Origin of the sequence: Jejuia spongiicola, assembly GCF_023502325.1 — a bacterium.
GTDB lineage: Bacteria > Bacteroidota > Bacteroidia > Flavobacteriales > Flavobacteriaceae > Wocania_A > Wocania_A spongiicola.
This window is the reverse complement of sequence record NZ_JAMFLZ010000001.1, coordinates 288,357-519,042: the sequence shown is the minus strand read 5'-3', so window position 1 is coordinate 519,042 and position 230,686 is coordinate 288,357. Positions and strand designations below refer to the sequence as shown.

The 230,686-nt window shown below is 31.8% G+C and carries 222 protein-coding genes and 1 tRNA gene (2 of these 223 only partly in view); 102 read left to right on the top strand and 121 right to left on the bottom strand.

Annotation, left to right across the window (positions count from 1 at the left end):
- A protein-coding gene (locus M3P09_RS02430; RefSeq protein ID WP_249971880.1) for an Ig-like domain-containing domain crosses the window boundary here: on the top strand, positions 1-144 show its 3' end. 1,473 nt of this gene lie to the left of the window's left edge; only the last 144 of its 1,617 coding nucleotides appear in the window; its start codon lies off the left edge, out of view; its stop codon occupies positions 142-144.
- On the opposite strand, the gene M3P09_RS02425 is transcribed toward M3P09_RS02430, so the two are convergent.
- The 5 genes from M3P09_RS02425 to M3P09_RS02405 all read right to left on the bottom strand — a co-directional run bounded on the left by M3P09_RS02425 (position 131) and on the right by M3P09_RS02405 (position 4,323).
- Entirely contained in the window at positions 131-910 is a 780-nt protein-coding gene (locus M3P09_RS02425; RefSeq protein ID WP_249971879.1) for an amidohydrolase, read from the bottom strand. The two genes, M3P09_RS02430 and M3P09_RS02425, sit on opposite strands and share 14 nt — an antisense overlap.
- Before the next feature lie 6 nt (positions 911-916).
- Positions 917-1,396, bottom strand: a complete 480-nt coding sequence (locus M3P09_RS02420) for a hypothetical protein (RefSeq protein WP_249971878.1) — start codon at positions 1,394-1,396, stop codon at positions 917-919.
- A gap of 59 nt (positions 1,397-1,455) precedes the next feature.
- On the bottom strand, positions 1,456-2,598 hold the full coding sequence (locus M3P09_RS02415) for a methionine aminotransferase (protein ID WP_249971877.1): 1,143 nt from the start codon (positions 2,596-2,598) through the stop codon (positions 1,456-1,458).
- Positions 2,599-2,662: 64 nt separating this feature from the next.
- The gene (locus tag M3P09_RS02410; protein WP_249971876.1) at positions 2,663-3,355 is read right to left on the bottom strand and encodes a LytR/AlgR family response regulator transcription factor; all 693 of its coding nucleotides are present in this window, start codon (positions 3,353-3,355) and stop codon (positions 2,663-2,665) included.
- Entirely contained in the window at positions 3,355-4,323 is a 969-nt protein-coding gene (locus M3P09_RS02405; protein ID WP_249971875.1) for a sensor histidine kinase, read from the bottom strand. Before M3P09_RS02405 ends, M3P09_RS02410 begins: the two co-directional genes overlap by 1 nt.
- Before the next feature lie 186 nt (positions 4,324-4,509).
- Between M3P09_RS02405 and M3P09_RS02400 the strand changes: the two genes are divergently transcribed.
- The 3 genes from M3P09_RS02400 (at position 4,510) to M3P09_RS02390 (ending at position 6,623) form a co-directional block, all read left to right on the top strand.
- Positions 4,510-5,418: a thioredoxin domain-containing protein gene (locus M3P09_RS02400; RefSeq protein WP_249971874.1), complete on the top strand. Its 909-nt coding sequence runs from the start codon at positions 4,510-4,512 to the stop codon at positions 5,416-5,418.
- A gap of 105 nt (positions 5,419-5,523) precedes the next feature.
- A complete protein-coding gene (locus M3P09_RS02395) occupies positions 5,524-6,030 on the top strand; it encodes an RNA polymerase sigma factor (protein ID WP_249971873.1) in 507 nt (168 codons plus the stop codon).
- Entirely contained in the window at positions 6,027-6,623 is a 597-nt protein-coding gene (locus M3P09_RS02390; RefSeq protein ID WP_249971872.1) for a hypothetical protein, read from the top strand. The genes M3P09_RS02395 and M3P09_RS02390 overlap by 4 nt, the downstream gene beginning before the upstream one ends.
- A gap of 113 nt (positions 6,624-6,736) precedes the next feature.
- On the opposite strand, the gene M3P09_RS02385 is transcribed toward M3P09_RS02390, so the two are convergent.
- From M3P09_RS02385 to M3P09_RS02365, 5 genes are all read right to left on the bottom strand, one after another.
- Positions 6,737-8,506: a MutS-related protein gene (locus M3P09_RS02385; protein WP_099564806.1), complete on the bottom strand. Its 1,770-nt coding sequence runs from the start codon at positions 8,504-8,506 to the stop codon at positions 6,737-6,739.
- Positions 8,507-8,584: 78 nt separating this feature from the next.
- Entirely contained in the window at positions 8,585-9,289 is a 705-nt protein-coding gene (locus tag M3P09_RS02380; protein ID WP_099564807.1) for a Bax inhibitor-1/YccA family protein, read from the bottom strand.
- Between the two features lie 102 nt (positions 9,290-9,391).
- Positions 9,392-10,090 carry a zinc metallopeptidase gene (locus tag M3P09_RS02375; RefSeq protein ID WP_249971871.1) on the bottom strand — a complete coding sequence of 233 codons (699 nt, stop codon included), beginning with the start codon at positions 10,088-10,090 and terminating at the stop codon, positions 9,392-9,394.
- Between the two features lie 79 nt (positions 10,091-10,169).
- Positions 10,170-10,433: a SemiSWEET family sugar transporter gene (locus M3P09_RS02370; protein ID WP_099564809.1), complete on the bottom strand. Its 264-nt coding sequence runs from the start codon at positions 10,431-10,433 to the stop codon at positions 10,170-10,172.
- Positions 10,426-13,473 carry a leucine--tRNA ligase gene (locus M3P09_RS02365; RefSeq protein WP_249971870.1) on the bottom strand — a complete coding sequence of 1,016 codons (3,048 nt, stop codon included), beginning with the start codon at positions 13,471-13,473 and terminating at the stop codon, positions 10,426-10,428. The genes M3P09_RS02370 and M3P09_RS02365 overlap by 8 nt, the downstream gene beginning before the upstream one ends.
- Before the next feature lie 147 nt (positions 13,474-13,620).
- Between M3P09_RS02365 and M3P09_RS02360 the strand changes: the two genes are divergently transcribed.
- From M3P09_RS02360 to M3P09_RS02335, 6 genes are all read left to right on the top strand, one after another.
- Positions 13,621-14,535: a DMT family transporter gene (locus tag M3P09_RS02360; RefSeq protein ID WP_099564811.1), complete on the top strand. Its 915-nt coding sequence runs from the start codon at positions 13,621-13,623 to the stop codon at positions 14,533-14,535.
- An 84-nt stretch (positions 14,536-14,619) separates the two neighbouring features.
- Positions 14,620-15,498 (top strand): cell division protein FtsX, encoded by an 879-nt coding sequence (locus tag M3P09_RS02355; protein ID WP_099564812.1) that lies wholly within the window; start codon positions 14,620-14,622, stop codon positions 15,496-15,498.
- 72 nt (positions 15,499-15,570) lie between these two features.
- Complete coding sequence (locus M3P09_RS02350) at positions 15,571-15,825, top strand: DUF3098 domain-containing protein (RefSeq protein WP_099564813.1); 255 nt, start codon at positions 15,571-15,573, stop codon at positions 15,823-15,825.
- Positions 15,825-16,622 carry an undecaprenyl-diphosphate phosphatase gene (locus tag M3P09_RS02345; protein ID WP_249971869.1) on the top strand — a complete coding sequence of 266 codons (798 nt, stop codon included), beginning with the start codon at positions 15,825-15,827 and terminating at the stop codon, positions 16,620-16,622. The genes M3P09_RS02350 and M3P09_RS02345 overlap by 1 nt, the downstream gene beginning before the upstream one ends.
- Position 16,623: 1 nt before the next feature.
- Complete coding sequence (gene truB / locus M3P09_RS02340) at positions 16,624-17,316, top strand: tRNA pseudouridine(55) synthase TruB (RefSeq protein ID WP_199099690.1); 693 nt, start codon at positions 16,624-16,626, stop codon at positions 17,314-17,316.
- Between the two features lie 113 nt (positions 17,317-17,429).
- On the top strand, positions 17,430-18,086 hold the full coding sequence (locus M3P09_RS02335; RefSeq protein ID WP_249971868.1) for an energy transducer TonB family protein: 657 nt from the start codon (positions 17,430-17,432) through the stop codon (positions 18,084-18,086).
- On the opposite strand, the gene M3P09_RS02330 is transcribed toward M3P09_RS02335, so the two are convergent.
- Positions 18,070-18,687 carry a thioredoxin family protein gene (locus tag M3P09_RS02330; RefSeq protein ID WP_249971867.1) on the bottom strand — a complete coding sequence of 206 codons (618 nt, stop codon included), beginning with the start codon at positions 18,685-18,687 and terminating at the stop codon, positions 18,070-18,072. The genes M3P09_RS02335 and M3P09_RS02330 overlap by 17 nt on opposite strands.
- A gap of 107 nt (positions 18,688-18,794) precedes the next feature.
- Between M3P09_RS02330 and M3P09_RS02325 the strand changes: the two genes are divergently transcribed.
- The gene (locus M3P09_RS02325; protein WP_099564817.1) at positions 18,795-19,361 is read left to right on the top strand and encodes a DNA-3-methyladenine glycosylase I; all 567 of its coding nucleotides are present in this window, start codon (positions 18,795-18,797) and stop codon (positions 19,359-19,361) included.
- 240 nt (positions 19,362-19,601) lie between these two features.
- Here M3P09_RS02325 and aat read toward each other — a convergent pair whose 3' ends face one another.
- The 3 genes from aat to M3P09_RS02310 form a co-directional block, all read right to left on the bottom strand.
- Positions 19,602-20,231, bottom strand: a complete 630-nt coding sequence (gene aat, locus M3P09_RS02320) for a leucyl/phenylalanyl-tRNA--protein transferase (protein WP_099564819.1) — start codon at positions 20,229-20,231, stop codon at positions 19,602-19,604.
- Positions 20,232-20,325: 94 nt separating this feature from the next.
- Positions 20,326-20,703 (bottom strand): DUF3127 domain-containing protein, encoded by a 378-nt coding sequence (locus M3P09_RS02315; RefSeq protein WP_249971866.1) that lies wholly within the window; start codon positions 20,701-20,703, stop codon positions 20,326-20,328.
- A gap of 56 nt (positions 20,704-20,759) precedes the next feature.
- A complete protein-coding gene (locus M3P09_RS02310; protein ID WP_249971865.1) occupies positions 20,760-21,629 on the bottom strand; it encodes a flavin reductase family protein in 870 nt (289 codons plus the stop codon).
- 121 nt (positions 21,630-21,750) lie between these two features.
- Between M3P09_RS02310 and M3P09_RS02305 the strand changes: the two genes are divergently transcribed.
- Positions 21,751-22,908 carry a sensor histidine kinase gene (locus tag M3P09_RS02305; RefSeq protein ID WP_099564822.1) on the top strand — a complete coding sequence of 386 codons (1,158 nt, stop codon included), beginning with the start codon at positions 21,751-21,753 and terminating at the stop codon, positions 22,906-22,908.
- A gap of 14 nt (positions 22,909-22,922) precedes the next feature.
- The gene (locus tag M3P09_RS02300; protein WP_249971864.1) at positions 22,923-23,273 is read left to right on the top strand and encodes a hypothetical protein; all 351 of its coding nucleotides are present in this window, start codon (positions 22,923-22,925) and stop codon (positions 23,271-23,273) included.
- On the opposite strand, the gene M3P09_RS02295 is transcribed toward M3P09_RS02300, so the two are convergent.
- Positions 23,268-23,657 (bottom strand): HIT family protein, encoded by a 390-nt coding sequence (locus M3P09_RS02295; protein WP_249971863.1) that lies wholly within the window; start codon positions 23,655-23,657, stop codon positions 23,268-23,270. The genes M3P09_RS02300 and M3P09_RS02295 overlap by 6 nt on opposite strands.
- A 91-nt stretch (positions 23,658-23,748) precedes the next feature.
- Positions 23,749-24,222 carry a transcription elongation factor GreA gene (gene greA, locus M3P09_RS02290; protein WP_099564825.1) on the bottom strand — a complete coding sequence of 158 codons (474 nt, stop codon included), beginning with the start codon at positions 24,220-24,222 and terminating at the stop codon, positions 23,749-23,751.
- A 169-nt stretch (positions 24,223-24,391) separates the two neighbouring features.
- Between greA and M3P09_RS02285 the strand changes: the two genes are divergently transcribed.
- On the top strand, positions 24,392-24,820 hold the full coding sequence (locus M3P09_RS02285) for a Rieske (2Fe-2S) protein (RefSeq protein ID WP_249971862.1): 429 nt from the start codon (positions 24,392-24,394) through the stop codon (positions 24,818-24,820).
- 45 nt (positions 24,821-24,865) lie between these two features.
- Here M3P09_RS02285 and M3P09_RS02280 read toward each other — a convergent pair whose 3' ends face one another.
- The 8 genes from M3P09_RS02280 to M3P09_RS02245 all read right to left on the bottom strand — a co-directional run bounded on the left by M3P09_RS02280 (position 24,866) and on the right by M3P09_RS02245 (position 32,136).
- Positions 24,866-27,040: a TonB-dependent receptor gene (locus M3P09_RS02280; protein WP_249971861.1), complete on the bottom strand. Its 2,175-nt coding sequence runs from the start codon at positions 27,038-27,040 to the stop codon at positions 24,866-24,868.
- 332 nt (positions 27,041-27,372) lie between these two features.
- A complete protein-coding gene (arfB, locus tag M3P09_RS02275) occupies positions 27,373-27,780 on the bottom strand; it encodes an alternative ribosome rescue aminoacyl-tRNA hydrolase ArfB (RefSeq protein WP_249971860.1) in 408 nt (135 codons plus the stop codon).
- A 2-nt stretch (positions 27,781-27,782) separates the two neighbouring features.
- Positions 27,783-29,330, bottom strand: a complete 1,548-nt coding sequence (locus tag M3P09_RS02270; protein ID WP_249971859.1) for a DUF4301 family protein — start codon at positions 29,328-29,330, stop codon at positions 27,783-27,785.
- On the bottom strand, positions 29,330-29,899 hold the full coding sequence (locus tag M3P09_RS02265) for an AAA family ATPase (protein ID WP_249971858.1): 570 nt from the start codon (positions 29,897-29,899) through the stop codon (positions 29,330-29,332). Before M3P09_RS02265 ends, M3P09_RS02270 begins: the two co-directional genes overlap by 1 nt.
- Complete coding sequence (gene pnuC, locus M3P09_RS02260) at positions 29,860-30,492, bottom strand: nicotinamide riboside transporter PnuC (RefSeq protein WP_199099692.1); 633 nt, start codon at positions 30,490-30,492, stop codon at positions 29,860-29,862. The genes M3P09_RS02265 and pnuC overlap by 40 nt, the downstream gene beginning before the upstream one ends.
- Positions 30,476-30,736 (bottom strand): hypothetical protein, encoded by a 261-nt coding sequence (locus M3P09_RS02255; protein WP_099564831.1) that lies wholly within the window; start codon positions 30,734-30,736, stop codon positions 30,476-30,478. Before M3P09_RS02255 ends, pnuC begins: the two co-directional genes overlap by 17 nt.
- A 47-nt stretch (positions 30,737-30,783) precedes the next feature.
- Positions 30,784-31,509, bottom strand: a complete 726-nt coding sequence (locus M3P09_RS02250) for a phosphoglycerol geranylgeranyltransferase (protein WP_099564832.1) — start codon at positions 31,507-31,509, stop codon at positions 30,784-30,786.
- The gene (locus tag M3P09_RS02245) at positions 31,510-32,136 is read right to left on the bottom strand and encodes a 4'-phosphopantetheinyl transferase family protein (RefSeq protein WP_249971857.1); all 627 of its coding nucleotides are present in this window, start codon (positions 32,134-32,136) and stop codon (positions 31,510-31,512) included.
- 129 nt (positions 32,137-32,265) lie between these two features.
- Here M3P09_RS02245 and ahcY point away from each other — a divergent pair, with 129 nt between their 5' ends.
- Entirely contained in the window at positions 32,266-33,582 is a 1,317-nt protein-coding gene (ahcY, locus tag M3P09_RS02240; RefSeq protein WP_099564834.1) for an adenosylhomocysteinase, read from the top strand.
- A 77-nt stretch (positions 33,583-33,659) separates the two neighbouring features.
- Here ahcY and M3P09_RS02235 read toward each other — a convergent pair whose 3' ends face one another.
- Positions 33,660-33,920, bottom strand: a complete 261-nt coding sequence (locus M3P09_RS02235) for a hypothetical protein (RefSeq protein WP_099564835.1) — start codon at positions 33,918-33,920, stop codon at positions 33,660-33,662.
- A 94-nt stretch (positions 33,921-34,014) separates the two neighbouring features.
- Here M3P09_RS02235 and M3P09_RS02230 point away from each other — a divergent pair, with 94 nt between their 5' ends.
- Positions 34,015-34,488, top strand: coding sequence for a DUF1569 domain-containing protein (locus M3P09_RS02230; RefSeq protein WP_249971856.1), 474 nt, complete (start codon positions 34,015-34,017; stop codon positions 34,486-34,488).
- 8 nt (positions 34,489-34,496) lie between these two features.
- On the opposite strand, the gene M3P09_RS02225 is transcribed toward M3P09_RS02230, so the two are convergent.
- The 6 genes from M3P09_RS02225 to M3P09_RS02200 all read right to left on the bottom strand — a co-directional run bounded on the left by M3P09_RS02225 (position 34,497) and on the right by M3P09_RS02200 (position 40,960).
- The gene (locus M3P09_RS02225; RefSeq protein WP_099564837.1) at positions 34,497-35,504 is read right to left on the bottom strand and encodes a phytase; all 1,008 of its coding nucleotides are present in this window, start codon (positions 35,502-35,504) and stop codon (positions 34,497-34,499) included.
- A 2-nt stretch (positions 35,505-35,506) separates the two neighbouring features.
- Positions 35,507-38,290, bottom strand: coding sequence for a TonB-dependent receptor (locus tag M3P09_RS02220; RefSeq protein WP_249971855.1), 2,784 nt, complete (start codon positions 38,288-38,290; stop codon positions 35,507-35,509).
- A gap of 216 nt (positions 38,291-38,506) precedes the next feature.
- Positions 38,507-38,767 (bottom strand): 50S ribosomal protein L27, encoded by a 261-nt coding sequence (gene rpmA, locus M3P09_RS02215; RefSeq protein ID WP_099564839.1) that lies wholly within the window; start codon positions 38,765-38,767, stop codon positions 38,507-38,509.
- Positions 38,768-38,794: 27 nt separating this feature from the next.
- Positions 38,795-39,307, bottom strand: a complete 513-nt coding sequence (rplU, locus tag M3P09_RS02210) for a 50S ribosomal protein L21 (protein WP_099564840.1) — start codon at positions 39,305-39,307, stop codon at positions 38,795-38,797.
- 74 nt (positions 39,308-39,381) lie between these two features.
- On the bottom strand, positions 39,382-39,834 hold the full coding sequence (locus M3P09_RS02205; protein ID WP_249971854.1) for a DUF4199 domain-containing protein: 453 nt from the start codon (positions 39,832-39,834) through the stop codon (positions 39,382-39,384).
- A gap of 247 nt (positions 39,835-40,081) precedes the next feature.
- Positions 40,082-40,960 (bottom strand): DMT family transporter, encoded by an 879-nt coding sequence (locus M3P09_RS02200; protein ID WP_249971853.1) that lies wholly within the window; start codon positions 40,958-40,960, stop codon positions 40,082-40,084.
- A gap of 92 nt (positions 40,961-41,052) precedes the next feature.
- On the opposite strand from M3P09_RS02200, the gene M3P09_RS02195 reads away from it, so the two are divergent.
- Positions 41,053-41,559, top strand: a complete 507-nt coding sequence (locus M3P09_RS02195) for a heavy-metal-associated domain-containing protein (RefSeq protein WP_249971852.1) — start codon at positions 41,053-41,055, stop codon at positions 41,557-41,559.
- Positions 41,560-41,609: 50 nt separating this feature from the next.
- Here M3P09_RS02195 and gldD read toward each other — a convergent pair whose 3' ends face one another.
- The 4 genes from gldD to mutY all read right to left on the bottom strand — a co-directional run bounded on the left by gldD (position 41,610) and on the right by mutY (position 45,131).
- Complete coding sequence (gldD, locus tag M3P09_RS02190; protein WP_249971851.1) at positions 41,610-42,191, bottom strand: gliding motility lipoprotein GldD; 582 nt, start codon at positions 42,189-42,191, stop codon at positions 41,610-41,612.
- A complete protein-coding gene (locus M3P09_RS02185) occupies positions 42,191-43,495 on the bottom strand; it encodes a gliding motility-associated protein GldE (protein ID WP_249971850.1) in 1,305 nt (434 codons plus the stop codon). Before M3P09_RS02185 ends, gldD begins: the two co-directional genes overlap by 1 nt.
- A 59-nt stretch (positions 43,496-43,554) precedes the next feature.
- Positions 43,555-44,001, bottom strand: a complete 447-nt coding sequence (locus M3P09_RS02180) for a single-stranded DNA-binding protein (protein WP_249971849.1) — start codon at positions 43,999-44,001, stop codon at positions 43,555-43,557.
- 89 nt (positions 44,002-44,090) lie between these two features.
- Entirely contained in the window at positions 44,091-45,131 is a 1,041-nt protein-coding gene (gene mutY, locus M3P09_RS02175) for an A/G-specific adenine glycosylase (protein ID WP_249971848.1), read from the bottom strand.
- 142 nt (positions 45,132-45,273) lie between these two features.
- Here mutY and M3P09_RS02170 point away from each other — a divergent pair, with 142 nt between their 5' ends.
- Together M3P09_RS02170 and M3P09_RS02165 are read left to right on the top strand one after the other, a co-directional pair.
- Positions 45,274-45,564 (top strand): HU family DNA-binding protein, encoded by a 291-nt coding sequence (locus tag M3P09_RS02170; protein ID WP_019386001.1) that lies wholly within the window; start codon positions 45,274-45,276, stop codon positions 45,562-45,564.
- Between the two features lie 323 nt (positions 45,565-45,887).
- A complete protein-coding gene (locus M3P09_RS02165; protein WP_099564848.1) occupies positions 45,888-47,432 on the top strand; it encodes an Rne/Rng family ribonuclease in 1,545 nt (514 codons plus the stop codon).
- Positions 47,433-47,664: 232 nt separating this feature from the next.
- On the opposite strand, the gene M3P09_RS02160 is transcribed toward M3P09_RS02165, so the two are convergent.
- The 6 genes from M3P09_RS02160 to M3P09_RS02135 form a co-directional block, all read right to left on the bottom strand.
- The gene (locus M3P09_RS02160; RefSeq protein ID WP_249971847.1) at positions 47,665-48,057 is read right to left on the bottom strand and encodes a hypothetical protein; all 393 of its coding nucleotides are present in this window, start codon (positions 48,055-48,057) and stop codon (positions 47,665-47,667) included.
- Positions 48,057-48,458, bottom strand: coding sequence for a hypothetical protein (locus M3P09_RS02155; RefSeq protein WP_249971846.1), 402 nt, complete (start codon positions 48,456-48,458; stop codon positions 48,057-48,059). The genes M3P09_RS02160 and M3P09_RS02155 overlap by 1 nt, the downstream gene beginning before the upstream one ends.
- 11 nt (positions 48,459-48,469) lie before the next feature.
- A complete protein-coding gene (locus M3P09_RS02150; protein ID WP_249971845.1) occupies positions 48,470-49,993 on the bottom strand; it encodes a glycoside hydrolase family 19 protein in 1,524 nt (507 codons plus the stop codon).
- 399 nt (positions 49,994-50,392) lie between these two features.
- On the bottom strand, positions 50,393-51,430 hold the full coding sequence (locus M3P09_RS02145; RefSeq protein WP_249971844.1) for an aldo/keto reductase: 1,038 nt from the start codon (positions 51,428-51,430) through the stop codon (positions 50,393-50,395).
- A gap of 172 nt (positions 51,431-51,602) precedes the next feature.
- On the bottom strand, positions 51,603-52,562 hold the full coding sequence (locus tag M3P09_RS02140) for an OmpA family protein (protein ID WP_099564853.1): 960 nt from the start codon (positions 52,560-52,562) through the stop codon (positions 51,603-51,605).
- A gap of 39 nt (positions 52,563-52,601) precedes the next feature.
- A complete protein-coding gene (locus M3P09_RS02135; RefSeq protein WP_099564854.1) occupies positions 52,602-53,363 on the bottom strand; it encodes an exodeoxyribonuclease III in 762 nt (253 codons plus the stop codon).
- A gap of 121 nt (positions 53,364-53,484) precedes the next feature.
- Here M3P09_RS02135 and M3P09_RS02130 point away from each other — a divergent pair, with 121 nt between their 5' ends.
- A complete protein-coding gene (locus tag M3P09_RS02130) occupies positions 53,485-56,883 on the top strand; it encodes a hypothetical protein (protein WP_249971843.1) in 3,399 nt (1,132 codons plus the stop codon).
- On the opposite strand, the gene M3P09_RS02125 is transcribed toward M3P09_RS02130, so the two are convergent.
- The 6 genes from M3P09_RS02125 to M3P09_RS02100 all read right to left on the bottom strand — a co-directional run bounded on the left by M3P09_RS02125 (position 56,880) and on the right by M3P09_RS02100 (position 66,307).
- Complete coding sequence (locus M3P09_RS02125; RefSeq protein ID WP_099564856.1) at positions 56,880-57,797, bottom strand: M28 family peptidase; 918 nt, start codon at positions 57,795-57,797, stop codon at positions 56,880-56,882. The two genes, M3P09_RS02130 and M3P09_RS02125, sit on opposite strands and share 4 nt — an antisense overlap.
- 87 nt (positions 57,798-57,884) lie before the next feature.
- Positions 57,885-58,625 (bottom strand): succinate dehydrogenase/fumarate reductase iron-sulfur subunit, encoded by a 741-nt coding sequence (locus tag M3P09_RS02120; RefSeq protein ID WP_099564857.1) that lies wholly within the window; start codon positions 58,623-58,625, stop codon positions 57,885-57,887.
- Positions 58,626-58,635: 10 nt separating this feature from the next.
- Positions 58,636-60,651, bottom strand: a complete 2,016-nt coding sequence (locus M3P09_RS02115; protein ID WP_099564858.1) for a fumarate reductase/succinate dehydrogenase flavoprotein subunit — start codon at positions 60,649-60,651, stop codon at positions 58,636-58,638.
- A gap of 2 nt (positions 60,652-60,653) precedes the next feature.
- Positions 60,654-61,340: a succinate dehydrogenase cytochrome b subunit gene (locus M3P09_RS02110; protein ID WP_249971842.1), complete on the bottom strand. Its 687-nt coding sequence runs from the start codon at positions 61,338-61,340 to the stop codon at positions 60,654-60,656.
- 107 nt (positions 61,341-61,447) lie between these two features.
- Positions 61,448-64,291 (bottom strand): WD40/YVTN/BNR-like repeat-containing protein, encoded by a 2,844-nt coding sequence (locus M3P09_RS02105; RefSeq protein WP_249971841.1) that lies wholly within the window; start codon positions 64,289-64,291, stop codon positions 61,448-61,450.
- Positions 64,292-64,447: 156 nt separating this feature from the next.
- Entirely contained in the window at positions 64,448-66,307 is a 1,860-nt protein-coding gene (locus tag M3P09_RS02100; RefSeq protein ID WP_249971840.1) for a T9SS type A sorting domain-containing protein, read from the bottom strand.
- A 173-nt stretch (positions 66,308-66,480) separates the two neighbouring features.
- Between M3P09_RS02100 and M3P09_RS02095 the strand changes: the two genes are divergently transcribed.
- Positions 66,481-67,773 carry an aminopeptidase P family protein gene (locus M3P09_RS02095; RefSeq protein WP_249971839.1) on the top strand — a complete coding sequence of 431 codons (1,293 nt, stop codon included), beginning with the start codon at positions 66,481-66,483 and terminating at the stop codon, positions 67,771-67,773.
- Positions 67,774-67,841: 68 nt separating this feature from the next.
- Here the strand turns inward: M3P09_RS02095 and M3P09_RS02090 are convergent, their stop codons facing one another.
- On the bottom strand, positions 67,842-69,164 hold the full coding sequence (locus M3P09_RS02090; RefSeq protein ID WP_249971838.1) for an aspartate kinase: 1,323 nt from the start codon (positions 69,162-69,164) through the stop codon (positions 67,842-67,844).
- Positions 69,165-69,262: 98 nt separating this feature from the next.
- Here M3P09_RS02090 and M3P09_RS02085 point away from each other — a divergent pair, with 98 nt between their 5' ends.
- Complete coding sequence (locus M3P09_RS02085; RefSeq protein ID WP_099564864.1) at positions 69,263-69,919, top strand: hypothetical protein; 657 nt, start codon at positions 69,263-69,265, stop codon at positions 69,917-69,919.
- 60 nt (positions 69,920-69,979) lie between these two features.
- Here M3P09_RS02085 and M3P09_RS02080 read toward each other — a convergent pair whose 3' ends face one another.
- From M3P09_RS02080 to brnQ, 5 genes are all read right to left on the bottom strand, one after another.
- Positions 69,980-70,363 (bottom strand): hypothetical protein, encoded by a 384-nt coding sequence (locus M3P09_RS02080; protein WP_249971837.1) that lies wholly within the window; start codon positions 70,361-70,363, stop codon positions 69,980-69,982.
- 65 nt (positions 70,364-70,428) lie between these two features.
- Positions 70,429-70,785, bottom strand: coding sequence for a nuclear transport factor 2 family protein (locus tag M3P09_RS02075; protein ID WP_249971836.1), 357 nt, complete (start codon positions 70,783-70,785; stop codon positions 70,429-70,431).
- A 90-nt stretch (positions 70,786-70,875) separates the two neighbouring features.
- On the bottom strand, positions 70,876-71,436 hold the full coding sequence (locus M3P09_RS02070) for a carboxymuconolactone decarboxylase family protein (protein ID WP_249971835.1): 561 nt from the start codon (positions 71,434-71,436) through the stop codon (positions 70,876-70,878).
- A gap of 287 nt (positions 71,437-71,723) precedes the next feature.
- Positions 71,724-72,572: a helix-turn-helix domain-containing protein gene (locus tag M3P09_RS02065; protein ID WP_249971834.1), complete on the bottom strand. Its 849-nt coding sequence runs from the start codon at positions 72,570-72,572 to the stop codon at positions 71,724-71,726.
- 8 nt (positions 72,573-72,580) lie between these two features.
- Positions 72,581-73,879 carry a branched-chain amino acid transport system II carrier protein gene (brnQ, locus tag M3P09_RS02060; RefSeq protein ID WP_249971833.1) on the bottom strand — a complete coding sequence of 433 codons (1,299 nt, stop codon included), beginning with the start codon at positions 73,877-73,879 and terminating at the stop codon, positions 72,581-72,583.
- Between the two features lie 36 nt (positions 73,880-73,915).
- Here brnQ and M3P09_RS02055 point away from each other — a divergent pair, with 36 nt between their 5' ends.
- The 3 genes from M3P09_RS02055 to M3P09_RS02045 all read left to right on the top strand — a co-directional run bounded on the left by M3P09_RS02055 (position 73,916) and on the right by M3P09_RS02045 (position 75,352).
- Positions 73,916-74,692, top strand: coding sequence for an alpha/beta fold hydrolase (locus M3P09_RS02055; protein WP_249971832.1), 777 nt, complete (start codon positions 73,916-73,918; stop codon positions 74,690-74,692).
- A 62-nt stretch (positions 74,693-74,754) separates the two neighbouring features.
- A complete protein-coding gene (locus M3P09_RS02050) occupies positions 74,755-75,021 on the top strand; it encodes a DUF1660 family phage protein (protein WP_099564871.1) in 267 nt (88 codons plus the stop codon).
- 82 nt (positions 75,022-75,103) lie between these two features.
- On the top strand, positions 75,104-75,352 hold the full coding sequence (locus tag M3P09_RS02045) for a DUF1660 family phage protein (RefSeq protein WP_099564872.1): 249 nt from the start codon (positions 75,104-75,106) through the stop codon (positions 75,350-75,352).
- Here the strand turns inward: M3P09_RS02045 and thiL are convergent.
- Positions 75,342-76,388, bottom strand: a complete 1,047-nt coding sequence (gene thiL, locus M3P09_RS02040; protein WP_099564873.1) for a thiamine-phosphate kinase — start codon at positions 76,386-76,388, stop codon at positions 75,342-75,344. The genes M3P09_RS02045 and thiL overlap by 11 nt on opposite strands.
- 280 nt (positions 76,389-76,668) lie before the next feature.
- Here thiL and M3P09_RS02035 point away from each other — a divergent pair, with 280 nt between their 5' ends.
- From M3P09_RS02035 to M3P09_RS01955, 17 genes are all read left to right on the top strand, one after another.
- A complete protein-coding gene (locus M3P09_RS02035; protein WP_249971831.1) occupies positions 76,669-77,937 on the top strand; it encodes a choice-of-anchor B family protein in 1,269 nt (422 codons plus the stop codon).
- A 9-nt stretch (positions 77,938-77,946) separates the two neighbouring features.
- A complete protein-coding gene (locus M3P09_RS02030; RefSeq protein WP_249971830.1) occupies positions 77,947-79,290 on the top strand; it encodes a hypothetical protein in 1,344 nt (447 codons plus the stop codon).
- Between the two features lie 2 nt (positions 79,291-79,292).
- Complete coding sequence (locus tag M3P09_RS02025) at positions 79,293-80,063, top strand: MbnP family protein (protein WP_249971829.1); 771 nt, start codon at positions 79,293-79,295, stop codon at positions 80,061-80,063.
- 5 nt (positions 80,064-80,068) lie between these two features.
- Positions 80,069-81,136: a cytochrome-c peroxidase gene (locus M3P09_RS02020; RefSeq protein ID WP_284041104.1), complete on the top strand. Its 1,068-nt coding sequence runs from the start codon at positions 80,069-80,071 to the stop codon at positions 81,134-81,136.
- A gap of 221 nt (positions 81,137-81,357) precedes the next feature.
- Positions 81,358-81,687 carry a HesB/IscA family protein gene (locus M3P09_RS02015; protein ID WP_099564877.1) on the top strand — a complete coding sequence of 110 codons (330 nt, stop codon included), beginning with the start codon at positions 81,358-81,360 and terminating at the stop codon, positions 81,685-81,687.
- A 16-nt stretch (positions 81,688-81,703) separates the two neighbouring features.
- Complete coding sequence (gene sufB, locus M3P09_RS02010) at positions 81,704-83,152, top strand: Fe-S cluster assembly protein SufB (RefSeq protein WP_099564878.1); 1,449 nt, start codon at positions 81,704-81,706, stop codon at positions 83,150-83,152.
- Between the two features lie 10 nt (positions 83,153-83,162).
- Positions 83,163-83,579, top strand: a complete 417-nt coding sequence (locus M3P09_RS02005) for a hypothetical protein (RefSeq protein ID WP_099564879.1) — start codon at positions 83,163-83,165, stop codon at positions 83,577-83,579.
- 1 nt (position 83,580) lies between these two features.
- On the top strand, positions 83,581-84,333 hold the full coding sequence (sufC, locus tag M3P09_RS02000) for a Fe-S cluster assembly ATPase SufC (protein ID WP_249971828.1): 753 nt from the start codon (positions 83,581-83,583) through the stop codon (positions 84,331-84,333).
- A gap of 12 nt (positions 84,334-84,345) precedes the next feature.
- On the top strand, positions 84,346-85,659 hold the full coding sequence (sufD, locus tag M3P09_RS01995) for a Fe-S cluster assembly protein SufD (protein ID WP_249971827.1): 1,314 nt from the start codon (positions 84,346-84,348) through the stop codon (positions 85,657-85,659).
- Between the two features lie 91 nt (positions 85,660-85,750).
- Entirely contained in the window at positions 85,751-86,965 is a 1,215-nt protein-coding gene (locus tag M3P09_RS01990) for an aminotransferase class V-fold PLP-dependent enzyme (protein ID WP_249971826.1), read from the top strand.
- 197 nt (positions 86,966-87,162) lie between these two features.
- Positions 87,163-88,224, top strand: a complete 1,062-nt coding sequence (locus M3P09_RS01985; protein WP_249971825.1) for a zinc metalloprotease — start codon at positions 87,163-87,165, stop codon at positions 88,222-88,224.
- Between the two features lie 91 nt (positions 88,225-88,315).
- The gene (locus tag M3P09_RS01980; RefSeq protein ID WP_249971824.1) at positions 88,316-89,110 is read left to right on the top strand and encodes an META domain-containing protein; all 795 of its coding nucleotides are present in this window, start codon (positions 88,316-88,318) and stop codon (positions 89,108-89,110) included.
- Positions 89,111-89,148: 38 nt separating this feature from the next.
- Positions 89,149-89,571, top strand: coding sequence for a SufE family protein (locus M3P09_RS01975; RefSeq protein WP_099564885.1), 423 nt, complete (start codon positions 89,149-89,151; stop codon positions 89,569-89,571).
- A gap of 1 nt (position 89,572) precedes the next feature.
- Positions 89,573-89,899, top strand: coding sequence for an SUF system Fe-S cluster assembly protein (locus tag M3P09_RS01970; protein WP_099564886.1), 327 nt, complete (start codon positions 89,573-89,575; stop codon positions 89,897-89,899).
- 23 nt (positions 89,900-89,922) lie between these two features.
- A complete protein-coding gene (locus tag M3P09_RS01965; protein WP_249971823.1) occupies positions 89,923-90,492 on the top strand; it encodes a class I SAM-dependent methyltransferase in 570 nt (189 codons plus the stop codon).
- A complete protein-coding gene (locus M3P09_RS01960; protein ID WP_249971822.1) occupies positions 90,493-90,999 on the top strand; it encodes a DUF2480 family protein in 507 nt (168 codons plus the stop codon).
- Positions 91,000-91,070: 71 nt separating this feature from the next.
- On the top strand, positions 91,071-91,997 hold the full coding sequence (locus M3P09_RS01955; protein WP_249971821.1) for a DUF3078 domain-containing protein: 927 nt from the start codon (positions 91,071-91,073) through the stop codon (positions 91,995-91,997).
- Between the two features lie 141 nt (positions 91,998-92,138).
- On the opposite strand, the gene hflX is transcribed toward M3P09_RS01955, so the two are convergent.
- Positions 92,139-93,356 carry a GTPase HflX gene (gene hflX / locus M3P09_RS01950; protein ID WP_099564890.1) on the bottom strand — a complete coding sequence of 406 codons (1,218 nt, stop codon included), beginning with the start codon at positions 93,354-93,356 and terminating at the stop codon, positions 92,139-92,141.
- 62 nt (positions 93,357-93,418) lie between these two features.
- On the opposite strand from hflX, the gene M3P09_RS01945 reads away from it, so the two are divergent.
- On the top strand, positions 93,419-94,387 hold the full coding sequence (locus tag M3P09_RS01945; RefSeq protein ID WP_099564891.1) for an endonuclease/exonuclease/phosphatase family protein: 969 nt from the start codon (positions 93,419-93,421) through the stop codon (positions 94,385-94,387).
- Here the strand turns inward: M3P09_RS01945 and M3P09_RS01940 are convergent, their stop codons facing one another.
- From M3P09_RS01940 to M3P09_RS01930, 3 genes are read right to left on the bottom strand one after another with little or no spacing between them, the layout of a single operon-like run.
- Complete coding sequence (locus tag M3P09_RS01940; RefSeq protein ID WP_099564892.1) at positions 94,388-94,765, bottom strand: hypothetical protein; 378 nt, start codon at positions 94,763-94,765, stop codon at positions 94,388-94,390. It lies immediately after the preceding gene.
- Positions 94,766-94,811: 46 nt separating this feature from the next.
- Entirely contained in the window at positions 94,812-96,239 is a 1,428-nt protein-coding gene (locus M3P09_RS01935) for a DUF5689 domain-containing protein (protein WP_249971820.1), read from the bottom strand.
- Positions 96,240-96,252: 13 nt separating this feature from the next.
- Positions 96,253-99,054: a carboxypeptidase-like regulatory domain-containing protein gene (locus M3P09_RS01930; RefSeq protein WP_249971819.1), complete on the bottom strand. Its 2,802-nt coding sequence runs from the start codon at positions 99,052-99,054 to the stop codon at positions 96,253-96,255.
- 126 nt (positions 99,055-99,180) lie between these two features.
- On the opposite strand from M3P09_RS01930, the gene M3P09_RS01925 reads away from it, so the two are divergent.
- A complete protein-coding gene (locus tag M3P09_RS01925) occupies positions 99,181-100,233 on the top strand; it encodes an endonuclease/exonuclease/phosphatase family protein (protein WP_249971818.1) in 1,053 nt (350 codons plus the stop codon).
- 46 nt (positions 100,234-100,279) lie between these two features.
- Here M3P09_RS01925 and M3P09_RS01920 read toward each other — a convergent pair whose 3' ends face one another.
- The 13 genes from M3P09_RS01920 to uvrC form a co-directional block, all read right to left on the bottom strand.
- Entirely contained in the window at positions 100,280-100,717 is a 438-nt protein-coding gene (locus M3P09_RS01920; RefSeq protein ID WP_249971817.1) for a hypothetical protein, read from the bottom strand.
- A 99-nt stretch (positions 100,718-100,816) separates the two neighbouring features.
- Positions 100,817-102,166 (bottom strand): endonuclease, encoded by a 1,350-nt coding sequence (locus M3P09_RS01915; protein WP_249971816.1) that lies wholly within the window; start codon positions 102,164-102,166, stop codon positions 100,817-100,819.
- An 82-nt stretch (positions 102,167-102,248) separates the two neighbouring features.
- The gene (locus tag M3P09_RS01910; protein ID WP_099564898.1) at positions 102,249-103,394 is read right to left on the bottom strand and encodes a hypothetical protein; all 1,146 of its coding nucleotides are present in this window, start codon (positions 103,392-103,394) and stop codon (positions 102,249-102,251) included.
- 12 nt (positions 103,395-103,406) lie between these two features.
- Positions 103,407-105,959 (bottom strand): TonB-dependent receptor, encoded by a 2,553-nt coding sequence (locus M3P09_RS01905; RefSeq protein WP_099564899.1) that lies wholly within the window; start codon positions 105,957-105,959, stop codon positions 103,407-103,409.
- A gap of 178 nt (positions 105,960-106,137) precedes the next feature.
- Positions 106,138-107,751: a glucose-6-phosphate isomerase gene (gene pgi / locus M3P09_RS01900; protein ID WP_249971815.1), complete on the bottom strand. Its 1,614-nt coding sequence runs from the start codon at positions 107,749-107,751 to the stop codon at positions 106,138-106,140.
- A 1-nt stretch (position 107,752) separates the two neighbouring features.
- Positions 107,753-109,078 carry a M23 family metallopeptidase gene (locus tag M3P09_RS01895; RefSeq protein WP_233192475.1) on the bottom strand — a complete coding sequence of 442 codons (1,326 nt, stop codon included), beginning with the start codon at positions 109,076-109,078 and terminating at the stop codon, positions 107,753-107,755.
- Positions 109,036-109,953 (bottom strand): tryptophan 2,3-dioxygenase family protein, encoded by a 918-nt coding sequence (locus M3P09_RS01890; RefSeq protein WP_099564902.1) that lies wholly within the window; start codon positions 109,951-109,953, stop codon positions 109,036-109,038. Before M3P09_RS01890 ends, M3P09_RS01895 begins: the two co-directional genes overlap by 43 nt.
- Before the next feature lie 7 nt (positions 109,954-109,960).
- Positions 109,961-110,746, bottom strand: coding sequence for a DUF3108 domain-containing protein (locus M3P09_RS01885; protein ID WP_199099694.1), 786 nt, complete (start codon positions 110,744-110,746; stop codon positions 109,961-109,963).
- A gap of 226 nt (positions 110,747-110,972) precedes the next feature.
- Entirely contained in the window at positions 110,973-112,133 is a 1,161-nt protein-coding gene (gene hppD, locus M3P09_RS01880) for a 4-hydroxyphenylpyruvate dioxygenase (RefSeq protein ID WP_099564903.1), read from the bottom strand.
- A 147-nt stretch (positions 112,134-112,280) separates the two neighbouring features.
- Entirely contained in the window at positions 112,281-113,438 is a 1,158-nt protein-coding gene (locus tag M3P09_RS01875; protein WP_249971814.1) for a homogentisate 1,2-dioxygenase, read from the bottom strand.
- 200 nt (positions 113,439-113,638) lie between these two features.
- Entirely contained in the window at positions 113,639-115,876 is a 2,238-nt protein-coding gene (locus M3P09_RS01870) for a patatin-like phospholipase family protein (protein WP_249971813.1), read from the bottom strand.
- 12 nt (positions 115,877-115,888) lie between these two features.
- Complete coding sequence (locus tag M3P09_RS01865) at positions 115,889-116,362, bottom strand: hypothetical protein (RefSeq protein WP_249971812.1); 474 nt, start codon at positions 116,360-116,362, stop codon at positions 115,889-115,891.
- A complete protein-coding gene (uvrC, locus tag M3P09_RS01860) occupies positions 116,349-118,145 on the bottom strand; it encodes an excinuclease ABC subunit UvrC (protein WP_249971811.1) in 1,797 nt (598 codons plus the stop codon). The genes M3P09_RS01865 and uvrC overlap by 14 nt, the downstream gene beginning before the upstream one ends.
- An 89-nt stretch (positions 118,146-118,234) precedes the next feature.
- Here uvrC and rimK point away from each other — a divergent pair, with 89 nt between their 5' ends.
- The 3 genes from rimK to M3P09_RS01845 are packed head-to-tail and all read left to right on the top strand — an operon-like array spanning position 118,235 to position 120,651.
- Positions 118,235-119,110, top strand: coding sequence for a 30S ribosomal protein S6--L-glutamate ligase (rimK, locus tag M3P09_RS01855; RefSeq protein ID WP_099564908.1), 876 nt, complete (start codon positions 118,235-118,237; stop codon positions 119,108-119,110).
- Positions 119,111-120,085 carry a succinylglutamate desuccinylase/aspartoacylase family protein gene (locus tag M3P09_RS01850; RefSeq protein WP_249971810.1) on the top strand — a complete coding sequence of 325 codons (975 nt, stop codon included), beginning with the start codon at positions 119,111-119,113 and terminating at the stop codon, positions 120,083-120,085.
- Between the two features lie 2 nt (positions 120,086-120,087).
- The gene (locus tag M3P09_RS01845; RefSeq protein ID WP_249971809.1) at positions 120,088-120,651 is read left to right on the top strand and encodes a 5-formyltetrahydrofolate cyclo-ligase; all 564 of its coding nucleotides are present in this window, start codon (positions 120,088-120,090) and stop codon (positions 120,649-120,651) included.
- Here the strand turns inward: M3P09_RS01845 and M3P09_RS01840 are convergent.
- From M3P09_RS01840 to panC, 14 genes are all read right to left on the bottom strand, one after another.
- Positions 120,648-121,169, bottom strand: a complete 522-nt coding sequence (locus tag M3P09_RS01840) for an O-acetyl-ADP-ribose deacetylase (protein WP_099564911.1) — start codon at positions 121,167-121,169, stop codon at positions 120,648-120,650. The two genes, M3P09_RS01845 and M3P09_RS01840, sit on opposite strands and share 4 nt — an antisense overlap.
- Before the next feature lie 2 nt (positions 121,170-121,171).
- Positions 121,172-121,648, bottom strand: coding sequence for a macro domain-containing protein (locus M3P09_RS01835; protein WP_099564912.1), 477 nt, complete (start codon positions 121,646-121,648; stop codon positions 121,172-121,174).
- A 1-nt stretch (position 121,649) separates the two neighbouring features.
- Positions 121,650-122,195 (bottom strand): riboflavin biosynthesis intermediates N-glycosidase, encoded by a 546-nt coding sequence (gene ybiA, locus M3P09_RS01830; RefSeq protein ID WP_249971808.1) that lies wholly within the window; start codon positions 122,193-122,195, stop codon positions 121,650-121,652.
- A gap of 1 nt (position 122,196) precedes the next feature.
- Positions 122,197-123,120, bottom strand: a complete 924-nt coding sequence (locus tag M3P09_RS01825) for an NAD(+)/NADH kinase (protein WP_249971807.1) — start codon at positions 123,118-123,120, stop codon at positions 122,197-122,199.
- A gap of 5 nt (positions 123,121-123,125) precedes the next feature.
- The gene (locus M3P09_RS01820) at positions 123,126-124,106 is read right to left on the bottom strand and encodes an SPFH domain-containing protein (protein ID WP_249971806.1); all 981 of its coding nucleotides are present in this window, start codon (positions 124,104-124,106) and stop codon (positions 123,126-123,128) included.
- A 158-nt stretch (positions 124,107-124,264) separates the two neighbouring features.
- The gene (locus M3P09_RS01815; RefSeq protein WP_099564916.1) at positions 124,265-124,942 is read right to left on the bottom strand and encodes an NUDIX hydrolase; all 678 of its coding nucleotides are present in this window, start codon (positions 124,940-124,942) and stop codon (positions 124,265-124,267) included.
- A 35-nt stretch (positions 124,943-124,977) separates the two neighbouring features.
- Positions 124,978-125,616 (bottom strand): lipoprotein signal peptidase, encoded by a 639-nt coding sequence (locus tag M3P09_RS01810; RefSeq protein WP_249971805.1) that lies wholly within the window; start codon positions 125,614-125,616, stop codon positions 124,978-124,980.
- 64 nt (positions 125,617-125,680) lie between these two features.
- The gene (locus M3P09_RS01805; protein ID WP_099564918.1) at positions 125,681-126,061 is read right to left on the bottom strand and encodes a TraR/DksA family transcriptional regulator; all 381 of its coding nucleotides are present in this window, start codon (positions 126,059-126,061) and stop codon (positions 125,681-125,683) included.
- Positions 126,062-126,066: 5 nt separating this feature from the next.
- A complete protein-coding gene (ileS, locus tag M3P09_RS01800; RefSeq protein WP_249971804.1) occupies positions 126,067-129,471 on the bottom strand; it encodes an isoleucine--tRNA ligase in 3,405 nt (1,134 codons plus the stop codon).
- Positions 129,472-129,645: 174 nt separating this feature from the next.
- A complete protein-coding gene (gene radA / locus M3P09_RS01795; RefSeq protein ID WP_249971803.1) occupies positions 129,646-131,004 on the bottom strand; it encodes a DNA repair protein RadA in 1,359 nt (452 codons plus the stop codon).
- The gene (locus M3P09_RS01790) at positions 131,004-132,152 is read right to left on the bottom strand and encodes an alpha/beta hydrolase (protein ID WP_249971802.1); all 1,149 of its coding nucleotides are present in this window, start codon (positions 132,150-132,152) and stop codon (positions 131,004-131,006) included. Before M3P09_RS01790 ends, radA begins: the two co-directional genes overlap by 1 nt.
- Positions 132,153-132,265: 113 nt before the next feature.
- On the bottom strand, positions 132,266-133,234 hold the full coding sequence (locus tag M3P09_RS01785) for a lysylphosphatidylglycerol synthase transmembrane domain-containing protein (protein WP_249971801.1): 969 nt from the start codon (positions 133,232-133,234) through the stop codon (positions 132,266-132,268).
- 4 nt (positions 133,235-133,238) lie between these two features.
- Complete coding sequence (gene panD / locus M3P09_RS01780; RefSeq protein WP_099564923.1) at positions 133,239-133,589, bottom strand: aspartate 1-decarboxylase; 351 nt, start codon at positions 133,587-133,589, stop codon at positions 133,239-133,241.
- 13 nt (positions 133,590-133,602) lie between these two features.
- Positions 133,603-134,454 (bottom strand): pantoate--beta-alanine ligase, encoded by an 852-nt coding sequence (gene panC / locus M3P09_RS01775; RefSeq protein WP_249971800.1) that lies wholly within the window; start codon positions 134,452-134,454, stop codon positions 133,603-133,605.
- A 143-nt stretch (positions 134,455-134,597) separates the two neighbouring features.
- On the opposite strand from panC, the gene M3P09_RS01770 reads away from it, so the two are divergent.
- The 7 genes from M3P09_RS01770 (at position 134,598) to M3P09_RS01740 (ending at position 145,794) form a co-directional block, all read left to right on the top strand.
- Complete coding sequence (locus tag M3P09_RS01770) at positions 134,598-135,407, top strand: glycogen/starch synthase (protein ID WP_099564925.1); 810 nt, start codon at positions 134,598-134,600, stop codon at positions 135,405-135,407.
- A gap of 61 nt (positions 135,408-135,468) precedes the next feature.
- Positions 135,469-137,142, top strand: coding sequence for a BamH family beta-barrel-assembly machinery protein (gene bamH, locus M3P09_RS01765; RefSeq protein WP_249971799.1), 1,674 nt, complete (start codon positions 135,469-135,471; stop codon positions 137,140-137,142).
- A 157-nt stretch (positions 137,143-137,299) separates the two neighbouring features.
- Complete coding sequence (glmS, locus tag M3P09_RS01760) at positions 137,300-139,147, top strand: glutamine--fructose-6-phosphate transaminase (isomerizing) (RefSeq protein WP_249971798.1); 1,848 nt, start codon at positions 137,300-137,302, stop codon at positions 139,145-139,147.
- Positions 139,148-139,358: 211 nt separating this feature from the next.
- A complete protein-coding gene (locus M3P09_RS01755) occupies positions 139,359-142,145 on the top strand; it encodes a TonB-dependent receptor (protein WP_249971797.1) in 2,787 nt (928 codons plus the stop codon).
- 20 nt (positions 142,146-142,165) lie between these two features.
- Positions 142,166-143,749: an SGNH/GDSL hydrolase family protein gene (locus tag M3P09_RS01750; RefSeq protein WP_099564929.1), complete on the top strand. Its 1,584-nt coding sequence runs from the start codon at positions 142,166-142,168 to the stop codon at positions 143,747-143,749.
- A 166-nt stretch (positions 143,750-143,915) separates the two neighbouring features.
- A complete protein-coding gene (gene atpD / locus M3P09_RS01745) occupies positions 143,916-145,424 on the top strand; it encodes a F0F1 ATP synthase subunit beta (protein WP_099564930.1) in 1,509 nt (502 codons plus the stop codon).
- A gap of 76 nt (positions 145,425-145,500) precedes the next feature.
- Positions 145,501-145,794: a F0F1 ATP synthase subunit delta/epsilon gene (locus tag M3P09_RS01740; RefSeq protein ID WP_099564931.1), complete on the top strand. Its 294-nt coding sequence runs from the start codon at positions 145,501-145,503 to the stop codon at positions 145,792-145,794.
- A 54-nt stretch (positions 145,795-145,848) separates the two neighbouring features.
- Here M3P09_RS01740 and M3P09_RS01735 read toward each other — a convergent pair whose 3' ends face one another.
- On the bottom strand, positions 145,849-148,029 hold the full coding sequence (locus M3P09_RS01735) for a DUF5916 domain-containing protein (protein ID WP_249971796.1): 2,181 nt from the start codon (positions 148,027-148,029) through the stop codon (positions 145,849-145,851).
- Positions 148,010-148,444, bottom strand: coding sequence for a nuclear transport factor 2 family protein (locus tag M3P09_RS01730; RefSeq protein WP_249971795.1), 435 nt, complete (start codon positions 148,442-148,444; stop codon positions 148,010-148,012). The genes M3P09_RS01735 and M3P09_RS01730 overlap by 20 nt, the downstream gene beginning before the upstream one ends.
- A gap of 506 nt (positions 148,445-148,950) precedes the next feature.
- Between M3P09_RS01730 and M3P09_RS01725 the strand changes: the two genes are divergently transcribed.
- Together M3P09_RS01725 and M3P09_RS01720 are read left to right on the top strand one after the other, a co-directional pair.
- Positions 148,951-149,727, top strand: coding sequence for a sensor histidine kinase (locus tag M3P09_RS01725; protein WP_249971794.1), 777 nt, complete (start codon positions 148,951-148,953; stop codon positions 149,725-149,727).
- A complete protein-coding gene (locus tag M3P09_RS01720; protein WP_249971793.1) occupies positions 149,727-150,428 on the top strand; it encodes a LytR/AlgR family response regulator transcription factor in 702 nt (233 codons plus the stop codon). Before M3P09_RS01725 ends, M3P09_RS01720 begins: the two co-directional genes overlap by 1 nt.
- Positions 150,429-150,432: 4 nt before the next feature.
- Here M3P09_RS01720 and M3P09_RS01715 read toward each other — a convergent pair whose 3' ends face one another.
- From M3P09_RS01715 to M3P09_RS01695, 5 genes are all read right to left on the bottom strand, one after another.
- Positions 150,433-150,873, bottom strand: a complete 441-nt coding sequence (locus M3P09_RS01715; protein ID WP_099564935.1) for a LexA family protein — start codon at positions 150,871-150,873, stop codon at positions 150,433-150,435.
- 119 nt (positions 150,874-150,992) lie between these two features.
- Positions 150,993-152,255 carry a Y-family DNA polymerase gene (locus M3P09_RS01710; protein WP_099565426.1) on the bottom strand — a complete coding sequence of 421 codons (1,263 nt, stop codon included), beginning with the start codon at positions 152,253-152,255 and terminating at the stop codon, positions 150,993-150,995.
- A 26-nt stretch (positions 152,256-152,281) separates the two neighbouring features.
- Positions 152,282-152,833, bottom strand: coding sequence for a GNAT family N-acetyltransferase (locus M3P09_RS01705; RefSeq protein ID WP_233192476.1), 552 nt, complete (start codon positions 152,831-152,833; stop codon positions 152,282-152,284).
- The gene (locus M3P09_RS01700; protein ID WP_099564936.1) at positions 152,823-153,029 is read right to left on the bottom strand and encodes a helix-turn-helix domain-containing protein; all 207 of its coding nucleotides are present in this window, start codon (positions 153,027-153,029) and stop codon (positions 152,823-152,825) included. Before M3P09_RS01700 ends, M3P09_RS01705 begins: the two co-directional genes overlap by 11 nt.
- A 3-nt stretch (positions 153,030-153,032) precedes the next feature.
- Entirely contained in the window at positions 153,033-153,536 is a 504-nt protein-coding gene (locus M3P09_RS01695; protein WP_099564937.1) for a DUF2975 domain-containing protein, read from the bottom strand.
- A 117-nt stretch (positions 153,537-153,653) separates the two neighbouring features.
- On the opposite strand from M3P09_RS01695, the gene M3P09_RS01690 reads away from it, so the two are divergent.
- The 6 genes from M3P09_RS01690 to M3P09_RS01665 all read left to right on the top strand — a co-directional run bounded on the left by M3P09_RS01690 (position 153,654) and on the right by M3P09_RS01665 (position 158,774).
- Positions 153,654-154,811, top strand: coding sequence for an aminotransferase class I/II-fold pyridoxal phosphate-dependent enzyme (locus tag M3P09_RS01690; RefSeq protein WP_249971792.1), 1,158 nt, complete (start codon positions 153,654-153,656; stop codon positions 154,809-154,811).
- Positions 154,808-155,221, top strand: coding sequence for a putative signal transducing protein (locus M3P09_RS01685; protein ID WP_099564939.1), 414 nt, complete (start codon positions 154,808-154,810; stop codon positions 155,219-155,221). The genes M3P09_RS01690 and M3P09_RS01685 overlap by 4 nt, the downstream gene beginning before the upstream one ends.
- Complete coding sequence (bioD, locus tag M3P09_RS01680) at positions 155,218-155,826, top strand: dethiobiotin synthase (protein ID WP_099564940.1); 609 nt, start codon at positions 155,218-155,220, stop codon at positions 155,824-155,826. Before M3P09_RS01685 ends, bioD begins: the two co-directional genes overlap by 4 nt.
- On the top strand, positions 155,823-157,088 hold the full coding sequence (gene bioA, locus M3P09_RS01675; RefSeq protein ID WP_099564941.1) for an adenosylmethionine--8-amino-7-oxononanoate transaminase: 1,266 nt from the start codon (positions 155,823-155,825) through the stop codon (positions 157,086-157,088). The genes bioD and bioA overlap by 4 nt, the downstream gene beginning before the upstream one ends.
- Positions 157,089-157,204: 116 nt before the next feature.
- Positions 157,205-158,374 (top strand): beta-ketoacyl synthase N-terminal-like domain-containing protein, encoded by a 1,170-nt coding sequence (locus tag M3P09_RS01670; protein ID WP_430886760.1) that lies wholly within the window; start codon positions 157,205-157,207, stop codon positions 158,372-158,374.
- The gene (locus tag M3P09_RS01665; RefSeq protein ID WP_249971790.1) at positions 158,367-158,774 is read left to right on the top strand and encodes a hypothetical protein; all 408 of its coding nucleotides are present in this window, start codon (positions 158,367-158,369) and stop codon (positions 158,772-158,774) included. Before M3P09_RS01670 ends, M3P09_RS01665 begins: the two co-directional genes overlap by 8 nt.
- A gap of 6 nt (positions 158,775-158,780) precedes the next feature.
- Here the strand turns inward: M3P09_RS01665 and M3P09_RS01660 are convergent, their stop codons facing one another.
- Positions 158,781-159,701, bottom strand: a complete 921-nt coding sequence (locus M3P09_RS01660; RefSeq protein WP_249971789.1) for a Gfo/Idh/MocA family protein — start codon at positions 159,699-159,701, stop codon at positions 158,781-158,783.
- Positions 159,702-159,804: 103 nt separating this feature from the next.
- On the opposite strand from M3P09_RS01660, the gene M3P09_RS01655 reads away from it, so the two are divergent.
- The 6 genes from M3P09_RS01655 to M3P09_RS01630 all read left to right on the top strand — a co-directional run bounded on the left by M3P09_RS01655 (position 159,805) and on the right by M3P09_RS01630 (position 166,056).
- Entirely contained in the window at positions 159,805-160,905 is a 1,101-nt protein-coding gene (locus M3P09_RS01655) for a serine hydrolase (protein ID WP_249971788.1), read from the top strand.
- Positions 160,906-161,238: 333 nt separating this feature from the next.
- Positions 161,239-161,814, top strand: coding sequence for a hypothetical protein (locus M3P09_RS01650; protein ID WP_249971787.1), 576 nt, complete (start codon positions 161,239-161,241; stop codon positions 161,812-161,814).
- Between the two features lie 3 nt (positions 161,815-161,817).
- Positions 161,818-163,248 (top strand): flotillin family protein, encoded by a 1,431-nt coding sequence (locus M3P09_RS01645; protein ID WP_249971786.1) that lies wholly within the window; start codon positions 161,818-161,820, stop codon positions 163,246-163,248.
- A 3-nt stretch (positions 163,249-163,251) separates the two neighbouring features.
- Complete coding sequence (locus tag M3P09_RS01640) at positions 163,252-163,731, top strand: DUF4760 domain-containing protein (RefSeq protein ID WP_249971785.1); 480 nt, start codon at positions 163,252-163,254, stop codon at positions 163,729-163,731.
- Positions 163,732-163,834: 103 nt separating this feature from the next.
- Entirely contained in the window at positions 163,835-164,929 is a 1,095-nt protein-coding gene (bioB, locus tag M3P09_RS01635; RefSeq protein WP_249971784.1) for a biotin synthase BioB, read from the top strand.
- 257 nt (positions 164,930-165,186) lie between these two features.
- The gene (locus M3P09_RS01630) at positions 165,187-166,056 is read left to right on the top strand and encodes a cupin-like domain-containing protein (RefSeq protein ID WP_099564949.1); all 870 of its coding nucleotides are present in this window, start codon (positions 165,187-165,189) and stop codon (positions 166,054-166,056) included.
- On the opposite strand, the gene M3P09_RS01625 is transcribed toward M3P09_RS01630, so the two are convergent.
- The gene (locus M3P09_RS01625) at positions 166,049-166,522 is read right to left on the bottom strand and encodes a regulatory protein RecX (protein ID WP_249971783.1); all 474 of its coding nucleotides are present in this window, start codon (positions 166,520-166,522) and stop codon (positions 166,049-166,051) included. The two genes, M3P09_RS01630 and M3P09_RS01625, sit on opposite strands and share 8 nt — an antisense overlap.
- Positions 166,523-166,598: 76 nt before the next feature.
- Here M3P09_RS01625 and M3P09_RS01620 point away from each other — a divergent pair, with 76 nt between their 5' ends.
- Positions 166,599-168,896 (top strand): hypothetical protein, encoded by a 2,298-nt coding sequence (locus M3P09_RS01620; protein ID WP_249971782.1) that lies wholly within the window; start codon positions 166,599-166,601, stop codon positions 168,894-168,896.
- Between the two features lies 1 nt (position 168,897).
- Here the strand turns inward: M3P09_RS01620 and M3P09_RS01615 are convergent, their stop codons facing one another.
- From M3P09_RS01615 to gdhA, 4 genes are all read right to left on the bottom strand, one after another.
- Positions 168,898-171,309 (bottom strand): TonB-dependent receptor, encoded by a 2,412-nt coding sequence (locus M3P09_RS01615; RefSeq protein WP_249971781.1) that lies wholly within the window; start codon positions 171,307-171,309, stop codon positions 168,898-168,900.
- 3 nt (positions 171,310-171,312) lie between these two features.
- Positions 171,313-172,032 (bottom strand): DNA repair protein RecO, encoded by a 720-nt coding sequence (gene recO / locus M3P09_RS01610; protein ID WP_099564953.1) that lies wholly within the window; start codon positions 172,030-172,032, stop codon positions 171,313-171,315.
- Positions 172,032-174,365, bottom strand: a complete 2,334-nt coding sequence (gene porZ, locus M3P09_RS01605; protein WP_249971780.1) for a type IX secretion system anionic LPS delivery protein PorZ — start codon at positions 174,363-174,365, stop codon at positions 172,032-172,034. Before porZ ends, recO begins: the two co-directional genes overlap by 1 nt.
- A 121-nt stretch (positions 174,366-174,486) precedes the next feature.
- Positions 174,487-175,830 (bottom strand): NADP-specific glutamate dehydrogenase, encoded by a 1,344-nt coding sequence (gdhA, locus tag M3P09_RS01600; RefSeq protein ID WP_249971779.1) that lies wholly within the window; start codon positions 175,828-175,830, stop codon positions 174,487-174,489.
- A gap of 200 nt (positions 175,831-176,030) precedes the next feature.
- Between gdhA and M3P09_RS01595 the strand changes: the two genes are divergently transcribed.
- A complete protein-coding gene (locus tag M3P09_RS01595; protein WP_249971778.1) occupies positions 176,031-176,858 on the top strand; it encodes a THC0290_0291 family protein in 828 nt (275 codons plus the stop codon).
- A 73-nt stretch (positions 176,859-176,931) separates the two neighbouring features.
- On the opposite strand, the gene M3P09_RS01590 is transcribed toward M3P09_RS01595, so the two are convergent.
- Entirely contained in the window at positions 176,932-178,071 is a 1,140-nt protein-coding gene (locus M3P09_RS01590) for a cystathionine gamma-synthase (protein WP_249971777.1), read from the bottom strand.
- A 175-nt stretch (positions 178,072-178,246) separates the two neighbouring features.
- On the opposite strand from M3P09_RS01590, the gene M3P09_RS01585 reads away from it, so the two are divergent.
- On the top strand, positions 178,247-178,966 hold the full coding sequence (locus M3P09_RS01585; RefSeq protein WP_249971776.1) for a DUF3298 and DUF4163 domain-containing protein: 720 nt from the start codon (positions 178,247-178,249) through the stop codon (positions 178,964-178,966).
- On the opposite strand, the gene M3P09_RS01580 is transcribed toward M3P09_RS01585, so the two are convergent.
- Positions 178,946-179,410, bottom strand: coding sequence for a DinB family protein (locus M3P09_RS01580; protein ID WP_249971775.1), 465 nt, complete (start codon positions 179,408-179,410; stop codon positions 178,946-178,948). The genes M3P09_RS01585 and M3P09_RS01580 overlap by 21 nt on opposite strands.
- Positions 179,411-179,468: 58 nt before the next feature.
- On the opposite strand from M3P09_RS01580, the gene M3P09_RS01575 reads away from it, so the two are divergent.
- The 7 genes from M3P09_RS01575 to M3P09_RS01545 all read left to right on the top strand — a co-directional run bounded on the left by M3P09_RS01575 (position 179,469) and on the right by M3P09_RS01545 (position 185,439).
- The gene (locus tag M3P09_RS01575) at positions 179,469-179,825 is read left to right on the top strand and encodes an arsenate reductase family protein (protein ID WP_249971774.1); all 357 of its coding nucleotides are present in this window, start codon (positions 179,469-179,471) and stop codon (positions 179,823-179,825) included.
- A 4-nt stretch (positions 179,826-179,829) separates the two neighbouring features.
- Positions 179,830-181,692, top strand: coding sequence for a PLP-dependent aminotransferase family protein (locus M3P09_RS01570; protein ID WP_099564960.1), 1,863 nt, complete (start codon positions 179,830-179,832; stop codon positions 181,690-181,692).
- Positions 181,693-181,696: 4 nt separating this feature from the next.
- A complete protein-coding gene (locus tag M3P09_RS01565) occupies positions 181,697-182,227 on the top strand; it encodes a sigma-70 family RNA polymerase sigma factor (protein WP_099564961.1) in 531 nt (176 codons plus the stop codon).
- 61 nt (positions 182,228-182,288) lie between these two features.
- Complete coding sequence (locus M3P09_RS01560; RefSeq protein ID WP_099565430.1) at positions 182,289-183,176, top strand: PhzF family phenazine biosynthesis protein; 888 nt, start codon at positions 182,289-182,291, stop codon at positions 183,174-183,176.
- Positions 183,177-183,287: 111 nt separating this feature from the next.
- The gene (locus M3P09_RS01555) at positions 183,288-183,860 is read left to right on the top strand and encodes a TetR/AcrR family transcriptional regulator (RefSeq protein WP_099564962.1); all 573 of its coding nucleotides are present in this window, start codon (positions 183,288-183,290) and stop codon (positions 183,858-183,860) included.
- A 48-nt stretch (positions 183,861-183,908) separates the two neighbouring features.
- Entirely contained in the window at positions 183,909-184,358 is a 450-nt protein-coding gene (locus M3P09_RS01550; protein WP_099564963.1) for a RidA family protein, read from the top strand.
- Between the two features lie 10 nt (positions 184,359-184,368).
- A complete protein-coding gene (locus tag M3P09_RS01545) occupies positions 184,369-185,439 on the top strand; it encodes an alkene reductase (RefSeq protein WP_249971773.1) in 1,071 nt (356 codons plus the stop codon).
- Positions 185,440-185,551: 112 nt separating this feature from the next.
- Here the strand turns inward: M3P09_RS01545 and M3P09_RS01540 are convergent.
- Together M3P09_RS01540 and rseP are read right to left on the bottom strand one after the other, a co-directional pair.
- Positions 185,552-185,625: transfer RNA gene (locus M3P09_RS01540), tRNA-Asn, on the bottom strand.
- A gap of 72 nt (positions 185,626-185,697) precedes the next feature.
- Entirely contained in the window at positions 185,698-187,038 is a 1,341-nt protein-coding gene (gene rseP / locus M3P09_RS01535; protein WP_099564965.1) for an RIP metalloprotease RseP, read from the bottom strand.
- A gap of 170 nt (positions 187,039-187,208) precedes the next feature.
- On the opposite strand from rseP, the gene M3P09_RS01530 reads away from it, so the two are divergent.
- The 5 genes from M3P09_RS01530 to M3P09_RS01510 all read left to right on the top strand — a co-directional run bounded on the left by M3P09_RS01530 (position 187,209) and on the right by M3P09_RS01510 (position 190,778).
- Positions 187,209-187,877, top strand: coding sequence for an SCO family protein (locus M3P09_RS01530; protein ID WP_249971772.1), 669 nt, complete (start codon positions 187,209-187,211; stop codon positions 187,875-187,877).
- A 151-nt stretch (positions 187,878-188,028) separates the two neighbouring features.
- Positions 188,029-188,265: a FeoA family protein gene (locus M3P09_RS01525; protein WP_099564967.1), complete on the top strand. Its 237-nt coding sequence runs from the start codon at positions 188,029-188,031 to the stop codon at positions 188,263-188,265.
- Positions 188,258-190,357 carry a ferrous iron transport protein B gene (feoB, locus tag M3P09_RS01520; protein WP_249971771.1) on the top strand — a complete coding sequence of 700 codons (2,100 nt, stop codon included), beginning with the start codon at positions 188,258-188,260 and terminating at the stop codon, positions 190,355-190,357. Before M3P09_RS01525 ends, feoB begins: the two co-directional genes overlap by 8 nt.
- 27 nt (positions 190,358-190,384) lie before the next feature.
- The gene (locus tag M3P09_RS01515) at positions 190,385-190,525 is read left to right on the top strand and encodes a FeoB-associated Cys-rich membrane protein (protein ID WP_099564969.1); all 141 of its coding nucleotides are present in this window, start codon (positions 190,385-190,387) and stop codon (positions 190,523-190,525) included.
- 31 nt (positions 190,526-190,556) lie between these two features.
- Complete coding sequence (locus M3P09_RS01510) at positions 190,557-190,778, top strand: hypothetical protein (protein ID WP_249971770.1); 222 nt, start codon at positions 190,557-190,559, stop codon at positions 190,776-190,778.
- 53 nt (positions 190,779-190,831) lie between these two features.
- On the opposite strand, the gene M3P09_RS01505 is transcribed toward M3P09_RS01510, so the two are convergent.
- Positions 190,832-191,404, bottom strand: a complete 573-nt coding sequence (locus tag M3P09_RS01505) for a hypothetical protein (protein WP_249971769.1) — start codon at positions 191,402-191,404, stop codon at positions 190,832-190,834.
- 126 nt (positions 191,405-191,530) lie between these two features.
- Between M3P09_RS01505 and M3P09_RS01500 the strand changes: the two genes are divergently transcribed.
- The 7 genes from M3P09_RS01500 (at position 191,531) to M3P09_RS01470 (ending at position 197,337) form a co-directional block, all read left to right on the top strand.
- The gene (locus M3P09_RS01500; protein WP_099564972.1) at positions 191,531-192,190 is read left to right on the top strand and encodes a metal-dependent transcriptional regulator; all 660 of its coding nucleotides are present in this window, start codon (positions 191,531-191,533) and stop codon (positions 192,188-192,190) included.
- The gene (locus M3P09_RS01495) at positions 192,177-192,974 is read left to right on the top strand and encodes a transporter (protein ID WP_249971768.1); all 798 of its coding nucleotides are present in this window, start codon (positions 192,177-192,179) and stop codon (positions 192,972-192,974) included. The genes M3P09_RS01500 and M3P09_RS01495 overlap by 14 nt, the downstream gene beginning before the upstream one ends.
- Positions 192,975-192,978: 4 nt before the next feature.
- Positions 192,979-193,890, top strand: a complete 912-nt coding sequence (locus M3P09_RS01490; RefSeq protein WP_099564974.1) for a metal ABC transporter solute-binding protein, Zn/Mn family — start codon at positions 192,979-192,981, stop codon at positions 193,888-193,890.
- Positions 193,890-194,627 carry a metal ABC transporter ATP-binding protein gene (locus M3P09_RS01485; RefSeq protein ID WP_099564975.1) on the top strand — a complete coding sequence of 246 codons (738 nt, stop codon included), beginning with the start codon at positions 193,890-193,892 and terminating at the stop codon, positions 194,625-194,627. The genes M3P09_RS01490 and M3P09_RS01485 overlap by 1 nt, the downstream gene beginning before the upstream one ends.
- Complete coding sequence (locus M3P09_RS01480; protein WP_099564976.1) at positions 194,627-195,748, top strand: metal ABC transporter permease; 1,122 nt, start codon at positions 194,627-194,629, stop codon at positions 195,746-195,748. The genes M3P09_RS01485 and M3P09_RS01480 overlap by 1 nt, the downstream gene beginning before the upstream one ends.
- Complete coding sequence (locus tag M3P09_RS01475) at positions 195,741-196,901, top strand: metal ABC transporter permease (protein WP_249971767.1); 1,161 nt, start codon at positions 195,741-195,743, stop codon at positions 196,899-196,901. Before M3P09_RS01480 ends, M3P09_RS01475 begins: the two co-directional genes overlap by 8 nt.
- A 76-nt stretch (positions 196,902-196,977) precedes the next feature.
- Positions 196,978-197,337 (top strand): YraN family protein, encoded by a 360-nt coding sequence (locus tag M3P09_RS01470; RefSeq protein ID WP_249971766.1) that lies wholly within the window; start codon positions 196,978-196,980, stop codon positions 197,335-197,337.
- A 34-nt stretch (positions 197,338-197,371) separates the two neighbouring features.
- Here the strand turns inward: M3P09_RS01470 and M3P09_RS01465 are convergent, their stop codons facing one another.
- Together M3P09_RS01465 and mfd are read right to left on the bottom strand one after the other, a co-directional pair.
- Positions 197,372-198,703 carry a TlpA family protein disulfide reductase gene (locus tag M3P09_RS01465; protein ID WP_249971765.1) on the bottom strand — a complete coding sequence of 444 codons (1,332 nt, stop codon included), beginning with the start codon at positions 198,701-198,703 and terminating at the stop codon, positions 197,372-197,374.
- A 32-nt stretch (positions 198,704-198,735) separates the two neighbouring features.
- The gene (gene mfd / locus M3P09_RS01460) at positions 198,736-202,083 is read right to left on the bottom strand and encodes a transcription-repair coupling factor (RefSeq protein ID WP_249971764.1); all 3,348 of its coding nucleotides are present in this window, start codon (positions 202,081-202,083) and stop codon (positions 198,736-198,738) included.
- Positions 202,084-202,374: 291 nt separating this feature from the next.
- Between mfd and M3P09_RS01455 the strand changes: the two genes are divergently transcribed.
- Positions 202,375-202,806, top strand: coding sequence for a tellurite resistance TerB family protein (locus tag M3P09_RS01455; protein ID WP_249971763.1), 432 nt, complete (start codon positions 202,375-202,377; stop codon positions 202,804-202,806).
- Between the two features lie 53 nt (positions 202,807-202,859).
- Here the strand turns inward: M3P09_RS01455 and M3P09_RS01450 are convergent, their stop codons facing one another.
- Positions 202,860-204,986, bottom strand: coding sequence for a Tex family protein (locus tag M3P09_RS01450; RefSeq protein WP_249971762.1), 2,127 nt, complete (start codon positions 204,984-204,986; stop codon positions 202,860-202,862).
- A 143-nt stretch (positions 204,987-205,129) separates the two neighbouring features.
- Here M3P09_RS01450 and M3P09_RS01445 point away from each other — a divergent pair, with 143 nt between their 5' ends.
- A complete protein-coding gene (locus tag M3P09_RS01445; protein WP_249971761.1) occupies positions 205,130-205,492 on the top strand; it encodes a T9SS type A sorting domain-containing protein in 363 nt (120 codons plus the stop codon).
- A 35-nt stretch (positions 205,493-205,527) separates the two neighbouring features.
- Here M3P09_RS01445 and M3P09_RS01440 read toward each other — a convergent pair whose 3' ends face one another.
- The 4 genes from M3P09_RS01440 to metG form a co-directional block, all read right to left on the bottom strand.
- The gene (locus M3P09_RS01440; RefSeq protein WP_249971760.1) at positions 205,528-207,948 is read right to left on the bottom strand and encodes a hypothetical protein; all 2,421 of its coding nucleotides are present in this window, start codon (positions 207,946-207,948) and stop codon (positions 205,528-205,530) included.
- 369 nt (positions 207,949-208,317) lie between these two features.
- The gene (locus tag M3P09_RS01435; protein WP_099564985.1) at positions 208,318-208,836 is read right to left on the bottom strand and encodes a ferritin; all 519 of its coding nucleotides are present in this window, start codon (positions 208,834-208,836) and stop codon (positions 208,318-208,320) included.
- A gap of 30 nt (positions 208,837-208,866) precedes the next feature.
- Positions 208,867-209,241, bottom strand: coding sequence for a hypothetical protein (locus M3P09_RS01430; protein WP_249971759.1), 375 nt, complete (start codon positions 209,239-209,241; stop codon positions 208,867-208,869).
- On the bottom strand, positions 209,242-211,326 hold the full coding sequence (metG, locus tag M3P09_RS01425; protein WP_249971758.1) for a methionine--tRNA ligase: 2,085 nt from the start codon (positions 211,324-211,326) through the stop codon (positions 209,242-209,244). It lies immediately after the preceding gene.
- Between the two features lie 234 nt (positions 211,327-211,560).
- Between metG and M3P09_RS01420 the strand changes: the two genes are divergently transcribed.
- Positions 211,561-212,577 (top strand): S66 peptidase family protein, encoded by a 1,017-nt coding sequence (locus M3P09_RS01420; protein ID WP_249971757.1) that lies wholly within the window; start codon positions 211,561-211,563, stop codon positions 212,575-212,577.
- On the opposite strand, the gene M3P09_RS01415 is transcribed toward M3P09_RS01420, so the two are convergent.
- Positions 212,574-213,500, bottom strand: coding sequence for a WD40 repeat domain-containing protein (locus M3P09_RS01415; RefSeq protein ID WP_249971756.1), 927 nt, complete (start codon positions 213,498-213,500; stop codon positions 212,574-212,576). The two genes, M3P09_RS01420 and M3P09_RS01415, sit on opposite strands and share 4 nt — an antisense overlap.
- Positions 213,501-213,523: 23 nt before the next feature.
- Positions 213,524-214,246 (bottom strand): YceI family protein, encoded by a 723-nt coding sequence (locus M3P09_RS01410; RefSeq protein ID WP_249971755.1) that lies wholly within the window; start codon positions 214,244-214,246, stop codon positions 213,524-213,526.
- 21 nt (positions 214,247-214,267) lie between these two features.
- Between M3P09_RS01410 and M3P09_RS01405 the strand changes: the two genes are divergently transcribed.
- Both M3P09_RS01405 and M3P09_RS01400 read left to right on the top strand, forming a co-directional pair.
- Positions 214,268-215,125: a winged helix-turn-helix domain-containing protein gene (locus M3P09_RS01405; RefSeq protein ID WP_249971754.1), complete on the top strand. Its 858-nt coding sequence runs from the start codon at positions 214,268-214,270 to the stop codon at positions 215,123-215,125.
- A 1-nt stretch (position 215,126) separates the two neighbouring features.
- Positions 215,127-215,888, top strand: coding sequence for a HEAT repeat domain-containing protein (locus M3P09_RS01400; RefSeq protein ID WP_249971753.1), 762 nt, complete (start codon positions 215,127-215,129; stop codon positions 215,886-215,888).
- 1 nt (position 215,889) lies between these two features.
- On the opposite strand, the gene M3P09_RS01395 is transcribed toward M3P09_RS01400, so the two are convergent.
- Complete coding sequence (locus M3P09_RS01395; RefSeq protein ID WP_249971752.1) at positions 215,890-217,143, bottom strand: MFS transporter; 1,254 nt, start codon at positions 217,141-217,143, stop codon at positions 215,890-215,892.
- Complete coding sequence (locus tag M3P09_RS01390) at positions 217,143-217,925, bottom strand: TerB family tellurite resistance protein (protein WP_099564993.1); 783 nt, start codon at positions 217,923-217,925, stop codon at positions 217,143-217,145. Before M3P09_RS01390 ends, M3P09_RS01395 begins: the two co-directional genes overlap by 1 nt.
- 245 nt (positions 217,926-218,170) lie before the next feature.
- On the opposite strand from M3P09_RS01390, the gene M3P09_RS01385 reads away from it, so the two are divergent.
- Positions 218,171-218,581 carry a BrxA/BrxB family bacilliredoxin gene (locus M3P09_RS01385; RefSeq protein ID WP_249971751.1) on the top strand — a complete coding sequence of 137 codons (411 nt, stop codon included), beginning with the start codon at positions 218,171-218,173 and terminating at the stop codon, positions 218,579-218,581.
- Between the two features lie 123 nt (positions 218,582-218,704).
- Here the strand turns inward: M3P09_RS01385 and lysM are convergent, their stop codons facing one another.
- Together lysM and M3P09_RS01375 are read right to left on the bottom strand one after the other, a co-directional pair.
- A complete protein-coding gene (gene lysM / locus M3P09_RS01380) occupies positions 218,705-219,190 on the bottom strand; it encodes a peptidoglycan-binding protein LysM (RefSeq protein ID WP_099564995.1) in 486 nt (161 codons plus the stop codon).
- A 202-nt stretch (positions 219,191-219,392) separates the two neighbouring features.
- Positions 219,393-220,328, bottom strand: coding sequence for a nicotinic acid mononucleotide adenyltransferase (locus tag M3P09_RS01375; protein ID WP_249971750.1), 936 nt, complete (start codon positions 220,326-220,328; stop codon positions 219,393-219,395).
- Positions 220,329-220,460: 132 nt separating this feature from the next.
- On the opposite strand from M3P09_RS01375, the gene M3P09_RS01370 reads away from it, so the two are divergent.
- Positions 220,461-221,462, top strand: a complete 1,002-nt coding sequence (locus tag M3P09_RS01370; RefSeq protein WP_249971749.1) for an NAD(P)H-dependent glycerol-3-phosphate dehydrogenase — start codon at positions 220,461-220,463, stop codon at positions 221,460-221,462.
- Positions 221,463-221,488: 26 nt separating this feature from the next.
- Here the strand turns inward: M3P09_RS01370 and M3P09_RS01365 are convergent, their stop codons facing one another.
- Complete coding sequence (locus M3P09_RS01365; RefSeq protein WP_249971748.1) at positions 221,489-221,884, bottom strand: hypothetical protein; 396 nt, start codon at positions 221,882-221,884, stop codon at positions 221,489-221,491.
- 72 nt (positions 221,885-221,956) lie between these two features.
- Between M3P09_RS01365 and M3P09_RS01360 the strand changes: the two genes are divergently transcribed.
- Positions 221,957-224,317 carry a S9 family peptidase gene (locus M3P09_RS01360; RefSeq protein WP_249971747.1) on the top strand — a complete coding sequence of 787 codons (2,361 nt, stop codon included), beginning with the start codon at positions 221,957-221,959 and terminating at the stop codon, positions 224,315-224,317.
- Between the two features lie 57 nt (positions 224,318-224,374).
- On the opposite strand, the gene pheS is transcribed toward M3P09_RS01360, so the two are convergent.
- A complete protein-coding gene (gene pheS / locus M3P09_RS01355) occupies positions 224,375-225,394 on the bottom strand; it encodes a phenylalanine--tRNA ligase subunit alpha (protein ID WP_099564999.1) in 1,020 nt (339 codons plus the stop codon).
- Between the two features lie 145 nt (positions 225,395-225,539).
- On the bottom strand, positions 225,540-225,896 hold the full coding sequence (locus M3P09_RS01350; protein ID WP_249971746.1) for a hypothetical protein: 357 nt from the start codon (positions 225,894-225,896) through the stop codon (positions 225,540-225,542).
- 73 nt (positions 225,897-225,969) lie between these two features.
- Between M3P09_RS01350 and M3P09_RS01345 the strand changes: the two genes are divergently transcribed.
- Positions 225,970-226,488 (top strand): CvpA family protein, encoded by a 519-nt coding sequence (locus M3P09_RS01345; RefSeq protein ID WP_249971745.1) that lies wholly within the window; start codon positions 225,970-225,972, stop codon positions 226,486-226,488.
- Here the strand turns inward: M3P09_RS01345 and M3P09_RS01340 are convergent.
- Complete coding sequence (locus M3P09_RS01340; RefSeq protein ID WP_099565002.1) at positions 226,485-226,841, bottom strand: DUF6686 family protein; 357 nt, start codon at positions 226,839-226,841, stop codon at positions 226,485-226,487. The two genes, M3P09_RS01345 and M3P09_RS01340, sit on opposite strands and share 4 nt — an antisense overlap.
- 34 nt (positions 226,842-226,875) lie before the next feature.
- Positions 226,876-227,766: a DUF6607 family protein gene (locus M3P09_RS01335; RefSeq protein WP_249971744.1), complete on the bottom strand. Its 891-nt coding sequence runs from the start codon at positions 227,764-227,766 to the stop codon at positions 226,876-226,878.
- Positions 227,767-227,948: 182 nt separating this feature from the next.
- On the opposite strand from M3P09_RS01335, the gene M3P09_RS01330 reads away from it, so the two are divergent.
- The 3 genes in view from M3P09_RS01330 to M3P09_RS01320 are tightly spaced (at most 57 nt apart) and all read left to right on the top strand, a layout consistent with a single transcriptional unit that may run on beyond the window.
- Positions 227,949-229,955, top strand: a complete 2,007-nt coding sequence (locus M3P09_RS01330; protein WP_249971743.1) for a TonB-dependent receptor plug domain-containing protein — start codon at positions 227,949-227,951, stop codon at positions 229,953-229,955.
- A gap of 57 nt (positions 229,956-230,012) precedes the next feature.
- A complete protein-coding gene (locus tag M3P09_RS01325; protein ID WP_249971742.1) occupies positions 230,013-230,654 on the top strand; it encodes an HmuY family protein in 642 nt (213 codons plus the stop codon).
- Position 230,655: 1 nt separating this feature from the next.
- Positions 230,656-230,686, top strand: partial view of a DoxX family membrane protein gene (locus tag M3P09_RS01320; RefSeq protein ID WP_249971741.1) — the 5' portion only. 419 nt of this gene lie beyond the right edge of the window; 31 of the gene's 450 nt are visible here — the first part of the coding sequence; it begins with the start codon at positions 230,656-230,658; its stop codon lies beyond the right edge, outside the window.

Genomic DNA, 230,686 nt, shown 5'->3' with positions numbered 1-230,686 from the left:
TTTGATACTAATGGGAATGGAAAATACGACACTGGTAATTACCTTAAAAAGATTCAGCCTGAACGTGTAAGTCATTTTGAAATGGATGAAGAAGTAAGACCGGACTGGGGGCTAGTGCAAACTTTAAATTTTATTGAAGAGTAAACTGATCTCTATCATTTAAAAATTTAAGTTTATTTCTGTAAGCCGAAATGTGTCTTTTTTCTAAAGTAACTATTTCTGTCTGCTCTTTGTTAACTTCAAATGAGGTTAATAAATCTCCTAAAACATTATAAACAGCCGAATGACCTGAATATTCACTATTAACACCATCAATCCCTATACGGTTTACACCAATACAATAACTCATGTTTTCAATAGCTCGTGCTTTTAATAATGCATCCCATGCAGAAACTCTTGGTTTTGGCCAATTAGCAACATATATTAGAACATCGTAGTTTTCAGTATTTCTTGCCCAAACAGGAAAGCGCAAATCGTAACAAACTAAAGGGCAAATGCTCCAGCCTTTATACTCTATAATTACTTTTTCTTTTCCAGCAGCAAACACTTTATCCTCTCCTACCAATGTAAACGTGTGACGTTTATTATAAATAGTGATTTTACCACTAGGTTCAACAAATAACAAACGATTATAATAGGCATTGTCCTCTAAAATAATAACACTTCCAACAATTGCGGTATTATGCTTTGAAGCTTCATATTTCATCCATTCAACCGTTTTACCTTCCATTGTTTCAGCAACTTCTGCGGCATTCATAGTAAAACCTGTTGTAAACATTTCTGGTAATATAATTATATCTACCTGCTCTGTTATATCTTTAATTTTTTCAGAAAAAGCCTTCCTGTTTAGTTCAGGTGCTTCCCAAACCAAATCTGATTGTAATAAAGCTACTTTTAATTCATCCTTCATAAATGTCTAAACTCTTTTTAACCTATTTTCAGCTTTTATATGAGCTTTTTTATATTTCTCAATCTTTTTAAGCCACTTCGCTTCGTCTTCAGGAGATAATTTACCTTTCTTTTTAAGCTTTTGGTATTTTTCTATAGCCTGTCTATGCTTTTTTACAGACTTATCAAAATTAGATTGAGCTTTTTGTTTTCGTTTTAGGGCTTTTTCTGCTTTATTTTGTCTCTTTTTTGCTGTTTTTTGTCCTTTTTCAGCCTTTTTTAACCTTTTTTGCTTTTTTTTAGATGCTTTGTCTAACTCCTTTTTTTTATTAAAAGCCAGCATAATTTGCTCTTGCTCTTTTTTTGTTAGTGTATTAGTAACATCTGCTCCATCATTTAAAATACTTTCTCCTTTTACTGTGTAAGTATTTCCGTTAAAATTTACCTCTTGAGCATTTATTATAAAACTAAAGCTTAAAAATAATATTACAATCCAAAATTTCATCATTTCTAAATTTAAATTAATATTATTTTTTAGACACAATGTTTTTTAAAAAGTTACTTATCTTAAATTCTATTTAAAATATCTGCAGCACGCTTTAGGGTATCGTCCTTTTTAGCAAAACAAAATCTGAGGATTTTACTCTCTATTTTAGTATTGTAAAAAACTGATATGGGTATGGATGCTAATTTATTTTCAACAGTTAAACGCTTTGCAAAATCTACATCATTTTCTTTTGTAATTTTTGAATAATCTAACAATTGAAAATATGTTCCTTTTGATGGTGTAAACTTAAATCGTGAATCTTTTATTAAACTTAAAAACAAGTCTCTTTTTTCTTGATAGAAACCTGATAGTTCTAAATAATGGTTTTCATTTTCTAAATATTGTGACAATGCTTTTTGCGTTGGATGATTTACACAAAACACATTAAATTGATGCACTTTTCGAAACTCATCCATAAGCTCTTTTGGAGCACAACAATAACCTGTACGCCAACCTGTATTATGAAATGTTTTTCCAAAAGAAGCAACTACAAAACTTCTGGATTTTAGCTCTGGGAACAAGCATGCACTTTGATGTTTTTCGCCATCAAATACAATATGTTCATAAACCTCATCACTCAATATTATAATATCTGTCCCTTTTGTTATGTCTTGTAATCGTAACATATCGCTTTCAGAAAAAACAGTACCTATAGGGTTTTGTGGTGTATTAATAATAATCATTTTAGTTCGATTATTAATTTGAGATTTCACCGCATTCCAATCCACTTTAAAGCTTGGAGATTCTAATCCAATTGAAACTGTTTTCCCTCCATTTAATTCTATTGCAGGGTCGTAACAATCGTAAGCAGGTCTAAAAACAATAACTTCGTCATTTGGTTTTATAAATGCTGATATAATACTAAAAATGGCTTGAGTAGCACCAGCCGTTATTGTAATTTCTGTTTCTGGATGATAGGTAGAATTATATAACAAATCAAACTTTTTAGCAATGGCTTGTCGTAATTCAAAACTCCCTTGCATGGGGGCATATTGATTGTACCCTGTATGCATTGCTTTTGAAACCAAATCAATAAGTTGTTGATCCATTTTAAAGTCTGGAAAGCCTTGAGATAAATTTATAGCATTGTGCTTTTTTGCTAAAGCACCCATAACAGTAAAAATGGTTGTTCCTACTGTTGGAAGTTTAGAGATATGTTGCATGGGATAAAGATAGTGAGTTCTTCATACAATTCGAAAACAACAATTTTTAAAAGGATCAACCTAATTAAACTCCTAATACTTTTAGTAATTCCTGCTTATAAGTTCTCCCAATGGGGATTTTATTTTCTTTTATAAAAAGTGTATTTCCAGAGATTTTATCTATAAATTTTCTATTTATAATAAATGATTTGTGTACTTGTATAAATTGATTTTCTGGTAATTTAGTCGTCCAGTTCTTTAAAGAATCTATATACGATAGTTTTTGTGTTTCTGTAACTACTGTAATATAATTTCTGTCAGACTCTATATAAAGTATTGTGTTTAAAGTGAGTTTGTGTAGTGTTTTATCTACATTCAAAAAAATGGTCTCTACTTCTTTTTCTTCATTACTACTTTTTGGTATTTCAATTCTGTCTTTCGCTTTATTAATCGCTTTTAAAAAGCGATCAAACGAAAAAGGTTTTACTAAATAATCTACTATAGTATCTAACTCAAAACTGTTGGCAGCATAATCTGGATAAGCAGTTGTCATTATAATTGCTGGCGGTTTTTTAATGGTTTTAATAAAATCTAATCCAGATATATCTGGCAAATTAATATCCAAAAAAACTACATCAGCCGTGTTTGTGTTTAAAAACGAATTAGCTTCTATAGCTGCTTTAAATGTGTCTACCAAATTAAGGTTAGGAATTTTGCCAATAAAATTCTTTAATACTCTTTGAGCAGGAATTTCGTCTTCAATTATAATACAATTCATTATAGCTCTAATTTTAGATGCACTTTAAATGTTTCAGCTTTATCAATTGTAAAGGCATATTTATCTTTGTATATAAGTTCTAATCGCTTTTCTAAGTTTTGCAAACCTATTTTGAAATCGGTTTCACTTACTTTCTCTTTATCAAAATCGTTCTCACAAGTACATATCAAAACATTATCCTCTACACCTATATGTATAGAAATATCACTATTTAGAGTACTATGCTTAAAGGCATTTTCTATAATAGTTATTAAAAGTAACGGTGCAATTTTATAATGAAACGAATTTATAGCTTTTGTATAATGAATCTGTTTTGTGCCTTCAGTTCTTAACTTCTGAAATTTCATGTAATTATCTATAAACTGAATTTCTTTTTCTAAAGAAATAGTTTCAGAATTACTTTCGTATAATACATGTTTTAAATTATCAGATAACATTAAAATAAGGTCGGCAGCTTCGTTTGGTTTTTCTAAAGTATAAGAATAAATAGTGTTTAAGTTGTTAAAAAGCACATGCGGATTTATTTGCGATTTTAAAAACTTAAGTTCCATTTCGGTATGCTCTTTTTTAATTTGCTCAACTTCTGCCTGCTTGTCTAAAAAACGATACAACATCCATATAAATGAGAAAAAAATAAGAGGCACTAAGGTTTGCCATAAATAATCACTTAAGCATTTCATTACAGAGCAGCCACATTGTGCAAACACATTACAGTACAATTGGGTAGCAAAAAAAGAGATGGCTGCAAATACAAAAACATATAAAATGTAGAGTCGCTTTTTGATAAAAAACGGAAGCAATATAAAATGATTTACATATACAATAACTACGAGTATAGAAAGGTATTGCAAAAATGGATTTTCGCGCCAATAAAAATCTGAAAACAGAAAAAGTGACACAAACACGAACAGCATCCAAAATAAGATGTGTACTAAAATTTGCGAAGTGTGTTTTTGTAAAGTAATCATTTATTGCTGTTGAAAGTTAACAGAAATGCTTTAACCACCAAAAAATTATGTACAAAAAACCTTTATAGTATTGCAAACTACACAAATATTGACGTTTGTTAATTTAAGTGTGTTGTTTGTAAACTTAATTCGTATCACTTAAAAATCTGTTTTAGGTTTGACTTAACAATCAATCAGAGCCATCACATGAAACATCATCTCATCAAACGAACAGTTATTTTATCAATCCTTTTACTTAACCTACATTTCGCGTTTTCTCAAACGCATAAAAAACTTACTACCGACAAAAAAGGTAATGAGCTTTTACTTGGAAAAATCACTAAATCTGACTTAACTAATAACACTTTCAACACTTGGTTTTCAAAAAACCACAAGGATTATTTAGTTAACAAAAGCATCATTAAGCAATTAAAAGATTCATTAAATCAATATGAAATCAAAGCCTTTTTAGGCACTTGGTGCGGCGATAGTAAAAAGGAAGTTCCAAGGTTTTATAAGGTTTTGGAAGCTGCAAAATTCTCAGAAAATCAATTACATGTTATTGCAGTAAACAGAACTAAAGAGGCTTACAAACAAAGTCCTAATGGTGAAGAAAAGGGGTTAAATATTCATCGAGTTCCTACTTTTATTTTTTATAAAAATGGAAAAGAAGTGAATAGAATTGTTGAGCATCCAAAAGAAACTTTTGAACGTGATATTTTAAATATTGTAACTAAAAACAAGTATACGCCTAACTATATGGCAGTAAAATACATCAATTATTTACTCAACTCAAAAACCATTGATAGCTTAAAGTTAGAGGAGCCCGTTTTAGTCTCAAGACTAGCAGAGTTTGTAAAAGGCAGTAGAGAATTAAACACTTACGGATATTCGCTTTTACGTTCTAATCAAACGGAAAAAGCGTTATATATCTTCGATTTAAACACCAAAATATTTCCATACAAATACAATGTTTATGACAGTTTAGGCGAAGCTTATTTTGAAACTAAAAACTATACTGAAGCTTTAAAAAACTATTATAAGGTATTAAGTTTAAAGCCCGATGATAAAAATGCAGAAAGCATGATTGAGAAAGTTAAATTAGAAATGAAATAATGTGTTTAATATCTGTGAATTTTAAATTCTAATTAAAAAATCTCATATAAATTGTCATATTTTTAAAGTTCTTGTAACTAATATAATAGAAACAAGAATAAAATTATGACCAAAGAATTGGAGCATCTATTTATAAAAATACTTGAGCAAAATCAGCAAAAATTATTTAGAATTTGTTCCGTTTACTCTAAAAATACTGAAGACACAAAAGATCTTCTCCAAGAGGTGTTAGTTCATATTTGGAAGTCGATGCCATCTTTCGAGGCTAAATCTTCCATAGAAACCTGGGTATACCGCATTACTCTTAACACTTGTCTTCGTTTTCGTTCAAACGACATTAAAAAACAGAAACGATTCATCTCTACTAATAACCTTAATGATTTTGGTTTACAAACGGAAGCTGAAAACGAAGATCAAAGAGAGAAATTAGTCCAACTTCGAAATTGTATAAATATTCTAAATAAAGGAGATAAAGCCATTATCTCTCTTTATTTAGAAAAACTACCTTATAAAGAAATTTCTAATATTACTGGTTTATCAGAAAACAATGTCGCTGTAAAAATTAAACGCATAAAAAAGAAACTGTTGAATTGTATAAATAAAACATTATGATAGAAGAAGATGAACTTATCAATATCTGGCAATCGTCCAGTAATCAAGAACGTATTAAATTTGAAAAGTCGAAATTAATTTTAGAAATGAAATCTAGTTTAGATCGTTTTCATAAATCGATAAAGTATCGTGATTTACGTGAACTAATAGGGGCTATTGTAGTAATTCCCATTTTTTTATATATGGCCTATGCCATTCCTTATACATTATCAAAGATTGCCGCTTTCTTAATAGTTCTAATCGCAATTTATGTAAATATTAAACTTAGAAGCTTAAATAAACACAAACCAAATACGTTAACCGATTCTTATATTGACTATTTATATCAATGTAAAAACTATCTCAGCTTACAAAAAAAACTGCTTGACACAGCACCTTATTGGTCTCTTTTACCTGTTTTAACATGTGCAGTTCTATTTATTCTAGGAGTAATTATTAATGTTGAGGTTCAACCTTTAAATCTAATAATTGCAAGTATTATTATTATTGGATGTGGAATCTTCATATACTTTTATAATAAATGGTATTTAAAAAAACATTATATACCAAGGTTAAAAAAAATGAATGAGCTTATAAAAGCGATGGAGAAGTAATATTTAATAAGTAATTATAGACAACACAACTTCTCGATACAAATTCACTCGAAGTGATTGGAAGTATTTCAAAGTAAATTACGAACTGATAGTCTTATCAAAACCGTTAAAAACTAAACAATATTCATTTTCTTTAATAAGAATGATGCATTCATGTTTTGGCAAATACCTTCCTTTAAAGTATAATCAAAATGAAGTTCGTCATTTATAATTTCGGCATCAAAATAATAGTTTTTAACATCGTCAAGTTCTTTTTCAATTTCACATAAACTTAAATCGTGAGTAGCAATAATTCCCGTTGCGTTTGAAGCTACTAGTTTTTCAACAAATTTTTTAGATCCAATAGCCTTATCGGTGCTATTTGTTCCTTTCAAAATTTCATCTAAAACAATAAAATAAGGCTCCTTAGCGATTGCATCAACAATGTATTTTAAACGTGTTAATTCTGAAAAGAAATACGAACTATCATCGGTTAAAGAATCTGTGGTACGCATACTAGTAATTAATTTTACTGGCGAATATTTACTCGACTTAGCGCAAATTGGCAATCCCACGTTTGCCATAACAATATGCAATGAAACTGTTCTTAAAAATGTGCTTTTCCCTGCCATGTTTGCTCCGGTAACAATAAAAAATTGTTCATTTTCAATAGTTAAATTACTATCCACACGTTTGTTCTCATCCAATAAAGGATGTCCTAAACTTTCAGCATTTATAACTGCCCCTTGAATATCTATTTTCGGAAAGATGAATTGCGGGTGGTTATATGTATAAGTTCCTAAAGAATTGTAAGCATCAAAAAAGGCTACAACTTCAAACCAATCTTTAACTTTATTGCCATATTGTTCAATCCATTTTTCAATACGATAACTATTCTTAATATCAGTTAAAAATAAACCGTTACCAAAAATGGCTCCAATAATATTATTTCTATTATCTAAGGCATCTAAAGATCTTGAAAGTTTTTTAAAGATAACTGAAGCTTTTTCTGTATCTAATTGAATTTTTTCTTGTTTTTGTTTTAATAATTCTGATGTAAAATTTTCATTCTCAATTAAATCTAGTAGTAAGGCATATTGGCGAAATGTATCTTTTACCCTATCTGTTTTTGATGATAGTACATTCGTTTTTTTAACATATCGCCCCGTAATTCCAAGTCCTATTAACAGCCAATAACCAATTAAAGACATATCAATTAACTTAAAAAATGTAAGCGTAAATATTAACACCGAAAGTAATATAAATACCAGCGGTAGCCATTGCATTATTTTAGGAAGAAATGATTGATAAGTTTGTAACCAATTAATAATATGTTTTGCAGGAGTTTCAACTTCAACTAAATTAGAAGTTGCCGAATAATACTGACGCCATTTAGGCTTAGTACTTAATTCTTTTATGGCTTCCTGACGTATAACAATGTTATCAATATTATTTGCTTTTAACGTATTAGCTAGTTGTTCTGTACCTTCTTTTATAGTTGTTCTATCTATAAATTGAAAAAAAGAGCCTCGCCCAAACAAATCGATATCTAAACTGTAAAAGTGATTTGGGTCTTGAAATTGCAATCCTTTATCTCGATCATAAAAATCTCCTGAAGCAATTTTAATTTCATCTTTATTTATATTTACAAGTGCTTTATTAAAATTTCGTTGTGATTTTACATCGGTATATTTTGAAAGTAAAAAAACAAAAACACCAACACCTATAACTCCAACTAGTACTGCAATTTGCCAATATTCAAAACTCAAATAAACTCCAAAACCAGTAGCTAAAAATACTAACAACCTAAGCGAGCTAAGAGCTGTCATTTTTTTGTACAGTTTTTCAACCTGAGTTTGATAAGTTGTTAAATGCTCCTGGTAATATGATAATGGATTACTCATTTTAAATTTTAATTGACGCGTAAAGGAACAAAAAAGCCCTGAAATTACTCAGAGCTTTTAATATATATTTTTTGAAATTTAGTCTCTTGATAAGAAAATACTAAGCACATACCAAAACAGTAACATTAAGGATGCAAATAAGCCTAATGCTGCTGGCACATATTGATCGATAGAATATTTATTTACCAAATTTGATGTTTGGTATAAAATTGATCCTCCAGCCAATAAACACATTCCTACAGAAAACCAAAGTCCTAAATTGAAGCCAAATAAAGTTCCAGCAATAATAAGCCCTATGGCTATAAAAAAACCAATGGTTAATCCTGATTTTAAAAACGAAAAGTCTTTTTTAGTAACAAAAACAATAGCCGATAATCCTGTAAATAATGCCAGAGTTACAATAGCCGCTTGATTTAAAATTTCTGGACCTGAATCCATATAAAATGCAGCAATATAAATTAGAGGCACAAAAATGAATGCTTCGGCAAGAATATATAACCCAAATGCTAAATATTGCGTATTTCTATCTGGTGTTTTTAAAGTCATTTTTTCAGCATAATTGGTAATAAACATAAAGCCTCCTAACATGATAAGCCATTTATACCCATCAGTCATAGACAACATAAAATCAACAATTGTATCGCTTTGAAGCAATAAATATTCAAAAAGAATGAATACTAAAACCCCTCCCGCAACATGCGAATATGTTTTTTTATAAAAAGCTACTTTATCAACATCAGATAATTCACTTACCATCAGTTTATCTTGAATCATGTTTTCCATAAATAATTATATTATTTGTTTAAAGTCTAAATGTACTAAAAAAAAGAAACCGAATTCTTACGTGGTGTATAAAATTCGGTTTTATAATGGTAAAAGTTATTTTTAATCTCTCGAACCTCCAAACACTTGAAGCGCCCAATACAATAAGGTTGCTAAAGACCCTATTGCAGCTACCAAATATGTTCTTGCTGCCCATTTAAGTGCATCTTCAGAACCCGCATACTCTTCTTGAGACAGCATATTTTTATTTTTTAACCAAGCCAATGCACGGTTACTTGCATCATATTCAACAGGAAGTGTTATAAAACTAAATAAGGTTGCAAACCCCATCATAGCTACACCAGCAACAGCAACCCACCAACCTAAACCTAAGCCAGCAGCTCCACCTAGTATAAGGCCTCCAATAATTAACCATTGCGACATCCCCGATGATACACTTACAACTGGTACTAAAGTAGAACGCATTTGTAACCAGCTATAAGCCTTAGCATGTTGTACGGCGTGTCCACACTCGTGAGCTGCAACAGCGGCAGCGGCAGCATTTCTTTGGTTATAAACTGCCTCACTTAAATTAACGGTTTTATTTTTCGGATTGTAATGATCTGTTAAACGACCTGGAGTTGAAATAACTTCTACATCTCTAATACCATGATCTGCCAACATTTTTTCAGCAATTTCAGCACCACTCATTCCGTTTCGTAGTTGCACTTTAGAATACGTTTCAAACTTGCGTTTAAGCTGATTACTTACCGCCCAACTTACAAGCCCAATAGCTCCTATTAATATATAATATCCAAACATTTTTTTAAATTTTAATTACACAAATATAATAGCAAAAAACAAGCCAAATAAAAGTTATGAAATTTTGTCAGATACTAAACTATTTTTTTTGATACCTTATCTTAAAATAAATTAAGAAAAAAGAAGAAACTACGGTAATTGAATTAGCCATAATCATTGATGGACTATTTATATAAAACGCATAGATTAACCACAAAATAATTCCAGTAAAAAACATTAAAAGCATTGGTAGTGAAAGTCCTGTTACATCTTTTGTTTTCCATGTTTTATATACTTGTGGCAGAAAAGCAGCCGTTGTTAAAAACGCTGCAACAAAGCCTATAATTTCTATATTATTATCCAACTATATTTACAATTTTACCAGGAACTACAATCACTTTTTTAGGTATTCTTCCTCCCAATTGCTCTTGGGTTTTTTCGTTTGCTAAAACAGCTTTTTCGATATCATCCTTACTCATATCTAATGGTAGTTCCATAGTGAAACGCATTTTACCATTAAATGAAATCGGGTAATTCTTACTACTTTCTATTAAATGACTAGCATCAAATTTTGGAAAAGGTACTGTTGAAATAGACTCATTATTCCCTAGCTGATTCCATAATTCTTCCGCAATATGTGGTGCGTATGGTGAAATCAAAACCAATAAGGGTTCTAAAATATCCTTACTTGTACATTTTTGAGCAGTTAATTCATTAACCGCAATCATAAAGGTTGATACTGATGTATTAAACGAGAAATTTTCAATATCTTCTTGAACTTTTTTAATAGTTTTATGTAACGTTTTTAAGTTGTCTTTAGTTGGTATGGCATCAGTAACTTTTAGCCCATTATCATCCGCATATAGTTTCCAAAGTTTTTTAAGAAACGAATGCACGCCTGTAATACCAGCTGTATTCCAAGGTTTGTATTGCTCTAATGGGCCTAAAAACATTTCGTAAAGACGTAAACTGTCTGCACCGTAACTTGAAACAATGTCATCCGGATTAACGACATTGTATTTGGATTTTGACATTTTTTCGACGTCTCGTCCAACCAAATACTTTTTATCACTATTACCAATGAAAAAAGCATTTATATATTGATTCTTTAAACCAATTTTTAGACCTTTTATATCCAAATAATTTGATGAATCAACATATTCAACGGGCACTCTTATTTCTTGATATAATTTGAAATAAACTTTATCTTTAATTTCATTTAATAAGTCGTATTTATTCGGATGTTGTTTTATATCTAAGGTAGAAATAACAATATCATCAAAAACATTACTCTCTTGACCTCCTAAAACTAATGGCCATTTTTCATCTAAACTTTTTATAAGTGTATTTGTAGCTACTACATTATCCAAATACTCAGAATCAGAAATAATATCTTTTGAAAAATAGATTACAGGAAATTCTTTTAGTCCATGAAAATTATTCCCTAATTTAACAAAAGGACGCATTTTGTAAACAAAAGCACTCGTACCCAAAATCATACCTTGGTTAATCAACTTTTTAGCAAACTCATCATGCTTTACATAGCCTTTATCAAACATAAATTTTTGCCAAAAACGAGAGTACAATAAATGTCCTGTGGCATGCTCGCTTCCTCCAATGTATAAATCAACTTGTTGCCAATAATCAATTGCTTCTTTTGAAAAGATAGCATCCTCATTATTAGGATCCATATAACGATTAAAATACTGCGAACTTCCTGCCCACCCTGGCATGGTGTTCAACTCTAAAGGAAAGACATTCTCATTATCGATTAAATCATTTGAGACTACTTCATTCTTCAAAGTGTCCCAAGCCCAAACTGTTGCGTTTCCTAATGGTGGGTCACCAGTTTCGGTTGGTAAATATTTTTCTACTTCTGGCAATTTAATTGGTAAATGCTCTGCTGCAATCATCTGTGGCATCCCATTTACATAATACACCGGGAATGGTTCACCCCAATAACGCTGACGAGAAAATACAGCATCTCGTAAACGGTAATTGGTTTTACCTTCGCCTTGACCAATTTGTTCCAACTCGTAAATAACACGTTTGGTTGCTTTTTTGTAGTTCATTCCGTTAAGAAAATCACTATTACCTATTTTAGTATTTGCTTTATCAGCAAACGCTTCTTCTGAAATATCAACTCCATCAAAAATATTAGGGATAGGAATATTAAAATGTTTAGCAAAATCGTAATCGCGTTGGTCACCACATGGGACTGACATAACCGCTCCTGTGCCGTAACCTGCTAAAACATAATCGCCAATCCAAACGGGAATAGGTTCTTTTGTAAACGGATGCTCTGCATAGGCTCCCGTAAACGCTCCCGAAATGGTTTTTACATCTGCCATTCTATCGCGCTCGCTACGTTTTGATGTTGCTAAAATATACGCATCAACTTCAGCTTTTTGCTCTGGTGTAGTTATTTGAGATACTAATTCGTGTTCTGGAGCCAAAGTCATAAAACTTACTCCGAAAATAGTGTCAGGACGAGTAGTGAAAACATCAATAACAGCATCGTGTTCATTCACATTGAAAGTAACCGAAGCTCCAACAGATTTTCCTATCCAATTTCGCTGGCTTTCCTTTAAAGAGTCTGTCCAATCAATGGTATCTAACCCTTGAAGTAAACGTTCTGCATAGGCAGAAATACGCATACTCCACTGCGTCATTTTTTTACGAATTACCGGATGTCCGCCACGTTCTGAAACGCCATTTACAATTTCATCATTTGCCAAAACAGTTCCTAATGCTGGACACCAGTTAACCTCAGTCTCAGCTAAATAAGTAAGTCTGTATTGTAATAATATTTGTTGTTGCTTTTCAGATAAAAATGCATTCCAATCTTCGGCAGAAAATGATTCAATATCATCATCACAAACGGCATTCACTTTTGAATTTCCTTCAGATGAAAAAGTCTTTATTAATTCTGAAATATCTTCAGCTTTATTAGTTTCATTATTAAACCAAGAATTGAACAATTGAATAAAAATCCATTGTGTCCATTTATAATAACTCGGGTCAGATGTTCTAACTTCACGAGACCAATCGAATGAAAACCCTATTTGGTCTAACTGACGACGATACGTTTTTATGTTTTCAGCAGTAGTAATAGCTGGGTGTTGACCTGTTTGAATGGCATATTGCTCAGCAGGTAATCCAAAACTATCATAACCTTGCGGGTGCAATACATTAAACCCTTTATGGCGCTTATATCGCGCATAAATATCTGAAGCAATATATCCTAACGGATGACCAACATGTAAACCTGCTCCACTTGGATAAGGAAACATATCTAATACATAGTATTTTGGTTTCTCACTATTATTTACAGCTTTGAATGTTTTATTCTCAGCCCAATACTTTTGCCACTTGGTTTCAATTTCGTTGAAATTGTACTTCATTATCGTCTCTTTTAAGAAGTTGCAAATTTACGCTTTATAAACAAACTGAAAAACCTTTAGTTTTAATAAATAGCTGTATTTCTTCCTTTTTAAATCGATTTATAGAATATTAGATTTACTTTTGAATTTATTTCGAAAATTTAACCCTTGAATAATAACATACTTAAAGCGCATATAGCATTACTTGGAGCAAATTTAATTTATGGCGTAAATTATATTATAGCAAAAGGTATAATGCCGCAAAAAATTGGTCCTTCTGCTTTTGTTTTCATTAGATTAATCTGCGCAACTTCATTATTTTGGATTTTAAAATCTGTTGCTTTTAAAGAAAAAATAGCTAAAAAAGACAGGCCTCGTTTGATGCTGTGTGGTCTTTTAGGTGCAGCGGCCAATCAATTATTATTTTTCCATGGTATTAATTTAACATCTCCCGTTGATGCATCAATAATAATGACAACTACTCCTGTAATTGTGCTTGTTTTTAGTTTTTTTCTTCTTAAAGAAAAAATTACGCCGACAAAACTATTGGGTATTAGTATTGGCAGTATTGGAGCAATAGTATTGATTGTATATGGAAATAATTCTGGGGGTACGAGTTCATTTCTTGGTAATTTGTTTGTTATTTTAAATGCAACTTGTTATGGTCTCTATTTGGTTATTGTTAAACCGCTTATGAAAAAATACAATGCCATAACTGTTATAAGTTGGGTATTTTTGTTTGGTTTTATATTTATGCTCCCTTTTGGTATAAACGATTTTTTAAATACCAATTTTTCTGCTTTCGATTTAAACACCTATTTGGTTATTGGTTTTGTTGTTTTATTCACCACCTTTTTTGCATATTTATTTAATATTTATGCACTTAACTATGTGTCACCATCTGTAAATAGTAGTTATATATATTTACAACCAGCCATAAGCTTTATTATGGTTAGCATTTATGCGAATTTTTTAATGCAAGACCAATATAAAAATGATATCAACCTAATAAAAGTAGTTTGTTGCTTACTAGTTGTTATTGGTGTGTATTTATTAAGTAAACAACCAAAGAAGTTAGCATAATTACAACAATATTAATATGTTTTAGTTTATATAAATAAAGATTGCTTAGACTTTATTATTTTTACACAGTTAATCCATCATTCTATGAGTTCATCTTTCGAAAAACACCAAAAACGCAGACTTATTTCTTCATACTTTTCTGTTGTGTTAAGTATTGCTTTGGTTTTGTTTTTATTGGGGTTATTAGGTATGCTCATTCTTAATGCTAAAAAAGTTTCTGATCATTTTAAAGAACAAGTTGTTGTTACTATTTATTTAAAAGACAATGCTAAAGATGTTGAAGTTAAACAACTTGAAAAAAGCTTAGCAATGGCAGATTATGTGAAATCTACCGAATATGTTTCGAAACAACAAGCAGCAGAATTTATGAAAGCCGAGAACGGTGAAGACTTTATGGATTTTGTAGGATATAATCCGTTACAAAATTCTATTGATGTGCATTTAAAAGCAGATTTTGTAACCTCAGAGCATCTTGAAAAAATTTCTGCAGAAGCAATAAATAAAAACTTTGTTGATGAAGTAACTTATGATAACGATTTGGTTAATTTAATGAACGATAACGTTAAAAAAATAAGCTTTTGGGTGTTAGTAATTAGTGCCATTTTTACATTAATAGCTGTATTATTAATTAACAGCTCTATAAGGTTAGCGGTCTATTCTAAGCGCTTTACAATAAAAACCATGCAAATGGTTGGGGCAACAAAGCAATTTATTCGTCGCCCTTTTGTTTGGAAAAGCGTACGTTTAGGTATCATTGGAGCTGTTTTAGCCCTAATAGGTATGGCAATAGTTTTGTTTTATCTTAATAAAACATTTACCGAGCTAGAGTTATTAAGCAACCCTATTTTAGTTAGCCTTTTGTTTGTTTTTATATTTGCTTTGGGCATTATTATAACTTGGATTAGTACGCATTTTGCAACCCAACGATTTTTAAATTTAAAAACAGACCAACTGTATTATTAGATAATTTACAAAGGTGTTAACATTTCTTTTTAAATAAATCCGTTAATTTGCATGTCTACTTTATAAAGAATTATGGGAGAGAAAAAACGAAAAGAAAACGCAAAACCTGCATTTGTTTTTGGAAAGAAAAACTATAAATTTATGTTTATTGGTTTAGCTTGTATTGCGCTAGGCTTTATTTTAATGGCTGGCGGCGGTAGTGACGACCCCAATGTTTTCAATTCTGAAATTTTTAGCTGGAGACGCATTAGGCTAGCTCCTACTTTAATTTTAATTGGTTTTGGTATCCAAGTGTATGCTATTTTATTGAACCCAGATAAAAAGTAATGGATATAATCGACTCAATTATCCTTGGAATTATTCAAGGGCTTACCGAATTTTTACCAGTATCTTCTAGTGGCCATTTAGAATTAGGAAAAGCTATTCTTGGTGATAATTCAGTCCCTGAAGAAAGTTTACTATTTACAGTTGTTTTGCACTTTGCAACCGCTTTAAGTACCATGGTTATTTTTAGAAAAGATATTTTTGATATCATTAAAGGCATTTTAAAGTTTAAATGGAATGAAGATTTACAATTTGTTTCTAAAATTGCAATTTCTATGATTCCTGCAGCTGTTATTGGCTTTACTTATGAATCTCAATTTGCAGAATTATTTGGAGGAAACATTAAACTTGTAGGTTTTATGTTAATCATTACAGCATTACTTTTATATTTAGCAGACAAAGCTAAGAATACCAACAAAAAAGTTTCTTTCCAAAATGCTTTCATTATAGGTGTTGCTCAAGCCATAGCAATGCTTCCTGGTATTTCTCGCTCTGGAGCAACAATTTCGACATCGGTACTATTAGGAAACGATAAAACTAAAGCTGCTCGCTTTTCATTTTTAATGGTTGTACCACTAATATTTGGAAAAATTGCTAAAGATGTTTTAAGTGGAGATATTTCAATGGAAAGTCAAAACATTACATCGCTCTCTGTTGGATTTATCGCTGCCTTTGTAGCTGGTTTATTTGCCTGCACATGGATGATTGCATTAGTGAAAAAGAGTAAGCTCTCTTATTTTGCTATCTACTGTGCTATTGTTGGGGTTATAGCCATTGTGTTTTCTTTTTTAAATTCATAATATGATCTCTAAAGAAGAGTTCCTCTCAGGTCAAGTACTATTAGTTGATAAACCATTAACTTGGACATCATTTCAAGTGGTGAATAAACTCCGGTGGGAAATTCGACAAGCTTTCCAAATTAAAAAAATAAAAGTTGGTCACGCAGGCACTTTGGACCCGTTGGCTTCAGGACTACTAGTGATTTGTACAGGAAAAATGACTAAACAAATCGATACTTTTCAAGGTCAAGTAAAAGAATATACGGGTACTTTCGTTTTAGGGAGTACAACACCTTCTTTTGACTTAGAAACGGAAATAAATAACACTTTTCCAACTGAACATATTACACCCCATTTAATACAAGAAACCACTAAGCAATTTATTGGAGAAATTCTACAATACCCTCCAGTTTTTTCGGCACTGAAAAAAGACGGAAAACGTTTATACGAGTTTGCAAGAGCTGGTGAAACAGTAGAAATTAAACCTCGAACTGTAAACATTCAGGAGTTTGAAATTACGAAAATTGATGGTTTAAATATTGGTTTTAGGGTGGTTTGCAGTAAGGGTACTTATATACGCTCTTTAGCTAACGATTTTGGTAAAGCATTACAGTCTGGCGCACACTTATCTGTACTCAGGCGTACTAAAATTGGTGATTTTAATGTTGATAATGCCGTTTCAATTGAAGCCTTTATCAAATCACTAAAAGGCTAATTTGTTTATTTTTACGTATATTCCATATAGAATTGCTATAAATTAATAAAGATTTGAACCTAACAAATCAACATAAAGCCCTACTTATCACGTTTCTCTTAACGGGAACTGTTGTGCTTTCTATTTTTAACCTCGGGCTAAAAAAGCACAGTGAATTCATTTCTGAAAGCTTTTATGAAATGGAACCTGAAGAAGAACTTACTGAAGAAGAGATTAAAATTTTAGAAGCTTTAGAGCAACTAAATGCCAGTAAAGCTGAAACAAATAACGCTTTTAACGAAACTAATAACAATAAGCACTTTGCTGAAGCTTACAAACCTATTGCTCCTCCAGAAGATTATGTTCCTAAAAGTAGTGATGCATCAAAACAGGCAGATGCGTTTAAAAAGGAATATGAAGAACCTGATGATTCTAAATTAAATACAGAAGAACTTTCGTCGTTCAACAAAGTAAATGATTTGTTAAAAAAACAGCAAGATGAAGGAGCTAATACTAAGAGTACTATTAGCTTTTCATTAGTTGACAGAAAAAAAGTGTATATCCCAATTCCTGTTTATTTATGTGAAATTGGAGGAAAAATTGTTATTAATATTACTGTAAACTCAAAAGGTGATGTTACAGATGCTTACGTAAACTCATCCTCATCGACATCAAACGAATGCCTAACTGAGCATGCTTTGGAATATGCCAAAAAATCCCAATTTAGTGCCAGTGCAACTAAAAAAAGTCAAATAGGCTCTATTACGTTTCTCTTTATAGGCAAACAGTAGGCTGTAATTGGCACATAATTTCAGTAAGATCCTCTATTACATTTTGCCCTTTATCTTTATTATACCAATGCTGTAAATCTTCTTTAAATTCTGGAGTTAATTTACCGTATTTCGCTTTAAACCTACTAACATAATTTGTTGCTTCGCTTGGTCTTGGTCCGTAAGTATTTGTTACTTTTCCAGATTCGTTATCAATCATTATCACTTTTGGTATAGCTCTACCTCCATTAGTTAAAAAGGCATCCATTAATTCTGGGTTTTCATCACGAAGTACAATTCTTAAATTAATGTTTTCGTTTAATTCTGCTACTTTATTTATTACAGGCATAACATGTGCTGCATCTCCACACCAGCTCTCGGTAATCAACAACCAAGTGCTAGCCTCATTAAAAGACTCTATTTTATTTTTAGCTTCTTCTGAAATTTTTACAGTCTTATCCCAACGTTTCATACGCCTGTCGTTAAGCTTAGTATAGTTAATTAAAGCCTCCGTTTTTTCTAATCCTGTTGTAGAGTCTTCATCTGCTAACTGCTTAACCAAACTTCTGTAGGTATTATACGATATACTTTTTTCTAAGCTTTTTTTTATAATAGAATCCATAAATTTATTTTTTTGAGACAAAAATCTGATGACGCAAATTTAGTATCTTGGTATTTTAATTAAGATGATATTTGTCATGTTTTTAATTTAAACCTTACAGTAATATTATGAGTACAAAACACAGATGTGGTTGGTGTGCCGGTGATGCGTTATATGAAGCCTATCATGACGAAGAATGGGGCGTTCCTGTATATGATGATGCAACCCTTTTTGAATTTTTAATTTTAGAAACTTTCCAAGCTGGATTGAGCTGGATTACTATTTTACGCAAACGCGAAAATTTTAGAAAAGCTTTTAATAATTTCGACTACAAAAAAATTGCCAACTATAAACAAGATAAGATTGATAGCCTACTACAAGATGCTGGCATTATTCGAAATAAATTAAAAGTGAATGCTACAATAACTAATGCTCAAGCTTTTATGAAAATACAAGAAGAATTTGGATCGTTCTCAAAATACATTTGGGGATTTGTTAATGGAAAACCTATTAAAAACAAACTTAAAAACTATAAAGTAGCCCCTGCAAATACAGAGTTAAGTGATGCTTTAAGTAAAGATTTAAAAAAGCGTGGTTTTAAATTTGTGGGATCTACAGTTGTTTATGCGCATATGCAAGCTACAGGTATGGTAAACGACCATGAAATTGAGTGTTTTAGGTATAATGAGGTTTGAAGTAGGTGATGAATAATTTAGGTTTCGGGTCTTCAATTTTAAATTTCTTTGGAGCAATAACTCGTTACAGTTATGGGTTGATATGGCGAACTATTTTCAGAAAACCTAAATTTACTTTTAATGAATATTTATATGGCCCAAAAAATTCAGATAATTATTTTGATCAAACTGCTCATGTTTTTAACAATAAAATAATTGGGCTAATATGCATTGGAGTGCTAATATTTTTATTAATGAAATTCACTTAATAAAAAACTCTAAAAACAAATCTCTAGAAATCTCCTCTGCACCCAAGCTTTCTAAATGTTTAGTATACACTTGGCAGTCAATAAGTTTGTAATTAGTGTTTTGTATAAATGTTATAAAACCTGCTTTACTTGCATTACTTTCTTTGGTAAACATACTTTCTCCACAAAACACTTGGTTTCCTAAATCCACTCCATACAACCCTGCTACCAATTTATTATCTCTCCAAACTTCAACAGATTTTGCATAACCTAACTCGTGTAAATTCACATATGCTTCAATCATACTATTAGTTATCCAAGTACTAGCTTGCCCATCACGTTTTATTTTAGAACATTCTGTAATTACTTCTTTAAAGGCTTTGTTTATAGTAACCGTGTAATTGCAATTACGCAATACTTGTTTCATGCTTTTTGAAACTTTCAGTTTTTCTGGAAACAACACAAATCTTGGATTAGGCGACCACCACAGAATAGGTTCTTCTGCTTCAAACCAAGGGAAAACACCTTGTTTATAAGCATGTAATAGCCGCTCAACAGATAAATCGCCTCCGATAGCCAACAAACCATCTTTGGTAGCTTTGGATACGTTTGGAAACCATATGTCATCGGTTAAGAGTTGCATTGGATTATCTGTAAAAGTAGTAAACCTCCAAGTTTTAATAAACAAAGAGGTTTATATAGTGTGATTCCCGTTTATACAGGAATAACAAAATTATTTAAAAAGGAAGATCGTCGTGATCATCTTCTTTTAAATCGCCAGCAGGTTCAAAAGCATTCGCTGGTGGTACTGGCGGTATGTTTTCTCCAGAAGCTTCAGCTTGCAAAGCTTCAATTCTCCAACCTTGAATAGAGTTAAAATATTTAGTTTCTCCTTGTGGATTAACCCATTCTCTACCACGTAAGTTAATACTAATTTTAACTTGTTGTCCAACTTGATAACTATTTAGTAAATCTGTTTTATCTTGTACAAATTCCACCATTATGTGCTGTGGATATTGTTCTTCTGTAGTTACCACTATTTCTCTTTTTCTAAACCCATTACTTCCAAAAGTTTGAGTTTCTCCAATCATTTTTATTCTTCCTTGAACTTCCATTTAATCTATTATTTATTCTTTATTAATATTCTTCTCTATTTAGATTGTCTTTAAAGTTAAGACAGTAATATCTTCCAAGCACTCTCAACATCTCCAAAACTTAAATAATTACGCGCTAATTTATGTTTTTCTCTATGTGTTGCTGTTTTTATATTTGGATAGCGTTCACCTAAATCTTTAACAAAAACATTAACACTTTCTTTTGTAGGCAATTTTTCAATGTTGCCTAACATCCCTAAATCATTTCCTGTTAAAACCATACTGTTTTTTACAAAATCAGGAAAACTATCTACTCCAATCCCTAAAGTTGATAGTGGTTTTGGTATTTCAAAAAACCCTTTTTTAGCTCGTGTATAATAACTACCTCCTGCTCTGGCTACCAAGTCTAACTTCTTCTGATTTATAACACCTTCTTCATTTAAAACATCATCATCTATGTGAAGTTTAACAACTTCACATATAATTAAGTTTCCTGCTCCTCCTTCTGTTCCTAGTTTTACAATCTCATTCACCTTACATTCAAATTGTACAGGCGATTCAGCAACACGAAACGGTTTTACAATATCAGATTTTAGCATCGTTAAACCTGCTTTATCAAACTCGTTAACACTTTCTGCATACTCTGTACTGCTTAGCGACATTTGATGAACCATATCATAATTCACCACATTTATAACAACTTCTTTTACAGCCTCAGCATTTTGTAAAGTATGCTTAGTTGTGTTATCTCTAACACGACGCGCAGGCGAAAAGATCATAATTGGTGGGTTTGCACTAAACACATTAAAAAAACTAAATGGCGATAAATTTGGATTACCATCAGCATCCAAGGTGCTTGCAAAAGCAATAGGCCTTGGAGCCACAGCGCTTAACAAATAGCTATGCAATTTCCCAGTTGAAATATCTTTAGGTTCAAACGACGTCATTAAACTTTTTTAGGTTCAACAAATGTAACCAATCTCTTAATTAACTAAAAACCGATTTACTAACAACTTGCGCAATAATATTAACAGATTTACATTATATTACATGTTAAATTAGTAGTTAATGATTTTTACCGAGTACAGAAATACGTTTCGTTGGGTTATGATTACTGCATCATTTATAATGGTGTCTCTTATATTATGGAAAACTTATGAGTTTTTTCAGCACTTTAAAGAAGAAGAGCGGGCTAAAATGGAAAACTGGTCGTTTGCTCAAACTGATTTATTAAAAACCGACAATCTTAATGTTGATATAGGAAATTTACCGCTGAAAGTAATAACAAGTAACAAAACAACACCAATGATTCTTGTTGATATAAATGGGAACCTCTCAAGTTATAATAATATAGATGAAACCAAAGCAACCGATTCATTATATATACAGAAATTAATTTCAAAATTTGAAAAAGAAAACAACCCTATTGAAGTTATTTTAGATGGCAAACTTTATAACACAATCTATTACGGAAATTCACCCTTAATAAACAAACTAAAGTATTACCCATTAGCTCTAATACTAATTATCGTTTTATTTGGTGCTGTTATATTTTTCTTTTACAGTAGTAATAAAAATGCGACTCAAAACAAGCTATGGTCTGGTATGGCAAAAGAAACAGCTCATCAAATTGGCACACCATTATCATCTTTAATTGGATGGACAGAAATTTTAAAAAGCGAAAATGTTAACCCCGAATACATTGTAGAAATTGAAAAAGATGTAGATCGTTTACAAACCATAACCGAACGCTTTAGTAAAATAGGATCTATCCCAGTTTTAGAAGTTGCCGATATTATAAAAGAAACGATTAACTCTTATGATTATTTAAAATCGAGGTCATCAAAACTTGTAGATTTTGAAATTATAACTCCCAGTGGCGATATTCCTGTAAAACTTAATAAGCAACTGTATAGCTGGGTTATTGAAAACTTAGTTAAGAATGCTATTGATGCTATGAAAGGTCGAGGTAAACTTACACTTGAAATTTCTCAGCTGGAAAACAATGTAAAAGTAAGTGTGACAGATACAGGAAAGGGCATTCAAAAAAATCAATTTAAAAAAATATTCGAACCTGGTTACACGACTAAAAAACGTGGTTGGGGGCTAGGGTTATCGCTTACCAAGCGCATTATAGAAGATTTTCATGATGGTAAAATTAAAGTTTTGCGATCAGAAATAAACAAGGGTACAACTATACAAATTGCTCTATCAAGAGCAGTTTAACAACCTCTAAAGTTATGTCTGAAAGATTCATCACTGTAAAAGAAGTAGTACTAAACAATAATTGCCCAGAATGTTATAGTAAAGGCGGCTTACGTTTAACTTTTAAACAGCAGTTTATTGAAACTAAATTTTACAAGTCGATAACTAATAACATTAAAAACAGTATTGCTTGTAAAACTTGTAATACAACTATCTATCCTGTGCAATGGACTGATGATATTGAACGTGTTTTTGAATATCAACAAAAAGCTTTTGTTCCAAAAAAAGCATCTACCTATTTAAAGAAAGCAACTTGGGTCGTTATTGTATTTGTTGTGGCAGTTATTATTGCTATTCTATTTTTTATACTTTACCCTAAATTATAAATGTGATTTAATAGCTTCTGCTACATCTTGAAATTCTTCTGGTGTTAGCTTTACTTTTTGAATAAAACGCGCGCTTTCCATAGAGTGTAACGGAATTAAGTGTACATGTGTATGTGGTACTTCTAAACCTATAACCGTCATTCCTACACGTTTACACGGAATAGCTTTTTCAATAGCGATTGCCACTTCTCTCGAAAATTGCATCAAACCATTATAGGTAGCTTCATCCAAATCAAAAATTTTGTCTACTTCTTTTTTAGGAATACAAAGTGTATGTCCTTTACTATTAGGGTTTACATCAAGAAATGCTAAGAAATTATCAGTCTCTGCAACTTTATAACAAGGAATTTCGCCATTTACTATTTTAGTGAAAATTGAAGCCATATATCTTGAGGATTTTGAGAGTATTTGTAAATATAAAAGATTCCTGTTTAAGTTAGGCAGGAATCTTTTTAAAAAATATTTTTACACTTATTTATCTAGAAATCTCAATAATATCAAATTTCATTACACCATTAGGGACTTGTATTTCTGCTACATCTCCAACTGATTTCCCTAACAACCCTTTTCCAATGGGTGAATTAACTGATATTTTACCCGAAGCTAAATCTGCTTCACCATCAGCAACCAAAGTATAGTTCATTTCCATACCATTAGTTTGATTTTTTATTTTAACTTTTGATAACACCAATATTTTAGAATTATCTAACTGTGATTCGTCAATTACACGCGCGCCAGCTAATGCTTCTTCTAATTTAGAAATTCGCATTTCTAACATCCCTTGTGCTTCTTTTGCTGCATCATATTCGGCATTTTCACTTAAATCACCTTTATCTCTAGCTTCAGCAATTGCTTTTGAAGCTTTAACTCGTTCTACATCTTTTAACTGCTTTAACTCTGCTCTTAATTTTTTTAACCCTTCTGGTGTATAGTATGATACTTTACTCATAACTTCATCGTTTACTTAATAAAAAGATTCCGAAACACAGCTTGATATTTATTATTACAAGTGCTCGGAATAAAAAAATCCCGTTTACACGAGATTGTACAACAAATATACAAAATATTTATCTCAATCTGCTTTTTGTTAGTAAATTGCGATTTAATCTTTTAGCACGATGAAGCCGTATTTATATCTTATAACCTTTATTATTTTAACTTCTTGTAGTAAAAATTCTGTAGACAATAAAAACTGTAAATTTTTACTTGATGTAGGTGTTAATGTAAGTATTAATTTAAATTTGCCGCAATACAATCAGCTTAATTCTATTGGAAACTCTGTTTATATTGCTAATGTTGGTAATGGTGGCGTTATAGTTACTAATGCTGGATCTGGTTTTTTTGCCTGGGATGCAGCAGACCCTAACCATGCAACCAGTTCTTGTTCAATAGTTATAGGTTCAGGATTAGAAGGTACTTGTGGTTGCACAGATGAAAACAAGTATAGTTTTGTAACTGGACAGCCTTTAGAAAACTCAGCTTTGCAATGTGGATTAAAAAATTATCGTGTTGAAGATAATGGTAGTTCTCTTCTAGTTTTCAACTAAAAAAGCCTCAATATAAATACTGAGGCTTAGATATAAAATTTTTTTTTAAAACTTTAAAGTGGCTCCAATTAAAAAATTAGTGGTTGCTTGTGGGTAATATCCAGGAACTTCAAATGACGCGCCTGGTGTGCTCCAACTATCAATATATACGTAGCCATTTGAGACATATTTTTCTCCAAAAACATTATTTATTAACCCAGATAAAAGTATTGATTTAAATATTGAATTTGTTTTGATCTCATAAGTCACATTAAAATCATTAACAAAATAACTCTCTAATTTAGAAGTTTCAGAATCTGTATTACTCATAAACTGTTCTCCAACATATTTACTTAAAAAGGATATTTGGAAATTAGTTTTTGGCTGAAAAATCAATGCATTTGCTGCAACAAAATCTGGAGAATACGAAATACTAGTTTTACCAAGATTTATTAATGCTCCATCTCTAGAAATAATAGTTTTCTTATTTTTATTAGTACTCACTGTAAAATTGGGTTGTACTGCAAAATGTTTTGTTATTTGTACACTAGCATCAACTTCTAAACCTAAACGATAACTTTTTCCACTATTTGTTCTAATTGGAGTTCCAGTATTATCAATAACTCCTGTTAAAACTAACTGCTCGTTATATAACATATAGTAAGCATTAGCACTTATTCTAAATTCATCATTATTGTGCCTCCAGCCTAATTCAAAATCGTTTAATTGCTCTGGCTTAATGTTTGGATTACTTTCAAAATCTCCTCTACTTGGCTCCCTGTTTGCCCTAGCATAAGAAAAATACACATTATTTCTTTCATTCAACTCATAAGTTACTCCAGCTTTAGGATTAAAGAAATTATAATTTTCATCAACCAACAAATTCACTCTATCAGAAGTTAATCCTGTAGTTGTATAATCTATAAATCGCATTTGTAAATCTCCATACAAGCTCACCTTATCATTAAGCTTATAAGTTGCTTTTGTAAATATGCTAAAATCTTTTTTCTTCCCTTGACCGTTATAGTAAGTATCTCCAATTTCTGAATTACTTGCATAACGTGCCCAAATAATTTCGCCAAAATGATCACCGATATAACTGCTAAAAGAAGTTCCGAAAGACATATCTAGAGCTCCATTTCTGTAATTTGCACTTGCATTTAAAACATAAAAATCGTTATCTAACCAACGACGACGTATTAAATCGGTTTCACTGATGGTTTCTCCACCTATGATTATTTCTTCTAAATCATAATCTGCAAAATCTTCGCCTTCCTTGTATTGCTCAAAATACCCACGACCATACGTATAATTTAAGCCAAGGTTAGTAGACCAATTGTTATTATATCGTTCATTCCAATGCAATTGGTAATGGTCTTGTTTATAATTATCAACTTCATCTTCATGGAATCTTGTTGCTCCGCTTTCATCAGTATACATTCCTGACGGGTTAAACTTTCTGTTACTTTTTAAAGTTGCAGCATCTATTCCGTTCCATGCTTGATAAGTTATTTCATGCCCTCCAAACGCCAAAGCTTTAATTAATGTTCCATTATTTACATAAGCGCCTTGTAAGAAATAAGACTTTAAATCTGATGTTGCTCTATCAATATAGCCATCAGAGTTTATTTGAGACAAACGTCCTGATAATTCAAAATGATTATTTAATAACCCTGTACTAAATTTAATATTATGTTTTCTTGTATTGTAACTTCCAAAAGCATTAGAAATTTCTCCATTTGCTTTATTAGAAACCGCATCAGTTAAAATATTAATACTGGCTCCAAAAGCACCTGAACCATTTGTTGATGTACCAACACCTCGTTGCAATTGTAAATTCTCTACAGACGATGAGAAATCTGGCAAATCGACCCAAAAAGTTCCTAATGATTCTGTATCATTATACGGAATCCCATTAATTGTTATGTTTGTCGATTGTGCACTTACACCACGCACCCTAATACCCGTATAGCCAACACCAGCACCAGCATCACTCGTTGTTACAACTGAGGGTAAATAATTGAGTAAAATAGGCAAATCTTGACCTAAATTACGTTTTTCTAAGTCCTTTTTACTAACGTTAGAGTGTGTAATAGGTGATGTTGCATTTACACGAACTGCTTTTACTAAAACTTCGTCTAGTTTTTCAACTTTAGTAGAATCTTGTTGGGTTTGATTTTGTTGTGCATTTGCACTGACGCTTAACACTAATAGTGTTAAAAAAAGAAATAAATTTTTCATTACGATTACATTTAAAATCGAATAAAAAGAGGTAATTATTCTTTATTGTTATTAATTAATTTTTGAAGCATAACACTTCTTTTCCTTGAGCAAATCGTGAGAACTTCCAAATTTGATAATTCTTTAGCACTCGCTAAAAATGTCAACCGAACATTTTCTTAACGCTCATTTCCTAAACAGCATTACCTGTTCTAGGTTCAATGGGTATGATCTCAGCCACTTATTGGCACCCCTTTTTTGAGAACGCTGCAAATGTAGTAACGAATTATGAGTTTATAAAAACTTCTTGACACAATTTTTTAAAAAAATTTACTCGAACTCACAATTGGCTATTAATCGATATTTGGTTTTTTTCGGTTGGCTTTCTTTTCTGAAAGATTACGTTTGTTTTTTAAACGTTTTCTAATAACAGATTTTGGAACTTTAGTAGGGATTCTTTTTTTAGGAATAATTAAACTATAGTTTATCAATTCTAAAAAGCGTTTAATTATTAAGTCTTTGTTTTTATGTTGGCTTCGGCTTTCATCACACTGCAAAACAAGAACATTTTCTTTAGTTAATCTATGCTTTAGTTTGGTTTGCAAACGTTCTTTTTGCTCTTCATTAAACACTAATGATTTTGATAAATCAAATTGTAATTCTACTTTAGATGCTACTTTGTTTACATGCTGTCCGCCAGCTCCAGAACTCCTAATAGCTTTAAAAATTAACTCTTGTAATAGTGCTTCCTTATTAAACATTATTATGCTTGATGTTCTGGTTTTAATAAATCGTTAACCGTTTTTACGGGGTTAAAAGTTTCTACAGGAATTTCAACAAAAATAGTATTCCAATGCGCCATACTACCATTCCATAAGCCAGGGAGTTCTAGCGCTTGTATGTCAGCTCCATTTTGTGTTTTTTTAGTTATAAAAGCGGCTTCAGGGTCTACAAAATTTAAAAGGTTAAATTTCTCTCCTTTATAGTTTTTTGTTCCACAAACTAAATCGGTTGGGTTAAAATGTGTAGCATTTTTAACAATTTCTGCTTGTTCTATATTCTTAATATCTATTTGAGCAAATTCTACTATTTGTAACGATATTTCATCATTTTCATCTTTAACCCAAAATGGTCCGCCACCAGGCTCGCCTTCATTTTTAACCATACCACAAACACGAATAGGACGATTTAGTTTATCTATTAAATATTGCTTCTTTTTTTCTGAAGTTAAATCATCAAATTCATCTAAAATTGAAACATTCATTTTTTTAGATAAAAACATCGCCATACTTAGCATATCTTTTTCTGTAGCAGTTTCCTCGTCAAGTTTATGCAAAAAAGAAAAGGCTTGTTCTTGGGCTTGAATTAGTGCCCCGGCTATAAGTTTTTTATACTTTGATATTTTTTTATTCTTATTAAAGACCACAATATTATCGATGTTTTTAATAAAAACAAGATCACTATTTAAATCATTTAAATTCTCTAATAAAGCTCCATGTCCTGCAGGTCTAAACAAAATAGAATCATCATCGTTTCTACAAATATTGTTGTTGGTGGTTAAAGCTATTGTTTCAGTTTCTCCTTTTTGATAAGAAAACGACACATTAAAAGCAGTGTTTGTTTTTTGCTCTAGCCTGTCTTTAATTTTGTTTAATTCTGAATTAAAATAAGGATGATGTTTTTCAGAAACTGTAAAATGCAAGTCTGATTTATTATTTGTTGAGGCATACAAAGTGGATTCTAATAAATGTTCATGAAAGGCTGTTACTATTTCTGTTTCGTATTTATGAAATGAGAGTAATCCCTTAGGAAAGAAGCTATAGTTTAAGCCATTCTCATACAACATTGTTTTTACAAATTCGAAATAGTTTTCTTCTTTACTTAACTTTTCAAAATTAGGGTTAATAGTTTTCGCTTTTGATAAAACTTCATTATAAAACGGAAACTCCTCTAATCTCAAAAAAAACGTTTTTATGAGATTATCGTTATACCTTTTAGCATACGTTTCAATGGTTTCTTTCTTAGGATTAAAATGATTTAAAAACTCAAATAAAAATTTAAACATCCTTGTGGCAGCTCCAGAAGCTGGAACGAATTTTACAATGTTTAAACTGTTTTGCTTTGTTTCATACAAATTCACTAAATCTTGAATCTCCTGCTCATTATAACGCTCTATTCCGCTTCCAATATTTGCCGCAGCAATTAGATTGGAATAAGACATACCATTTTTTATACGCTCAATTTGTTTTTTAACTTGAGTAATTGTTATACCCTTACTTTCTATATATTGAACATCTTTTTTTGATAACATTATTCTTTCTTCTTTAATAGTTTATCAATATGCTTAACCGCTGTTTTTAATCTAGTTTTTTTATCGCCTTTTAATAAAATAAAAGGTCTATTATTTTTAACTAATGCTTCTTGAAAAGCATTAAACATTTCTAACCTATGCTTAGGTTTATCTCTTAAGTCGTCTGCTTCCCAAGGAACATCAATATAAGTTAGAAAATATAAATCGTAAGTATTCTGTAAGGCGTATTTTTTAAGAGTAGGGTTACAAGCTCCTAAGTAATAAGCCTCGGAATACACTTTGGTTTCTAACAGATCTGTGTCGCAAATCAAAACAGTTTCAGTTTTTTTTGCTAATTCATTTTCTAATTTCATCTGCCCTTTAGCAATAGGTAATAAGTCTTTTGGCTCGCAGGTTTCTCGCTCATTATTCCATTTGTTTTGCAAATATTCACGTGCATATTCTGGTACCCATACCGAATTATAGTGTCTGGCTAACTGTCTTGATAGTGTCGTTTTTCCAGTAGATTCTGGACCAAATAAAACGACTTTTAAGCAGTTTGTAGGTTGTTGTTTAAGCTCTTTTTCCATGCAATGTATCCTTGAATTGCTAAAATGGTGAAAATTAAATATTGTAATGATAACATTCCTAATCCTCTATAAGCATATAAAGGTATAGTAATTAAATCTGCAAAAATCCATAATGTCCAGTTTTCTAATTTCTTATTGGCCATAAACCACATAGCTGTAAAGAAAACTCCAGATGTAAATACATCTATATAGTTAGCGATTTGAATATCGTATTCGTTTGCTTTATAGACTGAATAAGTAACTATCATTGTTAATAGAAATAAGCAAAAGCCAATTACCTTCTCTTTAGTATTTGTTCTAGAAATTGGAACTACATATTTATCTCCCTTTTTTCTAGACCAGTTCCACCAGCCATAAACACTCATAACAGAATAGTAAAAATTCATCATCATATCTCCAAAGTATTCATTGATGTAGAGAAGATAAACAGTTATTACAGTGCAAATTATTCCGGTTGGGTATACCAAAATGTTTTCTTTTTTAGCATACCAAACACTTGCTATACCAAACACAAAAGCAACAGCTTCTAATAGTATTTGAATTGTTGGTGTTTGCCGATATGCTTCTAGAAAAAAATCAAAAATTTGGCTCATAGTCGCTTCTATTTGTTTTTACCACCTTCATTGTTAAAACAGAAATATCTGTGTTTTCAAAAGAACGTCTAATTTCTTCATTCAAAAAAGGCATCAACTTATCATAGCTCCCAAAAATTTGAGTGCTTAACGGATTTTCTAAAATGGTAAATTCAGAGTCACGCAGTGCTTTTATAAAATCTATGATATGCTTCTCGTAATCATCTTGTAAAGGAGACAAAGTTAAATCTACTGATACTTCCATTTTATTAATTATTTTTATGAGTTACTGAACATGTTCAGTATGATAGTTTATTTTTTTAAATCGTCAAAAAAGGATTCGCATTGTTCAAAAGCAGTGCCAATTACGACTATATCGGCTCCAGAATTATATGCGCTTTCTAATTGTACTATGTTTTTTATTCCACCGCCTACTATTAACGGAATTTGTATTTCATCTTTTACTTTTGCAATAATTTTATTAGTTATAGGGTTTAATGCACCGCTTCCTGCTTCTAAGTACATTAATTTCATTCCTAAAAACTCACCAGCTTTTGCGGTATCTGTAATTTTTTGAATATTACTTCTATCAATAGGCTGTGTTTTTGTTACACGTTCAACTGCCGTTTGTTTTCCGCTTTCTATTAAAATATACCCTGTGGGAAGCACTTCCAAATTAGTGTTTTTTAATATTGGAATTGATTCTATATGCTTTCCAATTAAATATTCTGGATTTCTACCAGAAATTAAGGATAAAAATAATAATGCATCTGCTTTATCTGTAATTTGAGATACGTCACCAGGAAATATAATAACAGGGCGTTTTGTATGTTTTTTAATTTCTGAAACTAATACTTCTGTAACCTTATCCTCAACTGTACTTCCACCAATAAAAATATGAGTTGCAATAGATTGATTCACTTTTTTAAAGAAACTTGTAACATTTTCAACAGAAAACTTATCTGGATCAATTAAAACGGCCAATAATTTTTCGTTATTTAAAATTGATCTTTGTATGTCGCTATAAATACTATTCATTTAAGCAATGGCATAAGCGCAAGTAAAACCTTCAAACTCTAAAAATTGAATATTGTATCGATGCTTTTCGCCTTCATAATCAATCCACGCTAAGGTTTCGTCATCGGCTATATTAAAAGGGATAACCAAACAATGTTTTTTAAAACTTAATCCTGGTGTTGCATAAAGCTTATACAACGATTCTTTTACACACCAAATGGCTGTTAGCTTCTTTATGTAATCAGTATCATTTTCATTTAAATAATCAAACTCATACTCTATAAATTTATGAGCAATGATAGTAATTTTATCACGTTGCTTTTCAACATCAATACCAACAATTAAATTGCTTACTATAATAGCCGAAAAATTAAATGAGTGTGTAATTGATATTTGCTTGCCATCCTTTAAATGTGGTTTTCCGTTATCATCGTAAAACAAATCAGAATCTGAATACCCTAATTCAGCTAATAATTTTCTAACACTTAAAAAACCGCGTTGATGCATTTCGCTTTTCATACCCAAAACACGTTCTAAACTTTTAGGGTTTAATGTAATTGATTGCATCAACTCATTATAAGATTCCGAAATTTTCCAGATTTTAACAGTTGTTTGTGAGTTTGGAGTAATGGTTTTATAAAGAGGCATTTACTTTTCTGAAAGTTATTGATTATATTTGCACGGTCTAAGACACAATGCAATTTTGATTAGCGAATTTAACTATTTTTAAGGGCTAAAGCAAAGTTGTTATACTTTAAAACATTTAAGAAAAATACTATGAGTACAAAAACAATTCCTTACGTAGCTAATAAAGTAAAAGATATATCACTTGCAGCTTGGGGACGAAAAGAAATAGAATTAGCAGAAGCCGAAATGCCAGGGCTTATGAGTTTACGTGAAGAATATAAAGATTCACAACCTCTTAAAGGTGCTCGTATTGCAGGATGTTTGCACATGACCATTCAAACTGCGGTACTTATTGAAACTTTACAAGCTTTAGGTGCGGAGGTGACTTGGAGTTCTTGTAACATTTTCTCTACACAAGATCAGGCAGCGGCAGCTATTGCTGATGCTGGAACTGCAGTTTACGCTTGGAAAGATATGACTGAAGAAGAATTTGATTGGTGTATCGAGCAAACTCTTTTCTTTGGTGAAGATAGACAACCACTTAACATGATACTTGATGATGGTGGTGATTTAACCAATATGGTTTTAGATAAATACCCAGAATTAGCAGCTGGAATTAATGGTTTATCTGAAGAAACAACAACTGGAGTTCACAGATTATACGAACGTGTAAAAAACGGAACATTACCAATGCCTGCCATTAATGTAAACGATTCTGTTACAAAATCTAAATTCGATAATAAATACGGATGTAAAGAAAGTGCTGTAGATGCAATTCGTCGTGCTACAGATATTATGTTAGCCGGAAAACGTGTAACTGTTTGTGGTTATGGCGATGTTGGGAAAGGTACTGCTGCTTCTTTTAAAGGCGCTGGAAGTATTGTAACTGTTACAGAAATAGACCCAATTTGTGCGTTACAAGCGGCTATGGATGGTTTTGAAGTTAAAAAATTAGAAACAGTAATTGGTAATACTGATATTGTAATTACAACCACTGGAAATAAAGACATTGTTCAAGCACGTCATTTTGAAGCTTTAAAAGACAAAGCTATTGTTTGTAATATTGGGCATTTTGATAACGAGATTGATATGGCATGGTTAAACGACAACCATGGTCATACCAAAAACACTATTAAACCTCAAGTAGATAAATATACCGTTAATGGAAAAGATATTATTATACTTGCCGAAGGTCGCTTAGTAAACCTAGGTTGTGCTACTGGACATCCAAGTTTTGTAATGAGTAACTCATTTACAAACCAAACATTAGCACAAATAGAACTTTGGAATAATGCTGATGCTTACAAAAACGATGTATATATGTTACCAAAAGCATTAGACGAGAAAGTAGCAAAATTACATTTAGCAAAAATTGGAGTTGAATTAACAGAACTTCGCGAAGAGCAAGCTAGTTATATTGGCGTAACTGTTGATGGACCATATAAGCCAGAGCATTACAGATATTAATTGACTCCATGCTGAACTTATTCAGCATCTCATTACATTATAAACTAAAATCCCAAGCAGAAATGTTTGGGATTTTTTTATTTGGATGAGAAATATCTATTCAAACCCTCATTAATTCTAGTTTGCAGCGAATTGATATCTACACCATCTTTTCTAAAGATGGTAATATTTTCAGAAACGCGATTACGCTCAACACTTTTTCGTATTTCAATAAGTTCAATCTCATTAAAGCTTTCCAAATAATGCTTAACATTATTATCTAAAGATTCATCGCTTAAAAAAACCTTAATAGTTTGTTGCGTTGGAGAGTTTCTAATTTCTGTTCTAAACGGTAGCATAAACAATAATTTTTAGGTGAAACAATACATAATTGCAAATGCAATAGATAAAGTTAAGAATTTAATTAATACCTTTTTAAATTAAATTGTAATAATGAACTACAAAAAAATTGAAGCTTTAAATTTGTTACTAGCTGAAATAGAGCTAAATATTCCTTTTAAGGATAAAACAAATCCAAAGGTTACAACATCTGATATTGGCTGGCAACTGGACCATAGTTTAAAGGTTTTTAATGCCGTTAGTGAATGGACCATAAAATCTAACCCAAAAGATTATAAGCGGGAATTTAATTTTTGGCGCACCATTTTATTCCCTCTAAAATATATTCCAAGAGGTAAAGCAAAAGCACCAAAGTTTGTTTTACCTCCCCAAATAATAACATCAGAAGATTTACATGTCCAATTACAAACTGCAAAAAACCACATTAGTACTTTAAAAAAACTACCCAAAGCAGCTTACTTTAAGCATTTTATTTTTGGGAAATTATCAAAAAAGCAAACTTTACATTTTTTGCAAATGCATACTAATCATCATTTAAAAATTGTTCGAGATATTTTAAAGACATAAAAACCTATCTATTCTACCAATTTTAATTTGCTTAAATCGTGATAAAAAAAGTTTCTTTTATTATTCATAGACACAAATAACCCATTAGGAAATTTATCTCCTAAATTAGCAGTAGTAACATCACAACCGTCAGTTTCAACAGTGCCTAAATTAAGCTCTTTAACAAAAGCATTCGTTTTTAAATCGAATATATTAAATGTATGTGCTTGCTGATTAGAAACAATCAAGAACCCTCTATCTTCATATTTTGCGATAGCAATACCTTCTATATCGTCTTTAAAAAATTCGCCACCAAAGCAGGCTAATTCTTTATCACCTTTTTCTGGCTCGGCATAATATTTACGAATACAAGCGCCTTCATCTGAATAATACACATAACCTTCTGTATCATCTACAGCTATGGCTTCTATCTCTTTTTGCCCACTAAATGCTCCAAACTTTCTTATTAATTTTGCCTTAACACCTAGCCTCTCAGAGGTTAACAGGTATTGGTATAAATAACCCTTTTTAGGTCCTGTTTTTCTTCCCACAATAGCATAAAGTTTTTTTGTTACTGGAGATTTATATAGAGCAATACCCATTGGCAAATTCCCTTCTGGTATTTTTGCATCTTCAAAAACCTTAAAACCTCCTTGATCCAAAGGCTTCATATCTGGAACCGAAAACAAACGTATTTGTTTGTTTTCTCTTTCAGTAAATGCAATCACATCCGTTTTAACAGAATCATTAAGTTTAAAACCATATTCCAAATCTACATTATTTGGTCGTTTAAGTCCTCGTATGGTTTTATCTTCAATAATTTTACCGTCTAAATCAAAGGCATAAATTGCACCGTTAGTATTTTTATCGGTGCCAAAAACAATACTTTTTGAAGCATCATTAGGGTTTATCCAAATTGCAGGGTCGTCTGTATCATAAATTGTTTTTTCTGTTGCTACTTGACGCCTAATACCACATGACATTATTAAAAAAGTAAATGCAAAAATCGAATATATTCTTATACTATTTTTTTTCATCTTTATCTCTTTTTAAATAAATCATATTTAACACCAAAGCTAATGCGCCTTCCATAATACTCTTCTTGCATGGTTCTGTTTTTTATGCCTTGAAAATAACGTAAGGGTTGGTCTGTAATATTGTTTAAATCAAAATACACACTGAATGCATCGTTTATGGCATAAGAGGCATTAAAATCTAATAAAAATTGCTCATCATAATATCTGTCTTCAAGATTATTGCCTCCTATTTCATCAATATATGAATCTGAATAATTAGCAGATAAACGTAAGCTTAACTTTTTATCGCTATATGCTAACGATCCATTAAACATATTTGGGGCTGTTCCAGGCAAGTCTAAATCTTTTCTTTCTTCGCCATCTTCATTTCTTATACCATCAGCACTTGAAGTTAAATACGTATAGTTAAGCATAACACTTAGGTTTTTAGCAATACCTGGAAGGAAATCTAATTTACGCTGAATAGAAATTTCTGCTCCAAAAATACTAGCATCATCTCCATTTTGTGGTTGAAACGAATCGTATCCTGTTGTTCCTGTACCAAAGGCATCATTTGTAACCTCTGTTTGAAATGTATAAACAAAATCTTTAATATTTTTTTGAAATACGCCTCCAGATATAATACCTATGTTTTTAAAATAATGTTCAGCCATCAAATCAAAACCCATTGATGTTGTGGCATTTAAACCTGGATTTCCTAAAAACACTTCCTCATCATCGGTAACCACATCAACACTTGGTACTAAATCTGCATAATTTGGTCTAGCCAAAGTATTAGTCCACGCGAAGCGCAAAATCGTGTTATTAGATGCATTATATTTAAAATGAACTCCTGGTAAAACATTTGTATAATTACTTTTTTTAGTAATAGTCCCTAAAATATTTTCTTCTCCTTCAATTTGATTCCCCGTAGCTTCAATATTTGTGTTTTCTAACCTTAATCCAGCTAAAAGACTAAGCTTGTCTGATAATTTCTCATCTATCATTACATAAGAAGCTATAACATTTTCTTTCACTTTAAAGTTAGCTCTTGCATATTCACTTGGTACATCAACTTTTGTAAAAAGGTTAGTGTCTTCTAAATTTAGTTTTCCTAAAAACATAGGATCAACAAATAATCCTGCAGCATATCTGCTTCCTGCTAAAAAGTCTGAATCTGTTTGATCTACTAATGTTTGATCTGAAAACACATCAAAAACTCCTGTTTCATCTTCATATTCATAAAAGTTATTAGAGCGTTCTTTATTTTTAAATCTTAACTTACTTCCTAGCTTAACAAATCCGCCTTTTCCAAATATTTTTGTTGGGAACTTAAGATTAGCATAAAAGTTATAATCTTTCTCATCTGTATATTGATTTTCCTCAGTAATCTCTTTTAAATCAAATTCACTAGGATTAGCATCAGCTATATTTCTAGGGCTAAAAAAAGGAAATTCTGGATTTGATAAATTTGAAATAATCTCAACATCTTTATTTCTATACTCAATATATCTTTCGTTTAAACGTTCCTCTGATGCTTTTGAGAAAGATCCCATCCAATCTAATTCTGCCTTACCAATAATATGATTTCCGTTTAAAGCATAATTTTGTACACGCTGGTCTTCTAAACGTGTGTTTTTATTTCTGTTATTATCAATACCTCCTTTAGTTTGTCTCCTAATTTCAGCTTGATATCCCAGAGTTGGATTATCTTCATCAATAAGCTCAATATCCTTATAACGCAACCTAAAACGATTTTCTCTATCATCTCTCCAATTATACATAGTTTTTAAACTAATAGTATTATTTGCATTAAAAGCATAATCTAAATTAGCCGAAAAACTGCGCCTTATACGTTGTACTAAATAAGTTCTAATATCGGATTCTTTTACATAAGGCGACTCACTATCATCCCACTCAAACTCAATATTATCTGAACCAAAATCAGAATCATTTATTGAGGTAGAAATCATCCAACCCAATTTGTTGTCTTTTGTTCTATTACCTATTAAAAACGAACCATTTAATATTCTCTTATCCGTAATTAAGTTAACGCCTGAGCCCATTGTTGCAGCTACTCTAAAACCATTAGGAGAAGTTCTTGTTACTAAGTTAACAGACCCACCTAAAGCATCAGCATCCATATCTGGAGTTACAGCTTTATTAACTTCAATAAGCTGAATCATGTCTGATGGAATCAAATCCATTTGCACATTTCTATTATCTCCTTCGGCAGAAGGAATACGACTTCCGTTTAGCGTTACCGAATTTAATTGAGGTGCCAAGCCTCTAACTATAATATTACGCGCTTCTCCTTGATCAACCTGCATGGTAATACCTGGAATACGCTTAACAGCATCTCCAATATTGGCATCTGGAAATTTACCTATTTGGTCTGTAGAGACAACATTTGTTATGTTTTGCTTATTTTTTTGCGCATTTAAAGCTTTCGCTTGACTACTATTATATCCTGTAATAAAAACATCATCAAGTTCTAAAACTGTCGTTTTTATGTCTATAATAATTGCAACTGTTTTACCTGCCTCTACATCTACTTCAATTTCAGAATCTTCATATCCTATATATGTAACTTTAATTGTTTGTTTCCCTTCTGGGATATCTACAAATAAAAACTTTCCGTCTTCATTAGAAATAACTCCTTTTTTTAAGGTTTCAATTACAACATTTCCAAAAGGAATAGGCAAGCCTTTTTCATCAATAATTGTTCCCTGAATATTTCCATTTTGCCCAATACTAGCGAGAGAAAATAATAGTGTAAATAATAAAAATACGTAACTTTTTTTCATGGTTATTTTTGTTGATTAAATTCTCAACGAAATAACAAAATTGACTTGCTAAGTATTTTAACTGTTTTTTAAGTTTTGGTTATCTATTAACTAAAAAATACATCTATTTTAAATTTAATTAACATTAAATAAAACTTTAGGTTATATAATTTGAACGCATAAAAAAACCCTTTCTGTACACAGAAAGGGTCTTTATATTTTAAATAGAAAAGTTTCTTAAGCCTCAAAAGCTTCAACAGAAACGTAAGATCTATTATCTTTTTTCTTTGTAAATTTCACAAGACCATCAACTTTTGCATGTAAAGTATGATCTTTCCCTTGGTAAACATTTTCACCTGGGTGATGTGTATTACCACGTTGTCTTAATATAATGTTTCCTGCAATGGCAGCTTGACCTCCAAATATCTTAACACCTAAACGTTTCGATTCTGATTCTCTACCATTCTTAGAACTACCTACTCCTTTTTTATGAGCCATTGTCTTAAGTTTTTATATTGTTAATAATTAGCTTAATGCAGCAATCAAATCAGCTTTTTTCATTGAAGAAATTCCTTCAATCCCTTTTGCTTTAGCCATCTCTTTTAATTCAGCAACAGTAAATTTGCTTAAATCTTGAGTTGCTTCAGCCTTTGGTGCAGCTTTTTCAACTTTAGCTTTTGGTTCTGCTTTTTTAGTTTCCTTTTTTGGAGCAGCTTTCTTAGCTCCAGATGCAGCAATACTTTCTATTACTATCTCAGTTAAAGATTGACGGTGACCATTTTTTACACGATAACCTTTACGTCTTTTCTTTTTGAAAACGATTACTTTATCACCTTTAAGGTGCTTTAAGACTTTTGCTCCTACTTGAGCTCCGTCTATAGCTGGGGCGCCTACAGTTACTTTGTCGCCATCTCCAATTAAAAGAACGTTATCGAAAGAAACTTTCTTACCTTCTTCAGTTTGTAAACGGTTAACAAAAACTTTTTGGTCTTTTTCAACTTTAAATTGATGCCCTGCTATCTCTACAATTGCGTACATAGCGAATTTTTATTAATTAATTTGTTCAAAAAATGAGTGCAAATATACAGCTAATTAATTAAACTACAAACGTTTTATTTGTTTTGAAAAATATTTCTACTATTTTTAAATAATTGCATAACTGTAAGCGTAGAAACTACAGATGTAGCTAGCCCCATTACTGCAACAACAAAAGTTACCATACCTATATCTAAATTAAATTGTCCATTGAGTTTTTCAAGTAAATTTGGCAAAAAACCAGGATTAATTTCAGTTGCATAAAACAAGAAAAACAGAGTAAAAAATAAGGTAGCTACAAAGCCTGTTACAATACCCGTTTTAAACCCCTCTCCATAAGAAAAAAGTTCAGCATCTCTAAGCTTTTTTAACCTAACGGCTTCATATATTCCAAAAACTGTAATAACAGCATTAAAAAAACTAAAAACCGGATTAGTATGTTTATTAAACAAAGCTAAAATTAAAAAGTATGCAATAAGTACTGCACTAGTAACGAGGCCAAACCGAATAGGAAGTGTTATTGTTTTCATCTGCTTAAATCTTTTAATTATTAAACATTAATTAAAAAACTGAGAGCTTCAGTAAAACTTTATGCCCTCATATTAAAATTCTATCATGTACTATATATAATTTAGGAAGTTTAAAATAGATTTATGTTAAGTTTCAATCATGAAACTTACTGTAAGGTTCTTAAATTTCGTGAAAAAAATTGGTTTAAAATAATTTCTGACGAAGTATTTTAAAATAAATGCCTGATTTTAAGATTATTAACCAACCTTATCCTTTCCGTTTATGAGACAAATATACCCCAAGCAAAATAATTAAACTAGCTATCCCTTGTAAAAAGCTAAAGCCCTCGCCATCAATAACACCCCACGCTAATGCCACAACTGGCATAACATAAGTAACAGATGATGCAAAAACAGGCGTAGAAAGATGCACTAACTTATTAAATAATATTTTTGCCATGGCTGTACCAAAAAGAGACAAAAGGGTAATGTACACCATTGCCATTTTAAACTCCGGGTTATTAAATGTTGTTTTTGAAAAGAAATCTGTAAATAATAATACGACAACACCTGGAATAAATATAGCTACAAAATTACCAGTAGCTATAGTTAATGGTTTTACATGCTGTAAATACTTCTTTATTATATTAACATTAAAAGCATACATAACGGTTGATAAAATAACAAAAACCGCATACATGTAATTTTGGTTTGGGTTTAAATGGGCGCCTTTTAAAATTAATATTGCAGTACCTATAAAGCCAACAATTACACCTAATATTTGTCGTTTTGTTGATGCTATTTTAAACACAGCAAATCCCAACAAAATAGTATTTAAAGGTACTAATGAGTTTAAAATAGAAACTACTGCGCTATCTATTTCGGTTTCTGCTATAGCAAAGAAAAAGGCTGGGATAAAAGACCCTAAAAACCCAGAAATTATAAGCCACTTCCAATCTTTAGGCTTAATTGTCTTTACTGTTTTGTAACCAATAACAAATAAAAACAAACCTGTAATAATAACTCTTAAAGCACCTAACTGGTATGGGCTTAGCCCTAATAAGGATTTTTTAATTAAAATAAACGAACTCCCCCAAATTAATGAAAGTGCAAATAGGTATATCCATTTTAAATTGATGTTGTTCATTTATCCTGTTTTTAGAATCACAAAATTCTACTTTTTTGTGCAATAAACGTCATTATTTAGTAGTTTTGTAGAGAATTTAATACTTTAAAATAATGAAGACATTTAAAAATATTATAGTAGTTACATTAATTACACTTTTTGCTTTAAGTTGTAAAAATGAAGCTAAACCAGAAGTTAAAACTGTTGCTATTGAAAACGAAGCTATTACTGAAAAAGCTTTAGACACTAATGCTACATATGCCAAAGCAGAATTTACTATTGATGGTATGACTTGCGAAATTGGATGTGCAAAAACCATTGAGAAAAAAATTGCCAAAATGGAAGGCGTAAAATCTGCTAAGGTAGATTTTGACAGAAAACTAGCTATGGTTGAATATAATGAGGCTAAGGTTACACCAATTTCTCTTGAAGAAACCGTAACTAAAGTTGCCGATATTTATAAAGTTAGCGACATGAAAACCGTTGAAGGGTTTTCATCAAAAAAAGCATGTGCTGCAGATTGTACCAAAGTTTGTTGCGCTAACAAAACCGATGCAGAGAAAAAAGCATGTACAGCAGATTGTAAAAAAGCGTGTTGCGCAGAAAAATCTAAGGCTTAATTTTTTAAACTTTTTGCCTTTTAAAAGCTTCTCAAAATTGAGAGGTTTTTTTATTTCCAAGCCACAGTTTCCATAATATGTTTAATGTCTTTTTGCAAATAATTCGCTGCAGGAAGTATAGAGTCGTAATTAGGTTTTGCGTAGAAATATAACGACCCTGTTAAAAAATGATTAATGCTGTCTGTTATATAAAATTGAGATTGCGAAGCCGCATTACCTTCAACTTCATAAAACATTCCGTAAGTTTTTTTACTAGGATTTTCATAAACTGTTTCTAAAATTCCGTCGGCTTTTATATTATGTTTCTGAGTGAAATTTTGTGCATCGCGCAACAAATCGATTAGGTCTTTTTTGTTACCCTCAACGGCTTTATAGGTTAAAAAAATAGTGCCCTTTAACGATGGGTATTCTAAATTAATACCATAACTTTTAGCAGATGCATTAATAGCTTTCATCTCTACATTTGAAGCTAAAATATTAGTTTCAAATGTAAAAGGAATATTTAAGTTTGATTCTATATACTTAGCCTTTGGGTAATCTAGTCTTAAAAAAGCTTTTGGCTTTGGCACATAACTTTCACCACAGGACAGGCAAACCAATATTAATACTAATGCATAAAAATTCTTATTCATTAAGTTCTAGTTAATTTAATGCGTTTAATACGTTTTTTATCTAAGGCTTCAATAGTAAAAACGTAATTTTCAAAATTTATTTTACTATTTAGTTTAGGAAAGCTCTTTGATATTTCCAAAACAAACCCTGCAATGGTTTCAGCTTCTCCTTTGTTATCTTCAAAAACAGAGTCGTCTTCAACCTTAACAACCTTATAAAAATCTTTTAACGCTGTTTTACCCTCAAACACATAGTTATTCTCATCAAGTTTTGAGTACATCAAATCTTCATCATCAAACTCATCACTAATATCTCCAACAATTTCTTCAATTATATCTTCTAGAGAAATCAACCCAGAAGTTCCTCCATATTCATCTACAACAACAGCTAAATGCACTTTTTTCTCTTGAAACTCCGCCATTAAATCGTCTAACTTTTTATTCTCTGGCACAAAGAATGGTTCGCGCAATAATGTAGACCAATCAAATTGTTTTCTATCTATATAAGGCAATAAATCCTTTACATACAGAATCCCTTCAATAGTATCAATATTATCTTTAAAAACTGGAATTCTTGAATATCCATTAGCAATTATTTCAGGCATAATTTCAGCATACTTTTGCTCTATATTAAGTGCAAAAATATCTATTCGTGGGCGCATAACTTGTTTTGTATCTGTGTTTCCAAAGGATACAATACCTTGCAATATTTTTTGTTCTTCTGTGGTGGTATCGTCTTCGCTTGTAAGTTCTAAAGCTTGAGATAATTGGTCTACACTTAAGTTAGATTTTTGTTTCCCTAGTTTTTTATGAATTGCTAAAGTAACACCTCGCATAGGCATGCTAATTGGAGTTAATAACACGTCTAAAACACGTAATGGATACGCCATAAAAGAGGCGAATTTCAACTTATTTCTACTGGCATAAATTTTAGGTAATATTTCGCCAAATAATAGTATAAGAAAGGTTACTATTATTACTTCTATAGTAAATTTTAATATTGGAGAAGTAATAGACTCAAACATATTGCTGCCCAAATAAGCAAATAAAATAACAATGGCTATGTTAATAAAGTTGTTAGACACTAATATGGTAGCCAATAACTTTTTTGGGTGTTCTAAAAGTTTAGCAATGATTTGAATACGTTTAGATTTTACTTCTAAGCCTTCTTCAATATCAGTTCTTGTAAGTGAAAATAATGCTACTTCGGCACCAGAGATTAGTGCAGAACAAATTAAAAGCAAAAACAATAAAGCAAAACCGCTAACAACTGAAAAATCAATTGCAGTAAGTAATGTTATAAAACTCGCGGGATCAGGATCCAATTACCAAAGTATTAGTTAAACATAGGCTTCGACATATAAATCGAGAGCCGCTTTTTATATTAAAATGGGAGATCATCATTTTCTTCGTCAACAGGTTGAGTTTCTTCAGACTGTTTAGCTACAGGTGTTTGAGCTATAGCACTACTAGCTGCATTATTTTCGCTTTCTTTTTTAGTTGATAAAAACGTAAAATCGGTACAGTGAACCTCAGTTGAATACCTATCTGCACCTTTATCATCTTGCCATTTTCTGGTTTTCAATCTACCTTCAATATAAACTTTATCTCCTTTGCTTAAATATTTTTCGCAAATTTCGGCACCTTTATTACGTACCACTATATTATGCCATTCGGTATTTGTAATACGCTCGTTAGTTTGTTTGCTTGTATAAGTTTCGTTTGTAGCCAACGGAAAACGTCCAATACATCCACCTCCTTCAAAGTAATGCATTTTAACTTCATCTCCTAAATGCCCTATAAGCATTACTTTATTTAACGTTCCAGACATAATTTTTTTATTTAATTAATGCAAAATTACTCTTTTGCATTTGATAAACTTAAAATTAATAAAAAAATATGATTGTTTATAATGAAGTATCAAAAATTAAACGCATCAATAAAATTGCTAATTATAATAGGCACTGGAAAATCGCGAATTTCATCAACTAAAATTCCGTTAACATTCAGAGTGTCTATATTTATTATCCAAAATTTAGTATATAAATGCTGGTGCGATAATTTGTGAATAATTACGTCCTTATTATATAACACCAATTCAAAAGATCTATTTTTTAATAAATGGTGTGATTTTATATAATTTTTAAATGAGCCATTGCTTTGCTCTCTAGTAGTTTCAATCAAAGGAAATTGATATAAATTTTGCCAAATGCCCTTACCTTCTCGCTTCTCTAATATTGTTTTCTGGTCTTTTGAAATAAATACCAAGAAATTAAAATGCCTTTTTTTCGCTTTTGCGGATTTAATTTTAAATGGTAATTCATGTATTCTGTTTTTATTAAAAGCCATGCATCCACTATTTAAGGGACAAATATTGCAATCTGGATTTTTTGGTCTGCATTGTACAGCTCCAAATTCCATAATAGCTTGATTAAATTCTGCTGGTTTTTTTTTATCAATTAGCTTTTGAGCCAAATCTTTAAACTCCTTTGCTCCCTTCGAAGAATTTATAGGTGTATCAATTTCAAAATATCTAGACAGCACTCGATAAACATTGCCATCAACCACAGCCGTATTTTCGTTAAAACAAATAGACGCAATGGCACTAGCAGTATAATCACCAACTCCTTTTAATTTTAATAAGTCTTTATAGTTATTTGGAAAAACTCCATTTAAATCACTAACAATATGTTTTGCGGTTGTATGTAAATTTCTAGCCCGAGAATAGTAACCAAGCCCTTGCCATAATTTTAACACATCGTTTTCTTTGGCATTGGCTAAATCAAAAACAGATGGGTATTTACTAACAAATGCTTCGTAATAAGGTAACCCTTGCTTCACTTGCGTTTGTTGTAAAATAATTTCAGACAACCATATATAATAAGGGTCTTTAGTTTGCCTCCAAGGCAAAATTCTCTTATTATTTGAATACCAGCGAGTTACTATTTTTGTAAATATCATTAATTAGTTAAATAGAGCAAACAAAAATAAACGTTTATAATCTTAAATTTTAATGAATTAGGTTTGAAATATTGAATATTTAATTCCTATATTTGCATCCCTTTTATAATCTATAATAGTAACTAAAAATAAAATATTAAAAATGACGAAGGCTGATTTAGTAGCAAAAATTTCTGAGAAATTAGGAATTGAAAAAGGTGATGTTCAAGCAACTGTTGAAACATTTATGGAAGAAGTAAAAACATCATTAGAAAGTGGTGATAATGTGTACTTAAGAGGTTTTGGAAGCTTTATTATTAAAACAAGAGCTGAAAAAACTGGAAGAAATATTTCAAAAAATACAACTATTAAAATACCTGCTCATAATATTCCTGCATTTAAGCCTGCAAAAGTTTTTGTAGAAGGCGTTAAAACTAATGTAGACGTTAAATAAAAAAGAGCGTTAAACGAATTATTAATTTAAAAAGACACTATTTATGCCAAGTGGTAAAAAACGCAAAAGACATAAGGTAGCGACGCACAAACGTAAAAAACGTAGACGCGCTAACCGTCACAAAAAGAAAAAATAAACCAAAAAAGTAGTTAGATTAGCTACTTTTTTCGGTTTTAAAAACAACAAGTTCTTTGAAATGAGTTCATTAATTTTTTTAACGCCTATAGGTGTTTTATGAACTCCACAGATTTAAAAATCCTGTGAAAAAAATAATGTATAATCCATCTGTCGCTTATTTAAAGTGATGGATTAAAATTAACTAAATGGATAAAGAATTGATCATTCGATCTAGTTCCGAAAACGTTGATTTTGCCTTATTAAAAGATGGAAAACTTATTGAATTACAGAAAGACGAAGATAGTAACGACTTTTCGGTTGGTGATGTGTTTATAGCCAAAATACGAAAAGCTGTTCCTGGACTAAATGCTGCATTTGTTAATGTAGGTTACGAGAAAGATGCATTTTTGCATTATCACGATTTAGGTCCAAAACTACCTTCACTTTTAAAATTCACAAAACGTGTAAGCACAGGTAAACTAAAAGATTTTTCTTTAAAAAATTTCCCATTCGAGAAAGATATTGAGAAAGACGGCAAAATTGCCGACGTCTTAAAATCTAATCAATCGCTATTAGTACAAATAGCAAAAGAACCTATATCAACTAAAGGTCCTAGAATAAGCTCAGAGCTTTCTATTGCTGGTAGATATATTGTTTTAGTTCCTTTTTCTAGTCGTATTTCTATTTCACAAAAAATAGAAGACAAAGCAGAAAAAGACAGATTAAAACGATTGGTAAAAAGTATCACACCGCAAGGTTTTGGTATAATTGTTCGTACTGTAGCACAAGGCAAAAAAGTAGCTGAACTAGATAAAGATTTACAAAATTTGCTTAGTCGTTGGACAGCAATGTGTAAAAAGCTACATAAAGCCCATCACCCAAGTAAAGTATTAGGAGAAATGAATAAAGCCTCGTCTATTTTACGAGATATATTCAACGACACCTTTACAGGAATTACTGTTGATGATGAAGAGCTTTATTATCAAATTAAAGATTACGTGCAAGAAATTGCACCAAAAAAAGAATCAATAGTTAAATTGTATCAGTCTAAAGTTCCGATTTTTGAAAAATTTGGAATTGAAAGACAAATTAAAACCTCCTTTGGTAAAACCGTTTCTATGGCAAAAGGTGCGTATTTGGTAATTGAACATACCGAAGCATTGCATGTTATAGACGTAAACAGCGGTAACAGATCTAACAAAGCAAACAGTCAAGAGGATACAGCATTAGAAGTAAATTTAATCGCAGCTACCGAAATGGCTCGTCAATTACGATTACGTGATATGGGCGGCATTATAGTAGTAGATTTTATTGACTTAACTAACGCAGAAAATAGGCAAAAGCTTTTTAATCACCTTCGTGATGAAATGAAGGATGATAGAGCAAAACACAAAATATTGCCTCCAAGTAAATTTGGATTGATACAAATAACAAGACAACGTGTACGACCAGAAATGAACATTAAAACTCGTGAGGAAAATCCAAACGGGGTTAATGGTCAAGAAGTTGAAGCGCCTATAGGATTGGTGCAAAAAATAAATCACGATCTTGAAAGACTATTAAAAAAAGACTATAAAAAGTTGACTTTAAACACACATCCTTTTATAGCGGCCTTCTTAACAAAAGGTTTTCCATCAGTGCGTTCAAAATGGTTTTTGGAGCACAAAAAATGGGTTAAAGTTTTACCAAGAGATGCTTACACATACTTAGAATATCATTTTTTCGATAAAGATGGTAATCAAATTAAATAATTAAAAAAACGCCTTACTATTTATTTAGTAAGGCGTTTTTGTTTTATATGTCATTGTGAGGAGTGGAACGACGTGACAATCTGTTGAATTAATATCTAACCTTTATTTGGGCGTTACCAAAAAGGGTCGGGCTTTCACTACTCGCTTCCTCCTATTGTCGGCGAGCTCAAACATACCGTTCAATCCCTAACGCGAGTTTAGTACTTGCGACATCATTTTTTAGCATATTCAATTATTGTTTTGTAAACAAATAAAGCTTTCCTCTTTCAGTAGTAATAGACAAAGTTTTTACACCATTACTATCTGTATGAATGCCATTAAGTAAATCACACGTAGCATCATTTTCATTTGTAAATATTTTTAAAAACAATTCATTATTATTCCGTGTATTATTTCCACAAGTTGATATTAATTTATAACTATATACCTCTTGTTGAAGTTTGTTATTAATGTATTCCCTTTGTAAACCATTATTTGTAAACTCTATCTTATATTCAGGTTCATCATTAGATATCCAAGTACCAAGTATTTTGACAGCTAAATTTGGTTGCAGTATTTGTTGTGCTTTACAACTAAAAATCATCACTAAAAACAGAGATACTAATATTAAATTAAATTTTTTCACTACTGCTTATTAAAAAATAATCTTTCAGCTTTATCAATAATCATTAATGATAATGAATCATCAGTAATATTTAATATTTCTAAACAAGAGATTTGTGAATCTTCATCATCTAACCATCTTAGATAAATAGAATTGGAGGCAGAGTAATCATCACAATTACTGCTAACAATAGAATAGTTGTAAGTAGTTATTAACTCACTATTTTCATATTCTTTGCACGTGCCATTTGTTAAAAAGACTAATTTATAATTGTTGTCTTCTTCATCTAACCATGTTCCTATTATTTGAATAGAATATGTGTTTATTTGTTGTTGAGTACCTATTAGTTGTTGGGCTTTACAACTAAATGAAATTATTGAAATTAATACTGTTACTGTTGATAATCTTATTATTCTTTTCATGATTTAAATTTTTATAGACAATTAATTGAATCTTTTGCTTTTTGAAATTTTGCCTTTCTATCAGCAAGTCCTTTTCTAGCTTTGTTTATTGGTTTTGTGACTGCTTTTACAGTTGTAGTTGAATCAATAGTTATTTTATCAACAACTCTTGTTTTATAATACCATAAGCCACTTAAAATTGCTAAAGTATCATTTGAAGCTATTATACTTGGAGTAACTACTGGATCAATATCTGGATCATATTTATTGTTATACCATGTTTTAAACGCTGTATAATTATCTTTCCATGTAAGTTGGAATAATCCTCGTCCTCTATACTTATAGCCATCTCCACTTGCTACGTTACCATTACCATACTGGCAGCACATTGCTGTATTAGCAACTCCAGAAGAGTTTTTTAAATAATCAGGGGCATAATATTTGTCGTCGTTTGTTACAGCTAATGTAGAATCCATAGTAAATTTTTTGTAAGTTTTAGCTAATTTACTTGCAGTTTTCCAGTATGTGCTTTCGGTTACACTCAATGTTTTAAAACCACCTGTTTCGTGACCTGCTTGACTTAAAAAGTGCCATAAATCTTCATCACTATCTATGCCAAAGTCTTTACCTTTATCATTAATTACTGATGCAAGCAACTTAGCATCTGCATCCGTAATTTTAGGAAATATTTTTTTTAAATCTTCTTTAGACGTATTACAATCATCTACTACGCCGCTACCATCTTGATTAATTGGAGATGATATATTTCCATTTTTTCCTGGACCATTTGAGGCTTCATTACTTCCACTTGAGCCACCACCTGGTCCAGAACTTCCTCCACCATTGCCACCCCCTGATGAAGCACTGCCTCCTAAAGAACAAGTTGTAGACTTTAAAACCCACATAAACTCTGGATCTTCCTCATTACCTGCACCTACTAGCTCGCCTTCATCACCTGGGTCTATCTCTACCACAACCCACTCTTCAACACAACCACCTTTTGCACCTGATGTTTGTGATTTTGACCCTTTATTTAAAAACGACGTATCAAAATCAATTAATTGATATTGTGTTGTTCTACTACTTAATAATTCGGCATCTAAATTATTAAACACTTCATTACTAAACTTCTCTTTTATAAAGCCATAGGTTACAATATAAGCGTTATAATCATCATCACTATTTAATGATAGCAATAGATTTTCTAGTTTATCAGTATTTGGATTATCTCTTATTATAGAAAAATTATAAGAATGATAATCTTCTTTCTCAATATACTTAACGTAATCTGTATTTATAGAAAATCCGTACTCGGCATTATAAAAAATATCTCTATTAGTATTTGAAATTTTTGATTTTTTTTGAGAAGAAATTTTGTTAAGTTTATTTATAGCTATAGCATTCGATTGTATCTCGTTAAAATCTATAATTTTTACAGTGATTTCTGATGAATCTTGCTGATAATCAATACTTTCATTTTGACAACTAACCTGCATTAAGAAAATTATTGAAATTAAAGCACCTAGCTTCAAAAACTTCTTATAGTTAAATCTCATGAGTACACATAATTTAAAGATTAATAAAAACAAAGCATTTTATGTCTGCTCAAATTAACTTTAAGAACTCTTATAAAAAACCCAAAAGAAATAAGTGGTTCATTGCAGGGAATAAGTGTATTATTTAATCCCGTTTAGTAAAACTCAGTAAAACAATGTTGACTAACAAGATTATTTCCACGTTAACACTTCCATAATGTGTTTAATTTCTTTTTGTAAATAATTTGATGCAAGAAGGTATCGAATCATAATTGAGCTTTGTGTAGAAATACAATAACCCTATTGCAAAATGATTAGTCTAATACTGTGTAGTGTAAAGTATAAAATTTATTTACAAAATTCCCGCCGTAGTTTATACTGAGCGAAAACGAAAGGTAGGAATGACAAATAACTTATTAATTAAGGCGCTGGATTAGGAATCGTATCATGCACTTCATTAATCTGATCTAAGACGGCATCACTTAAAACAACATCAATACTATCAATATTTTCTTTAAGCTGTTCCAAATTGGTAGCACCAATAATATTACTGGTTACAAAAGGCTGCTGTGTTACAAAGGCTAAACTCATTTGGGCTAAAGTCATATTATTATCTTCAGCAATTTTTAAATACTTTTTTGTAGCCTCTGTTGCTTGCGGATTGGTATAACGACCAAATCTTGGGAATAATTTTAAACGTGCATTATCTGCTGCTGTATTCTTAATATATTTTCCAGACAGCACACCAAACGCCATTGGCGAATAGGCTAATAAGCCCACGTTTTCGCGGATAGAAACTTCGGCTAAATCGCCTTCAAAAGTTCTACACAATAAAGAGTATGGGTTTTGAATGGTTGCCATTCTTGGTAAATTATGGTCTTTAGACTCTTCTAGATAGCGCATGGTTCCCCAAGCTTTTTCGTTTGAAACGCCAATATTTCTAATTTTTCCTTCTTTAATTATACCATCAAGTGTGTGGAGTACTTCATTAAAATTATCATTCCAAACATCATTTGGATTATGCTTATAATCTCTAACTCCAAAATAATTAGTTTCACGCTCTGGCCAGTGTAATTGATACAAATCAATATAATCTGTCTGTAAACGTTTTAAGCTATTATTCACTGCCTCTTTAAGTGCCTCAGGCGCAAAACCATTGGTGCGAATGTGCGCTGTGTAATCGCCATTACCAGCTATTTTTGAAGCTAAAACTACCTTGTCGCGATTACCTGTTTTTGCAAACCAATTTCCAATAATACGTTCTGTACTACCATAAGTTTCTGGACTAGCTGGAACCGCATACATTTCGGCAGTATCAAAAAAGTTTACACCCTGATCTAATGCATAATCCATTTGAGAAAACCCTTCCTCTTGAGTGTTTTGATTCCCCCAAGTCATGGTTCCTAAACATATTTTACTAACTTTTATATCGGTATTTGGTAGTGTTGTGTATTTCATTATAAGATTATTAGACTAATTAGATTTTCAGACTAGTCGATAAAGATAAAAAACCTTTCAAAACAATATTGCTTTGAAAGGTTTTTTTAATGCGTTAGCGATTGAGGCATTTGTTGAAGCTCCTCTCAGAGAGCGACTGCCGAAAGCGCGACCCTTGTGGTAACGCCAAATATTAATTATCGTTTAACAACTTAGACAACTCATCTAACTTTGGTGTTAAAATCACTTCTATACGTCTGTTTTTTGCTTTACCTTCTGCAGTATCGTTGGTTGCAATTGGTGCAAACTCACCACGACCTGCAGCTGTTAAATTTTCTGCATTTATAGATGCATTTTCTCTAAGAATATTTACAATGGCTGTTGCACGTTTAGTAGACAAATCCCAGTTACCACTTAAGTTTCCGCTACCTTTATACGGTGCATTATCAGTATGCCCTTCAATTAAAACTGCAATGTCTGGATTGTCGCCTAATACGCCGCCCAACTGTTTTACAGCTCTACGTCCTTCTGTTCCTACTGCCCAACTTCCTGAACTAAATAACAGCTTATTTTCCATAGACACGTATACTTTTCCATCGCGCTGTTCAACGGTTAGTCCTTTGCCTTCAAAATCTGTTAACGCTCTAGATATAGCATTTTTAAGCGCTGTCATTGCAGCATCTTTTGATGCAATTACGTTTTCTAATTCTGCTACACGGTTTGATCTGTCTTCTAACTCTTTTTTGAGTTTTGCTAATCGCGCGTTTTCAGCAGCTAAAGCCTGCTCCTTTGCTTCTAATTGTGCTAAAAGTTCTCTGTTTTTCTTAGAGTTTTCGGCAATAGATGCAGAACTGTTTTTCTCTAAAGCATCATACGACGCTTTTAAATTATCTAAATTGGATTTTGCTGCATTGTAATCGGCTTGTAATTTATCGCGCTCAGCAACAGCCTCATCATAAGCCGTTTGAATTTGCTTTAATTCATTTTCAGCAGCTGTTTTTGCATTTAATAAGGCTTCATTTTCGTTTGAAAGCTTTCTGTTCTCTTGTTTTAAATTGGCATATTTACCTTCTAATTCTTTATATACTTTTGGCGATACACACGAAGCTACTAGTACTAAGGTAAATACTGCTAACGAAATTTTTTTAATCATGATTTTGGGTTGTTTTTTTATTAATTTGATGACTCTACTTTAATTTTCAATTTCTACTAAAATTGGACAATGGTCACTATGTACCGCATCAGAGAGTATAACGGCTCTTTTGATATTTTCTTGTAATGGTTGCGAAACCATAGCATAATCCAATCGCCAACCTTTATTATTAGCGCGTGCATTGGCACGATAACTCCACCAGCTAAACTGCTGAGAGTCTTTATTTAAATATCTGAAAGAATCTATAAATCCACTATTAATAAAGTTTCCAATCCACTCGCGCTCTACTGGTAAAAACCCAGATACACCTTTCATTTTAGGGTTATGAATATCTATTTCTTCATGACAAATATTATAATCACCACAAATCACCAAGTTTGGTACTTTTTTTCTAAGTGTATTTATATAGTCTTGAAACATATCCATATATTCCAGCTTATGATTCAACCGTGCATCGTTTGTACCAGATGGTAAATATAAACTCATTACAGAAACACCATCAAAATCTACTCTTATATTTCTGCCTTCAAAGTCCATTGATTCTATTCCTGTGCCATATTCTACATGATTAGGTTTTGTTTTACACAATACAGCTACTCCACTATAGCCTTTTTTTTGTGCACTAAACCAATAGTTATATTTGTAACCTGCTTCTTCAAACAAATTTAAATCTAACTGCTCTTTCATCGCTTTTATTTCTTGCAAACAAATAACATCTGGGTTGGCGCTTTTTAACCAATCAACAAAACCTTTATTAACAGCTGCACGAATGCCGTTTACGTTATAGGATATAATTTTCATGTATCAAATAAGAATTTTAGCTAAAATAAATAATGCGTTACATTTACACTATTATTTATATAAGGAGTTTTAACGAAGCTATTAACAAAATATTTTAAACGTATTGCAGTTTAAGTATCTGATGAAGTTTATTACATGCATTTTTATTGTTTTGATTGGTTTTTACGGATTTTCCCAAGACCAAACTTCTAATTACAAAACTAAAAAAGTTGCTGTAAAAGATACTATTAGAATAGACAGTGTTAGCATTAACTCAAATTCGTTTTCTATTAAAAGGAAGGATAACTCGACAATAGATTCCACATACTATACTGTAGATTTTGCAAAAGCGCTTTTAACTTTTAAAAAGCCAATTCAAGCTGATTCAATCATTATAAATTATTTAAAATTTCCAGATTTTTTAACCAAAACCTATAAGCAACTAGACGAAAATATAATTGTTGAAAATAATAGTAATGCTCAAACATTATATAAATTATCGCAAGCCACAGAATCTACAAATTTTATTCCTTTTGATGGCTTAACCACATCTGGTAGCATTTCTCGTGGAGTTACTATTGGAAACAATCAAAATTCGGTTTTAAACAGCGAATTAGATTTACAAATAACAGGAAAACTAAACGATAAAGTATCATTACGTGCATCTATTCAAGATGCAAACATCCCTTTACAAGAAAGTGGATATAGCCAACGATTAGATGAATTTGATCAAGTTTTTATTGAATTGTTTAGCGACAACTGGAACATTCGTGCTGGTGATATAGATTTACTAAATACCGATTCTTATTTTGCTAGTTTTTCTAAGCGTGTTCAAGGATTAAGCATCAATGCAAAATTGGGTAATGAAGATGCAAAAACCAATTTATTTGCTGCTGGAGCTTTTGTTCGTGGGCAATTTACTAGAAGTGAATTTAACGCACAAGAAGGCAATCAAGGGCCTTACAAATTACAAGGGCAAAACGGCGAGCTATTTGTACTTATTGTTTCTGGTAGTGAAACTGTTTATGTAAACGGCGTTACAGCAAAACGTGGCGAAAATGAGGACTATATTATAGATTATAATGCAGGTGAAATTATTTTCAATTCTACATTTCCAATAACTTCTGAAATGCGTATTATCGTCGACTATCAAGTTAGTGAGCGCAATTATTCGCGCTTAGTTGTTTTTGGAGGTGGGCGTTTTGAAAGCGAAAAATTAAAACTTGGTATTTCAGTATATTCCGAAAACGATGCAAAAAACCAGCCTTTACAGCAAAATCTATCGACTGAACAAGTACAAATATTAGCAAATGCTGGAGATGATAGAGCACAAATGGTTGCACCATCAGAAGTTTTAGAAGCTTTAAATGATAATAGAATTTTATATAAAAAGGAACTTATTGGAGGCGTTGAAGCCTTTGTGTTTTCTAACAACCCGGATGATGAATTATACCGCGTTACCTTTACCCAAGTTGGAACCAATCAAGGCGATTATGTTTTAGGGAATATTAATGCCATCAATAATATTTATGAGTATGTTGGAACTAATCTAGGAAATTATGCGCCAATTGTACAGCTTGTTGCTCCTACAAAGCTTCAAATAGCAGTTATTAACGGAAGTTATAACCCTACTAAAAACACTGCTATTCATTTTGAAGCCGCTGGAAGTAAAAATGATTTAAATTTATTTTCTGGGTTAAATGATGAAGATAATGATGGCTTTGCAGGCAAGTTTAAAATCACTCAAAATATCACTAAAAAAGACAGCCTTTGGAGTTTAGATGCTTTTATTGATGGGGACTATATTCAAAATAATTTTAAAACAATCGAGCGTTTATATAATGCTGAATTTTCTCGTGATTGGAACATTGAAAACCCTTTGGGAAATCAACAATTTTCAAAAACAGGTTTACAACTCATTCATCCTAAAAAAGGCATTATAAATTATCAATTTGAACACTTAGAATTCTCTGAAAATTTTAACGGAAACAGACATGTTACCAACGTAAATTTATTTCTTAATAAATTTAATATTAATTCTAACTCTAGTTTTTTAAATGCAACTTCAAATATAAATACGTCAACTTTCTTGAGGTCATACAATAGCATAACCTACGGTATGCAAAAAAGCTGGATAGGCACTAAATTAGCCATTGAAAGTAACGAACAAAAAGATATTTCTACCCAAACATTAACACCTTTAAGTCAAAAATTCAAATCGTACGAAGTTTTTGTTGGCATAGGAGATAGTACTAAAGTATTTGCAGAAGTTGGATATAAAAATAGAGTTAACGACAGTATTAGAAATAACGAATTACAAAAAGTAAATACATCCAATACGTTTTATTTAGATTCTAAACTTATTCAAAACACCAACACAAATTTATCTCTTTTTGCAAATTATAGAACGTTAAAAAGTGAAGATAATACTATTGATGATGAACAATCTTTAAACTCTAGGTTACAATTTAATCAAAAGCTTTTCAAGCAAATAATATTATGGAATACCGTTTTTGAAACTAATTCTGGCACATTACCTCAACAAGATTTTACGTATGTTGAAGTCGAGTCTGGACAAGGCACTTACACATGGATTGATTACAACACAAACGGTATTCAAGAATTAGAAGAGTTTGAAATTGCTCAGTTTCAAGATCAAGGCAAATATATTCGTGTATTATTACCCAATCGTATCTATATTAAAACACATCAGAATAGGCTGAGTCAAACCTTAACGATTAACCCATCACAATGGTCTGTTAGTGAAAATAAATCGAGAAAATTTTGGTCACATTTTTACAATCAATCCAGTTATTTAATTGATAGAAAAATTAAGCGCGATGGTAACAGTTTTAACCTGAATCCATTTGAAAACGATATAAACAATCAATTAGGGTTACAGTTAAATTTTAGAAATGTGTTATTTTTTAACCGCGGGAAACAGCATTATACCACATCGTACACTTATTTATCAAACAAATCTCGAAACACCTTATCCATCGGGTTTATTGAGAATAGCTTAAAAAGTCATCAATTTAATTTTAATCATAAAATTGAAGAAAGTTGGCTATTATCATTTCAATCTTCTTTTGATAAAAATGAAAGTGTCAGCGAAAATTTTATTAGCAAAAACTATAATTTTGATGAAGTGCTTTTTAATCCTAAAATTACTTATCTATTTAATGATAATTCCCGCTTTGATATATTTTATCAACACACACAAAAGGATAATACTATTGGTGGTTTTGAATCTTTAAAGCAGCAAAAATATGGTGCTTCGTTTGCGTTTTCAAATAAAGACAAGAATGCTATAAACGGTGAGTTTAATTATTTTTCGAATGCCTTTAATGGTAACGCAAATACGCCTGTTTCGTATCAAATGTTAGAAGGTTTACAACCTGGAAAAAACTTTACATGGAGTATATTAGCACAAAAAAAGCTCACTACATTTTTAGATTTAAATTTAAACTACTTTGGTAGAAAAACGGAAACCAGCAAAACTATTCATACTGGAACCATTCAATTAAGAGCTTATTTTTAAAAATGACTAGCATCTACTTTCTCAAAAAGTAAAATAATTGTTTTTACTGCATCTTTATAAAATTCTGGGTGAATGTTTTTAAAATCATCTGTTGGTTCGTGATAATCTTTATGGTCTGCAACCCCAAAATATAAAAAAGGAATTTCTCTTTTATGAAAACTTGCGTGATCAGACGAATAGGTCCAGTTTTCTTTTCCATCTTCTCCATCATGACCTATTGTAAGTTTAATTTTATTAGATTGTTTAAAAGTAGAAACCAAATACTTAAGTGTTTTATTATAACGTGTTCCAACAACAAATAATTCATCATTATCACTACGACTAATCATATCCATATTTAAATTAACAACTATTTTATGGTGAGGAATACTGGCACTTTCTACAAAATGCTTTGATCCTTTTAAACCTAATTCTTCAGCATCAAAAGCTATTAAAATAACCGAATGTTTTGGTGGATTCTTTTTAAAATATTCAGCAAATGCAAATAAAGCACTAATTCCTGAAGCATTATCATCTGCACCATTGTATATCTTCTTTTTCTTTATTCCTTCATGGTCATAATGCGCACTAATTACAATATACTTATGCGGTGATTCTGTGCCTTTAACAAGCCCTAAAACATTTGCGCCTTCATATCTTTTACCACTAGCTTTGAACGAAAAAAAATGTTCGTAATTTTCTTTAAAAGGTAAAACGTCTAATAAATGGAATTGGTTAACGATATATTTTCTAGCTTTAACTCCGCCCTTAGTACCTGTTCTTCTTCCTTCATATAAGTCTGAGGATAGTGTCTCTAAATGATTTAAAAGTGTTGTTTCATTAAGTAATACTTCTTTATTTATTGAAGCGTTTTGACCGTTACTAATAAAAGAAAAACTTAAAAGAAAGAATAGAAATATAGTATTAAAGTTCATTTAGCAAATTTAGCTTTAAAGCTAAACAAAAAACCCATGTATTCACATGGGTTTTAACTAATATTTATAAAAAATGATTTTCTATTCTTACAAATTAGCCTTCATTAATTCCCTATTCATACGTGCTATGTTTTCTAAAGAAATCCCTTTAGGGCATTCAACTTCACAAGCCCCCGTATTAGTACAGTTTCCAAATCCTTCTAAATCCATTTGGGCTACCATATTTTGCACACGGTCTGCAGCTTCAACCTGCCCTTGTGGTAACAAAGCATATTGAGACACTTTTGCTCCAACAAATAACATCGCTGATGAATTTTTACAAGTTGCTACACAAGCTCCACAGCCAATACACGTTGCAGCATCCATAGCTTCATCTGCTGCATGTTTGGAAATAGGAATTGAATTTGCATCTTGCGTATTTCCTGATGTGTTTACAGAGATATAACCTCCAGCTTGCTGAATACGCTCAAATGCCATTCTATCTACAACTAAATCTTTAATTACAGGAAATGCAGCTGCTCTAAATGGTTCTATTGTAATAGTATCTCCATCCTTAAACATACGCATATGCAATTGACAAGTTGTAATACCTCTATCTGGACCGTGAGCTTCTCCATTTATATACATGGAACACATTCCGCAAATCCCTTCGCGACAATCGTGATCAAAAGCAACAGGCTCTTCTCCTGAGTTTACTAATTGCTCGTTCAAAACATCCATCATTTCCAAAAAAGACATATGCTCTGAAATATCAGTAACTTTATAATCCACCATTTGACCCTTAGTTTTTGAGTCTTTTTGTCTCCAAATTTTAAGTGTTAAATTCATAATGCCTTTCTTATTTGTATGAACGTTGTTTTAGTTCAATATCTTTAAACTCTAATTCTTCTTTATGTAAAACCGCATCTGCTGGTTCTCCTTTATATTCCCAAGCTGCAACAAAAGCAAAATCCTTATCATTACGTTTTGCTTCGCCTTTTTGCGGTCCAGATTCTTCAGCAGATTCTTCTCTAAAATGACCTCCACATGATTCTTCTCTCATTAAAGCATCTTTGGCAAACAACTCTCCAAGTTCTAAGAAATCAGCAACACGTCCAGCCTTTTCAAGTTCTGGATTCATTTCGTTTGACGATCCTGGAACAGAAACTTCTTTCCAAAACTCCTCACGAATAGCTTTAATCTCAGACATTGCTTCTTCTAACCCTTTTGCATTCCTAGACATTCCTGCTTTGTTCCACATTACTTTACCTAGTTTTTTATGGAAATAATCTACAGATTTTGTTCCTTTATTATTTACAAAGAAATTAATTCTGTCTGTTACTTCTTTCTCGGCTTCATCAAATTCTTTAGTATCGGTTGGAATTTCTCCAGTTCGAATATCGTCCGATAAATAGTCTCCAATTGTATATGGCAATACAAAATAACCATCGGCTAAACCTTGCATTAAAGCCGAAGCACCAAGTCGGTTAGCTCCATGATCGGAGAAATTTGCTTCACCAATACAATAACAACCTGGAATGGTTGTCATTAAATTATAATCAACCCAAACGCCTCCCATAGTATAATGTACTGCTGGGTAAATCATCATTGGAGTTTTATATGGGTTTTGGTCTACAATCTTCTCATACATTTGGAATAAGTTACCATATTTAGCTTCAACTATAGCTTGACCTAATTCGTATATTTTTTCTTTTGAAGCATTTTCAATATTATGAATTTTAGCTTGCTCTTTACCATAACGAGTAATCGCAGAAGCAAAATCTAAATATACTGCTTCGCCGGTAGCATTAACACCATAACCCGCATCACATCTTTCTTTAGCTGCTCGAGAAGCTACATCACGAGGTACTAAGTTTCCAAATGCAGGGTAACGTCTTTCTAAATAATAATCGCGTTCGTCTTCAGATAAATCGGTTGGTTTTTTACGCCCTTCACGAATTGCTGTTACATCTTCAATATTTTTAGGTACCCAAATACGCCCATCGTTACGTAAAGATTCAGACATCAAAGTTAATTTAGACTGATAATCTCCCGAACGCGGAATACATGTTGGGTGAATTTGTGTATAACATGGATTTGCAAAATACGCTCCTTTTTTATGAATTTTCCAAGCTGCTGTTGCGTTAGACCCCATAGCATTGGTTGATAAGAAATATACATTTCCGTATCCACCAGATCCTACTACTACTGCATGTGCTGAGTGTCTTTCTATTTCTCCAGTAATTAAATTACGTGCAATAATTCCTCGTGCTTTTCCATCAACAATAACAACATCAAGCATTTCGTGACGGTTAAACATTTCTATTTTACCTCGTGCTATTTGGCGATTCATTGCTGAATATGCTCCTAGTAATAATTGTTGTCCTGTTTGTCCCTTAGCATAAAAAGTTCTCGACACCAATACTCCTCCAAACGAACGATTGTCTAACAAACCACCATAATCGCGTGCAAAAGGAACTCCTTGAGCAACACATTGGTCAATAATATTTGCAGACACCTCAGCTAAACGATAAACATTCGCTTCACGCGAACGATAATCGCCTCCTTTTACCGTATCGTAAAATAATCTATATGTTGAATCTCCATCTCCTTGATAATTTTTAGCAGCATTTATTCCACCTTGAGCGGCAATTGAGTGTGCACGACGAGGAGAATCTTGATAAGCAAATGCTTTAACGTTATATCCTAATTCTGCTAAAGTTGCAGCAGCAGAACCTCCTGCTAAACCCGTACCAACAACAATTACATCGATATGACGTTTGTTTGCAGGATTAACTAGATTAATTTTATTTTTATAATCTGTCCATTTATCTTTTATTGGACCCTTAGGTACTTTTGAATCTAATGTTGCCATAACTATGATAATACGTATTTAAGGTGATGATAAAGTGCAATAAAAATAAATCCTAACGGAATTATAATCGAATAAGCTTTCCCTATATTTTGTAGTGTCTTCTTTCTTCCTGCGGTAGAACCCATAGATTGAAAGGCAGAAGTAAAGCCATGTAATAAATGCAACATTAAAAAGATAAATGCAACCACATAGGCAATGGTTCTAATATGGCTATGAAATTTATGTGTAAGCTCTTCGTGATAACGAAACCCTTCAACACCTTCCATAGTTCCAGACCAATCACCTTGGATAAATTTGGTGTTTATTTCTGGAAACCAAAAGTCTATGAAATGTAAAATGATGAATGCTAAAATAGCAACACCACTCCAAATCATGTTTCTACTCATCCAAGACGAGTTTGCAGCACCGTTATTTTTAGCATATGACATGCCTTGTGCCTTTTTATTTTTTAGTTCTAATACAAATCCCATTACAAAATGAAACACAACACCAAAAATTAATACGGGTTGTAATGCATATTGTATTAGTGGGTTTGTTCCCATAAAGTGGGATACTTCGTTAAATGCATCTGTGCTAAAAACAGATAAAATATTAATTGCAAAATGCTGAAGTAAGAAAAACATGAGAAAAAAAGCTGAAAGCGCCATGGCTACTTTTCTTCCTATCGAAGATTTAAAAAATCCGCTCATTTTTATGAAGTTAGTTATATAGTATACAAAGGTACTTTACAATAAATTTATAGACAAAAAGTTAAGCCTTTAAATTTATATTTAGAACCATTTTAATTTATGTGCATTTAGTTCACTTCAAAAGCCTTTTTATCAGATTCTATTTGGACGGTATAAATACCCTTAGGCAAATAATATTTACCATTGTCTGCTTTATTTATTTTAACACTTGTATTCTCTTTCATCAGTGTTTTTTGAGCTTTTTCCGATATAGTTAAATCGTAATCAAAATTATTAAACCCTTTATCGCTTTTTACTTTTATTTGAGCTAATTCAGAATTATTCTCTGATAGAATTTTGATTTCTTTTTCTTCAGCTTTATTTGTATAAAATTTAATATTAATTGAAGGCTCATTAACCTTTGACCAAGCTCTAAAAGAACTTCCCCAACGTGTAGAATATTTTACATCTTCAATATCAAAAAGAACAATAGATTGATTCATTTTTGATGCATTCATTTTTTGAAAATGCGCAATATTAGTTTTGTAAATGCTCCTACCGTGAGTTCCTAAAAGTAAATCGTTTGCTTTTGATTGAACAACAATGTCGTGAACTGCAACACTTGGTAAACCTTTACTAAAAACCTCCCATTGCAAACCATTATTGAAAGACACATATGCACTATTATCTGTTCCTAAATACAAAATATTCTCGTTTTTAGAATCTTCTTTAATCACATTTACTGGAGATAATGGAATATTAGAACTTATCTTTTTCCATGTGTTTCCATAATCATCACTCATATAAGCGTAAACCGAAAAATCATCCCAACGGTATCCATTTAAAGTTACATAAACCCGTTCTTTTTTATGCTTCGAAGCAATAACACGTGACACCCACAAGTTTTTTGGTAAATTGTTTGAAATATTCTGCCAACTTCCACCTCCATTTTTTGTAACATGAATTAATCCATCGTCACTTCCTGTATAGATTAATCCGAACTGAAAAGGAGACTCACTAATGGATGTTAATGTTCCATATGCTACATTTCCTTTTTTACCTCCGTTAGTTAAATCATTACTAATAGCTTCCCAATCATCTCCTTGGTTCATGGAACGCATTAACTTATTTCCACCTAAATACAAAATATCTTGATTATGTGGCGACAGCAATATAGGCGTTTGCCAATTAAATCGATATGGGTTTTCGCCTAATTCATGCTTTGGTTGAATGTACTTTCTCGCTTTTGTATCTCTATTTATTCTGAAATAATTTCCGAATTGATATCCTGTATAAACTATATTAGAGTTTCTGTTATCTATTTGAATATGCATGCCATCTCCTCCCATAAGCCTTTGCCATGGATACTGCCCTTCTTGTTGCCAAAGTTTATTTTTACTAGCATTATGAGCTCCAACCCAAACGCCATTATCTTGTAAGCCACCATATACATTATAAGGTGTTTCATTATCCACGTTTATAGCATAAAATTGACCTACCGAATTTACATTTAATTTTTCCCAGCTTTCACCATCATCATAACTCATATTTAACCCGCCATCATTACCATTAATCAAATGCCCTTGTTTTTTAGGGTTTATCCATAGCGCTTGATGGTCGGCATGTACATTTTCTTTACTTATAGACACAAATGTTTTCCCGCCATCTTTAGATTTTAAAATAGGAACTCCCATAATGTATATAGCGTCTTTATTTTGTAGATCGACTCTAATTTCACCAAAATAATAACCGTAGCTATAATACAAACCATCAATATAATCATCATGAGTTTTTTTCCAAGTTTTTCCACCATCAACGCTTTTGTAAACTTCTGCTCCAATTACAGGTGTATCAAAAAGCATTGTGTTCGCATTTTCTAAATATTTAGCTAAATCGATAGGTTTTACATTACCACTCCTAATCATTTGTTTTACATTTTCAGCTCGGTATTTTTCTTGAAACCCATTCGTTTTTAAAAATCCATTAAGTTTTTTATCTTCAAGGTTTAAGAAAGATTCAGCAGTCATGGTTTTAAAATCTTCTTTTACAAGTCCATGTTTTTCTTCTTTTTTTGAATCTTCTTTTCTTCTAAACTGACTATCATGTAACGCGTAAATTATGTTCTCATTAAAAACCGCTAAACCAATTCTACCAACACCATTACCTGTTGGGAAACCACTTTCTTGAGTCGTTATTTTGGTCCATGTACCACCCGCATCTGTACTTTTATAGATTGCAGAATTATTACCGCTACCATTAAAATTCCAAGCTTTTCTGTCTTTTGTCCATGATGAAGCAAACATAATGTTGTAATTATTTGGTGCATGTTGCACATCAATAACACCGCTTACATCATCAACAAATAACTTTTGTTCCCAAGTTTTCCCTCCGTCAGTCGTTTTGTAAATACCACGCTCATTATTTGAAGAATACAAATGACCCGTAACACCAATAACTACTTCATCTGAATTATTTGGATTGATGAGAATCCGACCTATATGATGAGAATCTGGCAACCCTACATTTACCCATGTTTTTCCTTTATCAGTTGATTTTAGAATTCCTATACCTGCATAACTAGAACGCGATGAATTGTTTTCTCCTGTACCAACCCAAATGGTTTTCGTTTTCCAATCTACAGCAATATCACCAACATTTTGAGTGTTTGAAGTATCTAAAATTGGCTCAAAAGTAGAACCATTATTTACTGTATACCAAACACCTCCAGAGGCATAACCAACATAAAACTCGTTTGGATTGTTAGGGTTAACATCTAAATCTACAACTCTTCCGCTCATTATTGTTGGTCCAATATTTTTAAAAGTTACATTTTTAACTAATGATTTTTGAGTTAACTCTTGCTTTTGTTTAATAGCTTCCACTACTTTTTTTACAGGCGTTGAAGCTTGTTGACTAAAGCCATAATGAAAACAAAAAATAAGGCAAATAATAAGGTTTTTTAAAAGTCGCATTGGTGGTTATTTTATTTTGATGAAATTTAGTTATTCTTAATGGTCTAGCAAAATTTAGCTATTTATTTAACAACGATTCAATAATTTTAAATAGGTTAATAAAAAAGCCTGTGAAATTATATCACAGGCTCTCAATTATAATTGTCAACTTAACTATTAATCTAATATCATCTTTCTTGTAATCATAGCAGAATCGGAATGGATATTTACAAAATAAATCCCTTTTGAAGCGCTTGGTATTTCAATAGTTTTAGTTTTTGAAGCATTTGAAATATCGTGCTCAGAAATCAATCTTCCGCTAATATCATAAATAACAGCTTTTTGCAAATTAATATAAGATGCGTTATTTATATAAAATTGATTTTTTGCTGGATTAGGATATAAACTGATAGCATTATTTAATTCATCTTCTTCAACGCTTAAGTTACAGATTGAAGAATCTGTCATTACTGGTTGTGAACAAGCTACAACAGAAGTGCTTCGTCCGTGCACATTAGTTGCGCCAGCAATATTATTAGCCGTCAACACACGTTGTTGCTCACTATTAGAAATAGCATAATGCATTACATCATTTCCGTTATCAACTTGGGTTGAATTATCAATAACATGCCCTAGTTGATGCCCATGCCCCAATTCATGCAGAGCTACACTTTCAAAGTCATATTCGGTAAATGCTGGTAAACCTGTACCAAAATGCCAATCAGTCTCATCATCAAATACAATATCTAATTCAGCTACATGCCAATTCCAGCTTGAAGCATTACCAAAAGCACCACATGCAGAATACCAACTAGAGCATCTTCCTAAAACACCATTTGGCAAGTCATCAGCAGGCACCGCGTTATTATCAAATTTAACAACATTAACTCCATCTGAGGCAACAACATCTGTTGTTGTAGCTGAACCACTTATAGTCCAATTAACTTTAGTTTCGCAACGCCATCTATCCAGTGCTTTTTCAAAATCTGCCTTAGCTCCAGGGAATTCTGAGTCATTAAAAAAATCAGTTTGCATTTCCCATGTATAACCACCACTAGCATTGCGATTTACATGCCTAGTTTGATATGCATAAAACCCTAACGGACCATTAGCTCCTGGAGGCATTTGGCCAGTCTCATCATCTGGATCAAAAGTTGCATTAAGTTCTGCATATGAAATTGTTAGAGTAGCTGCAGAAACATCCGAAGTAGTATCATCATGTGTTACTCTAATGATTCCTGTTCCAGCTCCACCAGGTATTTCCACTGTTATTTGTGTATCGGACCATGTAAGTACTTGGCTATCTAATGCATCAACAAACGTAGCTCCTCCATCATCCGCATTACTAAACCCAACCTTTCCTTTTGTTCCTCCAAAACCTAAGCCAGAAATTGTTAATACCGTTTTGGTACCTGCAGTGGCTGTTGTAGGGGCAAAGGTAATAGCTGATGGAGGTAAGAAAACCTTCGATGTTGTAGTCTTTTTAATGTCTGTAGTAAATGAAGCTATTTCTATGTAGTTTGACTTAGTATAATTCATTATTTCATTATAAAATGAATTAGCGATTCCTTTCTTTTTGCTTAAAGGGTTTGCCGCAATATTATCGTATAAATTATATCTGTAAAACCCTTGTAAAGAGCTATAAGTTCTGTATTTTTTATTTGAAGATTTAGCCTCTAATTCTACAGGAATATTATTATCATATAAAGTAAATATTCCAATATCTCCTTTTCTTAATTTCAAACTAGGAGAAACTATTAAAGCTTTATTCCCTACTGTACCTCCAAGCGTAATAACCTCAATTGTTTTAGGCTGATCTCCTTTAAAGACCTTATACACTTCTACTGTATTTGAAGTATAAATGTTATGATGATTATCATCCCAAAATGATTTTTTTGCAATTACTTTTCCTTCTACAATTAAACTAGATTGTTCAACTTGCTCTTGCAATGGTATTTCTTTCAAGGCGGCTTGAGCCATTAATTGCTCTGCACTTATTAAAAATAATAAGGCAATAAATAAAGTAATTTTCTTCATCATATTAAGTTTTAGAGTTATTTGCATAGCAAAATACAAGCTTTTAAGCTTATCTATTAAACCATACATTCTTATTGGTCTTCAAAAAATCTGAGGGATTATCAAATATAATAAATAATTATATATGATTTATTTAGATTTGCTACATTTAGCAAACTTAATATATAGTTAACATGAAATATCATTCAATAAATTCCAACCTATTCATAAAAAATAGAAAAAAATTCGCTGAAAGCATGAAAGCCAATAGCTTAGCGGTTTTTAATTCAAACGACATTTACCCTATAAGTGCTGATAGTACTATGCCTTTTGAGCAACATCGTGATATTTTTTATTTAAGTGGTGTAGACCAAGAAGAAAGCATCTTAGTTTTATTTCCAGATTGTCCAAAAGAAACCCATCGTGAAATTCTTTTTTTAAAAGAAACTAACGAACATATTGCTATTTGGGAAGGAGAAAAATTAACCAAAGAAAAAGCATTTGCAACTAGCGGAATTAAAACAGTGTATTGGCTTCAAGACATGGAAAAAATCATGTTTGAAATTATGACGCAATGCGATACTGTTTATATTAATACTAATGAACATTATAGAGCTAATGTTGAAACCGAAACCAGAGAAGATCGTTTTACTAAATGGCTAAAACATAAATATCCTGCGCATAGCGTAGCTAAAAGTAATCCTATTTTGCAACGTTTACGTTCAGTTAAAGATCAAATTGAAATAGATTTAATACAACGGGCATGTAATATTACCGAAAAGGGTTTCAAACGAATTTTAAATTTTGTAAAACCTAATGTTTGGGAGTTTGAAATTGAAGCAGAGTTTATGCATGAGTTTTTACGTAATCGATCAAAAGGATTTGCTTATACACCAATAGTGGCTTCAGGAAACAATGCTAATGTTTTACATTATATTGAGAACAATCAGCAATGTAAATCTGGTGATTTAATTCTTATGGATGTTGGAGCAGAATATGCTAACTATTCAAGCGATATGACGCGAACCATTCCTGTTTCGGGTAAATTTACTGAAAGACAAAAAACTGTATACAACGCTGTTAATAGAGTAAAAAATGAAGCGACAAAAATGTTAGCTCCAGGAACTATTTGGGCAGATTATCATGTAGAAGTAGGTAAAATAATGACTAGCGAATTAATAGAGCTAGGACTTATTGATAAAGCTGATGTACAAAATGAAGACCCTAATTGGCCAGCATATAAAAAATATTTTATGCATGGTACTAGCCATCACATGGGTTTAGACACACATGATTATGGCATTTTAACAGAGCCTATGCAAGCTAACATGGTTTTTACCGTAGAGCCTGGTATTTATATTCCAGAGGAAGGTTTTGGTATTCGTTTGGAAGACGATGTTGTCATTCAAGAAAAGGGTGAACCATTTAATTTAATGCGAAATATTCCTATTGAAGCAGACGAGATTGAAGATTTAATGAATTCATAAAAAATAAATGAGGGCCGTTAAAAAACGACCCTCAAACTACAACACTAAAAACTGCAATTTACATGTATTTATAATGTGACTAACTCAAATAAATAATTGTTTAGTTTTCTTAGCGTGTTGATTTTGTCTTTAGAGTTTATCAATAAAGATATATTATTTTTGCTTCCGCCGTATGAAATCATCCTGATTTTTACATCTTTAAGAATCTTAAATAGTTTATGAGTGTCTTGATGATTTACCACCGAGTGCCCCACCAAACAAACAATACTTTGCGCTTTATCTACTTCAATAATTGCAAATTCTTTTAATTCGGCAACAATTTTATCTAAATTTCTGTCATCATCAATAGTTAAAGAAACTGCAACTTCTGATGTTGTAATCATGTCAATAGAAGTCTCATAAATTTCAAAAATTTCAAAAACTTTCTTTAAAAACCCGTGTGCCTGAAGCATTCTGCCTGACTTAATTTTTATAGCCGTAATATTATCTTTAGCAGCAATAGCTTTAATACCATTGTTTGATGTCATATTAGAAATCAATGTACCATGAGCAACGGGATTCATTGTGTTTTTTAAGCTTACAGGAATATTATCAGCTCTAACTGGCGTTACCGTTTGCGGGTGCAAAATCTTTGCTCCAAAATAAGCTAACTCTGCAGCTTCATCATATGACAAATTAGAAATTGGTCTTGTGTTTTCAACATATCTTGGGTCATTATTATGCATTCCATCAATATCTGTCCATATTTGTACTTCTTCAGCTTTAACAACGGCTCCAATAATAGTTGCTGTGTAATCACTCCCGCCACGTTGTAAATTAGATATTTCACCTTCAGCATCTAAACAAATAAATCCTTGTGTTATGTATATATCGGCTTCTTCTGAATACTTAAAGGCTCTATCTAAATATTCTTTTATATGAGACAAATCTGGTTCTTTCGCTGCATCAATTCGCATAAAACCTAAAGCAGGTAATAATGTAGAACGCAAACCTTCTTGCTTTAAATAACAGTTGAATATAAATGTGGATAGTAATTCACCTTGTGCTAAAATTTTATTTTCTAAAACATCGGAATACAGCTTATATGTTGAATCTATTAACAAACTAAATATCTCTGAAACATAATTTTTTGCCTGCTTATTTAGTTTTTTATCAATAAGCAAGCTATTTATTGTAGCTATATAAGTTCCATGAAGTTTATTAATTTTTTCAATAGCTTCATTTGAATTTTTATCTTCTATATAATTTGCAATAGCAACTAACTCGTTAGTAGTGCCTGACATAGCAGATAATACCACGATTTTTTTACTATCATCATTAATTATATTTTTTACATTAATAATGTTTTCTACAGACCCAACCGATGTTCCACCAAATTTTAATACACGCATTTATATTAATTTAAAGTATAAAATTACAACCTGTTCTTTCAATAAAGATATTTCTTGAAAAAAATGTTTACATTTACACAAATTGTTATATAATTAACATGAGAACTGTATCAAACTGTGTAGAAGATATTTTAATCTCTCAACCCTATTTAGAAGAAGCCTTATCCAGAAACATTATCAATTTTAGTGCTCTGGCTATTGAGCTTACTAAACCAATTAGCGAAATGCTAAAAAAGGATGTAAAACCTGGTGCAATCATGATGGCTTTAAGACGTTACAATCCACCGGTAACGCTTTCAAATTCTGTTAAAATGAAGCGTATGTTGCAAAATTTAGGTGATATTACTGTACGTTCTAACTTAACTGATTTTACTGTAAAAAATTCAAATACTTTAATACATAATCATGCAAAAGTTTTAGAAAAAATAGATGGAGAATCTAAACTGTTTTACACGTTTACTAGAGGCGTTCACGAAAGCAATATGATTATTTCTAGTAGTTTAAAAAATTATATTACCACACATTTAGAAAACGAAACGTTTCTAGCTGCACAAGATAATTTATCGGCAATTACTATTAATTTACCCAAAGACAACTCGAAAGTTGCTGGGTTGTATTATCATTTTTTTAAGCGGTTAGCTTGGGAAGGTGTTGTACTTTATGAAGTTATTTCTACTACAAATGAGTTTACTATTTTGGTTGAAGACAAATATGTTGACAAAGCTTTTACCGCTATAAAAAGGGTGAAAAACTAGAAAAGACGCACTGAATAATCAGTACGCCTTTTCAACAATTAACTAGTCACAATCAATAATTTATTTTACAACTAAAGTATATTGTGGTGTTTTATTAAAAGGACAAAAATATTTATAGGTTCCTTTTTTAAGAACAACTTCTTTTGAAGATTCTGTTTTACCATGTTTCACCATTTGAGAAACATAAGCATCTGCTATATGGTTTTCAGGTTTAGATCCATCTTTACCATCTTCAATTAAAACTAACCCTACTTCTAGAGCTGCGTTATTATTTGTAACACTAAACACATACGTCCCTTCTGAAAGTGTTAATGCTTTTTGTGTAAACTCTCCTTCTGTTTGTTCAAAAGATACAGTTTTAACAACATTTTTATCCATTTTGTCTTGAGCGGTAGCTGTTAATGTAAAAGCTACTAAAAATAATCCTACTACTAAATTTTTCATGATTTTGTTTTTTAATTTTTATTCTGTTTTTATTTATTGACTATATAATTTGTTTGTGTTTTAACTTATGCGTGGTAATAACGTTCTCTATAAATTTTACCATCTTTCCATTGTGTTGCAACTGCTTGCTCTGAAAGCATTGTGCTTCCATCTTTAAGCTTTAATTCCATTATTGCAGTGTAAAAAGATGTATTTCCTTGTACAGCAATATCTTTAACCTCATATCTTATAAATTCTTCTAATTGGTTATCAATAAAATCTTGTTCAAAATCTAGATTAAATTGTTTTCCTTTTTTAGGTTCACCATTTGCTTCTCTTAATTCTACATCATCATGAAGATAGGTATCCATTGCTTCAATAAATTTAGCCTCCGCTAATAATTCGTGAATGTGTTTTAAATTCTTTTTAATTGGATTTGCCATTGTATTTTTATGTTAGTTATTGTTTTTACAATTCCGCCTCAATAATTGTTGAGGCGGAACTCTTTAAAACGACTTTCGATTCGTTCATAATTAGTTTGCAGTTACTGCAAATTTGCCTGCTTCAACACTTGGAAAATCCACTTCGGTTTCCGCAATATGGTTTACATAATTGGTTAACGTATTAGACACTACATTTAAAATGATTTCTAAAATATCACCATCATTATAACCAGCTTCCTTAACAGCTTGAATAGTTTCAGTAGAAACTTGACCTCTGTTTTTTGTTACCTCTTGTGCAAATTGTAACCCTGCTTGTGTTTTTGCATCTGCTGCAAGACCTTGTCTGTTTTGTTCTGTTTCCTCAACAGTTAAACCATTCATTTTGCCAATAGTTGTGTGTGCAGATAGGCAATAATTACATGCATTTTCTTCTGCAATTGCTAACGCTAATTGCTCTCTAAATTTGTTGTTAAAGTTTCCGCTTGCTGTTAATTCTCCTAAACTTAAATATGTTTGTAAAGTTGCTGGAGAGTTTCCAAATACTTTAATTAGGTTTGGTATAAATCCTAATTTGTTTTGAACGGCGTTAAACAGTTCTTTAGATTTTCCTGTTGTAGTTTCTGGGTTTAATGTTTCAATTCTTGTACTCATAATTTCTATTTTTTAATTATTGTTTTAATTTATTTACTTGTGTTTTTGCATTCGCATAATTCCTTTTCTGGGTGATTTTCATCGTATTCTTGATACCCCCAACAATTAGGACATTGTGTATTTTCTGTTGTTTTCATAATTGCTTAGTATTTATATTAGCATTAACGAGAATACTAGTTTTTTGAACTCTTGAGATGTTCTCAAAAAGTTCGTTTTTAATTACAATGCAAATATGCGACAGGAATGAAGGCTAAAAAATGGACAAAAGTTCCTAATGCTTGGACAGACTAGTTTCTTTGGTCTTTTTTGAATTGAAGTGGCGATTTTGAAGTCGCTTTTTTGAAGAATCTGGTAAAATATGCCGAATCGTTAAAACCTAAATCATAGGCTATATGTTTTACAGAATCGTTAGTATAAAGTAATTGACGCTGCGCCTCTAATACAATTCTATTTTTAATAAAATCACTAGGTGTTTGCGAGCCTATTTTTTGAAAGTGTTTGGTTAACGATTTAGGAGAAACACCTAAGCGGTTTGCGTAATGGGTTACAGAATGTAGTGTTTTAAAATTCTGCTCAACTAGTAAACTAAAATCTTTAAAGAGTTTTGTTTCTGTATCATCTTTTATAATATGATACTCTTTTTTTATTCGTACAGAATGAATTATGAATTGCTTTAAATATGTTTGAAGCATATCGTATTGTGCTGTTACTTCATTTCTTTTAAACTCATCAATTAAACTTTCTAAAACAAATTGGAGCTTGCGCGTATCACTTTCACATGGTTTTACAAAAGGAGTTTCGTATACATTATTAAAAAGCACTCCATTACATGCTACTTCTTTATCGTGAGTTTGTATACAGTAAAAATCGCGAACAAATGTTATCTTATATGCTTCTTTAATTTTTTCAGATTCAACTGAAAATACTTGACCTGGAGATAAAAAGAAAAGCACATTATCATCAAAAGCATAACTTTCAAAATCTATATTATATATACCTTTCCCTTCTTTAATCCAGTATATACTGTAAGCATCAACTTGTTCTGGTTTATTAAAAACACAAGCCTTTTCAAATTGAATAACACTTAATGAAAATATATCTTTATAGGAGTATGTTAAAATTTCTTGAACTGCCATTTTTTAGTTTACTCTGACGCTTTAGTCGTAAAAGTTTTAATATTTAACAACAACCAAACAAGAAGTGCTGGCAATACCCAGCCCAATTGAAATTGAGACAATGGAATAAGTATTTTTACACCTTCTAAATATTCTGGATTAATAATAAAGCCTAAAAAATCTGGAATGCTAAATAAAAATGTTACCAAAACCACAAGTCTAAAAACTGTTTTTGTAGCAAACTTATCTGGAAGTACATTAAGCAAAATAAGAACAATTGTAATTGGGTAAATAAACATTAGTACTGGTAAAGCTATCATGATAATAGTGTGGAAATCGAGTTGACCAAAGCCTATTCCTATTAAACAACTTAAAACAGCAACACTATTGTAAACTACCTTAGAATCATTAAACAAGCCTTTAAAATAATCAGCAGTCCCTGTTATAATTCCAACTGCTGTAGTAAAACATGCTAAAGCTATTAATACACTTAAAAAGGTATTTCCTATATTGCCTAGAGTAGCAATACTTATTCCTCTTAGCAAAGTAGCACGTTGCATGTCGCTACTTAAACTACCATCTACAAAAATATCTTTTCCATAAAAAGCTCCAACAGCTATTAAACCTGCATATATTAAAAACAAGCCAAAACCTGCTATAAAGCCCGATTTCCTAATTATCGATTTTAAAGAATCTGTATTTGAATAATCTTTTAATTTTAAAGAAATAATAATTACACCACCTACAACTACAGCTCCTATAGCATCAAAAGTTTGATATCCTTCTAAAATGCCATCTACAATTGGTGTTGAAAAAGTTGAAATGTTCATTCCAACATTACTAGAAAACAAACCAATACAAATAACTAATATCAAAATAACAACTATAAAAGGTGTTAAGTATTTACCAATAAAATTTAATATTCTGGAACGATTTAAAACAAACACTAAAACCAAAGTAAAATAAATACTACTGGTTAGCAGTGGGTTAGTTTCAAAATTTGGAAAAATTGCAATTTCGTGAGTTGCTGCTGCTGTTCTAGGTGATGGAATGGTTATTGAAATAGCATAAACCAAAATACAATAAATCGTACTAAAAAGTGGTGACACTTTTTTTCCAAAATCAAACATGGTACCTTGAAGCTTAGCATGTGCTAGTATTCCAAAAATAGGAATCACTACAGCAGTAATCATAAAACCAATAGTTACCCAAATCCAATTACCCCCTGCGTTATAACCTAATAACGGAGGCAACAACAAGTTTCCTGCCCCAAAAAACAAAGAAAATAAGGCAAATCCTGTAATTAGTATTTCTTTAGTTTTATTCATAGGATTGGTTTTATCTTTGCCGAATATAGTATAAATATGATTTTAGTACACAAAGGCATTAATATTTTTTATAAAGACGAAGGTAAAGGGCAAGCTATAGTTTTACTTCACGGGTTTTTGGAAAACTCAAAAATGTGGGATGCTTTTATACCTCAATTAACTCAAAAAAACAGAGTTGTTTGTATTGATTTATTAGGGCATGGACAAACTGATTGTTTAGGGTATATTCATTCTATGGAATTAATGGCTAATGCAGTTGAAGCAATTTTAAATCATTTAAAAATTAAGCAATCCATTTTTATTGGACATTCTATGGGAGCATATGTTGCACTTGCTTTCGCGGAAAAAAAACCAGAAGCCGTTGCTGGTTTATGCTTAATGAATTCTACAGCAAAAGAAGATTCAAAAGAAAGAAAAAAAAATAGAGACCGTGCCATATTAGCTGTTAAACAAAATCATAAAACATTTATTAGGCTTGCTATTAATAATTTATTCAGTCCAAAAAATAGAACTGCTTTAGTTGAAGATATAAAACAGATTACAAATGAGGCATTACAAACTCCATTGCAAGGTATCGTTGCGGCACTAGAAGGCATGAAAATAAGACCAAACCGAGAAATCATTTTAAGCTCTAAAAAATTTAAGGTGATGATGATAATTAGTAAAAAAGATCCTGTATTAGATTATAGCTTATTAATATTACAAGCAAAAGAGATAAAAGCAAAAGTAGTAGAATTTCCTGATGGACATATGAGTCATATAGAAAACAAAAGCGATTTCTTACAACATATAATGCATTTCATCGAAAATTAATTACACTTTATCGTTTTTATTAATTTTTTTTCCTATGTTTATTGTCCCTAAATTTTTGACCCATGGAAAAAACTACCAACAAACCTACTTTTATCCCAAAAATGTACTGCAATATTTTTGGTCATGATTACCAAGTAACTAAAAAAGTGACTTATCATGTTAAAGAATATACATGTAAGCATTGTAAAAAAGAATTAACTACAAATAGTAACGGAAGTTTAATTGAACTAACTCCTAAATTTAGAGAGATAAATGACATTTTAAGTCGGATTCATGCTTCAAGAACTCAACGTTTAAAGAAGAAATCATTCGCTTCGTCGATTTATTAACATCTTGTTGATAACTTTAACAGCTTTTTAATACATTTAATGTCTCTCCTTTAAAATAGTATTTATTAATAGTTGAAAGTTTATGAAAAACATACATTGTAAGATGTTTGGGCATGATATAGGAATAACAAAAGAAGTTACCTACCATGTTAAAGAGTATAAGTGTAAAAACTGTAGAAAAGAATTTACTACTAGTAGTTCAGGTAATTTAACTGAGCTTACAACTAAATATAAAGAAATAAATAAAGTTTTAGAATATATTCATAAAAAGCGAATTTCTAAAACTAACCGACAAAAGCTTAATTCTAATTTACTAGTATTTAAGCATTAAAATTTTTCCATCCCTGTGCCTTTATTGGAATTCTTGTATCAGCTCTAGTTACTAAATGCGTTCCTGCACCCTCTTCTTTTATATGCCCAATTATTGAAAAGTTTGGATTTGCTTTTATTTTTGAATAATCATCTTGAGAAATAGTAAACAAAAGCTCATAATCTTCTCCACCATTTAAAGCAACTGTTGTACTATCAATATTAAACTCTTCACAAGTAGAAATAACTTGAGGATCCAATGGAATTTTTTCTTCATATATATCGCAGCCCACTTTACTTTGTTTACATATATGCAATATCTCAGAAGATAGGCCATCGCTAATATCAATCATCGCCGTAGGTTTTAGTTCTAAATCCTTCAACAATTTAACAATATCTTTTCGTGCTTCGGGTTTTAATTGGCGCTCAATAATATAAGAATATGGTTCTAAGTCTGGTTGATTATTTGAATTCACCTTATATACCTCTTTTTCTCGTTCTAGCACTTGTAATCCCATATAAGCGCCTCCTAAGTCGCCTGTAACTACAAGTAAATCACTTGGATTGGCACCACTTCTATATACTTCTACATCATTTTCAACTTCGCCTATAGCGGTAATAGAAATTAATAACCCTGTTGTAGATGATGTTGTGTCTCCACCAACAACATCTATATTATAAATATTGGCAGCTGTTTCAATTCCAGCATATAAATCTTCAAGAGCTTCTAGCGGAAACCTATTTGACACCGCTATTGATACTGTAACCTGCGTAGCTGTTGCATTCATTGCATACACATCAGATAAATTAACAACCACTGCTTTATAACCTAAATGCTTTAGAGGTACATAACTTAAATCGAAATGCACACTTTCCACTAGTAAATCGGTAGTAACTACAACTTTTTTATTCTTAAAATCTAAAATAGCCGCATCATCACCAATACTTTTAATGGTTGATGTTTGTTTGATTTTAAAATTCTTTGTTAAATGTTCTATAAGTCCAAACTCTCCTAAATCACTTAATTGAGTTCTTTGTTGATTTTTATCTTCTATCATTCTGCAAAAATAAGAAGCTATTTTTATTAATCACCAAGCATTTATTATTATAACAATAAAAACTAATCATTTTTGAGTATTTATTCGTTCAATTTTAACATTATAATCGATGAGTTGTCAGGCTTTTTAAGTATTATTAAACTAATTTTGTTATTTAGTACAATAATCTAAACTTTTATTTATTAGGTTTTTAAGGTTATAATATATGTAACAAATTGTTCGTTTTGATATTATGCTATGATATTAAAATTGAAAAAGAATAATTAAAAAATTGCAAAACATGAGCAGGTCTTTAAAAAGCACCAATACCCTAAGAATATTAATTTTAGGATGTTTTTTGATGCTAACAATTTTTTCTTGTAATAATGAAACTATTGAATCTGAACCCGACCCAGTAACAGATTCTACTCTTATAACCCCTTGTGAAAATGGCTTCGCAGGTATTTACCCTTGTAAGGATTACGATTTAATCTCGCATTTACCTATAAGTACTTTTGGTGCAACTAAAGGGAGCGACTCTTGGGGTTGGACAGACCCAACAACTGGTAATGAGTATGCTTTACTAGCTACAGATACAAATGTTGCTTTTATTGATATTACTGAACCAACAAAACCCATCTATTTAGGGAATGTTCCAACTGAAACGGTAAATAATACTTGGCGAGATGTTAAAGTATATAAGGATCATGCATTTATAGTTGCAGATAATGTTGGGGCTCATGGCATGCAAGTGTTCGATTTAACTCGTTTGCGCAATGTTGAAAACCCTCCTGAAATTTTCACTACCGATGCGGTTTATACTGGTATTGGAAGCTGCCATAATATAGTAATTAATGAAGCAGAAGGTTTTGCTTATTTAGTGGGTTGTAATACATTCAGTGGTGGGCCAAACTTTATTGACATTTCAAACCCAAAAGACCCCATTGCTGCTGGTGGATACTCTGCCGATGGGTATTCTCATGATGCACAAGTTATTACTTATAATGGACCTGACACTGATTATACTGGAAAACAAATTTACATAGGTAGCAACGGAAGTACTTCTGGAACGAACAAAGTTGTAATTATTGATGTTTCAGATAAAGCAAACCCTCAATTTATTGCAGATATAACATATTCAAATTCAGGGTACACACACCAAGGATGGTTTACCGAAGACCAGAAGTATTTTATTTTAGGTGATGAACTTGATGAACAATTTTTTGGAAATAATACTAAAACTCTAATTTTCGATTTTAACGATTTAGACAATCCCACTTTATCATCCACCTATTTTGGACCTACATTAGCAATTGACCATAATGGATATGTTAAAGACAATACTTACTATTTGGCAAATTATAGAGCTGGGTTACGAATACTAGATATTACTAATATTGCTGCCTCGTCAAATGCTATGACTGAAGTTGGTTTTTTCGATACATTTCCATCGAGTGATAATGCCAACTTTAATGGTGTTTGGAGTGTATATCCTTATTTTGAAAGCGGGAATATTGTTATTAGCGATATTGAAGGAGGCTTGTTTATTGTTAGAAAGAGCGGCACATAATATTGTATAATGTTAAAAAAACTTCATAAAATATTATGTCTTTTACTTCTTGTTTTCTTTTTTATAAACTGTTCTAAAAATGAAGACAACCCAAAAAGCCCTATATCTTTTTCTCCAGAAATTGAATTTGTGAGAACCTATGGAGGTTCTAAAAACGAAAGTGCTAATGCAATTGTAAAAACTCAAGATGGAGGTTATGCTGTTTTTGGATATACACAAAGTAATGATGGAGACATAATTGATAAGCAAGGGGGGTTATTTGATTATTGGCTACTTAAATTTGACCAAACTAATAATTTACAATGGCAAAAAACATTTGGAGGAAGTGATGATGACAGAGGCACTGATATTATAGAAACAACAGATGGTGGATTTGTAATTTTTGGTTTCAGCCAAAGTAATAATGGTAACGTGACCGAAAATGCTGGTGCAAGTGATTTTTGGGTTATAAAACTTAATGCGTCAGGGGTTATATCTTGGCAAAAATCTTATGGGTTTTCTGGTGCAGATGACGGCATTTCTGTAATTCAAACAAATGATAGTGGTTACCTTTTAATCGGCGTTTTGGATGTCACTGCATCTGGAGGTTTAGGGAACAGTAAAGCTTTTGCCTCTAAACACGCAGGTGGCGATTATTGGGCTGTAAAACTTAATGCTTCTGGTAAAAAGCAATGGAGTAAATTTTATGGTGGGACTTTTACAGATACGCCTTACGATGTTATTCAAACTAATGATAATGGTTATATTTTGGTTGGATCTTCTGATAGTAACGATGTTGATATTAAAAACTATAAAGGATCTTACGATTTTTGGGTGATTAAAATATCCGAAACTGGCACATTAGTATGGGAAAAATCATTTGGAGGTACTGAAATTGATGAAGCTAGGGGAATAACAAATTCTAGCGACGGCAATTATATTATAGTTGGGGATACTAGAAGTGATGACTTAAACGTTTCTCAAAATAATGGTGCTGCTGATTTATGGGTAGTTAAAATTTCTCCTTTAGGAGATATTTTATGGGAGAAAACTTTTGGAGGTACTAGTTTTGACGTAGCTAGATCAATCTCAAAAACTCAAGATAATGGTTTCTTAATTTCTGGAAGCTCAAGGAGTAATGATGGAGATGTTACAAACAACAATGGACAAAATGATGCTTGGGTATTAAAAATAGATGCAAATGCCAATATTGAATGGCAAAAAACAATAGGTGGAAGCGCTATTGATTTTGCTTACGATGTAGTCGAATTAAATGACGAATCCGTAGTAGCTGTTGGCGAAACAAACAGTTCTGATATTGATATATCAGAGAATAAAGGATTTACAGATTTATTAATTTTCAAAATAAAATAAAATTGCAACGAATAATCCCCATACTACTATTTAGCTTTTTAACTCTAGTATCGTGTCATAAAGATAATGATGACACTATTACTCAAGTAAATGCTACTTTCAACTTTACTCATAATTGGGACGGAGCATCTGTTTCAAATGTAAATTTCAATACAATTCAATATACCAATGCTAATGGTGAGCAACTAAGTATTACAAAGCTTAGATATTTAATTTCAAAAATTACTTTTCAAAAAACAAACGGAGAAAAAATCACACTAGATGGTTATAATTTAATTGACGTTACAAACAATTCAAACTTATCATTTACACCAACTTCTACAATTCCAACAGGAGAATACAGCAAAGTAACATTTACCTTTGGTTTTAATAATGATGATAATTATAATGGAAATTATACAGATTTAAATTCGGCATCATGGAATGTGCCTGCTATGCTAGGTGGTGGTTACCATTATATGCAATTTGAAGGAAAATTTATTGATAATACAGCAACAGAAACAGGATATGCTTATCATGCCATAAGAGCCGTAGACAATTCTAAAACACCTCAAGAGTTTAAAGACACTTTTTTTGAAGTTGATTTAGGAGCCATTACTATAACAAATAATGCGGCTTTTAATATTAAAATGAATATTGCCGAATGGTTTAAAAACCCAAATACTTGGAACTTAAACACATTAAATAGCATGTTAATGCCAAATTTTAATGCTCAAGTTATGATGTTTGAAAATGGTCAAAATGTATTTAATTTAGAATCTGTTACACAATAATTTTTTTGCAAAAATGGACATTACATATTAGCTGTCTTTTTATTTTCATCTGTTCATCTTGTACAAATGAAAGTGTAGACACCTATGTTTCAACACCAAGTCCACTAAAAATTCCTCAATTATTTGAAGATAATATTTTAAACCCCGTGATTCCAACAGATAATCCGCAAACTGTTGAGGGTATTGCCCTAGGAAAAAAATTATTTTTTGATCCTATTTTATCAGCAAATAACACGCAAGCTTGTGCAGATTGCCATGCTCCAGAAAATGCATTTTCTGATGCCGATAGATTTAGTGATGGAATTGATGGCATTCGTGGCAATAGAAACTCGATGCCATTATTTAATTTGGCATGGAACTATGATGAGAAATTCTTTTGGGATGGTCGTGTTTTTAGTTTAGAGCACCAAGCATTTCAACCAGTAACAGATCCAAAAGAGTTGCATAATACATGGCAACAAGTTGAACAAAAATTACAAGAACATGCTGAGTATCCAAACCTTTTCAAACTGGCTTTTGGCACCTCAAAAATAGATTCAATTAAAGTTACAAAAGCTATTGCTCAATTTGAGCGCACTTTAATTTCATCAAATTCAAAGTTTGACAAATACCTTATAGGAGAAGCAACCTTAACACCACAAGAACTCAATGGATTTAATGTTTTTATGGATGAAACCAAAGGGGATTGCTTCCATTGCCATGGTAGTGATAAAAATCCTTTATGGACAGATAATATTTTTCATAACAATGGTTTAGATGCTATTGTTACAGATTTAGGTTTAGGCAAAGTAACTGGCGACCCTGCAGATAATGGTAAATTCAAATCACCTTCCTTACGCAATCTAACTTTTACTGCGCCTTACATGCATGACGGCAGATTTGCAACACTCGATGAAGTCATAAATCATTACAGCGAAGGCTTACAAAATTCGCCAACAATTGACCCATTAATGAAAAAAGTAAATCAAGGTGGTGTACAATTATCAGCACAAGATAAAGCCGATTTAAAAGCCTTTTTACTATCACTTTCTGATAATGAGTTTATAAGCAATCCAAACTTCTTAAATCAATAAGAAAAACCTATAAAGCGATATACTAATATAATGTTAGGTTGTATGGTTTTCCATGACTTATATTGTATATTTGCACTCTATTTAGAAACCGTCTTAATAAAGGCAAAACGTTTTTAAACAATATAAACACTAAAATAAAAACTCAAAATTACCCAATTTTTGAGTTCTTCTACTTGTACTGAGCCTAGTCGAAGTATTGAGAAGTTTAGGAAAGGAGAATTATGATAAAAGTTTCTGAAACAGCTAAGAAAAAAGTAGTTGAGCTTATGTCTGATGACGGCTATAACGCAACTACAGACTATGTTCGTGTAGGTGTAAAAAGTGGTGGTTGTTCTGGTTTATCTTACGATTTAAAATTTGATAAAGAACAACAAGATGGCGACAAAGTTTTTGAAGACAATGGCGTAAAAATTATTGTAGATAAAAAAAGCTTTTTATACTTAATAGGTACTACTCTTGAATATTCAGGAGGATTAAACGGAACAGGATTTATTTTCAATAACCCTAACGCTAACCGTACTTGTGGTTGTGGCGAATCATTTTCACTATAAAATTTAAGAAAGTATTATGTCGAAGTATACTGAAGACGATTTACGCGAAGAATTAAAAACCAAAGAATACGAATACGGTTTTTATACAGATATAGAATCTGAAACCTTTCCAAATGGTATAAATGAAGATATTGTTCGGGCCATTTCTAAAAAGAAAGAAGAGCCACAATGGATGACCGATTGGAGATTGGAAGCCTTTAAAGTTTGGAAAGAGATGACCGAACCAGATTGGGCAAATGTAAACTATAAAAAACCAGATTTTCAAGGTATTTCGTATTACTCTGCGCCTAATAGCAAACCTAAATATGATAGTATTGATGAAGTTGACCCAGAGTTATTGGCAACTTTTGAAAAATTAGGAATTTCTTTAGATGAACAGAAAAAACTAGCTGGTGTTGCCATGGATGTTGTCGTTGATTCGGTTTCGGTAGCAACTACATTTAAGAAAACATTAGGCGAAAAAGGCATCATTTTTATGAGTATTTCTGAAGCTATTAAAGAGCATCCAGAACTTGTAAAAAAATATTTAGGTACTGTTGTACCTCAAAAAGACAACTTTTACGCTGCATTAAATTCGGCAGTATTTAGTGATGGTTCTTTCTGTTATATTCCAAAAGGTGTTCGTTGCCCGATGGAATTATCAACATATTTTAGAATTAATCAAGCAGGAACTGGGCAATTTGAAAGAACGCTTGTTATTGCAGACGAGGGTAGCTACGTAAGTTATCTAGAAGGCTGTACAGCACCAAGTAGAGATGAAAATCAATTACACGCAGCCGTTGTAGAGCTTATTGCTTTAGATGATGCTGAAATTAAATATTCAACTGTGCAAAACTGGTATCCAGGAAATGCAGAAGGAAAAGGCGGTGTTTATAATTTTGTAACCAAACGTGGTCTGTGTGAGAAAAATGCAAAAATCTCTTGGACACAAGTTGAAACAGGATCTGCAGTAACCTGGAAATATCCTAGTTGCGTATTAAAAGGAGATAATTCAGTTGGTGAATTTTATTCAATTGCAGTAACCAACAATTATCAACAAGCCGACACAGGTACCAAGATGATTCACCTTGGAAAAAACACCAAATCAACAATTATTTCAAAAGGAATTTCTGCAGGAAAATCTCAAAACAGTTATCGTGGTTTGGTTCAAATAAATTCTAGAGCAGAAAATGCCCGTAATTTTTCGCAATGTGATAGTTTACTTATGGGTAACGAATGTGGTGCACACACATTCCCGTATATAGAAGCTAAAAATAAATCGGCAAAAATAGAACACGAAGCAACAACTAGTAAAATTGGTGAAGACCAAATTTTCTATTGTAACCAACGTGGAATTGATACCGAAAAGGCCATTGCTTTAATAGTAAATGGTTTTAGTAAAGAAGTATTAAATAAACTCCCTATGGAGTTTGCTGTTGAAGCACAAAAACTGTTAGAAATAAGTTTAGAAGGAAGTGTTGGTTAAATTAATAAAAATGAAAAAAATATTAATTCTACTTATATCGATTTTGACGTTTGTTAGTTGTAAAAACGAAACTAAATCTGAAAGTCAAATTATTACTGATGATAGTCTAGAAAAAACTACTAAGCAAAGTGATGGACTAACACTTTTAAAAGGCGAGTTTGTGTATTATGCTGATGCAGCCGTTTTACAAACTCATGCCGAAATTTATGGTGTTGTCCTTAATGAAAAAGTTGATGAGTTAAACAATAAAGCAAAACCATTTAAAAAAGAACCCACAGACTTTGTTCTTGTAGAGGTTCGTGGAAAAATATCTCAAAAAGCAGAAGGTGAAGAGGGTTGGGATAACCTTGTAGAAATTAAAGAAATATTAAATGTTTCTCCCTTAAAAACCGAAAACAATAATTTAATAAAATTAGGAAATCAATAGGATGTTAAAAATAGACAATTTACAGGCAAATGTTGAAGATAAAGCCATTTTAAGAGGTATTAATCTAGAGGTTAAACCAGGAGAGGTTCATGCTATCATGGGACCAAATGGCTCAGGAAAAAGTACGCTAGCCTCAGTAATAGCAGGAAAAGAGGAGTACGAAGCAACCAACGGTTCTATTGTTTTTGAAGGTGAAGACATTGGAGAATTAGCAGCCGAAGAACGCGCTCATAAAGGTATCTTTTTATCGTTTCAATACCCTGTTGAGATTCCAGGAGTCTCAGTAACAAACTTTATTAAAACAGCAATAAACGAAACACGCAAAGCAAAAGGATTAGAAGACATGCCCGCTAAAGACATGTTAAAGCTTATTCGCGATAAAGCTGATTTATTAGAAATTGATAGAAAATTTTTATCACGCTCGTTAAACGAAGGTTTTTCTGGTGGTGAAAAGAAAAGAAACGAAATTTTTCAAATGGCAATGTTAGAGCCAAAATTAGCTATTCTTGACGAAACCGATTCTGGTTTAGACATTGATGCTTTACGCATTGTAGCCAATGGTGTTAATAAACTTAAAAGTAAAGACAACGCTGTAATTGTAATAACACACTACCAGCGCTTGTTAGATTATATAGTACCAGATTTTGTGCATGTACTTCATAATGGAAAAATTGTAAAGTCTGGAACTAAAGAACTAGCACATGAGCTTGAAGAAAAAGGCTACGACTGGATTAAAGAAGAAGTGAACGCTTAACAAAACAAGCAAATGGATTTAAAAGAAAAATTAGTATCATCCTTTCTAGTATTCGAAGATCAAGCCGAGGCAGACTCATATGTTCACGATGTTAGAAATGACGCTATAAAAATATTTGAAGAAAAAGGGTTTCCGTCTAAAAAAGAAGAAGCTTGGAAATACACATCTTTAAATAAAATATTAAAAGAAGACTATAGTGTTTTTCCTAAACAAGAAAATGCTTTAGAATATAGAGATGTAAAAAAATATTTTATTCACGATATCGATGCGTATAAAATTGTATTTATCGATGGTAAATACTCTTCTCACTTATCTGAAACAACTCATGACGGGATAGATGTTTGTTTAATGTCAGCAGCATTATCAAAACCAAAATACCGCTTAGTTATTGAAAATTATTTTAACAAAGCAGCTACTAAGGATAGCTTATCATCACTTAATACAGCGTTTTCTAAAGAAGGGGCCTACATTCATATTCCAAAAAACAAACTGGTAGAAAAACCAATTCAAATTATTCATCTATCAACAGGAAACGAATCGGCAACATTGTTACAACCTCGTAACTTAATTGTAGTTGACGAGAATTCTCATGTTCAAATTATTGAGCGTCATCAAAGTTTAACCGATAATGCTGTTTTAACCAATAGTGTTACCGAAATTTTTGCAAACAAACGTGCAATTGTAGATTATTATAAAATACAAAACGATAATGCAAACGCGTCTTTAATAGACAATACATTCATAAAACAAAAACGCGAAAGTGTTGCCTCGGTACACACCTTTGCATTTGGCGGAAAATTAATCCGTAACAACCTTAATTTCTATCAAGAAGGCGAGCGCATTAATTCTATATTAAAAGGCGTAACTATTATTGGCAACAAACAACATGTTGATCACAATACACTAGTACACCATATAGAACCAAATTGCGAAAGCCACCAAGATTATAAAGGCATTTATAACGAAAACTCAACAGGTGTTTTTAATGGTAAAATTATTGTAGAAAAAGAGGCGCAAAAAACAAATGCCTTTCAGTCTAACAACAATATTTTAGTTAGCGACAAAGCCACTATAAATACAAAACCTCAGTTGGAAATTTTTGCAGACGATGTAAAATGCTCTCACGGCTGTACCATTGGTCAATTAGATGAAAACGCTATGTTTTATATGCGCTCTCGAGGTATTCCAGAAAAAGAAGCCAAAGCTCTTTTAATGTACGCCTTCAGTAACAATGTATTAAGCTCGGTTAAAATTCGAGAAATGAAACAACGCATCACAAAAATTATTGCCAATAAACTAGGTGTTAATATTGGATTTGATTTATAAAACCATTTGAAGCTATTTCCCGCTATCCACTGTATCTTTTTTTCGTACCTCAAAAAAGGATGCCGTTTCTATCGGGGCTAAACAATCAGCCATGTTTAAAGTAAACGACATAAGAAAAGATTTTCCCATTCTTTCCAGAAAAGTAAATGGTAAATCTTTAGTGTATTTTGATAATGCAGCAACTTCGCAAACACCACAACAAGTTATTGATGTTATTGTCGATTATTATTCAAATTATAATGCCAACATCCATCGTGGGGTACATACTTTAAGTCAAGAAGCAACCGATTTATACGAGCAAGCCCGCCAAAAAGTACAAACACATTTCAACGCAAAGTTTTCGCACGAAATTATACTTACATCAGGAACAACACACAGTATAAACCTAGTAGCTAATGGGTTTTCATCATTGCTAAAAAAAGGAGATGAAGTTATTGTTTCAGCCTTAGAGCATCATAGTAATATAGTACCTTGGCAAATGTTATGCGAACGCACAGGAGCTATATTAAAAGTTATTCCAATGAACCAAGATGGTGAATTGGTAATGGATGATTACGATAAATTACTCACAAAAAACACAAAACTCGTTTTTGTTAACCATATATCCAATGCTTTAGGTACCATAAACCCTATTGAATATATCATTGAAAAAGCACATAAGGTTGGTGCAGCTGTTTTAATTGATGGCGCACAATCGTGTCCACATATAAAACCTGACGTTCAAAAACTGGATGTCGATTTTTATGTAGTCTCAGCACATAAAATGTGCGGGCCAACAGGCGTGGGAATGCTTTACGGAAAAGAAGATTGGCTAAACAAGTTACCACCATATCAAGGTGGTGGAGAAATGATTGCCGAGGTAACTTTCGAAAAAACTACTTACGCCAATTTACCGCATAAATTTGAAGCAGGTACACCTAATATTTGTGGCGGCATTGCTTTTGGTGCTGCAATCGATTATATGAATAGTGTTGGTTTTAACAATATTGCCAAGTACGAACACGAGTTGTTAGATTACGCCACAGAAAAACTCCTAGCCATTGAAGGTTTAAAGATTTTTGGAACCTCAAAAAACAAAACATCGGTTATTTCATTTAATTTAAACGGTATTCATCCTTACGATGTAGGTACTATTTTAGATAAACTAGGAATTGCTGTGCGTACAGGGCATCATTGCGCACAACCTATCATGGATTTTTACAATATTCCAGGTACTATTCGTGCCTCTTTTTCCTTCTATAATACCAAAGCTGAAATTGACGCCTTAGTAGAAGGTGTTAAAAAAGCAAAAATGATGCTTTCTTAAATTATTCTTTTTAATCAATCCTATTCATTTTTATCACTTTTTCTAAAATTATAGATGTTATATAATTAACAAAAACATGTTGTTTGTCGATTATTTAACAAAATATATGTGGTTTAACCACATATTTAACAAAAAATGTTAAATTTTTAAGAAAATCATTATATATTCACTTCGACTAATTTAAATAATTTATAAAAATGAAAAAAGTACTTTTAAGTATGGCAGCTGTAGCCATGTTATTTACAGCATGTAGTGAAAATTCAAATGATGCAGATCAAGAACAGCAAATCGACATGAGCGATTTTTACGTTTATACTGATGCAGATACTGATGAAGCTGCAAAACAAAGCCAAGGCAAAAGCAATTCAAAATCTTGTTATGCCATGGTAAACTTAAATCGTCAACTAAAGCAAAATCCTGGTTTGGAGAAAAAGATGTATGATGTTGAATACCACACTAGAAAATTCCTAGTAGCAAAAGGTAAGCCTGGTGGTGGCGGTGGACCTGGAGGAGGTTCTGGAGATACAGATGTTGATGTATTACCAATTCAAGATAATTTAGGAATAATAGATATTCCTGTTTATATACATATTGTTTACCCTGACGCAAATAGTATTTCTAATGCTCAAGTAAACTCTCAAATGGCAACTTTAAATGCAGATTTTAGAGATGTTAATATTAATCAACTCCCATCAGGAACTACGTTTGCTAATGATGCAACAGATGCAGGTTTTAGCTTTTCATTAGCTGGAACTTTCAGACATAATGATTCTAGATCTTCATGGGGTACAAATGATGCAGTTAAAGCAGCTTATCCTCCAATTACTCCAGACACTCATTTAAATATTTGGGTTTGTGAAATAGGAGGCGGTATTTTAGGTTATGCTCAATTCCCAGGTGGTAACGCATCAACAGATGGTGTTGTATTAGGTGGTGACTATTTTGGAAATACAAGTGGTGTTTATGGTTTAGGTAGAACGGGAACTCACGAAGTAGGTCACTACTTCAACTTACGCCATATTTGGGGAGATGGCAGATGTAATAGAGATGATTTTGTTACAGATACACCTAAATCTGATAGATCAAACGGTGGTTGTCCATCATTCCCAACAACACATTGCAAATCTGCAGATATGACTATGAATTATATGGATTATACTTATGATGCATGTATGTATATGTTTACCGATGGTCAGCGTAATAGAATGAGAGCTATTTTTGCTTCAGGAGGAGCAAGAGCTTCTATGGTAGGTAATTAATTATAATTCCTTTTAATAAAAGTTAAAAAGACGCCAAGTTTGGCGTCTTTTTTGTATTCTTATATTAATTTAATTAAAACTTTATAATAACATGAAATCTTTCTTAATGATTTTTAGCATCATTGTTTTAAGATGTTGCTGGGGTCCAACAGATTTTCAGTTAATGTTAGCTCAACAAAATGATAACACCCTATTGAAGACTCTTAACGGAACATATAAAATAAATACTTTGGGGTACGATGATGTTTCATCGTATAGCCTCAATATTACTTTTGATGATAATACAAAAAAAGTGTCTGGTTTTGCTGGTTGTAATCGTTTTTTTGGAACTTATTCAATAAAAGATAATGCATTAACATTTGGAGACATAGGGTCAACCAAAATGATGTGTCAGGATGAAGAGAACAAAACAGAAACAAAGTTGCTTAAAGCATTCAAAAAAGCAAATTTAATTCTATTTAAAGAAGGTGGCTTTTCGCTATATAATAAAAAGAAACTATTATTATCTGCTGAAAAAGAAGTCGAAAACATATCGGTAAACTTTGAATACTCTGCCTTGTCAAGAGGAACTTATAAATTAATAAATATTAATCAAAAAAGCGTTTCATTAACAAACAAACAAAAAGGCAAGCCAAATACTAAAGTTTGTCGTGAAGCTGATTGGAGTAACTTAATGAAAACTCTTAAAACTGTTGATGTAGAAAATATAGCAAATTTAAAAGCACCTTCTGAAGATCGCTTTTTTGACGGAGCTGCCATTGGGAATTTAAAAATTACTTATAATGGTATAGTTTACGAATCGCAGAGTTTTGATCATGGAAATCCCCCAAAAGAAATAGCTATACTTGTTAAAGAAATCTTATCTATTTCAGAAAACATTGAATAGCTACATTTCTTGTTGTATTTTTGCATAAAACTGTAACTGTGAGTATTGAAAACATACAAAATGAAATTATAGACGAATTCTCAATGTTTGAAGATTGGGAAGAGCGTTATCAATATATGATTGATTTAGGCAAGGATTTGCCTTTAATAAACGACCAATACAAAACTGAAAGCAATATTATTAAAGGTTGCCAAAGTAAGGTTTGGGTGCATGCTGAAATGCAAGATGATAAAATAAATTTTACTGCCGATAGTGATGCAATTATTACAAAAGGTATAATCGCTATTTTAATTCGTGTATTTTCTAATCAACACCCAAAGGACATTATAGATGCCGACACCGATTTTATTGATAAAATTGGCCTAAAAGAACATTTATCGCCAACGCGAGCTAATGGTTTAGTAAGTATGGTAAAACAACTTAAAATGTATGCTATTGCATACCAAACACAACTTAATTAAAATGAGTGAAACAACTATAGATACAAACGCCTTAGGGGAAAAAATAGTAAATGTTTTAAAAACAATTTACGACCCAGAAATTCCTGTAGACATATATGAATTAGGATTAATTTACGATGTATTTGTTAATGAAGATTACGATGTAAAAATATTAATGACACTTACAACACCTAATTGTCCTGTTGCAGAAACCTTACCTCTAGAGGTTGAAGAAAAAGTAAAATCTTTAAACGATGTAAAATCTGCTGAAGTAGAAATTACTTTTGATCCGCCTTGGACACAAGATTTAATGAGCGAAGAAGCAAAGTTGGAATTGGGGATGCTTTAATTTTTTAGTTTACAGATTTACCAATGGAAGGAAAATATTACAAAACTAAAGAATCTGTTGAAGAATATATAAAATTAGCTAAAGGTTTTAATGGCGCGCAGCTAATAGAAAAATTAAAAAAGTTTTTACCTTTAAATTCAACATTGCTAGAAATTGGTTCAGGACCTGGAAGTGATTGGAGTATATTAAACAAATCGTATAAAACTACTGGCTCAGATAATTCTGATGAATTTTTAAGTTATTTAAATGCCAAAAACGCTACAAGTGAGTTTCTCAATTTAGATGCTACAACCTTAAGAACGGAAAAAAAGTTTGACAGTATTTACTCAAACAAGGTTATGCATCACTTAACAGATGATGAATTAATCAAATCTATTAAAAGACAATATGAAATATTAAATGCTGATGGCGTAATATGTCATTCTTTTTGGAAAGGTGAAGGGTCAGAAATATTTAAAGGTCTTTTTGTAAATTATCATTCAGAAAAGAGTCTTAGAAGGTTTTACAAAGGTAATTTTGAAATTCTTTTAATTGAAGACTATAAAGAGTTTGATGATGATGATTCTATTTTATTAATAGCTAAGAAAAAATAAATGCCTGAAGAAATTATAAATCGCGTAGCGAATAGTAAATTAATAACTTTGGACCTTGAGGATTATTATCCTGAAGGTAAACGTATTCTTTTTGATATTAAAGATTGGCTTTTTGAAGGTTTTGTATTGCGTGAAAAAGAATTTAGAAATCACGTTTCAGAATTCGATTGGAGTCAATATCAAGGATACTATGTTGCATTAACTTGTAGTACCGATGCTATTATTCCTGCTTGGGCTTTTATGTTGCTTAGTATTAATTTAGAACCGTTTGCTAAAAAGGTTGTTATAGGAGATTTAGAGGTTTTAGAAACTACTGTTTATCAAAATATTATTGATAACCTTGATGTTTCAGAATATGCAGACAAGCCTATTATTATTAAAGGATGCTCTAAAAAACCTGTTCCTCAAAATGCATACATTATGCTAACAACAAAGTTAAAACCTATTGCGAAATCTATTATGTACGGAGAGGCTTGCTCTTCAGTTCCTCTGTATAAAAACAAATAATTTTGTTGTGTGACTAAATTGTATATAGGTGTCTAACCTTTATATTTGCACAAATTTTAACAAAATCTAAAATGAAAAAGACGTTATTATTATTTACTTTTTTTATCGGAATAGTTTCGATAAATGCTCAGACTTTAGAAGAATTAAAGGCAACACAAGCTGCTAAAAAAGATTCTATTGCTGCTATACAAGGTCGTGTTGATGCTATTCAAGGTCAAATTGATGCTTTACCGGGTTGGAAAAAAGGGGCTTTTGGTACCATAGGAGGAAGTGTTTCTAGTTTTAAAAATTGGTACGCTCAAGGCTCTCCTAATAACAATTCTGGAAACATCGGTTTTACCGTTAATGCCTTTGCTAACTTAACTCAAGAAAAATTCTTTTGGAGAAATGCTGCCAACGTAAACTTATCTTGGGTAAAATTGGATGATAAAGATGACCCTCTTGATAGTGATAAATTTAGAGAAGCTACTGATGTTTTTAATATCACTTCATTATATGGGCGTAAGCTGAATGAAAAATTTGCAATTTCTGGTTTAGCAGAGTACAGAACCACAATTTTAAGCAATTTTAACGACCCTGGATACTTAGATTTGGGTGTTGGTGCAACATGGACTCCAATTACTAATCTTGTTGTAGTAATTCATCCTTTAAACTACAATTTTGTGTTTAGTAAAGAGGATGCTATTTTCGAATCATCGTTAGGAGCAAAGATTCTTGCCGATTATACCAGACAAATTGGAGCAATAAGTTTTAAAACTAACTTATCTATGTTTCAAAGCTACAAAAGTGGAGACTTATCTAACTGGACATGGACTAACTCTTTTGGATATACTTTATGGAAAATGATTGGTGTTGGTTTTGATTTTGGCTTAAGAAACAACAAACAAGAAGCTTTAAACTACGCTATTAATACTTTAGGAAATACTACTGAGACTTTTGATACTGTTGATAACGATTTACAAAGTTATTGGATGTTTGGTCTTAATTATAAGTTCTAAAACACGGAAAAATATATTTATAAAAAAATACGCTTCTTTTTTTAAGAAGCGTATTTTTTTGCGTTAAGGATTGAGCAATTGTTGGAGCTCCTTGCAAAGAGCGACTTGTGAAAGCCTGACCTGAAAGAGAACGCCCTAAATTTACTCCATGTCATCATAATTGTAATCTGGATACAGAAAATGATTGTATGGAAAACGTGTAACATGAATTTCTCGAACTTCAGTGTAAACTCGTTTTTTGAAATCTTCCAAATTCTGTTTGTTTAAAGCTGAAATAAACAACGCATTGTTGCCTACTTTACTCATCCAAGTACTCTTCCATTCCTCCAAACTGTAATGCGCTTCAGTTCTTTCTGCAACTAAATCGGTATCGTCAAAAGGTTCTGCTTCGTAAGCATCAATTTTATTAAATACCATAATAGTTGGCTTATCGCCACTTTTAATTTCTCCTAAAATTTTATTTACAGACTCTATATGTTCTTCAAAGTTAGGATGAGAAATATCTACAACGTGTAATAGTAAATCGGCTTCTCTAACCTCATCCAAAGTACTTTTAAAACTATCAACCAATTGCGTTGGTAGCTTTCTAATAAACCCAACTGTATCACTTAATAAAAATGGTAAGTTTTGAATCACCACTTTCCTAACGGTAGTATCTAATGTAGCGAATAGCTTATTTTCGGCAAATACTTCACTTTTACTTATAACATTCATTAAAGTAGATTTGCCAACATTTGTGTAACCAACCAAAGCTACTCTAACCATTTTACCTCTGTTACCACGCTGTACAGCCATTTGTTTATCGATGGTTTTGATTCGTGCTTTTAAAAGTGAAATTTTATCGCGTACTATACGTCTATCTGTTTCAATTTCGGTTTCACCTGGTCCACGCATTCCAATACCACCTTTTTGACGTTCAAGGTGTGTCCACATACCACGTAATCTTGGTAATAAATATTCACATTGTGCTAGTTCTACTTGTGTTCTGGCATAACTTGTCTGAGCTCTTTGTGCAAAAATATCGAGTATTAAATTTGTTCTGTCTAATACTTTTACACCAAGGATTTTACTTATGTTACGTTCTTGTGCCGCAGATAATTCATCATCAAAAATAGCGGTACCTATATCGTTCTCTTCTATATACTGCCGTACATCTTCCATTTTACCTGTTCCAATAAAAGTTTTTGGGTTAGGCATTTCCATTTTTTGTGTGAAGCGTTTTACAGCATATCCACCAGCAGTAAAAGTTAAAAACTCCAGTTCATCTAAATATTCTTTAGATTTTTCTTCGTTTTGGTCTTTAGTTATAACGCCTATTAAAACAGCTCTTTCTAAAGCAGTATCTTTCTTCTCTAACATACCGCAAAGTTAAGTAATTGCAACCATTTTATTTTTTATATTTTTAGCGATATTTTTAATCTATGATAGATTCTTTTGAAAACATTCCTGTTAGAGATAATATGCAAACTATTGCATTTTATAATCTTGAAAATTTATTTGATCTTAATGATGACAAGCACACAAATGATCGTGATTTTTTACCAACATCGGTTAAAAAATGGACTCCTAAACGCTATAAAAATAAACTTAGAAAATTAGGGTTTGCTATTTCAAATATTGGAAGAAGAGAAACTGGAAAACACCCAGCAATTGTTGGATTATGTGAAGTTGAAAACGCTAAAGTTATTGAAGACTTGTTGGCTTCAAAACATTTAGAAGATTGTAATTACAAATACGTGCACTATGACTCTTTAGATGAACGTGGTATTGATGTAGCTTTACTATATGATGCTAAGGCTTTTGAGGTTATTACATCTGAGACATTTACTATTAGTTTAACTGATGAAGATGGGTCGCCAGATTACACAAGAGATATTTTATTAGTTTCTGGATTACTTGATGGTGAAAATATTCATGTTATAGTTAACCATTGGTCGTCTAGACGCGAAGGGCAGAAGGAAACGGAATACAAACGTATGGCCTCTTCAAATAAAGTCGGCGAGATTGTTACTTCGTTACGATTGGATAATGACGATGCAAGAATTATTGTTATAGGTGATTTTAACGATGATCCGCATAGTAATAGTATAAAACAACTTGTGAGCGAATTTAATTTGTACAATCCTATGGAAACTTTACGTTCTTTTAGTCGTGGTACTACTTACCACGGTAGACAATGGAATTTATTTGATCAAGTTTTAATTTCAACAAATTTTTTTAAAACTTCAGATCGCTTATTTGAATTTAGTACTGCCAATATTTTTGATGAAGATTTTTTAAAACTTTTTAATGGCAAGTTTAAGGGCTCTCCTTATAGAACCTACATAGGTAAAAGATATCAAGGTGGTTATAGCGATCATTTTCCTGTTTATGCTATTTTTAAGAAGTAGTTAAATAGCTTGAAATACAATATATGCTAATGCTAAAGTAACAACTGGCAGTATAGAAAGCAACCAAATATTAGTTTGTGGTTTTTTCTTTTTAATCATTTTAGTATTTATCATCATACGTTTTTTGCCAGTGTATTGTATCCAATTTTTAAAGTAAATCCCTATAGAAATTATAATAAATAAAGTCCAAGCGCTAGTACTAGATATAGTTTCTGCATGCATTTTATTAAAAAAAGCTGCAAAAAAACAACCTAAAAGAAAAATTAAACTTATTTGAAGCACCGACACGTATACTAATGCAATAGTATTCGCTTTTTGCTTATATCGCTTTTTATAAAACGAAAATACGGAATAGAAAAATTGGTCGAAAATAGTCATTTCGCGAATTTAATGCTTTCCTTTTATCTTTTCGATATATAAATAATTACTCTACATAATCAATACTAATATCATCTAATTCGTAAACTCCATCAAAAGTATCTTGTCCGCTTCCAGTATATTTAAATGCAATATAAATGGTTCCTGAAATGCACGATAAATCGACCACACCAGAATTAAACCAAGCCACAAAAGAATCAGAATCTTTTACCACGTAGGCAGCAGATAAAACACCCCAAGTGGCTAATGCAATATTAGCTTCATTACCATCCCAATCTAAACTATACAACACTTCCATATAGCTGCTATCAGCCAAACTGTTTGAGGTTTTAAAACGTAATGTTTCCCCTTCTTGGGCATCCAAATCAATAGCTGGTGTTATTAACCAACCAATATTACTTTCGTCTCCAGAACTAGCCGATTTTAACCTAGCAGAGCGCCCCAAAGATGCATTGGATGATGTTGAAGACCAAGCTTCCCAAGGTTCGGAACCAGCTTCAAGGTAATTGGTCCAACCGTTGCCTTCAATAGGTTTGTTGTTTTTTTGTGACTCAAAATCTTCCATAAACAAATTCCCAGTTCCTACTGTAGGAGCAATACCACAGGTAATTTCCATAGGATCACAGCGTTCGTTACTTTCAAAATTAATATCTGCTGAACTATTTAAGATTAACACATTAAAGTCGTCTCGAAAATCTCTACTATATACTCCTGTAATAATTCCTTTGCCTTGAGGAACAATCAGCGATTTAAAATCAGAGAACGTGCTCGTTTGCATAATTAAAGAAATACCTGAATCGCAACTTTCTAACAAACGAAAACCATCAAATTCATCAAATGATTCGCTTGCAAAAGTAGCTCCTAACTCAAACCTATTTAGTTGCATATTATCTAACTGAATTAAGGTATTCTCGTCTGCTTCTGTTAAGTCAGCTAACCCCACAATTTTTGGCGTAATAGTTTCAACCTCATTAGTTCTCAGTATAATATCTTTATATTCAGCAGCTTGAATTTGTTTTACATTTACTGCATCTCCTTTTCCAATAGTGATAACTCCACTAGTTTCTCCAATCGTTAAACCCATCATTTTAATGTATACTTTTTGTCCAAATTGATAGGTATCTGACAAACTACTTACATTAATATCAATTTTAAAACCAAGTCTTGGGTCATTATCAGGGTTACTATTATCACTTTTATTTTGAATGATTAATTCTTCAAAAAAGTTTCCCGATTTGTCGGATGATATTACATAGCCTTCAATATATAAATCATCGTTAATAATCACTGTCGAATTTCCGCCATTTACTGCTTGCTCATATAGCGATTTGACAGCTTTAAAAGTTGTTATTTTTTCCTGTGGAATATTAAGGTTGCTTATCGAAATATCTGGCACACCATAATCATCATCTTTTACACATGACACAGAAAACAATATTATTAACACTAGTACTGTTTTAAAAAAGTTATTCATAGCTACTAATATTTTAAAATCTTAAATTTAAGTTTAAAAAGTACGTTGTACCTCTACCATACCAATACTTTGATCCAAAAACTGGAGTATCTAAAGCTTTATCATTTCTTAGTTCTCTATAATTGGCATTTCTACCTTGTTCAAAACCTCCAGTTTTGTATACTTCGTCTAAAAGGTTATTGACGCTTGCAAAAAGCCCCACATAATATTTACCAATCTTCCAAGATTTTCCACCAATTAAATTTACCACCATGTAATCATCAAAACGTTCTTGTTTTAAAAGTTCACGAGCTAAACTTTCATCATAATCATTAAACACATTACCATCAAAATCGGTTGTAAAGTTTGACGAGCGTGTTAACGGATTTACATCTACATACGTATTAGAGAAAAAATTTGCTGTTGCGCCAAACCACCAAAAATCAGGATCTCGGTATTCAAATCCAACAGAGTAAGCATTTTGAGGACCAGAAGCTAATTTGTAATTTTTTAGGTTTGATTGTCCAAAATCTTTAAATCCGTCTACAAACCCTGCATCAATAGATTCATCATCAGGTTCTGTTGATAAAAATAAATTCGGATTATTATCATATGTAAATTGTCCAACTGATGCTACTCCTTTTAATTTAATAGTTGGTGTTACTTGAGCTTCAACACCTATTTCTCCTCCTAAATGCTTTTTGTCTATGCCTTGTAAAATTTCTTGAACAAATGCAGTATTATCTCCTCCAACGCCATCAGCAAAATAGAATGATATTTCGCTTGCATCAGTTATTTTAGTATAATAACCTGTAACTTTTGCCTTTACTACTGGCGATCTATATACATAACTTGCATCAAAAGACATAATCTTTTCTTCTGAAATATTAGGTACTATATTATGATTCTCTCTCGAATTTGAATATGTATTTTGTATTGAAGGTGCTCTAGTGATGTAACCTGCATTAGCATCTAGCACATGCTTTCCTGTTAGTTTATAAGTAAACCCTCCCTTAGCTCCCAAACCTGTAAACGCTAACTTATCTCCTTTTCCTAAAGAATTATCTGCAAACCCACCGTTTTGATAAATACCCTCTCTTTGGTATTGGGTGTGTTTGACACTACCTGAAATATAAAAGTCTATTTTATTATAAGTGAATTGTGCTTGAGTATAAGCACCTATTTCGTTTGCAAAAATATTATAGTGGTACTTAAATTTATCTCCTTCTCCTACAATTCTGTTTGGGCTTAATAAATTGTTTTGAGCTTCATTAATATTTGTAGCAAAGCCATCAATATCTAAATAAGTTGATACTCCTAAAAGGTCTAAAACTTCAGCGAAATTTTCAGATTTTAACGTTTTAAAATTAATAGCGCCATTCAACATAATATGATTCGTCAATTCAGTATTTAAAATAGAGTTTATAGTTAATTGCGCATCATCTACCCTATCTTCATAAAGAGCATAAATAGCATTGCCCCCATTTTGAGAATTATCAATATTGGCCTTATACATGGCATTCCAATCTATCTGCCCACTAGCCTGAAATCCATTTAAAGCTTGGTATGCAAACTGTAAATCATCAGGAAAATTTCGCTCAAAATAACTTGGCAGTTTTTGATAATACGTTGGGCTTGGATTAGCGCCTCCTCCTTGAGGAAAGCCATTAATTAAATCCTTACCATTATAATCTAAACGGCTATTACCTAATTTCCCAAACTGATACCCAATGTTAGTATTTAAACTTGTTTTACTATTAAAACCCCAATAATGGTTAAGCATCACAATAGGTTCATTTACTTCTTTAATTCTAGAGTTTCGCTTTTCTCCATCTTGCCACCCCCAATATTCGTTATACTTTATATCTTTTAAATCATATATTTCTTGTGTATTAGGTGATGATTTACCTCTTCGATTAGGGGTATAAATTGCTGTTAAATTCAAACTATGTTGGTCATTAATTTTCTTTTCTACGGAAGTGAAAAATGAATTAGAGTTATAACTCGTTGCATCTTGATAACCTTCATTACCCCATCGTCTGCCTACTGAAAGAGTGTAGGCCCAATTATTTTTTAATAAACCTGAAGCATAGGTTGCCATAACTCGATTTGTATAACTTCGGTTTGATGACGAATATGTTATTCGGCCTCCAGATCTAGCTTCTGATGCCCTTGTATTTATATTAGTAGTACCTAAAACGCCTCCAAAATTATAATTAGACGGTGTTAACCCTGATGATAGTTCTTGGTTTCTTAACACATCGTTTATTCCTCCCCAATTGCTCCACTGGGGCCTTCCGTTGTATATTTTATTCATTTCGATACCATTAATTAAAATGGAGCCATTCTTTGAATCTAAACCCCGTACTCTAAAAAATGACGAGCTAAACTCAAAAGCTGCAGTGCGTTGAAAGATATCGAGAGAGGATGCTAACAATCCAGAAATATTATCTAAGCCGCTAGTATCATCATTTAATTCATCATCTGAGAGTGTAATAGTAAACAAATCTTGAGTTCCAGAGACCTCAACTTCTAAAGTCATGTCTGTAATATTTACAGTTTTATTTTTATTGACTATTATTGGGTACCTTTTTGTAATGTACCCAATTTTTGAGATTTTTAAAATTTGCTCTCCTAAAGGGATATTTGAAGAAAACACAAACTCTCCTAAATTATTTGTTAATACCGATAGGTTTGTTTCTTCAATGATAATTATTACGTCTGAAATGGGCTCAAAAGAAACAGCATCTTTAACACTACCCTTTATAAGTGTTTGTTGTGCACTGAGGGAAATTGAAAAAAGTCCGAATAAAAAAATGAGGGCTATTTTATTCATAATTATCTTTATGACACCAATAATAAGAAAAAGTAACTAATTGATTCTAAATTTTTTACATCATCGCAACAACTTTGGCTTAGGTTTTGTATTATAGCATTGTAAAGAATCGTTTTTTTAAACTCAATGAACTTGTTAAAAATTAGTATTTCAATTTTGCTCTTAAGTGTATTTATGACAACTAATGCTCAAGACAAAAAATTTAAAATTCACACTATAGCTTTCTACAATTTAGAAAATTTATTTGACACCATAAATGATCCTAATAAATTCGATGAATATAGTCCGATTATGGAATTAAAAACTAATCGTGAAGCCATTTATAAAAAGAAGGTTAAAAATATGGCTCGAGTAATTGCAGATATCGGATTAGATGTTGCAAATAACACACCTGCTATTATTGGAGTTTCTGAGGTTGAAAACAGAGAAGTTCTAGAAGATCTTGTAAACGATTCTTTATTGCTTGTAAAAGATTATGGCATTATTCATCATGATTCTCCAGATACTCGTGGTATAGATGTTGCTTTATTATATCAAAAAAAAATATTTACTCCTATAACAACTAGTAACCACGAGCTAAAAATTTATGACGATAAGACTAGAAAACGCATTTATACTAGAGACCAATTGCTTGTTAGTGGCCAATTGGATGGTGAAATGATTCATGTTATAGTTAATCACTGGCCGTCTAGAAGAGGTGGAGAGGCAAGAAGTAGACCAAAACGGATTGCCGCTGCAAAACTAAGTAAGCGTCTAGTAGACTCACTTCAAGCTATAAATCCTTATGCTAAAATTTTTATTATGGGAGATTTAAATGATAACCCAACAAACCCTAGTGTTAAAGATGTTTTGAAAACTCAAAAAGACAGAAAAAAAGTAGGTTTGAAAGGCATTTATAACCCCATGGAACGTTTCTATATGAACGGTATAGGCACAAATGCTTATAGAGATGCTTGGAATTTATTTGATCAAATTATGGTTACAAAACCTCTATTAGAAAAAGATTTTTCGTCATTTAGATTTTACAAAGCTGGTGTTTTTAATAAAAATTACCTAATAAACAAAAAAGGCCAATATAAAGGTTATCCGCATAGAAGTTTTTCTAATGGCGTTTTCACCAATGGTTTTAGTGATCATTTCCCTGTTTATGCCTATGTAATAAAGGAGGTTAAAAACTAATACTATTAAAACAAAAAGTACGATAAAAATCATCGTACTTTTTGTTTTAATTCATCCAAGTGCTCCACGGAATTCTTGATAAGAATAGAACCAAAGCAATAGTGTAAAAAACAGCTATTGTTTTTAGTTTTAAAGCAGATGTTAGTTTCTTTTTATGTTTTGAATACCCAATGGTGATTAATGCGACTGCTATAATATTTACAAAAGGATGCTCGACAAGATATAATCGGGCTATAGAGTTGCTCATAACTTTTCCTCCTAATTCACTCCACAACTCAAATCTTGGAGACACAAAATATAATATCAGTCCAATTAATAATTGAATGTGTGATACAATCAAGGTAAAAAGTGATATTCTAAAATCCTTAGCAGTATATTCTTTATCGCCAAATGTTTTAAATAATGCATTACCTACCGCAATGATTAAAACTAATAAAACAAGATATGCCCAATATGAGTGTAGATTTAATATAGTATTATACATAATTTATATTTTGAAAATTTGATTGTAACAAATGTAATAATAAATGCTATAAAAAAACCGCTTCATTTGAAGCGGTTTTTATGTTACTCTTTTAAAGTTTTAATTCCATTTGTTTTCAGCATCGCTGCCTCCCCAAATTAGCGTAGCTAAATACGGGTTATCTATAAATGGGTTTCTATTTCCTTGGGCTGCATAAATAACATTATTTCTTTGCTCTTCAAACTCCGATACAGGATCAGCTATATTCCATGCTATAAACAAATCTAAGCCGCCTACTCTTTCAAAAGTTTCACCATATCTAATATTCAAATACATAATCATTCTGGCAATATCTCCTCTCCAATCATCTCCTGGAAACCATTCTTCACCTACCAAAGTATATGTACCACTTCCATCTACAAAAGGATAGTTAAGTCTATTACTATTTACTGAAGCATCACATGATCTTAAATGGTGTAAGTCTGTAACTGCATCATCTGAACTTAATAATGACTGCGGATATACATGCTCTGTATTAAAAGTTTGTGGAGAATATGAATTCGTTCCAGAAGTATATTCTTCCCAATATCTGCTTTCTCCAGAGTACATTAAGATAACATTATCTGTATTATTTAAATCTGCATCTGCATTATATAAGTATTGGTGACGCTGACCATAAGGTAAAATAGTTGTATGATTTGATTTTGTATGACTTTCCATTTGAGAAAACATAAAATCTGAATCTTCGGCGAAAACAACGCCATTATAATAATCAACTAACTCAGAAGGGATATTAAATGCTAAAGGCTTAATAACAGTAACCGTAACCGTAGCTGTTGAACATGAGTTATCTGGACTATCATCATCACAAATAGTATAAGTAAATGTGTCTTGGCCTAAAAACCCATTTTGTGGTGTATACGACACCGTTTTATCATTATTTAAAACTACCGTTCCTTGGGTACCTGTATCATCAATTGAACTTAAAATTGTATCATCAATTGTATCATCATTTTCTAAAAGTTTAGCAAATACTGTTGTAGTGTTTTCTATAGCACTATAAGCATCCGCAGTTGCTACAGGATTACCTTCATCAATTACAGTAATTGTAACTGTTGCGGTAGAACAATTTGCTGGGTCGTCGTCGTCACAAAGTGTATATGTAAAAGTATCTTCTCCTACAAATGCTTCTTTAGGTGTATATAAATAATGTGTTCTTTCGTCAGAAACAGTACCTCCTTGGCTAGTAGTTGCATCAAATGAAGTAACTTTTGCATTATCAACCACAGTATCATTATCTAGTAAGTCACTTAATGAGAGTTCTGTATCTTCAGGAGTTGTAGCATTATCATTAACTGCAATTGGTTTTCCATCTTCAACAGGACCTTGTGTTGGCGGGGGTGCATCATCGCCACCAGAACTGCAACTACAAATAATTATTGCACTAAGTATTAAAAAGGCTTTTTTCATAAGAATCTAAAATTTATTGAATTTTGAGGAAAAAAAACCACCTCAGCGCGAGGTGGTTTTTTTTGATGTTTTTGGTATTATCTTATTGATAAACCCATTCGCCACCAGTTTTAATAACGCTTTTTGTTTCGTTACCTGTTGAACCAGTGTATACAACAAAAGTTAAAACGTATTTTTGTCCTTCTTCTGCGCTTGGATCTCTTTCATCTAAAAGAGCATTAAATGCTTCTAGTAGCATTGAATCACTCCAGTAGTTATCACTACTTTCTCTTCTATCAAAACTTCCAAAGAATCCAACATTATCTGCTGGTCCTTCATAAATTGAAATAAAAGCATCAGAGATGAAAGCAACATCATCAGCAGTAAAAGTATATTTAATTGTATTATCTGGAACCCAAGTGGTACCATCGTGTCCAAATTGGATTGTAGAACTTATTACATCGTTATACTCAGACCAATTTACGCCATCAAAAATAAAATATTTAACATAGCTATAAGTAGTTCTATCTGTCGTGCTACCATCTCCATCAATATCATCCACATCTGTTGTGTATAATTTGTACATAGTTGCTACGATATCTCCTGCTTCTCTTGGATCGTACTTAAATTTATCTTTTAAGAAAACCGGTATCTTTACTATTGCCTCATCTTCGCTAGAAAAATTAGAGAAACCTTCTCCCATTTCTTCATATTCGTCATCAGTAAATCCTAAAATAGTCTCCCAAGCATCATTAATATATAAAAAACCATTGTTTAAAGTATTTACGCTACCATCATAATATTTATAAGTTAACGATACTAATGCTCGGCTAGCTGGATCTGGGTATTTCCACTCTAAAAATTCTTGAATATCTCCATCGCTATCAAAGTTTCCAAATGTATGTCCTAAATCATCATAATCTTGAGAAGATACTGTATATCTAATTAAGCTTTTTTCTTCTCTTTTTGGGGCATATAAATCAAAAGTTACGTTAGCTGATGAACCTAATCCCCAAACTGGAAATTTACTAGATAGTAACCCAGGAATTAAGCTTTTTGCTTCATCTTCTGAATTAAAATTCCCAAAAGATTTTTCCAATTCATCATAATCTTCATCAGTAAGTGTATACTCTACATCTCCTGCTATTACGTCTTCTTGTGCATCTAAAGCGTTATAGATGTCTTCATTAGGGTTACAGCTAGTAATAGCCAATCCTAATATTACTAAACAATAAATTATTTTTTTCATTTTCAAAGTTTTTTAAAAATTAAGTTTTGCTCCAACACTAAATGTTCTTCCGTAACCAAACCAAACTAAAGCCGTGTCATCAGTAGAGCCTGCTCCATCTTGTGCATCTGAAATGTATTCTGTATCAAATACATTATTCATTCTACCTGTTAAAGTAGCATCAAAAGGTCCAAATTTAAAATTATGATTAAGTGCTAAATCAAATAAACCATAATCTGGCATTTTCCATGCATCTGGTGCACCTTGAGTTCCTCGATCACTAGGGTCGTAATCAGCATAAATATCGGCATAATAATTATAATCTACAACTAGCCTAGTATCTGAAGATAATTTATAATTAGCTCCTAACGCAAATGCTGTTTGAGCAGCATCAGATACATGCAAATCTTTAATGAATAGATTAACTGTATCAACAATATTTTGCTCTTCATCAAGTATACTAACATTAGTTACATCACTATCCCATCTCCAGTCACCTAAAGATGCCATACCTGTAAAGCTTATTTTTTCTGAAGCTCTATAAACAAAATCAATCTCTATACCTTGATGAATAGCATTAACTCCTAATATATTAGCTGTAGCTCTTGTTCCATCTGGTTGTTGAAAAGTAGCAGTTTCTGTTCTATCATTCCAAGTCGTTCTATATAAATTCACATTTGCTGATAATTTATCTCCTCGGAAACCATAACCTAGTTCGTAACTTGTGATTTTTTGATTTTCTGCATCTGCATTAATATTATCATTTGAGAAATTTAAGAATACTGAATCAAAATCTGCAGCTTTTTCAAAGTAACCTAAGTTAGCAAATACATTATGATTTTCGTCAATTCTGTAGTTTGCACCAGCTTTAGCACTAAAACCAAAGAAATTATACTTGTCTGTTTCTTGTAAAGGATCTGAGTCTAAATAGTTAAAATAATCAATTCTTTGGTAAGATGTATTTGAAGCTGCTAAAGCAATAAATGTGTTGAATTTCTCATTAACATCATACTCTAATTGACCAAAGAATCCTAACCAACCAACTTTCCCATCGTTATTGTAGTTTATTTTATCACCTACTTTAGCTGGGTTGTTTGGGTTGTTTTCGTTATTATCGTCTAAGAAATATTGACCTCCTAATAAATTAGTTACTTCTTGAAAGTGAATCCCTTTGTATGATCTAAAATCTACACCAGTTAGTAATACTAAATCATCAGATAAATCTGTTTTTAAAGTAGATAATAATCCATACCAATTATGGTCATTACGAGATGCTCTTAATATAGTTTCTGATCCATTTGCTCCTAATGCTGCATTTTCGTCAGAAATTTTATCAAAATCTAAAGGTCCAAAAAGTCCAGTTCTATAATCGCTACTTCCATCAGCATTAATTGTAAATTTATTAACACCTCTGGTACCTCCACCTCCACCAGATCCGAAGGATACGTATGCTGATGATATGATAGACGTTTTTTCACTTAATGTCCAATAGTGGTTTAAAGAAATTTGAGGTTTATTGTAAAAGTTATCTTCTTGGTGAGTTACTTGTCCATTGTAATAACCCCAATCTGCATTAAACTTTCTACCTCTGTCACTATTTTTATAAGTTTCTATAAGCTGTCTATTTTGTCTTTGACCATGACGTTGTTTAGAACCAAAGGCTGAAAAAGATAATTTATGATTTTCGTTTATTTCTTTTGATAGATTAACAAAATAAGAAACACCATTAAACTCCGTTCCATCAACATAGCCATTACCTTCTGTTGTTGCTGCTGAAACAGTAGCTGCAAAACCATTTTCTAGCAATCCTGTCGAATATGTTATGCCGAATTTTTCATATCCATCATTTGCAATTGTAGTAGATATATTTCCTCCAGCTTCAACATCAGTAGTCTTTGTTATGATATTTATTGTACCCCCAATAGATGGTACTGCCAATTTAGATGCTCCTAAACCTCTCTGAACCTGCATAGTACTTGTAACATCACCTAATCCAGCCCAGTTAGACCAGAATACACGACCATTTTCCATATCATTAACAGGAATACCGTTAATCATTACAGCAACGTTTTCAGAATCAAATCCTCTAAGGTTAATTCTACCGTCTCCGTAACCACCACCAGCTTTAGTTGCATATACTCCTGGAGTAGATTTTAATATCTCTGGAAACTCTTGTGTTCCTAGCTTAAGTTCAATATCAGCAGATTTAATTGTAGATACCGCAACTGGCGTTTTTCTATCAACTGCAACCGATGCAATAATTTGAACTTCCTCTAAGCCAACTTGACTAGATTCTAGTGCTATACTTTCTAAAGTAGCATCTCCTGAAAACGAAATTGTTTTAGAAGTGTATCCAATAAAAGTAATTACTAACTCTCCTGAAGATTCTTGTGTTTTAATTGTAAAATTTCCATCGAAATCGGAAGTAACACCATTAGTAGTGCCTTTTTCGATAATATTTGCTCCAGGTAGAGGAATATTACTTCCTGCTTCTATTACTGTACCAGTTATTGTACTTTGAGCAATTAATACTGTAGAGAATAATAACGCTACAGTTAACATTATAAAATGCGTAGTTTTTTTCATAATTAATTATTTGAAATTAGTCCCTGCAAAAATAAGCATAATATTAGTTTAAATATTATGCATGCATAAAATAAATGTTAACAAACAAAAAAATTATAATTCGTCAAATGTTAATAACATTAACATTTGAGTTTTTTCTTAAATATTGATTAATTAGCTTAAAATAAGATAGTTATGTTTATTTTTTGTAGTGCTTTAACAAATTATTAGTAGATGAATCATGATTGTTAACATTACTAATGTTAAATTCTTGTAAAATCTTGTTTGCCAATTGCTTTCCAAGCTCTACTCCAAACTGATCATAACTAAAGATATTCCAAATAACACCTTGTACGAATATTTTGTGCTCGTACATAGCTATTAACTTTCCTAAGCTTTCTGGTGTAAGTTTATTAATAAAAATAGTATTCGTTGGTTTATTCCCTTTGAATACTTTAAAAGGAACAATTGATTCGTCAGCTCCTTCTAAAACAACTTCGTCTTTTGTTTTACCATTTAAGAGCGCCTCTGTTTGGGCTAAAAAATTTGAAGTTAACTTGTCTTGATGATCTTTATTTCCATGTAGTGATTTTACAAACCCTATAAAATCTGCTGGAATTAGTTTCGTACCTTGATGTATTAACTGAAAAAATGCATGTTGCGAATTGGTTCCTGGCTCACCCCAAATTAATGTTCCTGTTTCGTAATCTATAGGGTTTCCATTTCTATCAACACTTTTCCCATTACTTTCCATAATGCCTTGTTGCAAATAGGTTGCAAATTGATTTAAGTATTGTGAATACCCAATAACAGCTTCACTTTCAGCCTTAAAAAAATTATTATACCAAACACTTATTAGTGCTAAAACTACCGGAATATTGGATTTAAAATCTTCACTCTTAAAATGTTCATCCATTTTATTTGCTCCAGTTAAAAGGCTATCAAAATTATTATACCCTACTGCTAAACTTATAGATAAACCTACTGCACTCCACAACGAAAAACGACCACCAACCCAATCCCACATAGGAAATATGTTGTTTACATCTATTCCAAATTTCTTAACACTATCTATGTTTGTTGATACAGCCACAAAATGTTTTGCAATAGCACCCTCTGTTGCTGATTGTAAAAACCAATTTTTAATTGTATTGGCGTTAGATAATGTTTCTTGTGTTGTAAATGTTTTTGAAACCACTACAAAAAGTGTTGTTTCTGGATTTAATTTTTTAATTACTTCATTAACATGATCGCCATCTACATTGCTTACAAAATGCGTAGTTAAATGATTTTTATAATACTGAAGCGATTCAACTACCATAGCTGGTCCTAAATCTGAACCACCAATACCAATATTTACTACATCAGTAAATGGTTTTCCTGTAAACCCTTTTCTATCTCCATTTACTATCTCGTTAGTAAAACTTTGAATTTTTTGCTTTACTTGATGTACTTCTGGCACAACATTAACACCATCAACATAAAATTTAGCATCCTTTGGTGCACGCAATGCGGTATGCAAAACTGCTCGTCCTTCGGTTTTATTTATTTTTTCTCCAGAAAATTGACTTTGGATAGCTTCCTTTAAATTAACCTCATCAGCTAATTCAAGTAAATACCTAAACGTTTCTTCAGTGATTCTATTTTTTGAAAAGTCAACATAGAAATCATCCCATTTAATTGTGAATTTATTTGCTCGCTCACTGTCTTGAGCAAACAAATCTTTCATATGTATATTATTAATTTTATTAAAATGCTCTTGTAGTTTTTCCCAAGAATTTGTTGTTGTTGGGTTTATATTTGGTAGTGGCATGTTATGAATTTGCTTGAGTAATTATAGTTTGTTCTGGTTGTTCGTTTTCAAGAACTTCTGGTTCGAACAAAATATTATCTAATTGATATTTAATTGGTTTAATAAAATCTAAATATTTAAATTTTAATGAATCTGAAATTGGTTTTGCTTCAGGAAGTTTTTGTTTGAAAGGATCAACCTGCCTTCCGTTTTTCCAAAAACGGTAACATACATGTGGTCCACCTGTATTACCAGTCATTCCTACCCAACCTATTACATCTCCTTGTTTAACAAAATCTCCAACTTTTGCTTTTCTTTTTTTCATATGAAGATATTGGGTTTCGTATGTAGCATTATGCCTTATTTTAACATAATTACCATTACCTCCTCTTCTTCTAGATTCTGTAACAGTTCCGTTTGCTGTTGCTCTAATAGGTGTACCTATTGGAGCAGCAAAATCAGTACCTTTATGAGGTCGTACTTTATAACCATAAACCGCTATTCTACGACGCAAATTATATCTTGAAGAGATTCTGCTAAATTTAACAGGGGCTTTTAAGAATGCGCGACGTAAATTTTTAGCTTCTTCACTAAAATAGTCTACTATACCTTTGTCTTCATCTGTTTCAAATTCAAAAGCGTAAAAAGGCTCTTTATTATGTTCAAAATATGCTGCTTTAACTTTGTGTATTCCTGCATAGATACTATCATCAATATATTTATCAAAGTAAATAACTTTAAATCGATCTCCTTTTTGCAAACGTCTAAAATCTATAGTCCATGCATAAATTTCATCAGCTAATTTATTGGTTAATACTGCGCTGACACCTTTTTTATCAAGGGTTTCAGAAATACTGCTTGTAATAACCCCAGTTACTGATTTCTCAACATAAGTAATGGGTTTTTTACTTTTGAAAGCATGAATGGAATCTTTAAAATTAATAACCACATACTCCTCTTTTGTAGGTTGATAAATAAAGCTTTCTGGCAATTCTAATGAATCTTTAGAAAATAAAAGCGTATATGGTTTACCTTGTTGAAAAAATCTAGCAATATTGTAGGTTTCCTTAGTTTTTTCAGCAATATGGAATATTTTAGGATAACCTATTTTATTTTGTTCTAAAATTTGCCCAAAACTCTCTCCCGCTTTTACTGTATCCCTTTTTACAATATAGTCGCTCAATTTAAACCCAAATTCGAAAACCTCTTGTGGTTTTTCTACTACAGCAATTTCTTCTTCTAAAATTGGTGGGGCTGGTTTATCTTTTTTGCAAGCAATAACCATTATTGCTAAAACTAACAGAATTAAATATTTGTTCCCCATTCTTGTATTTCTTTTTCTGTCCATAAATCTGGAAAAAATATTCTTTTTTGATATTTAGGAAGCATGTATTTTTGCCAATCACTTCCTCCGGTAGCTTCTCCGTCGCCATCTTTCCCTAAAATATAATGTGTGGCAGCATTATAGTGAGCCATGACCCATTTTATATTTACAGTATAATCAAAATGACGCATTGCCTTAACCAAGTCTTCATCTTTTTGATCAGCCTTAGGTAACTCTTTAAATCTTGACCATAAATTTTTAGTGTTATATACTTTCATAAAAGTAATAAACTCTTCCTTATAACGGTTTTCAAAATTTGTAAGAAGAATTGATTTTTTACCTGTCTTATAGTCTTTTCCTGCAGCTTGCCAATATAAATGCTCGAATGCATGCTCAAAAGGTGTATTTCTATCTATATTATCTCTAAACCTAACATCAATTAAGTTAATAAGTTCTGTTGAAGCGAACTCGATTAATCTGTATTGAGCACTTTGAAATCCGCTAGCTGGGGTAAGTGTATGCCTAAACTTATTATACTGCTCAACATCCATTCCTTCCCTCATAATATTAAAAGAGGTTGTGAGCATATCAAAATAACGACTTACACGCATTATTTTATCCTCAAAAAAAGCAGCGTTCAGATTATCGCATTCAGCGACCTGCTTGATTTCCCAAAGAATCATTTTAAAAATGAGTTCATTAATTTGATGGTATCCAATAAATACCATCTCATCTGGCAATGTCGTTCTTTGTATTTGTAAATTCAACAAGGCATCTGTATGAATATAATCCCAATAGGTAATGGGCTTACTATGAAGTAGCCCTTCTAAATGAACATCTAAATCCTGATTTATTGCCTTGTATTTTTCTTTAAGTTGGTTGGTTATTTTTGTACTCAAAATTTCTTTAATTTTCTACAACTATTCTGAAAGGGTGTTTTAATCCTTTATAAGCTTCAAGGTCTGCTCTTAAGGAGCCTACAGCCAAATCTGCTTTAATACGCAAAGGTACTTTATTTTTGTCTTTTGACACCCAAAGCGTTAAGCTTTCTTCTTCTTTAAAAACACGGCCTGCCAACACATATGGCCTAAATATTAAAGCTTCAACTTTTTGCCCATTTTCCATTTTAATAATTTCTTCTCCTAGGTATTGTAGTTTAAATCCATAATTTTCTTCATCAAAAAACATATCAACTTTAAACTCATCTCCAACTTTTAACTTAGTTATATCAATGCTATTACGTAAATAATAATATGTTGACACCATATCCTGAATATTAGGCTTAGTATCTATAGTCTTTTTGGTTTTATGCTTCTTATTATTAACATGAGCTTTATTGTTTTCTTGGTCAAACTCTATTTCAATATCTTTTTTATGCCCACCTTCATCTATATTTCTAACAAACTTGTAGGGCATAATCGTTTTTTTGTCAAAATAGCTTTCGTATCTATCCTTAACTTTAAAAAACCATTTTATCATACCTGTAGTCCAGCCTTTGCCAACTACATGGAAAACTTCTTTGTTATTTAATTTTGCATCTTTAACAGTAAGTGTAGCGTTTCCTGCTTTTAAAAAGCCACTATAACTCATTTTGAATTTAAACCATTCTCCATCGCCAAATGCAGGTTCTTGCTGAGAAAAAGAAGCTTGCATTACGCCTAATGTTATTAATATAAGTAGTAATTTATTCATGCTTTATTGGGTAATTGATAATGTAACTCTTTGGGCTAACATTTATTGTTGTATGCAAGAAATTACAATTACTGTTCCAAAAATATAAAAAATCTTTATACAGCCCCTTTATTATAAGAAGTTCTTAACGTTTATTTGTTACAGAAAAACAAAAAACTCCATCAAAAAAATGATGGAGTTTTTAAAATGTTTTAAATTCCTGTCTTTAATGGAATATAAATTTCTACTAGAGTGTTCCTCTATTGGCTTGTTCTCTTTCAATAGACTCAAAAAGCGCTTTAAAGTTTCCAGCTCCAAAACCTCTTGCTCCCATACGTTGTATAATTTCAAAGAATAGCGTTGGTCTGTCTTCCACAGGTTTTGTAAATATTTGAAGTAAATACCCTTCTTCATCAGCATCAATCATAATACCTAAGCTTTTTAAAGTTTCTATATCTTCACGTAATTCATGGCTATATTCATCTAACCTACCTGGAACAGCTTTATAATATTCTTCAGGTGGTGTAGATAAAAACTCAATTCCTCTAGCTCTTAATTGAGATACGGTGTTTATAATATCATCTGTAGCTACAGCTATGTGTTGTACTCCAGGGCCTTCATAAAAATCTAAATACTCTTCTATTTGAGATTTCTTTTTACCTTCTGCTGGTTCATTTATTGGAAATTTTATGCGTCCGTTACCGTTACTCATTACTTTACTCATTAACGCTGAATATTCAGTGTGAATTTGTGTATCATCAAACGATAAAAAGTTTTCGAAGCCCATAACGTCTTCATACCATTTTACCCATTGATTCATTTCTCCCCATCCTACATTACCTACCATATGGTCTATAAACTTTAGACCTACTGGTGTTGGGTTATAGTCTGAATTCCAAGTTTTATAGCCTGGTAAAAATACACCACTATAGTTTTTGCGTTCTACAAAAATATGAACCGTTTCCCCATAAGTGTGTATTCCAGCTCTAACAACTTCTCCATGCTCGTCTTTTTCCACTTGAGGTTCCATAAACGATTTTGCTCCTCGACTGGTTGTTTCTTGATATGCTTTTGTCGCATCTTCTACCCAAAGCGCCACTACTTTAACACCATCGCCGTGTTTTACTAAATGCTCATTTATTGGCGAGCTACTATTTAATGGTGTTGTTAACACTAAACGTATTTTATCTTGTTTTAAAACATAACTAGCACGGTCTTTAACACCAGTTTCTAAACCTGCATAGGCTAATGATTGAAACCCAAATGCTGTTTTATAAAAATGTGCTGCTTGTTTTGCATTACCTACATAAAACTCTATGTAATCTGTTCCTAAAAGCGGTAAAAAGTCTTGTGCGCCTTCAAATATTTTTTCTAAACCGTAGTTTACTGATTTTATTTCTTTACTCATTTTCTTAAAATTTATTTGTTGATGAGTTTAATTTTTTATTTATAAGTTTAAAACTTAACTCTTGTTTTTTAGCCCTGATTGAAACGACATCCTTTTGCTTTTTTGCAAAAGATATAGTGAAAAGCAGGAAATAGCTTCTAACAAAAATTATTCTAGCCAAGATTTATGATAACTATCATCGGCTATTTTCATAGCTTCTTCAGTAACCATTAAAGGCTTAAAAGTATCAACCATAACAGCCAATTCGTCGGTTTTAGTTTTTCCAATACTACGTTCTGCTGCTCCTGGGTGTGGCCCGTGTGGAATACCTGCTGGATGCAGAGAAATATGACCTGCATCTACATCGTTTCTACTCATAAAATCACCATCTACATAATACAACACTTCATCACTATCAATATTACTATGATTATATGGTGCTGGAATAGATTGCGGATGATAATCATACAACCTAGGTACAAAACTACATACTACAAAAGCATCGGTTTCAAAGGTTTGGTGTACTGGTGGCGGTTGATGAATACGACCAGTTATAGGCTCAAAATCGTGAATTGAAAAAGCATACGGATAGTTATACCCATCATAACCAATTACATCGAATGGGTGAGATGCATAAACCATTTCTATAATATCATCTTGCTTTTTTACTTTAATTAGAAATTCTCCTGATTCGTTATAGGTTTCTAATTCTTGAGGTTGGCGAATATCTCGTTCGCAAAATGGTGAATGCTCTAATAGTTGCCCAAACCAATTTCGGTAACGTTTTGGGGTGTAAATTGGGCGGCGAGATTCTACTATAAAAAGTCTGTTATCTTCGGTATCAAAATCTATTTTATAAATAATTCCTCTTGGAACTAAAAGATAATCTCCGTACTTAAAATCAAGATTTCCTAACATGGTACGTAACTTCCCCGTTCCTTTATGAATAAAAATAAGCTCGTCGGCGTCCGTATTTTTATAGAAATAATTCTCTGTTGACTGTTTAGGCGCTGCCAATATTATAGCACAATCGCTGTTTATTAATACTGTTTTTCGGCTTTCTAAAAAATCGTTTTCAGGTTTTACTTGAAACCCTTTTAAACGGTATGATTTTAGATTGTTTTTTAATGCAATTTTAGGTGCAACACTGTATTGCTTTTTTATTTCTTTTACTTGTGTTGGACGCTGTTCGTGATAACTATTTGTTGACATCCCATCAAACCCAATGGTGCCAAACAATTGCTCGTAATACAAGCTCCCGTCTGGTTTTCTAAATTGAATATGACGTTTATGCGGAATATTTCCTAATTTATGATAAAAAGGCATTTTCTTTAAAATTAAAAAGTTAATAATTAAAAGCTAGAAGCGCAATGCTTTAAACTTTAAAAAGTTACATAAAGATACAATAATGCCAGCTCACTCAGGATTTCTCTTGATGAGATAGTGTAGAAATGATAATAAGTCTTTCCAAAAAGGTTTCATATCGTTACAAATATCGTTAAAATTAACGACTTTTAAAAACGTGCTTAAAACCAAAAACCTACATTAAAAAACCAAACACTTTGTTTTTGTTCTGGCGAATAACTAAACTTGCCTTGAATTGGTCCAATGAAAGTGTCAATGGCATAACCCAAAGCATATCCACGATAATCAGGAAGCGTAAACCACTCACCGCTTTCAAAAATGTCATCATCTACATTGGCCCAATTTGCTTCAGCAGTAATATGATGGTTTTTAAATACTTCGTAATCTGCACTAAAAGATGCTTTAACATAACTATTCCCAACAAGGGATATAAAATCGTACCCTAAAAATGGAATGAAGTTGTTTATTAAATTATTACCATATCCTCCAAGTGCAAAATCTAAAGCTTGTGTAGATTTATCGCCTAATTTGAACCCTCCACTTACTTTTAAATTAAAGGCAAGATTATCAGAAAGACTAAACGCATACCCTAAATCTGCTTTAGCTATAGAAAAGTCTTCAAAATCTGTATTAAAGCTTGACGATAATAAATACATATGTATATCACCATTAAAATACACTCCTCGTTTTGGGAAATACTTATTATCATAAGTATCTAACTTTAAATTTCCAAAAACACTAAAATAGTCTGTGTTTTCAAATACAGATTCGTTGTTGTTTGTGGTTATCGTTTCAGATTTTACCTCAAGTCGTTTATGTTCTGCTCCAACACTAAATGCAAAGTCTTTTTTAAACAACGTTTGCAAATAAAACTGGTTGGTTTGATCATGAAGTTCAACATCAATTTTGTTTAATCCGGTCATTATGATTTGATCATCATCAAAAAACAATTCTGCATTAATGTTTTTATGAAACTGATTTAATCTTGACCTAATACCAATACTCCAATAAAAACCTTTATCAATTAAATACTCAAAATTGTAGCGTACATTATCTCCAAAAACCAAATCTAATGATGCTATATCGTTATCAAAAAGAAACCTCTTTTTTGTTACATTAACTAGTGCTGCACTTTTGTATAAGCCATCATAATGCAATCCTAATTTTAAAAATGTAGTAATACCTGTTTCCTTAACAGTAGCCTCCAAATCATAACCATCACTATATTGAGATTTGTTAAACTTATATTGAAACGAATCAAAGTTATTGGTTGCTACTAAATTGTTAACGCCTTTGTAAAAATCTTTAAAATCAATATTTTCATTCAATTTCAATCTAAGTTTCCCTAAAACATAGGCACGGGTGTATTTCTTATTTCCGCTTAGGTTAACCGAATTAATTCTAATGGAATCTTGAGTATGTAAATTTATTTTAAACTTAGGCTTGTCCTTATCATATTTAGATAAATCTTTTAAAGCATAAGCTTTTAATTTTGCTGCTGTTTCTCCTCGCTTTATAATCTTTTCGCCTTCGCTAAAAGACACTACCGTAAAATCTGTAATATCTGGCTTTATATAAATGTCGGTTTTTTTAGACTTTAGTTTCATATCCTTAATCGTCCTAAAGTTGTTGATTTGCAGCAAAACTTCAGGTGCAGAGGTCAATTCTTCTCTATTGGCTAACCCATCTTGAACGTCAACACCAATAATAATGTCCATCCCTTTTGCTTTGAGTTCATCAATAGGATAATTATTTGCAACCCCTCCATCAATTAGTATTTGGCCATTTATTTCAACGGGTTGAAATAACGACGGAAAAGCTCCGCTTGCCATTACAGATTGTGTTAAATTGCCTTTATCTAGCATCACCGCTTTGCCAGTTTCTATATTAGTACCAATACAAAAAAAAGGAATGGGTAACTTACTAAAATCTTCAATATCGCTAACGTGTAATGTTAATTTAGATAGTAAACTATAAGTGTTTTGCCCTCTTGAAAGTGCCGATGGTAATTTAATTTTTAGTTTATCAAAAGGCAATGTTAAAGCATATTTTTCAGAGTTATTGCGTTCATAAAATGCTTTAGACGATCGCGGTAAATCATCACTTATAATTTTATCGAAATCTACTTTTTTAAAGATGGAATCTAATTGATTTCCTGTGTAACCTGATGCGTATAACGACCCTATAATAGCACCCATACTTGTGCCAGCAATATAATCGACCTTAACACCTAAGCTATCAATAATTTTAAGTACACCAATATGTGCAAGTCCTTTTGCGCCTCCACCACTTAACACTAAACCAACTTTTACATCGTGTTTTTTTGTGTCCTCATTTTGCGCTTTCGCGGAAAGTGAAGCAATTAAGAATAGGGCTAATATGATTGTTGTTTTTTTCAAGTTATTGTTTTTTTAATGATCAAAACCAAAGCTTTGCCAATTTTTACTATCCGAATAGTATCTTTCTATTTCAAAAAACCCTCTTGAATGCTCAAGTGTATAACTTTCTCCTTCTTCTATTAAATTATATTCAATACCCATAGATATATCAAATTCCTCAGGAAAATATCCAGTTTGAGATTTTGTTTTTTCAATCTCAGAAATAATTCTTTCACTTCTTAACTTTTGTATTTTATCAACTGTAAATACCGAAATAATTTGAGATAAAATGAAAATCGGTATTATAGAAAATACAAAAAAAGCTTTCTTATTATTAAAACTTTTTTTCAAAAGACTAATAACTAGATAAATTGCACTAATTACAAATAAAACTCCTAAAGGAATCAAAAGAAAAAACATTTCAATTATTACAAAATAAGAAATGAATGGAAATAAAAATCCTAGCAAAATAACAATCGATAATAATACTATTTTATTCCTTCCCATGATAATAATTATAAACCTTTTCAGCCCTAGAAACACCAACTACAGCCTCTAATTCATCCAACTTTGCATTGGCAACTCGTTTAGCCGATTTAAAATGTTTTAACAACTCTACCACCGTTTTTTCTCCAATACCTGGTATGGTTTCAAGCTCTGTATTTAACGCTGTTTTACTACGTTTATTTCGGTGATGCTCTATCCCAAAACGATGCGCTTCATTACGCAGTTGTTGAATAATTTTTAGGGTCTCGCTTTTTTTATCTAAATATAAGGGAATTGGATCATTTGGATAGAACAATTCTTCTAAACGTTTTGCAATTCCAATAATTGCAATTTTTCCTCTTAATTTTAATGCATCTAAACTTTTTAAAGCTGATGATAACTGCCCCTTCCCGCCATCAATAATAATAAGATGTGGTAATTGCTGCTTTTCATCTAACAATCTTTTGTATCTGCGGTAAACCACCTCTTCCATCGATGCAAAATCATCTGGTCCTTCAACTGTTTTTATATTAAAATGGCGATAGTCTTTTTTACTAGGCTTTCCGTTTTTAAATACCACACATGCCGCCACTGGGTGAGTGCCCTGTATGTTACTATTATCGAAACATTCAATATGTCGTGGTTCTTCTGATAAACGTAAATCTGCTTTCATTTGTGCCATAATACGATTTACATGTCTATCAGGATCTACAATTTTATCCTGTTTAAAACGCTCCATTCTAAAATACTTTGCGTTACGAAGCGATAAATCTAAAATATGCTTTTTATCTCCTAATTTTGGGATGGTTACTTTAACACCTTCTCCTAAATCGACTTTAAATGGCACATAAACTTCTTTTGATTTTGAATGGAAACGTTGACGTATTTCAGTTATAGCCAATTGCAACAATTGCAAATCGGTTTCGTCTAGCTTCTTTTTTATCTCTAAAGTATGTGATCGAATAATAGAACCATATGACAATTGTAAAAAATTAACGTAACCATAACTTTCGTCACTCATTATAGAAAACACATCTACATTGCTAATTTTAGGGTTTACAATAGTAGATTTTGCTTGGTAGTTTTCTAAAACCTCAATTTTTTCTTTCATTTTTTGAGCATCTTCAAATTGCATTGCGTCTGCAAAACCACGCATCTGCGTTTTAAATTGTGCTAAAGAGTCTTTAAAATTTCCTTTTAAAATCTCACGAATGGCTTTTATATTTTCATTGTATTCAGCTTCTGTTTCTAAACCTTCGCAAGCCCCTTTGCAATTCCCTAAATGGTATTCTAAGCATACTTTATATTTTCCTGCTTGTATTTTTTCTTCGGATAAATGATAATTACAAGTTCTTAAATTATACAAACCTTTTATTAAATCTAACAACGTATGTACTGTTTTTACGCTAGTGTAAGGTCCAAAATATTCGCCTCCATCTTTAAAAACACGTCGTGTAGAAAACACTCTTGGAAAACGCTCCTTTTTTATGCAAATCCACGGGTACGATTTGTCATCTTTCAACAATACATTATAACGCGGTTTATGTTTTTTAATTAGGTTGTTTTCAAGTAACAAAGCATCCGTTTCAGTCTCAACAACTATATGTTTTATTCTTGCAATTTTTTTAACTAATACACGCGTTTTTCCATTTTCGTGTGTTTTAGTAAAATAGGAACTTACCCTTTTCTTTAAGTTTTTTGCTTTTCCTACATAAATAATCGTGTCATCAGCATCAAAATACTGATACACCCCTGGCTCATTTGGTAAGGTTTTTAATTGTATTTCTAAGGTAGGTTTACTCATTATATCAAAGGTATACTAATTAACGAAATACTAAAAATTAGATATGCTTTTTTAGTATATTGCAACTATTATACTCATTATAAAAGTAAGTGAACATAGTTATTCTTTCTCGTAATGAAAATCTTTATTCTACTAGCAGGCTTGTAGAAGAAGGTGAAAAGCGCGGTCATATGATAGAGGTTATAGACCCTCTAAAATGCGACCTTATTATTGAAAAAGAAAAACCTTCTATATACTATCAAGATCGTTATTTAGATTATGTTGATGCTATTATACCCCGAATTGGTGCATCTGTAACCTTTTTTGGTTGTGCAGTGGTTAGGCAGTTTGAAATGATGAATGTTTTTACAACTGTAACTTCTGATGCTATTATTCGATCAAGAGACAAATTAAGGAGTTTTCAAAGACTTTCTAAAGCACGAATTGGTATGCCTAAAACGGTGTTTACTAATTATTCTCGCGATGTGGAAGAGGTGATTTCGCATGTTGGAGGTACTCCAGTAATTATTAAACTTCTTGAAGGCACACAAGGCTTAGGTGTTGTTTTAGCTGAAACAAAAAATGCGGCCGAATCTGTTTTAGAAGCTTTTAACGGATTGCAAGCAAGGGCTTTAGTACAAGAATATATAGCTGAAGCTAAAGGAGCCGATTTACGTGCATTGGTAGTTGATGGACATGTAGTTGGTGCTATGAAACGACAAGGGAAAGAAGGCGAATTTCGTTCAAATTTACACCGAGGTGGTTCTGCTGAAATCGTAAAACTTAATGAAGATGAATTACGTGTTGCTATGAATGCTTCTCGCGCTTTAAAACTTCCTGTTTGTGGTGTAGACATGTTGCAATCGGCACGTGGACCTTTATTACTCGAAGTAAATTCTACCCCTGGACTAGAAGGTATTGAAAGTGCTACAGGAAGAAATATTGCCAAAGCTATAATTACTTTTATTGAACGTAACCGAAAATAAATGCTCAATAAAGAAAACGATACATTAATAATTTTAGGAGAACACATTGAACCTGGAGAAAGCAAAGAAGTGAATTTTGATGTCGCCAACTTGCATACCTCAACACCTGTAAATGTTCCTGTAATTATTGAACGCTCTAAAAAGCCAGGACCAACAGTTTTATTCACTGCAAGTATACATGGTGATGAAGTAAATGGTGTTGAAATTGTAAGGCAACTTATTGCTAAAGGCATTAACAAACCTAAATGTGGCACTATTATTTGTATACCAGTTATCAATATTTTTGGCTTTATTAACTTAAAGCGTGAATTTCCTGATGGTCGTGATTTAAACCGTGTATTTCCTGGTAGTCCAAATGGATCTCTAGCAAGTAGAGTGGCTTACAAACTTATAAAAGAAGTTGTACCACATGCCGATTTAATTATCGATTTTCATACTGGTGGCTCAGGACGATTTAATGCACCTCAACTTAGGTATTCTAAAGAAAATAAAGATCTTGATGATTTAGCAAAAGTATTTGGTGCTCCTTTTGTTTTATATTCTAAAAACTTATCAAAATCTTTTAGAACAACTTGTAATAAATTAAATAAGCCGTTGCTTCTTTTTGAAGGCGGAAAGTCATTTCATATTGATGATGCTGTAACAAACTCTGGCGTTAATGGCTCAAAGCGAATATTAAAACACTTAGGCATGTTAAAAACTGTTTTTAAATCTTCAAAGCCTAAAAAAGAATGTATTTTTATTGATGAAAGCAAATGGCTTCGTGCAAAATATTCTGGCATGTTTAAAGCCTCTGTATCCATTGGCACTCAAGTTAAAAAAGAAGATATTATTGGTAATATAACCGACCCCTATGGTAAATTTAATTACTTTGTCAGAGCTTCAAACTCAGGGTATATTATTAATATAAACGAATTGCCAATAGTATACCAGGGTGATGCGCTTTTTCATATTACTACTAAACTAAAGCGCTAGGAGTGACTAAATCTGAATTACGTAAAAAATACAAATCTCTTCGCAAGAATTTGACCTTAAATCAAATAGACGATTTAAGCATTGCTATTGCAAACCAAACCTTAAAACTACCCATTTGGGAACATTCCTTTTATCATATTTTTTTATCTATTGAAGAGCATAAAGAGATTAACACTGATTATATTTTAAATATTCTAGCTGGAAAGGATAAAAACATAGTGATTTCTAAAAGTGATTTTAAAACAACTACTTTAATTAATTTCCTTTTAACTGATAGTACGGTTATAAAAAAGAATCATTGGAATATCCCCGAACCTGTTGATGGAATAGAAATTGACAACAAAAAATTAGATGTCGTTTTCGTGCCTCTTTTAGCGTTTGACAAACAAGGTAACCGTGTTGGTTATGGTAAGGGTTTTTATGATAATTTTTTAGCTAATTGTAAACCCGAAACGATAAAAATTGGATTGTCTTTTTTTGATGTTGAGGATGAGATTGAAGGTGTTTATGAAAGTGATGTTAGATTGGATTTTTGTGTGACGGCTGATGAGGTTTATGGTTTTTAATTATGTTTATTGTTTAATATTTTATAATACAATTCGTAATTTTCTTTATCAAAACAAACAAAAATAACTTCTTCAACTATTTCTTGGGCTTTATATTCTTTGATAGTATTTATAGCAATTTGAGCTGCTAAATCTTTTGGGAATTTATAAATCCCTGTGCTTATATTAGGAAATGCTACAGTCTTAACGTTATTTTCCATAGCCAGAAGCATTGTATTATTATAACATTCACTTAAAAGTATTTCTTTTTCCTTTCCCCCTTGATTCCAAACAGGACCAACGGTATGAATTACATATCTAGCGTCCAAATTTCCAGCGGTTGTAATGACTGCTTCTCCAACATTACATTTTCCTTGCTTGTTTCTAATATCTTTACAAGCTTTCAAAATTTCTGAACCTCCTTTTCTATGAATTGCCCCATCAACTCCAGAACCACCTAATAATGAAGAGTTAGCTGCATTAACTATAGCATCAGCTTTTATTGTTGTAATATCAGATTGTATAACTCTTATTTCCATTTTTATCCAAAATCATAAACATAAACCTCTATATCATTATTAGATAAGGTTTCAAGTATTAAAGGCTCTATTTCTTCCCATTTTCCGCCTGCTAATCCGCATCCAATTCTTGGCATATGAATACTAGCATTTATTTTGCTTGCTTCAATTGCAATCTTACTCAAGCAAGATTTAACAGCTTCATATCTAATTGGGGCTATATTGTTAACTCGCTTCAAACCTTGCTGAGCAATCATATTACCTACAAAAATATCTTCCGATACTTGAATAACTTGAGTCGCGCCTAAAGCAAAATCATTATCAGCCTTATTTTTATACCACAGTCTATATGCCTTTTCAGGTTCAGACCACTTCTTAGATATAGCAAGGACAAATCCTTTGCCCCAACCGCCCAAATCATTACAGATATGGACAATTATTTTATTACCTTCAATTTGTGGAGCAGTTGCGTCTCCTTTTAAATAATTTATATTTTTCATTTTATATTAATTCTTCTCTAACTTCCATTAAAGCAAACCCTAAAAGATTTTCTCCTCTCCACATAATTGGGTTTTCAGCTTTTTCATTATTCTGACTCATTCCAATTCCCCATATTCTATCTCTTGGACTTGCTTCAACCAAAACTCGATTCTTTGTATTGAGCAAAAATTCTTTTAGTTCAGGGTGTTGAGAAAATTTATGAATGTTTCCCTGTTTTACAATTTCATATTTATACTGATTCCATTTCTCTGGAGTAAATCCAATTACTTTTCTTCCCCACTGTTTTGCCTCCATTGGTGAATTTGATTTTATAATTTCTTCTAATATTTGATTATCATTGAATAATCTTGCCTTTTCTGCCATCATCCAATGTTCAGCAGTTTTATAAACTATATCATTTACTTTAAAAGGCGCAACCCACCATTGACTAAAACAACTTTTACCTATACTTCCGTCTTTATTAGGTGTATGCCCCCAAAAGAAAAGATATTTTATTCTCTTCTTCTGTTTAAAACCCCTAATTAATTGTTCTCTATTATATTTCATATTATACTATCAAATTAGCTTTTTCATCTGCAATGCCTATTTCAACATGACTTCCAGAATTGAAATTTAAAAAATCAGATTCAATACCATCACTAAAAATAACGCCTTTAGTTGGCATATTAGATTCAATTTTTAAAGTTTGTTTTTTAGTTATAAATCCAAAACCAATATCCGTTTGAGTGACCTTGCTTAAAAAAGGTTCTCTAACTACAAACACCAATTTTTCATCTTCCCAACGAATTAATGATTGTTGCCTTCTTTCTTTATTTGTTTGATGCCTATTAATATTATTTGCCATATTATAAATAGAGCTTAACCAACCTGTAGACCCTGCTCCAGTTGAAACTATAATTCCGCTAGATGATTGTCTTTCCTTTTTGCCTTTAAATTCAATATCATATCTTGAAGATACATGAGAATCTGCTCCAATATAAAAATCGTTAAAGGCTAATAAGGTCTGACCATCGTTTAATTGTGCCTTAGCCATAGTTACCTGTTTTGTTTTAAAATCGCCTTTAACAACATTTTTAATAACTAAACCTAGATCATTTGGAGTATGCTTTAGTAAAACTCCATCATAGCGTTCTGAATCTGGATTTACACCTATAAGCGGTAATCCGTTGATATACTTAGCTGTATTTGCAACTAATCCATCTTGCCCTATAACCACTATTAAATCTTTCTCTGTGAAAATATAGGTTGGTAAAAACGAACGGTTAATTACCTTATACTTCAAGTGTTTTGAAATCGTCTTCTGAATTTCAGAAAGTGATTTATAAAAAGTGTCATTTTCAAGTTCATAATACCCGAAATCACCTTCAGACCTCTCTATGTAAAACTTGGCTTGAGCTTTTGAGTTAAATCTTTCGATTAATTGCTCAAGCCTTGTCTTGTCTCTTATTATGATTACTCGTTCGAATTCCATTTTACTTATGATTTACTTCTAACAATAGAATCTAATAATTCAGGAGAAATGTTTAGATTACCTATTTTATCAGCGTTTTCAGCAAGCTCTCTAAAAGCTAAAGCAATATTGTTACTAGGGTCATTCCCTGTATTACTGATAGCCATTAACGTTTTCCAATCTAACTCTTTATATGGTTTTAAATTCGCATTTAAAACATACTCTTTTACATCAGCTTCTTTCTTCTCGTTAGTCACTTGAATATCTATTAGTTCTTTTTTCTGTTCCTCAAGAGAGATATTAGAAGTCATTTCCATTTCTTTTAACTGCTGTTCATTTTGCTGCTTAACAACATCTGTTTCCATTTTCTTTTCTACAATTTGCTTTTGCTTCTCTTCTACAGCTATTTCAGTATTCAATTCACTTTCCTTAATCATGCGCTCTTGTTCTACAGCAAAGTTTCTTCGCTCATAAATAGCCTGATCTGCTTCTTTCTGTAATGACTCTCTCATTTGAGCTTCTAAAGCCCTAGCCATTTCTGGATTAGGAGTAACACCTAGTACGTTTACACTTAAAATTTCTAATCCAAGCATTTGTACAGTTTTTGATTTCTGAACATTATTGAATATTTCGGTTTCAATATCCTCTAACTTTCTTAGAGCTTCCTTCAAACTTAAGCGTTGAATAATTGATGCACTTGCAGTTTGAGCCTCATTAATTATACGTTGTTGAATTTTTTCGTAATCATTTTTTAGGTATTGTTTTTTCTTATTAACAGTAAAATCTAATGTTTCTGCTAATTGCTTTGGGTTTTCAATCTTATAAGTCACTTGCCCTTGTAATGTAACTTCCTGATAATCCTTTGTTGTTTCATTAAATACAAATTGAAAATCGTTACTCTGTACTGGGATAGAAACAATAGATGAGTTTGGTGAAAAATAGAAGAATGATAATCCTCTTCCTTCTTTTTTAATTTTCCCTCCTTTATAATGAATCACGTAGTTCATTGAGTCGAATTTGATATAATTTATTCCTAACATAACTTTGAGTTTTAAATTATTAATTTGCGTAATTATAACACAAATGTAAACAGGAATATCAAACCTACCAAATATATTTTGCGTTAATTTTACACAAACATCATATGTACCTGATAGACAATAAGTTAAATTTCAAAAATTATTCCTTCCTTTTTAAGTTGGAAGTAGCGTTTTTGATTAAATTGGAATAAATTGGCTGGTCTACCTGACCCTTTAGATACTTTTTCATTGAGTTCATCAAGTACATTGAGACCTATTATTTTCTTTCTAAAATTGCGTCTATCAATTCCCCTACCTAATAGGGTAGAGTATAACTTTTCTAAATCTGAAAAAGGAAATTTTTTGTCAAGCAATTCGAAGCCTAATGGCTCGTAAGTGATTTTTCCCTGCAATCTCTTAATTGCTATTTCTAGTATTTCTTTGTGGTCGAACGAGAGTTGTGGTAGTTCGTTTATATTAAACCATGCCACTTCTGCTGCATCTGTTGACGCGAATATTTTAAACGTATTTGGTCTTACCAATCCAAAATAGGCAATGGAAACTACTCTTCCTCTAGGGTCTCTAGAGGGTTCGCCAAAGGTATATAATTGTTCAAGATAATTAATCTTAACACCTGTCTCTTCTTGTAGTTCTCTTTCAACTGCTTCCTCTAAAGATTCATCATTTAAAACGAATCCACCGGGAATAGCCCATTTATTTTTAAACGGCTCATATTTTCGTTTAATTAGCAGGACTGAAATATTACCCTCCTCATAACCAAATACAACGGCGTCAACTGTTAGTTTAATTGATTGCTTACTCATATGCGTAGTTTATACGCAAAAATACAGAATTATCTTCAAATATCTGACTCAATCTTATTCTTCGCAAAAGCCTTTCTATTAAACACAATAAGCATAATAAAACCGGTGCTTATTGCCATATCGGCAATGTTAAATACAGGGTTAAAAAAGGTAAAGTATTCGCCTCCTTTAAAAGGTATCCATTCTGGCAAATAACCTTCCCACAAAGGAAAGTAAAGCATATCAACTACCTTACCGTGAAGTAAGGTATCATAACCTCCTAATTCTGGTAAAAATGTAGCAACTTGACCATGACTATCATTAAACAAAACACCATAAAAAACCGAATCGATAATATTACCTAAAGCTCCAGCAAAAATTAATGCAATGGCTAATATTAAAACTTTAGGGCTTTGCTTTTTAGCTGCATCGTATAACCAATACCCAATTCCAAAAATGGCAATAATTCTAAATAAAGTTAAAACCACTTTAGCTGTTCTATCGTCTATAAACGATACAAAATCACTAATTTTTGTACCCCACGCCATGCCATCGTTTTCAATAAAAAATATTTTAAACCATGTAAAAACTTCAATACTCTCTTGAAGCGCAAAATGTGTTTTTATATAAACCTTACTTATCTGATCGATTAGTAAAATTATAACTATAAGGTAAATGGATTTTTTTAGTGACATAAAATTTTAAACAAAAAACGTCTCGACATAAAAGTGAGACGTTTCATTTATAATATAATGCTGGCTACTGCATGTTTTTAGCTTCAATACTTAATGTTGCGTGTGGTACTAATTTTAAACGTTCTTTGTTAATTAGTTTTTTGGTTACACGACAAATGCCATAGGTCTTGTTTTCAATTCTTATTAAAGCATTCTTTAAATCGCGAATAAATTTTTCTTGACGAATAGCTAATTGCGAATTTGACTCTTTACTCATTACCGCACTACCTTCATCAAAAGCCTTAAAAGTTGGCGATGTATCTTCTGTACCATTATTATGGTCATTCATATACGCACTTTTAATAAGCTCTAAATCGTGTTGCGCTTTTTCTATTTTTTCTGCTATTAGCGCTTTAAATTCAGCTAAATCTTTATCTGAATATCTTACGTTGGCATCTAAACTCATATTCTTTAATGTTTTTGAATAAATAATTTGGTATTTACATCATCAAAAGCAATTTCTATACCATTATCTACTTGGTCAATAATTTCTAATTCTTCAGTTAGGGTTTCTGTTTTAATATATTCAATATTGTGGTTTACAGCATTTTCAATGTAGGTGTCTTTTTGAAGCGTAACATCTATTCTATCAGTAACTTCAAAACCAGAATCCTTTCGTAAGTTTTGTATACGATTTATCAATTCTCTTGCAATACCTTCCTTTTTTAAATCCTCGGTAAGCGTTACATCTAAAGCTACTGTTAATGCTCCTTCGTTTGCAACTAACCAACCTTCAATATCTTGCGATGTAATCTCTACATCTGTGCGTTCTAAAGTAATATTTTTTCCATTAACTTCAACATCTAAACTACCATTTTGTTCCATTTTGTTAATATCTTCTGAAGTAAAGTTAATTACTACATTAGCAATGGCTTTCATATCCTTCCCAAAACGCGGTCCGAGCATCTTAAAATTAGGCTTTATTTGCTTCACTAATATATCAGAAGCATCTTCTAAAAGTTCAATTTCTTTAACGTTAACTTCATGTTTTATTAAATCTGAAACGGCTAAAATTTCTTCTTTTTGCTGTGCATTATCTACAGGAATCATGATTTTTTGAAGTGGCTGACGCACTTTTATCTTTTCCTTAGCTCTTAACGACAATACTAATGACGATATTGTTTGAGCAGCTTCCATTTTTCGCTCTAAACTTTTATCTACATAAGCTACATTATACTTAGGAAAATCTGCTAAATGTACACTTTCAAAAATTTCTTTTTTAGTTACCGAATTTAAATCTAAATATAATTTATCCATAAAGAAAGGTGCAATTGGAGCGCCTAACTTAGCAATGGTTTCCATACAAGTATAAAGTGTTTGATAAGCCGAAATTTTATCTGCCTGATAATCGCCTTTCCAGAAACGTCTTCTACTTAAACGTACAAACCAGTTACTTACGTAATCTTGAGTAAAGTTTGAAATAGCTCGTGCTGCTTTTGTTGGCTCATAATCGGCATAAAAAGCATCTACTTTTTTAATAAGCGTGTGCAATTCTGAAAGTATCCAACGGTCTATTTCTGGGCGGTCTTCTAAAGGAATATCCGTTTCAGTATAAGTAAATTTATCGAGGTTTGTATACAACTGAAAAAACGAATACGTATTGTAAAGCGTTCCGAAGAATTTACGTTTTACCTCTTCAATACCTTCTAAATCAAACTTTAAGTTATCCCAAGGGTTTGCATTCGAAATCATGTACCAACGTGTTGCATCGGCTCCATATTTCCCTAAAGTTTCAAACGGATCGGCAGCATTACCTAAACGTTTTGACATTTTTTGCCCGTTTTTATCTAACACTAACCCATTAGAGACCACATTTTTGTAAGCGACCGAATCAAAAACCATCGTTCCAATTGCATGTAAGGTATAAAACCATCCACGTGTTTGGTCGACACCTTCAGCAATAAAATCGGCAGGAAATGTAGTTCCTTTATCAATTAAATCGTTATTTTCAAACGGATAATGCCACTGTGCATAAGGCATAGAGCCAGAATCAAACCAAACATCTATTAAATCGCTTTCGCGGAACATTTTTTGACCTGTAGAAGACACCAGAACAATATCATCAACAATATTTTTATGCAAATCTATTTTAGCATAATTTTCTTCAGAATTGTTTCCTACTTCAAAGTCTTCAAAAATATCTTTACCTAAAACACCTTCGGAAACAGCGCGTTGCATTTCAGCTTTAAGCTCTTCAACAGACCCAATGCATATTTCTTCTTTTCCATCTTCGGTTCTCCATATCGGTAATGGAATTCCCCAATAACGTGACCGCGACAAATTCCAATCGTTGGCATTTGCTAACCAGTTTCCAAATCGTCCATCGCCTGTACTTTTAGGTTTCCAATTAATGGTTTGGTTAAGCTGATGCATTCTATCTTTAACATCAGTTACTTTAATAAACCAAGAGTCTAACGGGTAGTAAAGAATTGGCTTATCGGTTCTCCAACAATTTGGGTAACTATGCTTATATTTTTCAACCTTAAAGGCTTTATTTTCTGTTTTTAATTTGATGGCAAGTTCTACATCAACCGAACGTTCTGGTACTTCTTTATCTGCATAATATTCGTTCTTTACATATTTACCTCCATATTCACCCATTTCTGGACGAAAACGCCCTTGCAAATCAACTAAAGGCACTAAATTATCATTCTCATCTTTTACCAACATTGGTGGCACTTCTGGTGTTGCTTGTTTTGCAACCAAAGCATCATCTGCTCCAAAGGTTGGTGCAGTATGTACTATTCCTGTACCATCTTCAGTGGTTACAAAATCTCCAGAAATGACTCTGAATGCATCTTGTGGATTATCGTTTGGTAAAGCGTATTTGAGTAATTGCTCATATCTTATTTCCAACAAATCTGCTCCTTTACATTCAGTTGCAATTAAAAATGGGATTTTTTTGTTTTCTTTTGAAAAACTGGAAAGCTCAGAAACATCCTCAGTTTGATAGTATTTTCCATTAAATTGTTTTCCAACCAAGTTTTTAGCAAGTATTACATGAATTGGCTCGAAAGTATATTGATTATAAGTTGCTACAACAACATAATCAATCTTAGACCCAACTGTCAATGCAGTATTACTTGGTAATGTCCAAGGTGTTGTTGTCCAAGCTAAAAAATGTAAATGATCGAACTTTTTAAGAAATTCTGGTAATGTATTTTCAACAGCCTTAAATTGGGCAACTATTGTAGTGTCGGTAACATCTTGATATGTTCCTGGTTGATTTAACTCGTGCGAACTTAAACCAGTACCTGCTTTTGGCGAATACGGCTGAATGGTATAACCTTTGTAAAGCAAACTTTTATCATAAATCTGCTTTAACAACCACCAAACAGACTCCATGTATTTAGGCTCGTAAGTAATATATGGGTCGTCCATATCTACCCAATAGCCCATTTTTTCAGTTAGGTCATTCCAAACATCAGTATAGCGCATTACGGCTTTACGACAAGCGGCATTATAATCTTCAACCGAAATCGTTTTCCCAATATCTTCTTTTGTAATGCCTAATTCTTTTTCAACACCCAATTCAATAGGTAATCCATGAGTATCCCAACCCGCTTTACGCTTTACTTGGTAACCCTTCATGGTTTTGTAACGCGGAAAAATGTCTTTTATAGCACGTGCTAAAACGTGATGTACTCCAGGAAGTCCATTTGCCGATGGCGGTCCTTCATAAAACACATACGGTGTTGCCCCCTCACGGGTAGAAACACTTTTTTCGAAGATGTTGTTTTCTTGCCAATATTGTAGTATTTCATTAGCTACATTTGGTAAGTCAAGTCCTTTATATTCAGGAAATTTCGCGCTCATTTACTATTGATTCTTATAAGTTCGCGAATTTAAGGAATTTTGGCAAAAAAAAAGGTGTTGTGAGTATAATTTATACTCGTCATTACGAGGAACAAAGGGACATAGTAATCTTATGATAAAAATTTAGTAGAAACAGATTGCGACACCGCACAAAAAAGACAATTAACAACAGTGTTAAACAATAAGGCTTACCAAATCCTCAATTTTAGAAATCAATTGAATTTTAATAGCGGTATTTTTAAGAGAAATTTTATTGTATTTAGACACAAAGATAGTTGAAAACCCTAATTTTTCAGCTTCTAAAATGCGTTGCTCTACACGTTGTACAGGACGAATTTCTCCAGATAAGCCAACCTCGGCAGCAAAACAAAAATCTTTTTGCAAAGCTTCGTCTTCATTTGAGGATAAAATAGAAGCCACAACGGCCAAATCTATTGCAGGATCATCAACCGTAATACCACCTGTAATATTTAAAAACACATCTTTTGCTCCTAATCGGAACCCAGCGCGCTTTTCTAATACAGCCAATAGCATGTTAAGGCGCTTAGCGTTAAACCCTGTAGCACTACGCTGCGGTGTTCCGTAAACGGCTGTACTTACTAAAGCTTGTACTTCAATCATTAATGGACGCATGCCTTCAAGAGTTGCGGCAACAGCATTTCCGCTTAATTCTTCATCTTTTTTAGAGATTAAAATTTCGGAAGGATTAGAAACCTCTCTTAGTCCAGAACCTTGCATTTCGTAAATACCTAATTCGTTAGTAGAACCAAATCGGTTTTTATTGGCGCGCAAAATTCTAAATATATGATTACGATCCCCTTCAAATTGAAGAACGGTATCAACCATATGTTCCAAAATTTTTGGTCCAGCAATATTTCCATCTTTTGTAATGTGTCCAATCAATAACACTGGTGTTGCTGTTTCTTTGGCAAATTTAATAAGTTCGGTTGTGCATTCTTTTATTTGCGAAATACTTCCAGAAGACGATTCGATATAATCGCTATGTAAGGTTTGAATAGAATCAATTATAACAATATCAGGTTCTAAAGCTTCAACCTGTTTGAATATGTTTTGAGTTTTAGTCTCCGTTAAAATGTAACAATTATTATTGTTTGGATTGATGCGTTCTGCCCGCATTTTTATTTGTTTCTGACTTTCTTCTCCAGAAACATATAAGGTTTTATAAGGTAGCCCTAATGAAATTTGAAGTAGTAATGTACTTTTCCCAATTCCAGGTTCTCCTCCTAAAAGTGTTAAAGAGCCTGGAACAATTCCACCACCTAAAACACGATTGAACTCGGCATCAAAAGTATCCAATCGAGCTTCTTTAGAATTGTCAATTTCGTTAATTTTTAAAGGAATAGAAACGCGTTTAACTTTTGATGTTGGCAACTTCCAATCGCTTTTTTCTGACTTTTGAACAAGTTCTTCAACAATAGTATTCCACTCTTTACAAGCAGTACATTGTCCTTGCCATTTTGCATATTGATTGCCACAACTCTGACAAAAAAATGTAGTTTTAACTTTTGCCATTAATACCCAAAATCTGATTTAATTAAATCTGCTTTTTCTAGCATTAAATCTTTTGTAATACCTGCAATTTCATCTAATGTATATGCCGATTGATAGGTTCGCATTGCTTTTTTAGGTTCGCCTGTTTCTTCATAAAAGCGTGCCAAGTAGTAATTTCCTAAAAGTGTTTTTGGATATTCTTTACGCGCTATTTTTCCTAAAGTTTCAAAATAATAGAACTGTTCTGTTTTCTCTATAGCTGCCGAAATGGCTTTAAAATCGTTAATTAAAATTTGTTTTTCAATACCAAATAACTCACTAATAGTTTGATATTTTTCTTCAAGGTATTCAACTGGCGATGTATCTAATTTAAGAATAACCTCTTTATATTCCTTTTTACTAATAGGTTGAAATACATAAAAAATACTTTCTATTGCTTTTGGTAAGGCATGTGCTGGTACCGAGTAATGAGAGGCCCCTTCAAAGCTATCAAAATTATAGAAAACATTTTTAGTATCTAAAGCAGATATATCAGTGTTTAAAGCCTCAGTCATTCTTTTTATAGACTTTGAATCATTTTTTGTATTTGCTAAATAATAAAATATTTTAGATTCTAATTTTCCTAATTGTTCTGGAATGTAATCTAACATATTTGGTGCTAATTCGGGACTAATAACCACATAACCCTGAAACAATGGTTGCTGTTTTAACAAATAGTAATTAATAAAATTTGCCGTTTCTCCATGGCCAACAGCAACTCTAAAATTTTCGGTTCTATATGTTTTTTCTATATATGGAATAAGCTCCATACCAATAAACTCATAAAAAGCGGCTCCCGTTTCAGTAGGTAACGAGTTTTGTCCATACATACAATCATCAAACCTCTTGTCTAATTGATTAATACCAACTACAATAGCTTCTGGCATATCTTCCCAATAAGAGTAATAATCTACATTTCCTGCGACAGCTTCAAATAAATAATCGCCATCTAAAACAACAAATAACGGGTATTTTTTGTCTTGATTTCCTTCATAACCCCTAGGTAATTGTATTTTGAGCTCGCGCGTTTCCCCTAGTTTTGAAGACTCAAAAGTTTCGTATTTAACTTGAGCATCAGTAGCATTTACAATACAGAATAATACTAATAAAAAAATGATTGGTTTCTTCATTTTAAAAATGATTTGAGATTTATAACGGCAAGGTATGAAATTAAGTGAAAGTTTAAAAAAGCTGTTTTCGATACTTTTATTAAAAAAATCGAGTTAACATTATTTTGCGGCAATCAGTCTTCTTTTAAAGTCTTTCTTCTATTAAAAATGGGCAAATAAATTAAAGATAGTCCTCCAAAAAGGATAATTAAAAGCGTTTGTGATGCCCACATTATCCAGCCAAATGCAATACTTGGTTCTTCAGCAATTCCAAAAATTGAAAATGCAGCATAAATAGCTAAAGGATATGAACCAATGCCTCCATTGGTAGCTGCTATACTAAAACTTGCAGAAATAAATCCTATTAAAATTGCTCCTGCATTAATACCATCTAACTCTTTTATGGAAAATGAAGTAACGTAAAACATAAGCAAATACATGCCCCAAATAAATAACGTATGAAAAACAAATGCCCATTTCTTTTTCATCTTAAAAATACTAAGCGCTCCTTCTATTAATCCATTAACAAATGTCTTTATTTTTACTGCTATTTTTGATTGGCTTTTCTTTATATATCTAGTAAATAAGACAACTAAAAATATTAAGCTAACTAGTGCTATTATAATTTTTGTTGGATCGAATTTCTCAACTAAAAACCCATAAATAAAATCGAATTGAAGAAAAAGTGTTATAATAATAATACCCAACATTACTATCATATCTGCAATACGCTCTGCCACAATAGTACCAAAACCTTTCTCGAAGGGTACACCTTCATAATTAGTTATAATAGATGCTCTTGCAACCTCACCAGCTCTGGGGATGGTATAATTAATTAAGTAGGTAGCAAAAACTGCCATAATACTATTGCCTAATTTAATCTTGTAACCCATGGGTTCTAATTGAAAAAGCCATCGATATGCTCTAGACAAATGGCTTAACAGCCCCAAAAACATGCCTAAAAGAATCCAGGTATAGTCGGCCTTTTTTACATAAACCATTAATTCGTCTAGTGAAACTTTAGACAAAGAATACCAAACTAAAAAAACTCCCAATGCTAATGGGAGTATTATTTTAAGTGCTTTTTTTATTTTGGCCTTCAAAAGTTTATTTTAACAAGTTTGTGGCTTCGTCAGGGAATACTAAAGATGGTTTAAACAATTTAGCTTCTTCAATATCCATAAACGCATAAGTGATTAAAATAAGAGTGTCTCCAACTGATACTTTTCTTGCAGCAGCTCCATTTAATGTTATTTCTCCGCTTAGCCGTGGTCCTGGAATACAATAGGTCTCCAATCGTTCTCCATTGTCGTTATTTACAATTTGAACTTTTTCTCCTTGAATAATGTTGGCAGCATCCATTAAATCTTCGTCAATGGTAATACTACCTATATAGTTGAGTTCTGCACCTGTGCATTTTACTCTGTGAATTTTAGATTTTACTACTTGAATTTGCATGAGGCAAAGGTAATTAATTTAGTGCGATATTATCTATTAATCTAATATCATCTGCATATGCAGCTATAAACGCTCTATATGTTTTTTTGTTTGATTTTCTTATTACTGGTTTTAAGGTTTTAGTGTCTGCAATAATAAAATATTCTAATTTTAATAAATCGTGTTTAGCAAACTCTTTTTCAACCCATTCCGAAACTTTATTAGCACTTTTTGTGCCAAATTTTTCTTTGGCAGTTGTTAAAGTTTTATAAATAAACGGTGCAGCTTTTTTATATTCTGGTTTTAGTCGTGTATTACGCGAACTCATTGCTAAACCACTTGTTTCTCTATGAATAGGACAACCAATAACTTTAACAGGAATGTTATGTTTTTTAACTAATTTTTTAATAATTGCTAATTGTTGAAAATCTTTCTCTCCAAAATAAGCCCGATGCGGTTTTACTATTTCAAAAAAACGTTTTACAATAGTTCCAACACCATCAAAATGTCCGTTTCTAAATTTGCCTTCCATCTCAAACTCCAAACCATCAAAATCAAATTTTTGTGAAACAGTATTTCCTTTATAAATATCTTCAACTGTTGGTGCATAAACTAAAATATCGTTTTTCGAAACAGTTTTTAACAACTCTACATCATTATCTAGCGTTCTTGGATACTTAATAAGATCATCCTTATTATCAAACTGTGTAGGGTTAACAAAAATACTTACTACAACTTTATCATTCTCATTTAAAGCTTTACGCACTAAAGCCATATGCCCTTGGTGTAATGCTCCCATGGTTGGCACTAGCCCAACTGTAAGCTGTTTTGCTTTTAATTCATCAACTTTAGCAGAAATTTGCATTTTTTGTGAAAAAACCTTCATTATTTAATAAAAAATTAACGCTTGCAAACTTAATATTTTACAATCAATTAGCATAAATTTTTGTACTTTTGCGTGTTTTTTATTTTGAATTTTCAAAAAGCTATTCAATTATATAGCCATAAAAAGACAGCAAAAACAAACATATGAAAGATAAGAGGGTATTGTATGTATCATCTGAAGTAGTGCCTTATTTACCAGAGACTGAAATTTCGTCAATGTCTTTTGAAGCACCTAGATTAGTAAATCAACAAGGTGGTCAAATACGAATTTTTATGCCTAGATATGGTAATATTAATGAAAGAAGGCATCAATTACATGAAGTTATAAGACTATCTGGTATTAACCTAGTTATTAACGATTTAGATATGCCTTTAATCATAAAGGTCGCTTCTATCCCTAAAGAACGTATTCAGGTTTATTTTATTGATAACGACGAGTATTTTAAGCGTAAAGCAACACTTACCGACGAAAATGGCAAACTGTTTTCTGATAATGATGAACGTGCTATTTTCTTTGCCAAAGGCGTTATAGAAACGGTTAAAAAATTAAACTGGTCACCAGATGTTATTCATGTTCATGGTTGGCTAGCCTCGCTACTTCCATTGTATTTAAAAGCGTATTATAAAGATGAGCCACTATTTAACGAAAGTAAAATTGTGACTTCTGTATACAATCAAAGTTTTGATGATACGTTAAACAAAGACATGATTAATAAAATTAAGTTTGATAATATTGAAGAAGATGCTGTTAAAACGCTTGAAGAACCTTCATACAACAACTTGATGAAAGTTGCTATTGATTACTCTGATGCATTAATAGTTGGGTCTGAAAATATTCCTGAAACTTTAGAAACCTATTTAAAAGCATCAAACAAACCTATTTTAGATTATAAAAGTAAAGATGAATTTGGTGAAGCTTATACAGAATTTTTTAATACTAAAATTTTTAGCTAATCCCAATCTCATTTAAAATTAAGATATGAAAGGCCCTTGTGGGCATTTGCCAAATATACTCATGAAAAAAATATTTAAAGCCCTTAAATTACCTGGTATTGTCCTATTCGCTATGGCATTATTTATTGCCTGCGATAAAGATTTTAATACTATTGAAAGTGACGTTTTAGGAAAAGATAATGCTAACTTTAGCACTGATAACTCTAATCTTCAAATTTTAGCATACAACAAAAAATTAAGTGCTCAACAAATTAATGGTTTGTCATCTAATTTATTTGGAGTTTTTAAAGATCCTGCATATGGGCAAACAACAGCTAGTATAATAACACAAATAACTCCAAATGTATTTAACCCTAACTTTGGTGACAACCCTGTTATAGATTCTGTGGTTTTAAAAGTGCCTTATTTTAATAAAGTAAGTGCAGATTCTCCTGACGATGATGGTAATGAAGTATATACTATAGAAGACTCTTTATATGGTGGAGCTCCTGTAAAATTAACAGTTTACAGAAATAATTATTTTTTAAGAGATTTTGATCCAAACTCAGAGTTTAACGATACTCAAATATATTATTCAAAGGCAGATGGCTCAATTAATAATACTGATAACTTTGCTGTTACTAGTGATGCTACTATAAATTTTGATGACCATAAAGGTGAAATAATTTACGAGCAAGAGCAGTATGTTCCAAGTAGTGAAACTATTGTTTTAAAAATTACTGAAGGAGATGAAGATGTTTTTGATAGACAAACTCCAGCGTTAAGAGTAAAGCTAGACGAAGATTATTGGAAAACCACAATTTTTGACAAAGAAGATGATCCTGTTTTAAGTAATACTAATAATTTTAGAGACTATTTTAGAGGTTTGTATTTTAAAGCAGAAGCCATTAACGATAATGGTAATATGATTTTTTTCAACTTATCTACAGCTAATATTACAATCTATTATTCAAAAGACTCATCAATTGATGGTGAAAGAGATCAAGACACCTATACACTAAACTTAAATGGTAATAGACTAAACACATTCATAAATGATTATAGTATAGCTTTAGCTGATGGAGATGAAACTTTGGGTGATGAAAAACTATATCTAAAAGGAGCTGAAGGCTCTATGGCTGTAATTGATTTATTTAATGGAATGGTAGATTGTGATGGTACTCCAGAAACAGCTTTAGATTGCTTTAAAAAAACTTACAGAGAGCTTGATGGAAACGGTAACTATTTACCTCAAGTAAATGGCGATTATCCATTAAGAAAATTAATAAACGAAGCGCATCTTGTTATTTATGAAGACCAGACTGCATCCAATGGAGGAAATTCAGATTTTCATAAATATGATAGAATTTATGCATATGATGTAAGCAATAACATTCCAACTATAGATTATTCTTTCGATCCTACTGAAGACACTTCAGATCCTTTTAACTCTAAAATTATTAGTCTAGGCCAACGAATAGTAGATGACAACGGTGCTGCAAAATATAAATTACGCATAACAGAACACTTAAATAATATTTTACTTAAAGACTCTACTAATACTAAGTTAGGACTTATCTTATCAAACAATGTAAATTTAACTAATAGTTTTAAAGTTTTGAACAGTGAAAAAGAAGTTCCCTCTTCTGCTATATTAACTCCAAGGGGAACCGTTTTATATGGTACAAATGTTACTGGACCAAATGAGAGTAAAAAAATGAGACTTGAAATATTTTTTACTGAACCTAATTTATAGTTTTTTATTTTAAAAAAGTCACTTCACTATATATAGTGTTAATGAATTTCATCGTGAAAAATGTCAACTTTATATACTATTTTGACATTTGTTGATATTTTTTTTACATATTTGCTTCACACAAATTAAAACCCAAATTAATTAAATAAAATTACTTATGTGTGGAATTGTTGGATATATAGGCCATAGAGAAGCTTACCCAATTATTATAGAAGGTCTTAAGCGCTTAGAATACAGAGGCTACGACAGTGCAGGCATTGCGCTCTTTGATGGCAATAGTCTTAAAATATCAAAGACCAAAGGAAAGGTCTCAGATTTAGAAGAACGATCAGAAAAAGAAATCACCAAAAACGGTAGTTTAGGAATTGGACACACAAGGTGGGCTACTCATGGTGTTCCTAATGACATAAACTCTCATCCACATGCTTCAAATTCAGGCGATTTAGCTATCATTCATAATGGCATTATAGAAAATTACGATTCGCTAAAAAAAGAATTAATTTCTAGAGGTTACACATTTCAATCAGATACAGATACTGAGGTTTTAATCAATCTAATTGAAGATGTTAAAAAGAAAGAGAACGTAAAACTTGGAAAGGCCGTACAAATTGCATTAAATCAAGTAATTGGTGCTTACGCTATTGCCGTTTTTGATAAAAATAAACCCGGTGAAGTTGTTATTGCTAGATTAGGAAGCCCTTTAGCTGTTGGTGTAGGTGAAGATGAATTTTTTATTGCAAGTGATGCCTCTCCTTTTATAGAATATACTAAAAATGCTATTTATTTAGAAGATGAAGAAATGGCAATTATTAGGCTTGGAAAAGAAATAAAAATACGAAAAATTAAAGATGACTCTTTGGTTGATCCTTACATTCAAGAACTTCAAATGAATCTTGAAGAAATAGAAAAAGGAGGATTCGATCATTTTATGCTAAAGGAAATTCATGAGCAACCTAGAGCAATTAGAGATACTTATAGAGGTAGATTATTAAGAGACGAAGCTATTATAAAAATGGCAGGAGTTGAAGATAATATGAAAAAGTTTTTAAATGCCGATCGTATTATCATTATAGCTTGCGGTACCTCATGGCACGCAGGATTAGTTGCCGAATATATCTTTGAAGAATTTTCAAGAATTCCTGTAGAAGTTGAATACGCATCAGAGTTTCGTTACAGAAACCCTGTAATAACTGAGAAGGATGTAGTAATTGCTATTTCACAATCCGGTGAAACTGCTGATACATTAGCAGCTATTAAATTAGCAAAATCTAAAGGCGCTTTTGTTTTTGGCGTTTGTAATGTTGTAGGTTCATCTATTGCTAGAGAAACAGATGCTGGAGCTTATACTCACGCAGGACCAGAAATTGGTGTTGCTTCTACCAAAGCATTTACAACCCAAATAACAGTGTTAACTTTAATTGCGCTTCGTTTAGCTAGAGCTAAAGGCACGATGTCGAGTTCAGATTTTAGATTGTATTTACAAGAGTTAGAATTGATTCCACAAAAAGTAGAGCTGGCTTTACAAGTTGATGAACATGTAAAGCAAATTGCTAAAGAATATTTACTATCTACCAATTGTTTATACTTAGGTAGAGGTTATAATTTCCCGGTAGCTTTAGAAGGCGCTTTAAAACTAAAAGAAATCTCTTATATTCATGCAGAAGGTTACCCAGCTGCAGAAATGAAGCATGGCCCAATCGCCTTGATAGATGATAGAATGCCTGTAATTGTTATTGCTACTAGTAAAGGACATTACGAAAAAGTAGTTAGTAATATTCAGGAAATTAAATCACGTAAAGGTAAAATTATTGCTGTTGTTACAGAAGGAGATACTGCAGTAAAAGAAATTGCAGATCATATTATTGAAATTCCAGACTCTGAAGAAGCTTTTTCTCCATTATTAACAACAATACCATTACAACTCTTATCTTATCATATTGCTGTAATGCGTAATTGTAATGTAGACCAACCACGTAACTTAGCAAAATCTGTTACAGTAGAATAAGATATTACTCAGCAAATTATTGATTTATAATTATTTGTGAGATATTTCTGTTATTTCACAAAAAAATACCTTATTTTTAGCTTAACAGACAATATTTGTAGTCTTTTTTGTTAAAAAATACTATGCACGCATAACTTTTTTGTGTTTTTATGAGGAAGTAATGCTATATATATTTATATTGCTAATCGAAAAATTAAACTAATTCTTATAAATGAAAACTATTCTTCCTTTTTTAATGTTGCTTTTTTGTGGATTATCATATTCTCAAACAACAACAATTTCTGGGACAGTTGTTGATGATAGTGGTCAACCTCTTCCAGGAGCAAACATTATTGTTACAGGAACTTCTACAGGAGTTGTAACAGATTTTGACGGCGGTTTTAACTTAAGTGTAAGTCAAGACCCTCCTTTTTCTGTTCAAGCTAGCATGGTTGGTTTTGAATCAGCTACTATTGAAGTTACCACAAACAATCAAGTCCTCAATTTTGTTCTAACTGAAGGAACATCCTTAGATGAAGTTGTAATTTCTGCATCCAGAACACCTGAGCGTATTTTCGAATCGCCTGTAACTGTTGAACGTTTTGGGCTTAAAGAAATTAAAAACACGGCGTCCGCTGATTTTTATGATGGCCTTGAAAACCTAAAGGGTGTAGATGTAAACACAAATAGTTTAACCTTTAAATCTGTTAACACCAGAGGTTTTGCAACATTCGCAAATAATCGCTTTATGCAACTGGTAGATGGCATGGATAATTCAACTCCAGCCTTAAACTTCCCAATAGGAAATTTAGTGGGTATGACTGAAACCGATGTTTTAAGTGTAGAATTACTTCCAGGAGCATCTTCAGCATTATATGGTGCAAATGCCTTTAATGGTATTTTATTTATGCGTAGCAAAAACCCTTTTGATCACGCAGGTATAAGCGTTTCACTTAAAGGAGGTATTACCTCCCAAGAAGCCGCTGGTGATAATGAATATAAAGATTTTAGTGTTCGTGTTGCTCATAAGTTTAGCGACAAGTTTGCTGCTAAGGTAAACTTTGGGTATTTAAAAGGAACTGATTGGGCTGCAAATAGTGTAGTAGATAAAACAAATACTGGAGGTAGTCGTACAAATATAGATTATGATGGTGTTAACGTTTATGGAGATGAAGTCTCTACTAACCTTAAGGCGGTAAAAGAAAGCCCAGCATTTTTAGCGCAACTACCAAATCCAGCACTTGCAAGTTTAGTTCCAAACGTTGTAGTCTCTAGAACAGGATATAACGAAGGGGATTTAACTGATTATAATGCTGAAAGTGTTAAAGCCGATTGGGGTTTATATTTTAGGCCATGGGAAAATGATTTTGAAGTTTCTTACGTTGGAAAAGTAGGTACTGGTTCAACAATATACCAAGGAACTAACAGATATAATATTGACAACTTCTTTCAACAACAACATAAGTTAGAAATACGTAACGATAATTTCTTTTTAAGAGGTTACGTAGTTGCCGATAAAGCTGGAGATTCATACGACATGGTATTTACTGGAGTAAATATTAACAGAGCTTGGAAAGACGACAATACTTGGTTTGGTGAATATACAGGAGCCTATATCTCTGCAACACTTGGTGGAGCAACAGATGAGCAAGCACATGCAGCAGGTAGAGCTACAGCAGATACTGGTCGTTATTTACCTGGTTCTCCTGGATTTATATCCGCTTTTAATAGAAGTATTAACGATCCAGATTTAACAACAGGTTCTAAATTTCAAGATGCTTCAAAGTATTATCATTCAGACGCAAATTACAATTTTAGCCATTTAATCGATTTTGCCGATATTCAAGTTGGTGGATCTTATAGAAAATATAGTTTAAATTCATCTGGAACTATTTATACAGATTTAAATGGAGCAATAGACTACTCAGAATTTGGTATTTATACACAAATCCAAAAAAGTTTAGAATTAAGCGAGTCTTTAGAATTAAAACTTACAGGTTCTGTGCGTTATGATAAATCTGAGTTTTTTGATGGTTTTGTATCACCAAGAATTTCTGCTGGTTTAACTGTAAATAGAAATCACAATATTAGGGCATCGGTACAAACTGGATTTAGAAACCCAACTACACAAGATCTATTTATTGGTTTAGATGCTGGTAGAGCAGTTTTAGTTGGTGCTGCACCAGATAATTTAGATAGATGGTCTAGAACTCATGATATAAGTCCTGCAGGTCAATCATTAGGCCAACCAGCAACAATAACACAAACAGGAGCAGCGGCATATAACAATTCTTATACTGCAAGTTCTGCATTAGCTTTAGCAGCTACTGGGAACCCTGCTGTATTAGAGGTATCAAATCCTGACTTAGTAAAACCAGAGCAAGTAACTTCTGGTGAAGTTGGTTATAGAGGCAAGTTCAATAAAGTTATTGTTGATTTAAGTGCCTATTACAATAGCTATAAAGATTTTATTTCTCAAGAAGTTGTTGTTTCTCCATTATACGGAACTGTAGGAGATGGCTCATTATCTGTTGCAGCTTTAGCAAATGGTGATAGTCAAAACTTTAGCACGTACACAAACTCAGAAGCCAATGTAAACTCTTACGGAGCTTCTATTGGAATATCAACTAAAGTATTAGGGAATTTTGATTTAAGTGGAAGTTATACCTACGCTAAGTTAGATTTTGACAGAGTTCAATTTCCAGATTTCACAACAAATTTTAATACTCCTGAACATAAGTTTAAAGCTTCTTTTGGTAACACCAAATTATTTAAAAATTTCGGATTTAACATCGCTTACAGATATAGTGATGACTATTTCTGGGAAGCTACATTTGGTAATGGTATTGTTCCAGAATTTCACGTAGTTGATGCTCAAATTAACCTTAAGGTTCCAAGTTTTAAATCAACTTTTAAAGCAGGTGCAACAAACCTTTTAGGTGATGAATACTTTACGGCGTTCGGAACTGGAAATATCGGATCAATGTATTATGTATCATGGACAATTAACAACTTATAATAATTATGAAAAAGAATATTATGAATACAAAATATATTTGGCTGTTAGTAATTCTTTTAAGTTTCACAGCTTGTAATGAAATTGAAGATGTTTTAGAAGACAATAATATTACAACTACAGAATTACCGGAATTAACAGCTGGTAGTGCAAATTTTTCAAACTATGTTTCATTAGGAGCTTCGTTTACTGCGGGCTATACAGATGGTGCCGTTTTTATTGCAGGTCAAGAAAACTCGTTCCCAAATATTTTATCTAAGCATTTTGCTAATGCTGGCGGTGGTGCATTTACTCAGCCTTTAATGAATGATAATACTGGCGGATTACTTGTTGGTGGAATACCTGTAGCTGCATACAGGTTAGTTTTTACCCCTGAAACAAGTGTAATAAGACTTAATGACCTTTTAGCAGGGTTAGGAGCTCCTGCTCCACCGATAACAACAGACGCAGCAAATAATTTAGGTAGTAGTTTTAATAATGTTGGAGTACCTGGAGCTAAAAGTTTTCACCTAACATTTCCAGGTTACGGAAGTTTAAATCCATATTTTGGAAGAATGGCTTCTTCTCCAACTGCTACTATGCTAGGAGATGCTGCTAGCCAAAATCCAACATTCTTTACATTATCAGAAATTGGAGGTAATGATGTATTAGCTTATGCCACTTCTGGAGGAATAGGAATGGACCAAACCGGAAATTTTAACCCTGCAAGTTATGGTAGTAATGATATAACAGACCCAACCGTTTTTGGTCAAGTATTTACTGGTATTGTTGATCAGTTAACTGCGAATGGAGCACAAGGTGTAGTTGCTAATGTACCATACATAACAAATTTACCTTACTTTACTACAGTACCAAACAATGCGCTAGAAATAGATGCTACAACAGCTGGCCAACTAACAGGGTTTTTCCAAGCGGTTGCTGGAATATTTACTCAAGTATTAATTTCACAAATGGTACCTCCTGCTCAAGCTCAAGCTTTAGCTAGCCAATATGCTATACCTTTTAGCGAAGGAAAAAACAGATGGATTATAGATGTTCCTGTAACTCCAGCCAACCCTTTAGGTTTTAGACAAATGACTGAAGATGAATTATTATTATTACCCATAGACCAAGGCGCTTTAGCTCAAGGTTATGGCTCTGTTGCTTTATCAAATGAAGTATTGCAAGTATTAGGTATTTTACAAGCTGGCGGTACACCAACACCTCAACAAGGAGCATTAGTTATAGGCGCTGTTAATGGTATTGATGATGTTGATGCTTTAGATAGTGATGAACTTAAGAGTATTAAAGATGCTACAGATGCATATAATATGGTTATTGAAAGTGTAGCAGCCTCAAAAGGGTTGGCTTTAGTAGACTTTAAAGGAATTCTTGAACAAGCTTCAACTACAGGAATTATTAGTAATGGGTTTACGCTAAATGCCGATTTAGTAACTGGCGGTTTAGTAAGCTTAGATGGTATTCATTTAACTGCTAGAGGCTATAGTGTTATGGCAAACGAAATTATGAAGGCTATTGATATAACTTATGGATCAAATTTTGAAGCATCAGGAAATTTAGCAAATGTAGGAGATTATCCAACAAACTATTCTCCTACACTACAATAATTACATAAAATAATTTAATATAAAACACCTTCTATTAGAAGGTGTTTTTTTATTCCAAAAAACCTGAAAAAACAACTTTATTTTTAAATTAAAAAATATATCTTTGCACGCGAAAACTTAGAGTGTTTTCATAGAATTAAAACGCATAATATTAAATACATAAGTAATGTCTAAAGTTACAGGTAAAGTTGCACAAATAGTTGGTCCAGTTATCGATGTTGAATTCGGAGCTGGTGCTGAACTTCCAAAAATTTATGATTCATTAGAAATTAAAAGACCTGACGGTTCAATATTAGTATTAGAAGTACAGTCTCACATTGGTGAAGATACAGTACGTACTATTGCGATGGACTCTTCTGATGGTTTAAGTAGAGGAACAGAAGTAAATGCTACTGGTGCTCCTATCCAAATGCCAATTGGTGATGACGTTTATGGTCGTCTTTTTAATGTAATTGGAGATGCTATTGATGGCCTTGGAGATTTACCTAAAGCTGGTGAAGCTGGTTTACCAATTCACAGACAAGCACCAAAATTTGAAGACTTATCAACGTCTACTGAAGTTTTATTTACAGGAATTAAAGTAATCGATTTAATTGAACCTTATGCAAAAGGTGGTAAAATTGGATTATTTGGTGGTGCTGGTGTGGGTAAAACAGTATTAATTCAGGAGTTGATTAACAATATTGCAAAAGGACACGGTGGACTTTCAGTATTCGCTGGAGTAGGTGAAAGAACACGTGAAGGAAATGACCTTTTAAGAGAAATGTTAGAATCTGGAATTATCCGTTATGGTGATGATTTTATGCATTCTATGGAAGAAGGTGGATGGGATTTATCTAAAGTAGATAAATCTAAAATGAAAGAATCTAAAGCAACTTTCGTATTCGGACAAATGAATGAGCCTCCTGGAGCACGTGCGCGTGTTGCCTTATCTGGTTTAACAATTGCTGAGTATTTCCGTGATGGAGCTGGAGATGGACAAGGAAAAGATGTACTATTCTTCGTAGATAATATCTTCCGTTTTACACAAGCTGGTTCTGAGGTATCTGCATTACTTGGTCGTATGCCATCTGCGGTAGGTTACCAACCAACATTAGCAACAGAAATGGGTGCCATGCAAGAGCGTATTACATCAACAAAAAGAGGATCTATTACATCTGTACAAGCGGTTTACGTACCTGCAGATGATTTAACTGATCCAGCACCAGCAACAACGTTTGCTCACTTAGATGCAACTACAGTATTATCACGTAAAATTGCTGAGCTTGGTATTTATCCTGCTGTGGATCCATTAGATTCTACATCAAGAATTTTAACTGCTGATATTTTAGGTGATGATCACTATAACTGCGCACAACGTGTAAAAGAGTTATTACAACGTTACAAAGAATTACAAGATATTATTGCCATATTAGGTATGGAAGAATTATCTGAAGAAGATAAAATGGCTGTAGGTAGAGCAAGACGTGTACAACGTTTCTTATCACAACCATTCCACGTAGCTGAACAGTTTACAGGTATTCCAGGTGTATTAGTTGATATTAAAGAAACTATTAAAGGGTTTAATATGATTATGGATGGTGAATTAGATCACTTACCAGAGGCAGCATTTAACCTTAAAGGAACTATTGAAGAAGCTATTGAAGCTGGAGATAAAATGTTAGCTGAAGCGTAAAATTAGTTTGCAGCAAATCAGTCTTCAGTCTTCAATGACTGCAAACTGTAAACTGCAGACTGCAAACTAAAAAACTATGTATTTAGAAATTGTATCACCAGAAGCAACCTTATTTAATGGAGAAGTAGACTCTGTTGTTGTTCCTGGAGTAAATGGAGAGTTTCAAATGTTAAAAGATCACGCACCAGTTGTATCTCTTTTAAAAGCCGGAAGTATTCAAATTCATACACATTCACAATCTCATTTAGTTTTTGATGAATTACATGCTCTTGTTATTCCTCATAATGATGATGATAAAGTGTTAACAGTACAAGTCAATTCTGGAACCTTAGAGATGAAAGATAACAAAGTAATTATATTAGCAGATTAATAATTACAAAACATATACTTAAAAAAGCCTCAGAAATTCTGAGGCTTTTTTTGTTTAAAGCTCTAACCTATAATTCATTTTAAAAGCTACGCCCCAATTTTTTCGAGCAATCTCATCATTATAATTATCTGTTACCACCAAATAAACATACGATAAAGGCTTGTACTCCCATTGTAATCGACTATTAATATTAAAGTTATCTCTTTGTGTATTATATTGAACGTAAGTCGTCCAGTTTAGTCTGTTATTGAAAAATATTTCGCTTGTAAATTGTGCTAAATGGAAGGTTTCTTTGCCTAATACCCCTAAATCTAATACATTAATATCATAAGATACTTCTAAATTAGCAAATGGTAAAAGTTGATAATTTAAATACATTCCTCCTGCAATACGCTTTCCATTATAATAATTTCCCTTTTGAACATTAACTCTATACCTCATTTTTTGATTATTAGCGGAGTTATATCCTACTTTTATAAGCCCAAAATTATACTTATCTGGTTGTAATGCATTTCCATTTCTTAAAGGATCAAAACCATATTTAAGATCTACATAATCATAATTAAACACAAAATAAACTGCCGATAAGTTCTTAAAAAAGATAGCAGAGTTATAAAAATGGGAGGATTGAGATAAGGTTCCTTCTTCATCAAAATAATTATTGTTTTCATAATTGATAAAACGAATATTATTCAACCGCCTAGACTTATCATAAAATTTCTCATACTCTACACCAACCGAAGTTTGTGTGTAACCTTCTCTTACAACTACATCATTAATAGCGTCATAATTATAAAGTCGTGGTGTAAAGCCAACGTCTGTAATATAATTTCTTCCTACATTTCTAATTGAAGCACTCCACTCTAGGCCTCTTTTATTGAACCAAATTCCTGCATTATAAAAATTATTTTCTCCTGTTACATTATCATTAAAACTGGTTCCAAAATTTGCTAAACCTATCCATTTATTGTTATTGGATTTGTAATTTATATTCAACCCTGTAACACGGTTATAGTCATCTACAAATTCAAACTTGTCTGTTTCTTGCCTATTGATTAAAAAACCTGTTGTAGAAAAATTTTTAGATAGTTGTTGTTCTATCACTAAAGCCCCAAAATTTTGAGAAATAATACCTTCCTTTTTATCAGTTTGCACATTTAAAACCCCCAATCGCGTTTTAGGCGACATATTACCAGACAGTTTTAATCCAAATTGAACATCACTATTAGCACCGACTCTTCTAGAGTAAAATGGGTTTATTCCATCTACTCCTAGATTAGAAAATAAATCGGAATTTTCTAAAAAGAAATTTCTGCGTTCTGGAAAAAAAATCGAAAATCTAGTTAAATTAGTCACTTGTTGATCTACATCAATTTGAGAAAAATCTGGGTTTATAGTTGCATCTAACTTTAAGGAAGATGTTACATTATATTGCACATCTAAACTAGGTTTAATTGTAGTTTTGTCTATGTCTTCAATAGCATCATTTTGATAATTAGTAGTTAATGATGGTGTTATTGCAAATTTTGAACTAGATTTATTTGGCAAGTTTTCAACTGAAAATTTTTCCGTAAAACGCAAATCAAATAATCTATAGTTGCGCTTCACGTTTTTAAGGATTGTCCAAGAATTCTTTTTTATATCTCGCACATAAAACTGAATTCCAAAAATGGAATTCTCAGCATTAAAATTTAAAGCCCTTAATGGAATTGCTAATTCATAAACTTTGTTATTACCTTCTATACTAGTTTTTGCTTCCCAAACGGCATTCCAACTTGTTGTAAAGTCATAACCTCCGTTAATTTTCTCAACAATACCATCAATAAGAGTTCCTAAAGCATTAACAGAAAAATAATAGGCGTTTTGTTCTTGATTCTGGGTATCTATAACCATTGCAAAACCGTCACTTAATCCAATGGGAACATCTCTTTTTAAAGAACTTACCTGAGATTTTCCTTGAGTATCAAAATAAATAAGGGTTATATATAAATATTCTTTATTATGAAACAATTTAACTTCTGCTTGATTTTCAGCTAAACCTTCATCATTTGGCGCATAATTATAAAAACCCGTGTGTTTTGGTACTTGTTGCCAAACTGATTCGTTTAACTTTCCATCAATATCAATTTTAGTATTAATAAATTTAATAATAGATTCTTGAGCATAAACACCAAATCCGCCAACAAACAGCAAAAAAACAAATAAATACTTCATGTTAATTGTTAGATGCTTCATCAATTCGAGTTGCGGTTTTACTAATTATTTTCCAACCGTTTTCAAATTTCTTTAGTAAAAATAAATCGATATACACCATATTTCTTTTTGGAATTGAAATTTCAACCTTAGCAGTTGCAATATCCTTAATAGCTTCTATCGCTAAAACTTTAGCATAACGACCATTAAAAGTCCCAGCTACATTATTCTTAAAAAAAGCAATGTAATCTTTAGGTGTATAAAGCTTAAAACCTTCTCTACCTGTTAAATATAAAGTGGCATTTTCTGTGAAAGCACTTTCCAGCATTTCTAACTTATTATAAGAACTTCCTTCCATGTACTTTTGAAGGGTACTTTCAATTGCTAAGCATTCTGATTGTGCATTAACTAATTGAAAGGTTAAAAACGTAACAAATAGTACAATATAGTTTTTCATGTTTAAAGAATTTTTGTTTAATTCAAATCTAAGATTAAAGGCAATAGGCAAAAAAATAATAGATCAATCCTGTGTTTTAGCAAACGGAAAGTACGTTTTAGCCACATTTTAATTCTGTCTACCTAAAACCTCCATACAGCATCCTAAATACCTGTTTCAGCAACTTTTAAAAAATACTAGAATGTATAATTGTATTTTAGCTAATTCATATGACTACCTTAAAGGTCAAATACAATATTATTAGTGCTACACTTTTCAAACATGTATTGTTCTGGGTATGTGTATTCCTGTATTTTATGTTTACATCTGATTTAACTTATTTTAAATCAGGATACATTCAATTATTTCATTCTACATGCAAAATTGTAATCCCACAAATAATCACTGCTTACATTTGTTTATTTGTATTAGTGCCAAGGTTTTTAAATACAAAAAGGCTAACATTATTTTTGGTGTGGTTGATTATTTTATTAATTGCAATGTTTGTACTCTATACAGCTCTCCATATGTATTTTTACGAACCAAAATATTATCAATTCTATAGCGACATTGAAAAAGAATATGCCGAACGCACATTTTGGGAGAGGGTTACAAACTTCTCTGTTTTATTAAGTAAGTCTATTAAGTTTTTAACGCCAACTGCATTGTTGTTAATGTCCCGTTTTTATAAAAACCAACAGAAATACCTGAAACTTAATGAGCAGAAAAAAACAGCAGAGCTCACTGCTTTAAAACATCAATTAAATCCGCATTTTTTATTTAACACTTTAAATAATCTTTATGCGTTAGCATTAAAAAAAGCAGATGAAACTCCAGAGGTAATCGAAAAATTATCAGACATTTTAGATTACATGTTATATCGATGTAATGACACTTTTGTTCCGCTTAAAAAAGAAATTGAACTTATTGAAAATTATCTTTCATTAGAAAAAGTTAGGTATGGGAAACGTGTTCAAATATCTTTTGAAGAAAACATTAACCAAGATGTGAAAATTGCACCTTTATTATTATTAACCTTTATCGAAAATGCTTTTAAACATGGTGTAAGTCAGGAATTAAAAAAGGCACTTATTACAATAAAGATTAATATTGAAGACAATAGAATTATTTTTAATATAGAAAACTCAAAACCTAATGTTAATGTAGAAAATAATACGAAACATCGTATTGGTTTAAAAAACATAAAAAAACAACTAGAGTTATTATATACAGACAATTATTTTTTAGATATTCAAAATACTAAAAACTCTTATACAGTAACCTTAAAATTACTAGCTAAATAATGATTTACAAATGTTTGATTATAGATGACGAAGAGTTAGCTAGAGAGCTAATAGAAACACATTTAAATCAATTAGATAATTTTGAGTTAGTCGCTTCTTGTGCAAGCGCTATTGAGGCTAGTAATATTTTGCAAAAAAAACCTGTAGACTTACTTTTTTTGGATATTGAAATGCCTGTATTAAAAGGAACGGAGTTTTTTAAAACCCTCCTTCAAAAGCCTAAAGTTATTTTTACTACGGCATATCGTGATTATGCATTAGATGGTTTTGAATTAAATGCTATCGATTATTTACTTAAGCCTATAACCTTTTCTAGATTTTTTAAAGCCATTGAAAAGTTTAAAGAGCAAAGTTCTATGACTGTAAAGGAAACCCAATCTAATCTCCCAACTACAGAAGATGGCTTTATTTTTGTGTCTAAAAATCGAAAAAAAGTAAAGATAATTTTTGATGAAATACTATATATAGAAAGCTTGAAAGATTATATCAAAATTCATTTAGTTAATGAATCTCATACTGTAAAATTTAGCATTTCAGCTTTTGAAAAAGAATTAGACGCGCGTTTTATTCGAATTCACCGTTCTTATATTGTGAACAAAAATAAAATTACTGCATACACAAAAAATGATATTGAAATTGGTAAAGCAGAAATTCCTATTGGTGATAACTATAGAGAAAATATTTCTGGTCGTTTAAGTTAAAAAGTCATACTTTTTTAATCACATTGGTAACAATACCCCAAATGATAAAATCGTTTTCTTGCGTAATTTTTATAATAGGATAATTAGGGTTTTCGGGTTTTAACCAAACTTCGTCTTTATCTACTTTCAAACGCTTTACGGTAAATTCGCCATCTAAAAAACATACTGCTATTTTATTGTTAGTAGGTTCTAAACTTCTATCTATAACTAACAAATCGTTGTCATCAAGCCCTGCTCCAATCATAGACTGCCCACTAACACGTGCAAAAAAAGTAGCCTCTTTATTTTTAACAAGTTCTCGGTCTAACGATAAGCGTTGTTCTTTAAAATCTTCGGCTGGTGAAGGAAACCCTGCTGAAATTCCGGTATCGAAAAAATGAGCTCCAGAATTTTTAAAAGCTGTAGGAGTAAAAAAGGTTAATGTTTTTGATTTGTGTAATAGCATTTGTTTTTGTGTTTTTTATTAGCACTTATGTTTGCGTTAGGGATTGAGGCATTTGTTGAAGCTCGCCGACGAAGGAGGAAGCGACTGCCGAAAGCCCAACCCTTGTGGTAACGCGCAAATTAGCATTTTACTTTAATAATATCGTTAATATTTGTTGTGTATCGTGGTGACAATCGTTCTTGACGCATTTTCCAGGTGCGTTTTAAATCTTGATTAGCAATTTTAATTTTATAATCGCCGTACTTTGTATTTAATCCATCGATAGCATGCATTAAATATTTGTGTTTTGGGTTTTCGTATTCAAACATATTAAGCTGAAAATTATCTGTTGGCACCAACCCAGACACAATAACGCCTGCACGTTTATATTTAACACCTTTTTTAAAAACGGAAGTTACAGCTTTTACAGCTTCATTACTAATTACTAACGAAGAATTAGTTGGAAACGGAATACTAACAATTTTGCTCCCTCTATGCTGTTCTAAGGTTTTTTTATGTCTATCGCTACTTAATAAAACAATAATAACATGACAGCTAGAGCCTTGTTTGCGCAGTTTTTCGGCACAACTTGTTGCAAAAGTAGAAATACGTTCTTTTATATAGTTTATATCATCGTAAGTATAATCAAAACTTCGTGTTGTAGCTATGGCTCGTTTTGTTTTTATCTCATCCAATTGCAAGGTAGGAATGCCTTCTAAATCTTTTTTTAATTTCCACTCTGTAATGGAGAAGTTTTTACGAATCCAATCATCTGATAACTGCGTAAAATCATAAGCCGTTTTACACTTTTTAAGTTTTAATCGTTTGGTTAAGCCTCTCCCTATTCCCCAAACATCTTCAATTTTAATCCACTTTAAAGCTTTTATTCGCTTTTCTTCAGAGTCTATTACATATACTCCTTTTGTTTCCTTCGGAAATTTACGCGCTACTTTATTGGCTATTTTACTCAATGCTTTGGTTGGAGCAATGCCAACACAAGTTGGAATACCTGTCCATTTTAAAATTTGTTTTCTGATTTTATCTCCGTAATCGTCATAATTATAATCTTCTTCAAAATTTTTAAATTCTAAAAACGATTCGTCTATACTATACAATTCCACATCAGGTGTGAATTGTTTTAAAATAGACATTACACGACTACTCATGTCACCATATAACGGGTAATTTGACGACAGCACAGATATTCCATTGGCTTTACAAAAAGAATCCCATTTAAAAATAGGAGCTCCCATTGGCAAGTCCAATGCTTTGGCTTCGTCACTTCGTGAGATTACACAACCATCGTTATTTGAAAGAATAGCAACTGGTTTTCCTTGTAAATTAGGGTTAAAAACACGTTCGCAAGAAGCATAGAAATTATTACAATCTACGAGTGCAAACATAGTTGTAAAGATACAAGAAAATAGAATTAAAGTTTTAAAATAATTACTTCCCAAACCTGATTATTTGAAATATAATTTTTTAACAGTTCAAAACCTATGGCTTTATGGGCATTAGACGAACGTATGTTTTTAGTATCAACTTCTGTAATAATAGCATCAAAATCGTTTTTAAGTTCTTGCTCCATATAATTATACAGTCCTCTAAAAGCGCCTTGACCTCTTAGCTTTTTATCAATACATATTTGGCCCATTGCAATATAGTTGGAGGAGAGGTTTTGCTCTTTGATTGCTTTTTCAATTTGAATAAACATGGGCACCAATAACGGAATATCATTTTGAAATTCTTTAAGCATTGATAACGCGTAACCTACAACTTCTCCTTTATACTTTACAATGCAATGTGCGCAAGCATCATTCATTTTTTTTAGTATTTCAAAATCGTGTTGCAAGGTTACAAAACCCTCTTTTTTTTTGATTTCGTCAGAAACTAAACCACGCAAATTCTCCTCTTGAAGCTTTAAAATTTGATTTAACTCTTCAGTAGTTGACGCTCTGTGGTATGTAATATTAGTCTTCAATATATTCTAAAATATCACTGGGTTGACAATCGAGTGCTTTACAAATAGCTTCTAATGTAGAAAAACGAATTGCCTTTGCTTTACCTGACTTTAATATTGATAAATTTGCTGTGGTTATACCAATAATTTCTGCTAAATCTTTGCTTTTCATTTTACGCTTAGCAAGCATAACATCTAAATTAACAATTATTGGCATAGTTTATATAGTTAATTCGTTTTCTTCTTCCAATTGGCTTCCTTTTAAAAACACTTCGCTTAAAAACATAAAGAATAAACCCATAATTAAAAATGTGACAACTGAAGAATCAATACCTAATCTAAAACTATTTTTTAGAATTAGATTTAAAATTATTTTGGCAAAGATTTCTCCTAGTCCACAAATTAAAAAAAGAATGCCTATTGTTTTAAAATTACCAATTGCCAATTTTGAAAAATAATGCCCTTCAGATAACTCATGTACGCTATGCTTAAGCAATTTAATTGCTTTAAAATAGAGAAACCAAAGCGTTGCAACCAAAATTAAAACTATTACCATATTTAAACTACTCAAAGTATTCAAGTCTACCTCTTCTCCTAAAAATTTAACCACGTATTTCTTTTTGAGTATTAATAGTGGTATGGTTAGTATCCCTACGATTAAAACTAATACTAATAAATAATAGTAAATATTAATTAACCTTTTTAAAATATTAATTGCTTTCATAATAAAATTATTGTTTAACGATAACAAATGTATAATAAAATTATTGATAAACAATAATTTTTAATTAAAATAATTTTGTGTCACCAATACCAAAAGCATTATTTATATTTGTTTAAAATGAAAGACTTTCCCAAAAAACTACAAGAAAAACTCGATAATCGAAAAGCAAATAATGCTTTACGACAACTTGGAGCAGAAAATAATTTGGTAGATTTTTCGTCAAATGATTATTTAGGGTTTTCAAAATCTGACGCTATTTTTAATCATGCTCATGAGTTTTTAAAAGGCCATGATATTACCAATAATGGAGCAACAGGCTCGAGGCTTCTTTCAGGTAATCACAGGCTTTATAATATAATTGAAGACATTATTGTTAACTTTCATAATAGTGAAAGTGCCTTAGTATATAATTCTGGTTATGATGCAAACATTGGATTTTTTTCCTGTGTACCTCAACGTGGAGATATTATTCTATATGACGAATATATTCATGCTTCTATTCGCGATGGTATTAGTATGAGTAATGCAAAAGCCTATAAATTTAAACACAACAATTTAAATGAGTTAGAGGAATTAATACGTCGTTATTCTGAACTTATTTCAGAATCTCATCAGAATATATATATAGTCACGGAGTCTGTATTCTCTATGGATGGTGATTCTCCAGATTTAGAGACAATGTCTCAAATAAGCAAAAAACACAATGCCTTTTTAGTAGTCGATGAAGCCCACGCTATTGGTGTTTTTGGAGAGCATGGTACTGGAATAATTCAAAATTTAAAATTAGAACAAGCTATTTTTGCACGCATTATTACTTTTGGAAAAGCTTTGGGCTGCCATGGCGCAGCAATTCTAGGAAGTAAAAATTTAAAAGCATATTTAGTGAATTTTTCACGTAGTTTCATTTATACTACAGCGTTACCACCTCATAGTTTAGCAAGTACATATGCTGCTTACCATGAGTTAGTTAGTGCCGAAAACTTAAACAAACTACATCAAAATATCAAATTTTTTGAAGCTGAAATTATTAAATACAAACTTGATTCTATTTTTATTAATTCGCATTCGGCTATTCATTGTTGCATTATTTCAGGAAACTATAACGTTAAACGGATTGCTAAAAAACTACAAGAAAGTGGTTTTGACGTAAAACCTATTTTATCCCCAACGGTTCCAAATGGACAAGAGCGTTTACGGTTCTGCTTGCATAGTTATAATTCTAAGTCCGACATATCAAAAGTATTACAACTCTTAGCTACTTTTGTAAGTATATGAGCAACACTTTTAAAACCATAGCTAGGTTTCAATATTCAACCGAAGCCCAAATTATAAAAGGCCGTTTGGAAGCTGAAGGCATTCAAGTATTCTTGACTGACAATTTAACCATTGACACAGACCCCTTGGTAAGCAACGCTATTGGTGGTGTAAAATTAAAGGTTTTGTCAACTGATGCTTTAGAAGCGCAACATATTTTAGAGTCCATCAATAAATATTCTATTGATGATGAAGGACACACAATTAGTTGCCCAAATTGCAAAGGGCATCATGTTGAGTTATTTTCGACAATAAAAGATGCTAAATCATTATTCTGGTTTATTTTTGGCGTATTATTTTCGGCACTTCCATTCTATACCAGACATAAATACAGGTGTGAAGATTGCAAAACAGAATTCGATTTAAAATGAACACATATTTCATCACAGGAATTTCAACTGATGTAGGTAAGACAATAGCATCAGCAATTATAACAGAAGCTTTGGAGGCTGATTATTGGAAACCTATACAAGCAGGAGAATTAGATAATTGCGATACTAAAAAAGTAGAGCAGCTAGTTTCAAATGCTAAATCAAAATTTCATCCTAACGCCTATGCTTTAAAAACACCAATGAGCCCGCATGGTGCTGCTGCTATTGATGGTGTAAAAATCGATATCAAAAAAATTAAGACGCCAAAAACGAATAATCATTTAGTTATTGAAGGCGCAGGCGGATTATTAGTTCCATTAAATGATAAAGACACCGTTTTTGATTTAATCCAACCAAAACAAAACGTTATTGTAATATCTAGACATTATTTAGGAAGCATTAACCATACACTTTTAACCATAAGCGCTTTAAAAGAAAAAGGGTTTAATGTATCTATTATTTTTAGTGGAAACGAACACAAATCAACAGAAGATATTATCAAAAAAATGACCCAAGTTTCAATTATTGGACGCATTGAAGAAGAACCTTATTTTGATAAAAATGTAGTAAAAGAGTATGCCGAATTATTTAAAGATAAATTATGAGTCTGCAAGAAAGAGATAAAAAACACCTTTGGCATCCGCTAAAACAACACCAACTACAACCCGAGAGTTTAGCTATAGTAAAAGCAAAAGGATGTGTATTAACAGATGAAAATGGCAACGAATATATTGATGCCATTGCCTCATGGTATACATGCATGTACGGGCATTGTAATGACTATATCACGAGTCAGGTATACAAACAAATGCAGCAATTAGACCAAGTTATGTTTAGTGATTTCACGCATGAACCTGCTGTAAAACTATCTGAAGAACTCATTAAAATACTTCCTGAAAATCAAAATAAAATTTATTTTAATGATAATGGCTCAACAGCTGTTGAAGCTGGTATAAAAATGGCTCTTCAATATTATTTTAACAAAGAGGATAAACGCTCAACGTTTATTGCTTTTGAAAACGGATTTCATGGTGACACTTTTGGAGCCATGAGCGTATCTGGTTTATCTGTTTATAATGGTCCTTTCGAAGATTTTTTAATTGACGTAAAGCGTATTCCAACGCCAGATGGTTCCAATACTGGAGCTATTTTAAAACAGTTAAAAGGTTTTATCTTAAATCATAATATTGCAGGTTTTATTTACGAACCTTTAATGCAAGGTGCCGCAGGCATGAAAACTCATGATGCAAACGGATTGAATGACATTTTAAAATACTTAAAAAGCCATAACATCCTTACTATTGCAGACGAAGTCATGACAGGTTTTGGAAAAACAGGTAAATATTTTGCTTCAGACTTTATAGAGACCAAGCCAGATATTATCTGCTTAAGTAAAGCTTTAACAGCAGGTTTAATTCCTATGGCTATTACATCTTGTACGCAAGATGTTTACGACGCCTTTTTAAGTAACGATATGGCTAAAGGCTTTTTCCATTGCCATACCTATTCAGCAAACCCTGTGGCGTGTGCTGCTGCAATTGCTGGCATTGAGCTTTTAACATCTCAAGAAATTCAAGACAATATCAAAAGTATTATGAATGCTCATAGCACTTTTGAAAAACATATTCAAAACCATCCAAAGGTAAAAACTACGAGGCATTTAGGTGTTATTTTTGCATTAGACCTCAACACAAAAATGGAACGCTATGGCGATTTACGCGATAAGCTTTTAAAATTCTTTATGGATAGAGGTGTTTTTTTAAGACCTCTCGGGAATACCATTTACATACAAGTACCTTATGTGATTACTGATATTGAATTACAAAAAGTATATCAAGTTATTGAAGATGTATTAGAAACTATTTAGGGCGTTACCACAAGGGTCGGGCTATCCGCTATATCTTTTTAATTTTTTTGAAAATTAAAAAGGATGCCGCTTCTATCCCTAACGCATAAGTCTTACTTTTGTCAAAACAAAAAATGTTGCAAAAACCTATTTCTATAACAGCCGTTTCATCCATTTCTCCGTTAGGGAAATCCTTAAGCGAAGCATGGAATAGCTATCAAAACAATCAACACCTAATTGCAGAAAAATCATTTGAAAATGGCAAAGCCTTAGTGGCACAAATTTCAATAGAGACAAAACAAGATATTGAAGCTTTAAGACTTTCAGACAATAAATACAAAACACTAGATGATACTGTTTTATATGCTATTTACGCTTCTAGGCAAGCAATAAAAAATGCCAATTGGAAAGGAACTGACAACTTTGGAATAAACATAGGCTCTTCTCGTGGCGCCACTAAACTTTTTGAAAATTATCATAAAGATTTTCTGAAAAATAATAAAGCAAAAACTTTAAGTTCGCCCACAACAACATTAGGTAATATTTCGTCATGGGTAGCTCACGATTTACAAACACAGGGGCCAGAAATAAGCCATTCCATAACCTGCTCAACAGCGTTGCATGCTACGTTAAATGGTATTGCTTGGATAAATTCTGGTATGTGTAGTAAATTTTTAGTTGGTGGTAGCGAAGCCCCATTAACACCATTTACCATTGCGCAAATGCAGGCTTTAAAAATTTATACCAATCAAAGCGATGTATTTCCCTGCCGAGCGTTAGACTTGTCCAAAAAACAAAACACTATGGTTTTAGGTGAAGGCGCATCAATGATTTGCTTAGAAAAAGGCGTAAAAAGTAATGCTTTAGCTACTATAAAAGGAGTTGGCTATGCCACTGAAGTTTTAGAGCACAATATCTCTATTTCTGCAGATGCGAAGTGTTTTCAAAAATCGATGCGAATGGCTCTAGGAAAACTAAATCCTGACGACATAGATATTATAGTAATGCATGCTCCGGGAACCGTAAAAGGAGATCTTTCAGAATATAAAGCTATTGAAACTGTATTTAAAAACAGTATTCCTGTATTAACAAGTAACAAATGGAAAATAGGGCACACCTTTGGAGCATCAGGAGCTTTAAATATCGAGCTTGCTGTTTTAATGTTACAACATCAACAATTTATAGGAATTCCATATTCAGAAAATCAAAAAAAACCTAATAAAATTCAAAACATCTTAATAAATGCAGTTGGTTTTGGTGGCAACGCAGTTAGTATTTTGATTTCAAAAAATTCTGTCAATGAATAAAACTAACATAATTACGCTCTGTTTTTTTGTTTTATTTTTTGGGTTTTCGTGTCAAAATCAAAAAAACAAGCAAACGATCCCAGCAAGCTTTAATGGCGTTTGGGAAGATGTTAACAATGATGATTTTAAAAATTGCTACGCTGTATATTCTGAAGTTGGAGATAGTATCCATATAGCACATTATATCGAATTTAAAGGACAGCCTTTTTTTGAAACAGGATCAGGAATAATTAAAGACGATTCTATTATTTATCATGTAGATGTTATAAAACCCATTCCTGCTTGGGGTCCAGACGACGGCACACATTACTTAAAACTAAGCGAAGACAAAAATACACTAAAAGGAATTTTCATTACAGACGGAGGTCATAAAGGCCCTTTGGTTTTTAAAAGAAAGTAACTTTTATTATTTAAAAACGTTCTCTAAAATCGTTTCACATAAATAATGTGTATTCCAGATATCTTTAATGCGGTTAGAGTTAAAATTAGGTTCATTTAATGCTTGCAACCAATCTTCAATTAAATCTACAAAGCCTCTTTTATATAAAGTACTATCCCAATTATTAAAACCAATTGATTCTTTTGTCTCATTTTTAAAAAGAGCTCCAGAAACTAATTCTTCAATTTGCCACTTATTATCTTTAGAGTAGTATTCAACATGTTCTTCAGTAATACCGCTAACTCTGTTCATAGAACCACTTAATAGCGTTTCATTCTGCTGCCATTGTACATGAATACTTTCCAATAAATTATTATTTGTTTTTGAAAAAACTTGAAGATTCTTAATAATTCCGTTTCCTAAAAAACGAAGACTATCTATGACATGAATAAAATCATCAAAAATAAAAACACGGGGTGTCGCAGGTAAATTTGTTCTATTCTTTTTCCAAAAAACTTGAATAGGATTTTGCTCATTTTTTAAAGACGAAATTAAAGGAGCAAACCTCCTGTTGAATCCTAAATATAGAAGCACTTTATGCTGTGTTGCTATATTTAATAATGTTTCCGTTTCTTGTAAAGAATAACAAAGGGGCTTGTCAACAAAAACAGGGATTTTAGCTTCTAATAACTTTAAAACCAACTCAAAATGACTTTCAGTAGAGCTATGTACCATCACTGCATCAGGTTTATTTTCAATTAAGGTCTTTATATCAAAATAAACTTCGTCAATTCGGTATTGTGTAGCCAAATCTTTTAAAACACTCTTATCTCTTGTACAAAGAATAGGCGTAACTTTAGAATGGCTTGCAATTATTGGTAAATATGCTTTTTTAGCAATATCTCCTAGACCAATAAGAGCTATTCTTTTTTTTTGTAAATTATTCATTGGTCTAATTTAACCACTTTCTTATAAATGATGCTAGTTTTAGAATTAATTCGGCTCCAATGTTATGAAATAAATGCTATATTTATTGAAATCAATAACTACAATGAGGTTTCTTGTTTTAATAATTATTATCACCTTATTAGGTTGCAATCATAAAAGCACAAACCCAATTAATAAGATCCTCTCTTCAAATAATCCAAAAATTAAAACAGTTATAGATTCTATTAAAAACCATGAAGTTCAAATTTTATTCACAGAAGTTAAAAGACAAGAAGACTCTATTTATTTTGAAGATTATAACTTTCAAGTAGATGACTACAATTATTTTTATCCTGCTAGTACAGTAAAATTCCCTATTGCGCTATTAGCCTTAGAGAAAATGAACACTAATCATTTAATAGACAGAAATACGATCTTTAATATAGAAGATGATAGTACTAAAACTACGCTTGCTAATGAAATTAAAAAAATATTTGCTGTAAGCGACAATGCAGCTTATAATAGGTTATATGAATATTTAGGTAAAGACTATATCAATTTAAAGCTAAAAGAAAAGGGTATAAATGCTAGAATTTCGCATAGATTATCAGTTTCAAATTCTGCAAATTTAAAAACAAAACCACTTGTTTTTTATGACCAGAATGAAGTTGTTTTCAAAACTGACTCTACAATAAGTCTGCCCTCAAAACCTTTAAATTTAAATAAGACAAAAAAAGGCAAAGGTTATATGATTAACGATAGTTTGGTTAGCTCTGCTATGGATTTTTCATTTAAAAACTATTTGCCAGTAACGGCTTTACATCAAATAATGAAACAACTTATGTTTCCTGAAATATATCAATATAATAAGCGGTTTCATTTAACCCAAGACGACAGAAGTTTTTTAATAAATGTTATGAAAATATTGCCTCACGAAGCAGGTTATACCTCAAATGAATATTATGAAAGCTATGTAAAATTTTTAATTTTTGGCGATTCCAAAAAACCCATCCCAAAGCATATAAAAATATACAACAAAGTAGGAAATGCGTACGGCTACCTAACAGATTGTGCATACATTGTAAACAAAAAAACAAAAAAGGAGTATATTATAACAGCTACAATGCACGTTAATAAAAATCAAATTTTTAACGATAATGTTTATGAGTATGAAACTATTGGATTTCCTTTTTTAGCTGAATTAGGCAGACAGCTAATTGAGTAAATGACTATAATTAACTACGCCATACTTATCTAATTTAACCCTTCAGAATAAAAAAGTATTTCCTCAAATCAAAAAAAATTTTGTAACAAAAAATAAATTTCAACTACATATAATTAGAAAATAGACGATGCCAATAGAGTATTCATTACTTTATTCTTTTAATCTCTTACTATTTACAGAATTAAAGTAAATAAAAAAGCTTAATACATATCAACTAAAGTTAGTGACTTTAGTAAAAAACACAGCATATTTTACTTTCAAAATAATACTTTTAGAAGCTGTTTTCTTATCAGAAAAAGCTTATATTTATTCAACTAAAAAATCAATTTCATTATGATAGAATGGTATTCAAATTTAGAGCTCTTTCCTAAAATATATTGGGGCATTGCTTTACTAGGATCTTTAATTTTTCTTATAACTATGATTTTATCATTTGTAGGAGGTGATGCCGATGATATTGGAGATGTAGATAGTGATATTGAAGGAGATACTGGTATTGGTTTTCAATTTATAACCTTTAAAAACTTAGTAGGTTTCTTTACCTTATTTGGTTGGAGTGGTATTGCTTGTATAGATGCTGGATTTTCAAAACCACTAACTATAATAATTTCTATTGTTTGCGGATTAATTATGATGGTGATAATGGGCGCTATGTTTTATTATATGAATAAACTTAACCATAGCGGAACTTTAAACTTTAAAAATGCTGTAAACGCTGTGGGTGAAGTCTACTTAACTGTTGGCGCAAATAGGTCTTCTATAGGAAAAGCTCATGTAAGAATTCAAGGCGCTTTAAGAGAACTTGAAGCATTAACAGATGCTGATATCGATTTAGAATCTGGCTCTGTAATAAAAGTAAAAAACGTAACAGAAAACGGAATATTAATTATTGAAAAATTAAACAAATAACCTATGCTATTATTAACACAAGACGCCTTTAATCTAGGCTTTCCTATTGCAGTCATTTTTGCAGTATTATTCATTTTCATCTTTTTTATTGTACTTATTAAACGCTACAAACGCTGTCCTTCAGATAGAATATTAGTTGTTTATGGTAAAGTTGGTGGAGGTCAGTCTGCAAAATGTATTCATGGTGGGGCAGCATTCATCATGCCTGTAATTCAAGATTATGAATTTTTAGATTTAACACCAATTTCTATTGAAGTTAATCTTATAAATGCACTTTCTAAACAAAACATACGTGTTAATGTGCCATCTCGTTTCACCATAGGGGTTTCTACCGAGCCTGGAATTATGCAAAATGCTGCTGAGCGCTTATTAGGCTTGGGGCAAAATGAAATTCAAGAATTGGCTCAAGAAATTATTTTTGGCCAACTACGTTTGGTTGTTGCATCGATGGATATTGAAGAAATTAACTCAGATAGAGATAAATTTTTAACCAATATTTCAAAAAGTGTCGAGTCTGAACTAAAGAAAGTTGGTTTGAAATTAATCAATGTAAATATTACTGATATTGTTGATGAATCTGGGTATATAGAAGCTTTAGGAAAAGAAGCAGCTGCACATGCCATTAATGCGGCACGTAAATCGGTTGCAGAAAAAACTAGAGATGGTTCTATTGGAGAAGCTAACGCTGTGCAAGATGAAAGAACTCAAGTTGCTGCTGCTAATGCGCAAGCTGTTGAAGGTGAAAATACAGCAAAAATTGCGGTTGCTAATTCAGATTCATTACGTCGTCAACGAGAAGCTGAAGCAGAACGTGTGGCCATTGCATCAGAGAAAGTACAATCTGCAAAAGCATTAGAGGAATCTTATGCTGCTGAAAAAGAAGCAGAATCTGCAAGAGCAGAACGTGAGCGTTCTTCACAAAAAGCTGATATTATTGTTCCTGCAGAAATTGATAAACAAAAAGTAGAAATTGATGCGGAAGCTGAAGCTGAAAAAATTAGAAGACGTGCAAAAGGTGAAGCAGATGCAATTTTATTTAAAGCTCAAGCTGAAGCACAAGGATTGTATGAAGTTTTAACAAAACAAGCCGCTGGTTTAGACCAAATAGTTAAAGCAGCAGGAGACAATGCAAAAGATGCTGTGTTATTATTAATAGCTGATAAATTACCTGAATTAGTAAAAACACAAGCTGAGGCTATTAAAAACATCAAAATTGATAAAGTTACCGTTTGGGAAAATGGTGGTGGAAAAGATGGTAAATCTTCAACCTCAAACTTTATTTCTGGCATGTACAAATCGGTTCCTCCATTGCAAGAAATGTTTAATATGGCTGGTATGCAATTACCTGAGTACTTAAAAGGGAAAAATGTAGAAATCGAAGAAAAAAATTCTTCAGTAAAAAGGGATATTAATGATTCTGAAGATAAAGAATAAATTATGGAAGACTATGAACTATTTATATCAATATTTTCTGCACTTTTTGCATTATTAGCATTAATAATTTCTTTAAGACAATTTCAAATATCAAAAAACCTTAGTAAGTTGAATTACTTTATGGAACTTATGAAAGAGTATAGAAGCGATAAATTTAGACAAAGAAGACTGCTAGCGAAAACCTTGTCAAATCCTGATATAATCTTTTATGATTTACCTAATGAAAAACAAGATGAAATCATTCAGTTAAGCCATTTTTTTGATAATCTCGGGTTTCTTGTTTGGAACAAAATGATTCCAAAAAAAATAGTTGATGATTTTATTGGTGAAAATATAGATGAGTTTTGGCAATTGCTAAGCCCCATAATTCAAAAACGGAGAGAGGGTAATTCAATTAAAAAATTCTCTGAGTTTAGTAGGTATCAAGATTGCTTTGAGTATTTGGCTACTGGAAAGAAACCTACCTCTTATAAAAGAGCTTAGAATTTCCTGTTTAAGCAATAATTATATAATTATTAAGATTTTAGACGCTACTGAAAGGGAATCTGAATGGTTATAACTATTTTTGTCAAAAATATATTTCCAAATGAGCGAAACAAGACACAACTGGACCAAAGAAGAAATATTAGATATATATAACAAACCTTTAATGGAGTTGCTTTATGATGCAGCTACCATTCATAAAGAGCAACACGACCCAAATGTAGTGCAGGTAAGCACTTTATTATCTGTAAAAACAGGAGGCTGTTCAGAAGATTGTGGGTATTGTCCACAAGCTGCTCGTTACCACACAAACATTGAAGGTAATGACCTTATGAGTGTACCGCAAGTAAAAGCACAAGCACTTAGAGCTAAAGAAGGAGGAAGTTCGCGTGTGTGCATGGGTGCTGCTTGGCGTAATGTAAAAGATGGTGAAGAGTTCGACCAAGTTTTAGAAATGGTGCGTACCATTAATAAACTAGATATGGAAGTATGCTGCACTCTAGGAATGATTACTGAAAACCAAGCAAAGCGACTAGCTGAAGCTGGTTTGTATGCTTACAATCATAATTTAGATTCATCAGAAGAATATTATAAAGAAGTTATTTCTACACGTGGATACCAAGATCGTTTAGACACTATTGAAAACGTGCGTAAAACAAATGTTACTGTTTGTAGTGGAGGTATTATTGGAATGGGTGAAAATTTAGAAGATCGTGCTGGTATGTTAGTGGCATTATCAACTTTAAACCCACAACCGGAATCGACACCTATAAATGCTTTAGTGGCTGTTGAAGGTACACCATTAGAAGACCAAAAGCCAGTTTCTATTTGGGATATGATACGTATGGTAGCAACCACACGTATTGTAATGCCAGAAACTCAAGTGCGTTTAAGTGCAGGTAGAACAGAAATGACTCGCGAAGGACAAGCCATGTGTTTCTTTGCTGGAGCAAACTCTATATTTGCTGGAGATAAGCTCTTAACTACACCAAATCCTGATGTTAATGAAGACATGAAAATGTTTGAATTATTAGGTTTGAAACCACAAAAGCCATTTACTAAAAAAGTACAGCCGCAAACGGTTGAGGCTAAAGATTCTCAATTAGAAGCTTTAGGTGAGAAACCAAAATGGACGCGCCCTGAACACACCATTGAGCGTAATGAAGCCGCTAAAGAAAAAGGGAAATTGGTTAAGTAGTATAATCCTTGAATTCACATCTTATTACTAAACATTTTAAAAATGTTGAGCTATTGGTTTATTGAAAATTGCCACATTGTTTGCTTCTCATAATTAACTTGGTAGTTTGGTTTGCGTTAGGGATTGAAGTAGAAATCCTTTTTGTAAGGTACGAGTAAAAAGATTGTAATGGAAAGCCCGACCTGTAAGGTAACGCCCTAATACTATTTTAAATTTAATAACGTTTTCTTAACTTTGACTTACTAAATATTTATGTATTGGCACTAAATCTACAAGATATCCCTCGGGTAAAAACCATAACTAAAGAGGGCTTTTTAAAACATTACTTTAAACCACAAAAACCTGTGGTTATTGAACGTTATATTGATGATTGGCCTGCCTATACAAAATGGAACTTAGACTACATGAAAGCCATTGCTGGCAATAAAACGGTTCCGCTTTATGATGACAGGCATGTAGATTACAAGGATGGTTTTAACGAACCACATGCTAAAATGAAAATGAGCGAGTATGTAGATTTGTTAAAACAAGAACCTACAAAATATAGAATTTTCCTTTGGAATGTTTTAAAAGAAGTCCCTCAATTACAAAACGATTTTAGCTATCCAGATTTTGGATTGAAGCTTATGAAAGGCTTACCTATGCTGTTTTTTGGCGGAAGAGATTCGTACACTTTTATGCATTACGATATTGATTTGGCTAATATTTTCCATTTTCATTTTGAAGGTAAAAAACAGATTATTTTGTTTGATCAAAAACAAAATGATTATCTATATAAAATTCCACACTCTTTAATTACCAGAGAAGATATAGATTTTAATAATCCAGATTTTGAAAAATGGCCCATGTTAAAGAAGGCTAAAGGATATAAAACCGATCTAAATCATGGCGAAATACTATACATGCCAGAAGGTTATTGGCATTATATGCGTTATATAACTCCAGGATTTTCTATGAGTTTACGTGCTATAGCTAGAAACCCAAAAAACTTTAGTAAAGCGGTATATAATCTTTTAATTATGCGAAATTACGATAATGTAATGCGCCGCTTAAAAGGACAAAAATGGATAGACTGGAAAAATGAACAAGCCATTATTAAAACTCATAAAAAAAATGGCATTACTTAATTAGTTCGTTGGCTTTTTCGTACACCAAATACGATTCCCAACCCCGATATAGCAGATAATCGATTAATTTCTTTCTTTTTTTAAACTTGTCACTTTCTTTTATTGAATTGGCTTTTTTTTCGGCTAAATCATTGAAAACCTCGATGTATTCCTCATTTTCTATAGCTTTAAGTGCTTGATTTATATTAACTTTGCTAATGTCTTTTTTCTTTAATTCAAAAGTTAAACGGCGTCGGCCCCAAGCCTTAATTTTAAACTTACCGCTTACAAATGTTTTGGCAAAACGTTCTTCATTAAGAAAGTTATGCTTTAACAGGTGTACTATTATTACATCTATAGCTTCAGGTATCATATGCATACCTTCTAGTTTTTGCCTAACCTCTTGATGACATCGTTCTTGATACGCGCAATAATGCTCCAGTTTTCTGGTTGCTTCTTGTAGTGTATAAGTTTTTTTTGACTGCATTGCTTGTCAAAAATAACAATTGAAATTGATAAAAAAACAAAATTATAGATCCAAATCTAGGTTTAAAAAACTTAACATGATGAAAAAAATTACTTATTTACTAATACTGCTATTAACTACTAGTTTAAGCTATGGGCAAAGTATTTTTTCAAACCCTATAACGGGATCAAATCCTAATAATGATAATCCATATACAACTGGTCAAGTAATAGACCCTAATATAACAGTATCTGGAATTGGTAGAGGCCCTGGAGCTACAGGTCGAAACGCAACTGATGAGTATAGTGCAAGTAGTTGGAACACTGTATCTTTTGATGCTAGTGCTTACTTTGAGTTCACACTAACACCAAATTTGGGGTATGAGATTAATTTTGTTAATTTAACATATAATAGTACAGTTTCAGCGACTGGTCCAACTAATTTTAGCATAAGGTCTAGTATAGATGCCTTTTCAAGCGATATTACTTCTCCTGCTGGAGCAGGACTCACTATTATCGATTTATCAGCATCAACATATCAAAATATTTCTTCTCCTGTTACTTTTAGAATTTATGCTTGGGGAGCATCAAGTAATCCTGGAAGATTTAGAATAAGCGATTTCACATTCAATGGAGCCGTTGCTGGTACATGTACATCCACTGTTACTTGGAATGGAACTAATTGGAGTGCTATGCCAGACATAACTACTGAGGCTATCATTAATGGAAACTACAGCACTACGACTAATGGAAGTTTTAGTGCATGTACGCTAACAGTTAATAGTGGTTTTTTGTTAAGGGTAAATGACGGAACATATGTAGAAGTAGAAAATGACTCAACAGTTGATGGTCAACTATTTGTGGATAACCAAGGTAATTTTATACAAAATAGTGATACCGCTACTTTTACAGATAATACTACTAATGGGGTTCTAGTAAGTAAAACTAAAACGATACAAAATAAATTTATTTATACATATTGGAGCTCACCTATTTCTAACGGAACGATTGAAAATACATTTAGTACTATACCTATTGATAAGCGTTTTTCATTCAATGCAACAAATTTTGTTGATTTATTAGAAGAAATTGGAAACACAAATACATTTTTACCAAATGCTGGAGTAGATGATCAAGATGATGATGGAAACGATTGGGAATACGCATCTGGAGCAATGATTCCTGGTGTTGGTTATGCTATGAGAACGAATGAGTTTGGTCCTGCTTTTCCTCGTCCAGAAACTTTCGATTTTATAGGTTCTTTTAATAATGGAGTCATTCAAGTTCCTCTGATAAACAATAGCGGAGGTGCTTATAATGATTGGAATTTTGTTGGTAACCCTTACCCAAGTGCTATAAATGCTAGTCAGTTTTTCACTGCAAATACAGGAGTAGTAGACGTTATTTATCTATGGGACCAAGCTACTCCGCTCGATCCAAACGCTAGCGGAAATCAAGGGAATAATTACTCTTCAAGTGATTACGCTATGATAAATAGTTCTGGAGCAATATCAGGTGGTGGAGCCGGTACAATTCCTAACGGTTCTATTGCATCAGGTCAAGGATTTTTTGTTGAAGCACTTGCTGCTTCAAATCTTACATTTAACAATTCGATGCGCGCTATTGGTACTATTGATAATAGTCAATTTTTTAAAAATTCAAATTTTAAAACAAAATCCAACACCATTATTGCAAATAAATTATGGGTTAGTTTAACCACTGATAATGGGGCGTTTAATCAAATTTTAATTAGTTATATTGAAAACGCAACCAGCGATAATGATGGTTCTGCTTATGATGCAAAAAGAGTAATATCGTCAGGGAATTCTGCTTTTTTATACTCAAGAATTGAAAACGACAATGATAAATTTGCCATTCAAGGAAAAGCTCCAAGTGATTTAAATGAAAACGAAATTATTGATTTAGGTTTTAAAACAATTATTGATGTTCCGACATCATACACTTTATCAATTAGACAATTACAAGGCGACTTTTTAAACAATAACCCTATTTACTTAAAAGATAATTTACTTGATAAAACGCATAATCTATCTGATTCAGATTATACGTTTACATCTGAAGTAGGAGAGTTTAATAATCGTTTTAAAATTGTTTTCAACGACAAATCTTTATCTACAGATGACATTAACTCTAATGAAAATAGTCTTACCATTATTGAGTTAAATGATAATCAGGTAAACTTTAAGACATCTAATGGCTTAAGCATTAAAGCAGTAATCATTTATGACCTTTTAGGAAGGCAATTATATAACTTTAAAGGAAAGAATAACAACTCAGAAACCTATGAGTTATCTAGCTTAAAAAGTACTATTTTTATTGCAAAAGTTGAATTATCAAACGGTATTACTGTTACTAAAAAAGCTATTAAAAAATAAGTTATAAACTATATTTTAAAGCTAAAATAAAGTTTCTGCCTGATGCTGCTATTCCAGAAGAGTATGTTTTATAACGCTGGTCTGTGATGTTTTCTATACTCGCAGTAAGTGTTGTTGAATTACTTATTTGGTATTGTGTTCTAACATTTAATGTACTCCACGAAGGCGAGTAGGGATTTCCGTTTTCATCTTTTGCATAAATGTAATCCTTACTAATTTCTGAAGGCGCTAATTGATTAAATGATAATTCGCTATTATAATTGGCAAACACATCAACTTTTAATTGTTTATAGTTCCATACTAAATGCGTGTTTCCAAAATTAGGAGCCACATGACGAATTGGAACCTCAATATTTTCTTTTTCCTCTGTGCCACCAGTAACACTATACTGAGATGTTAATTTAAAATTATTAGTAATATTAAAAAGCAAACCAACCTCAAAACCATAAATCCATGCTTTTGACGCATTTTGAATAGCTTGTACATTACTTAATTCTCCATCGTACATAATCTCTGTTTCTCCATTCAAATTATGACCCCTTCTTACTAAGGCATTATCCAAATAGGTGTAATAAGAACTCATATCTAATATAAAAGTATTATCAAAATTTAATTTTAATCCTAATTCACCACCATAGGCATATTCAGGTTTTAAATTTTCGTTTGGCACAACCACCGATCCTGGTTCAGAATCAAACACCTTACCTATATCATCAATATTTGGAGCCCTAAAAGCTGACGATGCATTAAGCTTCCATTGCAAAACCTTGCTAGGCGACCAACTAATTCCTGCTGTACCTGTAAAAGCTCCTGCTTTATTCTCTGAGGATTCAAAGGGTAAATTTAAATATACATTATTAGCTTCAAAATTAGCCTTGGAAACAATGTGATTGAAGCGCAAGCCCGATTGAAAAACAAACTTTGGATTTGGCTTATATTTAATACTTGAATATATGGCTGCAGATTGCCAGCTTGCTCCATTTGGATATCTCGACACTGTTGGAAAAACTGTATTAGTTGTAATATTTTCTTCCTCTCCATAAGACATGACCTTGTTATAAACATACTCAAGTCCGTAAAAAAATTGTGTTTTTGCACTTAAGGTTTTTTCAAAATCTAAATTAAAAGAATAAGCGTCTACTGCTTCTTCTCTTACGTTTCTTACATCTGATTGAAAATCTCTATCTTTTCTGCTTTCTTGAAAATTTTGGTAAGCAACTGTTGCTTTTACTTTATTATACAAATTAGATCGACTACTTAATTTGGTTACTTGAAAGTTAGACATAAACCATTGTTGAGGTCCGTAATTCCATTCAGCTGAACGCAAATCATCATTTTTATAGCGTATTAACCTATCGTATCTTGGAATATCTGTAGTTGTTGTAAAATGCAACCCTAAATCAAAACTTAAATTTTCATAAGGTTGATAATGCACTTTTTGCATTAAATTTATTTGGTTGTAACCAGAATATTTTTGCTTTAAAGGGTTACTGTTTTGTATAACAACATCTCCATTATTTGTTTCCAATACAAATTCTGATCTTAAATAATCATCAGGACCATCACTCCCCATTCTTAAATCATTAAAATCAGTATAGCTTGCATTTGTTAAAAAAGCCCATTTTTTGTAGCCTAAATTGAAATCGAAATGTCCAGTTTTTTCTTCATTAGCTGTAGCATATCTAACAACTGCGTTAGATTTAAATAACAGTGTATCGGTTTTTGAAAGTTTTGGCTTTAGTGTATAAAAACTCATAACACCGCCAACTGCATCGCTACCATAAATAACTGAACCAGAACCTAAAGTTACCTCCGTATTCATAATTGAAAAAGGGTCTACAGCAATAACATTATGTAAATTTCCGCCTCTGAAAATAGCGTTATTCATTCTTACTCCATCAACCGAAATTAACAACCTATTAGTTGAAAACCCTCTAATCATTGGGCTTCCTCCCCCTAATTGACTCTTCTGGACATAAACTTGACCAGTAGTTTCCAATAAATCTGCACTAGTTTGAGGGTTTGTAAATTCAATGTTTTTAGAATTTAAACTAATAATTTTTTGAGGGATGTCTTTTTTATTTTGTTCAAATTTTGATGCTGAAATAACAATTTGTTCTAAACCCTGGGTATTAGAATCTAAATAAACAATATTAAATGCATTAATTTGAGATTTTGTTATCTTCTTTAAAAGATGAGATAAGTGCTGAAAATATATAACGTCAGTATTAGAAAACTTATCTATACTAGCTTCTCCCTTAAAGTTTGTAATTACACTTTTAGTTTTATCAATGTTATATATAGCAACCCCAGAAACTGGCTCTTCGGTAAGTTTATTAAGAACTTTTATTTGCTGAGCGACTAAAATATTAGACGCAAAGAGCAATAAAAAAATGACGTAACAAGGTTTCATATTCTAACTAAAAACTTGATTAAAAATCTGAAGCGATTTTGGAGTTTTAAAACTGCCCAAATGTAATTCAAAATAAAGCAAAATCATACTTAAAAATGATTGTCTTTGCTTTGCATTAATCTTCACTGAAGATAAGGCATCAAATGTTGTGCCCAATAAGGTTTTTAATAGTGTTAAATTTTCTCCATAAATAGAGTATTTTCCTTTCTCTTTTATTTCAAATTTACCATCTAATAAGTTAAAGTAATTATATTTTTTATTAAGTTCTTCTGGATAAAAACCTAAGTATTTAGTTAAATTGAGCAAGAAAAGCAGATGAAAATTCGAATATTCAGAATGTACATCTAACCACAACAATGTAGTTTCTATATAGCTGAAAAGGAGATTGTTTTGTTCTTCTTCCTTTAAAGTATTTGACAAAACTTCTGCCAAAAACATAACAATTGCACTTTTTAAAATATTTGAATGTAAACTGGTGTATAAATGATTTAATTTAACTTCTTTAATAACTTGTAGAGAACGGTTTTCTTTATAAATAATTTCTAACTGCAATTGAGAAAGAAGCTGAAAATATGCTTTTTTTGAATTTCCTTTTTTATTTTTTAAAACACCTCTTAATAGAAAACTGACAACTCCTAATTGTTCGGTATAACACTTTACAATTAAGTCACTATCACGGTACTTTAATTTGGATAAGACAATAGCGTTTGTAGAGATTAGCATTATCTAACAACCATTAGTTTTAATACTTTGGTCTCAAAAGTATCTAAGTCAGATAACATAACTAAATATACTCCAGAAGCTACAACATGGTTTGCAAGATTTTTTCCATTCCAATATGCTGTTCCTCCATCAATTTCAAGGTTATAACCTCTATATCGAAGATTATTTCTTGATTGAGCTTCAGCCACTAAATTTCCTTCAATATCAGTTATTTTTATGTTTACATTTTCAGAAATATCTTTAATTTTCACTTTTTCATCAACAATATTAAACGATGGCCTTACTGGATTTGGATAAGCATATGCGCTTTCTAAATCACTTAACGGACTTGAACCACCTGAGCGGAAAGATACTAACCCTTTGTTGGTTGCGATGTAAACAATTCCGTTAGAATCATCTAAAGAAATATCGTTTATCGTATTTGAAGGCAGAGGCGAATTATCTTTTGTAAAATGAAATATCGTTTTTTGTCCATCAGAAGAAAAATAGAATATTCCAGAGTCAGCGGTTCCAATCCATTTATTGTTTGAACCATCAACTTCAATATCTTTAATTAATTGTTCAAATAGTAACTCTTTAGCTATACCTCCTTCTTCAATAATTATTTCTTCGGCACGAATATTTTCTTCAGTAAAAAAATCAGAGGTATTATAAATAACTCTTAAACCTCTCTCTGTACCCACCCATAACTGGTTTCTTTTATCAATAGCAATTGCAGTTGCGTTGTGCGTAGGCATATTCTCTTCTTCACTATTGACTCTTTTTAGCAAAGGTGTTCCGTTATTTTCTTTAAAACCTATAACACCATTCCAGTAGCCTGCTATCCATTTAGTACCATCATCCCCAATAACAATATTACCGAACCCTAATTCGGTTCTAAATTGTGTAAAATCATATGACTGCCATTGATTACTACTAGGGTTGTATGCCTTTAGAGGTTTTTCAACTTGACTTGTAAGTGTCCATAAAATACCATTTCTATCAAAAGCAAATGGCCCTACTCTAATATCCACGTAATTAGGATCACTAGGTAAAACTAAAGACTCTAAGTCGCTATTAGTTTCATTATATAACACACTTGGGATTTCATCATTTATTTCTAATAATCCGTTAAAATAAGAACCAACAAATACTTGATTACTATTAGATGGGTTTATTGAAATTGCATTTAAACACTTAGCATCTAAAACATCTTCATAAGGTGTATTTACCCATGCATTATCTTTAAAATGGCTAATACCTCTGTTATTTAAGGGATAAGGGTTATAAAAAAATGTGTGTTCCCCAAAAGTAACCCATAAATCATTTTGTCCTGCTTGAATTGAAAATGGTATATTTAATAAAGGTCCTTCTGGGTGAATTTCTTCATACTCCACTGGGTTAGATATAAGTGTTTTTAAAACTCCAAAATCTGTGGTCCCAATATAGATAAACTCTGAATCTGTAATAGCTGAAGTAAAATTAGTATCAAAAGCACTATTAACATTCGCTTGAGACATTAAATTGAAATTACTATCATAAACAAACGAGCTGTTTCTTGTTGTAACCAACAATGTATCATTTGTTGCTCTTACATCAACCGGTACATCAGCAAATTGGAATAGCTCTATTAAAACATCATTTACAACTTGATAAAGTCTTCTATTTGTTCTAATGGTATATAATTGGTTTTCTACAGATTGAACTGCCAAAAAGTCTCCATTAGATACTGTTTGCCAGTTTTGATAATCTATTAAATTAGGGCTTGATATTTGAGCTTTTTTTAATCCGTTACCATCTAAACAAGCTGCATAAATATAATCTCCTATAATAGTAGTTTGATTAACTCGTGTTTGGCTGCCCAAATTACCTATAAAGTATGTATCTCCAAACTCTAATCGTTCTAAATTAAAAACTGAAATTCCATAGTTTGTAGATATATATACGTCATTCTCAAAAGCATCAAAATGATTTATTCTCTTATCGGTTGGTGGAATAGTTGGTTTATCAATAATATCAACTACCGAGAGAATGTTTTCATCATTATCAAAAACAATTTCTATTAAACCATTTTCATACCCAATAAGCAGCAACTCATAAACATCGCTATAATAAATTGTTGATATTGCTTCTCCAGATAATCCGTTTACTGTAGTTAACTCATTTAACTCATTAGTTTGTATGTCTATACTAAAAATAACATTTTCTGCAGCTGCGTAAATTTTATTATTTCCTTTAACTACATCTTTTATATTATTATAGGAAAAATGACCTTCCCAAAGTGCCGAAAAATCTTGCCCGAATTGCAAAAGAGGTATACAACATATAATTAATACAACAAATCTTCTAAGCATAAGTGTTTTTTCTAAAAGCTAAAGATATTTATAACTAACGAATTTTACTTTAAAATAATATAAATTAAACAAAAAAGCTTCCTAAAATTAGGAAGCTTTTTCAATATCAATAAAAGTTATTTTAAACAATACCTTGTGCTAACATAGCATCAGCTACCTTAACAAATCCAGCAATATTGGCACCTTTCACATAATCAATATATCCATCTTCGTCTTTTCCGTATTCAATACAAGAATCGTGAATATTAGACATGATTTCTTTTAATTTATTATCAACTTCTTCTCTTGTCCAATTAAATCTTAAAGAATTTTGAGTCATTTCTAATCCTGAAGTTGCAACGCCACCTGCATTTGAAGCCTTTCCTGGGGCAAATAATATTTTTGCTTTATGGAAAGCAGTAATTGCATCTTTAGTTGATGGCATATTAGCACCTTCGCTAACACAAATACATCCATTACCTAAAAGTGTATTAGCATCGTTCTCATTAAGTTCGTTTTGAGTTGCACATGGTAATGCGATATCACATTTAACTCCCCAAGGCGTTTTTCCTTCAACAAACTCTGCATTCGGATATTTTTTAAGATACTCACTAATTCTAGCTCGTTTTACATTTTTAAGTTCCATGACATGAGCTAATTTTTCAGTATCAATACCGTCAACATCATAAATATAACCTGATGAATCAGACATAGTTAATACTTTTGCTCCTAACTGTAACGATTTTTCAACTGCAAATTGCGCTACATTACCAGACCCAGAAACTACAACATTTTTATTTTTTAAATCATCGCCTTTTGTGCTTAACATTTTTTCAGCAAAATATACTGTCCCGTAACCTGTTGCTTCTGGACGTATTAAAGAGCCTCCCCAAGACATTCCTTTACCAGTTAAAACACCTGTAAACTCATTTCTTAGTTTTTTATACATTCCAAATAAAAAGCCTATTTCTCTTCCACCAACACCTATGTCTCCAGCGGGAACATCTGTATTCGGGCCAATATGTCTAAATAACTCACTCATAAAAGCATGACAAAAACGCATGATTTCATTGTCAGATTTACCTTTAGGATCAAAATCTGAACCTCCTTTACCCCCTCCCATAGGAAGTGTGGTTAAAGAATTTTTAAAAACTTGCTCAAAAGCTAAAAACTTTAAAATACTAGCATTTACTGTAGGGTGAAAACGCAAACCACCTTTATAAGGGCCAATTGCAGAATTCATTTGAACTCTATAACCTCTGTTTACTTGAATTTCTCCTTGGTCATCTACCCAAGAAATTCTAAACGAGATTAACCGTTCTGGCTCTACCATTCTTAGAAGAATGTTTTTTCCGTAATAAATATCATGTTTAACAATGTAAGGAATTACTGTCTCTGCTACTTCCTCAACAGCTTGTAAAAATTCTGGTTCATGACCATTACGCTCTTTTACCAGATCTAAAAATGCATCAATATTATTTTTCATCTATACGAATTGTATTACTTAATTATAAACAACATAATTTTAAAGCGCAAATATACGTTATCTTTAAAAATTACCTCATTTTTTTTTGAAATTCGCAACTAATAGTTTTTTGCTTTTTTTTCGAAATCCCCAAATATTTGTTTGTTAATCGAGTTTTTATATATTTGTTGTAACAATGCCTCAAAAAACAAAACCTTATTATGCTTAACTTGAAACATTTAGCTTCAGCTTTTTGCTTGTTTGTTATTTATCAAACAGCTTACTCTCAATTAGGTTTCTCTCACGAAATAGGCGTTATTGCTGGTCCCGTAGAATTTAGGTCAGATTTTGGTAGTCGTGATGACGAAAAAACAAATTTTGGCAACTCTGGATTTGGTATAGGAATTGTTCATTATATAAACTTTGCATATAGAGCGGATTGTAATTGTTATACTACTGATACTTATTTTAATGATCATTTTAAAGTAAGGAACGAAATCTCATGGAACAAAACCACTTTGAATCATCATGGGGAATGGGTCGCCCCTAATCGTACTACTCCAAACGCAGATAAATTGAGAGCACATTCTGGTGTCGCTCAAAATTTTGATATTGGAACTCAACTTGAGTTTTTTCCTAGAAGTATTAGAGAATTTCAGTCTTTTAGCTATAGAATAGCGCCTTTTGCTAGTTTAGGTGTTCATTATACATCTTTTTCCCCAAAAGCTAGTACAACCTATGGAGATACTACAGACCCTAATTATAGAGGTGTTTTTGATCAGGCAAATATATATTCGCATTGGTTTGATAATTTCGACCCTGCTGTAGACCCATATCCTGTTAATGTTAACGGAGGCACCACATGGTCTGTAGTTGCAAGTGCAGGCTTTCGATATAAGCTTGATAAATTATCTGATTTAATGCTTGATTTTAGATGGCAATATTATTTTAGCGATTGGGTTGATGGCTTAAATCATAACTTAGAGTATAATAAATATAATGATTGGCTTTTATGGGTTAATGTTGGTTATATTTATTATTTAGACTAAAAAGATATTTTTAACATGTTAAACCCCATATTTGATATCCCAAGTATGGGATTTATTTTTTTAAGTATTTTATTTAACCTAAAGCTTGTTTTATATCGGCAATCAAATCATCAATATCTTCAATACCTACACTTAATCTAATTAAAGAATCTACAACACCTGTTTTTTCTCTATCCTCTTTTGGTATGCTAGCATGTGTCATACTTGCTGGATGACCAGAAAGTGATTCTACCCCTCCTAGCGATTCAGCCAAAGTAAAAACTTTTAATTTTTCTACAATTTTAATGGCCTTTTCAAAATTACTCTCCTTTGAAGTAAATGAAATCATGCCTCCAAAATCTTTCATTTGAGATTTTGCAATATCATGATTTGGATGGTTTTCAAACCCTGGCCAATACACATTTTCGACTTTAGGGTGATTTGCTAAATACTCAGCTATAACCTTACCGTTTTCGCAATGGCGTTGCATTCTTACATGTAATGTTTTTATACCTCTTAAAACCAAAAAACTGTCTTGTGGACCACAAATAGCGCCACTTGCATTTTGTATAAAGTACAGCTTATCTGCTAAGGCTTTATCTTTAACAACAAGGGCTCCCATAACAACATCACTGTGTCCACCTAGGTATTTGGTTGCCGAATGCATTACAATATCTGCTCCCAAATCAAGTGGCTGTTGCAAATAAGGTGTTGCAAACGTATTATCAACTGCAAGTAAAATGCTATACTTTTTTGCTATTACAGATATTGCTTTAATATCAATAATAGTCATCATAGGGTTAGTTGGCGTTTCGATCCAAATAAGCTTAGTATTGGTATTAATATATGATTCGATGTTTGAAGCATTTTCCATTCCTATAAAATGGAATTTGATACCAAAATCTTGAAATATCTTAGTAAATAACCTAAAAGAACCTCCATATAAATCATTAGTAGAAATTACTTCATCGCCAGGTTTTAAAAGTTTAACAACAGCATCAATTGCAGCTAGCCCAGATCCAAATGCAAGTCCATAGTTTCCATTTTCAATACTAGCGAAAGCATTTTCTAAAGCATTTCTAGTGGGGTTGTGTGTTCTAGAATATTCGTAGCCTTTATGTCCTCCAGGAGTAGTTTGTGCGTAAGTTGTTGTTTGATAAATTGGCGGCATTACTGCACCGTAAGCATCATCATGTTTTTGCCCTCCATGTATTACTTTTGTATTAAATTTCATTACTAATAGAATTTATACAAATGTAATTTTTAATTTGTTGTAGCAAAAAATATTATTAATTCTATCCCGATTATACGAGAATAACAACCTCAACAGAAACTTCAATACTTATTGAGGAATTTTTTTTCAATTCAAATGCAATAATTACCTTTAGCAATAGTTAACAATACTACTTATGCTTAAAAACAAATCCCCTTTAATTATCTGTCTTTTTTGTATGCTATTTAGCTGTAAAAAAGAGTTCCCAATTAGTTTTGCTGAAACAAATTTCACTTCAAAAAACAACAATATTGTTGAAGTAAACATCCCATTCGCTAACGAAAATAATGACATTGCAAAGTCTATAAATTCAGCTATTGAAAATTATGTGATTGCAGCCTTACAAATTGGAGATTCAAATAAACAAATTGTAAAACCTATTGAAAAAAGTATTGACAATTTTAATGTAGCCTACACTGATTTTATAAATGATTTCCCTGATAGTGCACAAGAGTGGGAAGCACAAATTGATGGCGAAGTTATTTTTAAAACACAAGACATTATAAGCATTTCTTTAACCTCATATATTAACACTGGAGGTGCTCATGGAAACTTAAATATTTCGTTTTTGAATTTTGAGGCATCAACTGGAAAATTAATCGATAATAATTCATTAATTAAAGATGTAGATTCTTTTAAAACCATTGCTAAAACGTATTTTGATAGTTCAGTAGAAGGCAAAGACCTTCTTTTTGATAGTGAAACTTTTAATTTACCTGCTAATATCGGATATAGCGACGAGGGTCTTATTTTGCTTTACAACACTTACGAAATAGCGCCATACTCAACTGGAATAATTGAGTTTTCTATCCCTTTTGAAGAGGCGAAACCTTATCTAGTTTTTAATAGCTTTTAAAAGAGCTAGAACATATCCGTAATGAATCCCTTCGTGAGTGAGTATAAACTGAAACGCATCATCAATATTAGTTAATGTATTACCAGTTGTAGAAACGGTGTATGCATTATAGGTTTTAAAAGCACCTTTATTATAATCTGCTTTTGTTTTTTCTAGTGTAGAAAAAAGTAAGTCTTTTATTTTATTTACTTCTTTCTGAGTTACATCACTTTCTGGTTTGGTATCTTTCCTGTATTTATTAATTATTTCGTCAGAAAGAGTAGAAGACAATCCAGATAATTTGTAAGCCAACAATTGCTCTGAAACCACAACATGAGCAATATTCCAGATGATATTATTATTAAATCCCTTCGGTATTTTATTTAAATCTTCTAAGGAGGTTTCTTCAATTATTTTACTAAAGATTACTCTAATATTATTTATAACCTGAAATGTAAAATCCATATTATTTATTTTTTTGATAAATATAGTTTTAATTTGCTTTTTGAAACCACGATTTATCATGAAAAAAGTATACTATTTAAAAACATGTAGCACTTGCATCAGAATTTTAAAAGACTTGAATCTGTCTTCTGAATTTGTTATACAAGATATTAAAACCGAAGAAATTACCGTTAAACAATTAGAGCAAATGAAAGAACTAGCCGGGAGCTACGAAGCTCTTTTTAGTAAACGTTCTAAGCTATACAAAGAAATGGGTTTAAAAACGCAAAACTTAGAAGAGCGTGATTATAAACATTATATATTAGAACACTATACTTTTTTAAGCAGACCAGTAATAATCATTAACGACTCTATTTTTATTGGAAATTCTAAAAACAATATTGAAGCAGTTAAATTAGAGCTTTCAAAAAGCTGAAGTTATGGAAGACAATAAAGTGCTAAATTATATTAAAGATGTATTAGAAAACATACCAACTGGTTGGCTAAATTTAACAACACATCGACTAGATATTTACGATGAAGAATTGGCCAAAACTCAATTCTTAGACCAGTTTGAAATCTTATTTAAAAATAACAATTCCAAATCATTAGCTCTAAGTAATTTACCTACTGCCTATGACTATATTCGATTAGGTCATCCATTATCTTGTTTACTAGAATGGGGAATTGCTAACTTAAACAATCTAAAACCAAAAAATGTAGTCAGCTTTTCTTCAAAGACAACACCTGTTCTAGCAATTCTGAGGAAAAATTTAATAGATAATAAAAGCACACAAATAATCTATACAAATGAATTACCAAGTTTTTTTGATGTTGAAATCCTCAAGAGTATTTATGGTTATAATTTTGAGTTAAAACAAGTTGAAAAAATAGATGAGATTCCTCAATTTAGCGGCAGTACCGTTTTTATTTCACAAAAAGATGGAATATGTAAAAATAAGCTCTATCCAAATATTGATTTTTTTATCAATGGTTATTCACACCTTGGAAGTGTTTTAATAGCAAATGGCGAACAAAATGAAAGTTATATTTCAGAAATTCAGCATGTCAGAAGAAGAGAAACCATTGCAATGACACCATACAATTGTTTTGCTGCTTTAAAATCTCTAACAAAGCGGTCTTCTTTTGATACTATTAATAGTATAGATGCTAACAAAACTAATGTCTTAGATTCAATTACTGCCATTACTAGCACAACTACAAAACCCTTAATTGGTTCTAGCGGGCTATCAATTCAATATGCTATTATGATGGGGCTAGTACACGATGCGCTAAAAAATCATAAAGGAAAGGCTATCAAATTTATTGTTCCTCCAAATTGTTATGGAGGAACAAATGACCAAGCCAGACGAGTAGCTGCTTGTATTGATAATGTTGAAATCGTAGATTTATTAGTTGATGGTGATAACGATATGGTACAAAGCATAGATAAAGTTTTAAGCGAAATTGCTAACGAAGATGCTATCCCATACATCATTGCTGAAATACCAACAAATCCTAGAGTTGAAGTTCCAGACCTTATAAAACTAAAAGAAGCATTAGCCAAAGAGCGTAAAACGGCAACAGATAAAATTGCGATCGACCCTGTGTTTATTTTAGATCAAACATTTTGCCCTAATGTTCTCTTTTTAGGTGACGGTGAAATACTCTCTTCGGTTAGAGTTATTTCATATACTAGTGGGTCAAAATTTCCAAGCGGTGGATTATGCACTGCAGGTTACTGTGTAGGAAATAAAAAAACTGAAGCTTTGATGAGTAAAATAGAAATGCATCTAAAACTTTGCGACAATGAAGCTACAAGCCTTCAAATGGAAATATTAGCAAAGCAATTACCTTCAATGAATCAAAGAATCAATGATGCTTATAAAAATACGCGTGAATTTGTAAATTTCATCAACGAAACTTTACCAGAAGCAAAAATAAATTTTGTTTCACCAGCATTGGCAAAACAAGGATTTACCCCATCTGTGTTTTCATTAGATTTACCAACTAAAGGCGATACGGCTGAGGAAAAAGAAACTTATAAAAGAGCATTAAATCTTAAATTAATCAATTTAATGATTACCAAAATCCCTAATGAAAGTAAATACTGTGTAAGTTATGGGCAGTTAAATGGATGTTACTGGACCATACCGGCAACATCTACTCAAGGAACAACTAAAGAAGGTGATAAAGATTATATAGCACGTGTGGCGCTTTCTCCTAATTTGGATCTTGAACTTCATAAAAAGGTTTTTTTAGATTTTGTCGGGTCAATTAAATTAGAATTTTTAGAAAGTTGAAGTTATGGAAAATGAAATAAATATTATTTGGGTTGATTTAAATGAAGAGTTATACAAGTTCATTTTAAGTAAAACAAATGACGAACAAATATCTAAAGACATTCATCAAGAAGTTTTCTTGAAAATTCAATCTAAAATCCATCAGTTAAAGCAATCTTCAAAACTCACCTCATGGGTTTATCAAATAACTAGAAATACAATTATTGATTATTTTAGAAAAGCAAAGCCAAAGATTGTCTCAATTGACAAGTTAGATATCCCTGAAGCCGAAAATGAAAATTTTGATTACTCAAAGCTTACTAACTGTATAAACAAAAAAATAGAACAGCTTTCTGCTCAACACAAAGAAGCCATAATTTTAACTTCATTTAAAAACTACTCTCAAAAGGAGTTAGCTAAACATTTAAAAATATCCTATTCTGGAACAAAATCAAGAATTCAGAAAGCTAGAGGAATTTTAAAGGAAAACATTTTAGATTGCCCTAATGTTCAATCTGATAACTCAGGAAAATTATTGGATTTCGAAAACAGTTAAATTTAACTACGTCTTTTTATAAATAGTCTCGTCTATTATGTATAACAAAAAAATTATACAAATGGACAAAACGAAAACTATAAATGTACAAATTCTAAATGCCTTTGTTGACAATGATAAAGGAGGTAACCCTGCAGGAGTTGTTTTAAATGCAGACAACCTATCAAATAAAAATAAGCTTGAAGTTGCCAAAAAAGTAGGTCTATCTGAAACGGCTTTTGTTTCAAAATCAAAAACAGAAGACTATAAATTAGATTTTTTTACTCCAAACAAGCAAATTGCACATTGCGGACATGCTACTGTAGCAACTTTTTCATATTTAAAACAAATTAATGTTTTGAAGAATGATAGCTCTTCAAAAGAAACCATAGACGGAAAACGAAATATAAAATTAATAGGAGATATGGCTTTTATGGAGCAACTAGCTCCAAAATATGTTGACGTAAACCACAAGGAAGATCTTATTCTAAAATCTCTAGGTTTAAAGAAAACCGATCTAAAACCTAATGCACCTATTAAATTAGTAAATACAGGAAATTCATTTATTCTAGTACCTGTTAAAAATATCAAAGTTTTAAAGAACATAATTCCTAATTTTAGCTTAATAAATGAGATAAGTGAAGTGTTTGATTTAATTGGATATTATGTCTTTTCAACAGAAACAGGCACGGAGGGAAGAGATGCCAGTTCAAGAATGTTTGGACCACGCTATAGTATATTAGAAGAGGCTGGAACAGGAATGGCTGCCGGACCACTTGCATGCTATCTATACGATATCTTAAAAATCAAGAAAAAAAGATTTTATATTCAACAAGGTAAATATATGACTACCCCATCACCAAGTTTAATAGTTGTTGACTTATTAACTGATAACGAAAAGATAAAAAGTTTAATGGCTGGAGGAAAAGGGTTACTGAAAACAAAACTAGAAATTGAGATAAAAGTCTAGTCGTAATAAACTTATTGAAAAAGAATATTAAATCAAGATATTTTAAAAATAATTTGGCAGTTATTTTTTTTGTAGTACTTTTGTAGCCGACCGGTCTAATATTAATATAGAATGTCTGAAACAAAAAATAGAATACTAACAACTGGGATTGATTTATTTATTAAAAAGGGCTATCACAATGTTGGCTTAAAAGAAATATTGGACAAAGCTGAAGTTCCAAAGGGATCATTTTACTATTATTTTGATAGTAAAGAAGATTTTGGTGTACAGGTAATTAGCAAATATTCCTCCATTGGACTATTGGAATATAAAAATTTACTAGAAGATAAATCACTTAGTCCTAGGCATCGAATTATTCAACTATATATTGATAAGATAGATTATTTCCAACTTAATAAATGTACGCAAGGGTGCTTAATGGGTAATTCAAGCAACGAGTTGAGTGATGTGAGTGAAAGTTTTAGAAATACAATAGCTCAAGAATTTAATCTTTGGCAGAATACTTTAGAGAAATGCATTATTGAAGCTCAAGAAGCGGGTGAAGTAAATAAAAATGTAGAGTCTAAAGCGTTAGCCTCTTTTATTTTAAATAGTTGGGAAGGTGCTCTTTTACGAATGAAATGCGAAAAGACAATAGACCCTTTACATAATTTTGTTTCTGGATTAAAAATGATATTAAATTAAAAAAATTTAAACCTTAGTAGACGACCAGTCTATTATAAAATTAAAAAAATGAATAAAGAATTAAAAGAACTTAATCTTGAATTGCCTAAAGTCTCAACTCCTGGAGGCTCATATGTATCTGTTAATATAAGAGGGGATATTGCTTATATAGCTATTCAATTTCCTATAATAAATGGGGAGCATTACTATAAGGGTAGACTTGGGAATGAATTAACAAATGATGAAGGTTATAAAGCCATGCAAATGTGCGCTTTAAATGTTTTGGCTCAAGTAGAAACAAAAATTGGTATGGACCGCATAGTTGGTCTCAACCATTTTGATGCCTATTATCAATCAGGTAATAACTGGAACGATGCCCCAAAAATTGTAAATGGAGCTTCTGATTTATTTCTCAAAGTTTTAGGAGAGAAGGGACAACATTCCAGAGCTATTTTTGGTGTAGACAAACTTTATGGAAACTTATGTGCAGGACTTACCTGCTCTTTTACAATTAAATAATAAATAAAAAATGGAAATATTTAAAAACTTTAAACTTGGGTCTAATATTGAATTAAAAAACAGAATTGTAATGGCTCCACTTACACGGTGCAGGGCCATAGACAATATCCCAAACGAATTAATGGCAACCTATTACAAGCAAAGAGCAAGCGCTGGACTTATAATTAGTGAAGGCACATCTCCATCGCCAAACGGATTAGGCTACCCAAGAATTCCTGGTGCTTTTTCTGATGCTCAAATTAATGGATGGAAGACTATAGCAGAAGCTGTGCATTCAGAAAATGGAAAAATATTTGTACAACTTATGCATACAGGTCGGATTTCGGCAAAAGTAAATATGCCTATCGGCAGTATTACTCTTGCACCGTCAAGTATAAAAGCTGTTGGTGAAATGTTTACAGAAACTGGAATGGTAGAGCATGATACACCTAAAGCAATGACTATTGAAGAAATAGAGATTGCTCAAAATGAATACGTGTTATCAGCCAAACGATTAATAAATGAAGCTGGTATTGATGGTATAGAACTGCATGCTGCTAACGGTTATTTAATGAATCAATTTATCAACCCAAAATCCAATCAAAGAGAAGACCAATATGGTGGATCTGTTGAGAATAGAGCTCGTTTTGTATTAGAAACAGCCAAAAAGGTAGCTGTTGAAATTGGTAGTGATAAAGTAGGTATTAGGTTTTCTCCTTACGGGGCTTTTAATGATATGTTATCAGATTACGAAGAGTTAGAAAATACGTTCATCTATTTATCAAAAGAGTTAGCGAAAATTAAATTAGCCTATGTTCATATTGTCGATCAACGTGTAGCTTTTGGAGCACCAGACTTCAATACAAATATTAAAAAAATCATTAAAGATAACTTTAAAGGCATTGTTATTTCAGGTGGAGATGTCGATACCATAGAAAAAGCAGAAACGGTTCTTGATAATGGTTTAGATTTAGTATACGTAGGTAGGCCTTTTATATCAAACCCTGATTTTGTGAAAAAACTTCAAAACAACGAAGAATTAGTCAGTCCAGATGCGGATACATTCTATTCATCAAGTGAAGTAGGATATACAGATTATTAAACATTCTGTTATATTATTAACAATGCCTAAAATGCATATTGGTAAAAACTAAATTTTAAACAGAAAGTTTATAAAAACAAAAAAGTCTAACATAAATGTTAGACTTTTTTTGCTCCTTCTCTTGGGCTCGAACCAAGGACCCTCTGATTAACAGTCAGATGCTCTAACCAACTGAGCTAAGAAGGAATGTTTTTTCCGCTTAAGCGAGCGCAAATATATATTATTTTTTAATTACAGCAAATATAATAATTAAAAAAATTAATTAAAAATGGCTTTGTAAATATCATTTCCGTTTGCAAATAAAACTAAGGCTATTAATATAAAGAAACCAACCATTTGAGCATACTCCATAAACTTATCTCCAGGCTTTCTTCCAGAAATCATTTCGTACAATAAAAACATAACATGACCGCCATCTAAAGCCGGTATAGGTAATAAGTTTAAAACAGCTAACATAATTGATAAAAAAGCTGTAATACCCCAAAAAGCTTCCCAACTCCAAGTGTCTGGAAAAATATCGAAAATAGCTTTAAAACCACCTACGCCTTTATAAGCGCCAGTACTTGGACTAAAAATAGCTCCTAATTGGTCCCAATAAGATGTAATTTGGTTTATAAATTTATTATAACCAACACCAAAACTTTCTCCAAAAGAATATTCCTTTCTTGTGATTGATAAATAACCTAACTCTTCAAATCTATTATATGACCCTCCAGGATAGATTCCAAATGCACCATTATTATCAACCTTTAATTCTCTTTTTAACTCTTCTCCATCTCTTATAATATCAACAGTAACAACATTTCCTTTTAAAGATTGTAAAGCAGGTTTAAATTCATCAAAATATTTAATTTTTTTTCCATTTATACCAGTAATGTAATCTCCTTTCTTTAAATCAACTTCTTTATTTAATGAAGAATCGGCTACTTTACCAAAAATAAATGGCATCCTTATTTCAAAAAGACTTCGGTCTTTACTTGTTGACAATTGCCCTAAAAAATCTTCAGGAAAGCTTATTGTTTTTTCAATACCTTCTCTTTTAATTGTTACAGATTCTGCACCAATAATGTTACTTTTTATATCAAAATAGTTTTCAATTTTTACATCTCCAACAGCAACAACATCATCACCTGTTTTAAACCCTAGATCTTTCAATAATGGGTTATTTACATGATACCCATCTTGAAAACTTGCTGCAGAAATATCAGTATCACCGTAAAAAAATGATGCAAAAATATAAATGATTAAAGCCAACACAAAATTAACCGTAACCCCACCTAACATAATAATTAAACGTTGCCATGCTGGTTTAGAACGAAATTCCCAGGGTTGTGGCTCTTGCGCCATTTGTTCGGTATCCATACTTTCGTCAATCATACCTGAAATTTTAACATACCCTCCTAATGGCAACCAGCCTATACCGTAAACAGTATCTCCTATTTTCTTTTTAAATAATGAAAACTTTACATCAAAAAATAAATAAAACTTTTCTACTCTAGTTTTAAATGCTTTTGCAGGAATAAAATGTCCTAATTCGTGTAAAACTATTAGTAATGAAAGACTCAATAAAAATTGAGATATTTTAATAACAAACTCCATATATCTTCTATCAGATTTTTATAATCGCACAAAAGTAAGCTTTTAAACCAACTTTAAAAAGACAAAAATATTTTAGGGCAGCTTTTAACACCAATTTAAGTCGCTTTAAAATTCTGTGGCTTTAAAAAACGTTGTAAATTTGTAATAAATTTAATATTTAGTCACTATCAATGTTATCGTTTTTTAAGGAATATAGGGGGTTTGCTATTGTTTTTGGAGTTATTTCAATTATTATAATTTCAATAATTTATAACACCTTAAATGTTTACAAACCACTTCCTATTTACCAACCCGCTATGGTTAGTACCGAGTTAGTAGATAGTACAATTCAGCATCAAAAAAAATATCATAAAATAGTTGACTTTTCTTTAACAAATCAAAACGGAAAAACCATCACGCAAAACGATTATAAGGATAAAATTTATGTTGCAGATTTCTTTTTTACTACTTGCCAAACCATTTGCCCTATTATGACAGGGCATATGCATGACATCCAAAAAGAAATCATGAATGATAACGATGTTATGTTATTGTCACATTCGGTAACACCCCAAATTGATACCGTTGCTCAACTTAAACGTTATGCCGTTAAAAAAGGAGTAGTTGATGCAAAATGGAATTTAGTTACTGGAGATAAAAAACAAATTTACGAACTGGCAAGAAAAAGCTATTTAGCAGTAAAAGACAATGGTGATGGCGGTCCTTTTGATATGATACACACAGAAAACTTTATGCTTATTGACAAAAAACGTCAAATTCGAGGTTTCTATGATGGTACCAACTCAGAAGAAATTGATCGTTTATTACTAGATATTGCGCATCTAAAAAAGGAGAAATAATGTGCTCGCCTTATCATATTTTCGATTAGAAAAAGGCTAAAAACAATTTTGATTCAACTTTTTTTATTTCCATAAAAACTTTAAACACTAAACCTTCATACTTCTAAACTTTTAGCTTATTTTTGCCTCTTTAAAATCAATCTAAATAAGCTTGAAAGACACATTAGCACATTTAAAACGTGGAGAGAAAGGCGTTATTAAAGACGTTTCATCTATACACATTCCCTTAAAGCTATTAGAAATGGGCTGTTTACCAGGCAACTCTGTAGAACTTGTTCAGGTTGCTCCATTTGCAGACCCTATGTATTTAAACATTAACGGAACACATTTAGCTATTAGAAAAGAAACTGCAACTCATATTTTAATCGAAAAATTAAACCATGAGTAAACAGATAAATGTTGCATTAATTGGAAATCCCAATACCGGAAAAACGTCTGTTTTTAATGCCTTAACAGGTTTAAATCAAAAGGTAGGTAATTACCCAGGTATTACGGTTGAAAAAAAAGAAGGTATTTGCAAATTGCCTCGTGGTGTTAAAGCTCACATTATTGATTTACCTGGAACCTATAGTTTAAATGCTTCCTCGCTTGATGAAAATGTTGTTATAGAGTTACTTTTAAATAAAAACGACAAAGATTTTCCTGATATTGCTGTGGTAGTAAGTGATGTTGAAAACCTCAAGCGAAACTTACTTCTTTTTACACAAATTAAAGATTTAGAAATTCCAACGATACTTGTCATTAACATGGCAGATCGAATGGATTATAAAGGTATTTCTTTAGACATACCCTATTTAGAGGAACATCTAGAAACTAAAATTGCATTAGTAAGTACTAGAAAAAACAACGGTATTGATCAATTAAAAGATTTAATTGCTAATTACAAAGATATTTCGGTTTCTCCATGTATAGATGCTTCAGGTATAGATGCTGAATATTTTGGAAACTTAAAAAAAGCATTTCCAAATCAATTACTATATAAACTTTGGTTGGTTATAACACAAGATGTAAATTTTGGAAAAACAGACAGAAACGAGATTGATGCCGTTGCCAATTTTAAAACTAAGAGTAAAGCTGATTTAAAACGGCTACAGCAAAAGGAAACTATTAAACGTTACCAGTTTATAAATAATGTGCTTAAACAAGGGCAAACTATTGACGCCTCTCAAGCCAAAGATTTACGTTCTAAGTTAGATCGGGTTTTAACCCATAAAGTTTGGGGTTATTTAATTTTTGGTTTAATTCTGCTAACTATTTTTCAAGCTATTTACGATTGGGCTGAACTGCCAATGGACTTAATAGATGCTACTTTTGCTTCATTAAGTGAGTGGACTAAAAATGTTTTACCTCCTGGGGCTTTTACAAATTTACTAGCAGAAGGTATTATTCCAGGGCTTGGTGGTATCGTAATATTTATTCCACAAATAGCATTCTTATTTTTATTTATAGCTGTACTTGAAGAAAGTGGATACATGAGTCGCGTGGTGTTTTTAATGGATCGAATTATGCGTCGTTTTGGACTAAGCGGAAAAAGTGTGGTGCCACTAATTTCTGGTACTGCATGTGCTATTCCTGCTATTATGGCTACCCGAAACATTGAAAGTTGGAAAGAGCGTTTAATTACTATTTTAGTAACTCCATTTACAACCTGTTCGGCAAGATTACCTGTATACTTAATTATTATTGCTTTAGTTATTCCAGAGGGGCGCTTTTTAGGGTTAAGCTATCAAGCTTTAACGCTAATGCTGCTTTATTTAATTGGTTTTGGCGCTGCAGTTATTTCGGCATACATATTAAATAAAATATTAAAGATAAAAAGCAAATCGTTTTTTGTAGTTGAAATGCCAAACTACAAATTGCCTCTATTTAAAAATGTTGCCATTACTGTAATTGAAAAAACTAAAGCCTTCATATTTGGTGCTGGTAAAATTATTCTTGCCATATCTATTGTACTTTGGTTTTTGGCATCTTATGGTCCAGGTGAAGATTTTAATAATGCTGAAAATATTATTACTACTAAATATGCTTCGCAAAATTTAAATGAAGAGGAATTACAGCAAAAAATTGCTTCACATAAATTAGAGCATTCTTTTATAGGGTTAACAGGAAGAGCTATTGAACCTGTAATAAGACCTCTAGGTTATGACTGGAAAATTGGTATCGCTATTGTGAGTAGTTTTGCTGCTCGTGAAGTATTTGTAGGTACACTTGCAACTATTTATAGCGTTGGAAGTGATGAAGAAGAAACCATTAAAAACCGGATGGCAGGAGAAATAAACCCTGTACTTGGCGGGCCATTATTTAATTTTGCGTCAGGCATATCACTATTACTATTTTATGCCTTTGCTATGCAATGTATGAGTACACTTGCTATTGTAAAACGAGAAACTAATAGTTGGAAATGGCCAACATTACAACTTGTCATCATGAGTACTTTTGCATACATAGTAGCATTAATAGCTTTTCAGTTGTTGAAATAATTATCTTTGTAAAACGACTAAACATATATGAATATCATTATACAAAATATTTTAGCCTTTACAGTACTTGGTTTAGCTTTAGCTTTTATCGTTAAAAAATTTGTATGGAAACCAAAGAAAAAAAGTGCCAAAGTATGTGGTGGAGATGATGGCTGTGGATGTCATTAAATTCATTTTTAAGTATATAAATCTTAATTTTTTGTCTCTAATTTTAATCTTAATCGCTTATTATTTTGATTATAAATCTGAACCTGATTCATTTTGGTCAGATATTAAAGGAGGTTTAACTGTCTTTGGAGTTTTGATAGCATCTGCTTTAATATTAAAATACAAATTCAACGTTGGACACATATATATAATATTCGCTATAGGAATTGAAATTATCCTTCTTTTTGTACTTAAAGGGTTTTTAAAAAAATAGAGCAATAATTGCTCCTCTTAAACCGTCTTAAAGCAAGTTACTATAAAATTAATTTATTGCTTTCTCAATAAAGCTTCAAAATAATTATCTGTATTCAAATATTCAATTCTTAAATCTCTAAGATATTTTAAAATACTTTCTCTTTTTATGTATTCAGGTTTTAGGCAATCTTTCATCTTATCATCTGCAACAGTAATTGCTAAATACCAATTACCTTTTCTTGAAACATAAGCATCTTCAAATAATGGATCTATTCCTTCTTGCTCTAATTTGGCGTCTATTAAAAACGGAAGGAAATTTAATGTTTTATCTGGTATTTCAGTTTCATAAAACGAAAAGAAAAATGTTTCACCCTCAATAACAAAAGGGACATTCCATTCTACATTATTATGATTTAATTCATATTTAGTATTTACATAATTGTAGAACTCATTAGCATCTTTAGAATCTTCAAAAATAAAAGCATGCTGCTTAGGCAGTTTTCTTTTAAATTTTTTCGCTACCATAACTTTATCTGTTTTAATAGCAGGCGCAATTCTTAAAGGAATACAAGAAAAAAAGAGCAGGGCACAAATAATAAGTAAAGAATATTTCATATTTAATCCATCTTTGTTTTGTAAAGGCATCAATTTTTATACCACTAGATATTTGTTTCTTAATTTTTTAAAAAGAAAATCGAAACTGTATTGATTTTTTAGTTACATTTGAAAAATATTTAAGTAAGCTTAAATTTAAAGTTAAACAAGCAACAAATGTCCATAGCGATAGAAAATTTTGTAAAGGCTATTTACAAAAACGACAAGAATAACAGTAATGATACTAAACCAGGTAATATAGCTAAAAAGCTAGGCATATCTAACGCAGCAGCCACAGATATGGCTAAAAAACTTGCAACTAAAGATTTGCTACATTACGAGAAATACCAAGAACTTAAACTCACAAAAAAAGGCACAAAAATGGCACTAAATGTAGTGCGAAAACATCGTCTTTGGGAATCTTTATTGTTTAGAATGTTCGATATGTCTTTGCATGAAATTCACAGAGAATCTGAATTATTAGAGCATCAAACATCTGATTTTTTAGCCAACAAAATAAGTGAGTATTTAGGCAATCCTAAATTCGATCCACATGGAGATCCTATCCCAAATGCACAAGGTGAAATTACTACGAAAGACACATCAATAGCTTTATCAAATACACAGGAAGGTAATACTTATATTATTTCTAGATTGATGAGCGACGATAAAGAATTTTTTGATTTTTGTGCCCTAAACGGATTGAAGTACGGAAACACAATTGTGGTAACTAAACAATTCAGTAAAAATAAAATGACTCAGATTTTAATTAATAATAACACCATTCTTTTAAACGAAGATTTTACAAATATTATTTACGTCAATGAAACTAACTAAATTTTTATGCCTTACTTTATTAGTAGGCTCACTTTCAACTTTTGCTCAAGATGAAAACACTCTTGGCACTCTTATAACCGACAGACCAGATGCTACAGAATCTCCAAATACAATGCCTAAAGGGTTTCTTCAAGTAGAAACTGGAGCTTTTTATGAATCGTTTGAAGAAAATAATATTAAAACCGAAGATTTCACTTTTAATACAACTTTAGTTCGATACGGACTGTTGGATAACCTAGAGTTACGATTAGGTTGGGATTTTGTTGAAGGAAAAAACAAGTTTAACGGAAACACAATAGATAATGTATCAAGTGGTTTTAACCCTCTACTATTAGGAGTTAAAACTAGTATTGCAAAAGAGAATGGGTGTTTTCCAGAAATTGGTCTGTTAGGGCATTTATATTTACCTTTTACCGCAAGTACAGATTATAAACCAGAAACTACAGGTGTAGATTTTAGATTTGCTTTTGCACATACACTGAGTGAAAACTCAAGTTTATCATATAATATTGGAGCTGCTTGGGGGAACGATTCTCCCGAAGCCTCATACGTATATACCATTGCCTTTGGGCAAAGTATTACAAGTAAATTGGGAGCTTATGCAGAGTTATATGGTGACTTACCAGAAAACAATAAAGCCAATCACCTTTGGGATGCTGGTTTAACATATTTAATAAATAACAATGTACAACTAGATGCAACAGTTGGCTCAAGTATTACAAAAGGTCAAGATATATTATTAAGCGCTGGAGTAAGTTTCAGAATACCTACAAATCAAAATTAAAGACATGACAAAACACATACTTATATTATTCGCTTTAGCAACTATTTTTAGTTGCAAAAATGATAAAAAAGACAACGGAAAGCTAAATGTAGTAACTACTACAACCATGATTACAGATTTGGTAAAAAACATTGGTGGCGACTTTATTAATGTACAAGGTTTAATGGGAAGCGGAGTTGATCCACATTTATACAAAGCTAGTGAAGGTGATGTTTCAAAATTAGTAAATGCCGATATCATTTTCTATAACGGTTTACATCTTGAAGGAAAGCTTGTTGAAGTATTTGAAAAAATGGGAAGCAAAACTAAAACGCCAATTGCTTTAGCCGAAGAGATTGATAAAGCGACTTTAATTGGTTCTGATTATTTTGCATCAAACTACGATCCACATGTTTGGTTTAATATTACATACTTTAAGCAATTTGCAAATAAAGTAACTGCTGTATTATCTGAAAAGGATCCAAAAAATTCTGTGAATTATATTGAAAATGAAAAGCAATATTTAGAAAAATTAAACGCGCTTCAGCTTAAAATTAAAAATACAATTGATACTCTTCCGAAAGAAAAAAGAATACTAGTAACTGCCCATGATGCTTTTAATTACTTTGGAAAAAATTATGGTTTCGAAGTTGTTGGTTTGCAAGGCTTATCAACTGCGACAGAAGCTGGAGTTCAAGATGTTCAAAAATTAGCTGCGTTTATTATTGAAAAAGATGTAAAAGCTATTTTTGTTGAAAGTTCTGTTCCAAAACGAACCATTGAAGCTTTACAAGCTGCTGTAAATTCCAAAGGGCATAAAGTAGAAATAGGAGGCACTCTTTATTCTGACGCTCTAGGAAACGATGGGACAGTTGAAGGCACCTATATTGGAATGTTTGAATATAATGTGAATACCATTGTTAACGCATTAAAATAATGAAACAAAACATAGCAGTACAAGTAGATGATTTAACGGTGGCATACAATTATAAACCCGTACTTTGGGACATTGATTTAGAAATCCCTGAAGGTGTACTTATGGCAATTGTTGGTCCAAATGGCGCAGGAAAGTCTACGCTTATAAAATCTATTTTAGGTATTCTAAAACCTATTGCTGGTAGTGTTAGTATTTACGGAAAACCTTACGAAGAACAACGTAAGTTAGTAGCCTACGTTCCACAAAAGGGAAGTGTTGATTGGGATTTCCCAACAACTGCTCTTGATGTGGTTATGATGGGGACTTATGGAAGTTTAGGTTGGATTAAACGTCCGCGTCAAAAAGAAAAAAAAGCTGCACTTGAAGCTTTAGAAAAAGTAGGTATGTTAGCTTTTAAAAGCCGTCAAATAAGTCAGCTTTCTGGAGGGCAACAGCAACGTATATTTTTAGCTCGCGCCTTAGTGCAAAATGCTTCAATTTATTTTATGGACGAGCCATTTCAGGGCGTAGATGCTACTACTGAAATAGCCATTATTAACATTTTAAAAGAATTACGAAAAGCTGGCAAAACTGTTATTGTTGTGCATCATGATTTGCAAACCGTACCAGAATATTTTGATTGGGTAACTTTTTTAAACGTAAAGAAGATTGCCACAGGACCCGTTAAAGATATTTTTAACGATGATAATTTAACCAAAACCTACGGGATTAATTATAAAGTAAGTATTCAAGAGTAATGGATTTACAAGAATATTTTTCTTTGGTATTTAGCGATTATACATTGCGAACCATCACATTAGGAACGGCGATATTAGGAGCCGTCACTGGTATGCTTGGTAGCTTTGCTGTGCTTAGAAAACAAAGTCTTTTAGGAGATGCTATATCGCATGCCGCCTTACCAGGAATTGCAATTGCTTTTTTAATTTCTGGTGCAAAAGATAGCAATACCCTTCTTTTAGGCGCTTTAATAAGTGGGTTAATTGGAACCTTTTGGATTCGAGGTATAATCACTAAAACACATTTAAAATCTGATACAGCACTAGGTTTAATTTTATCGTTATTCTTTGGGTTTGGAATGTTATTACTTACTTTCATTCAAAAACAACCTAATGCCAATCAAGCAGGTTTAGACAAATATTTATTTGGTCAGGCTGCCACTTTAGTAGAAAGTGACGTATGGATGATGTCAATTGTTACCGGAATTTGCTTACTGGTGCTTCTACTTTTTTGGAAAGAATTTAAAATCCTTTTATTTGATGCCGACTACACAAAAACATTAGGTTTTAACACTAAGTTTATAGATATATTAATCACATCTTTCATCGTTTTAGCTATTGTTTTAGGCTTACAAACTGTTGGTGTAGTTTTAATGAGTGCTATGTTATTAGCACCTGCTGCTGCTGCAAGACAGTGGACAAACAGTTTGAGTATAATGGTTTTTCTTGCTGCTTTTTTTGGTGCCTTTTCAGGGGTTTTCGGAACTGCAATTAGTGCTAGTCAAAACAATTTGTCAACAGGACCTGTTATTGTGTTAGTTGCTGCCGTTTTTGTAATATTCTCATTTATATTTTCGCCAAGTCGTGGTTTGCTGTTTAAGCAAATCCGGTTTATAAAAAATAGACGCGATTTGCAACTGCATAAAACATTAGCATTTATGTATAATATTGCAGAAACTCATGATAACATTTCGCATCCACACGCTATTAAAATCTTAAATAATTTTCAAGGATATACCAAAGGGACACTTCAAAAATTAGTAAAAAAAAATTATGTGAAGCTTGATGGAAATATGTGGAGTTTAACTGAAGAAGGGTTTGATACTGCTTCAAATTTATACAATCAACAAACTAATGAATAGCACTCAAATAGAAATACAATTAATTGCTAGTTTGGTAGCCATTGCTTGTGCTATTCCAGGTACGTTTTTAGTACTACGTAAAATGGCAATGATAAGTGATGCTATTAGTCATTCCATTTTACCAGGAATTGTTATAGGTTTTTTTATTACACACGACCTTAACTCGCCATTGCTTATTTTATTAGCAGCGCTAACAGGAATAATTACTGTTGTTTTAGTTGAATATATTCAAAAAACAGGCTTAGTAAAAGAAGATACAGCTATTGGATTAGTCTTTCCTGCTTTGTTTAGCATTGGTGTTATTATGATTGCTAAAAATGCTAACGATGTACACTTAGATGTTGATGCGGTTTTATTGGGCGAATTAGCTTTTGCCCCTTTTGATAGGTTATTAATTTCTGGAGTTGATGTTGGTCCAAAATCTTTGTGGATTATAGGAAGTATTTTAATAATTACTATAATATTATTGATTGCTTTTTTCAAGGAATTAAAAGTAAGCACGTTTGACAAAGGGTTGGCTGCTTCTTTAGGCTTTTCGCCAGCAATTATGCACTACGGCCTTATGTCAGTATCCTCAGTTACAACTGTTGGCGCTTTTGATGCTGTTGGTGCCATTTTAGTAGTTGCACTTATGATTGCACCTGCTGCAACTGCATATCTTTTAACTACCAATTTAAAGAAAATGCTCGCTCTAGCTATAATATTTGGTGTCTTTAGCGCCATTTCAGGATATTGGGTTGCACATTGGCTTGATGCTTCAATTGCTGGATCAATAACAACTATGCTAGGGCTACTATTCTTGGCAGTATACTTATTCGCTCCTAAAAAAGGAATAATAGCAGTACTTTATAGAGAAAAGCAACAACGTACAGAAGTATCGTTACTCACTTTTTTATTGCATTTAAAAAACCATAACGAAGAAGAAGAGCGTCATGTAAACCATTTAAACGAACATATTAATTGGCAAAAAGTACGTTCTAAAACAGTTTTAGAATTAGCAACTAAAAACAATATGATTTCAATTGAAAATAATATTGTGTCTTTAACCGAAAAAGGCAACGATTTTACATCTCAAGCTATTGATTATATCATAACCAACGAAGACGCGCAAATAGAGCATATGAAAGACGATTTCTTTTTGTTTAGAGGGTAATATTTAACCTAAAAACTAAAAAAACAAGATTCTTCAATCACATTTTTCCTTCATAAGGGAAAAACATTAAACAAATATGGCACAACATAACGAACTTGGAAAAAAAGGTGAACAATTGGCTGTCGACTTTCTATTAAAAAACGGATATAATATCCTTGAGAGAAATTATCGGTTTGATAAAGCTGAAGTTGATATCATAGCAAGGCAAAATGATACGCTTGCCGTTATTGAAGTTAAAACGAGGTCGTCTACCGATTTTGGAAACCCTCAAGATTTTGTAAAACCTAAACAAATACAACGTTTAGTTAAAGCAGTTGATGAATATGTTAATGTAAACAGCTTAGATATTGAAGTCCGATTTGATATAATTGCTATTGTAAGAGAAGGCAAATCTTTTAATATTGAGCATTTAGAAAATGCTTTTTATCATTTTTGACATTTTTGTCATCCTTAATTCGTATTAAAACACCCTATTCTTCTTTTTTAAAAATAGATTTTAAAAGTTCGAAATTTTCTGGTTTTGCAATAATTTCCTTATTCTTATTTAAAACAAAATAAGTTGGTGTTGCGGTTACACCGTAATTATTACCAATTTCATTATCCCACTTCCCTTCACCATATACGTGAATAAAATCAGGATAATCATAAGTTAAATCTTTCCACTTATAAGGCTCTTCTTCTAACCCGATAGCGATAACTTTTATTTTATTTTCTTCTTGGACTTTTAAAAAGTCTCCTAATTGTGGTATTTCATCCAAACAATGTGAACAGGTACTACTCCAAAACACTACAATATAATTTTCGGCTAAATCTACGTCACTTAATTGTTTTACAGTTGTTTTTTCTTTTTCTATAATTTCAAAAGAAAAATCTGGAGCTTTATTTCCTATAGAAATGTTTTTAAATAACATTAAACCGTTAACTAACTCCTCATCATTTAATTTTTTAGCAACTTTTATTAAATGATTTTCAGAAATATAGTTTGCTACATTTTCAAATCCTAAATCAGCCATTTGTTGCCATAGGTCTACCAATAATACTCTTTTTGTTTCGTCTGGAGCATTTTCCATAGCTTTACAAAAAACATCAATGTTATTTTTATAGTTTGTAACTTCATCTTCATCATTTGACGACATCCCAAAAACATAATTTAACATTCGCTCTTCAAAGAAATTAGAGCTTTGTAGTGTTTCATTATTAAAATCTACATAATCAAAATAGTGTTTTTTTAAATTACCAACATAAATTTTTACATCTTCAAATGTTTCTGGAATATATGGTTTGTTCGCCTTAATAAATTGTAACGCTATGGTTTCCTTTGCTAAAGTTTCAAAACTAGATTGTGCTTCGCGTTGTGTATTAAAAATAGACTTTAAGGCTATGGTATCTTTACTTTCTTCTCTAAAAAAATTACCAATACTATGTGTTATCATAGACATACTATTGGTGTAAGAGGCTAATAATTTATTTTCTGATGAGGATTTAAAATCTACTCCTGTTTCAGAGTTAAATGTAAGCGATATGTCTTCTTTACCATTGTAAATAACATCAAAATTATAATCCTCTTGCGGAATTGCATAAACAACTCGATATATACCTTTTGTTACTGTAGAATCTAGTTTAAGTTCAAGGATTCCATCTTTTATTTCAGCATTTGTAACATATTCTGAAACGGTTGGTGTTACTTTATATAACAGCGCTACATTATAATCTTCAGCTGGAGAGAATGTGCCTTTAATAGTATGTTGCCCAAAAAAGATATTTGGAAGTAAAACTACTAGAGCAACAATTTGTTTTAACATGAGTACTAATTTAATTTTTAAGAAAACAATAATTAAGCCATAATAGGTTTTAATACTGCGAGAGCTTGTTTTACAGATTTAATAGATTCAAAAGTAAGTAATAATCGTAAACCATTACGTGTTTGCTTCTCTTTCATTTTACACGCTTGCGGATTTTTTTGAACAAATTGTAACACTTTAGTAAAGTTACTACTTTGATAAAAGCGACTTTGTTGATCGTTTATAAAATATCCAATAAATTTACCTTGTTTCATTATTATTTTTTCGAATCCTAATTTAGTGGCTATCCACTTTATTTGGACACTATTTAATAAATCGGTCACTTGTATTGGTAATTCTCCAAAACGGTCTATTAATTCGGTTTCAAACTTTTGTAATTCGTCTTCGGTTTTTAAACTATTTAGTTGAGTATATAGACTTAATCGTTCAGCAATATTATTTATATAATCATCTGGAAAAAGCAATTCAAAATCAGTATCAATCGTTACGTCTTTTACATAAACTTTATCAGCTTCATTTTCACTATATAAATCTTTAAACTCATTTTCTTTGAGTTCTTCTATTGCTTCATTTAATATTTTTTGATAGGTATCAAAGCCTATTTCATTTATAAATCCGCTTTGTTCTCCACCTAATAGATCACCTGCACCTCTTATTTCTAAATCTTTCATTGCAATATTAAAACCACTCCCTAGTTCCGTAAATTGCTCTAAGGCGGTAATACGTTTTCTGGCATCATCGGTCATAGCAGAATACTCTGGCGTTATAAAATAACAGAATGCTTTTTTGTTACTGCGCCCAACACGACCGCGCATTTGGTGTAAATCGCTTAATCCAAAATTATTGGCATTATTTATAAAAATAGTGTTAGCATTTGGTACATCTAATCCACTTTCAACAATTGTTGTACTCACTAAAACATCAAAAGCTCCATCCATAAACGATAACATAAGTTGTTCTAGTTTTTTACCATCCATTTGCCCATGACCAATACCAATTTTAGCATCGGGAACTAAGCGTTGCAACATGCCAGCTACTTCTTTAATGTTTTCTATGCGATTATGAATGAAAAATATTTGTCCTCCACGTTGAATCTCATAACTCACAGCATCACGAATAGTTTCTTCGCTAAAACGAATAACATGACTTTCAATAGGATAACGATTGGGTGGAGGTGTTGTAATAACCGATAAATCTCGTGCTGCCATTAAACTAAATTGAAGTGTACGTGGAATTGGAGTTGCTGTTAATGTTAGTACATCTACATTTTCCTTTAATGTCTTTAGTTTTTCTTTTACGGCTACACCAAACTTTTGTTCTTCGTCAACTATTAAAAGCCCTAAATCTTTAAACTTTACATTTTTGTTAACCAATTGATGCGTACCAATTATAATATCTACACTTCCTTTTTCTAAACCTTCTAAAGTTTCACGTTTTTCTTTGGTTGTTCTAAAACGATTTACATAATCAACCGTTACAGGAAAATCTTTTAAACGCTCCTTAAAGGTTCTTGAGTGCTGATAAGCCAAAATAGTTGTTGGCACCAAAACAGCTACTTGTTTTCCATTATCAACTGCTTTAAAAGCAGCTCGAATAGCGACCTCAGTTTTTCCAAAACCAACATCACCGCAAACCAAACGATCCATTGGGCGTTCGCTTTCCATATCTGCTTTAATATCTGCTGTAGCTGTACTTTGATCTGGTGTGTCTTCATAAATAAACGAAGCTTCCAATTCGTGTTGCATATAACTATCAGGATTGTACTGATAGCCTTTTTCGGTTTTTCGCTTAGCGTAAAGTTTTATAAGGTTGAAAGCAACATGTTTTACACGTGCTTTTGTTTTTTGCTTTAAAGTTTTCCATGCATTACTTCCTAACTTATAAATTTTAGGAGGTTTACCATCTTTACCATTAAACTTGGTGATTTTATGTAACGAATGAATACTTAAATACAGTACATCGCGCTCTCCATAAACCAATTTAATGGCTTCTTGTTTTTTGCCTTCAACGTCAATTTTTTGAAGTCCGCCAAAACGACCAATACCATGATCAATATGAGTTACATAATCGCCAATATCTAAGTTTGTTAACTCTTTTAGAGTGATAGCTTGCTTTTTTGCATAGCCATTTTTAAGATGAAATTTATGATAGCGTTCAAAAATTTCATGATCGGTATAGCAAACCATTTTGTTGTCGTGGTCAACAAACCCTTGATGTAATGATAAAATAATGGTTTGATATTCCTTAACATCGAGGTTTGAGTCATCAAAAATATCTTGAAACCGTTTTGCCTGTTGCTCGCTTATGCAAGCAATATAATTGGTGTAACCGTTTTCGTTATTTGTATTTAAATCTTCTATTAAAAGATTAAATTGTTTATTGAAAGAGGGTTGCGGTGTCGTGTTGAAGTTAATACTATTATCCGCTGAATTATTAAAAACTGAAGTTGTTCCAAATTCAATAATTGAAAAATCTAATAATTGCTTTTTTAGTAGAGTAGAGTTAGAAAACAATTCATTTGGTTCAGCATGTTTTATTTCTGAAGAAAGTGCTTTAAAAGCGTCTTCTGCTTTTGTATAAAAATCATCTATTCGAGAAAAAAACAAATCTGCATTTTTAAAGCAAACCACTGTTTTTTGAGCAATGTATTTTAAGAAACTTTGTCTCTTTTCTTCTAAAAACTTATTCGCTACATTAGGAATAATGTTAATTTTTTTAATTTGTTCTACCGAGAGCTGTGTTTCTACATCAAAGGTTCTAATACTATCCACCTCGTCACCAAAAAACTCAATGCGGTAAGGTTCATCGTGCGAAAATGAAAACACATCCACAATACCACCACGTACAGAAAACTCGCCCGGTTCGGTAACAAAGTCTACGCGTTTAAACTGATATTCAAACAACACTTCATTAACAAAGTCGATTGATACTTTGTCATTTGTAGATACTTTTAAGGTGTTTCGTTCTAACTCTTTTCTGGTTACTACTTTCTCGAAAAGTGCGTCAGGATAAGTAACAATTATCGCTGGTTTTTTTTGTGAATTAATGCGGTTTAAAACCTCAGCACGAAGAAGCACATTAGCATTATCGGTTTCTTCAATCTGATAAGGCCTGCGATAACTGCCAGGGTAAAACAATACATCTTTTTCATTACATAACTGTTCTAAATCATTTAAATAATGTGCCGCTTCTTCTTTATCATTAAAAACAATTAAAAAAGGTTTTTCAGCATGCTTAAAAACACTTGAAATGACAAAAGAAAATGACGAGCCAACAAGTCCTTTTAAATGTGTTTTCGTTTCGGTTTGAGCAATAGTGTTTTGCAGATTTTGCGTTTGCAAAGTCTGTGCATAGGTTTGCGAGATAGTAGATTTACTCACCTAATTATTAGATTTTAAGATTGCAAATATACGGTTTAGAATTATTTTTATGAGTGTTTAACTCAAATTCAAAAACATTTGTTGTTTTAATTTTGCATTAGCGTTTGTAGTTCCTCGGTTTTGCTCATTATAAAACGCTTAATTTTAATAATGCACTCTTTAGGAAAGCGTACATTTTGTTATTGCTGAACGAAGTGTAAGTGCAACAAAATGGAATGCTCAAAAAAAGCTGATTTTTAATTTAAAAAGGGTTGAAGTTTATTTATATTTGCAGCACAAAAACAAAAATATATGTCGTTTTCAGATTTATTTGATAGTGGGTTTAAAAAGCGTAATGAAGATCATTTTGCTTCTATAGTTCGTGTTGCCATGGATGATGGTATTATTACCTTAGAAGAGCAAGCTTTTTTAGATAGATTAGCGCGTAATTTAAGTATTAGTGAAGCTGATTATAAAATAATTTTAAAAGACTATAAATCGCACCCAATAAATCCGCCAATGTCTTACGATAGACGGTTAGAGCGTTTATATGATTTAGTGCGTATGGTATATGTTGATCAAATTAATGGTGATCCTGAGCATAAACTCTTAAATAAAATTGGTGTTGGGCTTGGATTTCATGCTATAAACGTAAAATATATAGTTGATAAAGCTTTAACGTTAGTGCGTAATGGTGTAGATTTAGACACCTTTATGGATCAAATAAAAAACATGAATAAATAATATTTATACAATTTTTAGATATAAAAAATGCGAACTTAAAAGTTCGCATTTTTTTATTTATGCAGTTTTAATTGTATTCTCTTTCGCGGAATATCAACCTCCAATACTTTTACAATAACTTGTTGATGTAAACTAACATGCTCGTTTACATCTTTTACAAAACTGTCTGATAGATTGGATACGTGAATAAGTCCACTTTCTTTAATACCAACATCTACAAAAGCACCAAAATTGGTAATGTTATTTACAATACCAGGAAGCAATTGCCCTTCACGTAAATCACTAATTGTTTTTATATTTTGATTAAAAGTGAATACTTTAACTTGCTCTCTAATATCTAATCCTGGTTTTTCAAGTTCTTTAATAATATCTTGAAGCGTTGGCAAGCCAACTGAGCTTGTACAATATTTTTTTAAATCTATTTTTTTAAGCAACTCTTTATTAGCTATTAAATCTGAAACATTTCTACCCAAATCTTTAGCCATTTTTACAACAATTTTATAGCTTTCAGGATGCACAGCAGAATCATCTAATGGGTTTTCTGCATTCTTAATTCTTAAAAACGCAGCACCTTGCTCAAAAGCTTTATCGCCTAAACGTGGAACTTTTTTTATCTCTTTTCTTGAAGAGAATAGGCCATTTTCCTTTCGGTAATTAAAAATGTTCTCAGCAAGTTTTGGCCCAATACCAGACACATAGCTTAATAAGCTCTTACTCGCCGTATTTATATTTACTCCAACTGCATTTACGCAATTCCCAACTACAGCATCTAGCGATTTTTGTAGTTTTGTTTGATCAACATCATGTTGATATTGTCCTACGCCAATTGACTTAGCATCAATTTTTACTAACTCTGCTAGTGGGTCTTGTAAACGACGACCTATAGAAACACTACCACGAACTGTTACATCATAATCAGGAAATTCTTCACGAGCAATTTTAGATGCCGAATATATACTTGCTCCTGCTTCACTAACCACAAATACCTGGATGTCATTTTTAAAATGAATCTTTCTAATTAAGGCTTCGGTTTCGCGAGATGCGGTTCCGTTTCCAATAGCAATAGCTTCAATTTTATAAGCATCGGTAAGTGAGCTTATTTTTTTCATCGCACCAACACTATCGCTTTTTGGTGGATGTGGGTAAATAGTTTCGTTATATTTTAACTGCCCTTGTGCATCTAAACAAACCACTTTACAGCCTGTTCTAAACCCAGGATCGATGGCTAACACACGCTTTTCGCCCAACGGAGATCCTAATAATAATTGTTTTAAGTTTTTTGCAAATACACTTATGGCAGACTCATCAGCTTTGTCTTTTGCCTTTTGCATAGCTTCGTTACTTAACGATGGTAATAATAATCGTTTGTAAGCATCCTTTATAGCAAGCTTTATTTGTTCAGCACAAACGTTATTAGATCGAATAATTTTATCTTCAATTTTTGAAAGAGCTCTATCATTATCTATTTCAATTTTCATCCGAATATAGCCTTCGTTTTCTGTTCTTAAAATAGCTAATAATCGGTGTGAAGGAATTCGGTTTAAAGATTCTTCCCAATCAAAATAATCTCTAAATTTTTGAGCTTTTTCATCATCAGCTTTTGTTTTTACTACTTTAGTAGAAATCATTGCAAAACGCTCCAATTGATAGCGAATATTATTCCGAATATCTACACGTTCGTTAATCCATTCAGCAATAATATGTCGTGCCCCTTCTAAGACACTGTCAACCGATGTTACCTCGTTTTTTATATATTTAAAAGCTATGGATTCAACATCATTTGCATTTTGAGACATGATGATTTTTGCTAGTGGCTCCAATCCGTTTTGTCGTGCTTTTTCAGCTTTTGTTTTCCTACTTTTTTTATAGGGTAAGTATAAATCTTCAAGCGCTGTTAAATTTTGAGTTGATTCTATTTTTTGTTTTAATTCCGATGTTAAAACTGATTGTTCTTCTAAAGCTTTTAAAATGGCCCCTTTACGTTTTTCTAAAGTTTCAAATTGCTCTTTAAATTTTACGATATCACTTATTTGAACCTCATCTAAATTACCTGTACGTTCTTTTCGGTACCTAGAAATAAACGGAACGGTACAATCTTCATTTAATAATTCAACCGTATTTTTTACTGACTGCTCAGAGAGTTTAGTATTGGATATTATGAATTCTATTAGTTTAACCATTTACTATATAATTATGAAAAAACGAATGTAATTAACTTCAGATACTTTTTGTAAACTAATTCACTTTTTATTTAGATGTATAATTAACCGTTTTAAATCCCGTTAACATTAAACCCACTTTCTCTCATTGCAAAACTATTAGTATGAAAAATATACGCTTTACTTTTTTAGCTTTATTAATTTGCAATCTTTCTTTTTCTCAAAAAAAGAGAACCGATTCAATCAAAAAAAGCAACATAAAAAAGGTTGATACAACTTCTACCATACTCAAAACAAGTTTATTTAAAATGCACCCTAATCCTGCAAAAGACAAATTATTTATTTTAGGAACAAATAGAATTAAAAGTATTGAATTAATCAATATTTTAGGAAAGCAAGTAGCAACCTATCATTTTAATAAAAGTATTATAAAAATTGATGTTTCTGAACTTAAAAAGGACATTTATATTATAAAAGTAATTGATGAAAACGACAAGGTGGAAACTAAAAGATTAGTTATTGAGTAAAATTAGACTAAAACATATGTTAGGACAATTAAACCCTAACCTTTATTGAATAGTATTGTTTTGGTTTCGGATAGAAATTTACCATCTCCTGTTACTCCTTCAATAAACAGTTTAATGTTATTATTATAAGGATTATATATGGTAAAATTTAAATTATTGCTTGTGTCAATTGTACAATTTGGAATCCAGTCTATAACACCGTATTCCTTAAAAAAATCATCAGTATAAGTATTATACTTTGGCACATAGAATTTTCTTTTTTTTGAAAACGATAAAGGAAAACTATATTCTCTAAATGATTTTCCATCTTTCTTACTAGAAAAGGTATTTGAAGTGTATATCCTTATTGCTCCAGAGTAACCTGCTCTCATACCCTCTCCAAATCCATGCCTGTTAACTGCTATATAATCTACTGTGCTCATATCAAAATTTATTAAAAATTCATAACTTGATAATCTCATATCGTTTAAATAAACTATTGGCCCACTAGATGCTACACCTAATTTAGAGCTACTATTAGATGCTCTTATTATAAAATTCCCTCCTTGATCTATAGCAAAATAACCTGGTATGTATGTACTTATATAATTTGCTAATGACAAATTCATTGACCTTATTTTATCATCAAAAAGGTAAACCCTGTTAAATGAGCTTCCTTTAAGCATATCTATTTTAGTTTGTCTTAAATCCGTTTTTACTACTACCTCATTTAACTGTTGTGTTTCATCAAGATTAATAGCAAAGGGAGTTGTTGCTGTATATTTGGTAAAAGACAGCCCTTTTGGTTTAAGTGTTCTTTCATACTTATTAAACTCTGGTATTGCAGAAGGGTAGAACTGCATATACAAATTTGGCTTAACCATTCTTCCTTTTCTATTTAATATACCAAGACTCAAAGTTTCATCCTCATTAGGATAAAAACCGCTTTTAAAAAAACTATCTTCATTGTTAGGAAGATCTACTAAAAACCCTTCATTATTTTCTAATGGATATATTATAAAATGGTTTTGATTACTACTATTTCTGTTTGCCTTTATTGCTATACCATCTTCAAAAGCAAAACTATTAGTAGGTTTATTATTAAAAATATTATTCCAATTATAACTACTCCAACCTTGAGTGATTAACAAATTATCTAAGTCATACTTTTTTTTGCGATCAATCTTAGTAAAATAGTATGTTGCATTTTCTATATATCCATTAACATAAGGCTGTAGATAAGTATACGATATAATATTATGATGCCTTTGGTAAGATTTTGTTTCGTTTGTAAGCACAGATATACTTAAGTTAGGCTTGCTTTCAGCCAATTTTAAGTTATTTAAAGGGATTTTAATTGTTAAAGAGTCTTTTAATTTGGTTAAACTTGGCTTTCCTAACTGAATGAAATGAATGCCTTCATAGTTAAAAAATAAGCGCTCTAGTATTGGTGCATTATTTTCATCAAAAAGTGTGAAAATATTAATTCCAGAAAACAGCTCATCATTATTGATGGCCTTAATTACGCTTTCCGAATTGAATTTAACGTCTATTACTTTAATAATTTTTCCGTTATGAATAACTAATTTAAAAGGTTTCCCTTTAATATCTTTTAGAGTTTTTTTATTTGTGTCAAATTCTACAACTAATTTCCCTTTTAAATCGTTAACAGTAATCGAAATTCCCTTAGGTTTAATATCATCAATTATAAATGTAAATTTCTTATTTAAATAATTAAGCTCTACCGTATATTGCTGGTTTAAAATTGGGGTAAATAAAAAACGTCCTATTCCTAATGCGTTTGTTTTAAATGTAGTTATTGTCTGTTTATTATTATCTAAAACAACACCTTCCAAATTTGAAGCTCCAAAGCCTTCAGTATTTTTTACTATAACGCCTACATTTGTTTTAACTTCGTTTATAAAATAACCTCCTTCTGGTAAAAATTGTGCGTCTAAATTATTTTCAACAACTCTACCTTTAACTGTTGATTCAACTTCTGGATCTATAACTTTAAAAGTTTCAACAAAAGTGTTACGCTCGTCAAAGTTTCTCATCCAATTTGTGTAGGCCTTAAATGTATAATTACCAGACGTAAAAAGGCTATCCACATTAAACACATTGTTAGCAAATCCATCTTTTACTTTAATCAATTTACTTTTAACAACTTTATTTGTACTATCTGTAATTACACAATATAAATTCTTTGTTAGTAAGGAAGGCTTCTTTAAATCTTTATTAAAAACATAACCACTAAACCCTAACATTTCACCTTTTATGTAAGTGCTTTTATTTAAATGACAATAAGCAATTTCTCTATAAGCTGTAGAATAATCTTGAAATGCATTTATAGCCTTATCAAAACTTTTTTCTTGAGCTTTTAAATTGGTTTGAAATGATAAAAAAACGAATACAGTAAATACAAATTTCAAGGTATAACTTAACGTTTTTGAATTAAATAGGTAGTTTAATCTCATACTTTATGGGTTAGCTTTTGTAATACAAAACGCCCAAAAATAATGCCAGAAATTAGCACATAATTAGTCTTTTCATTTCTCCAGAATATTAAATTTATTACTTGGACAAAAACTTATGCTATCTTTTTATTATTTAGGCAACTTTTTGAAGTAAATCAAAGCAAGGACATTTTTTGCATCGCTTACTTTCTCCCTTTTTAAACTTTTTACAGCAACTTGTTTTTACTTTTTTAGGATTATCTATTCCTAATTTTTGTAATTTCTTTATTGCCTTTTTTTTCTTCTTTTTGCCCAAAACAGAGTATAAAAATCAATTCTTGAGCAAAAATACATTATTTTTATTAAATCTAAATAAGAATAATCACAAAATTATTGTGGATTATCCATTGATGCAGAAGTAACCGTTAGGTTTTCAATATCTCTATCAAATAAATATAGTCCTCCTTTATCATCACCAATAAGGTTTATTTTGTCTAATATAGTACGAGCAACAGCCTCTTCCTCTATTTGTTCAGACACATACCATTGTAAAAAATTATGCGTAGCATAGTCTTTTTCTTGAAGACTAATGTGTACTAACTCATTTATACTTTCAGAAACAAATACTTCATGTTCAAATAATTTTTCAAACATTTCTTTAAACGATTTAAAAGTAACATTTGGAGCTTTTAATTGAGATATTTTTGCATGCCCGCCACGTTCATTAACAAATTTTATAAGCTTTAACATGTGTTCGCGTTCCTCATCAGATTGAGCGTACATAAAATTAGATACACCTTCCAATCCTTTTACCTCAGCCCAACATGCCATAGCTAAATATATTTGAGAAGATTCTGCTTCAATTCTTATTTGATTATTTAATGCCTTTTCTATGGTTTTTGATAACATGATTTCCTTTTTTGTAAAGTTATAATAATTTTAATTCGCAAAGTAATTCTTAAGCATAAACTCAGCTGAAGCATAACTTCCACGTATGTCTCTTATTTCGCTTAAATACTTCTGTGCCATTCTTCTTTCATTATAAAGAGCAATTCCCCTTGAAAAAGAACTAAATATAATAAGAATTAAAGTAATTACATTCCATTTATTTTCTGACTTTTTAATATTCAAATCGGGAATTTTTCTAACATAGCTTAAAACAAAATCATCATCAATGTTTGCAATTAAGAAAGATTTAATTTCTCTATTATATTTAGCAAACAACTCAATTTCAATCATATCTGCCTTTGTTTTTATTAAACGTTCAGCTTGTGCTTGAATATCGACTATTTGTCTAATAATATTTTTGCTCATCTAACTTATCTGTAGTCCATTACTAGTATTGGCATTATCTGGATTTACAAATACTAATTTTCCATCAGGAGTTTCGGTCATTAAAATCATGCCTTCACTCTCCACTCCTCGTAAAGCTCGTGGTGCTAAATTTACAAGAACCGTTACTTTTTTACCAATAACTTCTTCAGCGGTAAAACTTTCTGCAATACCTGAAACAATCGTTCTAATATCAATACCAGTATCTACTTTAAGCTTTAAAAGTTTTTTAGTTTTAGGCATTTTTTCAGCTTCTAAAATAGTGCCTACACGAATATCTAGTTTAGTAAAATCTTCAAAAGTAATAGTCTTTTTTTGAGGTTCAACAACGGCATTAGCAATTTCGTTTGCTTTTTTACTAGCTTCTAATTTATCTAATTGCGCTTGAATTGTAGCATCTTCAATTTTAGAAAAAAGCAATTCTGCTTTTCCTATTTGGTGACCTGCTGGAATCAGAATGTCTTTTGATTTGATATCGTTCCAAGAGTTCTCAATACTATTCTCTTGTACCGAATCACTCGAGCCTATATTAAGAATGTTTTTTAATTTATTAGATGTAAACGGCAAAAATGGTTCGCTTAATGTTGCTAAAGCTGATGCTATTTGTAATGCAACATACATAATGGTTTTGGTTCGATCTTCATCAACTTTAATAACTTTCCAAGGCTCTTCATCGGCTAAATATTTATTACCTAATCTAGCCAAATTCATAAGCTCTTGTCCAGCTTCTCTAAAACGGTAACGTTCAATGGAGCTAGTAATCACATCTGGATATGCTTTTACAGCAGCTAAGGTGTCTTCGTCTACTTGAGATAGTTCATATGCATTAGGCACAACACCTCCATAATACTTGTTAGTCAATACCACCACACGATTAATAAAATTGCCAAAAATGGCAACTAACTCGTTGTTATTTCTTGCTTGAAAGTCTTTCCAAGTAAAATCGTTATCCTTTGTTTCTGGAGCATTAGCTGTTAAAGCATAACGCAATACATCTTGCTGGTTTGGGAAATCTTGCAAATATTCTGGTAACCAAACCGCCCAATTTTTAGAGGTTGACAGTTTATTCCCTTCTAAATTTAAAAACTCATTGGCTGGTACATTTTCAGGTAAAACATAAGAACCTTCACTTTTTAACATGGCGGGGAAAATAATACAGTGAAATACAATATTATCTTTTCCTATAAAGTGTACCAATTTGGTGTCTTTGTCTTTCCAATAAGGCTCCCAATTTTTACCTTCTCTAGCCGCCCATTCTTTAGTTGAAGATATGTAACCTATTGGCGCATCAAACCAAACATAAAGTACCTTCCCTTCTCCTCCTTCTGCTGGCACTGGAATTCCCCAGTCTAAATCTCGAGTAACCGCTCGTGGCCTCAACCCATCATCAATCCAAGATTTACATTGACCATATACATTAGGTTTCCAATCTTTTTTATGTCCTTTTAAAATCCATTCTTTTAAAAATGCTTCGTGTTTATCTAAAGGTAAAAACCAATGTTTTGTTTGTTTTAAAGAAGGAGCGTTACCTGTTATAGCCGATTTAGGGTTTATTAAATCGGTTGCATTATGACTTGTTCCACAATTTTCACATTGATCGCCATAACTCTCTTCATTTCCGCATTTAGGGCAAGTTCCTATTACAAAACGATCTGCTAAAAACTGATTAGCTTCTTCATCGTATAATTGCTCTGTTGTTTCTTCTACAAATTCACCTTTGTCATTTAAAATTGTAAAGAATTCTGAAGCTGTATCATGATGAATCTTGGCTGATGTACGCGAATAATTATCGAAAGTAATTCCAAATTCTTCAAAAGAGTTTTTAATTATTGTATGATATTTATCCACAATATCCTGCGGAGAAACGCCTTCGTTTTTTGCTTTGATAGTAATGGGTACACCATGTTCGTCACTCCCACAAACAAAAAGCACATCTTCTCCTGTTAAACGTAAATAGCGTGCATAAATATCAGCTGGCACATAAACCCCTGCTAAATGACCTATATGAATTGGTCCATTAGTATAAGGAAGTGCAGCTGTAATTGTATATCGTTTTGGTTTGTTCATCTTTTTATAAACTGTTGTCAGGTCGAGCGCAGTCGAGACCTAAATAAAAACCTCTCGACTGCGCTCGAGGAGACAAATTATACGTCATTGCTAGGAGTAAAGCGATGAAGTAATTTTAAAATTAAAATTCCAAACAAACAGATTCCCACGCTTCGCTCGGAATGACGAGTTATTTTGAAGCCGTAAAAGTACGCATTTTGACTCCGATTTAGAAAAAAAATGTACATTTACATTATGTCAAAAATCTCACTAATTACTATCTTGTGTTGTATTCTTCTTTTCTTTGGAAAAGAAACTATTTTGGCACAAGAATCATTGTCTAAAAAAACAACTACATTGATACAACCACCGTATTTAAATACTGGAGATACCGTTGCTATTGTTGCGCCTTCTGGCGTTTTAAAAAATAGAACTAAGGAAGTTGAACAAGCTAAATCTCTTTTAAAAAGCTGGGGACTTCATCCTGTTGTTGGAAAGCATGTTTTTAGCACCGCTAATCATTTTGCAGGAACCGACGATGAACGTTGTGAGGATTTTCAAAATGCTTTAGACGACCCAAAAATTTCTGCTATTTGGTGTGCTCGTGGCGGTTACGGAACCGTTAGAATTTTAGATAAATTAGATTATACTAAGTTCAAAAAAAAACCTAAATGGTTGATTGGGTACAGCGATATTACAGCATTACATAATCAGTTTCATAATCAAGGTTTTGAAAGTATTCATGCTTTAATGTGTACCAGTTTACAAGATGATTTAAGCGCTATTCAAGAAACTGTCTCCACTTTTAAAGATGCTGCTTTTGGGAAACCTATAAGTTACACTTTAAAAGGTTCTAAATATAATAAGGCAGGGGAAGGCTCTGGGCAACTTGTTGGTGGTAATTTAACCATGTTACACACTATGTTGGGTTCTAAAACGAGCATAGATACGTCTGAAAAAATATTGTTTATTGAAGAAATTGGTGAATATAAATACCATATAGACCGTATGCTACAAAGCTTAAAACGTGCCGGATATTTTGAAAACTGTAAAGGTGTTATTGTTGGGGGAATGAGTAAAATGCGAAAAAATACAACTCTTTGGGGAACATCTGTTGAGCAACTTATTTTAGACGCATTAGCTGATTACGATTTTCCTATTGCATTTAACATGCCTGCTGGACACGAAAAGGATAATCGTGCTTTAATTTTAGGAAGAACTATAAAGCTGGAAGTAAAGAGCGATAAGTCTACTGTTGTTTTTGAGGATTAATACTCCAATTCTGCAATCTTATTGGCTTTTTCATTCCAAATTGTAATAACTCCTTTTCGACTTGATGTAATAATATATTTGCCATCTGGACTCCAATCTATTCCCCACAAATAATCATTTGTAGATTTAGATTCAAATAATAATTTACCTTTTTTAGACCAAATTCTTAAAGCATCACTTGCTGTTGCTAATTTTGTTCCTTTTTTATTCCATCTAAGGTTTCTGTACTCAGCAATGCTTCCTTTAATTTCTTTTATTTTTTCTCCTTCAATATTCCAAAACTGCACCAATTTATTCTTTGCTTTTTCCAAATCGCCATAATCTCCAACAGCAAAAAACTTACCAGATCTGTGCCACTCAACACAAAGTAAAAAAGGTTCTTTTTTTCTTGTTTCAAATATTTTTAAAGTGTCTCCTAAATGATTAAAAACCCCAACTTTAGTACCTACAGTAACTAACGTGTTGTTTTTAGGATGCCAATCTAATCCTGCAGCTCCCTTTTTATCTGCTCTAAATCTGCTTACGCGAGTACCATCAATATTATATATTGAAACAAAACTTTCAAGCTCGGAAACGGCTAAAAGCTCACCTGTATAATTCCATCCTAATGCTCTAAAGCTATTCTTCAGCCCTCTTAAACTAGTCCAAGAATCATTGTCAAGATCAAGGATTTTTGCCTTAAATGTTCTACCCTGTGTTATAACAGCAAGTTTGTTTTTTGTAGGATGCCACTTTAATCTACTTAGTTGCACGTCTTTAACAGGATAAGTTTTAATCAACTTATAAGTATTTCCATCAAACAATTTTAATTCATCTTGATTACCTCCAGAAGCAATATATTTTCCGTTAGGACTCCAGGCAACAGTCCACACCGTTTTATTATACTCGTTTTGTTGGCAAAAAACATTGAATACCAAAAACATGAAAAAAAAGATGTGTACTGTTCTTAACATTTATCTTCCCCAAAAAACACAATAACATCAAACTCAATAGCATCAGAAATCGCATAATCTTTTACTTTAACTACTCCTTTAGCTCCATAAAGAATATTCCAATCTGTTCTATCTATCTTAAATTTAGCTTCTAGTTTTGTGCTATCTGAATTTAACTTAGCTTCAAACAAAACAGGTTTCGTAATTCCTTTTATACTAAGGTTTGCATGCATTTTTAATTGACCGTTATTCTGATACTCAACCCGAGTTATTACCAATTTTGATGTTGGATATTTTTTAACATTAAAAAAATCTTCGTCTTTTAAGTGTTTTACCAAATCTTCACTATAATCACCATCTGTATTAATTAGTGAAGTCATATCTACAGTAAAATTTCCTCCAGTAATTTTATCATTTGTTTTAATAATTTTACCGTCTTTAAAATTAACCGTACCATGATGCCCGCCAAAACTAAAAAGCATTGATCCTTTCCAATTTACAATACTCGCCTTGGTGTTGATTAATACTTCTTGCTGACTAAAACTAACTATTGAACAAAATAGAAATAATAAAGTTGTTGCTTTTTTCATCTGTTTATATTTTCCTGTAAAACTAGATGCATTACATTCCTTTTTTGTAAAAAAAATGTAAAAGAAGTGTAAAACAGGTGCAAAAAGTTGAAAATTTTCATCTGTTTGTTTTATTGTTTTTAAATTGCCAGATGTAACTTTATACAATTAACTGTTTTTAACATCTCCATGAAAAAATCTCTTTTTCTTTTATTTACAGTATTATTTTTCACATTGATTGGCTGTACAGATAATGTACCTCAGAATCATTTTTCTGAAACGGTAAAAGTCGCTTTAAGAGATGTTGGTAATAAATTAATGTTAGCTAGTAACGATTCTACATCTTTAATACTTCCTATTATTAAAACCGGCGATAACCTCTACGAAATTTCTTTTCAAAACACCTTATCAATTGCTCCAGATAGTCTAGTAGCCTTTACTAAGCAAAGTTTAAATGCTGCTAAATTACCTAAGCGCTATATTGTTGAAGTTATTAATTGTGAAAATGAAGAAGTCTCATATAGTTATCAAATTACTGGCTTAACTGAGAATGATATTATTCCGTGTTTAGAAAGGAAGCTCCCTAACGATTGTTACACTATTAAGGTGCTTTTTCTAGAAAACGAAACATTTTCAATTTTTAAAAACCCTCTTTTTATTTTTCTATTGATACTTGTTATTCTTGGAAGGTTTTGGTGGTTACAAAAGATGAAGAAATTTAATAAGACAGATACTTCTAACAACAATTTACCCTATTCAAAGATTGGACATTATCGATTTTATAAAGACCAAAATAAACTAACAAAAGAAAGTGTTGAAATAAAACTATCAGTTAAAGAATGTGAATTAATGACTATACTTAGCGCGAATCAAAATCAAGTTGTGAAACGCGAAGTTCTAGTAAAAGAAATCTGGGAAGATAATGGGGTTTTTGTAGATAGAAGCTTAGACACTTTTATATCTAAACTTAGAAAAAAATTTAAAGATGATGCTAGCATAAACATCATTAATATTCATGGTGTTGGATATAAACTTGAAGTAAATTAATATGACATTTTACGATTTATCAAAAGAAGAACGTCTTGTTTTAGTTGAAAAAATAAATCAAGAGATTCAAAATGATTTGTCTTCTGGTAAAACAGAAAACATTACCGCATATTTTTCTGACGATGATACTTATATTCGGAAAACTGGATATTTAGCCTTCGGGGGAATTTTTTATGATAAACCAGAACTACAACAACATATTCTTTCAACTTTAAAAAGCTTATTAAAATCTGACACTGATAAAGTAAGGCAAACTGTTGTGAATGCTGCTGGCGAAATTGGTAAATTTCATTTTAATAAGGTGCAGCACTTTTTTGATGTTGGCTTATTTGATAAGCACCACTCGGTTAGAAACGCAGTGATTGGTTCGGTTAAAAAAATGGGTGAGCGTAATTCTATTACTGTTTTAGCTTGGGCGAAAACCTATTTAAAACATCCAGACAAAGAAGTACGAAGAGAAATTTGCCATGGAATTGAGTTACGCGGGCGAACGCACCCTCAAGATATTTTGCCTTTATTAAAAACTTTAGAATTTGATGAAACTAAACGCGTATCGGATACTTTAATTCACGTTATAGGACAAATAGCATATAAGAAAGGTTGTTTAAAAACCGTAGTTGCACATCTTAATACATGGAAAAACAAACCTCTTGTTGAAAAAGCTTTAGACGAAATTATTAATGTACACAACCGTTATAAAAAGTTTGCTGTTTTAACCCAACAGGAAGCTATTGATTATATTGATGGGAGTTATGGGCGATAAGTTAATCTTGATACAAAAAATCTTCAGCTTCTTTAGATAGGTAAACTCTGTCTTCTTTTTTATAAATTAAAAATAAAATATAAGCCAGAACTCCTAATACTAAAAGAATAAAAACACTAACTAAAAAAATAGCATTAAACCCTATTTCACTGCTATATTCTCCTATTATTCCTGAAACTTTATAAAATAACATTGAAGGAATTGTTACTAAAGACAATACAATAGCTAAATATTTAGGATTACTAAATCTAGTAGTAATTGAATATAAAATTGGTGAGATAAGCATTTCTCCAAATGAAAGTAAAAAAGCAGAACATATAAATATCGTTAAACTTAATGAATTTGGGGTTTCAGGAATGAATAGTAGCATTATAAAAGACAATGCCGAAACTATCAACCCTAAAAAAATCTTGAAAAATGAGTTTGTATAAATATAAGACCAGACCAAAGCTAAAATCGAGATAATAACTATTCCAAAATAGGAGTTAAGCCCCGCATTTAAATAGGCTTTGGGAATAATATCTGTTTCATCAAAAACTTTTTCTTGAATAGTATATATTCCAAAGTAAGTAATCTCATAAACCATCCAAAAAATAGCAGATATAATTATAACTGAAAGAATATATAATATTTTTTTATTCAATACTATGCTTTTATAATTAGATAATGAAGCATCTTGATTCTCATTAGTAAATAACACAAAAATTGTGGCAATAATAGTTAACACACCAGCAGCTATAAATCCATAATTAAAATCTAAATCAGCGATATAGCCTAAAGCAATAATACCTAAAAATGAACCAAAATTAATTGCTACATGCAATGACGTAAAACCTGCATCTAATAGCTTTGGTTTGCTTAAATATTGCTTTCCAAATTGAGCATTAATATTAGAAGTGAATAAACCAGAGCCAAAAACTATTAATCCTAAGCCAATATATAAAGAAGTAAGAGATTGAACGAATAATACAAAACAACCTAAAGTTTGTAAAACACCACCAACTATAATAGTGGTTCTGTTTCCAAATAATAGATCTCCCAAAAGCGCTCCTAAAATTTTCCCCACAATGATAAACATTGCAAACCACCCATAAATTGCTAATGCTTCTTGGTTAGACATTTTTAATGTCTCTCCAACCATGTAAAGAACAATGACAGCTCTCACTCCATAATATGAAGCTCTTTCAAAACAATATGCCAAAGCATAAATTAAAGCTGGTTTTGAGTGTAATATGTTATTAGAAATTTTTATCATTAAAACCTTCGTTCCTTTTGCAACTGCTCATAAGCTGCCTGAACCTGCCTGAATTTTTCTTCGGCGCCTTTTTGATGTTCCTTACCTAAGTGAATCACTTTATCTGGATGGTATTTTTTTGCCATTTTTCGGTAGGCTTTTTTAATCTCGTCGTTTGTAGCGCTTTTATCAATTTCTAAAATTTTATACGCATTTTCCTGACTGTTATAAAACATAGCTTTTATACTCTCGTAATCTTTCGAGCTAATACCTAAATAACCAGCTATGGTATAAATTTGTTTTACCTCATCGTCAGTCACAAAACCATCGGCTTTAGCTATACCAAAAAGAAAGTGCATGAGCTGCAAACGTGATGGATGGTCCATCATTTGCTTGATTTGTAAACACACTTGACGTGTAGAAATATTATTTTGCTTGTTTATATTTTTAAATAGTTTAAAGGCATGGTTTGCACGTACTTTACCATACATATTCAAAAATTGTTGGCGTACAAAATCTAATTCGCGTTGGTCTTGTTTGCCATCGGCCTTTATAACAATAGATGCTAGGATAAGTAAACTTACCTCAAAATCGCCTGATTGTGTTTGAGGGCGTTGCCTTGGTTGTGTTCTGTAAGTGGTTCTTCTTTGTCTGCGTTGTGGGTTACCTTGATTTAAAAAAGGGCTATTCTTGCCATCTGCCATAGCATCTACTATACTACCTAGTGCTAAACCTATTATGGCACCAATAGGGCCACCAAACGACCAGCCTAATGAGGCTCCTATCCATTTTGAAAAACTCATGTAATTATTAATTTTATTTATCGTCAAATATACTATTGTTAGTTGAGTTTTGCATGATTTTGTTACAGTTGTACTGCGTTAAGGATAGAACGGTATGTTTGAGCTCTTTTTGTTTTTTCAAAAAAGCGAGTAGTGATAGCCTGCCCTTATAACGCCATAAGCGTTTTAAGGGAACGCCCTAATAATTATTGCATGATTTTTGATTAACTTTGCACAGTATTAATTATAAAATAAAAATTTAAGATATGTATCCAGCAGAATTAGTAAAACCAATGCGCGAAGATTTAACCAATGTTGGTTTTGAAGAGTTACAAACTGCCGAGGCTGTTGATGCTGCTTTAGCAAAAGAAGGAACGACTTTAGTTGTTGTAAATTCGGTATGTGGTTGTGCAGCAGCAAATGCACGTCCTGGTGCTAGAATGAGTTTACAAAATGCCAAACGTCCTAATAATATAACAACTGTTTTTGCAGGTGTAGATAAAGAGGCTGTGGATAAAGCGAGAGAATACATGATTCCGTTTCCTCCAAGTTCTCCTTGTATGGCTTTGTTTAAAGATGGTGAATTAGTGCACATGTTAGAGCGCCACCACATTGAAGGTAGACCAGCAGAATTAATTGCTGAAAACTTAGTTGACGCATATAATGATCATTGCTAAGAAAGTATAGTTTATCGTAATAGAAACTAAATGATAAACAGTTTCTCACGTTTTACTCAAAATAAAAATTAGAAAAGCCAACTTTTTAAGTTGGCTTTTTACATATAAAGTAGGTGCTTTTAACTAGTCTAAAGCTGGTATACGTAATACCTGCCCTGGGTAGATTTTATCTGGATCTGTAAGCATTGGCTTATTTGCTTCAAAAATTACTGGGTATTTCATTGCATTACCATAATAATTTTTAGCTATTTTACCTAAAGTGTCTCCACTAGCTACAGTATGAAATTGAGCTTCAGGTTCTACATGTTCAACAGTCATTTGATCATCTACAGTTGCAATTCCGTTAGAGTTACCTACTACTAAAACTACTTTTTCTTTTGTAGCTTGATCGTAAGCCATTCCTGTAATTGTTGCAACATCATCATCAATATGAACATTTAAGCCTTCAACTTGTAATTGTAAATCGTTAATTGTTTCTTCTAGTTTTCTTGCAGCAGCTTCTTCTAATTTAAGCTCTGCAGCAGCAGCTTCAGCAGCTTCTTCTGCATCTGTTTTTCCTATTCCAAATACTTTAGCTCCTGCGTTTTTAATGAATGAAAATAATCCCATCTTTGTTTTGTTTTTTAAGTGTTACTAAATTAATTTTTGTAAGGGTTTAAATAAGTTATTTAATCGATACATGGTTTTAGACACAAGAATAATTGATTAGTCACATTTTTATATATGATAAGACAAATTAATACAAAAAAGAAACTGCCTAAAGCATATTGCTTTAGACAGTTTCTAAACTAAATAACCAACCAAATTTTTGTTAAACCCTAGTGTTTTCTCTTGGGTTGTCTACTTTATTTTTTCTATGCTTACGCGTTTCGTTTCTTTTAACTGATTCTTTCTTTTTTGCGTCACCATTTTTTAAGTATTGAATGTATCCTCTACCTTCAAATTCATATACTGTCTCAGATGTTGGGTGATACAATTCTATTGTTCCATCATCTATAACGCTCAATTCGAAATGTTCATTGTCAAAGAAATCATAATCTAATGTTAAAGTTTTAAGCTTTGTATCACCTGTAATATTCCCTACCCCATAAACACCTGTGTAATCCCAAACAAGATTGTTTACACTTGTTCCTGTTTCGTCTTGCGAGCTTCTAAAAGTATCATCATTCCCGCCTGCTAAAAACTGCAAATAGTTTTCGTTATCAAACTCATTTATCGCTCCAAACTCACTAGTATATGTTTTTTCCCAAGCTTCATATTCTTGTAAGAAATAATGAATATTATCATAGAACACAAAATCATAATCGAAATTACTACGTTGGTAGCCATCTAAAAAGTAAGATGTATCGTTATTTGGGTTGTAAAGCTCTATAGTATTATTATCTATTTGAAAAACATCAAAAGTTTCAAAACCATCTGCATCGTGTGTTACATCTAAAATCATATTATATGCATCGTAATCTGCTACTGCAATACCATAACCATTGCCGCTACTACCAATACCAACTAGGTTATTATTGGCATACATAACGCCATTTCTAAACGAAATAGTAAAGGCTTTTTGCAAAAATGGTGTTTCACCAAATCCACTTGTACTATTAATATCAACATACCACAACTCGTAAGAGCCTAGCAATTGGTTTATCGAGATTGTTGGCTCATCATCAATTATATTTGTTTCTACATAACAAGAAGTAAGCAATGTTGTAGTTAGAGCAAAGCTTAAGAGTAATTTTACAGTCTTCATAATCAAACATTTTTAGGGTTTCTTTTTATACAGATTCAAAACGCGTGCCAAAAAAGATTTCTTAATGTTTTGTTGACTTAACATTGATTAATATTTTACGTATTTTTGAAACTCAAATAATTTATGTTTTTTATGGACAAGCCTTTAAAATATGCGGTTTTTGGAGCAGGAAGTTGGGCAACAGCTATTGTAAAAATGCTTTGCGAAAATTTAGATGAAGTGGGGTGGTATATGCGAAGTGTTTACACTAAAGAGCATTTATTAAAAGAAAAACATAATCCAAATTATTTAAGCTCTGTTGAATTTCATTTAGAGCAGCTAAAAATAAGTAATAACATTAATGAAATTGCTGATTATGCCGATATTTTAATTTTTGTAATTCCTTCGGCTTTTATACACTCAGAATTAGAAAAATTAACTACTAATATTGAAAACAAAACCATTGTATCTGCTGTAAAAGGGATTATACCAGAAACAGGGTTGCTTGTTGGAGAACATTTTCATGATGCTTATAAAATTCCTTTTGATAATATTGCTGTAATTGCTGGCCCTTGCCACGCTGAAGAGGTTGCTTTAGAACGCTTATCTTACTTAACTATTTCTTGTGCCGATGCTAAAAAAGCACAACACATTGCAGATGCTTTATCGAGTCGTTATATAAAAACTAAAATTAGCGATGATATTATTGGTACTGAATATGCTGTTATGCTTAAAAACATTTATGCTATTGCAGCAGGAATTGCACATGGTTTAGGTTATGGAGACAACTTCCAAAGTGTACTGATGAGCAATGCCATTCGTGAAATGAAACGCTTTATTAAGAAAATGCATAAAATGAAACGCAATATTAATAATTCGGCTTACTTAGGCGATTTATTAGTTACTGGCTATTCGGTTTTTTCTAGAAATCGGATGTTTGGGAATATGATAGGTAAAGGCTATACTGTAAAATCTGCCCAAATGGAAATGAATATGGTTGCAGAAGGTTATTACGCCACTAAAAGTGCCTTTTTACTTAACGAAAAAAACATAAAAAAGACGCGTTTACCAATTATAAATGCTGTTCACGCCATTCTATACGAGAATAAAAACCCTAAAAAAGTGTTTAAAAAATTAACTGATAAGTTAGATTAACAATTCCTTTAAAAACAAGGAATACATTACTTCATTAAAACGCCTTTTGTTTCCATTAATGGAAGCTGTTGCATTGCTTTTACATTAATAGTATTTTCTCTAAATAAATACGTTTTATCAAACATCGTATTCCCTTCAAAAAAAGACACCTTAAATGTATTGTTTAAGGCAAATAATGGTTCTTGCATCAATTCAATCTTAGCATAACTCTTTTTAGGAAGCTTATCTAGTTTTTTTCTGAAAATAGATGTGGTTTTTTCTTTTGAATACCCACTAGTTACTATAATAACCATATCTAAATCAACTTCCTTATCATTGATTATATAAGCATTCCAATCTTGAGTTTTGTAAATATCATTATATTCATTTACAATAGCTATGTAAACGCCTTCTACTTTAGGAATTTGGATATCTTTTTTCATTTCGTACTTATGTTGAAAAGCTCTAAATTAGATGCAAAAATAAATCATTTGCGCTTTCAAAAACAAATTTAGATGAAACAATCAATTTTATGGGCACTATGCTTAACAGCTTCATTAGGTATTGCCCAAACTAACAATCAATCGCAACTTACTATTGACCAGATTATGCAGGGTGAGGGTTTTGTAGGCTACTTACCAACCAACATTAATTGGTCAGAAAACAGTAAAGACATTTATTTTAGTTGGAACCCCAATAATGATACGATTCGGTCTACATATAAAGTAAACATCAATTCGAAAAAGATTAGCAAACCTTCTTTTAATGAACTTAAAAAAAGATCTAATAATGGAGATTATTCCGAAGATTTTAAGTGGAAAGTATATGATAAAGGAGGCGATTTATTTTTAATGAATACTACAAACTATTCTACTAAACGTATTACAAATACTATTACTAGAGAATCAAACCCTCAATTTTCTGGTGATGAAAAATCCATCATTTATCAACAAGAGAATAATTTCTATAAGTGGGATATTGAAAGCGGAACTACTAAACAGCTTACCAATTTTAAAAGTGGGAATAAAAAGTCTGAACCCAAGGTTAGTAATCAAGAACAATGGTTAATTGATGATCAATTAAAGTACTTTAACATTCTAGAAAAACGTAAAAATGAAGATGAAGCTCAAGAGTACAGACAAAAGCAATTGGAATTTGAGCGCCCTAAAACAATTTATTATAATGATAAACAATTTTTCGGAGGAAGCATTTCTCCTGATTTAAACTATGTAGTATATCGTCTATTTACTCCTCCAAATAGCAAAAACACTATTGTTCCAGACTATACTACCGAGAGTGGTTACACAACAGATTTAAACGCAAGATCAAAAGTAGGAAGCCCACAATACTCATCTGAATCTTGGATTTTGAATTTAAAAACTGGCGACACCTATCAAATTAAAACAGATTCTATTGAAGGTGTTTTTGATAAATCTAAATTTTTAAAAGAGTATGCCGAAAATCAATCAGAATATAATGACACTTATAATACCGCAAGACCTGTAAGTGTTGGTGCTCCAATATTTTCAAATGATGGTAAAGCAGTTGTAAACATAACCTCTACTGACTATAAAGACAGATGGATTATGACTGTAAATCTCTCAGATGGAAGTTTAAAACTAATAGATAGGCAACATGATGATGCTTGGATTGGTGGTTCTGGAATAGGTTGGTTTTCAAGAGGTACTATTGGGTGGCTAGACGATAATAATATTTGGTTTAAATCTGAAAAAACAGGATATGCCCATTTGTATACTGCCAATGTTAACACTGGTAAAATTAAAGCCTTAACCAAAGGTAATTTTGAAATATTAGACACAAGTTTATCAAGGGATAAAAAAACATTTTACCTAACCAGCAACAAAGTGAGCCCGCATGAACAGCATTTCTATCATTTGCCTGCTAAGGGTGGAAAATTGACTAAAATCACGTCTTTAAAAGGAGGCCATCAGGTAACTATTTCTCCTGATGAAAAGCAGCTTGCCGTTAGATATTCTTATACCAATAAACCATGGGAGTTATATACCATGCCCAACAAAGCTGAGGCAAACCTAGTACAACTAACAACATCTACTACCGAAGCTTTTAAAGCTTATAAGTGGATGGATTCTGAAATAATAAACTTTACAGCAAGAGATGGTGCTAATGTTCCCGCTACACTATATAAACCCATCTCTGAAAAGAAAAATGGGGCAGCAGTTGTATTTGTTCATGGAGCAGGTTATTTACAAAATGTACATCGCTGGTGGCCATCATATTTTCGTGAATACATGTTTCATAATTTTTTAGTTGATAATGGCTATACTGTTTTGGCAATAGACTTTAGAGCTAGTGCTGGTTACGGACGTGATTGGCGAACCGCTATTTACAGGCATATGGGCGGAAAAGATTTGAATGACCAAATAGATGGAGCGAAATACTTAATTGAAAACCATAATATAGATAAAGACAGACTTGGTATTTATGGCGGCTCTTATGGTGGCTTTATTACGCTAATGGCTATGTTTAAATCTCCCGACACTTTTAAAAGCGGTGCAGCGTTACGGTCTGTAACAGATTGGGCTCATTACAATCATGGTTATACTGCCAATATTTTAAATACACCTTTTGAAGACCCAAAAGCATACAAACAAAGTTCTCCTATATATTTTGCTGAAGGATTAAAAGGGCATTTACTTATGTTACACGGAATGATAGATACTAATGTCCATTTTCAGGACGTAGTACGTTTGTCTCAGCGCTTAATTGAACTTAAAAAAGAAAACTGGGAACTTGCTGTATTCCCGTTAGAAGGTCATGGCTTTGTTGAAAGCTCAAGTTGGTCTGATGAATATAGACGTATTTACAAATTGTTTGAAGAGACGCTCAAAGACTAATTCTAGTGAAAAAAAAGCGTTATTTTTTGAATAACGCTTTTTTTATGATTTTATGATTTACAGCGCACTTTTAAACTGCTCTAAAAAACGTACGTCGTTTTCACTTAACAAACGAATATCACCTATTTGATGTAGTAACATAGCAATGCGGTCTATTCCCATACCAAATGCAAAACCTGAGTATTCTTTAGAATCTATACCACAGTTTTCTAATACATTTGGGTCTACCATACCACAACCCATAATTTCTAACCAACCTGTACCTTTGGTAATACGGTAATCTACCTCAGTTTCCAATCCCCAGTAAACATCAACCTCTGCACTAGGTTCTGTAAACGGGAAGTACGATGGGCGTAAACGTATTTTACTTTTCCCAAACATTTCGGTTGTAAAATATTGTAGCGTTTGCTTTAAGTCAGCAAAACTTACATCCTTATCTATATACAAACCTTCAACTTGATGGAAAAAACAGTGCGAACGCGCCGAAATAGCTTCGTTACGATACACACGTCCTGGTGAAATTGTACGAATAGGCGGTTTGTTGTTTTCCATATAGCGTACTTGCACAGAACTTGTATGGGTGCGCAGTAAAATATCTGGGTCAGTTTGAATAAAAAAAGTATCCTGCATATCGCGTGCCGGATGATATTCTGGCAAGTTTAAAGCGGTAAAATTATGCCAGTCATCTTCTATTTCTGGGCCTTCGCTTACATTAAAACCAATGCCTGAAAAAATATCTATAATCTGATTTTTTACTATTGAAATAGGATGGCGTGCTCCAATTTGGATAGGCTCGCCTGGGCGCGATAAATCTCCAAAAACACCTTTATCTTCTTCGTTGCTTTCTAACTCTTCCTTTAAAGTGTTTACTTTATCTTCGGCTGTTTTTTTAAGCTTATTTATGGTTTGACCAAATTCTTTTTTCTGATCGTTTGCTACATTTTTAAGTTCGCCGTAAAATTCCCTTAATAATCCTTTTGAACCTAGATACTTTATACGAAAAGCTTCTACTTCGTCTTTTGTTTGTGCTTTAAAAGTTTCTGCTTCAGCTATAAGTTCTTTTATCTTATCTATCATAACGTCATTTAAAAAATGAATGCAAATTTAATCAATTTATCGGGATTTGCGTTAAGGATTGTAGTGGCATCCTTTTGCTTTTTTGTAAAAGATATAACGGAAAGCCTGACTTTTTGTTTTTATCAAAAAGTAACGCCCAAATTATTTACACTATAAACTCGGTTTCTATAAAATAGTTTACAATGGCTTCTTTCATTAAAACACTCTGTTCTCCTGCCTTTAGATGTGGTAAAGTTTCTAATGCTTTATAGTGTGGCCAACCTTCGTCATCTACAAAATCGAGCTCGTAATACCCGTAAGGAATAAGCAGTTTGCATATGGCAATGTGCATTAAATCTAGTTTTTGGTCTTTTTTATAGGTTCTGTTTAATTGTCCTAGTTCTTGAACACCTATAAGATAAATAATAGCGTCGAGGTCTAAAATGTCTCCATCGGCAAATTGATTCGATAATTTTTTTACGACCAAATCCCATCTTTCTTTTAATTGTTCGTCTCTTGACATAATAATTTTAAAGTTGCAAAGTTAATAAACCTAAGTGTGACTATTATTTTATATTTGTTTAAATTGTTTAGTTATGAGTGTTATAGATATTGTTTTAGGTGCTTTAATTTTATTTGGACTTGTTCGAGGGTTTATGAAAGGCCTTTTTGTTGAAGTAGCTTCTTTAGTTGCTTTAGTTGCTGGTGTTTATGGTGCTATACACTTTAGTAATTTTGCTTCAGATTTTTTGCAAAGTAAAGTGGACTGGAATGAGAAAACTATTAATATTACAGCCTTTGCTATTACTTTTGTAATTATTGTTTTAGCTATTGCTCTTGCTGGAAAAGCATTAACCAAGCTTGCTAATTTTGCTGCACTTGGCATTATAAATAAATTTTTAGGAGGTGTTTTTGGTGCTTTAAAAATTGCTCTTATCTTAAGTGTAGTTTTAAATATTTTTGACAAAATAAACAGCACGATTACGTTTGTTGATGAAGAGAATATAGATGATACTGTACTTTATAAGCCTGTAAAATCTTTAATCCCTACAATTTTTCCAAATATATTAGCTCCTAAGGAAGAAAGCACCACCTCTGAAAACAATGATACTTAAGAAGTAATAAGCTTTTCTAGCAGTTCATTTAAATTAAGCTGAAAACATGTTCCGCTAACTAAATCGTCCATTTCTTTTAATTCGCTATAATTCATTGCAAAGCTTGTTTGTGTATTTGGGGCTTCTAACAATATAGATTTACACGAATTTTGATTGCTGCATTCATCACATTTTAAAGATTGATTTAATGACTTTTTTATGTTTTTAGAAAACTGAATTAATTCATTTGGGGTTAAGAACAATCCAGTATTTCTAAAAACAAGTTGGATTTTTTTTAAATCTTTAACAGCACATCTTTTCCATTGAAAAGCTATCCCAAAACTGTTATAATAAATGGTATATATATCTTCCATAATTTAAAAATATGCTGTTATAAGATTAATTAAACTAATTCAAAAATTTATTGATAATTGTTCTAATGTCTTTGCTACCGGCTTTATTGTTTAAGGCAAACAAATGTTGATACAATCTTTTCCCATCTACTTTTTCTTTAAGTTTTATTGCTTTGTTTTCAGCAAAAACTTTATCCCATTCCTTTCTAATTTTTTTCCAAACTTTATCATTTTCTCTCCACCAATCTTTAGCAAGTTTACATTTTTCGTCTGCTACTTTCTTATAAATATTATATCCCTTTTCTTGTACTAAAAGCTCATCTTTTTTGCCAGTTTCTCTTATGATTTTATCATTGTCCTGCTCATGTAACCATCCGTAATCTGTAAGCTTTACTGTATTCCCTCTCGACATAATATTATAATCGCTTCTTTTTGAATATTCTCTTCTAGGTAGTGGTGCATCTGTTTTATTTTCCCAAGAATGTTTCTCATCTACATGAACCCAGGTTGCAGAGCCTGAATACCGTGGACTATCGTCTACTTGATATACTTTTTGTACCCATTGACCTCTTACTTTTTCTTCAGGAAGTTCATTCACACTCCATGTGTTTTTTGCTTCGTAGTTAAAAATATTTTGGTTTTGAAACTCCCAATCTTGTCTCCAATGCTTAATAACCATTGTATCGTTAACTACTAGTAAATGCTGAATAGTTATTTTATCATCTTTATCTGTTACTAATTCTGCCCATTCTAAAGCAGAAGCCCTGTAATCATAAGCTTTTTCATAGGCTATATCTGGAGAAAATGTTTCAGCATATTTAAACTTAATTTCATAACAGCCACACATATCTTTTATGGCATTTTGATCTTGTTCTTTCTTGTTTTGAGCATTTCCTATAACTGAAAATGTTAAAATTAATAATGGTAAAAGTGTTAATCGTTTCATTTTTAAAGGTTTGTTGTTCGTGATTAAAAAAAATTAAAAAATTTGTTATTCTTATTTAGACTGAATTAAAATAACTTATATATTTGCGACAAATTTAATTAAGAATGATTCTAAATAAAAAATATTTTAGCATTTATTTTTCACTTTTTTTTGTTAGCCATTCATTTTCACAAGAAACTAAAGTGATAGCAACGGATTCGAGCAAAACAGAAAATTTAGATGAGGTAATTATAACAGCAACTAGAACCATAAGGCAATTATCATCTTTACCATTACCAGCTCAAATTATATCTAAAAAGGATATTGAACGCTCAAATTCAATTAGGTTAAACGATATTCTTAATGAACAAACTGGGTTAATTACTATACCCGATTTTGGTGGCGGAGAAGGCATTCAATTGCAAGGATTCGATTCACAATACACCTTAATTCTTGTAGATGGTGTTCCCCTTGTTGGTCGTTCGGCTGGGACATTAGACATTAGTAGAATAACTGTTGGAAACATTAAACAAATTGAAGTCGTTAAAGGAGCTTCTTCAAGTCTATACGGTAGTGAAGCGCTTGGTGGTGTTATAAATATTATTACAGAAACACCAAAATATGGTTTTAATGGAAACACAAATTTTAGAATAGGAGCATTCAATACATCAGATTTAAGCACTACTATTAATTATAAAAAGAAAAAACTGGGGGTTACTACTTTTTTGAATAGGTATAGTAGTGATGGGTATGATTTAAATAAAGCCGATGACTTAAAAACAGTTGACCTTTTTAGTAATTATACCTTTAATACAAAAGTTGTTTATGATTTTTCTGAAGCAACACAGCTCTTTGCTTCAGGGAAATATTACACTCAAAATCAAGATTATATTGCTTCATCAACTTTAAAAGGTGAAAGCACTATTAATGAATGGAATTCCCATTTAAAGTTGAGTCATAAATATTCTGAAAAATGGAGTAGTTATTTTGAATTTTATGCCACTAGATATAAAGCAAAGGATTATTTAGATGATGAAAATAATTCTCGATTTAGCAGTAGTTATTATAATCAATTATTGATTCGCCCAGAAATTCGAGCAACTTATAATCCTGATGATAAAAGTGCCTTTATTGGAGGGCTAGGGTTTAACCATGAAACTTTAGATAGAACAGATTTTACTATTCAACCAGAGTTTAATTCGCCTTACCTCTATCTTCAATATGATGGAAATCTAGCAGAAAAACTTAATGTAATTATTGGAGCACGTTTTGATAGCCATAATAAGTATAAATCTCAGTTTAGCCCAAAAGTAGCTATTCGGTATAAATTGAATGATAAACTTAATATAAAAAGCTCTGTAGGCTATGGTTTTAAAGCACCCGATTTTAGACAGTTATATTTCGATTTTACAAATGCTACAGTTGGTTATACAGTTTTAGGATATAATGCAGTTTCTACAGCTATTCCAGAGTTAGAAGCACAAGGGCAGATAGCGAATATTATTATCCCGGTATCAGAGTTTCAGCAGGAATTAAACCCAGAAAACTCTATTAGTATCAATATTGGGTTTGATTATAAATTTTCACCTGTCTTAAAACTAGATTTAAACCTCTTTAGAAATAATATTAGAGATTTAATCGATACCAGAATTGTGGCTAATAAAACCAATGGTCAAAACGTATTTAGCTATTATAATGTCAATAAAGTTTATACACAAGGGTTAGAATTTAATACTATTTGGAAACCTATAAATCAACTTAAAATATCTGGTGGTTATCAACTATTATTTGCAAAAGATGCAACTGCAGAAAATGCTTTTGAAAATGGAGATGTGTTTGCAAGAGAAAACCCAAGCTCTCCTTCGTTTCAACTGAAAAAAGAAGATTATTTCGGCTTGTTTAATAGGTCTCGTCACATGGCAAACCTAAAGTTATTCTATACCATTCCTAAGTGGGATATGGATACAAATATTAGAGGGACATATCGAAGTAAATATGGCTTATTAGATAGTAACGGAAATAATTATTTAGATACTTATGATGACTTTGTTGATGGCTATACTATTATTGATTTTGCCATTAATAAAACCTTTTATAAAAATTATCTATTAAGCTTCGGGGTTGACAACCTATTCAATTTTACTGACTCACAAAACATTAGCAATATCGCTGGTCGAATTATATACGGAAAACTTAACATTCAATTTTAATAAATAAACAAAATGAAATCACAGATTCACGTAAACAAATTAAAAACAATTAACAAAATGAGTAAAACAATCAAAACAATTCAATTATTAGCCATAGTAGCACTATTTATAGGTTTTACTTCTTGTAGTAGTGATGATGATAATTCAGCACCTCTATTGGAGGTAGCTTCTGAAACAGTATCAAACCTACATGCTCCACAAACTGGTGGTCAAGGTCAACCCGTTTCTGGACAATTTGCAAAGTTTAATTTTGAAACTGGCAAAACAACAACAAGTGATACAGACTGGGATATTGCTTTTAGAGGAACATCAATTATTGTGAATGGTGGAACCACATTAGGGACAACTGATGAACCTAATCGAACAGGAGAAGCGGCTGTTTATATTGCAAACGGAACTATGGCATCTGTAACAAATGTTAATACCTCATTATTCACACAAGATTCTGACACGAGGTACGCAATTCCTACTGGAAGTGGGAACGGATGGTATAACTATGCGGGTCCACCAACCCACTTAATTACACCAATACCTGGTAAAGTATTTGTATTTAAAACACGAAATGGGCTTTATGCAAAAGTTGAAATTTTAAGCTACTACGAAAATGCACCCACTAATCCTGATGCTTTTACTGATGCAACCCCATACTATACATTTAACTACGTTTATCAACCTAATACAGGTGTAACAACTTTTTAGTATGAGTAAGTTAATTAGCGTATTATTTATCA

Coding starts and splice junctions, on each gene's coding strand:
- M3P09_RS02065 (WP_249971834.1), bottom strand. CDS start 72,572: ATGGCAGTTCAAGAAATTTTAACATACTCCTATAAAGATATATTTTCA.
- M3P09_RS01570 (WP_099564960.1), top strand. CDS start 179,830: ATGGAAGACAATAAAGTGCTAAATTATATTAAAGATGTATTAGAAAAC.
- M3P09_RS02110 (WP_249971842.1), bottom strand. CDS start 61,340: ATGAGCGGATTTTTTAAATCTTCGATAGGAAGAAAAGTAGCCATGGCG.
- M3P09_RS01360 (WP_249971747.1), top strand. CDS start 221,957: ATGAAACAATCAATTTTATGGGCACTATGCTTAACAGCTTCATTAGGT.
- M3P09_RS02400 (WP_249971874.1), top strand. CDS start 4,510: ATGAAACATCATCTCATCAAACGAACAGTTATTTTATCAATCCTTTTA.
- M3P09_RS01505 (WP_249971769.1), bottom strand. CDS start 191,404: ATGCCTTTACAAAACAAAGATGGATTAAATATGAAATATTCTTTACTT.
- bioD (WP_099564940.1), top strand. CDS start 155,218: ATGAACACATATTTCATCACAGGAATTTCAACTGATGTAGGTAAGACA.
- aat (WP_099564819.1), bottom strand. CDS start 20,231: ATGCAACTCTTAACCGATGACATATGGTTTCCAAACGTATCCAAAGCT.
- M3P09_RS01710 (WP_099565426.1), bottom strand. CDS start 152,255: ATGTTTGCACTCGTAGATTGTAATAATTTCTATGCTTCTTGCGAACGT.
- sufB (WP_099564878.1), top strand. CDS start 81,704: ATGTCGAAGTATACTGAAGACGATTTACGCGAAGAATTAAAAACCAAA.
- M3P09_RS02180 (WP_249971849.1), bottom strand. CDS start 44,001: ATGTCTGGAACGTTAAATAAAGTAATGCTTATAGGGCATTTAGGAGAT.
- M3P09_RS01885 (WP_199099694.1), bottom strand. CDS start 110,746: ATGAATAAATTACTACTTATATTAATAACATTAGGCGTAATGCAAGCT.
- M3P09_RS02385 (WP_099564806.1), bottom strand. CDS start 8,506: ATGAGTAATCCATTATCATATTACCAGGAGCATTTAACAACTTATCAA.
- M3P09_RS01580 (WP_249971775.1), bottom strand. CDS start 179,410: ATGGATTTTACATTTCAGGTTATAAATAATATTAGAGTAATCTTTAGT.
- M3P09_RS01550 (WP_099564963.1), top strand. CDS start 183,909: ATGAATAAAGAATTAAAAGAACTTAATCTTGAATTGCCTAAAGTCTCA.
- bioB (WP_249971784.1), top strand. CDS start 163,835: ATGAGCGAAACAAGACACAACTGGACCAAAGAAGAAATATTAGATATA.
- M3P09_RS01720 (WP_249971793.1), top strand. CDS start 149,727: ATGATTTACAAATGTTTGATTATAGATGACGAAGAGTTAGCTAGAGAG.
- M3P09_RS01695 (WP_099564937.1), bottom strand. CDS start 153,536: ATGAAAGCAATTAATATTTTAAAAAGGTTAATTAATATTTACTATTAT.
- M3P09_RS02070 (WP_249971835.1), bottom strand. CDS start 71,436: ATGAGTACAAGAATTGAAACATTAAACCCAGAAACTACAACAGGAAAA.
- M3P09_RS02235 (WP_099564835.1), bottom strand. CDS start 33,920: ATGCTACCGTTTAGAACAGAAATTAGAAACTCTCCAACGCAACAAACT.
- M3P09_RS01685 (WP_099564939.1), top strand. CDS start 154,808: ATGAGCAACACTTTTAAAACCATAGCTAGGTTTCAATATTCAACCGAA.
- M3P09_RS01370 (WP_249971749.1), top strand. CDS start 220,461: ATGGACAAGCCTTTAAAATATGCGGTTTTTGGAGCAGGAAGTTGGGCA.
- pheS (WP_099564999.1), bottom strand. CDS start 225,394: ATGATAGATAAGATAAAAGAACTTATAGCTGAAGCAGAAACTTTTAAA.
- M3P09_RS02270 (WP_249971859.1), bottom strand. CDS start 29,330: ATGTTATCAAAAAAAGATGTTCAATATATAGAAAGTAAGGGTATAACA.
- M3P09_RS02050 (WP_099564871.1), top strand. CDS start 74,755: ATGGAAAAAACTACCAACAAACCTACTTTTATCCCAAAAATGTACTGC.
- M3P09_RS01980 (WP_249971824.1), top strand. CDS start 88,316: ATGAAATCTTTCTTAATGATTTTTAGCATCATTGTTTTAAGATGTTGC.
- ybiA (WP_249971808.1), bottom strand. CDS start 122,195: ATGAAATATAATAGAGAACAATTAATTAGGGGTTTTAAACAGAAGAAG.
- M3P09_RS01850 (WP_249971810.1), top strand. CDS start 119,111: ATGCTCAATAAAGAAAACGATACATTAATAATTTTAGGAGAACACATT.
- M3P09_RS01730 (WP_249971795.1), bottom strand. CDS start 148,444: ATGAAAAACTATATTGTACTATTTGTTACGTTTTTAACCTTTCAATTA.
- M3P09_RS01945 (WP_099564891.1), top strand. CDS start 93,419: ATGATAGATTCTTTTGAAAACATTCCTGTTAGAGATAATATGCAAACT.
- M3P09_RS01825 (WP_249971807.1), bottom strand. CDS start 123,120: ATGGAATTCGAACGAGTAATCATAATAAGAGACAAGACAAGGCTTGAG.
- M3P09_RS02030 (WP_249971830.1), top strand. CDS start 77,947: ATGTTAAAAAAACTTCATAAAATATTATGTCTTTTACTTCTTGTTTTC.
- M3P09_RS01930 (WP_249971819.1), bottom strand. CDS start 99,054: ATGAATAAAATAGCCCTCATTTTTTTATTCGGACTTTTTTCAATTTCC.
- M3P09_RS01590 (WP_249971777.1), bottom strand. CDS start 178,071: ATGAAATTTAATACAAAAGTAATACATGGAGGGCAAAAACATGATGAT.
- gdhA (WP_249971779.1), bottom strand. CDS start 175,830: ATGAAAAATAATATTGATGCATTTTTAGATCTGGTAAAAGAGCGTAAT.
- M3P09_RS02380 (WP_099564807.1), bottom strand. CDS start 9,289: ATGGAAAACATGATTCAAGATAAACTGATGGTAAGTGAATTATCTGAT.
- M3P09_RS02195 (WP_249971852.1), top strand. CDS start 41,053: ATGAAGACATTTAAAAATATTATAGTAGTTACATTAATTACACTTTTT.
- M3P09_RS02090 (WP_249971838.1), bottom strand. CDS start 69,164: ATGCGTGTATTAAAATTTGGTGGAACATCGGTTGGGTCTGTAGAAAAC.
- M3P09_RS02115 (WP_099564858.1), bottom strand. CDS start 60,651: ATGGCAACATTAGATTCAAAAGTACCTAAGGGTCCAATAAAAGATAAA.
- M3P09_RS01810 (WP_249971805.1), bottom strand. CDS start 125,616: ATGTCACTAAAAAAATCCATTTACCTTATAGTTATAATTTTACTAATC.
- M3P09_RS01935 (WP_249971820.1), bottom strand. CDS start 96,239: ATGAATAACTTTTTTAAAACAGTACTAGTGTTAATAATATTGTTTTCT.
- M3P09_RS02145 (WP_249971844.1), bottom strand. CDS start 51,430: ATGAAATACACAACACTACCAAATACCGATATAAAAGTTAGTAAAATA.
- M3P09_RS02085 (WP_099564864.1), top strand. CDS start 69,263: ATGAGAACTGTATCAAACTGTGTAGAAGATATTTTAATCTCTCAACCC.
- M3P09_RS02230 (WP_249971856.1), top strand. CDS start 34,015: ATGAACTACAAAAAAATTGAAGCTTTAAATTTGTTACTAGCTGAAATA.
- mutY (WP_249971848.1), bottom strand. CDS start 45,131: ATGATATTTACAAAAATAGTAACTCGCTGGTATTCAAATAATAAGAGA.
- M3P09_RS01700 (WP_099564936.1), bottom strand. CDS start 153,029: ATGCCAATAATTGTTAATTTAGATGTTATGCTTGCTAAGCGTAAAATG.
- pgi (WP_249971815.1), bottom strand. CDS start 107,751: ATGCCACTACCAAATATAAACCCAACAACAACAAATTCTTGGGAAAAA.
- M3P09_RS01660 (WP_249971789.1), bottom strand. CDS start 159,701: ATGAATAATTTACAAAAAAAAAGAATAGCTCTTATTGGTCTAGGAGAT.
- rpmA (WP_099564839.1), bottom strand. CDS start 38,767: ATGGCTCATAAAAAAGGAGTAGGTAGTTCTAAGAATGGTAGAGAATCA.
- M3P09_RS02130 (WP_249971843.1), top strand. CDS start 53,485: ATGAAGTTTATTACATGCATTTTTATTGTTTTGATTGGTTTTTACGGA.
- M3P09_RS01715 (WP_099564935.1), bottom strand. CDS start 150,873: ATGCTATTACACAAATCAAAAACATTAACCTTTTTTACTCCTACAGCT.
- M3P09_RS02200 (WP_249971853.1), bottom strand. CDS start 40,960: ATGAACAACATCAATTTAAAATGGATATACCTATTTGCACTTTCATTA.
- M3P09_RS02425 (WP_249971879.1), bottom strand. CDS start 910: ATGAAGGATGAATTAAAAGTAGCTTTATTACAATCAGATTTGGTTTGG.
- M3P09_RS02135 (WP_099564854.1), bottom strand. CDS start 53,363: ATGAAAATTATATCCTATAACGTAAACGGCATTCGTGCAGCTGTTAAT.
- M3P09_RS01530 (WP_249971772.1), top strand. CDS start 187,209: ATGTTATCGTTTTTTAAGGAATATAGGGGGTTTGCTATTGTTTTTGGA.
- M3P09_RS01725 (WP_249971794.1), top strand. CDS start 148,951: ATGTATTTTTACGAACCAAAATATTATCAATTCTATAGCGACATTGAA.
- M3P09_RS02345 (WP_249971869.1), top strand. CDS start 15,825: ATGGATATAATCGACTCAATTATCCTTGGAATTATTCAAGGGCTTACC.
- M3P09_RS02225 (WP_099564837.1), bottom strand. CDS start 35,504: ATGAAAAAAAATAGTATAAGAATATATTCGATTTTTGCATTTACTTTT.
- M3P09_RS01430 (WP_249971759.1), bottom strand. CDS start 209,241: ATGAGCAAAAATATTATTAGACAAATAGTCGATATTCAAGCACAAGCT.
- atpD (WP_099564930.1), top strand. CDS start 143,916: ATGTCTAAAGTTACAGGTAAAGTTGCACAAATAGTTGGTCCAGTTATC.
- M3P09_RS01615 (WP_249971781.1), bottom strand. CDS start 171,309: ATGAAACCTTGTTACGTCATTTTTTTATTGCTCTTTGCGTCTAATATT.
- M3P09_RS01990 (WP_249971826.1), top strand. CDS start 85,751: ATGTTTAAAGTAAACGACATAAGAAAAGATTTTCCCATTCTTTCCAGA.
- M3P09_RS01625 (WP_249971783.1), bottom strand. CDS start 166,522: ATGCAGTCAAAAAAAACTTATACACTACAAGAAGCAACCAGAAAACTG.
- M3P09_RS02105 (WP_249971841.1), bottom strand. CDS start 64,291: ATGCGACTTTTAAAAAACCTTATTATTTGCCTTATTTTTTGTTTTCAT.
- M3P09_RS01545 (WP_249971773.1), top strand. CDS start 184,369: ATGGAAATATTTAAAAACTTTAAACTTGGGTCTAATATTGAATTAAAA.
- M3P09_RS02325 (WP_099564817.1), top strand. CDS start 18,795: ATGAGTACAAAACACAGATGTGGTTGGTGTGCCGGTGATGCGTTATAT.
- M3P09_RS01390 (WP_099564993.1), bottom strand. CDS start 217,925: ATGAGTTTTTCAAAATGGATAGGAGCCTCATTAGGCTGGTCGTTTGGT.
- M3P09_RS01445 (WP_249971761.1), top strand. CDS start 205,130: ATGAAAAATATACGCTTTACTTTTTTAGCTTTATTAATTTGCAATCTT.
- M3P09_RS01595 (WP_249971778.1), top strand. CDS start 176,031: ATGCTTAACTTGAAACATTTAGCTTCAGCTTTTTGCTTGTTTGTTATT.
- M3P09_RS01735 (WP_249971796.1), bottom strand. CDS start 148,029: ATGAAGCATCTAACAATTAACATGAAGTATTTATTTGTTTTTTTGCTG.
- M3P09_RS01560 (WP_099565430.1), top strand. CDS start 182,289: ATGGACAAAACGAAAACTATAAATGTACAAATTCTAAATGCCTTTGTT.
- M3P09_RS02410 (WP_249971876.1), bottom strand. CDS start 3,355: ATGAATTGTATTATAATTGAAGACGAAATTCCTGCTCAAAGAGTATTA.
- M3P09_RS01960 (WP_249971822.1), top strand. CDS start 90,493: ATGCCTGAAGAAATTATAAATCGCGTAGCGAATAGTAAATTAATAACT.
- M3P09_RS01915 (WP_249971816.1), bottom strand. CDS start 102,166: ATGAAAAAAGCCTTTTTAATACTTAGTGCAATAATTATTTGTAGTTGC.
- M3P09_RS01385 (WP_249971751.1), top strand. CDS start 218,171: ATGTATCCAGCAGAATTAGTAAAACCAATGCGCGAAGATTTAACCAAT.
- recO (WP_099564953.1), bottom strand. CDS start 172,032: ATGCTAATCTCTACAAACGCTATTGTCTTATCCAAATTAAAGTACCGT.
- M3P09_RS02005 (WP_099564879.1), top strand. CDS start 83,163: ATGAAAAAAATATTAATTCTACTTATATCGATTTTGACGTTTGTTAGT.
- M3P09_RS02155 (WP_249971846.1), bottom strand. CDS start 48,458: ATGAAAAGAATAATAAGATTATCAACAGTAACAGTATTAATTTCAATA.
- M3P09_RS01395 (WP_249971752.1), bottom strand. CDS start 217,143: ATGATAAAAATTTCTAATAACATATTACACTCAAAACCAGCTTTAATT.
- pnuC (WP_199099692.1), bottom strand. CDS start 30,492: ATGAGCCAAATTTTTGATTTTTTTCTAGAAGCATATCGGCAAACACCA.
- bamH (WP_249971799.1), top strand. CDS start 135,469: ATGAAAAAAATATTTAAAGCCCTTAAATTACCTGGTATTGTCCTATTC.
- M3P09_RS02295 (WP_249971863.1), bottom strand. CDS start 23,657: ATGGCTTCAATTTTCACTAAAATAGTAAATGGCGAAATTCCTTGTTAT.
- bioA (WP_099564941.1), top strand. CDS start 155,823: ATGAGTCTGCAAGAAAGAGATAAAAAACACCTTTGGCATCCGCTAAAA.
- M3P09_RS01905 (WP_099564899.1), bottom strand. CDS start 105,959: ATGAAAAAAACTACGCATTTTATAATGTTAACTGTAGCGTTATTATTC.
- M3P09_RS01640 (WP_249971785.1), top strand. CDS start 163,252: ATGGAAGACTATGAACTATTTATATCAATATTTTCTGCACTTTTTGCA.
- M3P09_RS01620 (WP_249971782.1), top strand. CDS start 166,599: ATGATGAAAAAAATTACTTATTTACTAATACTGCTATTAACTACTAGT.
- M3P09_RS02140 (WP_099564853.1), bottom strand. CDS start 52,562: ATGATTAAAAAAATTTCGTTAGCAGTATTTACCTTAGTACTAGTAGCT.
- M3P09_RS02035 (WP_249971831.1), top strand. CDS start 76,669: ATGAGCAGGTCTTTAAAAAGCACCAATACCCTAAGAATATTAATTTTA.
- M3P09_RS01820 (WP_249971806.1), bottom strand. CDS start 124,106: ATGAACTACGTGATTCATTATAAAGGAGGGAAAATTAAAAAAGAAGGA.
- M3P09_RS01465 (WP_249971765.1), bottom strand. CDS start 198,703: ATGTTAAAACAAATTGTTGCTCTAGTAGTTTTACTTCCAAATATCTTT.
- M3P09_RS01365 (WP_249971748.1), bottom strand. CDS start 221,884: ATGAAAAAAGATATCCAAATTCCTAAAGTAGAAGGCGTTTACATAGCT.
- M3P09_RS01325 (WP_249971742.1), top strand. CDS start 230,013: ATGAGTAAAACAATCAAAACAATTCAATTATTAGCCATAGTAGCACTA.
- M3P09_RS01965 (WP_249971823.1), top strand. CDS start 89,923: ATGGAAGGAAAATATTACAAAACTAAAGAATCTGTTGAAGAATATATA.
- M3P09_RS01495 (WP_249971768.1), top strand. CDS start 192,177: ATGAAACTAACTAAATTTTTATGCCTTACTTTATTAGTAGGCTCACTT.
- radA (WP_249971803.1), bottom strand. CDS start 131,004: ATGGCAAAAGTTAAAACTACATTTTTTTGTCAGAGTTGTGGCAATCAA.
- M3P09_RS02080 (WP_249971837.1), bottom strand. CDS start 70,363: ATGAAAAATTTAGTAGTAGGATTATTTTTAGTAGCTTTTACATTAACA.
- M3P09_RS01565 (WP_099564961.1), top strand. CDS start 181,697: ATGGAAAATGAAATAAATATTATTTGGGTTGATTTAAATGAAGAGTTA.
- M3P09_RS01740 (WP_099564931.1), top strand. CDS start 145,501: ATGTATTTAGAAATTGTATCACCAGAAGCAACCTTATTTAATGGAGAA.
- M3P09_RS02125 (WP_099564856.1), bottom strand. CDS start 57,797: ATGAACTTTAATACTATATTTCTATTCTTTCTTTTAAGTTTTTCTTTT.
- M3P09_RS01345 (WP_249971745.1), top strand. CDS start 225,970: ATGAGTGTTATAGATATTGTTTTAGGTGCTTTAATTTTATTTGGACTT.
- greA (WP_099564825.1), bottom strand. CDS start 24,222: ATGAGTAAAGTATCATACTATACACCAGAAGGGTTAAAAAAATTAAGA.
- M3P09_RS01335 (WP_249971744.1), bottom strand. CDS start 227,766: ATGAAACGATTAACACTTTTACCATTATTAATTTTAACATTTTCAGTT.
- M3P09_RS01485 (WP_099564975.1), top strand. CDS start 193,890: ATGAAACAAAACATAGCAGTACAAGTAGATGATTTAACGGTGGCATAC.
- M3P09_RS01755 (WP_249971797.1), top strand. CDS start 139,359: ATGAAAACTATTCTTCCTTTTTTAATGTTGCTTTTTTGTGGATTATCA.
- ileS (WP_249971804.1), bottom strand. CDS start 129,471: ATGAGCGCGAAATTTCCTGAATATAAAGGACTTGACTTACCAAATGTA.
- metG (WP_249971758.1), bottom strand. CDS start 211,326: ATGAACAAACCAAAACGATATACAATTACAGCTGCACTTCCTTATACT.
- M3P09_RS02415 (WP_249971877.1), bottom strand. CDS start 2,598: ATGCAACATATCTCTAAACTTCCAACAGTAGGAACAACCATTTTTACT.
- M3P09_RS02150 (WP_249971845.1), bottom strand. CDS start 49,993: ATGAGATTTAACTATAAGAAGTTTTTGAAGCTAGGTGCTTTAATTTCA.
- M3P09_RS01910 (WP_099564898.1), bottom strand. CDS start 103,394: ATGAAAAAAATAATTTATTGTTTAGTAATATTAGGATTGGCTATTACT.
- brnQ (WP_249971833.1), bottom strand. CDS start 73,879: ATGAATAAAACTAAAGAAATACTAATTACAGGATTTGCCTTATTTTCT.
- M3P09_RS02120 (WP_099564857.1), bottom strand. CDS start 58,625: ATGAATTTAACACTTAAAATTTGGAGACAAAAAGACTCAAAAACTAAG.
- M3P09_RS01985 (WP_249971825.1), top strand. CDS start 87,163: ATGAAAAAAGTACTTTTAAGTATGGCAGCTGTAGCCATGTTATTTACA.
- M3P09_RS02100 (WP_249971840.1), bottom strand. CDS start 66,307: ATGAAGAAAATTACTTTATTTATTGCCTTATTATTTTTAATAAGTGCA.
- M3P09_RS01805 (WP_099564918.1), bottom strand. CDS start 126,061: ATGAGTTTAGATGCCAACGTAAGATATTCAGATAAAGATTTAGCTGAA.
- M3P09_RS01415 (WP_249971756.1), bottom strand. CDS start 213,500: ATGTTTTTGGTATTCAATGTTTTTTGCCAACAAAACGAGTATAATAAA.
- M3P09_RS02250 (WP_099564832.1), bottom strand. CDS start 31,509: ATGAATAGTATTTATAGCGACATACAAAGATCAATTTTAAATAACGAA.
- M3P09_RS02170 (WP_019386001.1), top strand. CDS start 45,274: ATGACGAAGGCTGATTTAGTAGCAAAAATTTCTGAGAAATTAGGAATT.
- M3P09_RS01375 (WP_249971750.1), bottom strand. CDS start 220,328: ATGAAGACTGTAAAATTACTCTTAAGCTTTGCTCTAACTACAACATTG.
- M3P09_RS02265 (WP_249971858.1), bottom strand. CDS start 29,899: ATGGAAAAAGAGCTTAAACAACAACCTACAAACTGCTTAAAAGTCGTT.
- M3P09_RS02245 (WP_249971857.1), bottom strand. CDS start 32,136: ATGCCTCTTTATAAAACCATTACTCCAAACTCACAAACAACTGTTAAA.
- M3P09_RS02220 (WP_249971855.1), bottom strand. CDS start 38,290: ATGAAAAAAAGTTACGTATTTTTATTATTTACACTATTATTTTCTCTC.
- M3P09_RS02075 (WP_249971836.1), bottom strand. CDS start 70,785: ATGGCAAATCCAATTAAAAAGAATTTAAAACACATTCACGAATTATTA.
- M3P09_RS01655 (WP_249971788.1), top strand. CDS start 159,805: ATGAGGTTTCTTGTTTTAATAATTATTATCACCTTATTAGGTTGCAAT.
- M3P09_RS01770 (WP_099564925.1), top strand. CDS start 134,598: ATGAAAGATAAGAGGGTATTGTATGTATCATCTGAAGTAGTGCCTTAT.
- rplU (WP_099564840.1), bottom strand. CDS start 39,307: ATGTACGCAATTGTAGAGATAGCAGGGCATCAATTTAAAGTTGAAAAA.
- M3P09_RS01440 (WP_249971760.1), bottom strand. CDS start 207,948: ATGAGATTAAACTACCTATTTAATTCAAAAACGTTAAGTTATACCTTG.
- M3P09_RS02255 (WP_099564831.1), bottom strand. CDS start 30,736: ATGGAAGTATCAGTAGATTTAACTTTGTCTCCTTTACAAGATGATTAC.
- sufD (WP_249971827.1), top strand. CDS start 84,346: ATGGATTTAAAAGAAAAATTAGTATCATCCTTTCTAGTATTCGAAGAT.
- M3P09_RS02350 (WP_099564813.1), top strand. CDS start 15,571: ATGGGAGAGAAAAAACGAAAAGAAAACGCAAAACCTGCATTTGTTTTT.
- sufC (WP_249971828.1), top strand. CDS start 83,581: ATGTTAAAAATAGACAATTTACAGGCAAATGTTGAAGATAAAGCCATT.
- panD (WP_099564923.1), bottom strand. CDS start 133,589: ATGCAAATTCAAGTAGTAAAATCTAAAATTCACAGAGTAAAATGCACA.
- M3P09_RS02165 (WP_099564848.1), top strand. CDS start 45,888: ATGGATAAAGAATTGATCATTCGATCTAGTTCCGAAAACGTTGATTTT.
- glmS (WP_249971798.1), top strand. CDS start 137,300: ATGTGTGGAATTGTTGGATATATAGGCCATAGAGAAGCTTACCCAATT.
- ahcY (WP_099564834.1), top strand. CDS start 32,266: ATGAGTACAAAAACAATTCCTTACGTAGCTAATAAAGTAAAAGATATA.
- M3P09_RS01575 (WP_249971774.1), top strand. CDS start 179,469: ATGAAAAAAGTATACTATTTAAAAACATGTAGCACTTGCATCAGAATT.
- M3P09_RS02355 (WP_099564812.1), top strand. CDS start 14,620: ATGAGTTCATCTTTCGAAAAACACCAAAAACGCAGACTTATTTCTTCA.
- M3P09_RS01475 (WP_249971767.1), top strand. CDS start 195,741: ATGAATAGCACTCAAATAGAAATACAATTAATTGCTAGTTTGGTAGCC.
- M3P09_RS02280 (WP_249971861.1), bottom strand. CDS start 27,040: ATGAAAAATTTATTTCTTTTTTTAACACTATTAGTGTTAAGCGTCAGT.
- M3P09_RS01400 (WP_249971753.1), top strand. CDS start 215,127: ATGACATTTTACGATTTATCAAAAGAAGAACGTCTTGTTTTAGTTGAA.
- M3P09_RS01875 (WP_249971814.1), bottom strand. CDS start 113,438: ATGCCTTTTTATCATAAATTAGGAAATATTCCGCATAAACGTCATATT.
- M3P09_RS01555 (WP_099564962.1), top strand. CDS start 183,288: ATGTCTGAAACAAAAAATAGAATACTAACAACTGGGATTGATTTATTT.
- feoB (WP_249971771.1), top strand. CDS start 188,258: ATGAGTAAACAGATAAATGTTGCATTAATTGGAAATCCCAATACCGGA.
- lysM (WP_099564995.1), bottom strand. CDS start 219,190: ATGGGATTATTTTCATTCATTAAAAACGCAGGAGCTAAAGTATTTGGA.
- M3P09_RS01340 (WP_099565002.1), bottom strand. CDS start 226,841: ATGGAAGATATATATACCATTTATTATAACAGTTTTGGGATAGCTTTT.
- M3P09_RS01790 (WP_249971802.1), bottom strand. CDS start 132,152: ATGAAGAAACCAATCATTTTTTTATTAGTATTATTCTGTATTGTAAAT.
- gldD (WP_249971851.1), bottom strand. CDS start 42,191: ATGAATAAGAATTTTTATGCATTAGTATTAATATTGGTTTGCCTGTCC.
- M3P09_RS02390 (WP_249971872.1), top strand. CDS start 6,027: ATGATAGAAGAAGATGAACTTATCAATATCTGGCAATCGTCCAGTAAT.
- M3P09_RS01500 (WP_099564972.1), top strand. CDS start 191,531: ATGTCCATAGCGATAGAAAATTTTGTAAAGGCTATTTACAAAAACGAC.
- M3P09_RS01650 (WP_249971787.1), top strand. CDS start 161,239: ATGATAGAATGGTATTCAAATTTAGAGCTCTTTCCTAAAATATATTGG.
- M3P09_RS01455 (WP_249971763.1), top strand. CDS start 202,375: ATGTCGTTTTCAGATTTATTTGATAGTGGGTTTAAAAAGCGTAATGAA.
- M3P09_RS02375 (WP_249971871.1), bottom strand. CDS start 10,090: ATGTTTGGATATTATATATTAATAGGAGCTATTGGGCTTGTAAGTTGG.
- M3P09_RS01895 (WP_233192475.1), bottom strand. CDS start 109,078: ATGGACAGAAAAAGAAATACAAGAATGGGGAACAAATATTTAATTCTG.
- M3P09_RS01665 (WP_249971790.1), top strand. CDS start 158,367: ATGAATAAAACTAACATAATTACGCTCTGTTTTTTTGTTTTATTTTTT.
- M3P09_RS02420 (WP_249971878.1), bottom strand. CDS start 1,396: ATGATGAAATTTTGGATTGTAATATTATTTTTAAGCTTTAGTTTTATA.
- hflX (WP_099564890.1), bottom strand. CDS start 93,356: ATGTTAGAGAAGAAAGATACTGCTTTAGAAAGAGCTGTTTTAATAGGC.
- M3P09_RS02395 (WP_249971873.1), top strand. CDS start 5,524: ATGACCAAAGAATTGGAGCATCTATTTATAAAAATACTTGAGCAAAAT.
- M3P09_RS02365 (WP_249971870.1), bottom strand. CDS start 13,473: ATGAAGTACAATTTCAACGAAATTGAAACCAAGTGGCAAAAGTATTGG.
- M3P09_RS02305 (WP_099564822.1), top strand. CDS start 21,751: ATGATTTTTACCGAGTACAGAAATACGTTTCGTTGGGTTATGATTACT.
- M3P09_RS02095 (WP_249971839.1), top strand. CDS start 66,481: ATGAAATATCATTCAATAAATTCCAACCTATTCATAAAAAATAGAAAA.
- M3P09_RS01750 (WP_099564929.1), top strand. CDS start 142,166: ATGAATACAAAATATATTTGGCTGTTAGTAATTCTTTTAAGTTTCACA.
- M3P09_RS02055 (WP_249971832.1), top strand. CDS start 73,916: ATGATTTTAGTACACAAAGGCATTAATATTTTTTATAAAGACGAAGGT.
- rseP (WP_099564965.1), bottom strand. CDS start 187,038: ATGGAGTTTGTTATTAAAATATCTCAATTTTTATTGAGTCTTTCATTA.
- thiL (WP_099564873.1), bottom strand. CDS start 76,388: ATGATAGAAGATAAAAATCAACAAAGAACTCAATTAAGTGATTTAGGA.
- M3P09_RS02015 (WP_099564877.1), top strand. CDS start 81,358: ATGATAAAAGTTTCTGAAACAGCTAAGAAAAAAGTAGTTGAGCTTATG.
- M3P09_RS01435 (WP_099564985.1), bottom strand. CDS start 208,836: ATGTTATCAAAAACCATAGAAAAGGCATTAAATAATCAAATAAGAATT.
- porZ (WP_249971780.1), bottom strand. CDS start 174,365: ATGCTTAGAAGATTTGTTGTATTAATTATATGTTGTATACCTCTTTTG.
- M3P09_RS01490 (WP_099564974.1), top strand. CDS start 192,979: ATGACAAAACACATACTTATATTATTCGCTTTAGCAACTATTTTTAGT.
- M3P09_RS02310 (WP_249971865.1), bottom strand. CDS start 21,629: ATGACGTCGTTTGAACCTAAAGATATTTCAACTGGGAAATTGCATAGC.
- truB (WP_199099690.1), top strand. CDS start 16,624: ATGATCTCTAAAGAAGAGTTCCTCTCAGGTCAAGTACTATTAGTTGAT.
- M3P09_RS01585 (WP_249971776.1), top strand. CDS start 178,247: ATGCTTAAAAACAAATCCCCTTTAATTATCTGTCTTTTTTGTATGCTA.
- M3P09_RS01515 (WP_099564969.1), top strand. CDS start 190,385: ATGAATATCATTATACAAAATATTTTAGCCTTTACAGTACTTGGTTTA.
- M3P09_RS02330 (WP_249971867.1), bottom strand. CDS start 18,687: ATGGATTCTATTATAAAAAAAAGCTTAGAAAAAAGTATATCGTATAAT.
- hppD (WP_099564903.1), bottom strand. CDS start 112,133: ATGAGTAAAGAAATAAAATCAGTAAACTACGGTTTAGAAAAAATATTT.
- M3P09_RS01815 (WP_099564916.1), bottom strand. CDS start 124,942: ATGAGTAAGCAATCAATTAAACTAACAGTTGACGCCGTTGTATTTGGT.
- M3P09_RS01450 (WP_249971762.1), bottom strand. CDS start 204,986: ATGGTTAAACTAATAGAATTCATAATATCCAATACTAAACTCTCTGAG.
- uvrC (WP_249971811.1), bottom strand. CDS start 118,145: ATGAGTAAACCTACCTTAGAAATACAATTAAAAACCTTACCAAATGAG.
- M3P09_RS01955 (WP_249971821.1), top strand. CDS start 91,071: ATGAAAAAGACGTTATTATTATTTACTTTTTTTATCGGAATAGTTTCG.
- M3P09_RS02315 (WP_249971866.1), bottom strand. CDS start 20,703: ATGGAAGTTCAAGGAAGAATAAAAATGATTGGAGAAACTCAAACTTTT.
- M3P09_RS02045 (WP_099564872.1), top strand. CDS start 75,104: ATGAAAAACATACATTGTAAGATGTTTGGGCATGATATAGGAATAACA.
- M3P09_RS01970 (WP_099564886.1), top strand. CDS start 89,573: ATGAGTGAAACAACTATAGATACAAACGCCTTAGGGGAAAAAATAGTA.
- M3P09_RS01835 (WP_099564912.1), bottom strand. CDS start 121,648: ATGAAAAATATAAATTATTTAAAAGGAGACGCAACTGCTCCACAAATT.
- M3P09_RS01350 (WP_249971746.1), bottom strand. CDS start 225,896: ATGTCAAGAGACGAACAATTAAAAGAAAGATGGGATTTGGTCGTAAAA.
- M3P09_RS02205 (WP_249971854.1), bottom strand. CDS start 39,834: ATGAAAACAATAACACTTCCTATTCGGTTTGGCCTCGTTACTAGTGCA.
- M3P09_RS01840 (WP_099564911.1), bottom strand. CDS start 121,169: ATGGAAATAAGAGTTATACAATCTGATATTACAACAATAAAAGCTGAT.
- M3P09_RS02300 (WP_249971864.1), top strand. CDS start 22,923: ATGTCTGAAAGATTCATCACTGTAAAAGAAGTAGTACTAAACAATAAT.
- M3P09_RS01940 (WP_099564892.1), bottom strand. CDS start 94,765: ATGACTATTTTCGACCAATTTTTCTATTCCGTATTTTCGTTTTATAAA.
- M3P09_RS01865 (WP_249971812.1), bottom strand. CDS start 116,362: ATGGGAAGGAATAAAATAGTATTATTATCGATTGTTATTTTGCTAGGA.
- M3P09_RS01420 (WP_249971757.1), top strand. CDS start 211,561: ATGTCAAAAATCTCACTAATTACTATCTTGTGTTGTATTCTTCTTTTC.
- M3P09_RS01470 (WP_249971766.1), top strand. CDS start 196,978: ATGGCACAACATAACGAACTTGGAAAAAAAGGTGAACAATTGGCTGTC.
- M3P09_RS02405 (WP_249971875.1), bottom strand. CDS start 4,323: ATGATTACTTTACAAAAACACACTTCGCAAATTTTAGTACACATCTTA.
- arfB (WP_249971860.1), bottom strand. CDS start 27,780: ATGTTTAATAAGGAAGCACTATTACAAGAGTTAATTTTTAAAGCTATT.
- M3P09_RS01925 (WP_249971818.1), top strand. CDS start 99,181: ATGAACTTGTTAAAAATTAGTATTTCAATTTTGCTCTTAAGTGTATTT.
- M3P09_RS02285 (WP_249971862.1), top strand. CDS start 24,392: ATGAAGCCGTATTTATATCTTATAACCTTTATTATTTTAACTTCTTGT.
- panC (WP_249971800.1), bottom strand. CDS start 134,454: ATGAAGGTTTTTTCACAAAAAATGCAAATTTCTGCTAAAGTTGATGAA.
- M3P09_RS01480 (WP_099564976.1), top strand. CDS start 194,627: ATGGATTTACAAGAATATTTTTCTTTGGTATTTAGCGATTATACATTG.
- M3P09_RS01920 (WP_249971817.1), bottom strand. CDS start 100,717: ATGTATAATACTATATTAAATCTACACTCATATTGGGCATATCTTGTT.
- M3P09_RS01645 (WP_249971786.1), top strand. CDS start 161,818: ATGCTATTATTAACACAAGACGCCTTTAATCTAGGCTTTCCTATTGCA.
- M3P09_RS01405 (WP_249971754.1), top strand. CDS start 214,268: ATGAAAAAATCTCTTTTTCTTTTATTTACAGTATTATTTTTCACATTG.
- M3P09_RS01690 (WP_249971792.1), top strand. CDS start 153,654: ATGAAAGACTTTCCCAAAAAACTACAAGAAAAACTCGATAATCGAAAA.